Source organism: Actinomycetes bacterium (assembly GCA_022396035.1).
Lineage (GTDB): Bacteria > Actinomycetota > Humimicrobiia > Humimicrobiales > Humimicrobiaceae > Halolacustris.
In genome coordinates this window covers 1-221,845 of the sequence record JAIOXO010000001.1, presented here as the reverse complement: position 1 = coordinate 221,845, position 221,845 = coordinate 1, and the positions used below count along the sequence as shown (strand labels likewise).

Annotated in this window: 205 protein-coding genes, 7 tRNA genes, 1 other RNA gene, 1 pseudogene and 4 riboswitches; of the genes and pseudogenes, 170 read left to right on the top strand and 44 right to left on the bottom strand. The window is 42.7% G+C overall.

Annotated elements, in window-relative coordinates:
- Nucleotides 1–412 precede the first annotated feature (412 nt).
- A riboswitch (cyclic di-GMP riboswitch) is annotated at nt 413–498 on the top strand.
- Between the two features lie 88 nt (nt 499–586).
- Nucleotides 587–1,951, top strand: coding sequence for a hypothetical protein (locus K9H14_01070; protein ID MCG9478783.1), 1,365 nt, complete (start codon nt 587–589; stop codon nt 1,949–1,951).
- A 126-nt stretch (nt 1,952–2,077) separates the two neighbouring features.
- On the opposite strand, the gene K9H14_01065 is transcribed toward K9H14_01070, so the two are convergent.
- Genes K9H14_01065 through K9H14_01055 form a run of 3 tightly spaced genes read right to left on the bottom strand, consistent with a single transcriptional unit; the run spans nt 2,078 to nt 4,976 of the window.
- A complete protein-coding gene (locus tag K9H14_01065; GenBank protein MCG9478782.1) occupies nt 2,078–3,058 on the bottom strand; it encodes a flippase-like domain-containing protein in 981 nt (326 codons plus the stop codon).
- Entirely contained in the window at nt 3,059–4,033 is a 975-nt protein-coding gene (locus K9H14_01060) for a radical SAM protein (GenBank protein ID MCG9478781.1), read from the bottom strand.
- Between the two features lie 4 nt (nt 4,034–4,037).
- On the bottom strand, nt 4,038–4,976 hold the full coding sequence (locus K9H14_01055) for a glycosyltransferase family 2 protein (protein MCG9478780.1): 939 nt from the start codon (nt 4,974–4,976) through the stop codon (nt 4,038–4,040).
- Between the two features lie 199 nt (nt 4,977–5,175).
- Between K9H14_01055 and K9H14_01050 the strand changes: the two genes are divergently transcribed.
- From K9H14_01050 to K9H14_01040, 3 genes are read left to right on the top strand one after another with little or no spacing between them, the layout of a single operon-like run.
- On the top strand, nt 5,176–8,010 hold the full coding sequence (locus K9H14_01050; GenBank protein ID MCG9478779.1) for a YfhO family protein: 2,835 nt from the start codon (nt 5,176–5,178) through the stop codon (nt 8,008–8,010).
- Nucleotides 7,998–9,395, top strand: coding sequence for a hypothetical protein (locus tag K9H14_01045; GenBank protein MCG9478778.1), 1,398 nt, complete (start codon nt 7,998–8,000; stop codon nt 9,393–9,395). The genes K9H14_01050 and K9H14_01045 overlap by 13 nt, the downstream gene beginning before the upstream one ends.
- On the top strand, nt 9,382–9,648 hold the full coding sequence (locus K9H14_01040; GenBank protein ID MCG9478777.1) for a hypothetical protein: 267 nt from the start codon (nt 9,382–9,384) through the stop codon (nt 9,646–9,648). Before K9H14_01045 ends, K9H14_01040 begins: the two co-directional genes overlap by 14 nt.
- 67 nt (nt 9,649–9,715) lie before the next feature.
- On the opposite strand, the gene K9H14_01035 is transcribed toward K9H14_01040, so the two are convergent.
- Both K9H14_01035 and K9H14_01030 read right to left on the bottom strand, forming a co-directional pair.
- The gene (locus tag K9H14_01035) at nt 9,716–11,608 is read right to left on the bottom strand and encodes a DUF11 domain-containing protein (protein MCG9478776.1); all 1,893 of its coding nucleotides are present in this window, start codon (nt 11,606–11,608) and stop codon (nt 9,716–9,718) included.
- A 1-nt stretch (nt 11,609) separates the two neighbouring features.
- Nucleotides 11,610–12,569, bottom strand: a complete 960-nt coding sequence (locus K9H14_01030; GenBank protein ID MCG9478775.1) for a GDP-mannose 4,6-dehydratase — start codon at nt 12,567–12,569, stop codon at nt 11,610–11,612.
- Nucleotides 12,570–12,651: 82 nt separating this feature from the next.
- Between K9H14_01030 and K9H14_01025 the strand changes: the two genes are divergently transcribed.
- Complete coding sequence (locus K9H14_01025; protein ID MCG9478774.1) at nt 12,652–13,731, top strand: hypothetical protein; 1,080 nt, start codon at nt 12,652–12,654, stop codon at nt 13,729–13,731.
- Here the strand turns inward: K9H14_01025 and K9H14_01020 are convergent.
- The 3 genes from K9H14_01020 to K9H14_01010 are packed head-to-tail and all read right to left on the bottom strand — an operon-like array spanning nt 13,721 to nt 18,828.
- Nucleotides 13,721–17,437, bottom strand: coding sequence for a CotH kinase family protein (locus K9H14_01020; protein ID MCG9478773.1), 3,717 nt, complete (start codon nt 17,435–17,437; stop codon nt 13,721–13,723). The two genes, K9H14_01025 and K9H14_01020, sit on opposite strands and share 11 nt — an antisense overlap.
- A gap of 4 nt (nt 17,438–17,441) precedes the next feature.
- A complete protein-coding gene (locus K9H14_01015; protein ID MCG9478772.1) occupies nt 17,442–18,137 on the bottom strand; it encodes a DUF4956 domain-containing protein in 696 nt (231 codons plus the stop codon).
- A gap of 4 nt (nt 18,138–18,141) precedes the next feature.
- Nucleotides 18,142–18,828 carry a polyphosphate polymerase domain-containing protein gene (locus K9H14_01010; protein ID MCG9478771.1) on the bottom strand — a complete coding sequence of 229 codons (687 nt, stop codon included), beginning with the start codon at nt 18,826–18,828 and terminating at the stop codon, nt 18,142–18,144.
- Nucleotides 18,829–19,107: 279 nt separating this feature from the next.
- Between K9H14_01010 and K9H14_01005 the strand changes: the two genes are divergently transcribed.
- The 42 genes from K9H14_01005 to K9H14_00800 all read left to right on the top strand — a co-directional run bounded on the left by K9H14_01005 (nt 19,108) and on the right by K9H14_00800 (nt 64,976).
- Entirely contained in the window at nt 19,108–20,544 is a 1,437-nt protein-coding gene (locus K9H14_01005; protein MCG9478770.1) for a glycosyltransferase family 4 protein, read from the top strand.
- 77 nt (nt 20,545–20,621) lie between these two features.
- Nucleotides 20,622–21,602 (top strand): glycosyltransferase family 2 protein, encoded by a 981-nt coding sequence (locus K9H14_01000; GenBank protein MCG9478769.1) that lies wholly within the window; start codon nt 20,622–20,624, stop codon nt 21,600–21,602.
- A gap of 36 nt (nt 21,603–21,638) precedes the next feature.
- On the top strand, nt 21,639–23,921 hold the full coding sequence (locus tag K9H14_00995; protein MCG9478768.1) for a glycosyltransferase family 4 protein: 2,283 nt from the start codon (nt 21,639–21,641) through the stop codon (nt 23,919–23,921).
- Nucleotides 23,922–23,974: 53 nt separating this feature from the next.
- Entirely contained in the window at nt 23,975–24,373 is a 399-nt protein-coding gene (locus K9H14_00990) for an EamA family transporter (protein ID MCG9478767.1), read from the top strand.
- A 35-nt stretch (nt 24,374–24,408) separates the two neighbouring features.
- Nucleotides 24,409–25,779 (top strand): glycosyltransferase family 2 protein, encoded by a 1,371-nt coding sequence (locus tag K9H14_00985; GenBank protein ID MCG9478766.1) that lies wholly within the window; start codon nt 24,409–24,411, stop codon nt 25,777–25,779.
- A gap of 12 nt (nt 25,780–25,791) precedes the next feature.
- Nucleotides 25,792–27,390, top strand: coding sequence for a glycosyltransferase (locus K9H14_00980; GenBank protein MCG9478765.1), 1,599 nt, complete (start codon nt 25,792–25,794; stop codon nt 27,388–27,390).
- On the top strand, nt 27,359–28,282 hold the full coding sequence (locus K9H14_00975; GenBank protein MCG9478764.1) for a glycosyltransferase family 2 protein: 924 nt from the start codon (nt 27,359–27,361) through the stop codon (nt 28,280–28,282). Before K9H14_00980 ends, K9H14_00975 begins: the two co-directional genes overlap by 32 nt.
- Nucleotides 28,269–29,243, top strand: a complete 975-nt coding sequence (locus K9H14_00970; protein MCG9478763.1) for a glycosyltransferase — start codon at nt 28,269–28,271, stop codon at nt 29,241–29,243. The genes K9H14_00975 and K9H14_00970 overlap by 14 nt, the downstream gene beginning before the upstream one ends.
- A 161-nt stretch (nt 29,244–29,404) precedes the next feature.
- Nucleotides 29,405–29,614, top strand: a complete 210-nt coding sequence (locus K9H14_00965) for a hypothetical protein (GenBank protein MCG9478762.1) — start codon at nt 29,405–29,407, stop codon at nt 29,612–29,614.
- Nucleotides 29,615–29,757: 143 nt separating this feature from the next.
- Entirely contained in the window at nt 29,758–31,074 is a 1,317-nt protein-coding gene (locus tag K9H14_00960) for an NAD(P)-dependent oxidoreductase (protein ID MCG9478761.1), read from the top strand.
- Nucleotides 31,067–32,092, top strand: coding sequence for a polyprenyl synthetase family protein (locus K9H14_00955; GenBank protein MCG9478760.1), 1,026 nt, complete (start codon nt 31,067–31,069; stop codon nt 32,090–32,092). Before K9H14_00960 ends, K9H14_00955 begins: the two co-directional genes overlap by 8 nt.
- Before the next feature lies 1 nt (nt 32,093).
- Complete coding sequence (fni, locus tag K9H14_00950) at nt 32,094–33,128, top strand: type 2 isopentenyl-diphosphate Delta-isomerase (GenBank protein MCG9478759.1); 1,035 nt, start codon at nt 32,094–32,096, stop codon at nt 33,126–33,128.
- The gene (gene hpnH / locus K9H14_00945) at nt 33,125–34,129 is read left to right on the top strand and encodes an adenosyl-hopene transferase HpnH (protein ID MCG9478758.1); all 1,005 of its coding nucleotides are present in this window, start codon (nt 33,125–33,127) and stop codon (nt 34,127–34,129) included. Before fni ends, hpnH begins: the two co-directional genes overlap by 4 nt.
- A 1-nt stretch (nt 34,130) precedes the next feature.
- Nucleotides 34,131–35,123 carry an NAD-dependent epimerase/dehydratase family protein gene (locus K9H14_00940; protein ID MCG9478757.1) on the top strand — a complete coding sequence of 331 codons (993 nt, stop codon included), beginning with the start codon at nt 34,131–34,133 and terminating at the stop codon, nt 35,121–35,123.
- Entirely contained in the window at nt 35,110–37,023 is a 1,914-nt protein-coding gene (gene shc / locus K9H14_00935) for a squalene--hopene cyclase (GenBank protein MCG9478756.1), read from the top strand. The genes K9H14_00940 and shc overlap by 14 nt, the downstream gene beginning before the upstream one ends.
- A 14-nt stretch (nt 37,024–37,037) precedes the next feature.
- Nucleotides 37,038–37,499, top strand: coding sequence for a DUF116 domain-containing protein (locus K9H14_00930; protein MCG9478755.1), 462 nt, complete (start codon nt 37,038–37,040; stop codon nt 37,497–37,499).
- Between the two features lie 9 nt (nt 37,500–37,508).
- Nucleotides 37,509–38,396: a 4-(cytidine 5'-diphospho)-2-C-methyl-D-erythritol kinase gene (gene ispE / locus K9H14_00925; GenBank protein MCG9478754.1), complete on the top strand. Its 888-nt coding sequence runs from the start codon at nt 37,509–37,511 to the stop codon at nt 38,394–38,396.
- Entirely contained in the window at nt 38,393–38,980 is a 588-nt protein-coding gene (locus K9H14_00920) for a TetR/AcrR family transcriptional regulator (protein ID MCG9478753.1), read from the top strand. Before ispE ends, K9H14_00920 begins: the two co-directional genes overlap by 4 nt.
- 56 nt (nt 38,981–39,036) lie before the next feature.
- On the top strand, nt 39,037–39,924 hold the full coding sequence (locus K9H14_00915) for a glycosyltransferase family 2 protein (protein MCG9478752.1): 888 nt from the start codon (nt 39,037–39,039) through the stop codon (nt 39,922–39,924).
- Between the two features lie 78 nt (nt 39,925–40,002).
- Nucleotides 40,003–40,956, top strand: a complete 954-nt coding sequence (locus K9H14_00910; GenBank protein ID MCG9478751.1) for a GDP-mannose 4,6-dehydratase — start codon at nt 40,003–40,005, stop codon at nt 40,954–40,956.
- 2 nt (nt 40,957–40,958) lie between these two features.
- Nucleotides 40,959–42,074 (top strand): NDP-sugar synthase, encoded by a 1,116-nt coding sequence (locus K9H14_00905; GenBank protein MCG9478750.1) that lies wholly within the window; start codon nt 40,959–40,961, stop codon nt 42,072–42,074.
- Nucleotides 42,075–42,098: 24 nt separating this feature from the next.
- Nucleotides 42,099–43,070 (top strand): GDP-mannose 4,6-dehydratase, encoded by a 972-nt coding sequence (gene gmd / locus K9H14_00900; protein ID MCG9478749.1) that lies wholly within the window; start codon nt 42,099–42,101, stop codon nt 43,068–43,070.
- A gap of 11 nt (nt 43,071–43,081) precedes the next feature.
- Nucleotides 43,082–44,533 (top strand): phosphoglucomutase/phosphomannomutase family protein, encoded by a 1,452-nt coding sequence (locus K9H14_00895; GenBank protein MCG9478748.1) that lies wholly within the window; start codon nt 43,082–43,084, stop codon nt 44,531–44,533.
- 36 nt (nt 44,534–44,569) lie between these two features.
- A complete protein-coding gene (locus K9H14_00890; GenBank protein MCG9478747.1) occupies nt 44,570–45,643 on the top strand; it encodes a bifunctional phosphoglucose/phosphomannose isomerase in 1,074 nt (357 codons plus the stop codon).
- A gap of 16 nt (nt 45,644–45,659) precedes the next feature.
- Nucleotides 45,660–46,916 (top strand): adenosylhomocysteinase, encoded by a 1,257-nt coding sequence (gene ahcY / locus K9H14_00885; GenBank protein MCG9478746.1) that lies wholly within the window; start codon nt 45,660–45,662, stop codon nt 46,914–46,916.
- On the top strand, nt 46,898–47,962 hold the full coding sequence (gene mtnA / locus K9H14_00880) for an S-methyl-5-thioribose-1-phosphate isomerase (GenBank protein MCG9478745.1): 1,065 nt from the start codon (nt 46,898–46,900) through the stop codon (nt 47,960–47,962). Before ahcY ends, mtnA begins: the two co-directional genes overlap by 19 nt.
- Nucleotides 47,963–47,964: 2 nt before the next feature.
- Nucleotides 47,965–49,107, top strand: a complete 1,143-nt coding sequence (locus K9H14_00875) for an NDP-sugar synthase (GenBank protein ID MCG9478744.1) — start codon at nt 47,965–47,967, stop codon at nt 49,105–49,107.
- Between the two features lie 7 nt (nt 49,108–49,114).
- Nucleotides 49,115–49,798 (top strand): double zinc ribbon domain-containing protein, encoded by a 684-nt coding sequence (locus K9H14_00870; protein MCG9478743.1) that lies wholly within the window; start codon nt 49,115–49,117, stop codon nt 49,796–49,798.
- Complete coding sequence (locus K9H14_00865) at nt 49,795–50,007, top strand: cold shock domain-containing protein (GenBank protein ID MCG9478742.1); 213 nt, start codon at nt 49,795–49,797, stop codon at nt 50,005–50,007. The genes K9H14_00870 and K9H14_00865 overlap by 4 nt, the downstream gene beginning before the upstream one ends.
- Nucleotides 50,008–50,021: 14 nt before the next feature.
- Entirely contained in the window at nt 50,022–50,561 is a 540-nt protein-coding gene (gene raiA, locus K9H14_00860) for a ribosome-associated translation inhibitor RaiA (protein MCG9478741.1), read from the top strand.
- 14 nt (nt 50,562–50,575) lie between these two features.
- Complete coding sequence (gene secA, locus K9H14_00855) at nt 50,576–53,095, top strand: preprotein translocase subunit SecA (GenBank protein MCG9478740.1); 2,520 nt, start codon at nt 50,576–50,578, stop codon at nt 53,093–53,095.
- Nucleotides 53,096–53,158: 63 nt separating this feature from the next.
- Entirely contained in the window at nt 53,159–54,202 is a 1,044-nt protein-coding gene (prfB, locus tag K9H14_00850) for a peptide chain release factor 2 (protein MCG9478739.1), read from the top strand.
- Between the two features lie 45 nt (nt 54,203–54,247).
- A complete protein-coding gene (gene ftsE, locus K9H14_00845) occupies nt 54,248–54,928 on the top strand; it encodes a cell division ATP-binding protein FtsE (protein MCG9478738.1) in 681 nt (226 codons plus the stop codon).
- Nucleotides 54,928–55,836: a permease-like cell division protein FtsX gene (gene ftsX / locus K9H14_00840; protein ID MCG9478737.1), complete on the top strand. Its 909-nt coding sequence runs from the start codon at nt 54,928–54,930 to the stop codon at nt 55,834–55,836. Before ftsE ends, ftsX begins: the two co-directional genes overlap by 1 nt.
- Nucleotides 55,837–55,891: 55 nt before the next feature.
- A complete protein-coding gene (locus K9H14_00835; GenBank protein MCG9478736.1) occupies nt 55,892–57,064 on the top strand; it encodes a peptidoglycan DD-metalloendopeptidase family protein in 1,173 nt (390 codons plus the stop codon).
- A 77-nt stretch (nt 57,065–57,141) separates the two neighbouring features.
- Entirely contained in the window at nt 57,142–58,383 is a 1,242-nt protein-coding gene (locus K9H14_00830; GenBank protein MCG9478735.1) for a S41 family peptidase, read from the top strand.
- Complete coding sequence (gene smpB, locus K9H14_00825; GenBank protein MCG9478734.1) at nt 58,376–58,849, top strand: SsrA-binding protein SmpB; 474 nt, start codon at nt 58,376–58,378, stop codon at nt 58,847–58,849. The genes K9H14_00830 and smpB overlap by 8 nt, the downstream gene beginning before the upstream one ends.
- A 31-nt stretch (nt 58,850–58,880) precedes the next feature.
- Nucleotides 58,881–59,233: a transfer-messenger RNA gene (gene ssrA / locus K9H14_00820) on the top strand.
- Nucleotides 59,234–59,845: 612 nt separating this feature from the next.
- A riboswitch (cyclic di-GMP riboswitch) is annotated at nt 59,846–59,929 on the top strand.
- Nucleotides 59,930–59,989: 60 nt separating this feature from the next.
- Nucleotides 59,990–60,943, top strand: a complete 954-nt coding sequence (locus K9H14_00815; protein ID MCG9478733.1) for a hypothetical protein — start codon at nt 59,990–59,992, stop codon at nt 60,941–60,943.
- A gap of 394 nt (nt 60,944–61,337) precedes the next feature.
- A riboswitch (cyclic di-GMP riboswitch) is annotated at nt 61,338–61,419 on the top strand.
- Nucleotides 61,420–61,529: 110 nt separating this feature from the next.
- Nucleotides 61,530–62,528, top strand: coding sequence for an Ig-like domain-containing protein (locus tag K9H14_00810; protein ID MCG9478732.1), 999 nt, complete (start codon nt 61,530–61,532; stop codon nt 62,526–62,528).
- A gap of 666 nt (nt 62,529–63,194) precedes the next feature.
- A complete protein-coding gene (locus K9H14_00805) occupies nt 63,195–63,926 on the top strand; it encodes an endonuclease/exonuclease/phosphatase family protein (GenBank protein ID MCG9478731.1) in 732 nt (243 codons plus the stop codon).
- 21 nt (nt 63,927–63,947) lie between these two features.
- Nucleotides 63,948–64,976: a hypothetical protein gene (locus tag K9H14_00800; GenBank protein MCG9478730.1), complete on the top strand. Its 1,029-nt coding sequence runs from the start codon at nt 63,948–63,950 to the stop codon at nt 64,974–64,976.
- Nucleotides 64,977–65,431: 455 nt separating this feature from the next.
- On the opposite strand, the gene K9H14_00795 is transcribed toward K9H14_00800, so the two are convergent.
- The 3 genes from K9H14_00795 to K9H14_00785 form a co-directional block, all read right to left on the bottom strand.
- Nucleotides 65,432–65,626: a hypothetical protein gene (locus K9H14_00795; GenBank protein ID MCG9478729.1), complete on the bottom strand. Its 195-nt coding sequence runs from the start codon at nt 65,624–65,626 to the stop codon at nt 65,432–65,434.
- Entirely contained in the window at nt 65,620–65,904 is a 285-nt protein-coding gene (locus tag K9H14_00790; protein MCG9478728.1) for a hypothetical protein, read from the bottom strand. Before K9H14_00790 ends, K9H14_00795 begins: the two co-directional genes overlap by 7 nt.
- A gap of 142 nt (nt 65,905–66,046) precedes the next feature.
- A complete protein-coding gene (locus K9H14_00785) occupies nt 66,047–66,463 on the bottom strand; it encodes a hypothetical protein (protein MCG9478727.1) in 417 nt (138 codons plus the stop codon).
- Nucleotides 66,464–66,694: 231 nt separating this feature from the next.
- Between K9H14_00785 and K9H14_00780 the strand changes: the two genes are divergently transcribed.
- From K9H14_00780 to K9H14_00725, 12 genes are all read left to right on the top strand, one after another.
- Nucleotides 66,695–67,816, top strand: coding sequence for a Re/Si-specific NAD(P)(+) transhydrogenase subunit alpha (locus K9H14_00780; GenBank protein MCG9478726.1), 1,122 nt, complete (start codon nt 66,695–66,697; stop codon nt 67,814–67,816).
- A 10-nt stretch (nt 67,817–67,826) separates the two neighbouring features.
- Entirely contained in the window at nt 67,827–68,144 is a 318-nt protein-coding gene (locus K9H14_00775; protein MCG9478725.1) for an NAD(P) transhydrogenase subunit alpha, read from the top strand.
- 21 nt (nt 68,145–68,165) lie between these two features.
- A complete protein-coding gene (locus K9H14_00770) occupies nt 68,166–69,578 on the top strand; it encodes an NAD(P)(+) transhydrogenase (Re/Si-specific) subunit beta (GenBank protein MCG9478724.1) in 1,413 nt (470 codons plus the stop codon).
- Between the two features lie 59 nt (nt 69,579–69,637).
- Nucleotides 69,638–70,315 (top strand): isoprenylcysteine carboxylmethyltransferase family protein, encoded by a 678-nt coding sequence (locus K9H14_00765; GenBank protein MCG9478723.1) that lies wholly within the window; start codon nt 69,638–69,640, stop codon nt 70,313–70,315.
- 79 nt (nt 70,316–70,394) lie between these two features.
- Complete coding sequence (locus K9H14_00760; GenBank protein MCG9478722.1) at nt 70,395–71,081, top strand: DUF2085 domain-containing protein; 687 nt, start codon at nt 70,395–70,397, stop codon at nt 71,079–71,081.
- A gap of 218 nt (nt 71,082–71,299) precedes the next feature.
- A complete protein-coding gene (gene lgt / locus K9H14_00755) occupies nt 71,300–72,097 on the top strand; it encodes a prolipoprotein diacylglyceryl transferase (protein ID MCG9478721.1) in 798 nt (265 codons plus the stop codon).
- A 424-nt stretch (nt 72,098–72,521) separates the two neighbouring features.
- On the top strand, nt 72,522–72,683 hold the full coding sequence (locus K9H14_00750) for a YHS domain-containing protein (protein MCG9478720.1): 162 nt from the start codon (nt 72,522–72,524) through the stop codon (nt 72,681–72,683).
- Between the two features lie 135 nt (nt 72,684–72,818).
- Nucleotides 72,819–73,037: a YHS domain-containing protein gene (locus tag K9H14_00745; GenBank protein ID MCG9478719.1), complete on the top strand. Its 219-nt coding sequence runs from the start codon at nt 72,819–72,821 to the stop codon at nt 73,035–73,037.
- Nucleotides 73,038–73,148: 111 nt separating this feature from the next.
- Nucleotides 73,149–75,461, top strand: coding sequence for a spermine synthase (locus K9H14_00740; protein MCG9478718.1), 2,313 nt, complete (start codon nt 73,149–73,151; stop codon nt 75,459–75,461).
- Nucleotides 75,458–76,000 (top strand): hypothetical protein, encoded by a 543-nt coding sequence (locus K9H14_00735; GenBank protein ID MCG9478717.1) that lies wholly within the window; start codon nt 75,458–75,460, stop codon nt 75,998–76,000. Before K9H14_00740 ends, K9H14_00735 begins: the two co-directional genes overlap by 4 nt.
- A gap of 162 nt (nt 76,001–76,162) precedes the next feature.
- Complete coding sequence (locus K9H14_00730; GenBank protein ID MCG9478716.1) at nt 76,163–78,655, top strand: heavy metal translocating P-type ATPase; 2,493 nt, start codon at nt 76,163–76,165, stop codon at nt 78,653–78,655.
- A gap of 297 nt (nt 78,656–78,952) precedes the next feature.
- The gene (locus tag K9H14_00725; protein MCG9478715.1) at nt 78,953–79,237 is read left to right on the top strand and encodes a metal-sensitive transcriptional regulator; all 285 of its coding nucleotides are present in this window, start codon (nt 78,953–78,955) and stop codon (nt 79,235–79,237) included.
- A 180-nt stretch (nt 79,238–79,417) separates the two neighbouring features.
- On the opposite strand, the gene K9H14_00720 is transcribed toward K9H14_00725, so the two are convergent.
- Entirely contained in the window at nt 79,418–79,906 is a 489-nt protein-coding gene (locus tag K9H14_00720; GenBank protein ID MCG9478714.1) for a hypothetical protein, read from the bottom strand.
- Between the two features lie 403 nt (nt 79,907–80,309).
- Here K9H14_00720 and K9H14_00715 point away from each other — a divergent pair, with 403 nt between their 5' ends.
- A complete protein-coding gene (locus K9H14_00715) occupies nt 80,310–81,137 on the top strand; it encodes an FTR1 family protein (GenBank protein ID MCG9478713.1) in 828 nt (275 codons plus the stop codon).
- A gap of 216 nt (nt 81,138–81,353) precedes the next feature.
- On the opposite strand, the gene K9H14_00710 is transcribed toward K9H14_00715, so the two are convergent.
- The gene (locus tag K9H14_00710; GenBank protein ID MCG9478712.1) at nt 81,354–81,515 is read right to left on the bottom strand and encodes a hypothetical protein; all 162 of its coding nucleotides are present in this window, start codon (nt 81,513–81,515) and stop codon (nt 81,354–81,356) included.
- A 992-nt stretch (nt 81,516–82,507) separates the two neighbouring features.
- Here K9H14_00710 and K9H14_00705 point away from each other — a divergent pair.
- The 7 genes from K9H14_00705 (at nt 82,508) to K9H14_00675 (ending at nt 89,571) form a co-directional block, all read left to right on the top strand.
- The gene (locus K9H14_00705; protein ID MCG9478711.1) at nt 82,508–82,954 is read left to right on the top strand and encodes an Rrf2 family transcriptional regulator; all 447 of its coding nucleotides are present in this window, start codon (nt 82,508–82,510) and stop codon (nt 82,952–82,954) included.
- Between the two features lie 56 nt (nt 82,955–83,010).
- On the top strand, nt 83,011–84,312 hold the full coding sequence (locus K9H14_00700; GenBank protein MCG9478710.1) for an O-acetylhomoserine aminocarboxypropyltransferase/cysteine synthase: 1,302 nt from the start codon (nt 83,011–83,013) through the stop codon (nt 84,310–84,312).
- 26 nt (nt 84,313–84,338) lie between these two features.
- Nucleotides 84,339–85,484 (top strand): radical SAM protein, encoded by a 1,146-nt coding sequence (locus K9H14_00695; protein MCG9478709.1) that lies wholly within the window; start codon nt 84,339–84,341, stop codon nt 85,482–85,484.
- Nucleotides 85,481–86,851: a cystathionine beta-synthase gene (locus K9H14_00690; GenBank protein MCG9478708.1), complete on the top strand. Its 1,371-nt coding sequence runs from the start codon at nt 85,481–85,483 to the stop codon at nt 86,849–86,851. The genes K9H14_00695 and K9H14_00690 overlap by 4 nt, the downstream gene beginning before the upstream one ends.
- On the top strand, nt 86,841–87,977 hold the full coding sequence (locus K9H14_00685; protein MCG9478707.1) for a cystathionine gamma-synthase: 1,137 nt from the start codon (nt 86,841–86,843) through the stop codon (nt 87,975–87,977). Before K9H14_00690 ends, K9H14_00685 begins: the two co-directional genes overlap by 11 nt.
- 78 nt (nt 87,978–88,055) lie before the next feature.
- On the top strand, nt 88,056–88,814 hold the full coding sequence (gene larE / locus K9H14_00680; protein ID MCG9478706.1) for an ATP-dependent sacrificial sulfur transferase LarE: 759 nt from the start codon (nt 88,056–88,058) through the stop codon (nt 88,812–88,814).
- A 64-nt stretch (nt 88,815–88,878) separates the two neighbouring features.
- Complete coding sequence (locus K9H14_00675) at nt 88,879–89,571, top strand: methyltransferase domain-containing protein (protein ID MCG9478705.1); 693 nt, start codon at nt 88,879–88,881, stop codon at nt 89,569–89,571.
- 106 nt (nt 89,572–89,677) lie between these two features.
- Here the strand turns inward: K9H14_00675 and K9H14_00670 are convergent, their stop codons facing one another.
- The 12 genes from K9H14_00670 to K9H14_00615 all read right to left on the bottom strand — a co-directional run bounded on the left by K9H14_00670 (nt 89,678) and on the right by K9H14_00615 (nt 100,553).
- Complete coding sequence (locus K9H14_00670; GenBank protein MCG9478704.1) at nt 89,678–90,484, bottom strand: energy-coupling factor ABC transporter ATP-binding protein; 807 nt, start codon at nt 90,482–90,484, stop codon at nt 89,678–89,680.
- A gap of 298 nt (nt 90,485–90,782) precedes the next feature.
- Nucleotides 90,783–91,001: a hypothetical protein gene (locus tag K9H14_00665; GenBank protein ID MCG9478703.1), complete on the bottom strand. Its 219-nt coding sequence runs from the start codon at nt 90,999–91,001 to the stop codon at nt 90,783–90,785.
- Nucleotides 91,002–91,136: 135 nt separating this feature from the next.
- Nucleotides 91,137–91,538, bottom strand: coding sequence for a hypothetical protein (locus tag K9H14_00660; protein ID MCG9478702.1), 402 nt, complete (start codon nt 91,536–91,538; stop codon nt 91,137–91,139).
- A 125-nt stretch (nt 91,539–91,663) separates the two neighbouring features.
- Nucleotides 91,664–92,092, bottom strand: a complete 429-nt coding sequence (locus K9H14_00655) for a hypothetical protein (GenBank protein ID MCG9478701.1) — start codon at nt 92,090–92,092, stop codon at nt 91,664–91,666.
- Nucleotides 92,093–92,533: 441 nt separating this feature from the next.
- Entirely contained in the window at nt 92,534–93,289 is a 756-nt protein-coding gene (gene cbiQ / locus K9H14_00650; GenBank protein ID MCG9478700.1) for a cobalt ECF transporter T component CbiQ, read from the bottom strand.
- A gap of 29 nt (nt 93,290–93,318) precedes the next feature.
- Complete coding sequence (locus K9H14_00645; protein ID MCG9478699.1) at nt 93,319–93,627, bottom strand: PDGLE domain-containing protein; 309 nt, start codon at nt 93,625–93,627, stop codon at nt 93,319–93,321.
- A 2-nt stretch (nt 93,628–93,629) separates the two neighbouring features.
- Nucleotides 93,630–94,271, bottom strand: coding sequence for an energy-coupling factor ABC transporter permease (locus K9H14_00640; protein ID MCG9478698.1), 642 nt, complete (start codon nt 94,269–94,271; stop codon nt 93,630–93,632).
- A 1,145-nt stretch (nt 94,272–95,416) separates the two neighbouring features.
- On the bottom strand, nt 95,417–96,289 hold the full coding sequence (locus tag K9H14_00635; GenBank protein ID MCG9478697.1) for an aldo/keto reductase: 873 nt from the start codon (nt 96,287–96,289) through the stop codon (nt 95,417–95,419).
- Between the two features lie 191 nt (nt 96,290–96,480).
- A complete protein-coding gene (locus tag K9H14_00630) occupies nt 96,481–97,671 on the bottom strand; it encodes an MFS transporter (protein ID MCG9478696.1) in 1,191 nt (396 codons plus the stop codon).
- A gap of 881 nt (nt 97,672–98,552) precedes the next feature.
- Nucleotides 98,553–99,683, bottom strand: coding sequence for a peptide-methionine (R)-S-oxide reductase MsrB (gene msrB, locus K9H14_00625; protein MCG9478695.1), 1,131 nt, complete (start codon nt 99,681–99,683; stop codon nt 98,553–98,555).
- Between the two features lie 28 nt (nt 99,684–99,711).
- A complete protein-coding gene (locus K9H14_00620; GenBank protein MCG9478694.1) occupies nt 99,712–100,053 on the bottom strand; it encodes a hypothetical protein in 342 nt (113 codons plus the stop codon).
- 32 nt (nt 100,054–100,085) lie between these two features.
- Entirely contained in the window at nt 100,086–100,553 is a 468-nt protein-coding gene (locus tag K9H14_00615; GenBank protein MCG9478693.1) for a staygreen family protein, read from the bottom strand.
- Nucleotides 100,554–100,602: 49 nt separating this feature from the next.
- Between K9H14_00615 and K9H14_00610 the strand changes: the two genes are divergently transcribed.
- On the top strand, nt 100,603–101,016 hold the full coding sequence (locus K9H14_00610) for a DegV family protein (GenBank protein ID MCG9478692.1): 414 nt from the start codon (nt 100,603–100,605) through the stop codon (nt 101,014–101,016).
- A 293-nt stretch (nt 101,017–101,309) separates the two neighbouring features.
- On the opposite strand, the gene tig (K9H14_00605) is transcribed toward K9H14_00610, so the two are convergent.
- Nucleotides 101,310–102,395, bottom strand: coding sequence for a trigger factor (gene tig / locus K9H14_00605; protein ID MCG9478691.1), 1,086 nt, complete (start codon nt 102,393–102,395; stop codon nt 101,310–101,312).
- A 613-nt stretch (nt 102,396–103,008) separates the two neighbouring features.
- Here tig (K9H14_00605) and K9H14_00600 point away from each other — a divergent pair.
- Complete coding sequence (locus tag K9H14_00600) at nt 103,009–103,572, top strand: cyclase family protein (GenBank protein MCG9478690.1); 564 nt, start codon at nt 103,009–103,011, stop codon at nt 103,570–103,572.
- A 33-nt stretch (nt 103,573–103,605) separates the two neighbouring features.
- Here the strand turns inward: K9H14_00600 and K9H14_00595 are convergent, their stop codons facing one another.
- Together K9H14_00595 and K9H14_00590 are read right to left on the bottom strand one after the other, a co-directional pair.
- Nucleotides 103,606–104,397 carry an SDR family oxidoreductase gene (locus K9H14_00595; protein MCG9478689.1) on the bottom strand — a complete coding sequence of 264 codons (792 nt, stop codon included), beginning with the start codon at nt 104,395–104,397 and terminating at the stop codon, nt 103,606–103,608.
- A gap of 239 nt (nt 104,398–104,636) precedes the next feature.
- A complete protein-coding gene (locus K9H14_00590) occupies nt 104,637–105,554 on the bottom strand; it encodes a DMT family transporter (protein ID MCG9478688.1) in 918 nt (305 codons plus the stop codon).
- A 181-nt stretch (nt 105,555–105,735) separates the two neighbouring features.
- Between K9H14_00590 and K9H14_00585 the strand changes: the two are divergent.
- Both K9H14_00585 and K9H14_00580 read left to right on the top strand, forming a co-directional pair.
- Nucleotides 105,736–106,492, top strand: a pseudogene (locus K9H14_00585) (SDR family oxidoreductase).
- A gap of 42 nt (nt 106,493–106,534) precedes the next feature.
- Complete coding sequence (locus K9H14_00580; GenBank protein MCG9478687.1) at nt 106,535–106,873, top strand: carboxymuconolactone decarboxylase family protein; 339 nt, start codon at nt 106,535–106,537, stop codon at nt 106,871–106,873.
- On the opposite strand, the gene K9H14_00575 is transcribed toward K9H14_00580, so the two are convergent.
- Nucleotides 106,833–107,267: a hypothetical protein gene (locus tag K9H14_00575; protein ID MCG9478686.1), complete on the bottom strand. Its 435-nt coding sequence runs from the start codon at nt 107,265–107,267 to the stop codon at nt 106,833–106,835. The two genes, K9H14_00580 and K9H14_00575, sit on opposite strands and share 41 nt — an antisense overlap.
- A 206-nt stretch (nt 107,268–107,473) precedes the next feature.
- Between K9H14_00575 and K9H14_00570 the strand changes: the two genes are divergently transcribed.
- Both K9H14_00570 and K9H14_00565 read left to right on the top strand, forming a co-directional pair.
- Complete coding sequence (locus K9H14_00570; protein ID MCG9478685.1) at nt 107,474–108,244, top strand: zinc-ribbon domain-containing protein; 771 nt, start codon at nt 107,474–107,476, stop codon at nt 108,242–108,244.
- Nucleotides 108,245–109,882, top strand: a complete 1,638-nt coding sequence (locus K9H14_00565; protein MCG9478684.1) for a hypothetical protein — start codon at nt 108,245–108,247, stop codon at nt 109,880–109,882.
- Between the two features lie 1,046 nt (nt 109,883–110,928).
- On the opposite strand, the gene K9H14_00560 is transcribed toward K9H14_00565, so the two are convergent.
- Both K9H14_00560 and K9H14_00555 read right to left on the bottom strand, forming a co-directional pair.
- The gene (locus K9H14_00560) at nt 110,929–111,315 is read right to left on the bottom strand and encodes a hypothetical protein (GenBank protein MCG9478683.1); all 387 of its coding nucleotides are present in this window, start codon (nt 111,313–111,315) and stop codon (nt 110,929–110,931) included.
- A 42-nt stretch (nt 111,316–111,357) separates the two neighbouring features.
- Complete coding sequence (locus tag K9H14_00555) at nt 111,358–111,675, bottom strand: class I SAM-dependent methyltransferase (GenBank protein ID MCG9478682.1); 318 nt, start codon at nt 111,673–111,675, stop codon at nt 111,358–111,360.
- A gap of 531 nt (nt 111,676–112,206) precedes the next feature.
- On the opposite strand from K9H14_00555, the gene rpoD reads away from it, so the two are divergent.
- The gene (gene rpoD, locus K9H14_00550) at nt 112,207–113,274 is read left to right on the top strand and encodes an RNA polymerase sigma factor RpoD (protein ID MCG9478681.1); all 1,068 of its coding nucleotides are present in this window, start codon (nt 112,207–112,209) and stop codon (nt 113,272–113,274) included.
- Between the two features lie 123 nt (nt 113,275–113,397).
- Here rpoD and K9H14_00545 read toward each other — a convergent pair whose 3' ends face one another.
- Nucleotides 113,398–113,601 carry a hypothetical protein gene (locus K9H14_00545; protein ID MCG9478680.1) on the bottom strand — a complete coding sequence of 68 codons (204 nt, stop codon included), beginning with the start codon at nt 113,599–113,601 and terminating at the stop codon, nt 113,398–113,400.
- 688 nt (nt 113,602–114,289) lie between these two features.
- Nucleotides 114,290–115,237: a prohibitin family protein gene (locus K9H14_00540; protein ID MCG9478679.1), complete on the bottom strand. Its 948-nt coding sequence runs from the start codon at nt 115,235–115,237 to the stop codon at nt 114,290–114,292.
- Nucleotides 115,238–115,669: 432 nt separating this feature from the next.
- Here K9H14_00540 and K9H14_00535 point away from each other — a divergent pair, with 432 nt between their 5' ends.
- Both K9H14_00535 and K9H14_00530 read left to right on the top strand, forming a co-directional pair.
- Nucleotides 115,670–116,263 carry a nucleotidyltransferase domain-containing protein gene (locus tag K9H14_00535; protein MCG9478678.1) on the top strand — a complete coding sequence of 198 codons (594 nt, stop codon included), beginning with the start codon at nt 115,670–115,672 and terminating at the stop codon, nt 116,261–116,263.
- On the top strand, nt 116,217–116,519 hold the full coding sequence (locus tag K9H14_00530) for a hypothetical protein (protein ID MCG9478677.1): 303 nt from the start codon (nt 116,217–116,219) through the stop codon (nt 116,517–116,519). The genes K9H14_00535 and K9H14_00530 overlap by 47 nt, the downstream gene beginning before the upstream one ends.
- Here the strand turns inward: K9H14_00530 and K9H14_00525 are convergent.
- Nucleotides 116,503–116,712, bottom strand: coding sequence for a hypothetical protein (locus K9H14_00525; protein MCG9478676.1), 210 nt, complete (start codon nt 116,710–116,712; stop codon nt 116,503–116,505). The two genes, K9H14_00530 and K9H14_00525, sit on opposite strands and share 17 nt — an antisense overlap.
- A gap of 70 nt (nt 116,713–116,782) precedes the next feature.
- A complete protein-coding gene (locus K9H14_00520; protein ID MCG9478675.1) occupies nt 116,783–117,460 on the bottom strand; it encodes a Crp/Fnr family transcriptional regulator in 678 nt (225 codons plus the stop codon).
- Nucleotides 117,461–117,547: 87 nt separating this feature from the next.
- Here K9H14_00520 and K9H14_00515 point away from each other — a divergent pair, with 87 nt between their 5' ends.
- Together K9H14_00515 and K9H14_00510 are read left to right on the top strand one after the other, a co-directional pair.
- On the top strand, nt 117,548–118,174 hold the full coding sequence (locus K9H14_00515; protein ID MCG9478674.1) for a 4Fe-4S binding protein: 627 nt from the start codon (nt 117,548–117,550) through the stop codon (nt 118,172–118,174).
- A gap of 141 nt (nt 118,175–118,315) precedes the next feature.
- On the top strand, nt 118,316–118,537 hold the full coding sequence (locus K9H14_00510; GenBank protein ID MCG9478673.1) for a NifU family protein: 222 nt from the start codon (nt 118,316–118,318) through the stop codon (nt 118,535–118,537).
- 139 nt (nt 118,538–118,676) lie between these two features.
- Here the strand turns inward: K9H14_00510 and K9H14_00505 are convergent, their stop codons facing one another.
- Both K9H14_00505 and K9H14_00500 read right to left on the bottom strand, forming a co-directional pair.
- A complete protein-coding gene (locus tag K9H14_00505) occupies nt 118,677–120,191 on the bottom strand; it encodes a trimethylamine methyltransferase family protein (GenBank protein MCG9478672.1) in 1,515 nt (504 codons plus the stop codon).
- A 7-nt stretch (nt 120,192–120,198) separates the two neighbouring features.
- Nucleotides 120,199–120,843: a cobalamin-dependent protein gene (locus K9H14_00500; GenBank protein MCG9478671.1), complete on the bottom strand. Its 645-nt coding sequence runs from the start codon at nt 120,841–120,843 to the stop codon at nt 120,199–120,201.
- A 446-nt stretch (nt 120,844–121,289) separates the two neighbouring features.
- On the opposite strand from K9H14_00500, the gene K9H14_00495 reads away from it, so the two are divergent.
- Together K9H14_00495 and K9H14_00490 are read left to right on the top strand one after the other, a co-directional pair.
- Nucleotides 121,290–122,690 (top strand): FAD-binding oxidoreductase, encoded by a 1,401-nt coding sequence (locus K9H14_00495; GenBank protein ID MCG9478670.1) that lies wholly within the window; start codon nt 121,290–121,292, stop codon nt 122,688–122,690.
- Between the two features lie 12 nt (nt 122,691–122,702).
- A complete protein-coding gene (locus K9H14_00490) occupies nt 122,703–123,797 on the top strand; it encodes a (Fe-S)-binding protein (protein MCG9478669.1) in 1,095 nt (364 codons plus the stop codon).
- Here the strand turns inward: K9H14_00490 and K9H14_00485 are convergent.
- The gene (locus K9H14_00485) at nt 123,794–124,384 is read right to left on the bottom strand and encodes a glycerol-3-phosphate responsive antiterminator (protein MCG9478668.1); all 591 of its coding nucleotides are present in this window, start codon (nt 124,382–124,384) and stop codon (nt 123,794–123,796) included. The genes K9H14_00490 and K9H14_00485 overlap by 4 nt on opposite strands.
- A gap of 93 nt (nt 124,385–124,477) precedes the next feature.
- On the opposite strand from K9H14_00485, the gene K9H14_00480 reads away from it, so the two are divergent.
- The 21 genes from K9H14_00480 to K9H14_00380 all read left to right on the top strand — a co-directional run bounded on the left by K9H14_00480 (nt 124,478) and on the right by K9H14_00380 (nt 149,347).
- Nucleotides 124,478–126,022, top strand: a complete 1,545-nt coding sequence (locus K9H14_00480; GenBank protein ID MCG9478667.1) for a hypothetical protein — start codon at nt 124,478–124,480, stop codon at nt 126,020–126,022.
- Nucleotides 126,023–126,045: 23 nt separating this feature from the next.
- Complete coding sequence (locus K9H14_00475) at nt 126,046–126,984, top strand: hypothetical protein (GenBank protein MCG9478666.1); 939 nt, start codon at nt 126,046–126,048, stop codon at nt 126,982–126,984.
- 11 nt (nt 126,985–126,995) lie between these two features.
- Entirely contained in the window at nt 126,996–128,429 is a 1,434-nt protein-coding gene (locus K9H14_00470) for a hypothetical protein (protein MCG9478665.1), read from the top strand.
- Nucleotides 128,430–128,537: 108 nt separating this feature from the next.
- Nucleotides 128,538–129,581 (top strand): aldose 1-epimerase family protein, encoded by a 1,044-nt coding sequence (locus K9H14_00465; GenBank protein MCG9478664.1) that lies wholly within the window; start codon nt 128,538–128,540, stop codon nt 129,579–129,581.
- A gap of 1 nt (nt 129,582) precedes the next feature.
- On the top strand, nt 129,583–130,641 hold the full coding sequence (locus K9H14_00460) for a mannonate dehydratase (protein MCG9478663.1): 1,059 nt from the start codon (nt 129,583–129,585) through the stop codon (nt 130,639–130,641).
- Between the two features lie 14 nt (nt 130,642–130,655).
- Nucleotides 130,656–133,589: a hypothetical protein gene (locus tag K9H14_00455; protein MCG9478662.1), complete on the top strand. Its 2,934-nt coding sequence runs from the start codon at nt 130,656–130,658 to the stop codon at nt 133,587–133,589.
- Nucleotides 133,590–133,602: 13 nt separating this feature from the next.
- Entirely contained in the window at nt 133,603–134,454 is an 852-nt protein-coding gene (locus K9H14_00450) for a carbohydrate ABC transporter permease (GenBank protein MCG9478661.1), read from the top strand.
- Between the two features lie 69 nt (nt 134,455–134,523).
- Nucleotides 134,524–135,906, top strand: a complete 1,383-nt coding sequence (locus K9H14_00445; protein MCG9478660.1) for an extracellular solute-binding protein — start codon at nt 134,524–134,526, stop codon at nt 135,904–135,906.
- Nucleotides 135,907–135,975: 69 nt separating this feature from the next.
- Complete coding sequence (locus K9H14_00440; GenBank protein ID MCG9478659.1) at nt 135,976–136,851, top strand: sugar ABC transporter permease; 876 nt, start codon at nt 135,976–135,978, stop codon at nt 136,849–136,851.
- A gap of 415 nt (nt 136,852–137,266) precedes the next feature.
- Entirely contained in the window at nt 137,267–138,664 is a 1,398-nt protein-coding gene (locus K9H14_00435; GenBank protein MCG9478658.1) for an extracellular solute-binding protein, read from the top strand.
- A gap of 68 nt (nt 138,665–138,732) precedes the next feature.
- On the top strand, nt 138,733–139,602 hold the full coding sequence (locus tag K9H14_00430) for a sugar ABC transporter permease (GenBank protein MCG9478657.1): 870 nt from the start codon (nt 138,733–138,735) through the stop codon (nt 139,600–139,602).
- A 17-nt stretch (nt 139,603–139,619) separates the two neighbouring features.
- Nucleotides 139,620–140,450: a carbohydrate ABC transporter permease gene (locus tag K9H14_00425; GenBank protein ID MCG9478656.1), complete on the top strand. Its 831-nt coding sequence runs from the start codon at nt 139,620–139,622 to the stop codon at nt 140,448–140,450.
- A gap of 40 nt (nt 140,451–140,490) precedes the next feature.
- Nucleotides 140,491–141,747, top strand: a complete 1,257-nt coding sequence (locus K9H14_00420) for a methyltransferase (protein MCG9478655.1) — start codon at nt 140,491–140,493, stop codon at nt 141,745–141,747.
- A gap of 36 nt (nt 141,748–141,783) precedes the next feature.
- Nucleotides 141,784–142,812, top strand: coding sequence for a LacI family transcriptional regulator (locus K9H14_00415; GenBank protein MCG9478654.1), 1,029 nt, complete (start codon nt 141,784–141,786; stop codon nt 142,810–142,812).
- 47 nt (nt 142,813–142,859) lie between these two features.
- Nucleotides 142,860–145,991, top strand: coding sequence for a hypothetical protein (locus K9H14_00410; GenBank protein ID MCG9478653.1), 3,132 nt, complete (start codon nt 142,860–142,862; stop codon nt 145,989–145,991).
- A 129-nt stretch (nt 145,992–146,120) separates the two neighbouring features.
- Nucleotides 146,121–146,924, top strand: a complete 804-nt coding sequence (locus K9H14_00405) for a class I SAM-dependent methyltransferase (protein ID MCG9478652.1) — start codon at nt 146,121–146,123, stop codon at nt 146,922–146,924.
- A gap of 78 nt (nt 146,925–147,002) precedes the next feature.
- Nucleotides 147,003–147,806, top strand: a complete 804-nt coding sequence (gene murI, locus K9H14_00400; protein MCG9478651.1) for a glutamate racemase — start codon at nt 147,003–147,005, stop codon at nt 147,804–147,806.
- 20 nt (nt 147,807–147,826) lie between these two features.
- The gene (rph, locus tag K9H14_00395; protein ID MCG9478650.1) at nt 147,827–148,564 is read left to right on the top strand and encodes a ribonuclease PH; all 738 of its coding nucleotides are present in this window, start codon (nt 147,827–147,829) and stop codon (nt 148,562–148,564) included.
- Nucleotides 148,557–149,156, top strand: coding sequence for an RdgB/HAM1 family non-canonical purine NTP pyrophosphatase (rdgB, locus tag K9H14_00390; protein MCG9478649.1), 600 nt, complete (start codon nt 148,557–148,559; stop codon nt 149,154–149,156). Before rph ends, rdgB begins: the two co-directional genes overlap by 8 nt.
- A 31-nt stretch (nt 149,157–149,187) precedes the next feature.
- Nucleotides 149,188–149,266: transfer RNA gene (locus K9H14_00385), tRNA-Pro, on the top strand.
- 5 nt (nt 149,267–149,271) lie between these two features.
- A tRNA-Gly gene (locus K9H14_00380) sits at nt 149,272–149,347 on the top strand.
- Nucleotides 149,348–149,442: 95 nt separating this feature from the next.
- On the opposite strand, the gene K9H14_00375 is transcribed toward K9H14_00380, so the two are convergent.
- Nucleotides 149,443–149,757, bottom strand: coding sequence for a PLDc N-terminal domain-containing protein (locus K9H14_00375; protein MCG9478648.1), 315 nt, complete (start codon nt 149,755–149,757; stop codon nt 149,443–149,445).
- 170 nt (nt 149,758–149,927) lie between these two features.
- Between K9H14_00375 and K9H14_00370 the strand changes: the two genes are divergently transcribed.
- The 49 genes from K9H14_00370 to purH all read left to right on the top strand — a co-directional run bounded on the left by K9H14_00370 (nt 149,928) and on the right by purH (nt 195,605).
- Nucleotides 149,928–152,036 (top strand): hypothetical protein, encoded by a 2,109-nt coding sequence (locus K9H14_00370; GenBank protein MCG9478647.1) that lies wholly within the window; start codon nt 149,928–149,930, stop codon nt 152,034–152,036.
- A 90-nt stretch (nt 152,037–152,126) separates the two neighbouring features.
- Nucleotides 152,127–152,203 (top strand) — tRNA-Arg (locus tag K9H14_00365).
- Between the two features lie 47 nt (nt 152,204–152,250).
- A tRNA-His gene (locus tag K9H14_00360) sits at nt 152,251–152,326 on the top strand.
- A 17-nt stretch (nt 152,327–152,343) separates the two neighbouring features.
- Nucleotides 152,344–152,420 (top strand) — tRNA-Arg (locus K9H14_00355).
- 48 nt (nt 152,421–152,468) lie between these two features.
- A tRNA-Lys gene (locus K9H14_00350) sits at nt 152,469–152,544 on the top strand.
- A gap of 7 nt (nt 152,545–152,551) precedes the next feature.
- Nucleotides 152,552–152,638: transfer RNA gene (locus K9H14_00345), tRNA-Leu, on the top strand.
- A gap of 72 nt (nt 152,639–152,710) precedes the next feature.
- Complete coding sequence (locus K9H14_00340; GenBank protein ID MCG9478646.1) at nt 152,711–153,835, top strand: glycoside hydrolase family 99-like domain-containing protein; 1,125 nt, start codon at nt 152,711–152,713, stop codon at nt 153,833–153,835.
- 131 nt (nt 153,836–153,966) lie between these two features.
- The gene (gene tig, locus K9H14_00335; protein ID MCG9478645.1) at nt 153,967–155,367 is read left to right on the top strand and encodes a trigger factor; all 1,401 of its coding nucleotides are present in this window, start codon (nt 153,967–153,969) and stop codon (nt 155,365–155,367) included.
- Nucleotides 155,368–155,382: 15 nt separating this feature from the next.
- Entirely contained in the window at nt 155,383–155,973 is a 591-nt protein-coding gene (locus tag K9H14_00330; protein MCG9478644.1) for an ATP-dependent Clp protease proteolytic subunit, read from the top strand.
- Nucleotides 155,974–155,994: 21 nt separating this feature from the next.
- Complete coding sequence (gene clpX, locus K9H14_00325) at nt 155,995–157,269, top strand: ATP-dependent Clp protease ATP-binding subunit ClpX (protein MCG9478643.1); 1,275 nt, start codon at nt 155,995–155,997, stop codon at nt 157,267–157,269.
- 1 nt (nt 157,270) lies between these two features.
- The gene (locus K9H14_00320) at nt 157,271–159,928 is read left to right on the top strand and encodes a valine--tRNA ligase (GenBank protein ID MCG9478642.1); all 2,658 of its coding nucleotides are present in this window, start codon (nt 157,271–157,273) and stop codon (nt 159,926–159,928) included.
- Nucleotides 159,929–159,934: 6 nt separating this feature from the next.
- Nucleotides 159,935–161,233, top strand: coding sequence for a hypothetical protein (locus tag K9H14_00315; GenBank protein ID MCG9478641.1), 1,299 nt, complete (start codon nt 159,935–159,937; stop codon nt 161,231–161,233).
- Between the two features lie 28 nt (nt 161,234–161,261).
- The gene (locus K9H14_00310; GenBank protein MCG9478640.1) at nt 161,262–161,711 is read left to right on the top strand and encodes a zinc ribbon domain-containing protein; all 450 of its coding nucleotides are present in this window, start codon (nt 161,262–161,264) and stop codon (nt 161,709–161,711) included.
- 58 nt (nt 161,712–161,769) lie between these two features.
- Nucleotides 161,770–162,174 carry a nucleoside-diphosphate kinase gene (ndk, locus tag K9H14_00305; GenBank protein ID MCG9478639.1) on the top strand — a complete coding sequence of 135 codons (405 nt, stop codon included), beginning with the start codon at nt 161,770–161,772 and terminating at the stop codon, nt 162,172–162,174.
- Nucleotides 162,175–162,207: 33 nt separating this feature from the next.
- Nucleotides 162,208–162,459: a DUF4321 domain-containing protein gene (locus tag K9H14_00300; protein ID MCG9478638.1), complete on the top strand. Its 252-nt coding sequence runs from the start codon at nt 162,208–162,210 to the stop codon at nt 162,457–162,459.
- A complete protein-coding gene (locus K9H14_00295; protein ID MCG9478637.1) occupies nt 162,440–163,042 on the top strand; it encodes a Maf family protein in 603 nt (200 codons plus the stop codon). The genes K9H14_00300 and K9H14_00295 overlap by 20 nt, the downstream gene beginning before the upstream one ends.
- 10 nt (nt 163,043–163,052) lie before the next feature.
- Nucleotides 163,053–164,084 (top strand): rod shape-determining protein, encoded by a 1,032-nt coding sequence (locus K9H14_00290; protein ID MCG9478636.1) that lies wholly within the window; start codon nt 163,053–163,055, stop codon nt 164,082–164,084.
- A gap of 17 nt (nt 164,085–164,101) precedes the next feature.
- Complete coding sequence (gene mreC, locus K9H14_00285; protein MCG9478635.1) at nt 164,102–164,920, top strand: rod shape-determining protein MreC; 819 nt, start codon at nt 164,102–164,104, stop codon at nt 164,918–164,920.
- A 2-nt stretch (nt 164,921–164,922) separates the two neighbouring features.
- Nucleotides 164,923–165,441 (top strand): rod shape-determining protein MreD, encoded by a 519-nt coding sequence (gene mreD, locus K9H14_00280; GenBank protein MCG9478634.1) that lies wholly within the window; start codon nt 164,923–164,925, stop codon nt 165,439–165,441.
- Nucleotides 165,413–167,281, top strand: coding sequence for a penicillin-binding protein 2 (gene mrdA / locus K9H14_00275; GenBank protein MCG9478633.1), 1,869 nt, complete (start codon nt 165,413–165,415; stop codon nt 167,279–167,281). The genes mreD and mrdA overlap by 29 nt, the downstream gene beginning before the upstream one ends.
- Nucleotides 167,274–168,458 carry a rod shape-determining protein RodA gene (gene rodA / locus K9H14_00270; protein ID MCG9478632.1) on the top strand — a complete coding sequence of 395 codons (1,185 nt, stop codon included), beginning with the start codon at nt 167,274–167,276 and terminating at the stop codon, nt 168,456–168,458. The genes mrdA and rodA overlap by 8 nt, the downstream gene beginning before the upstream one ends.
- 2 nt (nt 168,459–168,460) lie before the next feature.
- Complete coding sequence (locus tag K9H14_00265; protein MCG9478631.1) at nt 168,461–170,242, top strand: TIGR03960 family B12-binding radical SAM protein; 1,782 nt, start codon at nt 168,461–168,463, stop codon at nt 170,240–170,242.
- Nucleotides 170,232–170,903 carry a TIGR03936 family radical SAM-associated protein gene (locus tag K9H14_00260; protein MCG9478630.1) on the top strand — a complete coding sequence of 224 codons (672 nt, stop codon included), beginning with the start codon at nt 170,232–170,234 and terminating at the stop codon, nt 170,901–170,903. The genes K9H14_00265 and K9H14_00260 overlap by 11 nt, the downstream gene beginning before the upstream one ends.
- A gap of 20 nt (nt 170,904–170,923) precedes the next feature.
- Nucleotides 170,924–172,597: an Rne/Rng family ribonuclease gene (locus K9H14_00255; GenBank protein MCG9478629.1), complete on the top strand. Its 1,674-nt coding sequence runs from the start codon at nt 170,924–170,926 to the stop codon at nt 172,595–172,597.
- 181 nt (nt 172,598–172,778) lie between these two features.
- Nucleotides 172,779–174,044, top strand: coding sequence for a Glu/Leu/Phe/Val dehydrogenase (locus K9H14_00250; protein MCG9478628.1), 1,266 nt, complete (start codon nt 172,779–172,781; stop codon nt 174,042–174,044).
- A gap of 90 nt (nt 174,045–174,134) precedes the next feature.
- The gene (locus K9H14_00245; GenBank protein ID MCG9478627.1) at nt 174,135–175,097 is read left to right on the top strand and encodes a glycerate dehydrogenase; all 963 of its coding nucleotides are present in this window, start codon (nt 174,135–174,137) and stop codon (nt 175,095–175,097) included.
- 129 nt (nt 175,098–175,226) lie between these two features.
- Nucleotides 175,227–175,952 (top strand): Flp pilus assembly protein CpaB, encoded by a 726-nt coding sequence (cpaB, locus tag K9H14_00240; GenBank protein MCG9478626.1) that lies wholly within the window; start codon nt 175,227–175,229, stop codon nt 175,950–175,952.
- 12 nt (nt 175,953–175,964) lie between these two features.
- Nucleotides 175,965–176,705, top strand: a complete 741-nt coding sequence (locus K9H14_00235) for a hypothetical protein (GenBank protein MCG9478625.1) — start codon at nt 175,965–175,967, stop codon at nt 176,703–176,705.
- Nucleotides 176,698–177,831 (top strand): CpaF family protein, encoded by a 1,134-nt coding sequence (locus K9H14_00230; protein ID MCG9478624.1) that lies wholly within the window; start codon nt 176,698–176,700, stop codon nt 177,829–177,831. Before K9H14_00235 ends, K9H14_00230 begins: the two co-directional genes overlap by 8 nt.
- 2 nt (nt 177,832–177,833) lie before the next feature.
- The gene (locus K9H14_00225) at nt 177,834–178,706 is read left to right on the top strand and encodes a type II secretion system F family protein (protein ID MCG9478623.1); all 873 of its coding nucleotides are present in this window, start codon (nt 177,834–177,836) and stop codon (nt 178,704–178,706) included.
- The gene (locus K9H14_00220; GenBank protein MCG9478622.1) at nt 178,703–179,554 is read left to right on the top strand and encodes a type II secretion system F family protein; all 852 of its coding nucleotides are present in this window, start codon (nt 178,703–178,705) and stop codon (nt 179,552–179,554) included. Before K9H14_00225 ends, K9H14_00220 begins: the two co-directional genes overlap by 4 nt.
- A 22-nt stretch (nt 179,555–179,576) precedes the next feature.
- Entirely contained in the window at nt 179,577–179,774 is a 198-nt protein-coding gene (locus K9H14_00215) for a hypothetical protein (GenBank protein MCG9478621.1), read from the top strand.
- A gap of 20 nt (nt 179,775–179,794) precedes the next feature.
- Nucleotides 179,795–180,211: a pilus assembly protein gene (locus K9H14_00210; protein MCG9478620.1), complete on the top strand. Its 417-nt coding sequence runs from the start codon at nt 179,795–179,797 to the stop codon at nt 180,209–180,211.
- Complete coding sequence (locus K9H14_00205; GenBank protein ID MCG9478619.1) at nt 180,181–180,600, top strand: hypothetical protein; 420 nt, start codon at nt 180,181–180,183, stop codon at nt 180,598–180,600. The genes K9H14_00210 and K9H14_00205 overlap by 31 nt, the downstream gene beginning before the upstream one ends.
- Entirely contained in the window at nt 180,600–180,950 is a 351-nt protein-coding gene (locus tag K9H14_00200; GenBank protein ID MCG9478618.1) for a single-stranded DNA-binding protein, read from the top strand. The genes K9H14_00205 and K9H14_00200 overlap by 1 nt, the downstream gene beginning before the upstream one ends.
- A 144-nt stretch (nt 180,951–181,094) precedes the next feature.
- Complete coding sequence (locus K9H14_00195; protein ID MCG9478617.1) at nt 181,095–182,237, top strand: HD-GYP domain-containing protein; 1,143 nt, start codon at nt 181,095–181,097, stop codon at nt 182,235–182,237.
- 101 nt (nt 182,238–182,338) lie between these two features.
- Entirely contained in the window at nt 182,339–183,409 is a 1,071-nt protein-coding gene (ychF, locus tag K9H14_00190) for a redox-regulated ATPase YchF (GenBank protein MCG9478616.1), read from the top strand.
- Nucleotides 183,410–183,426: 17 nt separating this feature from the next.
- A complete protein-coding gene (locus K9H14_00185) occupies nt 183,427–184,350 on the top strand; it encodes a methyltransferase domain-containing protein (protein ID MCG9478615.1) in 924 nt (307 codons plus the stop codon).
- A gap of 63 nt (nt 184,351–184,413) precedes the next feature.
- Entirely contained in the window at nt 184,414–185,064 is a 651-nt protein-coding gene (locus K9H14_00180) for a redox-sensing transcriptional repressor Rex (GenBank protein MCG9478614.1), read from the top strand.
- Nucleotides 185,065–185,082: 18 nt separating this feature from the next.
- Nucleotides 185,083–185,943: an LCP family protein gene (locus K9H14_00175; GenBank protein MCG9478613.1), complete on the top strand. Its 861-nt coding sequence runs from the start codon at nt 185,083–185,085 to the stop codon at nt 185,941–185,943.
- A 76-nt stretch (nt 185,944–186,019) separates the two neighbouring features.
- The gene (locus K9H14_00170; GenBank protein ID MCG9478612.1) at nt 186,020–186,334 is read left to right on the top strand and encodes a hypothetical protein; all 315 of its coding nucleotides are present in this window, start codon (nt 186,020–186,022) and stop codon (nt 186,332–186,334) included.
- A 55-nt stretch (nt 186,335–186,389) separates the two neighbouring features.
- Nucleotides 186,390–187,691, top strand: a complete 1,302-nt coding sequence (gene purB, locus K9H14_00165; protein ID MCG9478611.1) for an adenylosuccinate lyase — start codon at nt 186,390–186,392, stop codon at nt 187,689–187,691.
- Nucleotides 187,692–187,702: 11 nt separating this feature from the next.
- Nucleotides 187,703–187,960: a phosphoribosylformylglycinamidine synthase subunit PurS gene (gene purS, locus K9H14_00160; protein MCG9478610.1), complete on the top strand. Its 258-nt coding sequence runs from the start codon at nt 187,703–187,705 to the stop codon at nt 187,958–187,960.
- Nucleotides 187,953–188,675 carry a phosphoribosylformylglycinamidine synthase subunit PurQ gene (purQ, locus tag K9H14_00155; GenBank protein ID MCG9478609.1) on the top strand — a complete coding sequence of 241 codons (723 nt, stop codon included), beginning with the start codon at nt 187,953–187,955 and terminating at the stop codon, nt 188,673–188,675. The genes purS and purQ overlap by 8 nt, the downstream gene beginning before the upstream one ends.
- A complete protein-coding gene (purL, locus tag K9H14_00150; GenBank protein MCG9478608.1) occupies nt 188,672–190,897 on the top strand; it encodes a phosphoribosylformylglycinamidine synthase subunit PurL in 2,226 nt (741 codons plus the stop codon). Before purQ ends, purL begins: the two co-directional genes overlap by 4 nt.
- A 2-nt stretch (nt 190,898–190,899) precedes the next feature.
- Nucleotides 190,900–192,336, top strand: coding sequence for an amidophosphoribosyltransferase (purF, locus tag K9H14_00145; GenBank protein MCG9478607.1), 1,437 nt, complete (start codon nt 190,900–190,902; stop codon nt 192,334–192,336).
- Nucleotides 192,323–193,375: a phosphoribosylformylglycinamidine cyclo-ligase gene (purM, locus tag K9H14_00140; GenBank protein MCG9478606.1), complete on the top strand. Its 1,053-nt coding sequence runs from the start codon at nt 192,323–192,325 to the stop codon at nt 193,373–193,375. Before purF ends, purM begins: the two co-directional genes overlap by 14 nt.
- Nucleotides 193,359–193,997 (top strand): phosphoribosylglycinamide formyltransferase, encoded by a 639-nt coding sequence (gene purN / locus K9H14_00135; GenBank protein ID MCG9478605.1) that lies wholly within the window; start codon nt 193,359–193,361, stop codon nt 193,995–193,997. The genes purM and purN overlap by 17 nt, the downstream gene beginning before the upstream one ends.
- 3 nt (nt 193,998–194,000) lie before the next feature.
- A complete protein-coding gene (gene purH, locus K9H14_00130) occupies nt 194,001–195,605 on the top strand; it encodes a bifunctional phosphoribosylaminoimidazolecarboxamide formyltransferase/IMP cyclohydrolase (GenBank protein MCG9478604.1) in 1,605 nt (534 codons plus the stop codon).
- A 38-nt stretch (nt 195,606–195,643) separates the two neighbouring features.
- Here purH and lon read toward each other — a convergent pair whose 3' ends face one another.
- Nucleotides 195,644–198,007, bottom strand: coding sequence for an endopeptidase La (gene lon / locus K9H14_00125; GenBank protein ID MCG9478603.1), 2,364 nt, complete (start codon nt 198,005–198,007; stop codon nt 195,644–195,646).
- Nucleotides 198,008–198,271: 264 nt separating this feature from the next.
- Here lon and K9H14_00120 point away from each other — a divergent pair, with 264 nt between their 5' ends.
- A complete protein-coding gene (locus K9H14_00120; protein MCG9478602.1) occupies nt 198,272–199,159 on the top strand; it encodes an ARMT1-like domain-containing protein in 888 nt (295 codons plus the stop codon).
- On the opposite strand, the gene K9H14_00115 is transcribed toward K9H14_00120, so the two are convergent.
- Entirely contained in the window at nt 199,156–199,494 is a 339-nt protein-coding gene (locus tag K9H14_00115; GenBank protein MCG9478601.1) for a metallopeptidase family protein, read from the bottom strand. The two genes, K9H14_00120 and K9H14_00115, sit on opposite strands and share 4 nt — an antisense overlap.
- Before the next feature lie 116 nt (nt 199,495–199,610).
- Between K9H14_00115 and galT the strand changes: the two genes are divergently transcribed.
- The 7 genes from galT to K9H14_00080 all read left to right on the top strand — a co-directional run bounded on the left by galT (nt 199,611) and on the right by K9H14_00080 (nt 206,885).
- Nucleotides 199,611–200,621 carry a galactose-1-phosphate uridylyltransferase gene (gene galT / locus K9H14_00110; GenBank protein ID MCG9478600.1) on the top strand — a complete coding sequence of 337 codons (1,011 nt, stop codon included), beginning with the start codon at nt 199,611–199,613 and terminating at the stop codon, nt 200,619–200,621.
- A gap of 64 nt (nt 200,622–200,685) precedes the next feature.
- Complete coding sequence (locus K9H14_00105) at nt 200,686–201,810, top strand: site-2 protease family protein (protein ID MCG9478599.1); 1,125 nt, start codon at nt 200,686–200,688, stop codon at nt 201,808–201,810.
- A gap of 59 nt (nt 201,811–201,869) precedes the next feature.
- Nucleotides 201,870–202,610: a hypothetical protein gene (locus K9H14_00100; GenBank protein ID MCG9478598.1), complete on the top strand. Its 741-nt coding sequence runs from the start codon at nt 201,870–201,872 to the stop codon at nt 202,608–202,610.
- A 10-nt stretch (nt 202,611–202,620) separates the two neighbouring features.
- Entirely contained in the window at nt 202,621–203,529 is a 909-nt protein-coding gene (locus tag K9H14_00095) for a hypothetical protein (protein MCG9478597.1), read from the top strand.
- A gap of 131 nt (nt 203,530–203,660) precedes the next feature.
- Nucleotides 203,661–203,746, top strand: a riboswitch (cyclic di-GMP riboswitch).
- Between the two features lie 76 nt (nt 203,747–203,822).
- Complete coding sequence (locus K9H14_00090) at nt 203,823–204,566, top strand: CAP domain-containing protein (protein MCG9478596.1); 744 nt, start codon at nt 203,823–203,825, stop codon at nt 204,564–204,566.
- A 41-nt stretch (nt 204,567–204,607) separates the two neighbouring features.
- On the top strand, nt 204,608–204,871 hold the full coding sequence (locus K9H14_00085; GenBank protein MCG9478595.1) for a hypothetical protein: 264 nt from the start codon (nt 204,608–204,610) through the stop codon (nt 204,869–204,871).
- Nucleotides 204,872–205,064: 193 nt separating this feature from the next.
- Nucleotides 205,065–206,885 (top strand): tetratricopeptide repeat protein, encoded by a 1,821-nt coding sequence (locus K9H14_00080; protein ID MCG9478594.1) that lies wholly within the window; start codon nt 205,065–205,067, stop codon nt 206,883–206,885.
- Between the two features lie 176 nt (nt 206,886–207,061).
- Here K9H14_00080 and K9H14_00075 read toward each other — a convergent pair whose 3' ends face one another.
- The gene (locus tag K9H14_00075) at nt 207,062–208,546 is read right to left on the bottom strand and encodes a B12-binding domain-containing radical SAM protein (protein MCG9478593.1); all 1,485 of its coding nucleotides are present in this window, start codon (nt 208,544–208,546) and stop codon (nt 207,062–207,064) included.
- A 122-nt stretch (nt 208,547–208,668) separates the two neighbouring features.
- Nucleotides 208,669–209,784, bottom strand: a complete 1,116-nt coding sequence (locus K9H14_00070; GenBank protein ID MCG9478592.1) for an aldo/keto reductase — start codon at nt 209,782–209,784, stop codon at nt 208,669–208,671.
- 86 nt (nt 209,785–209,870) lie between these two features.
- Here K9H14_00070 and K9H14_00065 point away from each other — a divergent pair, with 86 nt between their 5' ends.
- Nucleotides 209,871–210,218 carry a DsrE family protein gene (locus tag K9H14_00065; GenBank protein MCG9478591.1) on the top strand — a complete coding sequence of 116 codons (348 nt, stop codon included), beginning with the start codon at nt 209,871–209,873 and terminating at the stop codon, nt 210,216–210,218.
- A gap of 151 nt (nt 210,219–210,369) precedes the next feature.
- On the opposite strand, the gene K9H14_00060 is transcribed toward K9H14_00065, so the two are convergent.
- Nucleotides 210,370–210,762: a PAS domain-containing protein gene (locus tag K9H14_00060; GenBank protein MCG9478590.1), complete on the bottom strand. Its 393-nt coding sequence runs from the start codon at nt 210,760–210,762 to the stop codon at nt 210,370–210,372.
- 200 nt (nt 210,763–210,962) lie between these two features.
- On the opposite strand from K9H14_00060, the gene K9H14_00055 reads away from it, so the two are divergent.
- The 11 genes from K9H14_00055 to K9H14_00005 all read left to right on the top strand — a co-directional run bounded on the left by K9H14_00055 (nt 210,963) and on the right by K9H14_00005 (nt 221,673).
- A complete protein-coding gene (locus tag K9H14_00055; protein ID MCG9478589.1) occupies nt 210,963–212,306 on the top strand; it encodes an FAD-dependent oxidoreductase in 1,344 nt (447 codons plus the stop codon).
- 139 nt (nt 212,307–212,445) lie between these two features.
- Nucleotides 212,446–212,895: a large conductance mechanosensitive channel protein MscL gene (gene mscL / locus K9H14_00050; GenBank protein MCG9478588.1), complete on the top strand. Its 450-nt coding sequence runs from the start codon at nt 212,446–212,448 to the stop codon at nt 212,893–212,895.
- Nucleotides 212,896–212,968: 73 nt separating this feature from the next.
- Nucleotides 212,969–213,178 (top strand): hypothetical protein, encoded by a 210-nt coding sequence (locus K9H14_00045; GenBank protein MCG9478587.1) that lies wholly within the window; start codon nt 212,969–212,971, stop codon nt 213,176–213,178.
- Between the two features lie 81 nt (nt 213,179–213,259).
- Nucleotides 213,260–214,054 carry a heliorhodopsin HeR gene (heR, locus tag K9H14_00040; GenBank protein MCG9478586.1) on the top strand — a complete coding sequence of 265 codons (795 nt, stop codon included), beginning with the start codon at nt 213,260–213,262 and terminating at the stop codon, nt 214,052–214,054.
- A gap of 129 nt (nt 214,055–214,183) precedes the next feature.
- Nucleotides 214,184–215,167 carry an ATP-binding cassette domain-containing protein gene (locus K9H14_00035; GenBank protein ID MCG9478585.1) on the top strand — a complete coding sequence of 328 codons (984 nt, stop codon included), beginning with the start codon at nt 214,184–214,186 and terminating at the stop codon, nt 215,165–215,167.
- Between the two features lie 8 nt (nt 215,168–215,175).
- The gene (locus K9H14_00030) at nt 215,176–215,946 is read left to right on the top strand and encodes an ABC transporter permease (protein ID MCG9478584.1); all 771 of its coding nucleotides are present in this window, start codon (nt 215,176–215,178) and stop codon (nt 215,944–215,946) included.
- A gap of 213 nt (nt 215,947–216,159) precedes the next feature.
- Nucleotides 216,160–217,134, top strand: a complete 975-nt coding sequence (locus K9H14_00025) for an aldo/keto reductase (GenBank protein MCG9478583.1) — start codon at nt 216,160–216,162, stop codon at nt 217,132–217,134.
- 79 nt (nt 217,135–217,213) lie between these two features.
- Entirely contained in the window at nt 217,214–218,272 is a 1,059-nt protein-coding gene (locus tag K9H14_00020) for an amidohydrolase (protein ID MCG9478582.1), read from the top strand.
- Between the two features lie 20 nt (nt 218,273–218,292).
- On the top strand, nt 218,293–219,336 hold the full coding sequence (locus tag K9H14_00015) for a Gfo/Idh/MocA family oxidoreductase (GenBank protein ID MCG9478581.1): 1,044 nt from the start codon (nt 218,293–218,295) through the stop codon (nt 219,334–219,336).
- 86 nt (nt 219,337–219,422) lie between these two features.
- A complete protein-coding gene (locus tag K9H14_00010; protein ID MCG9478580.1) occupies nt 219,423–220,235 on the top strand; it encodes a hypothetical protein in 813 nt (270 codons plus the stop codon).
- Between the two features lie 112 nt (nt 220,236–220,347).
- Nucleotides 220,348–221,673: a hypothetical protein gene (locus K9H14_00005; GenBank protein MCG9478579.1), complete on the top strand. Its 1,326-nt coding sequence runs from the start codon at nt 220,348–220,350 to the stop codon at nt 221,671–221,673.
- Nucleotides 221,674–221,845: the final 172 nt, after the last annotated feature.

The following is a 221,845-nucleotide window of genomic DNA, read 5'->3' as shown; positions in this document are numbered from 1 at the left end:
CCAGGATAGCCAGAATAATAAGGGTAGCGGAAACTTATGATGCCCTGACCAGTAAACTAAGGCCGGAACTGATGTCCTCAAGTGAAGCGCTTGAAGCAATTAGAAAACAATCAGGGATAAAATTCGATCCGGATATGGTAGATGTGTTATTGAGGGTAGTAAATAATTAAACAATTGTTTCCGGCCAAGATATTAATAACCATATCATAATATGCTGCTGCAAAGTTCCATTTTCATTTCAAGTTTTGGTCCGCTTTAATATAAATATTACTGATATTGTTACAACCCGATTTCCAACTGTGGCAAAATTACTGCAATTACTACTTGACATGATATTTAAATATATTATATTTATATAATACCTAGAAAAAATACTTAGATATATCTACAATAAAAATTAAATATTGTCTACCAGCAATTTAGAGGCTTTGAAGCTTTTCCTGTATCTGGGCGCTTAAAGGGAAAGTGGAGCGAATAGCGAAACCGGCTAAATATTAGCCGGTTTATTTTTTTGGGCCATGAAAAAGGAGGTGACAGTTTTAGAACAGACGGCCCACTAATTGTAAATTTATCCAAAGGAGGGAAAATGTATTTTAAAAAACCAGGAAAAATTGCATTTATTCTAAGCTTAGCCATCATGCTGGTGCTATTTTTGGTACCAACGTCTGTATATGCCCAACCGGCAAAATCTACCTATGAGTTTTCTTATGACCTGAGCGGAAAAACTTTTGTTGCTGGAGGCTCTGGCACTGATGTACCGGTTACTTTAAGTACGGATACATTGGGTAGTGAAGGCTATAGCAATGTTATATACAAGGTCAGTTACAGCGGACCGGGTACAGCAGAATTATGGGCTTCAGATAGTTCTGGCACCTATGATGTTGCCGCTATAGGCAGGTGGGGCCCTGCAAGTGGATTTGCTCTTGATGCTGATTTTAGTGCCACTACCAGCTTTGAATGTAAATTTGATACTGCCGGAACATATACCATAAATTTTGAACTGTATGATCTGGATTCAGATAGCACTATTACTTCAGGAAGTGCTGAAATAAATGTATTAGAAGCTGGTAAATCGGAATATGGATTTTCTTATGATGTGGGCGGCAAGGAATTTATAGTAAATGAACCCACAGTAATTCCCGTAACTCTTCAGGCAACTACCACAAGATCGGAAGGATATGGCCTGGTAATAATAGATGTAGAGGTAAATGGGCCGGGAACCGCAAAACTGCTGGCCAAGGATACCACCGGCACTGAATACGATATAGCGGCAGAAAAGCACTGGGGTCCGAAGACAGGATTTCCCCTTCCTCCTGACTATTCCGCTACTACAGATGTTACTGCAATATTCGATACCGCCGGAGATTATACCATTACGCTTACCCTGATAAATTTGAGCGAACCAGTAACTTTAATGGTTGCTGATAAGGTGATCTTGCCCGAGCAAATGATACTGGCTCAAGCCTCTGAAACTATTACCGTAACTGAGCCGGGCCAACCCGCCCAGGATACGAATAAACCGGCTTCGTCTCCTGAAGAAACCGAAACAGCAGTATTTACTATTACTGCCTCTGGCGGCAGCGGCGGTTCCATATCTGATGAGGGAGTGACCGAAGTAACACAGGGAAATGATAAGACCTATATTATAACTCCCAAAGATGGTTATGAAATATCGGAGGTTATGGTAGATGGTGTACCTGTGGGGGCAGTAGATAGTTATACCTTTTCCAATGTAGATTCGAACCATACTATCTATGTTGATTTTGGCATCATAGGCCAGATAGAAGCTGCAGGTATTACCGAAGAGAAGGAAACTGTAGAGGTAGCAGGGGTTACCGAAGAGCTGCCCTATACCGGGTATGACTGGTTCCATTATATATTAGCCGCGGCTGCCCTGTTGACTGCAGCTTGCCTGTGTACTTATTTAAGGATTGAGGGAGCCAAGAAATAAAACTTATGGAAGGGAGGCCCGGAAAGGGCCTCCTCATTAATTTTTACCAACCAGGTTTTTTTAAGCTAAAACAAAACACTATTAATAATGGATCTGGCAGTATCCAATATAGAATACCGGATAAAACTATTTTTTATCCGGTTGCCTGATATTTGCAATCTTGGGCTTTCTGATTAAAAACATAACCCCACCAATTATTGATTCTGCTAAAAGCATAAACAGGATCAGCAGGGGAAATATGGCTGCTCTGGAAGCAAGTACCCCAAAACCGGTCAGAAAATAGGCAGTGGTATTTTCTCTTATTCCTATCCCTCCAATAGAGATGGGAATCATTGCCACCAGCAGTACAATGGGCACCATAAATAAAAAGGACACAAAACTTATATCTATCTTCAGCGCCAGGGCAGCAAAATAATAGTGAAGGATTACATTAAACTGCATCAGGAAACTTAAAAATACCAGCAAGGCTAAAACCTTTTTGTTTTTCAAGGCGGTAAGAGCCTCCATAATATTTCTCAGTTTATCCTTAATTTTGCGCATAAATTTGATTTTGAAGAGAAAGTTCAAGGGTTTCAGCAACCGGGGGTTTAGAAGCAATATTAAAAATATGCCAAAAACCACAAACAGTATGATAACCACCACAAAGATGAAGTTTAACTCAGTTAAACTGAAGCCTAAAAACAATGACAGCATTACAAAACATACCAGGGCTATAACCCCGGTGCCTCTTTCCATCAGGATTACAGTCAGGGATTTAGGCCAGCTGCTGTTTTTTAACTGGGCCGCATCATAGGCGCGGTAGGTATCTCCGCCTATGCTGCTGGGAAGGAAATTGTTTAAAAAAATACCGATAAGCAGTGATCCATTTAGATAGTTGATGGTAGGGTTTACCCCCTGGAGCCTGAGAAGCATCTGCCACCTTACCGCAGAAATAATAAGCCCGGTAAAATGCATAAAGGCTGCCAGGAAAAGAAACCAGAAATTTATATCATTAACCGTTACCGTAGTGAGAAAATCAACTATTTCATCCCAGTACTTGTAGATCAGGTAACCGATAAGGGACAGGCTGACTGCTACTTTAAGAATATTAAAGATTCTGGATTTCAATTAACTTGCCCCCAGGTTGTCTTTTAAAAAAGTCTTCAGGTAATCGGTGGGAAGCCCCATAAAAGTATCCCTCCACAAACGGTCACAACAATTGCAGGGTACAAGATCCGCTATATCTTTTCCGGCTATTTTTTCTCTCAGTATCTGCATGGATTTTCCGTTAAATACAGAATCAATGCTCTCCTGTTTAATATTTCCCAGTTTCAGGCTGCCCTTAAAATCCTGGGGACAGGGTACCATATCCCCGTTAAACAATATCACTAAAGCATACCATAAAAAGGTACAGGCAACATAATTGTTCCTGCCATGATTTTCTCCCTGTACCAGGCCTGCCCAGTTATGGGGTTTCCTGGTTACTACTCGGTTTAGGGGCAGCCGGTCAAAATTTTTTAAAAACTTCTCCCTTACCGCCTTATTTTGCTGGGGGCTGTACTCCATTATCTGAAGTACGGTATAGGGCAGGGGGCTTGAAAGCTGTTTCTTTCTTTTTAAGAAATAGATAATATTTTCCAGGGTATGTTCAAAATTTGAATTGATCCGCTGGGCTTCATAAGTTTTTTTATCATAACCGTCAAAAGAAAAAGAAATAAAATCCAGGCCGGACTTAATGATCTGGTCGGTATTTTCTTGGTCCAGCAGAGTAGCATTGGTATGGATGCGTATGGTAGCCGGGGTCTTTTTGGCATAGGTTATCATATCTATAAGCCGGGGATGAAGGAAAGGCTCCCCCCGGTGAAAAAGATAAATATCATTTACCCGGTGGCCGACCTGGTCCATAATCTGTTTGTAGAGGTCAAAATCCATAAACCCCTTGTCGGCGGAAGGGATGTCCTTATTGGGGCACAGCCGGCACCTAAGGTTACAGTTACTGGTAACCTCTATCCACACCCGGCAGGGGAAATAATTGGTCCGGGTGTTTTTTTTAATATAATTAAAGTATGACTTTGCCAGCCTGGATACTTTTTTTATATTCACCTGTTTAGCCCTTTATCTCCCTTATAAAGTAGGTAGGCTTCTGTTGTGACTCATGGTATATGCGGATATTTAACTCTGCCAGCAGACCGAAGGTAATAAACTGTATCCCTATAAATACCATGAATATGGCCAGGATGAACAGGGGACGGTTTCCCAGGCTTATCAGGAAGAATATCCTCTGTATGATAAGTACCAGGGTAAGTATGCCTCCCAGGGCAACCACAATTATCCCCAGCAGGCCAAAGATCTGTATGGGCTTGGTGGAAAAACTTAACAAAAACTTCAAAGTTATTATATCCAGGAATACCTTGAAAATCCTGTTTAGCCCATACTTGGACTTACCATGCTTCCTGGGATTGTGGTTAACCACTACCTCGGAAACATTTATGCCCATCCAGCTGGCTAAAGCTGGTATGTAACGGTGCATTTCCCCGTAAACCTTGGTATTTTTTACCACTTCTTTTCTATAAGCTTTCAGGGTACAGCCAAAATCATGGAGTCTTACCCCGGTTAGAAAGGATATGAGCCGGTTGGCTATCATGGAAGGAAACCTCCGGGTGAGATAATTTTCTTTCCTGTCTTTTCTCCATCCGCTTACCACATCGTAGCCCTTATTCATTTCTTCAACCAGTTTGGGTATATCTTCCGGTTCATTCTGAAGGTCGGCATCCAGGGTTACCACAATCTCTCCCTTGCTGTAATCAAATCCTGCACTCATGGCCGGTGTCTGACCGAAGTTTCTCCTGAATTTTATAATCTTAAACCGGTTGTTGGCCTGGTGGACTTTTAGCATCTCGTCCCAGCTGCCATCCTGTGACCCATCGTCGATAAACAGGACCTCATAAGAGAGTCCGGTATCATCAAGCACTTTTTCCAGCCTTTGATGCAGGGATTCTATATTTTTTTCTTCATTAAAGATGGGAATGATTACTGAAACATCGATGCTTTTATTGTTCTCCATTTATTAGTCCTTAGAAACCATAACCAAAATATGAAAAAAGTTTAGCATTATAGCAGGGGTTTGTCTATCACCGCTTACTGCTGTTGATTATAAAACAAATCATACATTATTTTTAAACCTTTTGTTTTAAATCTATATTTTAAATGATAAAATCTATCTAAAAATCTAGGTCAGGATACAGGTGCCAGGCAAACAATTAAGCCAAAAATCCAGAGTAAAAGAATATCTTATAGTATCCATTCTGCTGATTATAATGATTGTAGGTTTTCTGTGGAGGATATTCTTTGCAGCAGATGTACTCCTTCCGGCGGATATGGTCAATACTACTGTGCACCCCTGGGCTCTTTCTGAACAAAACCAGTATCAGCCTGGCCAGGCCCCCTACAATAATGCCTTATCCGACCCCATATACATATATTATCCCATGAAACATTACCTTAAGGCCAGTTTTGACCAAGGGATTGTGCCCATGTGGAACCCTAATGCCTTCTGCGGCTATGCCTATAACTCCAAGGTGGTAAGCGACCTTTACAACCCCCTTGATTTTCTGTTTCTGCTGCTCCCCACCGTGTATGCTTTTGGTTTTGCAGTAGCCTTCCACCTTTTTGTGGGGGGAATGTTTATCTATATCCTGTGTAAAAGCCTGGGCATAGGCAAACTGGGCTCTTTTTTCGCCTCGGCGGTGTTTATGTTCAATGCCAATACGGTGGTATGGCTGGAGTTTCCCACCCACTTCAGGGGAGAGTTGTGGATACCCCTGATATTGCTTTTCCTTATCAGATTTTACCGTGAGCGCCGGGCAGTGTTTGCCATCCTGGCAGGTATAGCCCTGGGCCTGCAGGTTCTCTCCGGCTACAGCCAGGTGGTTCAGTTTACAGCCATAGCCATAATTATTGTGATGCTGGTGCATTTGTTCTATGACCTTAAGGATAAAAAATTCAAACAATTCTGGCAGAATATAGGGGTTACCGCCCTGATAGGGGTAATAGGTATGGCTATAGGGGCCTGCTTTATACTTCCCTTCTATAAAGAGTTACAGGACTCTCTGCGGGCGGTACAGGACCGGGGAGGAGGGGGCAGCCCCAACTTCAGATACCTGGTAACCATGTTAAACCCCAATTTTTTCGGAAACGGCATCAAGGGCTCTTTCTGGCTGTCCGGCACCAATTTTATAGAGGCGGTCCGTTATTCCGGCATAGCTACCCTGTTTCTGGCAGCTATTGCAGTAGTATTTAAAAGAGGCAAACTGGTATTTTCCTTTCTGGCCATTGGGGTAGTGGCAGTGCTGCTGAATTCTGTGCCCCAGATTTTTGATATATTTAACAGAATTATTCCTTTCTTTAACAAATCATCCATATCAAGGATCCTGCTGCTGGTACCTTTCTGCCTGGCAGTACTGGCTGGATTTGGCATATCCTATTTGCAACACATAAAAATTTGGCAGAAGAAGAAAACCATGATTTTTACTGGAGCCCTGGCAGCTGTTTTTATGGCCATCATTATTGGCTTGAATTATGGTTTTGATACCCATATCAGCCTGCAGGATATGAACCAGAATCCCCTGATAAGGCTGGAGACGCTTTCCTTCATATTATTTATGGTGCTGGTGGCAGTTTCTGCCGCTTTCATTATCTTGGCCATAAACACTAAAAAGAAGGCATTCATATGGCTTCTGATCCCCCTTATAGTATGTGATTTGTTTGTGTTTGGCATAAACTACAATACCACCTCCCCCGCAGACCAGATCTATTTTGAGACCGAATCCATAGCTTATCTTAAACAGGATACCCAGAGAAGCAGGAATCTGGGAATAATGGGCGGCACTTTTAACCCCAATTCATTGTGGATACACGGCCTGGAGGATATAGCCGGGTATGATCCGGTAATGCCCTATAACTATGCCCATTTCTGGGCGGCGTTCCAGGGAAGCGACCGGGTAAGGCCCAATGGCAAGGTAGGGGCGGATAAGCTGTATGCTAATTTTCTGGCCCTTACCAATACCAAGTACATAACCAGCTATGCCTTTATGCAGGAGATGGGATATTTTTTCAATAATATGGATAAAAACCTGGACCAGCACAGCCGGGAAAACAGCGTGCTTACCACCTGGAATTTTATGGAACACATAATTCCCACTATAGAGGTAAGCTCGGATTCAGCCATGGAATTCAAATATAAAATACCCCCGTCCAGTGAGCTGGTATTCTATAATGCTATCCATCCCAACTACTGGGCCAGCCAGCAGGGAGACGGGGTAATATACAAGATCTATATTAAGGATGGGGACCAGACCGACCTGGTATTTGAACAGGACCTTAACCCGGTGCAGGTGGAAGGTGACCGCAGGTGGTTTGCCCACCGGATTGACCTTTCCGCTTATGGGGGACGGGAAGTAACTATGGTATTTCAAACCGTCAGCAAGCAGGATGCTGAAAATGATGTGCCGGGATGGGGCAATCCTATGATCATACCCAAAGACAGCCTGGGCCTGGGCGACCTGATGTTAAATTACAATAAGGAAGTAAAGATATACAGAAACTACAATTTTCTGCCCCGTGCTTTTCTGGCAGGAAACTCCCTGGAGTTTGAATCCGAGGAGCAGGTTTTAGCTTACCTGGTGGATAACCATAAACTGGATCTGCAAAGTACAGTACTTCTGGAAGGCAGCAACCCTCCGGTAGAAGGAAAGGCAGAGGGTAATACAGAGATAACCGAGTATTCCAATAACCGGGTAGTGCTGAAGGCAGAAACCCAGGAGCCTGCCTATGTGGTGCTTCTGGACCGCTATGACCCGGACTGGAATGCTTATATAGACGGGCAGAAGACAGAAATACTTAAGGCCGATTATCTGTTCAGGGCTCTTTACCTGGAGCCGGGAGAACATGAAATAGAGTTCAGGTATGAACCGGTGTGGTTTTATATCAGCATTGCTGTTTCCGCATTTGTTTTGCTAATATCGGTGGCTGGTTGTATATTTATTTACTACAGGGAAAGGCGAAAAGAGTGCAGGCAATAGTAAATAAAATAAGGCGCATATATCTTGGCTGCTACCCTCCGGAGATAAGAGAACAGCCGCAATCCAGATTGCGGGTAAACCGTATTATCCTGGGAGGAGTTCTGCTGAGGTTTTTGTTTATGCCTTTTTCTGCCCATAATGACTTTTTATCCGAGCATGTAAGGGTATACCAGATAGCAGAAGGCATAAACTTTTTCCCCAGCTTTTTCCAGTTTGTATCCCATTATATGGATGCCTTTTTCATGAAGATAATCCTGCCCTTTATACCCAATGCGGCAGAGGTTTTTGTGCCCATGGAGGGAGGCATTACCACTATTGAAATTGAAAATATGTTAAGGTTTGTATCCTCTCCCTATATTTTCAGGACCCTGTTTATGTTTAAAATTCCCTACCTGCTGCTGGAACTGGCCACGGTACTGCTTCTGCTCCAGCTTATCCGGCAGAGAAAACATACCATGGCCTTCCTTAAATTCTGGATGTTTAACCCGGTAATAATATATGCGGTATACATATTCGGCAGATATGAGATCTATATCTATTTCCTGCTGGCCCTGTGCCTGTATTTTGGCATAAGCAAAAAGAATTTTTACTTAAGCGGCCTGTTTCTGGGATTATCGGTGGTAAGCAGGGCCTATACCTTCTTTTTGATACCGGTACTGTTTATACTGCTGCCCAAAAAATTGAGAGACAGGATAGTGTTTATAATATTTACCATCCTGCCTATACTGGCGATATTTGCCTTCCACAGGACCTATCCGGGAATAAGGACCCTGCACGGCCTGGAAGCAGAAAGCCAGTTTTTAAGGTTTCTCTTTGATTATTCCCTTATTGCCCTGGGAGGATTTAAGATCCAGCTGTTTGTATTGTTCTATATACTGTTTTTAGCCGCACTGTTGTATTTAACCTACGGTTATAAAATAAAAAACCTGGGGTCAGCCTACCGGATATACCCTGACTCCGAGCTTACCACGGTATCCATATTCAGCCTGATTTTTTTCTTAATATTTTATCTGACTTCTCCCTCAGCTGCCCAGTGGTTCAGCTGGTTTATACCCTTTGCTGCCATCATAATATGCAGGCATTCTAAGTACCTGGGCCTGTTTTACCTGCTTACAGGGGCCTGGTTCTTCTTCTGGCTGTTCAATTCAGACATTGGTGTGTTTACCCCCTACCTGTTCAGCCCACTGGACGGAACTTATTTTCACCAGATAGCAGAAAATTTCAAGCTGCAGCTTTTAGACCTTAAATTCGGCACCACCGTAAATATAGAGACCTTTATAAATTTCTTCAGGACTGCATACAGCGCAATTATAATATGGATACTGCTGCTTTTGGGAAAAGACATAGCAGACCAGATAAGGGGGGCCAGAGATGGGGGCAATTAAGCAGGCAATAATTAATATAATTACCACCAGGCCGGTAAGCACCATTCTCAGCAAGGCTTCCAGCGACTTTATATTTTCTTCTATTTATTTATTTCTGGTAGGCCTAGTAGTGATAGGCATAGTTAATCTAAGCTTAAAAGTTAACCGCAAAAGTAAAAAAACCATTACCCTGGTAAATACCATACTGTTTGCTTTACTGCTATTGTTAATAGCCCTGGCCAATGTGCTGTTTATGGCAGTCAGGGGCAATTAAACCAAATAGTAGGCATCAATCCTGCAGTAATATTATCTTATACTGCTTTTCAGCTTCTACCTGCAATCTACCTGGTACCGTACTGGTTAAGGTACCTGGAAATGGTATTGAAAGCAATAGTAGCCACAAATTGATCCCCGGTGCTGTTATAGTGCAGTCCGTCTCCCAGGTACTGGTTTGGATTTCCGCTCTGCATCATAGGATTGAATACATCCACAAACACCGCACCGTGCTGGGCCGCAACCTGGGATGCCAGATTGCTATAAGTGGCCAGATCTGAATTGTGGTGGGCTTCATTAACCTTTTCATTAGACACTCCGGTAGACATTACCACTACCAGGGCGCCGGTATTGGTCTTTATGGTATCTATCATAGCTCCCAGATAATAGCGGAAGGTCTCCGGGGCTATCCGGTAATAACCGGAAGAGGTATCGGCATCATTTGTACCATAATTGATGATAAAAATATAGGGGCTCTGGCCCAGGATTCCCGAGCTGAGCATCCGGTTATATCCCATATCTACAGTCTCCCCGGCCTTGCCGCTTTTAATGAAGCTAAAGTCTCCGTAAAAATATCTCTGTTCAAACATATTGTTTAAGTGGTTTACCCATTTGGTATTGGCAACCTGGGAGTCACCCATAACCACCACATTATAACCATAATTGGAAATAACCGTATGGGTTACCGATTCTGAATTCAGCCTATCTTCCTGATAGATGAGGGTACAGGTATTGGTGACTTTGGTACCGTAGTACAGGCCACCAGAAACTTTTACCCGGTAGAAATAAGTAAACTCTTCACCGGGAGCCAGTTCCGCTATCCTTATGCTGAATACCTTATTCTGCATTTCCCAATTAAACATGGAAGGGTCAATACTGGAATCAAGCAGGGTGGTATTATCGGGAATAGAGTTTTCCACAAATACGTTAAAAGCGCTTCCATCCCCATCATTTTTAAAGGTTACGGCGTATTTTATAGTTTCATTGGGTAGAAGGTCCCCGCCATTTTCATCTGCCCCGGTCAGGCTGAACTGGCTGAACTGGGGGAAAGCCCTTACCGTTAGCTCCTGGTTTTCAAGAACTGCCTGGACAGTGCCATTTTCAATGGTAGGCCCGAATACAACTTTGGTGTTATCTGCAAGGCCGGAGGCTACCTGAACCGAGTAATTTATGAACATTTTGGCTCCGGTCTCCATCCGGTCCACCCTTATAACCGGCTCTCCATCCACCTGGTCCATATAGGCGGTATCCGAGGTAAAACTTCCTTCCACATAGTCGGTATTGTCGGGAATTATGCCTTTTATCTTTACATCTTCGGCTATCATGTTACCGCTGTTTTTAATAAAGAATACAATATTCAGGTTGTCACCCATCCTTATGTATTCCCCATTTTCATCGGTAACCTTGTAATAGGATTCTGCAAAATCAATATTGCTTTCCACAACTGTCTCCAGGCTGGTTTCAAATTTCTTCTCTATCTTCTCCTGGTCGCCCTGCCTTCTGTAGGTGATCTTAAAACTGTTATTGGCGATAACCGTGCCGTGGTCCAGGGGATTATCTACAGTAACGGTATAAGACAGTTGCCTGGTCTGGCCTACTTTTATCATGTCCACCATGAAACTAATGGTATCCCGGTCTACATGTTCCAGGTAATCTATATCCTGTGAGCTGATGCTGGTATGCTCCGGCATATCTGTAGTTATATGCACATCAGTTACATCTTTTCTTCCCTCATTGGCCAGGTTGATGGTATAGGTGAGCTCATCACCGGGACTGGCCTGGTCGGCAGATACAGTTATATAGTTGGAACCGCTGCTAACGAAATTGGGGGTGTTTAAGTAATCTAGATAAAATATATATCCTACGGGTATGGCTATGGCCAGTATCAGCGCCGCTATAATTATAATGATGAATGCTTTACTTTTAAAAAAGTTTGAAGAATTCTCTTTGCTTTTATCCACTTTAATTCTCCTTTTGTCGGTACCAATTAATAAATTTTTCTATACCCTGCTCCAGGGGAGTGGAGGGATTATAATCCAGTATCTGCTTTGCCTTTTCTATACGGGCAAAAGTTGTCTCTACATCCCCCGGCTGCATCCCCATCTGCCGGATTTTTGCCTTCTTACCCAGTTTCTGTTCAATGATTTCAATAAGCTGCCTTAAGGTTACCGGGTGGCTGTTGCCCAGGTTAATAATCTGATACCCCTTTACTCTGTCCAGGCAGGCCTTAAGCGCTGCAGTTATGTCATCTATATAAGTATAATCCCTGCTGGTGGAACCATCTCCGTACATATCAATGGTATCCTCCCTGTCTATCTTGGCCACAAATTTATGTATGGCCATCTCCGGCCTCTGTCTGGGACCGTAAACAGTAAAAAACCTTAAGCAAAAACAATTTATATTATAAAGATGATGATAGGTATAGCAAATAAGTTCCCCGCTTTTTTTAGTAGCAGCATAGGGGGAGATGGGGAAATCCACATTATCGGTTTCGGCAAAAGGTATTTTTTTGTTATTGCCATAAACCGATGAGGAGGAGGCAAAAATAAATTTGGATACCCCATTTTCCTGGGCCAGCTTAAGTAGGTTCATGGTTCCATTAACATTAACCTGCCCGTAAAGCAGGGGATCCTGTATGGAAGGCCTTACCCCCGCCCTGGCAGCCAGGTGTACCACCTGGCCTATCCTATTGGCTTCAAACACTCTTTTAAGTGAAGGGTAATCGGTAATATCTGCTTGGCGCAATAAAAAATTAGGGTAATTCTTAAATTCAGCTATATTTTCTCTTTTAATGGCCGGGCTGTAATAATCATTAAAATCATCCAGGCAAATTATTTTTCCCTGGTAATTATTCTTAAGCAGTCTTTCTATGAAGCTGGAGCCTATAAAACCAGCCCCGCCGGTTATTAGTAAATTTTCCATCTATTGTGATAAAATTGATAAATATTTTAACATTATACAGGCTTGCAGTTATTTTTTCTAATTAATTATGGGTGCTTTAGTTATGAAAAAGCCATTACTTATAATTATTATTTTGATACTGGCTTTGCTGGTAGCTATAACCATTTATTATTTCTTTTTCAGGCAGGAACCTTTAGCAGAGGGACCAGGCCAGCAGGAATCCGCCGGCTACCGGCTAGCTGCCCGGGAGATCTCACATATAGACCTTGATTCTGAGTGCTACAGCCTGGGGGCCAGCCGGGACTTTTTGTATATGGGTTTGAATAATAAGATAGCGGTAATCGATGTATCCGACCCTGCCAGCCTCAAGCTGGCATCAGAGTACAGTATCCAACCATGGGCAGAAAACCAGGGCCGGGCTATAAGCCTGCTGATAGAAGATAATATCATATATGCCTGTCCCAACCACCGCCTGGATATACTTCAGGTAGGGGGCGGCACCACTATATCCCACCTTTCCTCCCTGGAGCTGGAAGGATTTGATATCCAGCTGGCCAAAATAGGAAGCACCCTGTATATCAAAGGATCCTATATGGGTCCTGAGCAGCAGGAGCTGGCCAGAATTTATGCAGTTGATGTAAGCCGGGCCGGGAAACCTGAACTTATGTGGTCGCTGGATATTGACGAAGCAGTATATTCTATTGCCGCCCATGATGATATAGTCTATGCCGGGGGCCGGGGAGCGCTTTATGCTATAGATACAGGCAAACAGGGGCAGGAAAGAATAGTTACCAGTGACCTGGAGGGATGGATTAACCATCTACAGGCCGGCCAGGATTATCTCTATGCCGCCGGCAGCCAGGGTATTTCAACCTATAGCCTGGGGCCGGAACCCAGATTACAGCAAACCTCTGACCTGGGAGGGTATCTGCAGAAGATTATGGTGGGCAGTGAATACATATGGGGCTTGCTGCAAACCGGAAAAAGCAGCCAGCTGGTGGAAGTAGACAGGCAGGGGCTGGAGGTTTCCTTCCGGCAGCCGGTGGAAGGGCTGGCCAGGTATCTTTACTGGGACCAGCAAACCTTATTTATAGTAACTTCAGAGGTAATCCTCAGCAGCCAGGATTTATCCCAAGCCGAGCATGTGCCTTCCAGGCTGCTTTCATATCAAATTAACTATTAGCCGGCATAAAAGTTAAATTAATCTCCAGGGGAACGATATTGTACCTGCCCTGCTCACCATAGGCAAAAACCCATAACAGGTTGATGCCTTCATGCAGCTGATCTTGTTTAATAAGGGCAGTAAAACCACATTCCTTATAACCTGCATGGTCAAAAAATTGGGCCACATCTTCCCGGGGCTGCCCGTAACCGGCAACGGTTACCAGATTCAGGGTTTCCCCGGCCTCATTATAGATTTCTACCCTGTGGATAGCCGGGCCCTGTTTGCTGGAAACATTTACCGCCCAGCCGGAAAGGTTAAAATCGCCAGTGATATTTTCACCCGGCTGGGGGTAGTCAACACTTATGCGTATGGCCTCATTTACCATATTGGTATCCAGGCTATCAGTAGCATTTATATAGGCATCCAAAAAATTGATGCGGTCATGGGCCCATGATTTTAGATAATCCAGCTCCTGGCCAAAATTGTAGGCATCAACATACTGGTCATTTTTCCAGTTGTCGCCCACCACTATGGGGTATTTATTGAAATTGCGCTCTGCAGAATCCTGGATAAGCTCAGCATTGGCATCTACCATCTGTTCAATATTTTGGTAAGAGAACACGGTATCTTTTACCTGGTTCCACCTCTGCTTAAATTCCCGGCTGTAATTGCCGGTTGAAAATAACCGGTCCAACAGTCCATTAGAATACCAGCGGGCAAAAGAGGTCTTGATGCTGTATGCATTCCTGCCAAATGATGCATTATAGTCCCAGGGCACAAAGAAAAAGCGGCTGTCCTCCTGGTTGTCCCTGGCCAGGTACTGATTGTTTAGCAGGGCATCATCGGTTCCGGTTACCAGTATCAGCAGGTGAAGGTCAATGGCATTGGCTGTATCCAGCATTTCCCCTATGAACTGATTAAAATAATTATCAGGAGATTTTATGGCCATCTCCCTGAAATAGGCCAGGGGGCTCCAGAATTCACCCTGGTCGGGGTTATCCGGATTGGGCTCTTTCTGCAGGTATCCCTGGTAGGGCCCCAGTTTGTCATAGGGAATATAATTTATGTCAGTATTGAATCTTCTCCAGCTGGTAGCCGAACTGTAAGATTTGTAAACCACGCTGTGCATGGAATCATCTGGTGAAAAGTTGTTCAGGTGCAGGCTGTCTTCATCAATCCTTTCAGTCAGCAGATACAACCCGCTGTAGCTTCCGTTTACAAATACCTCCACAAAACGGGTCTGGGAAGCATAATCATAATGGTCCTGGTCCCCCAGCTGGTTAAACAGGTCATAGGATATTTTATCCCGCATAAAAGATCGGTCCAGAAAACAGCTGTTCAGAATCCATTTTCTGGCTTCTATCATATCCAGCAGATCAACCTCAATATTGTGTACCAGATTTCTTTCGAATTTAAAGCTGTAAGATTTTTTCTGTGAAAACCTGCTGGACCCGCCCCTTATCTCTATAAGGCTTTCTGTATCCGGGGTATTGTAATTATACCAGTCCTCATCAGATATCAGCTGGAAATTACAGCCAATTTTGGGAAAGTTAAGGATGTCCTGCCCTTCAGTATCTATGGTTACTACCGGTACCTGGCCGGTGGTAACCCACAGCTGATACTGGCCCCATCCTTGGATATCCACAACCCCGTGGTATATAAAATCTATAAAATCATACTGCTGGCCATTGGACAGATCGGTGGTTCGGGGGATACCGTAGCTGGCCAGGCTGTAGGAGTTTTCAAGCTCAAAACCAACTGTCTTTACTGCATGCCTGCCATCAGCAGTGCTGACATACAGGTACAGGGTGTGCTGGCCGTTTTCCAGGTAGATGGAATCAAAAGTAAAAGAAAAACCGCTGTCTGTGTACTTGCTGTCCCCCAGATTAGCAGCTACATCTTCCCTGGTCAGGCCGTAATCTGCCTGCCCCAGGTAGTTGTCTAAAGCCAGGGGCCCGTCGGACAGGTACACCGCCTCTATCCCCGGACCGGTATGGCTCAGCTGGTCAACAGCCCAGCCGGTAACCTTAACCAGGCCGCTAACGGTCTGGCCTCCTTCCAGGCTCTCTATATTTACTGTCAGGCGGTCATCGGGGTTATCCAGGGAGAATTCTTCCGCGGCTTTCCTAAAGCCGGCCTCCCTGTCTTCCAGGTGTCCCATATTAAAGCTTCCATAGGAGATAGGTTCAATATGTATGGGGACATCATTTCCCAGGCTGGTATTAATGGTCTGCAGGGTGGCTGCTCCAGGTTCCAGGGCACAGAATATGGTATTGGATTCATGGTTTATGGTTGCCTCCCTATCTCCTATAAAGATCTGGAGATTGGAGCCAATATAGCGGTCCAGCCAGGCGGTTCTCTGCTGCATATATTGCTGCATGTATTCTAGCTCCTGGCCAAGTCCGGTATCTTCTTCAACCAGTTCCGGATCATATGGCCATCTGAGCCGGTTTCTGTCCAGGGCAGGTTCAACAATCCGGGCATTTTCCTCCATAAGGGATTGCAGACGGGTTAAGCTAAAGCCATCGTTTTTTAGCTGCTGCCACTTTTGCTGCAGCCGGTCCCTGAAGGCAGGGTCTTTTTCCAGCAGGCTAAACAGCCGGTTCAGCCTTAAAACCCGGACCGGCTGCCTAAAGGAGTTTCCGTCCCTGCCAAAGCCGGCCTGATAATAATCGCCGGGACAAAAACCTAATTGGTCCTGCCCGGGACTTTGGTATATAAACTGGTAGGGCGCCAGGGGGTGGCTGCATCCGGTAAAAAGATAAAGCAGGTAATTATCAGCAGCACTGTCCAGGTCTATAGCTTCCGGTATCTTCTGCTTCTGCACCTGGTCTGCCAGCCGGTCAATAATATAAAGCATATCCGGCGACTGCGGCTCTACCTGGGAGAAACCGCTGGCCCCGTGGGACAAATTGGCCTGCCAGCCGGAAGCCTCAAAAAGCATGCCCTGTTCCCCGCCAACCGAAAACAGTGGTCCCGAGTGTCTCTGGTACAAAAGGTATATGCCCTGGTAGTCCCCATTTAGCACCAGTTCGACATACCTTGGATTAGGGCGGGGATGGTCCTCAGACATCATGGAAAAAAGGTCATAGGCAAGTTTTTCTCTCATCAGCGAAGGGTCCAGATAGGTTGAGCTTAAAATGAAATTGGTACCGCTGCCGTAATCCAGCAGGGGGGAAGGCTCTGGGGTAAATGGATTTGAGCCCAGATTAAAACTGTAACTGGGCTGGGGGCAGTCCCGGTAATTGTTAACTGTCTCTATGTCGGCAGTGATATTGGTATCCACAGTTTGGTCATAAACAGACATTATGCAGGGTATTTTAGGTTCATTGGGTATATCCTGGCTGCCGGTATTAATGGATATTAAAGGAAGTGTCCCCGTGGTTACCCACAGGTCATATTCGGTTCTTCCGGCAATGAGTTTGGAATGTGAAATATAGCTTTGAAAATCATAATAATTTCCCGAACTGATTTTGGTGGTTTCTCCGGTTCCAGGATCCTGTATATATACCCGGTGGTTGTTCAGGAGGAAATTGAACCGGATTTCCTGGCGGGTATCTGCGTCCGGATCCAGCCTTACCATTATGGTCTGGCTTTTGTGGTCAATAACTGCCGGGGTGCCGCCCACAGATAATTCCGGTCTCTGCCACCAGTACAGAAACAAAGCACCCCCCAGGGCTGCAATCAGGACTATTATTATGGCTATATCCCTTTTTTTAAACATTAAATTAACCTTCTTCCAGGTCTCCTTCATAAGATACCAGGCGCATATTTTCCATGGAGGGCAGGTTTTTTACCTCAGATACAAACTGCTGCAGGTTGTCTTTCTTAATCTTTATCTCTACCACCAGTTCATAGCGGCCGTCTTTTATGTTTTTGGATCTTAGCTTGTATACCATACATAGTTTTTTGCAGATTTCCTCCAGCTGGGGGTAATCATCTTCGCTGGTTTCAGCAATAACCAGGTAGGGCTCGGTTATACGGATCTTTTTGGACAGCACAAATACTACCAGGCCAATAAACAGGGCACATATGATAGCCAGGCCATAGGCGGATATTCCACAAATTATACCATTGGTTATAGCCCAGAAGAGAAAACCTACATCTTTGGGATCCTTGACTGCCATCCTGAACCTTACAATGGACAGGGCTCCAACCATACCCAGGGCCAGCACTATATTGGATGCAATAATCATTACCGCTGATGTGGTTACCAGGGAAACCAGGACCAGGGTTATATTGAAATTTTTGGAGTACAATACCCCGGAAAAGGTTACCTTGTAGATCCAGTATATGAACATGGCCACAGCCAGAGCAAGCACCAGGTTAATTACTACCTGCAGCAGGTCTATCTGCTGGGCTGCGTCCTGCATGGAATCCATGTTGAGGGATTCCAGAAAATTTCTGAAAGTAATCCTATCCATTACCCTACCCTTCTATATATCTTGATAAAGTATATTTGCTGATAGCGCAGCTTTCAAAACTGCCTACCTGCAGTATTTTTTTAATCCACACCGGTATATTATGCCTGTACTTTATTTCCATAATCATTTTTTTTGAACCAAGCAGGCGGTCCAGAACCAGATCTGACTGGAAAAAACGGCCAAAATCGGTCTCGTTTTTACCCAGGAAACGGTCAAAAGTAACCCGCAGTTCCGGGGTATTATAAAAATAGGCATCCCTGAAATAATCTACTACTACTGCCGGATGGTAGCGGTCCTTGCTGAATTCAGCATAAACCAGATTGGCAGTAAGATGCTTTTTCCCCAATAAAAACCGGTACCGGCCGGACATCAGATCAAACACCTGGTCCCGGGTAATGGCTACCGATTGTTTGTATATGTAGTTATCACTTTTTGATTTTATCTCCAGCTTAATAGGGTGAGGGTTCAGGTCATATAATCTTACCCTGTATTTATTTCTTTCGCTTATACCTGCTATTTTATGGTAATAGCTGTGATTGGATTTATTGTCAAAATAAAGGCTCCTGACCGCATAACCGGACTTCTGACAGTGGATATCTCTGGTAAACACACCTTTTATGCGGTCAGCAAGCTTTAAATAATCAAGATAATTTATATAGTATTTCAGTTCATGTCTGTAATTTTTGTCCATAAATAAAAAAGACTTATTAAATTTATAGGGTAATTATATACTATCAGCTTTAAAAATCATCAACTTAGCAGAATAATTGTTGCTGGCCTGGTGGGGTTTATAATGTTAATTCTTTTCACTATCCCCTGAACCGGCAATATATACTTTATTAAACATATTATATTAAATGAAAAAATAGAAGGCACAGCATGGATTAATATTATATAATATTAGAGGCCTTAAATTTTTCTTTTAACCTTTTTATGGTAAAGTAAATACAAAATTCATCAAGGCTTTGATATGGGGAAATTATTCATACTGGGAATGAGCCCCCTTCCTTTTGAAAACGACAGGAAGGTTTACGGCACAGGGATCAGGACCTGGCAGTTTGTACAGCCACTGCTGGAGGACGGACACCAAATTTGCCTGGTCAACTACGGCATCCCCAGCGCATATGACCGGGATTTTAAATCGAGACATATAAAGGATTTCCAGCACCAGGATTACCGCTTTGATTACCATATACTGGCTCCGGAACAATTTGAAGACCTTAAGCTGGTTACCGGGATTTGCACCGATTTTAATCCTGACTGTATCATCGGCTGCACCTTCTACCCCTCCTATATAGGGTCAAAGATAAAAACCGGCCTGCCCTTATGGGCGGACCTGTTTGGCCATGTTATGGCCGAAGCGCAGGCCCGGGCGGCAGTGGATGAGGATGACGGCTGCCTGTTTCACTACTGGAACAGTGAATACAATATATTAAGGAAAGCAGACCTTTTTTCCTGTGTATCAGAGAGGCAGGAATATGCCCTGATAGGTGAGCTGGGAGCAGCAGGCAGGCTGAATCGCCATACCCTGGGATATGATTTCAGCTACTGTATTCCCTGCGGCATGCCTGCGGACAGTTACCAGCACACCAGGGAGGTTATAAGGGGCACAGAAGGTATTGGAGATGATGACTTTATAGTGCTGTGGACCGGGGGCTATAATACCTGGACTGATGTGGATACCCTGTTTGAAGGCCTGAAGCTGGCCATGGAATCCAATCCTAGGATAAAGTTCGTATCCACCGGGGGAGAGATACCAGAGCAGGACACCAGAACCTACCCCCATTTTCTGTCCCTTATTGAGGAAAGCAGATTCAAGCATAATTTTCTAATGAAAGGCTGGATTAAGGGAGAGGATGTACCCAATTATTATCTGGAAGCGAATGTGGGAATAAACATAGATAAGGACATATATGAGGTAAGGCTGGGCAGTAAAAACAGGATCCTGGACTGGATGAGGGCAGGGCTGTGTGTGGTCAGCTCTGATGTATGTGAGCTGACTCATACCATAGAAAAAGAGGGGGTAGGCTATACCTTTGCCCCCGGCAGCAGCCAGCAGCTGGCCAAACTTCTGCTATATCTTGCCGGTCACCGTAAACAGGTAAAGGAGCGGGGGCAGGAGGGCAGGCAGTATGGACTGAAGCACTTTAACTACGCTTACACTACCCGGAACCTGAAGCAGTGGGCAAAAAAACCATATACCGCCCCTGACCGCGGCCAGGATAAAAAGATATTGTTTCAAAAGGAAGAGGCGCTTAACAATATGGAAGGCATCGCGGCCAGGCAGAAAGAGATGATAGCAGACAGGGATGCCAGAATAGCAGAGCTGGAAGCCATAGTTAAGAAGGGCTTTATCTACCGCAGCTATGCTTATCTGAAGATGCTTGCAAAAAAGATTAAGGGTTAAATATTGCCGGCTAAAATTGTAATAATAAGTTTTCTATATTAAAATCTATTTACTTATAAAACCTTATACCAATCCCTATGGAGCAAAAAAGCCTGATTGTAATTATAACCTATAACAGTGAGAGCTTTATTGAAAGATGCCTGGAGTCGGTGGCAGCCCAGAACTACAGCCAATGGTTTTTACTGGTGGCAGATAACCATTCTGAAGACCATACCGTAGAAAAGATCAAGCAGTTCAGAAATTCCACCCCCCAGATATCCCCGCATAATTTCAAGATGCTGAAAATGCGCAAAAACCTGGGGTTTTCCGGGGGCATAAAAAAGGCCTGTTTCGGCTATATGGGCCAGAGACTTAAATCCTTTTCTTCCATAGTTTTTTTAAACCCGGATATGTACCTGGAGCCGGAGGCTTTGGGCCAGCTTACCGGGCCTCTGGAGCAGAGCCCGGATATAGGGGTATGCGGAGGCTTGATACTGGATTACGAGGGCCAGTCCATACAGCACCTGGGCGGGTTGATATCTGCCAACTTTATTACCACCCATATAGGTGCGGATAAAAGCTACGGGCAGCTCAGGGATGAGTATAAGGAAAAAACAGGGCATGTTCTGGATACGGTTAAGGATGTTAATTATGTGACCGGGGCCATGCTGGCTACCCGGGCCAGGCTTTTTGCAGGGCTGGGCGGTTTTGATACCGGGTACAGGCCCGCCTATTTTGAAGAGCTGGATTATTGCTTAAAAGCAGCCAGAAAAGGTTATAGGGTAGTGGTAAATCCCCTGGCCATAGCCAGGCACAAACAGGCAGCAACCTTGGAAAAGTTCAGCAGTAATTTTTATTCCCTGTACCATAAAAACCGCCTGAGGTGCGCGGTAATCAATGCCCGGCTGCCCTACAGGGATTTTACAGCTGCAGAAATTAAATGGGCCAGGCACCAGGCAAGCCCCGATCAGCGCAAGGCTTTAGCCTCAGCTTATATGAAAAACCTGCTGCTGCTGACCCTAAACCTGATGGTTAGGATAAAAAACCATTTTATATTAAACAGATTAAAGTTAAAATAATAACAATCTTAATTTTTTAAGACAGAAGGAATGATTATGGAAAAGAATATACCCAGGCTTTTAATAATATCACATGATGTAATCGGCTCACAGATGGCGGGACCGGGGATAAGGTTTTATGAATTTGCCCGGGTGATGTCCCGGTTTTGCGAGGTAACCCTGGCTACGCCCAACCGTATGGATATAAAGTCGGAAGGGTTCAGGGTAAGACAGTATAATAACAGGGATTACCGGACCCTTAAAAACCTTACCGATGATGCAGATATAATACTTATCCAGGGCCATATAATCTACTACTTTCCCTATCTGAAGAATTACAAGGGAAAGATAATAGTAGACCTTTATAATCCTTTTAACCTGGAAAGCCTGGAGATGTTTGCTGACCGGGATGTAGCAGAGAGGCTGAGGATTGATAAAAATAACTTAAATATTTTAAAACTGCAGCTGGCTATAGGGGATTTCTTTATCTGCGCCAGTGGAAAGCAGAGAGACTACTGGGTGGGCATGCTGAGTGCCATGGGCAGGATAAACCCCTACAGCTATGATGATGATAATACTTTAAGGAAGCTTATTGATGTAGTCCCCTTTGGTATTCCCTCTGAGGTTCCCCAGCATACTACGGAAATGAAATTAAAAGAGGTCATACCCAACTTAAGGGATGATGACAAGATAGCCCTGTGGGGAGGAGGTATCTGGAACTGGCTGGATCCCATTACCGCCATAAAAGCCATATGGGAGATTACCAGGCACAGGAAGGATATTAAACTGCTGTTTCTGGGAACCCGGCACCCTGATCCCAAGTTGCCCCAGATGAATAAATGCGTAGAGGCCATAAAGCTTTCCAAGGAGCTGGAATTGTATGGCCGGAACATATTTTTTAATGAATGGGCGCCCTATGACTTGAGGCAGGATTTTTTACTGGAATCGGATGTAGGCCTTTCCATACACCAGAAAAGAATTGAAACCGAGTATTCTTACCGTACCAGGGTAATAGATTATATCTGGGCCAGGCTGCCGGTAATAACTACTGAAGGAGATTCCATTGCCAAGATGGTTAAAAGATTCAATATCGGGGAAGTAGTAAGGTATCAGGATGCCCAGCAGCTGGCCAGGGTAATGGAGTCCATGCTTACCAATAACAGCTTAAAAGATATATACAAAAAAAACATGGATAAAATTGTGCCTTCGCTGTCCTGGGAGAGTGTGGCCAGGCCGATTATAGAATATTGCGAGAAAGCTGACTATGCCCGGGATAAGAAACAGATAATGAAGATGATAGATGACCAGAACAGCAAGATAGGCAAAGTGCTTAAAAACAACTTTGGCCACAGCAATAATATTTTAGCCATCACCTCGGAAAAATATGAAGATAAGCATATGCTGGACGAGAAAGCTCTGGGAAAGATTTTTTACCTGAAGGTACAGGATATTGCCGAGGGGCAGGAGGATTATGAACTGGATACAGTTGGCCTGCTGAAGGCAAAGATATCTTCCAGGACCAAATTTGACGGCATTATAATAAATAATGCTTTTGAAAACATAACTCCCAAATTTTTTCATGACCTGATCAATGTGCTCAATGATAAATTAAAAAGCGAAGGCCTGCTGTTTATATCCATTCCGGAGAATAAGGGACTGGCCGATTATTTCAGCCAGTCCAGCATGCAGGATAAGGCCAGGGCCACTATTGATGATTTTATGGCCTCCTATATTTTAAAAAATGCAGATTTTGAACTTATCCAGCAGGGAAGCTGGGAGAGGATAGAAGATCCGGAATACCAACCTGAAAAAGTTGTTCAGGACCTGTACGGCCAAAATGAATTATTTGAGCTTTTTGATATAAAATTTTCCCGGGAGGGCTTTAAAAAGCTTAAACTGCTGTCCGGCTTCGATATGCTGAATTCAGAGGAGCTGCTCAAGGACAAAAGCTTTAAGGGAAAGCTCAAGAAATACATGTATACGGTGGCCAGCCTTTATTTTGAGAATATAAGGAAAAGCTACAATGAATCCATGAAAAACTTAAACCATAACCTGCATGCACAGATTAACCGGGAAATAAACCAACTAAACCAGAAGAACCGGGAAAGGATGCTGCTCATATACTTTAATATATTCAAGGCCCTGCAGACCGAGATCAGCAAACTGGGTATGGATGCAGACCGGCTAAGGGAAATAGCAGAGGAAGGCATAGCCAAAAAACCTCATAAAAAATTGTCTATAGACCAGAGCCTGGAATCAATGCTGCTGGATTTTAAAAATATTGACCAGATTATAGGGCTAACTGTATCCAACCGGTTTTATCTGGCCAGAAAAATGTAGATTTTTATTTATAAATTTGTTATAAGGATATAAATAAAAAAGGCGTTTGATAAATGGACAGGGAGAAAGAAAAATTGAGTTTGGCAAAATCAGTAACCCTGATACTTATAAGCGTAGTTATAGCGGTAGGCGGCCAGATACTTCTAAAAATAGGAATGAACCGCATTGGCGCCCTTGATTTTAACGGCTTGGGCAGCCTGGCCCGGCTGTTTCTGGAAGTAGTCAAGAGCCCCACGGTATTGCTGGGGTTATTTTTGTATGTAATATCGGCAGCCCTGTGGCTTATAGTGCTGTCAGCGGTGGATTTAAGTTTTGCCTATCCCTTTATTGGGCTGACCTATGTGTTTGTGCTTATACTTTCTAAATTTATTTTAAAAGAGGATGTAAATCCTATTCGATGGGCAGGAGCTGCAATAATTACCATAGGGGTTGTTGTGCTCTCCAGAGGCTGAATTACCAACTTGGCTAGAAGAGGTGAAAGTATTAATTGGAAAAAGACGCAGACCCTTTATTATCGATTGTAACCGTTAATTTTAACGGTAAGGATTTTCTTTCCAGTCTTTTTGATTCCATATCCAATCTGAATTATTCCCGGGACAAACTTCAGGTAATAATGGTGGACAATGCTTCCACCGACGGCTCGGTTGACCTGGTAAAGGAAAAGTATCCTTGGGTGCAGATAGCGGCCCTGAAAAAAAACACCGGCTATGCCGGAGGAAATAATGAAGGTTTCAGGCTGGCCCGGGGCAAATACATCGCCCTTATAAATAATGACTGCGTGGTGGATCCCGACTGGGCCCGGGAAATGCTGGCCATATTCAGGGAATCCGGAGATGATTCAAAAATAGGGGCAGTGGGTTCCAAAGTGGTTTTTTACTTTCCCTACCTTCCCCTGGAGCTGGTTTCTGACAGCATAAACCAGAAGGGAAGATCCGGGCATGCCAGGAGGCTGGGAGTAAAGGTTTCAAAAATAATTATTGGCGGCCAGGGCCAGTGGGCCAACCGCAGCATTAAGTATATGGATGGGTTTTATCCCCCGCAGGGATCCTGGCAGTGGACTAACGGGGACGGGTATTTGGGCATACCCATAGCCGATCAGGACCAGGATTTAAAGCTGCAGCTAACCCTGTCTTCCTGCCTGGAATCCAACCGGCTTAAAATAGTAATAGGAGAAGAACTTTTAGAAGAGGTAGAGGTGGGCAGGGAAGAAAAGATTGTAGATCTGACTGTTCCCCAGCATTACTACCGGTACCAGAAAGACATTATAAATTCCTGCGGGGTTAAGGTTAACCATTCCCTTTATGCCCGGGAAAGGGGTTTTAACAGTTTTGATGAAGGTCAGTACAGCCGGGTGGAAGAGGTGTTCGGGCTAAGCGGCAGCAGTTTTATAGTGGACAGGGCCATGCTGGAGGATACCGGTTATTTTGACCCCGATTTTTTCACCTATTACGAAGATATAGATCTTTTCTGGAGGGCCAGGCTCAGGGGCTGGAAGCATTTCTTTGTGCCCAATTCGGTAGCCAGGCATTACCATTGCGGAACCGGCCGGGAATGGTCTTATGATTTTACCTATTATGTGTTGAGAAACCGGATGCTGGCCATTTTCAAGTGTGGCTGGTTTTCCTTATTGGCCAGGACCTGGCTGGCTTTTGCCGGCTCCATGGTTTACCATGGTGGCTATTATGGGTTTTTACTGCTGGCCGGAAGGAAACCCAACCGGGTGGATATACCCATAAGGGTAAAGCTGTTTTTTAAGTTTTTCTACCTGTTTGCGGCCTATCTGGGGGCCAGGGCCAGGATAAGGTTTTCGGCCGTGGTTAAGGATAAGCAGATTAAAAAATGGATGCGAAGTTTTTAGTCAGGATAGTTTATGGTAAAAATAGGAATTTATGACCGCTACCTTTCCACTATCGGGGGAGGGGAAAGATACAGCTGCAAGGCAGCGGAGATATTATCCCGGCAAAGTGGTTACCAGGTGCATCTGTTAACTGATCTGCACGCCAGCCTGGACCATATATCCGACCGGCTGGGCCTGGATCTGTCCGGAGTAGAGCTCAGGCACTTTCCCTTTATATCCCCCCATTACGCCCAGAAAATAACCAGCGGTTATGATTTATTTATAAATGCTACCTATCTGAGTTCCCTGCCTGCATACGGGAAGGCCAACCTGTATATCTGTTATTTCCCTACACCTTTTGATATAGATTTTGGGACGCTGCACCGTTTCCTGCTCCTGTTTCAGAAGCCGGCTACCTTAATGGTCCGGCTGGCAGAATCCCGGTGTTCAAGTTTCAAGGATATAGAGATAGAAGGTGGCCTCTATGAGCCCCAGCGGTTTTTGCTGGGCAGGGGCAGCTGGAGCAGCGGTTCTGCCCGGATAAAGTTCGGGGGGCCGGCGGTGGTGGGCATTAAGAATCCTGCTTCCAGCCCGCTGCAGCAGATGAAAGTAGAAGTTACTTACCTAACCGGCGGCCAGGCTAAAAGTACAGCCCTGCGCCTGCCCCGGGGCCAGTCTAAAAGCATTGACCTGGGAACGGGCCCGGTAGAGGCCAAAATAGACTCGGATACCTTTACCTTACCCGGCAAAGATACCCGGCAGCTGGGGGCAGTGGTTTATGAGCAGAGCCCCAAGAGTGTGGTAAAGAAGTTTTTGCTTAAATTAATCGGCTATATACCCCAGTTTGTTATCTCCTATCCCCGCAACCTTGATTTTCTGGATACCTATAAGGGGATAATAGCCATATCCCGGTACAGCCAGAAGTGGATAAGCAGGCTATGGAAAAGAAAGTCTCTGCTGCTTTTTCCTCCGGTAGAGGTGGAGCAGTTTAAGCCGGGTCCCAAGCAGGACATAATTCTCAGCGTGGGTAGGTTTTTCCCCGAGCACCACAACAAGAAACAGCTGGAGATGGTGCAGGCATTCAGGCAGCTGTGTGATGAATATCCCCAGCAGATGGAAGGCTACCGGCTTTATCTGGCCGGAGGCCTTTCAGAAAAAAAGGAGCACCAGGATTATGTGCAGAAGATAAAGCAGGAGGCGGAAGGCTACCCGGTAACGGTTATGGCCAATGCTGAATACGGCCGGCTGGTGGAGCTGTTCTCTACCGCCAGATTTTTCTGGCATGCTTCCGGGATGGGTGAAAGCGAGGCCAGGCACCCGGAAAAGTTTGAGCATTTTGGAATAACCACCGTGGAGGCCATGGCTGCCGGCTGCATACCTATTGTGATAAACAGGGGAGGCCAGAAAGAGATTATAAGGGACGGTATAGACGGGTATCTTTTTGACAGCATCAGCCAGCTTAAGAGTATAACCATAAAGGCGGTAACCGGCCAATTTGACCTTCAGTCCATGGCCTTAAAGGCCAGGGAAAGGGCCAGGATGTTCTCATCAGAAAATTTTACAAAAGAATTATTAAACCTGGTGGATAAGTATTTAAACCATGGATCTAAGCATAATAACTGTAAACTATAATAGCTGCCAGCACATAAGGCAGTGCATAGAAAGCACCCGGCACCTGGATGCAGGCTTAAGCTGGGAGATGCTGGTGGTAGACAACGGGTCGGTGGATGAAAGCATTGACTATCTGGACGGCCTGGCTGCCAGGATGCCCAGGATTAAGATTATAAAGGTGGGAAGCAACCGGGGCTTTGCCCATGCCTCTAACCTGGGGGCCACCTGGGCCAGGGGTAAATTCTTAATGTTCCTTAATCCTGATGCCCGGTTCAGCGGCAGGGGCATCTATAAATTAATAGAGTTTTACCTGGTTAAAAGCAAAAATGAAAAAGTGGGGGCAGTTGGCCCCAGGATAATTAACCCCGACGGCAGCCTGCAGTATAATGTACGAAGCTTTCCTGGTATATGGCGGCAGTTTCTGGAAAGCTGCTTTCTGTACCGGATAAAAGCTGTTCCTTTTTTTTCTTCTTATTTTCTCTCCTGGTGGGATCACCGCAGCATAAGGAAGGTAGACTGGATTTCCGGTGCCTGTCTGTTTATAGAAAAGGATAAATTTTTGGAGGCAGGGGGATTTGACTCCGGGTATTTTATGTACAGTGAAGATACCGAACTGTGCCTGCAGCTGGCCCGTAAAGGCTATAGCAATTATTACTTTCCCTTTTTTACCGTTATCCATACAGACAGCGGCATAGCATCCCGGGATATGGCCTTAAGGCTGTCCCAGGTATGGAAATCCAGGGTTATATATTTTACCAAAAATTACGGCCGGCCTTACAGCAGGGCAGTAAGCTGCCTGTACTTTCTGGGAATGCTGAACCGCGTATTTTTATCTTTTTTAACCGGCAAACCGCAAACAGCTGCCCAGTTTGGCCGGGCAATTAAATATTATTTTAACCATGGATATAAATAATAAGGCTATAAGAAAAAATACAGCATTCATAGCTACCGTATACAATGAAGCGGATACCATCCGACCCTTTCTGGAGAGCCTGGCCGGCCAGTCGGTACTGCCGGCAGAGATAGTAATAGTAGACGGGGGTTCTACCGACGGCACGGTTAAGATTATCAAATCCTGCTTTAGGGATTTTTCGCTGCCGGTAAGGGTTAATATCATCCAGGAGGAAGCTGGAATATCCCGGGGAAGAAATATTGCTATTAAAGCTGCCAGGTCAGAGGTTATATGCGTAAGTGATGCCGGCTGCATCCTGGACCGGGACTGGCTGGGTACCCTGGCCTCAAATGCCGGGCCCGATACTGTAGCTGGCGGCTATAGTGCAGCACTGGCCAACAGTTTCCTGGAAAGGTGCCTGGCCTCAGCAGTGGTAGTGCTGCCGCACCAGGTAAAAGAAGACCGGTTTATGCCCTCCTCCCGTAATGTATGTTTCTATAAATCAGCCTGGGAGCGGGTGGGCGGATACCCCCAGAATCTGGATTTCGGGGAAGACATGAAGTTTAACTTTTTTTTAAAAAACCAGGGCTACCGGATAAAATTTGTGCCCCGGGCAGTGGTCCGCTGGCTGATGAGAACCAGCCTGTCTTCCATATTTAAACAGTTTTTCCGCTATGCCAAGGGGGATGCCCTGGGGAGGATGTATACTTACCGCCATGGGTTAAGGATAGGGTCGGCAGCGGTATTTCTAGCCTTCCTGACCCTTATATTTACGGTAAGCTGGTGGTTTTTGCTTCCCCTGGCCCTGTTATTGCTGGTTTACTCCCGGCCTGCTTTCTTTAGGGTTGGCTATGTATTTGAGGGCCGGCGGTGCTGTAAAAAGGCAGCAGCCATAATGTTATTACCTTTTCTTCTTGCCTATATAGACTTGGCTAAACTGTGCGGATATTTTTATGGTCTGGCTATAAGACGGAGGATCTGAATACCGAATTTATTAACAAAAACAATATTAGAAATTTTATAATTTTATTATAGATATTAATCATATATTATGATATGATAAGTTCTGGTTATTTCTTTATAATTTAGTTATTAAAGTAATTAGAAAAATACAGAATATAAAAGCTTTTTGGGGGTGAACTAATGAGTGACATAAAAAGAATAGACACCAATGAGCTTCGGGTAAACTTAACCAAGTACCTTACGGAAAACTTGGGGGATACCATATATATTACAAGATACAACAAATTGGTGGCAGAACTTAGAGTTTACACTGAAGACATAAGAAGAAAGACTGAACTTAGAATTGCCAAGAAAATGATTGAGGCTGCCGAGAGAGAAAAAGGCAACTAATTTCTTCTAAGTAAAAGTAAAAAAATTATTCCAGTTGCCAGTCAGCTGGGATAATTTTTTACCATTTTAATTCTTGCTTTATTTTAATACATACCTTAAGATTGTATTTAATTATCTTTTGACTTATTTTAAGGCGGTAGTTAATGCTGGGCATAAACACTAGATTAAACCAATTAGCGCAACAGGGCCGGTCCATAAATATAGCTCTGGCCGGTATTGGCCAGATGGGCATAAGCCTGCTCTCCCAGATAAAAGATGTGCAGGGGATGAAAGTGGTAGCGGTAGCTAACCGCCATGCAGAATCCATATCCCGGAGGCTGGGCCAGCATGACCTGATCGAGGGCAAATCAGAAGTAATAAGTGCTGGCAGTATGGCCCCGGATAAAATGAAAGCGCAGGCCGAACTGGCAGCAAAAGAAAACCGGATGGTGTTTACTGACAGCCTGGAGCTTCTGACCTCGCTGGACCAGGTGGATATAGTTATGGATGCTACCGGGAGCCCCGAAGCAGGAGCAGCTATAAGCATGGCTGCCATAGAAAACAAAAAACACATGGTAAGCCTTAATGTGGAAGCGGACGTAACCGTGGGGCCCATGATTAAGAAACTGGCCAACAAAAAAGGCTTGGTTTACACTATCGGCGCCGGAGATGAGCCGGGAGCCTTAAAAGAACTTTATGATTTTGCTACCGCCCTGGGTTTTACAGTGGTGGCAGCAGGCAAGGGTAAAAACAATCCGCTGGACCGCAGCGCCAATCCCACTACCCTGGCCGATTACAGCAAAATGAAAGGTGCCAACCCCAGGATGATGACCTCGTTTGTGGACGGTACCAAATCCATGGAGGAGATGGCCTGTTTTTCCAATGCTACCGGGATACTGCCCGATGTGAGGGGCATGCATGGCCCCCAGGCCAATGTGGACCAGCTGACCAAAATTTTTGCTTCCCGGCAGCAGGGAGGAATACTTAACCGGGTTCCGGCAGTGGATTTTGCTATAGGGGATGTGGCCCCGGGAGTATTTCTGGTATATACCACCACCAACCAGGTACTTAAAGATGAACTTAAATACCTGTTGTTTGGCGACGGGCCCAATTATCTTCTGTACCGGCCCTATCATCTGGCCAGCATGGAGGTTCCCTTATCTGCAGCCCTGGCCTATTTTTACCAGCAGCCAACTATAACCCCCCTGGGTGCACCCCGTTCACAGGTGATAACTGTGGCCAAAAAGGACCTGGCCAAAGGGGAGTTTATTGACAGCATAGGCGGTTATACCGTTTACGGGCTCATAGAGGAATACCACAGGGCCAGGAGCCAGGATCTGATACCTCTGGGAATGGTGGAGGGTGCAGAGCTTACTGTGGACGTAGCCAAGGGACAGCCCATTACCTCAAAAATGGTAAATATTGATGAGCATACCCCGCTTTATAAATTAAGGAAAATGCAAGAACAGACCTATGGATAAATTGCCCCGGATTTTTAACCGTTACAAGCCCTATATAGAAGAGCAGCTTAAGAGCAGCCTTAAACCCAGGCAGCTTCCTTTCTATGACATGCTGAGATACCATATGGGATGGGTAGACAGCGAGGGCAGAGAGATTGAAGCCAGTGGAGGAAAGTATCTCCGGGCTACCCTGTGCCTGCTGGCCAGTGAAAGCTTAAGCTCGGATTTTAAGCCTGCCCTGCCCCTGGCAGAAGCCATAGAATACATACATAATTTTTCCCTGGTGCATGATGACATCCAGGATAATGATTTAATGCGCAGGCACAAGCCTACAGTATGGAGTATCTGGGGAAAACCCCAGGCCATAAATGCGGGCTCGGCTATGAGGATGGTAGCCAGCCTGGCAGTCCACAAATTAAATAATTACCATATAAGCTGCCAGCGCCAGATGAAGGCTGCATCCATTATGGACCGGGCATGCCTGAAAATGATTGAAGGCCAGTATCTGGATATAAGTTTTGAGCAGAAAAAAACCATAAGCCTGGATGACTACCTGGACATGATTGAAAAGAAGACTGCTGCTTTAATTGAAGCCAGCCTGATGATGGGGGCCTGCCTGCATACCCGGGGAGAAAAGCTTGAAGCCTTTGGCATGCTGGGTAAAAATCTGGGCCTGGCCTTTCAGATAAAAGACGACATACTGGGCATCTGGGGAAATGATAAAAAGACCGGCAAAAGCAGCGGAAGCGATATACTCAAGAAAAAAAAGTCAATGCCTGTGGTCTATCTTATGGAAAATGCCGGACCCAAAATAAGCAAGAGTTTAACCGATATTTATAACCAGGATGAGATTTCAACCAAAGATAAACAGATTATACTTTCCTATCTGGAACAGGCAGGAGCCAGGCAGTACTGCCAGGAGCAGGCCGATTACTATTATCTTAAGTCCCAGCAGGCATTGGAGGAGATACCCCTGGCCGGAGACACTAAAAAAGATTATCTGGAGATTTCAGAGTTTTTGGTAAAAAGAGAATTTTAAAATGGTTTCAAACAGCGACAGGAAACTGGAGCATCTTAATATAAGTCTGGGAAGCAAATACAATCTCAGGCAGGGAAGCAATGGGTTATCCGGTTACCGGTTTATCCACCAGGCCCTGCCCCAGGTTGATCTGGCCTCTATTGATGCCAGTACCAGTTTTCTGGGCAGAAAACTAAAACTGCCGCTGATGATATCCCCCCTGGTAGGGGGAATAGAGAAAAGCAGGGAGATAAACCGTAACCTGGCCCGGGTAGCCCAGAAGGCGGGCATAGTTATGGGGGTTGGTTCCCAGAGGACAGCTATCGAGGACGGTATGCCGGCAGAGACCTACCAGGTCAGGGACCTGGCCCCGGATATTCTGCTGCTGGCCAATTTGGGAGCGGTACAGCTGAACTACGGCTATGGGATAGACCAGTGCCGACAGGCAGTGGAAATGATAGCAGCAGACGGTTTGTGCCTGCACTTAAATGGCATGCAGGAGGCTTTCCAGAATGAGGGCAACCATGATTTTAGCCGGCTGGCAGAAAAGATTGGACAGATTTGCCGACAGGCCGACTTTCCGGTAATAGTCCGGGAAGTGGGATTTGGCATGGATGAAACCGCGGCCGGAAAACTGATAGAGGCCGGGGTTGCCGCTATAGATGTTGGAGGAAGCGGCGGCACCTCCTGGGTAAAAATAGAAAAAATAAGAAGCAGGGATGAAGTCTTGAAAAAGATAGCCTCACAGTTTAGCCGCTGGGGCATACCCACCGCCGATTCCATCATCAGAGTGAGGACGGCTTCAAAAAGTATCCCCCTTATAGCCTCCGGAGGCATAAGGAATGGCCTGGAAGCGGCCAAATGCATTGCCCTGGGTGCAGATGTGGCGGGTATAGGACTGCCGCTGTTAAGGGCTGTAAATGATTCAGTAGATTGCGCCCTGAACTTTATACATGAGATAGAAATGGGCTTGAGGATTGCCATGTTTGGCATAGGCGCAGCCGATATTTGGAGCCTTAAAAATACTAAGTACCTGATCAAGGAGGTTCCCAGTTGATTTATTCAGCCAGATTATCCATGCGGCTGGTTTCACATATAAGAAGAAATCTGGCCCGGGGCAACCAGAAATTTCCCTTTGTGCTTATGCTGGAGCCATTGTTTAAGTGTAACTTAAAATGCAAGGGCTGCGGAAGGATTAAAGAGTACAAAGATATATTTGACCAGACCATGGATACAGAACAATGCCTGGATGCGGCCCGGCAGGCTGGCGCTCCTATTGTATCGGTAACCGGGGGAGAGCCTCTGCTGCATCCACAGATAAAACAGATAGTAGAAGGCTTGCTGGATGAAGGGTACTTCGTGTATCTGTGCAGCAATGGACTGCTGATGGAGGGTTTTTTGGATGAAATAAAGCCCCATCCAGGGTTGAGCCTGGTAATACATCTGGACGGGCTCAAGCAGACCCATAACCACATGGCGGGAAATATAAATGTTTTTGACACGGCGGTAGCAGCCATAAAAAAGGCCAAGAAGCAGGGGTTTGCGGTAAGGACCAATACCACCGTGTACAACCAGAGCAATATAGAAGAGATAACCGGTCTGTTCAGGCAGCTGAAAGAAATAGGCACAGACGGGATAATGGTTTCCCCCGCTTTCAGTTATAAGGAAGTGGAGGATGATATATTTTTACCCCGGGAAAAAACTTACCGGCTGTTTAAGGCCATATACAGCAATCTTGATTCCATAAGATTATACAATACCCCCATCTACTGGGATTTTCTCCAGGGCAAAAGGGAGCTGGACTGTGTACCCTGGGCTAACCCCACGGTTAATCCCCGGGGCTGGAAGAGTCCCTGCTACCTTATAACCGACAAACATTATCCCAGTTACCGCCAGCTTATAGAACAAACCCCCTGGGACAGGTATGGCAGAGGCAGGGATCCCCGATGCGAGCACTGTATGGTGCACAGCGGTTATGAGGCCAGCTCCATTCTGGGCAAGAAGAATTTTTCGGATATGCTCAAACTGGCAAAATGGAATTTTACCGGGAGAAAATAATATGAAGGCGCTGGTTACCGGGGCTACCGGTTTTATAGGCAGCCATGTGGCAGAAAAACTGATACAGGAGGGATTTGAGGTAAGGGTGCTGGTCAGGCAGCAGAGCAGCCAGCGTAATTTGGAGAACCTTGAGGTTGAATTGTGTTATGGCGACCTTACCCATAAACAGTCTCTGGCTCAGGCGGTTAAAGGCTGCGATGCGCTGTTTCATGTGGCCGCCTCCTACAGTTTCTGGTGCAGGGATGCAAGGCTTCCCTACCAGGTTAATGTGGAAGGTACTAAAAATATTATGGAAGCAGCCCTGCAGGCGGGGGTTAAAAAAATTGTTTATACCAGCAGCGAGTCTACTATTGCCATAGACAAAAATATGTCCCTGGGAGTAGAGGGCAGGCTTAACCGGCCCCAGGATGTGTACAGCCATTACAAAAGATCCAAGGTCCTGGCGGAGATGGAAGTGGCCAAATTATGCCAGCAGGGCTGGCCTATTGTGATTGTAAACCCTACTGCCCCCATAGGCGCCAGGGATATCAAGCCTACCCCCACCGGTAAGATTGTGCTTGATTTCTTAAACGGGGGCATGCCCGCCTATGTCAATACCGGTCTTAATGTTATTGATGTGGAGGATGTGGCTTACGGGCATGTACTGGCCTACCACCAGGGGAAGTACGGCCAGAGTTATATACTGGGAAATGAGAATATGACCCTAAAACAGATCCTGGAAACAGTGGCTGCTATTTCCGGCAGGAAGCCGCCAAAGACCCAGATACCTTTCTGGGTGGCTATGGGTGCGGCATGTGCCGATCAGTTTATAAGCGGCAAAATATTGAAAAGGCATCCAAAGATTCCTCTGGCTGCGGTAAAAACTGCTGCCAAAAAGAGGTTCTTTGATTGCAGTAAAGCCAGGGAAGAGCTGGGGCTGAAACCGGGCCCGGTGCAACAGGCTTTTGTTAAATCCATTAACTGGTTTAAGGAGGAGGGCTATGTTAGGCCTTGATACCGAGAAGATATCAGACCATATAGAGAGGTCCCAGGGCTACCTGTTGTCCCGCCAGGATGAGGAAGGATACTGGATAGGTCTGCTGGAGGCAGACGTTTCAGTGGTAAGCGGTTTTATACCTCTGATAAGGTTTTTAGGAATAGAGAATCTGGGCAAGGAAAAGAAGGCTCTGGCCTATCTTTTAGATCATCAGAACAGCGACGGTTCCTGGAGCATGTTCTATGGGGGAAAGGGAAGCCTGGATGTTACCATACAGACTTATTTCGGGCTTAAATTTTTGGGCCTGGAGCCGGATAACGGACAGATGTCCAGGGCCAGGAAGTTCATACTGGACCAGGGAGGCATAGAGGCCGCCAACACCTATACCAAAATAATTCTGGCGCTTTTTGGCCAGTACAGCTGGAAGGCCATACCGGAGATACCCCCGGAGATAATTTACCTTCCCCGGTGGTTTCCCATAAATATATATGATTTTGCCAGCTGGACCAGGTCTACCATTATGGCTTTTTCCATAATAATAGCCAAGAAACCGGTGCACCGCCTTTCCCCAGGCCAGACCGTTTTTGAGCTGTACCGGGATAAGAACAAGATTAAGAATCCTGATTCATACAGCAGTCCCCATCTTTATTCACTGGGTAATTTATTCTTGTTGTTTAACCGGGCCTTTAAAGTATGGGACCGGCTGCCCAAGAAATTCAAGATAGGCCGCCAGCCGGCCATAAAAAAGGTGGAAAAATGGATTATAGAGCGCCAGGAGAATGACGGCAGCTGGGGAGGAATAATGCTTCCGTGGCTGTTTTCACTGATAGCTTTAAACATACAGGGATACAGCAGCAGCCATCCGGTTATGGCCAAAGGATTGAAGGGCCTGGATGACTTTATTGCCGAGGGGTCCAGGCATATTGTACTGCAGCCGGCCACCTCGCCGGTATGGGATACCGCCTGGGCGGTTATTGGTCTAAGGGATTCTGGCATAGATGCTGATGCCCCCCAGATTTTAAAGGCGGAAGAATGGCTGTTGGCCAAGCAGGTTACCGAGGAAGGGGACTGGAAGGTGAATAATCCCCGTACCAGCCCTGGCTGCTGGTCTTTTGAATTTGAAAACAAGTATTACCCGGATATAGACGACACCGCTATAGTCAGCATGGCTTTAAGCCTGTCTGGAAAAGATCCGGACTACAAACAGCAGGCTGTCAGCCGCGGTATTGACTGGGTGCTGGACATGCAGAACAAGGACGGGAGCTGGGCTGCTTTTGACCGGGACAACAATAAGAGGATCTTGAGAGATATTCCTTTTGCCGATTTTATTACCCCCCTTGATTTTGGCAGTCCGGATATAACTGCCCATGTGCTCTGGGTGTTGGCCAGGCTGGGCTATACCGGCGAAATCGGCCCCATAGCCCGGGCCTTAAGATATTTAAAGAGATCCCAGGAACCAGACGGAAGCTGGTATGGCCGGTGGGGCGTAAATTATATTTACGGTTCCAGCAAGGTGCTTCAGGCAACTGCTGCTCTGGGTCTGGATAACACCAGCAGCATAACCAAAAATATTGCAAAAGCTGTCGACTGGTTTATCATGATACAGAATGATGACGGCGGCTGGGGTGAAAGCTGTCAGTCTTATGAAGCCGGATGTTACCAGCCCCTGGGCAAGAGCACTGCTTCCCAGACTGCCTGGGCCCTGCTGGGCCTTATGGCCTCCAGGGGCTTATGCAGCCAGGTGGACAGGGGTATAGATTACCTTATATCTTCCCAGAATGAGGATGGCAGCTGGAGTGAAAAATATTATACCGGAGGAGGTTTCCCCCGGGCTTTCTATTTAAAATATGAGCTCTATAAAGATTATTTTCCTCTTATGGCTCTGGCAGAGTACAGGAAATTAAAAAATAATAAGTAATGGGGGCGGATAATATGGAAAAACAAGATATGAAAACCGGCAGAAGCCATAAGGAAGAAAACCTGGCCGCTATCAGTCCCCGGGACAGGGTGCTGCTTATATCCCATTGTTTGAGGCCCTCCCAGCTATGCGGGGCCAGGGTGGGAAAACAGGGACTGGAATGCAGGGATGACTGCCCCAACCGGTGCACTATTGGAAGATTAAGGATACTAGCCCAAGAGCTGGGCTATAAAGGGGTATGCATTGCCCCGGGAGGGTCCATGGCCTTAAAGTATATAAAGAAAAAAAAGCCCAAGGGGATAGTAGCCATTGCCTGCTACAAGGAACTGGAGGAAGGGGTATGCGCGGTAGCAGATACCCTCAGCCAGTATAAGATAAGGAAGCTGCCGGTGATAGTCACCATGCCCCTTACCAAGGATGGATGTGTGGATACCGAAGTGGATGAAGAAGAAGCGGAAAGGATTATAAGGTTGTAGGTTATGGGTATGATATGTGAAATAGCTCCGGCAAAGGTAAACCTGACCCTGGAAATTATAGGTAAAAGGAATGACGGCTATCATGATATTGAATCGGTAATGCAGACTATTGATATATGTGATGTTTTGACTTTCTGGGAAAATGACTGGATTCAGGTGGTACCCGAATATTCAGGCCTCCCTGAAAAAGATATGCTTTTCGGGGAGGATAATAACAATTATTTATTTGATAACCTGGTATACCGGGCAGCACTGCTGCTCAAGCAGGAAACAGGTTACCCCGGAGGAGCATTGATACAGCTTAGAAAGAACATACCTTCAGCTGCTGGTCTGGGAGGGGGCTCCAGCGATGCTGCTGCAACCCTGAGGGGCCTGAACCAGTTATGGAAACTGGGGCTCACCCTGGAGGAACTGCTGGGGCTGGGAGCTAAAATAGGGTCGGATGTCCCCTACTTTATATACGGGGGCACCTGTATGGTTAAGGGAAGGGGAGAAAAGGTAGAGAAACTGGAGGCGGTGGACACCAAGTGGATGGCAGTAATACTGCTGCCATTGAGTATGCCCAATAAAACAGCCAGGCTCTATTCCTATATAAATTCCGGCCATTACACCGGAGGAGAATACAGCAATAAACTTCTGGGCAAGATTACCAGGCAGTCGGGCAATAATTTCCAGGCCGGCCTGTTCAATGTGTTTGAGCTGGTATATGAGCGGGAGTTTGAGAAGTTTGGCTACTGGATGGATAAACTCAAATCGCTGGGCATAACCCCCCTGCACCTTGCCGGAAGCGGCCCTGCCGTATATTACGTATCTTCTTACCGGGAAAAGGTAAGGGATAAAATTAAGCTGCTGAAAGGCAGCGAACTTAGCAATTATGTAGCCAGGACGGTACCATGACCCAGGAACAGAGAAGGATAGATACCCGGAGCAGCATCATAAGCGCTGCAGCAGAGGTATTTTCAGACAAGGGATTTAATGAAAGCGGGGTTGAGGACATATGCAGCCAGGCGGGTATAAGCAAGGGCGCTTTCTACCACCATTTTAAAAGCAAACAGCAGCTTATGCTTATACTGATGGATAAATGGATAGAGGAAGTGGCCCGGCAGATAGGCCCCATAGAAGAAGGCCAGGTCAACTTTTTGGAGCTGCTTATGAGCCTGCCTGAATCCATGAAACCGGCCTTTACCAAAGTGAAGGGCCAGCTTAACCTGTTCTTAGAGCTTTATGTTAAAGGGTTAAGCGATCCCCAGCTTAACTCCATAAGCCGGAGGACCCATGAGAAGTTCACATCTTTTTTTAGTTACGTGGTAGAACAGGGAATAAAGCAGGGATCTATAAGAAAAGTAAACGTAGAGGACTGTTCCAAGACCCTTTTTTCCCTTACCATAGGGTTTATGGTACAGGGAATGCTTGATCCCCACAGCACCGACTGGGCCAAACTGGCAAAGGAAAGCATTGGTTTGCTTCTGGCTCCAAGTTGATTATGGCGGTAGCGGCCTAAATATATTAAAATACAGTAAAAAAGATTATTGCACTATTGCCAGAAAACAAAGAAAAAACTAAACTGCTGATAAGCATAGTCAGTTACAACAGCCTTAACTATGTGCTAGATTTACTGCAATCAATAAAAGAAAACCCGCCTGGATTCAGCTGCAGGACGGTGGTGGTGGACAATGCTTCCAGCGATGGCACTGCAGAATATATAAGCAGCCGCTACCGGTGGGTAGAGCTGATAGCCGGTACTGAAAATATAGGTTTTGCTGCTGCCAACAACAAGGTTGTTAAAGCATTTGATTCAGATTATATAATCCTTATAAACAGCGACTGCCAGGTTTACCCCGGTGCTGTGAAAGGTTTGATTGATTTTTTGGAAAGCCAGGAGGAAGCAGCTATAGCCGGGCCAAAAATCATAAACAGCGATGGCACCCTGCAGCCCTCCTGCCGCAGGTTTCCCTCCATGTTCAATGCCGCTTTGCACAGTCTGCTGGTAGCGGTTTATCCCAATAACCCTTTTACCAGAGGCTATAAGCTGGAAGGAATGGATAAAAGCAGACCGTTGACTGTGGACTGGGTGTCAGGGTCCTGCATGGCTATCCGCAGGCAGGCCTTAGACCAGGTGGGGCTGCTGGATGAAAAGTATTTTATGTATGTAGAAGATCTGGACCTGTGCTACCGTATGTGGAAAAAGGGATGGAAGGTTTACTATTATCCTTACAGCCAGGTTCTTCACCATGTGGGGGGCAGCAGCCGGGGCAGGGATATAAGGGCATCTTTCAGGATGCAGAAAAGCGTATTCTATTTCTACTTAAAGCATCATCGGAATAACTGGAGGGTAATTTTTCTCCCCCTTCTTCTGATGGTTCTGGTACTCAGGTTTTTGTTTACTTTTTTTAAAAAAATATTTACAAAATCATCCGGTGTTTAATTTTAGTTTGTATAGTTTGCTTTTTATATTAAAATGGTTTATATATTTTTCAGGCTACAGATTTAGGAGTATTTACTTTTGAATATAATAATAACCGGGGCAGCGGGTTTTGTGGGCAGGCATCTGGCCGGGCTGCTGCTAGAACAAAATCACAAGATTTTAGGAATAGATATAAATCCAGACAATATAGATTCCCGGATTCAGTCCAGAGATATTGACCTGACCAGCGGAGATAAAGTGGACGGCCTGATAGAAGAGTTTAAGCCGGACCGGATCTACCATCTGGCTGCCCAGGCATCGGTATCCCATTCCTGGGAAAACCCCATAGATACTTTCAGCACCAATGTGTTCGGGGGTGTAAACCTGCTCAATTCGGTCAAAAGGCATAGACCCGGCTGCCGGGTGCTGGCGGTATGTACCGCAGAGGAGTACGGGGAACCGGACCAGCAGCAGGCCATAGATGAAAAGTTTCCTATCTTTCCCCAGAATCCCTATGCCATAAGCAAGGCAGCCCTTGATTTTTTTGCTCTTACCTACAGCAAGGCTTACCGGCTAAATGTACTGGTTACCCGTTCTTTTAACCATATGGGCCCCGGCCAGTCGGACAGATTTGTATGCAGTGACTTTGCCCGGCAGATAGCCGGAATAGAGCAGGGCAGAACCGATCCGGTAATAAAGGTGGGTAATCTGGAGGCATACCGTGATTTTCTGGATGTCAGGGATGTGGTGGCCGCTTACATTTCGATCCTGGAAAAAGGGAAAAATGGCCAGGCATACAATGTATGCAGCGGCAAGAAGATAAAAATAGCGGATATACTGGGAACACTTATAGGGCTGAGTACTGCCAGTGACCGTATTGAGGTAAAGATAGATGAAAAAAAATTCAGGCCCATAGATATACCCTCTATATATGGGGACAACAGCAGGCTTAAGGCTGATACCGGCTGGCAGCCCGGCTACCGGCTTGAACAATCGCTTGCAGATACCCTGAACTGGTGGAGAGATAAAGTAAAAAAAGAGGAGAGGAGCTAAAAGTGAAAGCAGTAATACTGGTAGGAGGTAAGGGAACCAGGCTGAGACCGATTACTTACCTGAACCCCAAACCCATGCTTCCATTGGTAAACCGACCCTTTATGCACAACTTTATAGACAGGCTTAAATCCCATGGTATAAAAGATATCATTTTTTCCACCGGTTACCTGCCCTCTGTGTTCAAGAATTATTTTGGCGACGGTTCCAGGCTGGGAGTAAATATAACCTATGTAGTAGAAGACAGCCCGCTGGGAACCTGCGGCGCGGTAAAGAATGTAGAAAAATATCTGGGAGGAGAAAGATTTATGGTGTTTAACGGAGACATTCTTACCTCCCTGAACCTTACAGATATGATAGGTTACCATGAGCAGAAGAAGTCAGATATAACCATCTCCCTTACTCCGGTAGAGGATCCTTCCGCCTATGGGCTGGTACCTATTGACAAAGACGGAAGGGTTACAGAGTTTCTGGAAAAACCCAGTGAGGAAGAAATAACCACCGACCTTATCAATGCCGGCACCTATATCATAGAGCCCCGGGTAATGGATATGGTTCCGGAAGGAGTCAATTATTCCTTTGAGCGAGGCCTGTTTCCCAAGGCCCTGGCTGAAGGATACAATATTTACGGCTTCCGTTCCGAGACCTACTGGCTGGACGTGGGAACTCCGGAAAAATATCTGGCCGCCCATCATGACATTCTGGACCAGAAGATTGATTTTGATTTTCCCTATCCCCGGAAGAAACCCGGTATCTATATTGCCGACAAGGCCAAGTACGATGATTCCAATTTTGCTTCCGGGCCAGTGGTAATCGGCCATGGCACCATAATTGAGCCGGGAGCCAGAATTCTTCCCCTCACGGTTATAGGGGATAACTGCTATATAAGCGCAGGGGCAGAAATTTCCGGCAGCATATTATTTAACAACTGCAGGGTGGGCAAGGATTCAGTAATAAAGAATTCCATATTATCCAAAAATGTAAAAATAAATGAAAATGTCAGGGTGGAAGGCATTTCTTTAATCGGGGACAACAGTGTAATTGCTAAAAACAATGTACTTAAAAATGGAATAAAGATCTGTATAAATTCCAGGATACAATCAGGCCAAATACAATTCTAATTGATTTAAAACTAAAAGCGAGAGGTGAACAAATTGAGAGCATTGATTACCGGCATAACCGGCCAGGACGGTTCTTATCTGGCAGAACTTCTATTGGACAAGGGATACGAAGTTTATGGGATGATAAGGAGGTCTTCGGTAGAAAACCTGTACAGGATTGAACATATTAAGCATAAGATAAAATTTGTGCAGGCAGACCTTTTGGACCAGCTTTCTATTGTTAATGCCATAAAAGAATCTGATCCTGATGAAATCTACAACCTGGCAGCTATGTCTTTTGTTCCCACCTCCTGGAAACAGCCGGTGCTTACCGGAGAATTTACCGGGCTGGGGGTTACCAGGATGCTGGAAGGATTAAAAAATATGGGTAAGGATATAAAGTATTACCAGGCATCCAGTTCAGAGATGTTTGGCAAGGTCAGGGAGGTACCCCAGAATGAGGATACTCCTTTTTACCCCCGGAGCCCTTATGGGGTGGCCAAAGCTTACGGTCATTATATAACCGTTAATTACCGGGAAAGCTATGACCTGTTTGCCTGCTGCGGAATCCTGTTTAACCATGAATCACCCCGCAGGGGGCTTGAATTTGTAACCAAGAAGGTAACCGATGGGGTGGCCAGGATAAAGTTAGGGCTGTCCGATGCCCTTTACCTGGGCAACCTGGATTCCAAGAGAGACTGGGGTTATGCCCGAGATTATGTGCAGGCCATGTGGATGATGCTGCAGCAGGACAGTCCTTCTGACTATGTGGTATCCACCGACCACACCCATACGGTAAAAGAATGGGTGGAGGCTGCCTTCAGCTGTCTTGACCTGGACTGGGAAAAATATGTAAAAGTTGACCCCCGGTTTTTGCGTCCGGCCGAGGTTGATCTCCTGGTGGGCGACTCTTCAAAAGCCAGGGAGGTTCTGGGCTGGAAGCCGGAGGTAGATTTTGAGCAGCTGGTTAAAATAATGGTAGAGTATGATTATAATAGGTTAAAAAAACTAGTATAGAAAGTATTAACATGAATGAAAAAAGCATCCAGTTCGGCACTGATGGGTGGAGAGATGTAATAGCTGACCAGTTTACCTTTGAAAATGTAAAAGTGGTAACCCAGGGAGTATGCGAATACCTGGAGCATAAAGCAAATATTGATAGCGACCGGCGCAAGATAGTTATTGGCTATGATACCAGGTTCTTATCGGACCGGTTTGCCCATATTGCCGGTGATGTATTCGGGGCCAACCAGGTTAAGACCATGATATCGGAGACTGCTGTCCCTACCCCGGTGCTTTCCCATGCAGTGGTGGACCGCGGCGCGGACCTGGGAATCATGATAACTGCCAGCCATAATCCCTATATGTATAACGGGTACAAGGTGAAGGGCCCTTATGGCGGTTCCGCTACCATGGATATCATAGAAAAAATCGAAAAGAGGGTAAACCGGGGCATAGCTGACGGCCTTTTTTATCGCTGCCTGGCCCGGGACAGCGCTAACCCGGAGCAGAATATCACCAGTGAAGACTTTATCTCTGGCTACCGGGACCATATACTGGGCCTGGTGGACACCGAGGTTATAAAGAAATATAATTTTGGGTTGCTTATAGACCCCATGTACGGGGCAGGACAGAAGATTTACCGCGATATTGTAAGCAGCCTGGTAAAAAGTGAGGTTGCAGAGATACATTCGGAAATAAACCCTTCCTTTGGCGGACTGGCTCCCGAACCTATTGGCGAAAACCTTAATCAGGCCCGGCAGTATCTGGCCAGCCATAACCTGGATATGGCCATATGCCTTGACGGGGATGCTGACCGCATAGGCGCTTTAGCCGGAGATGGAAGCTATATCAGCAGCCACCATATCTTTGCGGTAGTGCTTGACCATCTAGCCGGTGACCGCAAGCTTGAAGGCAGGGTAGTGAAAACTGTCTCTACTTCCTCCATAATTGACCGCATATGTGACCATTACGGCCTGGAGCTGGTAACCACCCCCATAGGATTTAAATACATTGGCCAGAAGATAATGGAAGGCAATGTAATTATGGGAGGAGAAGAAAGCGGCGGGCTGTGGTGCTATGGAAACATACCGGAAAGAGACGGCATGCTTATGGGCCTTAAGCTGGTGGAGATAGCCAGCTTGAAACAAAAATCCATCAGCCGGATACTTGATGATATCTATGAGCGGTTTGGCTATTTTGTTTATGACCGGATAGATATGGAAGTAACCAGGGATCAGAAGAGCAGGCTGTCCCAGCTTCTGGATAAAAGGGTGCCGGCACCCATAGAATCACTGCAGATAGACAAGGTGGTGACCATTGACGGCTACAAATATATAACCGGGGACGGCAGCTGGCTGATGATAAGGCCTTCAGGCACCGAGGCAGTGGTAAGGCTGTATGCAGAAAGCAGCAGTGCCCAAAAACTGAAAGGGCTGCTGAAGACAGGTAAAAAAGTTATTGATGGAATATTAGGGTAAAAGTTTGTAGTATAAATAAAGGCAGGTGTTATTAATTTGAATACATTGGATGATATAAATAAAATTGAGCAACTGGACCCCCAGGGGATGCTTGAGGTTGAGGAAAATTTTTATAACCAATTGCTGGAAGGCCAAAAAATTGCTGAAGCAGCTGATTTAAGCCAGATTGCCGGCAAGAAATATTCAGGCCTGGTGTTTGTGGGGATGGGAGGCTCCGGCATCAGCGGGGACATAATTGCTTCCCTGGCTGCCCACAGCGCCGGGGTGAATCTGGTAGCGGTAAAAGGCTATAATCTGCCCGCCTATGTTACCAAGGACTGGCTGGTGGTAGCTTCCAGTTATTCCGGAAATACCGAAGAGACTATTTCCTGTGTAAAGCAGGCAGCCGGCATCGGGGCAGCCATGCTGTTTATAACCTCAGGAGGAAAGCTGAAACAGCTGGCGGCGGATTATGATGATGTCTCCCTTATAAGCCTGCCCTCCGGCTACCAGCCCCGGGGAGCTTTTGGATATCTGTTTATGCCCGCTTATATGGCCCTGGGCAGGCTGGGCTTAATTGATACTGATGCCGGGGATATACAGGAAGGCCTGGATATGGTTAAACAGCTGGGCCGGCAATTTAACCGCAACAACCCCTATGAAAAAAATTACGCCAAGCAACTGGCAGTGATGATAGGAGACCGGCTGCCGGTGGTATACGGCCAGGAAGGGTATCTTGGGCCTATTGCCTACCGGTGGAAATGCGAGATAAATGAAAATGCCAAGACCCCCTGTTTCTGGGCACAGTTTCCGGAGCTTAACCATAATGAAACCGTGGGCTGGGACAGGCTGGCACCGGTAACAAAAAATTTTGTATTGATAATCTTCACCCAGCAGCAGGGCAATAAGAGGATCGAGGCCCGCATAGAGGCCACCAGAAAGCTGATTGAGGATAATCTGGGGAAGGTGATAGAGGTTCCGGTAAAGGGTAAAAGCAGGTTTGCCCGGGCGCTGTCAACCCTGTACACCGGAGATATAACCAGTGTATATCTGGCGCTCTACCATGGAGTAGACCCCACCCCTGTGGAAAAAATTGAGAAACTGAAAGCAGAGCTTTCCAAGCTTGATTAATTTAGAAAGGATTAAAATGGAGTATGACGTAAAAGATTTAAGCCTGGCTGCCGAGGGCAAAAACAAGATTGAATGGGCCGGGCAGGATATGCCGGTGCTGGCAGGGATAAGGGATGAGTTTTCCAAAAGCAAAATCCTTAAGGGCCTGATCCTGGGGGCATGCCTGCATGTTACCAGCGAAACCGCCAATTTAATGATTACCTTAAAGGAAGGGGGAGCGAAGGTTTCCCTGTGCGCCTCCAACCCCTTAAGCACCCAGGATGATGTGGCTGCTTCCCTGGTAAAGGATTACGGCATATCAGTATTTGCTATTAAAGGTGAAGATAATGATACCTATTACCAGCATATAAACAGTGTTCTGGACACCAAACCCAGGATTTCCATGGATGACGGGGCGGATGTAGTTTCCTGTCTGCACAGCAGCAGGAAGGAGCTTCTGGACAATATGCTGGGCGGAACCGAGGAAACCACTACCGGGGTTATAAGGTTAAAGAGCATGGAAGCAAAAAAAGTACTGGGTTATCCCATAGTAGCGGTTAATGATGCCAAAACCAAACACTTTTTTGATAACCGCTATGGTACCGGTCAGAGCACCATAGACGGCATACTCCGGGCTACCAATGTCCTTATTGCCGGAAAGAAATTTGTGGTAGTGGGCTATGGATGGTGCGGCAGAGGCGTAGCCATGAGAGCCAGGGGAATGGGAGCATCGGTAGTGGTGCTGGAAATTGACCCCCTGAAGGCCCTGGAAGCAAAGATGGACGGGTTTGAGGTTATGACCAATACCGAGGCAGCTAAAGTGGGAGATATATTTTTATCGGTTACCGGAAATAAAAATGTTATCGGTGAGCCTGTGCTCAAGAGCTGCAAAGACCGGACCATAGTTGCCAATTCAGGACATTTTGATGCAGAGATTGATATAAATTATTTAAAGCAGAACAGTGTTTCCAACAGGGAGGTAAGGCCTTTTGTCACTGAATACAAAATGAAAGACGGCAGAAGAATTTATCTTCTGGCCCAGGGCAGGCTGGTAAATCTGGGAGCAGCGGAAGGACATCCTGCCAGCGTTATGGATATGAGTTTTGCCAACCAGGCCTTAAGCGCCGAGTATATATACGGGCAGGCAGATACCCTGGAGAAGAAAGTATATCCGGTACCCCAAGCTATAGATGAAAGAATTGCAAAGATAAAACTCCAGACCATGGGAGTTACCATTGATAAATTAACCCCGGAGCAGGAGGAGTATTTAAATTCATGGGAGATAGGAACCTAACCCTTAAATGGAAGGGCACCTCACTGGAGCTGATTGATCAGAGAAAACTTCCCTTCAGGGAAGAATATTTAATATGCAGGGACGCTGGCAGTACTGCCCGGGCCATCAGGGATATGGTGGTAAGGGGCGCTCCGGCTATCGGGGTAGCTGCTGCCTACGGGGTAACCCTGGCGGCAAACCAGTATACCGGAGACAGCAAGGATGAATTTTTATCTCTGGTAAGGAAAGGAGTGCACCTGCTGTCCAAATCCAGGCCTACGGCGGTGAACCTTTTCTGGGCCCTGTCCAGGATGGAAAAACTGTTGGATAAAAATATAGGGGAAAGCATTGACCATATAAAGCAGGTGCTGGAGACGGAGGCTAAAAAAATAGAGCAGGAAGATATAGAAACAAACAAAGCCATTGGCAGAAATGGTTTGATTGCCATAAGGGGTCTGGCTAAAAATAAGCTTTCGGTACTCACCCACTGCAATGCAGGGGCGCTGGCTACCGCAGGGTATGGAACTGCCCTGGGGGTAATCCGGAGCCTGCATGAGAACCACAGGATAGAAAGGGTGCTGGTGGATGAAACCAGGCCTTATCTCCAGGGGGCCAGGCTTACTTCCTGGGAGCTTTATCAGGAGGGCATACCCTGTACAGTTATAACCGATAATATGGCTGCCTTTTTCATGTCCAGAAAAGAAGTAAATGTAGTGGTGGTAGGCGCAGACAGGGTGGCTAAAAACGGAGACAGCGCCAACAAGATTGGGACCCTGGGGCTTTCAGTCCTGGCCCGGCATTACCGTATACCTTTTTTTATAGCAGCTCCGGTTTCCACTATTGACTTTGACATGCACAGCGGAGACCAGATACCTATTGAACAGAGGGATGGCCGGGAGGTCAGAGAGGTAATGGGAACCAGGATAATACCTGATTATATACCGGTTGAAAATCCTTCTTTTGATGTTACCAGCAGCAAAGATATAACCGGGATAATCACCGAAAAAGGGACCATTTATCCCCCCTATGTGGAAAATATTGCAAAATTGGAACAGGAGTTGGTGTAGAGATGAAAACTAAAAAAGCAATGGTACTGGCGGCAGGCCTGGGCACCAGGCTAAGGCCCCTGACAGATTTGATATCCAAGCCCATGGCTCCTATTGTAAATAAGCCGGTAATGGAACATATTATTGACCTGCTGGCCGGTCACGGCTACAAGGATATAGTATGCAACCTGCACTGGTATCCGGAAGCCATAAAAGATCATTTCGGGGACGGCTCCCGGTGGGGCGTAAACCTGGTGTATTCCTATGAAGAAGAACTGCTGGGTACTGCCGGAGGGGTTAAGAATGTGGAGGATTTTTTTGAAGGCCAGCCCTTTCTGGTTATAAGCGGCGATGCTCTTACCGATATAGATCTGGGAGCGGCAAACCAATTTCACCAGCAGAAAGGCGGAATCTGCACCATGCTACTGACCAGGGTGGAAGATACTTCCCAGTACGGGGTAGTACTTTTGGATGATGATAAAAGGATTTACGGTTTTCAGGAAAAGCCTTTAAGTGGGGAAGCCAAATCGGATCTGGCCAATAGCGGCATATATTTATTTGAACCGGAGATATTTGAGCACATGCCTGCAGGGCAGTTTTATGATTTTGGCAAGAACCTTTTTCCCGACCTGCTGGACAAAGATATTCCCTACTATGGTTATACCCATTCCCAGTACTGGAATGATGTGGGCAGCCTGGATGAATACCAGCAGGGAAATTTTGATGCCCTGGAAGGCAAGGTAAAAGTAAAAATATCCGGCAAACAGATAAAAGAAGGGGTATGGATAGGCAAGAACTGCAAGATAGAAGAAGATGTAATAATTATACCCCCGGTCTGTATCGGCAATAACTGTACCATAAAAAAAGAAGCCAAGCTGTTCGGCCCCATTATACTGGGAGACAGTACGGTAGTGGACCAGAGGGCAGTACTGTACAGGGGAATAAAATGGGGCAGCGGTTATATCGGCAAGGATTCTTCGCTGATCGGTGCCATCATTGGCTATGATGCCAAGATAAAGGACAAAGTATCGGTTTTGGAGAAAGCGGTAATCGGTTCAAAAAGCGTTATAGAAAATGGGATAATAATTCATCCCAGCGTAAAGATAATGTCAAATGAGGTTATAGATATCGATAAGCTGAATAATAAAAAACAGCAGGAAAAATAACTATCCGGTGAATTTAAGTCATCTAAATTTAGGCCAGGCATTTAAAGATATGTTCCTGGCTCCTGCCTGTTGTCTATGTGGAAGGATAACTACCGACAGCTTGTGTGATAAATGCAGACGGCAGATAGAAGTTATCGGCACCGGAATATGTGAACGTTGTGGGAAACCAGGTTCACGATCAGGTTGCAGTTTCTGTTCCCGTCAGTCCCTGTATTACTGGCGGTGCAGGAGTTTTGCCTTTTACCGGGCAGGTATAAAAACCATTATCTACCGCTACAAACAGCTGCGCCTGTATCAGTTGTCAGACCTTCTGGCTTCCTGGCTTCAAGACTGTTACCTGAAGCATTATATGGGGGAGAATATAGAGGTATTAGACGGGGCCCCGGGAAGCCATATTCACAGGATATGCAAACACCTTGAAAGCAAGTTGAAAATACCTTATGCTAACAACTTGATGAAAATTAAGGAAAACCAGGAGCAGAAGAAGCTGGACAGCTATTCAAGAAAATATAATCCGGCAGGCAGCTACAAAGTTATAAATTGCCTGAAATACTGGGGCCGCAACCTGCTGCTGATAGATGATGTTTTTACTACTGGAAGCACCTTAAACCATATTGCCTGGCTGGCTAAACAGGCGGGGGCAGAAAAGGTGTATCTTTTAACTGTAGCCAGGGGAGAGCAGCATATATGAATCAGGAACAGGGTATAGTAAAATGGTTCAGCCCCGAAAAGGGGTTTGGCTTTATAAAGTCAGGGGATGTGGATAATATTTTTGTCCACTATAGCGGCATAAGCGGTACCGGCTTTAAAAGCCTTAGCCGGGGCCAGAAGGTGGTTTTTAAACTGGACCATGACCACAGGGGCTCCATAGCGGTTGAGGTTTGCCTTAAAAACAATTAACCAAGGAGGGAAAAATGGAATTTAGAGTCAGGGGCATAGACATCGATCTGGATGACAAGATAAAAGAGTATGCGGACAAAAAGATAAAGGCGAGGGTAGATAAATTTTTGGATAAAGCGATGGAAGTAGAGCTAAAATTAATTTTTGAGAAGAATCCCAGCATAAATGAAAACAACCGGGCTGAAGTTACCGTGTTTACTGCAGGAGCAGTTATCAGGGCCGAAGATTCGGGGACGGATGTTTTTTCTGCCATAGACAAGGTAAGTGACAAGCTGGAAAGGCAGGCCAAGAAGTTTAAGAACAAGAGGATTCAAAGGAGCAGGAAATCTCCGGCAGACAGCAATGAAAATAATGCGGTGGAGAAATTAAAGAAACAGATAGTCAAAACCAAAACCTTTATGTTAAAACCCATTGCTCCGGAAGAGGCAGTAATGCAGATGGAGCTTCTGGGACATGACTTTTTTGTATTTATAAATTCGGAAACCAATGATACGGCAGTGGTTTACCGCAGGAAAGATTCCAATTACGGGCTTATTGAGCCTACTACTGAATAATCTGGTGAAAAATTATGTTTGAGAAAATTACAAATATATTAAAATTTGGCGAGGGTAAAAAACTAAAAGTCTATGAGCAGCTGGTGGAGCAGGTTGCCGGTTATGAGGATGAACTCAAGAAGCTGGATGATAGTGCGCTGGCAACCAAGACTGCCCGGTTTAAACAGAGGCACTCTGAGGGCCAGAGCCTGGATGAGCTAATGGCGGAAGCATTTGCAGTGGTAAGGGAAGTAGCCAAAAGGACTCTGGGCATGAGGCACTTTGATGTACAGATAATGGGCGGTGCGGTATTGTATGAAGGAAAGATTGCCGAGATGAAAACCGGTGAAGGGAAGACCCTGGTGGCCACACTGCCAATATACCTTAATGCCATTGGCGGCAGGTGTACCCATCTGGTTACTGTCAATGATTACCTGGCCAAAAGGGACAGCCAGTGGATGGGTAAGATTTATGATTTTCTGGGCCTGAAAGTGGGGCTTCTGCAGCATGGAATGGATACGGCAGAAAAGAAGCAGCAGTATGATGCGGACGTGGTCTATGGCACCAATAATGAATTTGGCTTTGATTACCTCAGGGACAATATGGTAATAAGCAGGGACCGGATGGTCCAGAAAGAGCACCAGTATGCCATTATAGATGAGGTGGACAGTATATTGATTGACGAAGCCAGAACCCCCCTTATAATATCGGGGGTGGCTACCGGTACAACCAAGCTGTATAAACAGTTTTCCCGTATAGTCCCCATGCTGGAAGAAGGGGTAGATTTTGAGATAGATGAGAAGGCCAGAAATGCTGCCATAACCGAAGAGGGGGTAGAAAAGGTAGAGAATATAACCGGGATTGACAATCTTTATGATCCTTCCAACTACCTGCTGGTCCATGCGCTTAACCAGTCCCTTAAAGCCAGTTACCTGTTTAAAAAAGATGTGGATTATATAGTAAAAGACGGCGAAGTAATGATAGTGGATGAGTTTACGGGCAGGCTTATGCCCGGCAGGAGATATTCAGAGGGCCTGCACCAGGCCATAGAGGCCAAGGAGAAAGTGGCCATACGGGACGAAAACCAGACCCTGGCTACCATAACCATACAGAATTATTTCCGTATGTATGACACCCTGGCCGGAATGACCGGTACTGCCATTACCGAAGCAGCAGAGTTCAGGCATATATACGGTTTGGAAACGGTGGTTATACCTACCAACAAGCCTCTAAAAAGGGATGAGCTTCCCGACCTTATATATCAGAGCGAACAGTTAAAGTTTGAGAATGTGGTCAATGATATTGCCAGCCGGTACCAGAAAGGCCAGCCGGTACTGGTAGGCACCATCTCTATTGAAAAATCGGAGAAGCTTTCCGGTATGCTTAAACGGCTGGGTATCCCCCACAGTGTGCTTAATGCCAAGCAGCATGAAAAGGAAGCCCAGGTAGTAGCAGATGCCGGACAAAAGGGTACAGTTACTATCGCTACCAATATGGCCGGAAGAGGTACTGACATTGTTCTGAGCCCGGGGGTGACAGACCGGGGAGGTTTGCATGTACTGGGTACCGAACGCCATGAGAGCAGGAGAATAGACAATCAGCTGCGGGGAAGAAGCGGCAGACAGGGAGATCCAGGCTCCAGCCAGTTTTACCTCTCTACAGAGGATGAGCTGTTGCGGCTGTTTGGTTCGGACCGTATCGGTGCAATTATGGAAAGGTTCAATTTCCCTGATGATATGCCCATACAGCACCCTATGATAAACAGGGCGGTGGAGAATGCGCAGAGACAGGTGGAATCCCGTAATTTTGAAATAAGGAAGCATGTCTTAGAGTATGATGACGTTATGAACAAGCAGAGGGAGGTAATCTACGGCCGCAGGGAGAAGATACTTTTAGAACAGGATCTCAAACAGAATGCCGTCTCCCTGATTGAAGAGGTAGTTGGTGAGCTGGTAAAAGTCCATATAAATAAAAATGATTATCCCGAAAACTGGGACCTGGCAGGGCTGGCTTCAGCTGCCGACCCTATCTTTGGACAGAGTCTGGTGGAGCCAGACGCTGTAAAGGAAAACATGAAGGTTGACCAGCTGGCCCAGCTGCTAAAGCAGAAGGCGCTTAATGCTTACCAGCAGAGGGAACAGGAGCTGGGGCCGGAAGTTACCAGAAATCTGGAGAAGTTTATAATGCTGGATGTAATAGATAACCGCTGGAGAGAACATCTGTTGGAAATGGACTACCTGAAGGAAGGAATTGGCCTGAGGGCTATCGGCCAGAGAGATCCTCTGGTAGAATACAAGCACGAAGCCTTTGGCCTGTTTAAGGAACTTATATCGGAAATCAGGTCGGATACGGTAAAGCTGTTGTTTAATGCCAGGGTGGTGGCTAAAAAACAGGAGCCTAAAAGGAATCCCCTGGAAAATATTACTGCCAGCGGACCGGCCCAGGCTTCCCGGCCTCCTTCCAGGGAGCCGGCCGGGAGCAAGGAAAAGGTGGGCAGAAATGACCCCTGTCCCTGTGGAAGCGGTAAAAAATATAAAAAGTGTTGCGGAAGGTAACCATGATACAAGATTATCCCGATAAACTTAAAGAAATAAAGGAAAAGCTCTCATTCTTAAAGGATTGTCTTTGAAATAGATAAGAAAAAAAGCCAGCTGGACCGGCTGCAGAAACAGTCACTAAAATCAGATTTCTGGGAAAACAAAGACCGGGCCCAGAAGATTTTACAGGACATAAACAGCATCAAAGACTTAATTGACAGGTATGAGCAGGCCGGGCAGCTGGCCGAAGATACGGAACTGGGGCTGCAGCTTCTGGAGGCAGGCCCGGATGCCAAACTTGAATCAGAGTTAAAAGAAAATTTAAGCCAGCTGAAAAAAGCGACCGATGGTATTGAAGAGCAGGCTATACTTTCCGGACCCTATGATGCTTACCCCGCAGTGCTTAACATACATCCCGGTGCCGGAGGAACTGAATCCCAGGATTGGGCCGAGATGCTGCTGAGGATGTATACAAGGTGGATGGAAAAGAGGAAACTAAATTACCGCATGGTTGACCTGTCACCGGGAGATGAGGCCGGTATCAAGAATGCTACCCTGACCGTGAAGGGCGATTATGCTTACGGGCTGCTCAAAGGGGAAAAAGGCATACACCGTTTGGTAAGGATTTCCCCCTTTGATTCTTCTAAGAGGAGGCATACCTCCTTTGCTTCGGTGGAAGTTACCCCTCTGTTTGAGCAGGAGGTGGACATAAACATAAACAAAGAAGACTTAAAAATTGATACCTTCCGGTCCAGCGGAGCCGGAGGGCAGCATGTAAATGTTACCGATTCAGCAGTCAGGATAACCCATCAGCCTAGCGGAATTGTAGTCAGCTGCCAGGATGAACGTTCCCAGATGCTTAACCGGCAGACTGCTATGCAGATTCTTAAATCCAAGCTTTACGAACTGGAGATGCAAAAAAAGCAGGAAAAGATGGATAGGGTAAGGGGAGAGAAAAAAGATATTGCCTGGGGTAATCAGATAAGAAGCTATACCCTCCAGCCCTACCAGCTTATTAAAGATCACCGTACGGGAGTGGAGATAGGGGATGTACAATCGGTGCTGGATGGAGATATAGATGAATTTATAAGGGGTTATCTTGAAAAAATGTTAACCAGAGGTTAAACTCTATCTAATAAAAAATTTTTGCTTTCTAACATGACCATGAATATGATTGAATTTAAGAATGTTACCAAGATTTATGATGATAATACCATCGCTCTAAAAAATATAAATGTTATGGTTAAGAAGGGTGAATTTATCTTCCTGGTGGGCCCCAGCGGTTCGGGAAAATCTACATTTATTAAGCTGCTTATAAAGGAATACGATGTATCCAGTGGTTCTATCCTTATAGCAGGGCGAAATATTTGTAAACTGAAATCTTCCCGCGTACCCCAGCTCAGGAGAAACATGGGCTGTGTCTTCCAGGATTTTAAGCTTTTGCCCAATAAAACCGTGTTTGAAAATGTAGCTTTTGCCCTGGATGTAATAGGCAAGCCTACCTATGTAATCAAAATCCAGGTTCCCCAGGTACTTAAGCTGGTAGGATTGTACCAGAAGATGAGTTCCTTTCCCCATCAGCTTTCGGGAGGGGAGCAGCAGAGGGTATCCATAGCCAGGGCTTTTGTAAACCGCCCTCCCGTATTGCTGGCAGATGAGCCTACCGGAAACCTGGATCCGACCACCAGTGACGGTATTATGAAGCTCCTTTCCAGGATAAGCTTAATCGGCACTACCGTGGTCATGGCCACCCACGACAAGAGTGTGGTAAATTCAATGCGCAGAAGAGTGGTAGAGCTGGAGAACGGAGAGATAATAAGGGACCAGAAGAGAGGGGTTTACGGAGAATAATGACCAGGGCCAAGTATTATTTCGGAGAGACCTTTTCCAATTTTAAGAGAAATTTTTTGATGGCTTTTACCGCTATCACCACTGTAGCCATAACCCTGTTTATGGTCGGGCTGTTTTCAGTGATAGTTTATGATGTGCTGGGCATACTCAATTCCATAAAAGGCCAGGTTGAAATTGCAGTTTACCTTGAAGATAATGTCTCCGATGAATTGCAGACCTATCTGGAACAGGAGATTGAGGGCTGGGAAGAGATAAAGGATGTGAGGTTCATATCCAAAGACCAGGCCCTGGAGCAGTTCAGGGAAAAAAATGAGGGCAGCGATATACTTAAGGAAATTCAGGGCAATCCCCTGCCCGCATCTTTTGAGCTAACCCTTAATGATCCGGAAAAGGTGGACCAGGTGGCCCTGCGGTTTATTAACCAGGACGGCGGCTTTATTGAAGGGGTAAATGATGTTATATATGGCCAGAACTATGTAAATAAACTGTTTTCAGTAATAGCCATTGTGGGCACTATTGCTTTGCTGATAATAATTGTGCTGCTTCTGGCCACTATTGTGCTTATATACAATACTATCCGGCTGTCCATACATGCCAGGAGAAAGGAAGTTGAAGTCATGAAGCTGGTGGGAGCTTCCAACTGGTTTGTACGTATACCCTTCCTTTTTGAGGGCTTTTTTGAGGGCTTTCTGGGCAGTATACTGGCGGTAGTTATCCTTTATTTTCTGGGTAATTTCCTGCTTATAAAGGGGGAAAGGGCCATAGTGGATACCATGAGGATTAAGGATCTGGCTATTGTAGGCAGCAATGATACTGTCATATATATTTATCTGCTGCTGATAGGCCTGGGGGTGCTGGTGGGACTGATAAGCAGTGCCCTGGCCCTGAGACGTTACCTGAAAGTTTAGGACTTAACATTATAAAAAGGTATGGTAGAATAAGGAAAACATATTATTTTAACTTATGCAAAATTGTAGCAAAAACATTATAGCCATAATTGTAGCAATTATAGTAGCCACCGCTTCTTTTATATCCGGCTATAATCCTTCTATGCTTCATGCCCAGACCCTGGAAGAGGAACTGGAGCAAATCAAGGAAGAGAGAGAAGAAACCCAGGAAAAAATACAGGAAGTAAAGAAGCAGGAGCAGGAATACATTCAGCAGGTAGCAGTAGTGGAAGAACAGCTGCTGGGAGCTCTGTCAGACTTAAATGACCTCAACAATAAACTGGTGGAGGCCAAGGCGGAGATTGATAAAACCACCATCGAGCTGGTCCTGAAGGAACAGGAGCTTAAAGATATAGAACTGGAACTGGATTCCAAGATCCAGATTTTAAATGACCGGGTTGCCTCCATTTACAAAAACCGCAATATTAATGTTTTAGAAATTCTGCTAAAAGCGGAAAGCTTCCTGGAGTTTGTCTCCCGTATCAAGCTGATGAACAACCTTGCCGAGCAGGATACTGAAATTATAACTGCCATCAAGGATGAAAAACAGGCCACCTTAAGTGTAAAGAAGTCCATATTGGACCTGAGGGAAAAGCAGAGGGAAAGCAAAGAAAAAGTCGAATCCCTGGTGGTACAGGCTGAAGCCAAAAAAGCAGAGGTAGAAGGCATATATAATGAAAAAAACTCACTGCTATCCCAGACTACGGCTAACAAGAACGCTCTCATCCAGATGGAAAAGCAGCTGGCGGCTAAGGAATCAGAGGTTAAACGAATTCTGGAAAGCTACCGCTATGGAAGCGCCCCCGGAGGCAAGTTTGCCTGGCCGGTAGCGGGAAGGATAAGCTCTGGTTTTGGTTACCGAGTACACCCCATATTCGGGACCAGGAGATTTCATTCAGGACTGGATTTAGCAGCTCCCTATGGTACACCCATAATTGCAGCTGACGGAGGCCAGGTGGTGCAGGCAGGTTATTTTGGCGGTTACGGTAATTCCATAATGATCTACCATGGAGGCGGCTACGCTACCTGGTATGCACATATGTCCGGGTTTAATGTTTCCAACGGCCAGATGGTACAGAGGGGACAGGTTATTGGTTTTGTGGGTTCCACCGGCTGGTCCACAGGTCCCCACCTTCATTTCGAGGTCAGGATTAATGGAAATGCCCAGAACCCCATGGGCTATTTGTAACAATTTAGCAGATATTGCTTTTTACCCTAAAAGCATATAATTTATTAGTAAAGCTTTCATTTTAGGTGGTATTTTTTATGCTGAAAAGATTAATCATAAAAATTATTGCAATAGTTATTGCAATTATATTCGTACTTTCTACCGGTTTTTGGCTGGGGATAAATTTTTCTTCCATAAAACAACTTTCCAACGGCAACAGTACCACCAGCCTTCTGGGCATAGGAAACCAGGCTAATAGAAACCAGGAACAGGAGTTTAGCCTGGAGCCTCTGGAAGAAGCCATAGATCTTATAGTAAGCAGTTCAATCTATCAGCAGTCCAAACAGCAGTTACTACAGAATGCTATAGAAGGTATGCTGGAGGGTCTGGATGATAAGTATGCAGAATATTTTACCCAGGAAGAATATCAGGAGATAATAGAATCCTACCAGGGAACCATGAGCGGCATCGGGGTAATAGTCACCCAGGATGAACAGGAAAGGGTAGTAATAGTAACGGTTATAGAGGATACCCCTGCTTCTAACAATGGTTTAAAAGAGGGTGACATTATATCCCGGGTGGAAGATGAGCCTACCCTGGGGCTGTCGCTGGAGAAAGTGGTTACTAAGATCAAGGGCGAAGAGGGGACTGATGTCAACTTAACCATCTACCGGCCTTCGGAAAAAGAAAGTTTTGAGGTGGATATAACCAGGCAGAAGTTTTATGTGCCCAATGTATTTTCAGAGTTAATAGATGGCAATATTGGTTATGTACAGTATATTGGTTTCCAGGATATGGGGGCAGAAAAACTGCAGCAGCAGATAAAGAAGCTAAAAGATGAAGGTGCGGAAGGCATAATACTGGATTTGCGTAATAATCTGGGAGGCATTTTGGACGATGCCGTAGCGGTATGTGATCTTTTTATGGATGAAGGAACTATAGTAATAGTTAAGGGAAGAACAGAGGATCAGGAGAGGACCAGCACCTACAAGGCTAAAGAAGGAGTGTATACAGATATTCCCCTGGTGATTTTAGTGAATGAATTTTCAGCCAGTGCTTCAGAACTGGTAGCAGGAGCGCTCAAGGAAACCGGAAGGGCAACTCTGGTAGGCGAGACCACCTTTGGCAAGGGAACGGTACAGACCATACAGGAACTTTCCAATGGTGGCGGGCTTAAGTTTACTACTGCCAACTATCTTTTGCCTTCGGGAGAATCCATAAATGAAGTGGGTATAGAGCCTGATGTAAAAGTGGAGCTGGATCTGGAAGCAGAAGAGGATACCCAGCTTAACCGGGCCAAGGAAGTTTTAAATTCAATGATGGATGAGAACAATGGCTAAGCAGAATAAAAGTGATGAAAATAGGGTAACAGCAGCCAGGAACAAAAAGGCTTTAAGGGATTTTTTTATACTGGACAGCTACGAGGCAGGTATTGTGCTCAGGGGCAGCGAAGTTAAATCTATCCGGGCGCATAAGCTTAATTTAAAAGACAGTTATGCCCGGATAAGGAATGGGGAGCTGCTGCTGTATAATGTACACATATCTCCCTATGATAAGGCCAGGATTGAGGAGATAGATCCGGTTAGGACCCGAAAACTGCTGATGCACCGAAAAGAGATTGACAGGCTGGCTTCAAAATTAACCGATAAGAGCCTTACCGTGGTGCCTCTGGAGGTTTATTTTAGGGATAATAAGGTAAAGGTTAAACTTGCTTTGGCCAAAGGTAAGCAGAAGAGGGATAAAAGACGGGATATACAGGAAAAAGAGATGCAGAGGGAAATTAAAAGAGCTTTGAAATATAGATGAATTTGTTGTATTATGATTCTGCTCCATATATGGGGGCGAATTGGATTCGACGGGGATAGGTTGAGCTTGGATGGCAAGCCGAGTATCAGAACTCGTAAAAAGCTGAAACTAAACATAAATGCTGACGATTCACAGTTAGCTTTAGCGGCGTAGTTTAACGTTGCTCGTCTACGGGAGGTTTCCTGTGCTTTTCGATAGGCGACGTTTAGCAGGATACCCGGTTATACCTTGTCCGCAGGTATAGCAGGGGAAATTTATGCGGGATAGCTTTTATGGATGGTGCCCTTACCAGACATGACAGCGAAATTAAAATAAGGGATAAGCTTGTAGAAGTTTAAGTGGCAATATCTTCGGACGCGGGTTCGATTCCCGCCGCCTCCACCATATTAATAACTGCTAAACTCATGAGATCCATGTATTTTAGCATCAACCCTTGTGGGCTGGGTGCTGAAAATGACAAGGATGTGCTGAGAAGTAACCCCTTTTGGATTCAAGCTCAGAGAATGCATGTTCCAAAATTTCAAGGATTTGGCTTGGCAAATTCAATCTTCAGCACAAAAAATGCCCAAAGTCATTTATATACTTAAAAGATCTAAGGGTTGATTATTAAGAGGCGGACTGCCTAAAGAGTGGGAAGCTAGTTCTTGCAAGAATTTGGGCTTTTTTAGAATGGGATTTCCATCTTTTAAGGTATGTTACCTTTTTACTGCAATAGTTTTAACCTTTAAGAATACCAAATCCAAGGACAGAGCCAGCACCCCACCAAGGCGCATTCCAGTATGGTAGGAGATAGTCCTTTCTTAAGTTTTACTACCAGACCCTTTAGCATATCTTCTATTGCATTTGTTGGCTTCCTTTTCCTGTTGCCACCAATTACTGCCTCGGGACCAATCCTTTTCACCCTTTTCTTGATTCTTATTACCTGTCTGGAAAACCTGCTTGACTTTAAAATATAATTAAACTAAACTTCTTTTTTTATAAAAAGTTGATATATGTATAAGATTTAGATGCTTTGAAGCTTTTCTCGAATCTGGACGCTTGGGAAAAGCAGAGCAAGTAGCGTAACCGACTAAATTTAATTAGTCGGTTTTTTATTTTTTAATTAGAGTTTTGATAAATTACTACAAAGAAAGACAAGTAATGAAAAAGTTTTTAACTATCGCTACACTAATTGGATTAGTGGTATTTATGTCCGGTTGCGTATCTATAAGCAAATCTGCTGACAAGACTGAAGCCAACCCGGGAGATACTGTAACCCATACTATAGTCTTAAGTTATCAAAGTTCACCTCCAAATCCAGAAGAGGGAGTAGATGGATATGTTGCCAATGCGCAACAACTTGATTTGTCAGGACTTGGAGAAGAATTCCGGAATGTTAAGGTGGTGGATAGCCTCGTAGATTTAGGTGAAAAAGGAGATATCGGTACCCTATTTAAAGATGATTTTCCTTACACCATTAATTACGAATATGTTGTTACAGAAGATGACATTGGAGAGTTGATAAATAAGGCTACAGTTACTTACAATTATTTCACACCAGATGGAGATGGGAATGGAAGTGATGAATCCACATCTACTATTACTGTAACTGAAAAACAAAATGAAGAGCCCAAAAAAAGTACACCGGTTTCATCTCTGGCAGTTGAAGTGCTGCCTCTTGCTACATATGTTATAACTTCTTCAACTGGTAATGGTGGAACTATAACCCCCCTTGGTGAGCTAGCAGTAACAGAGGGTGAAAACCAGACCTATACAATAACACCCAGGGATGAAAATTATGAGATTTCCGATGTTTCGGTTGATGGAGCATACATAGGAGCAGTAGAAACATACACATTTGAAAATGTCTCTGCAGATCACTCTATTTATGTAGACTTTGGAATTATGGGGAAAGTTGAAGAAGTTACAGTCTCCGGGGAAGAAGTAGTGGAAACAGCAGGAATAACCGAAGAAACTGTAGAAGTATTAGGTGTTACCGAAGAACTACCCTATACCGGATTTGATTGGGTATATGTCTTTATGGGACTGGGAATGCTTGTTGCCGGCGGCGGCCTCATGGTTGCAGCAAATAAGCTAAGAAGGAATACTCCTTAAAATTATTAATACGGGTCTAGATAAGCGGGCATCTAAAAATAGGTGCCCGCTTATTTGTTTATAAAGATCCCCTTGCCAGCATATCTTCAAATGGTTTTACGCAGCATCTCTTCCTATATTAGGAAGAAGCTATGCATATATAATGTGCAATGTTGGGTTTTGAATATCTGATTCTTAAGAAATGCGATTTCTGTCGCCTCCACTATATAACCGTCAGACAATTCTAAGGGACCATTACCTTTTAGCGCCAATCGTAGGTTGAGTGCTGAAAACGGCAAGGGTTTAATAAGAAGTAGTTTAGCAAAGTTAATTGGTCACGAAATAAACAAATTATTAATTGACATTAAAATATAATTATATTACATTGAAACATTATAATAATTTAATACATATATAATAATTTAGGTACACTGAAGCTTACCCAAAGATGGACGCTTAGGGAAGTGGAGTGAGTAGCGTAACCGACTAAATTGATTTAAGTTTGGTCGGTTTTTTATTTCTAAGAAAAATACAATGTTTAGAGAGAGGGGCTGTTTTATTCTTAAACCAGTTTAACAAATTATAAAACATATAAGAGGGGGAAATCGTGAAAAAGCTAATAATTGCAATACTGGTGATATCGCTGGTGGTTATGTTCAGTTTTCCGGCTGTATTACTGGGAGAAGAAAATAATACTGATGAGTGTCTTGCGGCACCCGATATAGCAGGTCAACTATTAGAAGAAGCAGGGGTAGATGCTCGATATGGATCGGGTCGTGATGGAGGCAACTACATTAGAGATGTTGCCCAGACAATGACTAACAAGGCTGCGTTCCCGGCCTATAATTGGTATGGTGATTGGGACGGAGAAACCTTTATAGAAAAGTGTGACGAAGAGGCTTATTATCAGGCAGTATACAACTATCTGGTAGGGTTAGGAGCGGGTATTCCAACAGGTCTGTCTATAGAATATGTGGTAGATATTGCAGACGGTTTTGTGTGCCAAGAGATTAAAGACCTTGAAGGTAACTATCCAACTGCTATAGTGAAAGACGTTCACGGCAATCCTGTTGAAGGCCTTGAAATGAAGGCAAGTTTAATAAGAGAAAAAGATTTCCCAGGTTCTGAGTTCACAGATGCTAATGGTGAAGTCATATTTGAGGGGTTGTCTTATGAAACAGTTGGAACATATCAGCTCAGGATTTGGGTCAAAGACTCTGAAATTAGAAATTGGACAGGCACTAGCGCCCTATCAAGTGAGTTCCAGCTCAGCCATGACATAATTGGCACTTGGTCTCAGACAGTAGGAACTAGGAGTACCAGTTTAATAGTCATAGATGAGCAGCAAGCAGATGGGACGTTTACTGGTAAAAGGTGGCACCCAGATGAAAACATTATCTGGGGCAATATCGAAGGCACTGTCGTGGGAGATATAATCGAAATGCATTACAACAGAGAAGGTTACGTTGATGATGGTTACTTCGCAGAATATGAGGGCATCATGGTTGATTGTGATACAGCTAGTGGCATAAGTAGACATGGTAATGATGGAGAGTACAGGGGCGAAGATGGAGAACCTGCAGAGTGGAATATGATTAGACAATAACGACTAATCACAAGGGAAGATCGCTTAATAGGCGGTCTTCCTTTTATTTCAAATAAAAAAAGCTGGTGTATGTACTGAAGGTTGGTTTGATGCGTAAGAAAGATAAATTTTAATTGAATAAGTTCGAGGCTGTCCAGTCTCTCACCGTAATAGAAATTGCAGGTGCAGAGATTGAATAAGATAGGTGAATTTTATTGATTGTTTTCCCACCAAATAGGTTCGAAGCTTGTCCTATTCCATGGGCAAAGAATAGTATCGAACAATAAAGAATAAGAAGATAGCTTCCCGAGAAATATTTCTTGGGTTTTTGCTATATAAAACGGGCCGACAGTAATTTTTAGCATTTCATAATTTAGGCAATAGCTGACAATAGAGTAAAAGCAGCATTACAGTTATTTTTTTTAATGGTGAAATAAAGGTTGAATAGGAGCTAATTAACGAGCAAAAACAGGGATTTTTAGATAACCCTTTTTTACTTTAAGTATATATGAAATAAATTTTTGCCAGTATCCCCTCCAATTGCTTTACCGCATCTCTTCCCATATTTGGAAGAAGAAGTGCATAAATTTGGTGATAGATAACAAACACATATTTTATTATAATCAAACTTAACTATTAGAAGGCAGCCCTTTAGGGCTAGAGCTATTAGAAACTAATAGGGTAAATATGATTATAAGAATTACAACCTGGAATATGGATTACTGGAAACACCAATCCTTGCAGGGCCAAGCATGGGATTACTTCTTAAATGGTGTAAAAGCGGATATCTATCTTTTCCAGGAAGCAAGCCCAACCAAGGAAATAAAAAACCAGGAGGCTAACCTTGTTTGGGAAATGATTGGCCAAAGCCGCAATTGGGGTTCAGGCATTTACAGTCCAAAGTACAAGTTAGTCCAAGAGGAACTAGATACACAATTTAGGGGAGCCTTTGTAATTGGAAATATAAAAATAGGTGGCCATATGATAACCTTTATATCCCTGTATGGCCTTATGGAATCCAATGGCCCTTGCAAAGGGTATTCCATTACAAACCTTCATCGGATAATATCAGACCTAACCGGTCTGTTTAATGGGCACATCGGAGGGAATAGAAAGATTGTAATGGGCGGTGACCTAAATGCAAGCACACAGCTCGATGATATTCAGGGTAACAGGTCTCACCAGATTCTTTTTGATAGAATCAAGGATTTTGGATTAAGTGATGTTTACAAGTTATCTGATAACAAAGATTATGTGCAAAAACTTCGTCATGCAAAAAGTAAAAAAACCTGGCAAAATGACTACTTTTTTATGAGCAATTCCCTTAAGGGCATGTTTTTAAAATATGAGATCCTAGACAATGAAGAGGTCAGAAGATTTAGCGATCACAATATAGTATTAATTGAAATGGATTTTTAGATAGTCTTAAGCTAAAAGATTATGAAGATTTATAAAATAAACGGAAAAGAATACCGGCTTCCTAGTGTGCTTACAGACTTTCAGCTTAAGATATATACTCATTTAATTGACTGGAAATGGGCCAATATATGCAAGGACCCAGGTTTATATAGAGGTATTTATTACGACTTGTTTATCCCTGACAAGTTAAGGGGCCAATTGTATCCGTTATACCCGAGTGTAAAGAAACACTTCTTATCCCATCAGCAGAAATTACATTTTAAGAGTCATAAGTTTTTAGGGGCTAACATGGCAAGCTCTCAAGCCGCATGCGCCAACTTATTTTTACCAATATTGGAAGATCCCAACACTGCTGATAAGGTTTTAAGCTGTGTTAAAGAAGATCTCAAACAGATCGCAACTGGCTTTCTTGACAGTGGATTTAGAATCGAGTTTTGGGATGAGCCGGATAATATGCTACGTGATCACAATAAGGCAAGCGGTACTGATGCAGATATAGCGATTGCCTATTATGATTATGAGGGCAATCTTAACCTGTGGTTAATCGAACATAAATTGACTGAAAAAGAATTTACCACCTGTGGGGGATATAAAGCCAAAGGATGTTTGCCATGCCATAAATGCTATCCTGCAAGTTCAATACTTAAGGATCCTAATCGCTGCTATTATCATAGCAAGTGTAACTACAGCTATTGGAACATTACTCTGGGAGAGGTATCTCCATTTAAGGCTGACCTGATCAGTAAATATGACCAATGCCCCTTTAAGGGGGGTATGAACCAGTTATGGCGCAATCAGCTCCTTGCTACAAGTATTGAATCTTCCAGCCCATCTCAATGGCCATATAAAAAGGTATATTTTTCAGTTGTTTATCATCCTGACAACAAATCACTAGAGCCAACCATATCAAAATATGAGAAGCTAATAGACCACAGCGATAGATTTTTCGCATTTACATCCGATAAGCTTATAAAAAGAGTGAAGGAAGTAGATAACCCGTTATCAACTGATTGGGTCCAGTGGTATCAGGACCTCTATTACCCCCAATAACAAGGTTTTGGTCTTAGATGTCAAGAAAATGTCAAGGACTGAACACAACCCCATAAAAGCAAATAAATTGGAACAAATCCTGAATTCTAAACTTTAGCAGGTCAGATATAGGGAAGGCCCTATAAGGCAATACCCAATAACTGTGCATAATAGCTATTAAGATGCAGTAACCTTCGGGTTCGATTCCCGCCGCCTCCACCATATTAATACCTGTCAAAGCTATGGGATCCATACGTTTTACCTTTTTATGAGTAATCCTTCTGTCTTTTTTAACCTTCTAGCCTCCTTTAGCTTTAGGTTTTTCTATCCTGGCAAGAGAGTATACCTTGCCCGATACTCTGCCTTTATTTCTATCCGGCTGCTTAGAAGTACCTTTAGCTTAAAACGGGCAATAGTGGCAGCAGGCTTTCGGCCGGATATCAGCTGATAGTAGCCTCTCCCTTAAATGTAAATGCTCAAACCGTTATCAAGTTTCTGGGGGTTTTAGAGCACAGTATATAATCGATATTTATTGCCTGAGAAAGTTTCCTGAAAACAGGTTCCCCCTTGGAAACCACAGAAAATCTTTGGTTAAATTTTTTAATATACTTACCCATAAACAGATTGGCAGAATCAATATCTTTTATCCCGTTTAGGCTAAACTCTACCAACAGTCTGTCCTACAGAAACCCCCCACAACCGCTCTATCCGGCCTTTTGCCTGTGGAGAGGAGTGGATATCTTACCTTTACTCCCGGATCTATTAGTATCTTTTTTACCTGGGGGTCTACATCATCTGTCACCTTATAATGCTTTCTCCAGAAAGAGTCCCTGCCCTGGACAAATCTGAATATGGAGTGGCAATCAAAATAATAGGAGTAGGCAAGCCCGTAAGCTAGGGCCACATCCTCTATAGCACATATATGAGCCCAGGAAGTCTCGGTCTCCACCAGGTTTCAGTAGAGAAGGAATCTGCTGCAGTCACCGGTGGAGGTGATAAGATACCATTTCTTATCCGAACAGGGACTCCACTTGTGGTGGGAGCTGTCATGCTGTATGAGTTCTCCGGCATACTTTGTGACCACTTCCCGGTCATGGCGCAGCTTTCCTTTTTTTCTTCATGTAAAATCCATATCTTTTAGCCCTGTCAATTATGGTGGGCAGTGCTGCCTTTGTATAGTGCTTGCTTTCAAGCCTGTCCTTTATATAGCTGTAGTTATAGTCTACTATGGGATTATCATCTAAATCTATGAGGTCTTTTTCTATCTTCAGCTCAGTCAGTATGGCCTCTTCTGTTTCTTTGCCAATCCTTCTTGTGGGTTTTTTTCTCTTATACTTTACGGTAAAGGAATCTGGGTCCTCCTTGTAACTTTTTAAAAGTTCAAAGAACCTTCTTTTCTTAATGCCCAAAATCTCTTCAATATATTTTCTTTCCACTTCCTTCTTTATGTATTTTCCAAGAAGGGCTTTTACCTCATTATAACCAAACCTTTTGTGGATCTGCGCCATAATCTTGTGACCTTTCTGTTTTTGGTCTGATTATAGCCTGAGGTGTGCACTTTTCATAGATAAAACTTAAATGACAAAATTAATTCGGGGGCTTGACATTTATAAACAATACATGTACCCTGTACAGATACAGGGTAAGGGTATAATGATGATAAAAGGAAACAATATATCTTTGGAGACTTTACAACATTAAGAAGTTTAATAATCGAAACAAGGCTTATTGGAAATATAATGGAGCTAGGCATACTCAAAGAACCAGGTTATGAAAATCGTGTAGCTATAATGGCCGAAGTGGTGAAAGCACTCACAGCTCTAAAGGTGAATGTGGGTGTTGAAAAAGGGGCCGGGGAACGGTCGATGGTTTCTGATTCTGAGTATAGGGAAGCCGGCGCCTCAATCGCAGCCAGAGAAGAAATATTCAAAAAATCAGATATGTTGATAATGATTAATCCTTTTGGCCAAAGTGAGTTAAAGTTACTGTCCCGGGAGAAAGTAATAGTGGCAATACTCAACCCTTTTTTCAATAAGGAGCTTGTAGCAGGCTTGGCTGAGAATGAAATTACCTCTTTTAGCATGGAGCTAATACCCCGGATTACCCGGGCACAAGCAATGGATACACTATCCTCCATGGCTACCATTGCTGGCTATAAAGCTGTCCTTGATGCGGCTTTTCATTTACCAAGGTTTTTTCCGATGTTTATGTCAGCGGTGGGTACCATCAAACCGGCAAAAGTGCTAATCCTGGGAGCAGGTGTAGCAGGCTTGCAGGCTATTGCCATATCGCGAAAATTAGGTGCTGTGGTTGAGGTATTTGATGTACGGGCGGCGGTAAAAGAAGAGGTGGAAAGCCTGGGAGGCAGATTTATAGAGGTTGAAGGTGTAACTGTGGGTAAGAATACAGGTGGTTATGCTGTTGACCAGACGCAGGACTTTAAAAAACGGCAGGGTGAATTGATACACAGGCATTCTTTGGCTGCCGACGTGGTCATTTGTACTGCACAAATTCCTGGTAAAAAAGCACCCATATTGATACATAAAGAAACGGTTGAAAATATGAAGGCTGGTTCAGTTATTGTGGACTTGGCAGCATCTACGGGAGGTAATTGCCAAATTACCCAGAATAACGAAGTGATTCAGTATAATAAGGTTACGATTATAGGTAAATCAAATTACCCATCAGACATGCCCAATGTTGCAAGTAACATGTTCGGGAAAAATATACTTAATTTTCTGAAACTGATTATTGATGAGGAAGGAAATCTTGAGCTTAATTTTGAAGACGAGATTGTAAAGGGAACTTGTCTGACTCATAAGGGTAAAATTGTAAACGAACGAGTAAAATCAGTGATATAAATCTAAAGCTATGGAACAGGTACTTATCTATTTTAGTGAAAACAGGGAAGCCATTTTTATTATTTTATTGTCTATATTCCTTGGCATTGAAGTAATTTCAAATGTACCCTCTGTACTACATACGCCGCTTATGTCTGGAGCTAATGCAATTAGCGGGGTAATTATTATCGGGGGCATCATTCTTTTAGGACATGCTGATCTTTCCGAATTCTCACTTGAATTGGTGCTGGGAATAATGGCCGTACTTTTTGGCACGCTAAACGTTGCCGGAGGATTTGTGGTTACCGACCGTATGCTTAACATGTTTAAAAAAAATAAAAAGGGTTAACATTGAACGGGTAATAGAGATATGTTTGGAAATACCATACAATATGGAAAAACCATTCTTGATTTTAGCTACCTAGTAGCGGCAATATTATTTGTGGTTGGCCTTAAATTATTAAGCAAACCCGAATCGGCAAAACGGGGTAATTTATGGGCTGCAGCAGGAATGTTGCTGGCTATCGTCACCACGCTTATTTTGCACAGAGACAATAGCGGAAACAATATACCTTTAACCAATACAATTGTTATCATAGCGGTTATTTCGGTAGGGACAGTGGTTGGTTCAGTTATTGCCCGGAGGGTAAAAATGACCGCCATGCCCCAGATGGTATCTTTTTATAATGCTACCGGAGGAGGAGCATCAGCACTGGTTGCATTAATGGAGTTTTCCAACCTTAAAAATACATCGCCGCTGGTAACACTGCTTGGATTGATTATCGGGAGCATAGCATTCAGTGGAAGCATGATTGCCTATGGAAAGTTAAATGGCAAAATAAAGGATTGGAAATCACCTGCCATGAAATATGTGAATCTGCTTATGCTGGCACTTATAGTGGGAATTACTGCTTTTATGCTGGTTGCTGAGAGTCCAATAGTTGCCCCAGAAATATTGCTTTATTCCCTGTTTGCACTCTCTCTGGTTTATGGGGTATTTTTCGTTATGCCTATCGGCGGCGCCGATATGCCGGTAGTGATTTCATTATTGAATTCGTTTACGGGAATAGCTGCCGCCATGGCCGGTTTTATTTATGACAACCAAGCAATGATACTGGGCGGTATATTTGTAGGCGCCGCAGGAACCATCCTTACCCTGTTGATGTGCAAAGCAATGAATCGCTCTTTGTTAAGCGTTATTATAGGAGCATTTGGTGGTGGAGGTGCGGCTGCAGGGGAAAAGGAAATGGGAACCATTAAAGAAATTTCGCTTAGCGATGCCTCCGTATTGCTTAATTACAGCAAGAAGGTGGTTATCATTCCCGGTTATGGATTGGCTGCTGCCCAGGCACAGCATGTTTGCAGCGAACTGGATAAGTTGCTTACCGAACGGGGAGTGGAAGTAAAATATGCCATCCACCCGGTTGCCGGAAGGATGCCAGGGCATATGAACGTACTGCTTGCAGAAGCAGATGTACCTTACGAAAAATTAGTAGAGATGGATGAGATAAATCCGGATATGCCCAACACCGATGTTGCAATTATTATAGGCGCCAATGATGTGGTGAATCCGGCAGCCATAGATGATCCCTCCAGCCCTATTTACGGAATGCCCATTATCAATGCCCGGGAAGCTAAGAATATAATTGTAATGAAACGGGGAATGGGTAAGGGATATGCAGCAATTGAGAATTCTTTGTTTTATCATGATAAAACACGAATGCTTTTCGGGGATGCAAAAGATACTCTGCAAAAACTGCTTTCGGAGATAAAGAATTTATAGTTAACTTTGGCTGGAAATTACACGTTATTATAAGGTTTAAAGGAAGCGGGAGACCATAGATGGATGGTTTGGGCAGAATTTATGATTACGGTCTTTGGCCCCTGGCTATAATTCATATTTCAATATTTGTCTTTTTTATATTTAGTTTTTTGCTGCCCAAAAACAAAAAAAAATACGAATGGAGATCGCTGGGCGTCTTTACCGGTTTTATAGTGGCATTATTTTTAGAGATGTACGGTTTTCCGCTAACCATATATTTTCTTTCACCATTGCTGATAAATAAATTAGGCATAAACGACCCCTTTAGCCACTTGAAAGGCCATCTCTGGGGAACACTGCTGGGCCTCCCAAACTGGGCAGGAGCACTTATCTGCCTGCTGGGGAGTCTGGTTATGGTTGGGGGAATCTGGGTGATAGTAGCCGGATGGAGAAAAATCCATAGAGCTGACAACCAGCTGGTTACCGACGGTATTTATGGATATATCCGGCATCCCCAGTACTTAGGCATATTTTTTGTAACTACTGGAGCCATGATCCAATGGCCTACAATCATAACTATTTTGATGTGGCCTGTCCTTATTTTCTTTTATATAGCTCTGTCTAAAAGAGAAGAAAAAGAAATGGAAAGGATATTTGGTTTAAGCTATGTGGAATACAGGAGTAATGTTTCAGCATTTATGTTTAGGTTTCCAAAGAAAGGCAGCCACGCAGCCACGCAAAAGAATAAATTTTTATAAGCTTTTTTTGTTGCCTAAATCCTTAAAGGGATTCAGGCAACAAAATTAATATGGCTGCATAACTTCCAGTTTAAAAAATATGGTCTTTATCTATTTTTTAGCAAATAAAATTGGTTCTTCGGTTTGCCACCAGATACCTTCCAGAACCCTGGTAATAGGAGGTATTTATCTGCCATTGTGTGGAAGAACTACAGGTATATACCTTGGCTTTTTGATTTCAGCAATAATACTGTTTTTTTTGTTCAGCAAAGAAAATGAATTAGCGTCAGTATATGTTCTAATAATTTTCTTTCTATTAATTGCATCAACTGCAATAGATTGGGTGCTGTCTCATTTGGGTATATATGAATCAAGCAATAATATAAGGTTTATAACTGGATTTTTAGCAGGGTCATCAATTACAGCTATTATATTTCCGGTATTTAACAGGCAGTATTACCAAAAGTCTGATGACTTAAAAATTTTCAAAAGTCCAATAAAATTAATAGTCTATTTTTTAATACTGATATTTTTTATAATCATGACCCTGCTTCGGCTTGGTTTCTTATCACTATTCTATTACTACCTTTCTGCTTTTTCAGTAATATTCACCTTTTATTTTGTGAACCTTCTAATGATAATTTTGATACCAATGTTTGCCAATAAAGCCCGAAGGGTAATAAGCAGATATCTTATATTGCCTTCAGTAATATCCTTAGCCCTGACATCTTTGGAATTATTTGTGTTTTTTAAACTGAATGTATTTTTTTCAAACCTTAGAGCATAAAAAGGATATAAACCTTTTAAGGAAGAAAGCAGTGGCCTTAAATTGGAAGATTGTTTATGTAAATAATAAGCTAACCGGTACAGAGCTTGACACGCAGCAGCAATGGCTGTAGTATATACAGATACCAGGTAGGGGTATAGAAGCATAGATTTTTATATCAGTTAGAGGATAAATTAGAAAATACGGTACAAAAATATATATAAGGAGAAATATTTAAAATGGATCCTACTGCTTTTAGTGTGTTAGGATTAGAAGTAAGATGGTACGGAATTTTAATTTCCGTATCCCTTATAACCGGACTGTTGGTAAGCTATTTGCTTGCAAAATACAGAGGCCAAAAAGAAGAGGAAATATTAAATTTTGCACCCTTTGCAATAATACTTTCCATAATTGGTGCCAGACTCCTGCATGTTGCAGTTAACTGGTCCTATTATATCAACCATCCGGCCCTTATATTAAGTTTCAGAAGCGGCGGTCTTGCCATCCACGGGGTTATCATGGGCGGCTTTATCGCCCTTTTGCTGTTTGTTAAAATAAGGAAATTAGACCTTTGGTTATGGGCTGATATCCTGGTACCGGCTTTAATTCTGGGCCAGGCCATAGGCAGATGGGGCAATTATTTTAATCAGGAAGCTTTTGGAAGGCCAACCAGCCTCCCCTGGGGTATTTACATTGATCCTGCACACAGGCCCTATGGTTATGCAAGCTACGAGTATTTCCATCCTACTTTTTTTTATGAGTCAGTTATAAATTTTTCTTTATTCTTTCTGCTTCTGGTAATGCACAGGTTTTATAAAAATAAACCAAATAGAATTCCCTCTGGTTTGATATTTTCGATGTATCTGGGCGTATATGCTGTTTATAGAACCTTTATAGAGTCATACAGGATAGATAGTTCATATATCGGAACAATAAAGGTTGTTTATGTTATAAATATAATTGCTTTAGCTGCTGCTCTTTTTATTAGCGGCTATGTAATAAGGAAATTTAAGGAAGAAAAAAAATTAGAAACATAATGAGCTTATGATTTAGCTTTCTAATTATTAGATTTAAATTGTATGGGCTTATCTAATTTCCCCCGGGCCGTTTTTCAGTGAAGGCTGCCTTATAAAAAAAATCAGAGGAATTTATATTCACTTTTCAATTCCGGCTATAGTATTTTTTCTGCAAGGCCTTCTGAATTTATAAACCCGGAACAGGTGTCCGGCTTAACCGGAATATGCAGATATTTTTTTAAGAGATGCCTTTTATAATCATTGTTCTCGTATAATAGGATTAAACAGGGCTCTGTTTTTGACTTTGAGCCTGGAAGCCGCAGTTAAAAAATACTTAAAGCAATGGTGCACTTGACACCCATAAAAATTAAAGGTATTATACAGGTACCCTGTAAGGGTATAATATGTATTTTTACTTAAAGCTAAATGATGGGAGGTGAATAAAATGGCAGAAAAAGTAATAGATCCGGTTTGCGGAATGAAAATTGACAAAAGTGGAGCAGCGGCAACTTCAGAATATAAAGGTAGAACTTATTATTTCTGTGCAGAAGGCTGCAAGACTCAGTTTGAAAAATTCCCTGAGAAATATTTAGGAAAAAAAGAATGAAACAGTTGTTGCTACGCAGAATCATCATTTAATTGCTTAAAAAGAAATTATTTATCCTTATGGAAATCCAGGGAAAATGCTGAAGCCGCAAAGCTATTTAAATCAACAGGAAAAAAAAGCATAAAGGGGGAAATTATGTGGGGCAGAGCCAAGGATCCGGTATGCAAGGTGAAGGTTGGAAAAAAAACTCCATATCGGTATAAATTAAACGGCAGAACCTATTATTTTGATTCGGCTGCCTGCAGGCAGACCTTTAAAGAGAATCCGCAGAGCTTTGTAGGCGGGGGGATAGATAAGAATTTTATCCAAAACCTTTCCGATTCAGGTGATGGGAAACGTAAAACATGCCACTAAAAAAGCTAACCGGTAAAAAACTTGGAGCATTTACCCTGGCTTCTTTATCCGGCGGGGATGATTTAACAAATAATAGGACAGCAGGCAGAAATGTCTGGGTAGGTTTAATTGATGAAAGAGAATAAATTAAAAAGAGATAATCTAAGTAGAAGCATTTCCCTGCCGCCATTGCTGGTAAGCTTATTTTTAGTATCAGTATCCATGTTTGTCTTCCAGGTCGTCCTTACCAGGGTGTTTTCTCCTATGCTCAGGTACCATTTTGTGTTTATGCTGACTTCGATGGCTATATTTGGCTTGGGCATAGGAGGAATGATTGTCTATAGATTGGGCAGGAAGAGTACTGAAAAACAGCTTATAAGCCGGCTCCCGGGATGGCTTTTACTGTTATCAGCATCATATATAGGTATTTTTTCGCTGATATTTAAACTGCCGTTTATGAATCTGTTTGTGTTTTATTCCCTTCTGGCTGCTATTCCCTATATTTTAGGGGGAATCTTTATTTCCACAATTTTTAAAATCATGCCGGAAGATAGCCACAGGTTATACTTCGCCGATCTTTTTGGCGCGGGGGCTGGCAGTCTGGGTGTAGTCATTTTTATGAATCAGCTGGGTGTTGCCAATACAATACTGCTTGTTTCCGGATTTGCCCTTATCTCTGCCCTTATTTTAGCCTGGAGGCTAAATAACAGTAAGCTGAGATTAGCATCAATTGTTTTTATGGCGGTTTTAGTGCTGGTGGGGTCCTACCAGCCCGGAGTTGAACAATTTGAAAGCAGGTTCAGGGGATATTTTACAAGCCCAATGACTTCACTGGCAAGGATTAGAATGGCAAACCTAGAGCACAAGCTGGAAGATTGGTCCTGGGATGCTTATTCAAGGACCGATGTTATTGATACCTCTAATGATGATAAAAGTAAAGTAGTTACCATAGATGGCGGGGCAAACTCCCAGATGCTGCGATTTGACGGAGATTTAAGCAAAATGGAGTATCTCAGAGAAGATTTAAACTATTTGCCGTTTGATATGGGGAAGAATGAAAAGGTACTTCTTATAGGACCAGGGGGCGGAAAGGATATAGTATTGGCATTGCTGGCCGGCAGCAAAGACATTGACGCGGTTGAAATCAGCGGCGGAAGTGTGGATATGGTCAAAAGATATGCCCAATACAATGGAGATATTTATGGAAGGGATGAGGTTGATACATTCATCCAGGATGGAAGAAATTTTGTAAAACAGTCCGGGGAGCAATACGATATAATCTATCTTGCCCAGGTTATGACTGGGGTTGCAGAGACGACGGGTTATGCCTTAGCTGAGAATTTTATTTATACAAAAGAAGCCATCAGGGATTATTGGTCAGTTTTGGATGATGATGGCAGAATATCTTTTATTCTCCATGATGCTAATGATTTGAGAAAAATGACCCTGACTATAGCAGAAGCCTTGGAAGAGGCTGGAGTAGACAGAAGTCAGATTGCCAGCCATATTGTGATGGTCAGTCAAAATAGTGGGGAAAGCCATGATGATAATATTTTAATGCCGCTGGTAGTGGTTAAAAAATCACCGTTTACCATACCTGAAACAGGGCAGCTTCAAGAGATTATAGATAGCCGTATGCATTCCCCGCTTCATCTTCCTTATTTAAAAGAGGACAGCATCTTGAAGGGATTTAGCGATGGTAATTTAAGCACCTCAGATTATTACTTTAAGGAGAATATGAACTTTGTGCCCACTACTGACAACAAACCGTTTTTCTTTGATTTTAACCGGGGAGTGGATATGGTTTTGGTCAGCCTGCTGGCTGCAGCCCTGCTGGCACCATTGTTTTTCAAACCTGCCTTCAAAAGGAACAATATGAAGAGGTCACCATACTATTTCATTGGACTGGGCACAGCATTTATGCTGATCGAGATTCCCCTCATACAGATGTTCTCACTTCTGTTGGGGCATCCCACCCGCTCCTTTATAATTACCTTGATTGCTTTGCTGGCGGGCGGAGGAACAGGCAGTCTGGTAGGGAGCTGGAGAAAATTTCAATGGAGGGGCAAATACCTGCCTCTGCTGGTTATTCCATTTTTAACAGCTGCCGTTTATTTCCTATTAACCGGGCTTATGAATAAATGGATTGTTTCATCCAATGATATAAGGATGTTAACTTCTGTGGGTATACTTTTCCCTCTGGGGTTTTTTATGGGCATGCCCTTTCCCTACGGAATCAGGATATTAAAAAAGGCAAAAAAGGAAAACGCCGTTCCCCTTGTATGGGGGGTAAACGGTATCATGTCGGTGGGAGGTTCGGTATTGGCTGTCATAATTTCTATGAAATTAGGTTTTACCTATACTCTGGCAGCAGGGGCACTTATTTATCTATTGCTGTTTTTGTTGATGCCTCTTTATGAAAAGGGCTGGAGACTGGGGAGATGAAAAGGTTTAATTTAATTACCGTGGTTGTTTTTATATTATCAATTCTGGCAGCATTTGGATTGGATCGGGTTTCAAGCGATTATGAGTTTGTTCCCGATGAACAGCCGGCGGTAGAAGAAAATATGCTGGATCTTAATCAGCCAATATCCCGGGAGCAGTTTTTGCAGTTTTGCCAAATTAACGGCGACCCGGTTAAAGACGGAATACAGGCTCAGGTAATTTTTTTAAACCCATTCCAGGAAATGGGAGACAACTATCTGGTTTTCCAAGTTATGATAGATATATACACCGAAAAGGTAGGTGATTATAAAATAACAGATTCAGTAACCCTGGAGGACAGCAAAGGAAGAAAGGTTAGCCAGGGATTCGAGTGGCAGGAACATGAACACAGTAATGAATCCCATATCATGGGGGTATTAATGGTTCCCAATTTGGAGGGCGGGGATTCGCTTCTGGAAGAGGATGTAGAGTGGGTAAAATTAACTATTGAGAGTATAGATGAGAGAAAACCTATACAGTTTAAATGGAAAAATGGATAATGTAATTAACAATTTATGACTAAAGAGGCCAAAAGGGCTGGTAGCTATTTGGATGATTTATTAGCCTGTTAAATTGATAATTTGCGAAAGAAGTTTGATGCTGTAGTATTTAAAAAAATGCCACTTATAATTATATAGCTTGCAGGAGGGGCTTTAAGATATATGAATAAAGTAAAGAATGAAAAGATTGCGTTAGCATTAATAGGCATGAGCTGTGCCAGCTGTGCCCAGCGGATTGAAAAGGCGCTTTCAAAAACGGAAGGAGTCGAGTCTGCCCGGGTAAACTTTGCAGCTGAAAAGGCTTTTATAAGCTATGATTTTCGGAGGGTAAATGAGGAAAAGCTGATAGAAGTAATAAGGAATGAAGGATATGATGCAAAGGCAAGCCAGGAAGAGGCATTAACCGTTACCTTCAAAATTTCAGGCATGAGCTGTGCAAGCTGTGCCCAGAAAATAGAAAAGGAATTAAACAGCAGGGATGGAGTTGTGCGGGCCAGCGTCAATTTTCCTATGGAAAAACTGACGGTTAAATACGACCCCTCGGCTATCAGCCAGGTGGAATTTAAAAAAATCGTGCAGGGCCTGGGATATGAATTAACCGGAGAAAAAAAGGAAGAGGAAAAAGATAAAGCCATGGAGCAGATGTCACATACTGCAAGGCGGATGTGGTTTGCAATTTCCTTGGCCGGCCCTATCATGATTATGATGGCTATACATATGTTTGTGGTAGCCATTCCCTATTATTTTCCGATTATATATATCCTTGGTTTTCCGGTAATATTTATTGCCGGTTGGGAAACGCACCGCGGTGCGTTTAAGTCAATAAAAAACCTTAGCCCCAATATGGATACGCTGGTAACCCTGGGCTCTTTGGTCCCCTATCTGCTTAATATTTTGACTTTCTGGCTTCCAATCACCTCTTTTGTGGAGATGGCTACTGCTATCCTTACCCTTCATTTGGTAGGAAGGTATCTGGAAGCAAAGGCCAAGGGAAGGGCTTCACAGGCGATTAAAAAGCTGCTTGAGCTGGAAGCAAAGAATGCGCGCATTATGGTGGAAGGAAAAGAAATAGAGGTTCCTGTTGAGGAAGTGCGGGTGGGGCAGGTCATGGTGGTCCGTCCTGGTGAAAAAATTCCCTCGGACGGGGTGGTAATTGACGGCCAGAGCACGGTAGACGAATCCATGGCCACCGGAGAATCACTGCCGGTGAGAAGAGTAAAGGGGGACGCTGTAATTGGCTCCACTATTAACAAGCACGGCTTGTTAAAAGTAAAGGCTACAAAAGTGGGCAAGGATACCTTTCTGGCTCAGGTTATTAAAATGGTAGAAGAATGCCAGGGATCCAAGGTGCCCATCCAGGAATTTGCAGACCGGGTTACCGGGTACTTTGTGCCGGTGGTGATTGTTGTATCCATCCTCGCTTTTGTCTCCTGGATGGTTTTTCCTGATTTCCACATAGCTATTGTTGAATATTTTAATTTTCCCTGGAGCACTACTGCTATACCGGTTTTTTCACTGGCCATACTGGCTACCATAGCCGTTCTGGTTATCTCCTGCCCCTGCGCACTGGGATTGGCTACCCCCACAGCTATCATGGTGGGCAGCGGCTTGGGAGCTGAAAAAGGGATTTTAATCAGGAAAGGCGAAGCCATACAGACGATGAAGAATATAAGGGTAATTGCTTTTGACAAAACAGGTACAATAACCAAAGGAAAACCAGAGGTCACCGACCTTATCCCCCTTAATGGTTTTATTGACAGGGATCTCCTTGTTTATGCTGCCAGCGTGGAAGCTGCTTCTGAGCATCCTCTGGGCGAGGCTATGGTAAAACAGGCTAAAGAAAGAAATATAGGCTTAAAAGAAGTCAGAGACTTCTCTTCGGTAACCGGAAAAGGCGTTTACGGCAGCATAGACCAAAAAAAGGTTCTGGTAGGGAGCCCCAAATTAATGGAGACAGAAAAAATCTCTTACCAACAACATATGAAAGAACTGGAGGGCCTGGAAGACGAAGCAAAGACAGCTATGCTGGTGGCGGTGGATGGAAAGCTTGCAGGTATTATAGCCGTAGCCGATACCCTTAAAGAAGACTCGGCAAAGGCTATTGCAGAGATAGAGAAAATGGGAATGAGAACAGTCATGATCACCGGAGATAACCAGAGAACTGCCAAAGCCATTGCCCGCAAGGTGGGCATGAGCAGATATCTGGCCGAGGTTCTGCCGGACGGGAAAGTGGATGAAATAAAGAAGCTTCAGGAGGAATTTGAAAATGTAGCCATGGTAGGGGACGGCATAAACGATGCTCCGGCCCTAAAACAGGCCAATGTGGGAATAGCCATCGGCGCTGGTACCGATATAGCCATAGAATCAGCAGATATCACCCTTGTGAGGGGAGACCTCAGTTCCATTATATCTGCAATAAAACTGTCTAATGCCACTTTTAATAAGATCAGGCAGAACTATTTCTGGGCCTGGTTCTATAATGCCATAGCTATCCCCGCTGCCTTTCTGGGGCTAATCCACCCCATAATTGGGGCTGCGGCTATGGCCACAAGCTCCTTGAGCGTGGTGCTTAATTCAACCCGCATAAGGAAGGCAAAAATTGAACCTTCCTATATATCAGAGGAGAAGGCTGAAAATAGTGCAGGTTCTACATAAGGAAAGGCCCGATCTTTATATCTGTTTTCTGGCAATATATATCATATCTACCCAGGGCTAAAAGTCAGATTAACAGGCAGCGGGCATTATTAAGGAAGATAATGCACCCATCAGGGGAGCTTGGGTATTAATGAGGATTATGCTGTGATATTATTATAACCCCTGCTTAATGTCAGGACTGCAGACATTGCAGGTTTTTACAATGGATTTTTATAAATTGATAAGTCATGCATAAACTGGGATTAAACCGCTTGAAGGAGTGCGGTTACGAGTAAAACCAATAGTGGGAGGGTATAAGTGCTAACTGAGGAAATACAGAAAGATGCTGTTAACAGGCTAAAGAAAATAGAAGGCCAGGTCAGGGGGCTGCAGCGGATGGTAGAGGAAAGGAAATACTGCGTTGATATACTGCTGCAAATCTCTGCAGTATGCGGAGGCCTTAAGAAAGTAGGCCATGGTGTTTTGGGGAACCATGTTAAGACTTGCGTGGCTTCTGCGCTGTCTTCTTCATCCGAGGAAGATAAAGATAAAAAAATTCAGGAGCTTATAGAGGTATTTGACAGGTTCATGGATTACAAATGAGAAAAATTTGAGGTAACCTATAGCTTTAGTTTTATAAGAAACCTGCCTATTCTCTCCCCGTATTCGCTTTTATATAGGCCCTTAGACTTAAAACCGTGCTTATGGTAAAGGTTTATGGCTTGCTTATTTCAGGGCTTACGGTAAGTTTGATCCTATTTATATTTTCCTTTTTAATTATCTCTATTGTCCCGGAAAGGAACCTGGTTCCCAGGCCTTTTGACCGGCAGCTTTTTTTAAGGTAATGGTAATAATCCTGGATTTCCTGTAAGCGATTCCCAGTACTGCCAATACCATAATGGCTGAAAAGAGGAATATGCCCCCGTTTAGGTTAGTTATGCCATACACAAACCTTTCCAGAAGGTTGCGGCCCGGGTGTATATCAGCAGCAAGGTAGCCAATTTGGGGTACGTCCCGGCCCCAGTTTATCTCTAATATTGTCTGCAAATACCATAGCAGTGAAAACAGGAGAACCGAATAAAGGATAGCCAACCTGCTGAAAAGCTGCTTACCCCTTATTTTCCTGCCCAGAAGATGCCGGGTGATAAAGATGAGGGCAAATACCAATAGGATCATACCCGCCTGTTTGGTAAGGGTTGCCGCCGAGGCACACAGGACGGTAATCAGCATAATTTTGGGTCGGGTAATATCCCTGCCAAAAATCAAAATCAAATATAGAGTCAAAAACATAAAAAAGAGGCGGCTATATCAACATAACCTGTCCTTATAAAATCAAAGGCGTAAATTAAGATCAGGGAAGTGTACAGTATTAGGGCTACAAAGTAATCAGTCCGCCTTTTTTTAGGTAAAGGTCGAAAAACAGAAGAAGCACAAATAGGGGAAAAGGGGTATTATGGACTTGGCAAAAAGAATTAGGGTAAATAAATTGTAGGTACATAAAGCTTTTGCCGGATATAAACTTTATAGCGCTTAAAGCTCTATATTTAATAAATGTTATTGACAGATATTTTCATAGATAATTTTTAAATGACACTCCCAAAATAATATTTGACAATGCAGGCTTATTATAATAAAGTTAGGCAAACCTAAATTTTATAATTAGGAGGAAATAAAAATGTTATCAAGTTTTTTTATAGCGTTCAGAGAAGGCCTTGAGGCCTTTTTAGTCATAGGAATTATAATTAGTTATCTGACAAAAATCGGGGAGAAAAAATATGTTAAACATGTAATCTACGGAGCGGTCTTAGCAGTTGTCTTAAGCATAGGGCTTGCCTATATATTTCAAGTCCTGCTGGGGGGATTTGAAGGAAAGGTTGAAGAGGTCTTTGAGGGCATAGTAATGATGCTAGCAGTAGTAGTATTGACCTATATGATATTTTGGATGAATAAACAAGCCAAAAGCATTAGAGGTAATATTGAAGCATCTGTAGGAAAAGCAATAGATAAAGGGAGGATATTTAGCCTTTTTTTCTTAGGTTTTATTGTGGTATTCAGAGAAGGGGCAGAGACTGTTTTATTTTTTAGGGCTATCAGTTACCAGGTAAATTCTTTTGAACTTATATTAGGGGGAACTGCTGGAATTTTGTCCTCAATTATTTTGGCAATAATATTTTTCTTGTCTACAAGGAAAGTAAACCTGGGGGCATTCTTTAAAATTACTGGTATATTAGTAATGCTAATTGCTACGGGCCTTTTTTCTACAGCCATACATGAATTCCAGGAAGCTGGGATTATGCCAGTAATAAAAGATAATATTTACGATATCGGAAATGTTTTGAGTAAGGAGAGCATCTTTGGTGGAATATTAAGGTCACTTTTTGGATATAATCCTTCCCCTTCTTTATTAGAAACAGCAGGGTATGTAATATATATATTGGTAGTTTCATTGCTTATTAAAAAATTTTATTTTAGCAATCCCAAAGAGGTAGTTGAAAAGAATTAATTTATAAAAGGTTCATATGGATAAATAAATAGGATTATGCTCTTGTTTGAGATTTTTTTACTTTTGCATTATCGATTAAAGGGTGTCTTTAGTAATATACCAGAAAAGATTTAATGATAAATTTAGTTCTTATATAAATAAGTTTATAGATGTCTTGCGGATTCTATTATAAGTGGGGGTAATATTTAGAAGCAAAAGATAATAAATGCTTTAAAACTACTGTATCTTGGCTTTTATAAGCCACAATGCTTTTAAACGGTCAATATCCTTTATTTTTTTGTCTATCTCGTCTATTGGGTCAAGGTAGTTGGAAAGGATTTTGTAATCAACTGGATTAATCTTGGTATTCCGCAAGGTGAGTTTTCTTAGTTTCCCCAAACATATTGGAAAGATTTTCAAGGCCATGGTAGCGGTGGTTGTTTCTATACACTATGGCATGGATTTTAGATTTTTCTCAAAGTCAATAAATTTTTTTTGAGTTTATACTATCAGTAATATTTTAGGGATATTTAATTTACACAAATAGAATAGAAGAATTAAGCATGTTAGCAATTTTTTAAAAGTGAACACTTTATGATTTAAAAGTGAACCGCTTTTAGGTCACTATTTTTGATCTTTTTAACGTCGATAAGCTCTTTATCCGACCAGAACCTCAGTTCGGAGAACTGGGTATTAAGTGGATAGATACGTCCATTTACAGAGTGCCTAGGCTTGCCGTTTACGGCAATTTCAAGATTATTTATGGATATCTTTCTGTAGGGACCAATAATCCTGTCAAGCCTGAGTGCAAAGATATCTTTTGTGGACTTATGCGCGGGGACATAAGACAAAATTCCCTGAAAAGGGAGACTTTTTCCTCAAGTGCTCTTCGAAATCTTAGATAAGGAATCTCGCCGGTAGTGGAATGGACCTGCCTGTAGTTATACCTTGATATCTCTTTTTTTAGAAACTCTCTGGGCACCTGTAATATCACTTATTCCTTCCCGGGCACAGGTCTTTACAATCCTGTCCTGTATCCACCTGTAAGGCCTCTCAATTTTCCCTTTCACATAGGTTCTCAACTACACCGTGTGGCACCGGTAGAAAAACATTTAAGGTTACCCACCCGTTTATCCCCCAGTAACGAAAAGAGTATGAATTTGTAGAAAGAAGACTTGCCGGTTAAAACCTGCAGTTAATCTTTAGGCTTACCCGGCTACAGGTGGCTGCAAGCATCTAAAAAAGAAATTAATTGATACTGGCATAATATACCAAATATAAAGGGCATAGACGGTAGAATTGCCTATTTTTCTTGACATTGTATTTTAAACTATTATAATCCTTACTAAACATATTGAAATAATAAGAATAGTAGTGTTATAAGAAGTACTATGATGGGTATATCTACAAAAGGAAGATACGGCACCCGCTTTATGCTAGAGCTGGCTTTAGGTTACGGGAAGGGTTTGGTGCTGCTAAAGGATATCGCCAGGAGGCAGTCTATTTCTGAAGGATATCTGGAGCAAATTGTCCCCAGCCTTAAGGCTGCCGGCCTAGTAAAATCATACCGGGGCGCTTATGGGGGATATACCCTGGCCAGGGATCCATCCAAAATAACAATAACTGAAATACTCACTGCCCTGGAGGGCTCCCTTGACCTTGTGGACTGCGTTAACCGGCCCCAGAAATGCGATAGAGCCGATACCTGTGCGGTCAGGGGGCTGTGGAGCAAGGTAAGCAAAAAAATTGTAGATATGCTGGATTCTGAAAATTTGGGGGATTTGGCAGAAAAACACAGGCACAAGCAAAAAAACCAGCCATTGATGTTCCACATCTAGCTAGTGGATTAGGTTATACTTTTATTTTAGCAACATTAATACGGGGAGGAAATAATATGTTTAAGAAAAGAAGAATAGATACCATAGCATTACATGCGGGACAAGAGGCACCAGATCCTGCTACCGGGGCCAGGGCGGTGCCTATTTACCAGACCACTTCTTTTGTTTTTAAGGACACCCAGCACGCGGCAGACCTATTTGCCCTGAAAGAATTTGGCAACATCTATACGCGGATAATGAATCCCACTAATGACGTTTTTGAAAAAAGAATGGCTGCCATTGAGGGAGGAACCGGAGCCTTAGGAGTGGCTTCAGGTCAGGCTGCAGAAACCATAGCCCTGCTGACCATCACTGAGCCGGGGGAGGAAATAGTTTCTGCCAATAATCTTTATGGGGGCACCTATCAGCTGTTCCACTATACTTTCCCCCGGCTGGGCAGGAAAGTAAAATTTGTTGATTCACAGAAACCGGAAGAATTCAGGAAAGCCATTACTTCCCGGACCAGGGCTCTATATGCGGAGACCATTGGCAACCCCAAGCTGGATATCCCAGATTTTGAGAAACTGAGCAATATTGCTCATGAGGCAGGTATACCGCTGGTGGTGGACAATACCGTGGGTGTAGGGCTGGTTGCCCCGATAGATTACGGGACTGACATCACAGTTATATCTGCCACCAAGTTTGTCGGAGGCCATGGTACCTCTATTGGGGGAGTGATTGTTGATTCGGGAAACTTTAACTGGGGAAATGGCAATTTTCCCAAGTTTACTGAGCCTGACCCCAGCTACCATGGGATAAAATACTGGGAAACTTTTGGCAATTTTCCGGATATGGGCAATATTGCTTTCATTATAAAAGCCAGGGTACAACTGCAGAGGGATCTGGGTGCAGCTCTTAGCCCTTTTAATTCCTTTTTGTTCTTGCAGGGGCTGGAGACATTGCCCCTGAGGGTAGAAAAACATTCCCAGAATGCCCTGGGAGTGGCCAGGTTCCTGGACAGTCACCCTTTAGTGGAATGGGTAAATTACCCCGGGCTTGAAAACCATCCCAGCCACCAGCTGGCTAAGAAATACCTGCAGGGGAAGTTTGGGGCTATAATTGGTTTTGGAATCAAAGGTGGCCTGGAGGCGGGCAAAAGATTTATTAATTCAGTTAACCTCCTTTCCCATCTGGCCAATATTGGCGACGCTAAAAGCCTGGTAATACACCCTGCTTCAACTACCCACCAGCAGCTGACTGCTGAGGAGCAGGCCCAAACTGGAGTAACCGAAGATTATATCCGCCTCTCTGTGGGGCTGGAGGATTTAGAGGACCTGAAGGAAGATATCGGACAGGCATTAAGTAAAACAGCAGAGTAGCCAAATTTAACCTGGAGGCATATAAGATGGATAAGTATAAGTATTTAAACATTAAGGCGGAGTTGCTGGTGGAGGGAATACAGGCTACTCCCCAGGCCCTTGAAGGGGTGGGTGAAATATATAAGGAGCAAAACCACGGTCTTTTCGGGTGGGATTTTGAAGACCATGCCCAGATGCTGCTTCCCGATGATTTTGTGCTGCCTGACGGCACCACTGTCCAATTTAGAAAAAACAGCGCCTCCCCGTATAAGGCTGATTTAACAACGGAGGGGCTAATGCTTAGCTACAGGGGAAAAGATATATGCAGGCTGGAATGGATTTTAAGGCCTAAATATTACAGCAAGAAAACCGGCAGCAACCAGAAAATGGTTAAAATTGGGCAAATTGGCGGCCAGGATTGCCTTTTTTTCTGTTACCAGAACTATTGCAGTCATTTTGCCAAGGGCAAGCAATGCCTTTTTTGCAACCTTAATTCAACTTTTAGGACTTATAAGGCTGTGCTAAAGAAAAAAGATATAAAAGATATAGGTGAAGTAGCCCGGGAAGCCTTCTCAGAAGGCATGGTAAAGCATGTCCTGCTCACAGGAGGGTGCTTTAGCCACCAGAAAGAAATTGAGATGGTTTCTGCAATTGTAAATTCTATTAAAAAACATACTGGTTTTGACCGGGTGCCGGGGACAATACTTCCCTCTCCACCGCGGGGAGAGGACGAAATAAAAAGGTATTATGATACCGGCATAGAGTCAATTGGCTTTTCCATGGAAATATGGGACCAGGCTTTGTATAAGGCAATCTGTCCCGGCAAGTCCGGAAGCACCAGCCACCAGGATTTTCTAAGGTCCATAAGGGCTGCGGTTAAAATATTTGGCGAAGGAAACGTATATGGCGTATTTGTTATGGGGATTGAGACCAAAAAAACATTTTTGGAAGGAGTCAGGGCGGTTACCAGCCTGGGGGCTAATGTGGTTCCTTTTGTATGGTCACCCAATCCCGGGTCAGGATTTGAAGGCCACCGCCCCCCGGCAGGCAGATGGTTTGTGGAAACAATCCTGGAAGCTGCGGACATTGTAGAAAGTTCTGGCATTCCCCGGGGAGATGAAAACCACTGTTACAAGTGTGACGGAAACAGCCTTTTGCATGATGCCTTAAGGCTGCGGGGAGAAGAGGCATGAGAAAAGAATTTAATAATGTGCTTGAAGCAATCGGCAGAACTCCCCTGGTTAAGCTTAACCGGATAACAGAAAACATAAAATCAACCATATATGTAAAGCTTGAGTCACTTAACCCGGGAGGAAGCGTAAAAGACAGGATAGCGCTGCAGATGATAGAAGCAGCAGAAAAAGATGGGCACCTTAAGCCGGGAGGCACCATTGTTGAAGCTACAGCAGGAAATACCGGAGTTGGCTTGGCTATGGCGGCAGCCATTAAAGGGTATAGGACCATTTTTGTAATGCCTGATAAGATGAGCGGAGATAAAATCAGCCTGCTAAGAAGTTATGGGGCAGAGGTGGTTATTGTCCCCACCTCGGTTCCCCCGGACTCTCCTGAAAGCTATAACGGGGTAGCAGGAAGGCTAGCCAAAGAGCTTCCGGGAGCATACCGCCCCCACCAGTTTGAAAACCCTAATAATCCCCGGGCACATTATCTTACTACCGGGCCGGAAATATGGGAAGATTCTGCCGGAAAGGTAGAGATATTCGTGGCTGGCATGGGTACAGGGGGAACTATTTCGGGTGTATCGGCATACTTAAAAGAGAAAAATCCGGATATAGAGATTGTAGGCGCGGATCCGGAAGGCTCCATACTTTCCGGTGACAGCCCCAAGTCATACATGGTAGAGGGGATAGGGGAGGATTTTATACCTAAAACCTTTAACCGGCAATTAGTTGACCATATGGTAAGGGTTAGCGATAAAAATTCTTTTAATACCGCTCGCCGCCTTGCCAGGGAAGAAGGTTTGCTGGTAGGGGGGTCATCAGGCACTGCTGTTGCAGGTGCCTTAAGCTATGCCCGTAGGTTAAAAAACCCCAAATACATAGTAGTGCTTTTGCCGGATACAGGAAGGAACTATTTAACAAAGATTTTTTCTGACCAATGGATGAAGGAAAATGAGTTTTGGGAGGGTAAAGCGGCAAGAACAACCAGGATTAAGGAAGTTATGGGCCACAAGAGGAATTTTCCTGCATTAATAGCGGTTACCCCGCAGAATACACTGGCTAAAGCGGTAAAGCTTATGCAAAAGTTTAATATATCCCAGCTTCCGGTTATAGATGGGAAGCAGGTGGCAGGAGGCTTGGATGAGGCTTCTGTTATGAAGTTATTGCATGATGGCACAGATTTTGAGAATATAAAGGCTTCTTCAGTTATGGGAAGTCCACTTCCCATGCTGGAACAGGATGTTGATATGCTGGAAGCCTACAGGATTCTTTTATCCGGCAACACTGCCATAGTGGTTGCCAGCAACCATAACCCGGTGGGGGTAATTACCAGGGTTGATTTGATAAACTACTGGTCTTACAGGAGAAACCATGAAATTTGAGACCAAAGCCATACATTCCAGCCAGCAGCCTGACCCTCTGACAGGGGCGGTGACTACCCCTGTGTACCAGACTTCTACTTACCAGCAGGAAGAAATTGGCAAACACAAGGGATATGAATACTCGCGGACCGGTAACCCCACCAGAGATATACTGCAAAAACTGGTGGCTTCACTGGAGGGCGGAAAATATGGACTTGCTTTCTCTTCGGGCGTAGCGGCTACAGCTGCCGTGTTCAGCTTGCTCTCAACAGGGGACCATGTGGTAGTGGGTGATGACATATATGGGGGGACCTACCGCCTGATAGAAAAAGTTTTTGCACCCTGGGGTCTTAAGGCCAGCTATGCTAATGTAGATGATATGGGAAGCTTTAAAAAAGCTCTGAAAAAAAATACCAGGCTTATCTGGGTGGAGACTCCTACTAATCCCCTGCTAAAGATAGTCGACCTCTGCAAGCTGTCTACCCTGGCCAGGGATAAAAAAATTATGCTGGCAGTGGATAATACCTTTGCCACCCCTTATTTCCAGAAGCCATTGGCCTTGGGAGCAGATATAGTGGTGCACAGCACCACTAAATACTTATCCGGTCATAGCGATATTGTAGGAGGCGCAGTAGTTACCTCAGACAGGGGAATTCATAATCGCTTAAAGTTTTACCAGAATGCGGCTGGTGCAATCCCCGGGCCCTGGGATTGCTGGCTGGCAATTAGGGGAATAAAAACACTGGCAGTGAGGATGAGGGAGCATGAAAAAAATGCCCTGTACCTGGCAGATTACCTTAACAGGCATCCCAAAGTAGAAAAATTATACTATCCTGGGCTGCCTGAAAGCAGGTATTATGATATTGCTTCCAGGCAGATGAGCGGCTTTGGGGCAATGATAAGCCTGGAGCTTAAAGGGGGGTACCAGGAAGTAAAAAGCTTTATATCAAAACTTAAGCTTTTCCTGCTGGCAGAAAGTTTAGGGGGAGTAGAGTCCCTGGTATGCTATCCTCCCAGGATGACCCATGCAGCTTTTTCAGCAGCCCAGAGAAAAGAAAGGCAAATTAATGATAACCTGGTAAGGCTTTCGGTGGGAATAGAGAATAAGGTAGACTTAAAGAATGATATAAGGGGGGCTTTAACATAGGAGGGAAGGCGGATAAAAGTGCCTGATAGGCAGACTACGGAGGAAAAATTTCTAAAGCTAAAAGCAGAGCTTAAAGCCATGGAAAGGGCGGCAGTCGCCTTTTCTGGAGGGGTAGACAGCTCTTTCCTGGTAAAAGTAGCATCGGATGTTTTGGGCAAAAAAGTTTTGGCTATTACCTTAAAATCTCCTTCTTCTCCCCGGAGGGATATGGATAGGGCCTCAGAATTTGTAGAAAAACACCATGTAAGGCATGTGGTGGTAGAAAGCGGGCTTGAAGGCCCAAATTTTGTAAATAATGACCGTCTAAGGTGCTATTACTGCAAAATCGGGGAGCTTGGGAAGATAATTGAAATAGCTAAGAAATACAATATATCTAATGTTCTGGACGGGCAGAATTGGGACGATATTTCAGATTACAGGCCTGGCACTAAGGCTGCCCAGCAATTGGGGGTAAGGAGCCCTCTAAAATATTGCCACCTAAGCAAACAGGAGATAAGAATTTTATCCAGGCAAACGGGGCTTGCTGGCTGGGACAGACCTTCTTCTGCTTGCCTTGCAAGCAGGATAGCTTACGGGACCAAAATAACCGAACGTCTGTTAAGGATTATTGATAAACTGGAAACATTCCTGTTAGATAAAGGATTTACCCAAGTAAGGGTGAGGCACCATGGCAGTATAGCGAGGATAGAAGTGCAGTCAAAAGAACTGGGAAAGTTTTTAGATAGAAGTTTAACAGAAGATGTAATACGTGAGTTTAAGAATCAGGGCTACCTTTATGTAACCCTGGATATTGATGGCTACCGTATGGGAAGCATGAATAAACTGGTTAATAAATAAAAGCAAGCCCGGGGAAGTTATTAGACAGGCGTTTAAAGACGTGGAATATTTATCTCTATTGGATATGGGCTTGGGGTTAAAGCATATTTATAATGGGCATGGCTATAGGGGTTTTAGGTTGAATGAAGTGGAGCAAGCTTTAAAATCACAAAAAAAATATAACCGTAATGCAAGATTCTATGACTTTGTAGAATTTCCCCTGGAATATTTATTTTATTCTAGGCTGAGGAAAAAATATTTCTCAGCCCTTACAGGAAAGATTTTAGATGTGGGAATTGGCACCGGCAAGAACATTAATTATTACCACCCTGATGCAGAGGTTACAGGCATAGATTTTTCGGCAGGAATGCTTGATAGGGCCCGCAAAAAACTTGCTGGCTCAAACAGAAGGAATATTGTTTTAGCCGAAATGGATGTAGAAAATCTGGCTTTTGAATCTAAGAGTTTTGATTACGTTATTACCAGCACTGTTTTCTGCTCTGTTCCCCATCCGGTAAAAGGGCTTAAAGAAATTCAAAGGGTGTTAAAACCGGAAGGAAGAGCAGTTATGATTGAACATGTTAGGAGCAAGGGAAGGCTGGCTTCCTTCCTGCAGGATTTGCTTAATCCCATAACCAGGCTTTTAACAGGCATAAACATAAACAGGGACACGGGGCAAAATATTAAGAAAGTGGGAATGGTAATAGTAAGGGAAGAAAACCTGGCTTTAGGTGACGTCTTTAAACTGTTTATAGCTAAAAATGGGCAAGCATATTAAAAAATGTATCTTATAAAATTTACTACAAGTTACATAAATAACCCTCAGCAGCAGGTGACATCATTGTTAAAATAGAAGGCTAGACCTGTTAATCTTTATTTTGGCACTAAATACAGCCGGTTTTTCTCAAGCATAAAGGTAGATCCAGACTATTATTCCTTAAAAAATCTCGTTCATTTAAAATCTTTTTTGAATCGCCGTCAAATACTACCTCTCCCTGGTTTAATATTATGCACCTATCCGAAAAATCGTAAGCCAAATCAAGATCATGGGTAGCAATAATTGTGGTTTTATTCATTTCTTTAATTAGCTTTATAAAGTTAGCTCTATTTCTGGGGTCAAGATTGCTTGAAGGCTCATCTAAAATCAGTATTTCGGGATCATAAGATAGCACTGTAGCCAGAGAAACAAGTTTCTTTTCTCCAAAACTCAAGAAATGGGGAATCTCATCCTCTATATTCCCCAGATTTACTTTTCTTAAGCTAATTCTTACAATTTCCTCTATATACTGCCTGTTTTTAGCACGTCTGTCTTTCTTTTTATTTAAATAATTTATAAGGCCAAAGGATACATCAGCAAAAACTTTTATTGAAAACAACTGGTCATTTGGGTCCTGGAATACAAATCCTATCTTTTCCCTGATATCATAAATATTCTTTTCATTTAATTTCTTGCCATATATAAATATTTCACCCGACCGGCACTTTCCATCCATAAGACCGGCAATATTCAGCATTAAAGTTGACTTTCCTGCACCATTAGGACCGATTATGGATAATTTTTCTCCCCTTTCGACAGAAAAATTGATTTCTTTTAAAACTTCCCTGTAACTGCTAAAACCTCCATCCAATCTTCTGCTGGTAAGATACTTATAGCATAGGTTTTTAACTTCAATTATCTTTTGGTTATCCATTTAAATTAAAATAAAAAAAATTTTTAAATTAAATAAAACTTTAATGCATATTATATCTTACTTTCGGCAAGTTAAAAACGCAAAAATCCTGAATTAATTCTTTCCACATATCACTTGCTGCCATCTCCCAATATTTGTCCTCATCCATATCCAGTAGGTCAGGTATCATCTTCTGGGTGGAGGAGAGCTCATTCTTAAACTCTGTTACAAGCTTACAATCTTTTATGATTTTATACGAAGATATTCCATCAAAGTTATAGAAATACTTGGAAGTGGTGGGATAAAAAGATTTTCGGTATTAAGGATAGATAAGCAGGGAGTTAATGCTTCTTGCCTTCATGTAAAGCCTTACTTTTCTCTCAATTATCCCCTGGATTTTAAGCGGTACAAAGAATAGAAACATTATCCCTTCAACCCTTTCAATTCTCTTAAACAGTATAGGAGAGGCCTCATGTACACTGTTAAACTGGTTAAATCTTTTCTCCAGCCTAGGCTGATATCTATAAGAGGTAAGCACCTCTTTGGGGCCAATTAAGCTATCGGTAATAAGAAGGGAAAAATCCCGTCAACCTTTTTCTGGCAGGCCACCCTTTCTTTGTCTTTCTCCCATAATAGGGAGTAGTGGGTTGTTTTATGTATTTTATATTTTGAACTAGGCCCTGGCCTGCCTCTCCCCATCATTTTCCTCCTTTAGGATATCTACAATTAAAAAATCCTCCACCTTGTGTGTTTTTAATATCCTGTCCATTTCACCTTTTATATTTTCCTCTTCCCTGAACTTTCTCTTATTCAATTCAGAAAGGCCTGAAAGTTTCTTTTCTGCATTGCCCATCTTTTTACCCCTTAAGTTGTGGTCAAGCCTTTTCTTTGTTCTGAATAAGTACCAGTAGATCTTGTAAGCACTCTCTATGGTAGTATGTTCTCCTAAAAACAGGTTATAGTATTCAAATTCCTGAGTGCTGGCAATTTTTTTCTTCCAGATTAGCTTCCTTTTTATCTTAGAAGAGCATAGGCCTTCTTTGAAGGCCTTTGCTTCTTTCCAGGTATTGGGCATAGTAGTAATTACCCTTCCCCCATTTTCAACTATGTAGGAGAGCTGCCTCCGGGTGCTTACCTTGCAGTCTGCTACATAGGTAAAATTGCTGCTGCCTATAATAGCTTTTAAGTAGTTCCAGGTTTCTATATGGGTGGTATCATCAGTTCTGTTTCCAGGATATGTTTTGTAGTGTATGGGAACTGCCCCGTCTGAGGTATAGTTAATCTAAATACCAATTGTTTTAGATAAGGTCTATATTCTTTGCTCTTTCCATTGGTCATCTTTAGGCCTGTCTTGGCTTTTCTTGAAACTTTTCCGTAAGTTTTTACTGTAGTAGAATCATTGTGCACCTTTCCCATAGCAAGACCCACTTTTTTTATCATTTTAACCACAATTTCTGTCATAAGGGTTGCCTGGTCTGCTAGATATAATTTGTCCAGAGCCCTTGCAAACCTATCATCATTAAAGGATTTTACTGTATCATATCCCAGGTTGTGGCAACCAGGATCAATACCTTCCACCCACTGGCTAAGTTCATATACAAGGATTGCCTTCCCAAAGTTATGTTCCATACAAGAAGCATCAGGGCGTCGGCTGGGCTAACTTTTTCATTTCCATAAGAAGGGATGTATTCCCTAAATAGGAATTTTAGCCCTAATAGATCTGAGGTTGCCTTAATAAGTGGGATACCGTATACAATAAGGTATACTGCAGATACGGTAAGAAAAACTGCTGGTGCCATAAGGGGAAAGGCCATCCCTTTAGGCGTATAACCTTCTCAAAGGACGGAAAGCCTAAAACTAAATCCATCCGGGAGGAAAAGGTCGGATGGATAAAAAAGGTTACCCAAAATTACCGGCAATTTAGGGAAGGGCGAAAGAAAATTAGGCAATGTGAGAAGCAGCTTGGAGCACTTCTTGATAAGTACTTAAAAGAAATTATTGTAAAAACAAGGATAAAAAAAGAGTATAATTAATTCAGGGTTTTTGTGTTTTTAACCTACGGAATGTAAGTTATATAATACTGGTCAGCTCAATAATTTTTATAGACATCGGAATCAGAATAAAGATTAAAAGCAGGGCAATGTTTAAACTTCCATTTGTATTTTCCTTTTCCACAATATAAAAATTTCCATCAAACCCCCTGCTTTCCATAGACCTGTAAACATTTTCTGCCCGGTCTAATGACTTTATAAATAAGTTACCCATAACATAGGTGAGTCTCTTATTTACAGTATGATATGATTTTTGAAATATCCTGCTTTTTATGGCCTTCTGGCCGGTTTCTGATTCTTCAATTATTAAAAATATATACCTGTACATTAAAAAAATTATTGAAACAATTACTTTTGGTAAATGTATTTTTCTAAGCCCATGCAAAAGTTCCATTTCATCAGTGGATACAATAAGTGAAGCCAAAAGCAGTATTGAGAGAAAAGATTTTATAAGCACGGCTGCAAAGATAGCAAGACCATTATCAGTTACAGATAATGCAAATACCTTTAAATCGATTTTTACTAAAGTAGTGCCTTCATTTGCAAATGGAATAAAAATAGAGATAAAAAAAGGGTATAAAAATACTAAAGACACTCTCTTTACTAGCTGCTTAAAATCAGGCTTAAATAAGAACACAACAATAAGGGTAGCTAGAAAATAAAAGGCAAATATTAAATAGCTCCCTCTAGCTACACTGACAATAAAAAAGATATTTACCAGTGTTATTATTAATTTGTTTCTAATATTTAAAATACTACTCAATAGAGTTAACATCTTGCCTTATTTTTTAAATTTGCAAAAAACTATTTCTTTTTACCTGCTGCCTTATAAATCAGGTACACAACTCCAAAAACAGCCAGAATGATAAATACACCTGCCATTCCGGCCAGGGATGTCTGCCACAGCTCATTATCCACAGCATCAAAAACATAATCAGGAATCAGAAAAATACTTTCTGGAATTATTTCTTCAGCCTTATCTATAAATCCAAGATTTTCAGCGACCTTTTTCAGCCCATCAGGAAAGGATGATGCAAAGACTGACACAAACATGGCAATTACCAGTGCTGCAATTATTCCCGCCAATATAAATGTATAATCTCTTTTATTCATCATTAAAGGCTCCTTTCCCTGGTTAAAATAAGATCCGGTCTTACTTTATTTATAAAGGCAATTATGGCTACTGTAATTACCGCCTCTCCAATCCCTATTATGAAATGGACTCCAACCATTGCCCTTAAAGTGATTCCCAGAGCATAAGTTCCTGAAACCCCCAGTTCAAGTGCTGCAAAAAAAGAGACAATTATCACCGAGAGCCATGAGGCCACAGCAACAGAAATTAAAAAGATAGTCCTTTTTTTTGATATTTTACCAATCATCCAGTAAATTAAATAAGAACCGTAAACTCCAACAATAGCCATATTAAAAATATTGGCACCTAATGCTGTCACTCCTCCGTCCATAAAGACAAATGCCTGTACAATCAGTACCACTGCTATGACTATGGCCCCTGCATTAGGTCCCAGTACTATTGCCGCAAGGGCTCCGCCCAGAAGATGTCCGGAAGTGCCTCCGATTATGGGAAAGTTAATCATCTGAAGGGCAAAGATTAATGCGCTTATAACTCCCATTAATGCAATAACTCTAGCCTTAAAATAACTCTTTACCTTATATATTGCCGCAGCTAGCCCGCCTGCAGAAACCACTCCGGTAGAAACCACAGTTTTAATATCAACAAAGCCGTCAGGTATGTGCATATTGCTTCTCCATTAATAGTGTTACTAAATATGTAAAAAGTAACACGTTTTAAATAATAGAGCAAGCTTTTTTTGCTTTAATTTAACTAAAAAAGTTATCTTTGGCTAAATTTTTTCTAAACAGATTTGGACGCTTAAGCAGTTTTTAAAAACCAGAAGGGCGAAGTAGAAAATCATCTGTATTATCAATTAATAATCACTTCTATCTACAACTATACCTCTTACTTTATCTTCAACGAAAAAAATATATTTTTATTCTCATCACACAATGCTTCATAATTCCCCTGATCTTTAGATATAATTAGATCTGCTTTTTTATATTCATCTAAAAAAAATTAGTCGAGCAAAAAGGAAGTATAATTAAATGATAGAGGCACTCAATAATGTGCATTGGTGACAAGGTCGTTGATATCACGGGGTTAGTAGATGCTATTGGTAATAATATGGTTGTCCCTGCTGAGGGAATAGAGGCAGAAGGCATCATACATTCCGTTGGGTTATGAGTCTGTGATTTGGACGCGGTTTGGATTTAATATGATGGTGCTGGATATGAAACTGGGCTGTCTTTAACTCAAGGTGGGATATCTGAATGTGGTAAATACTCTTATAGTGGCAATGCTGGTACTACTGAAAGAACAGTCGAAGGTATAACAGTTACAGATAATTATATGGAGCCGGGTGCTGATTATCCAATAGAGTCTATAATTGGCTGTGATGGTGAATCTGCAGATGGGTTATGGTATGAAAATTTCTAAATCTATTTTCTTTTAAGGTCCAAACTTTTTTGTGTTGTAGAATATCTTATTATAGTCAAGGTATGGTGAAAACTAATGAAAGTCTGTACCGGCCATATCCCATGACTGTACAAGGACTGCAAGATAAAGAATTCCATGCATAAAAGCGTTTCGGCCCAAAAGATTGGATAAATTTTTAGGAAGAACTGAATAAAAATATGGTTTGGAAAAAACTGAGCGCTGAGTTTCATATGCCTGGAGCTGAAAAAATACTATTTTCAGTGCACTGGAGCTTCAGCATTCGACCCTGCTTGGGGAAATTAAAGATTTTAAAAATATTCCTTGGAATATAAAAAAGAATATCGGTACTTACAAACTGTTAGAAGATGACGGCAGGATAGTAATTCACTTCTAAGCGTCAGGCTGGAAGGGAACCAGCAGCTCTTGTGTTATTGTATCAATGCCCAGGGACTTATTCTTCAGGATTTCCTTTTCTTCTGTAGTAATAGCTTTATAACTATCAGCAATATCACATGCCAGCCACAAAAGTTCCGCATGACTTGGCGAGACAGCAGATGTTACTGGCAAAGAAAGAGTAAACCGAAGCGCTAAAGATGCTTCTTCAAAGCTGTCCATAGGTTCATACCAGCATTTGTCCCATTTGCCTCTGTTGTCTGATTGCCACATACCTTTTGCCAAGGCTTTTAAGGCCAGGATTCCAATTTCTTTTTCTTTTGCTTTTTTAAAAACAGCTGGCCCAAAGCCATCTTTAAACCATAAAGCCCAGTTAAATGGAAAAAGAATGCTAGTAAAATCATATATACCCATTAGAGCAATAGCTGCTTCTTCTGAATGGGCGGTAAATCCAAGATATTTTACATATCCTTTATCCTTAGCTTTAATAAAATACTCAAGAGCACCACCTGGACCCATAATCTGCTTCACTTCATCAAGGGTTGTTGCCTGGTGCATTTGATAGAGGTCAAAATAATCTGTCTTTAATTTTTTCAGGGAATCCTTAAACTCTCTTTCTGCTCCTTTTGCCGTCACTTCATGCGTTTTACAAGCAAGAAATACATCTTTGCGATATGGCTTTAGAGCTGGCCCCAACATTTCTTGAGCATTTCCATATTCTGGGGCAACATCGAAATAATTAATACCGCGGTCAATAGCTTTTGAAACATATCTTGAAGCATTACTTGCAGTCTCATCTGTTACCACAATTCCACCAAAACCGATTATGGATAACCTTTCTTTAGTTTTCCCCAATATTCTCTTTTCCATAACTGATTTTTCCCTAACTTATAAAAAAATAATCACTGTCTAAATATTAGCATAATTTGCATAGTCTTATAACAAATTATATTTAGAATTTTTTTTATTACTAAAAATAGTTATATAGAAAGTTATTCAATTAAAGATTTTTAAAAAAAATCTGGCGGGAGGGAGTTCAAACCTCTATAAAATAATTACCCTTATCTTTTCTCTTCTTTCCTTATTAGCCTGAATAGCAGTGAGACAGTAATAAACCCAAGAGCACTGCCTCCAAGGGCTATATAAGCTATATAACCCTTCCCGAAGTACTCTGTTATGTAGCCATATACAGGCTGAAAGATAATAGAACCGGCGAAAGCAAGAGCGATGGTAAAACCAAGGATGGTGCCGGAATTACCGGTATCCCTGTGGGCGGCAATTGATGTTGTAAGGGGAAATATGGCCGCAAAGCACATTCCCTGCAGGGCCAGAGCTATTATTTTTACATAAATAACAGGTATGAAACTGAATGCAGTCAGAAACACCATACCGGCCATACAGCTGTAAAAAAGAACATTTACCTCTTTGTATTTTGAGACCAGTTTTGTGGTTATTATCATGCCAATAATGGAAAACAGCCAATAAAGGGACAGCACCGCTGAACCATATGCTACCCTTACACCCAGGCCCAAAAAATAGGTGGTCATCCAGGTGGAAAGTCCCATTAAGGCTCCCAGAAAAATAAACAGGATCATACTGGCCAAAATTACGCCGGGATCCTTCAGAATGGATAAGATCGGCTTCCGGGGACTGCTTTCCGCAATGGTGCCGGAAGGGATCTCAGTTTCGATCCTTTTTTTGGGACATATCCGGTAAAACACGATCATAAATATTACATAAAGAAAAGCAAAGCCAAGGAACAAATATCCAGGCTGTAGATCCAGGTACAGGACTCCGCTTACTACCAGGGGACCCATCACCGCACCTGAATACCAGGCTATATCAAGTTTGAGAAAAATTCTGCTTATATTGTTCTTGAATAGCTTGGAGGAAAATGAATGTATGGAGGTGTCGATGGTACCGAAGCCCACCCGGAGGAATATGGTTACAATGATGAATATAAAGAAATTAAGATATAAACCGAACATAGTAAAACCCAAGAAAAGCAAGAAGAGCCCCAGAAGCACCAGTTTCTTTATGTCTACCCTGTCCGATAGTCTGCCTGATATTATATTAGCAATTAAGGCAGCTATAGACCCTATGAAAAGGGCATTGCCCATGCTGTCAAAACCCACATCTATTTTTTCTGCGATAACCGGGACCAGCGGATCTATTATTATGATAGATACCCCGAAAAGCACAAAAATAAAATAGAATGTGATGAGGGTCTTTCTCTTAGTCTTTTCATTCATTAATTCATATCTCCTGTTCTGCAGCCCTAAAACTTCAGGGTGGTAAGGACAAAAACGATTGCTCCTAGATACCTTTACTGTTTGCTTCTGGCATCCGGCCTATGGTCATAGAAAAACCCCTTCGGTCAAGTTTTCTTTGACTTTCCTTATCTCTAATTCAGCTATCCTGGGGCCGGAAGGAGCTGCTTATGCCTTTTGAAAAGCAACCAGAACAGTCCCCATTTTCCTGAAATAAGCCTTTAATATGCCTATTTTTTTTATCCTTTATTTCTTCAGACATATCTGAAATTTTATTGAAAAAAATAGTACTATGACAGATTAAACTAAAAGAAGATTTATTTCAAAGTAAAGGGTAATTTCTATACAAGGTTCCGATAAAGCTATAAGCAATATAGCGAAGGGTGAAAAAATAAAAAACAGCCCTCTATCTATTTGAGACTTTCGCCGCAGTGGAAGTAAAAATACATGGAAAAAATACATAATGTCCATTTTTATGAAGTGGGGGTTACTTGGGATGAATAGGGAAAGAAAGTAGAAGAGTTAAAAGAAAAATAGTATAGGCCAAGTGATAAACTAGAGGGTCTAACCAAAGCAGATCAAAATTACTCAATTACACTTTTTTCCTTATTAAATATATGTCCTAGAGCATTCGAATTATTTGAAAGTTCTACTGCTGAGCAAAACCGCAACTTACTGATTCTTTGTTTTCAAACTTACAGTTAAGAGGTAAAAAGTTAAGGTATAACTTAAAAAACTCCCGGGCTTACTGGTAAAGTTTGACCATAATGGCGAATGGATGGGAATAAGGTTTCACACTTCATTAATTAATTAAGTATAAAAATTTCCTTTCTTTTACAGGGCAGCTTATTGGCGTAAATTGCTTATTCAAATAAAATTTTAAACTTTCCATATCCTTTTTCTTCAAATTCATCTAATGATATAAAATCCAAAGCTCCACTGTTAATGCAGTAGCGCAGTCCCCCTTCTTCAGCGGGACCATCATAAAACAAGTGCCCTAAATGACTGTCTCCGCTTCTGCTTCTTACTTCTATTATTTCCATACCCCCGGAGTTATCTGAATTATGGGTTAGAACATCCCATTGTATAGGCCTGGTAAAGGATGGCCAGCCTGTACCCGAATCATATTTATCCGAAGATAAAAATAAGGGCTCTCCAGTTACAATATCAACATAAAGGCCATCTTCTTTATTATCCCAATATTCATTTTGAAAAGCTAATTCTGTAGCATCTTCCTGGGTAATTCTGAACTGCAAATCAGTTAATTCTTTCTTTATTTCTTCTACTGAAGGCTTGGGATATTCCCCTGGATTCACGCTTGGCTTTTGTTTTGGAATTTGGCTAAGGTCTATATGGCAGTAACCACCAGGATTTTTTTGTAAGTAATCCTGGTGGTAATCTTCAGCTAAAACATAATTGGTTAGAGGTTCTATTTCTGTTACAATCTCTTCATCATACTTGGCCTGTTCTTTTTCAGTTATCAACTCAATGATTTCTTTATCTTCCTCATCCACATAGTATATGCCTGAACGGTATTGAGAACCAATATCATTTCCCTGCCTATCTAAGCTGGTGGGATCAATAATTTGGTAATAATAACCGATAAGCTCCTCCAGAGTTAATTTTTTAGGGTCGTAGGCTACATAAACTGTTTCAGCATGTCCTGTTTTCCCAATAGAATAATAATCTGTTGTCCCGGTTTCCCCATTTGCGTATCCTGCATTGGTATATTCAACGCCAATTATTTGGTCAATATAGGCCTGGACTCCCCAGAAACATCCTCCGGCCAGATATATTTCTTTATATCTACTGTTTTTATAATCAGGGATAATCATTTTTGATTCTCCTATGCTTTTCTCTTCTTTTGTAATAGAAACATCCTTGTCTATACCTTGCTCTGTTGCTCCATCACTTTCTAGACTGGACCCAGGAACGGTGCAGCCTGTTATCCAAATTAATGAAATTAATATAATTATTATTATAAACACCTTCATATTTTTTTATTCCATTCATTTAAAGTAATTATTTTCTTTTGACAGCAGTAAACCTGTTGGCAACATATTCAATTATAACGCCATATACAATCCCTGCCAAAAAACTTACAAGGTCACTAAAACCTGTAGAACTGTAAAAAGCAAAAGAAACTATTAAGCCCAGGACTGCGCCCCTGGCAATTGTCTGGGGCAAACTCAGGTTTTTCCAGCCGGCTCCAATCACCAGACCCATAAGCAACCGGTTATACCATAAAGAAAACAAGAAATAGCCATCACTTTCAAAACCTGAGCGTATAAAAGCCCCAACAATGCAAACTATGCCCAGTACTGCCCCTGAAGCAAGACATATCCACATCCTTTTTGTAAACATATTCTTAACTCCTTAATCTTATACCAGTCATATTAATTCTTGGGCATAAAATCACTGATAATGCCCCATTTCTCCATACTGTTGGTTTTTTTGTTCCTGATAAGAAAGTGAACATAAATGGGTGCCCATAAAAAATCCCGGTTTTCTGCAAGGAATACCCTGTCACCATAACAAATAGCTTTTAGAACCATGTTCATATGCTGCCTGAATATGGACTCCCGCCATTTTGCGGGACCTATAGCTATTCCGCCGCTTACCAGGCAATATATATTTAATCCTGTTTGGCCCAATCCTTGCCATTTTCCTAAAACCTCATCACGCATCAGTTTAGAATAAAGACTTGAAAATTTTCTGTAGTCAAAACCCGGTCCTATTGAAAGAAAAAGGTCGCCAGTAATATCAGAATGAGTAAGAGTGTAACTACGCGGAGATATTGAATTTTCAGAATTTTTCTTATCAATAAAAGTAATATGAAGTTTTCTGGGATCAAATTCAGACATATTTCACACATCTTAATTAATTGTCTTTATACCAATATAAGTTATTATTTTGAAAATTAACATTAAAGAAATAAAAGTACACAATGCAAAATATATGTTTATGAAATGCGGCTGCAGACCGTGGGCAGGGTTAGAAGCATACTGGCTAGCGGCAAGCGGAGATATTTATATGGGTGTACCGGCTTGTACCTTAACTGATGATGGATATATAGGAATGTTTAAAAATACCAAACATTGGGAAAATGCAAAAAGACTGGCCGTAAAATCAATGGGAGATTATATTTCAGGGAAAGGGAAGCTTACAGTAGTTCTATCTGATGCCAATGCAAAACAGGATGTAGTCGAAGTAGAAGATAAGATAAAGAAAATTTACTGCCCCAAGACCATGATGAAGGTAAAAATTGGAATAGTGGTTGGGGCTCATGTGGGTACCGGGATAGGAATTACATTTTATGAAGAATAAGGCTATGGCAGCAAGTATTTAAGGCCGGTTAGCCCAAGTTTTGAAATTTCAAGCCATATTATATGCCCAGCAGAAGACAGTCCCGTCAGGATAAGAGCCAGGGTTAAGGGAGAAAATAAAATGACAGCAATAAACTTACCGGCTATCGCTGTTATTTTACATCTATGCTGCTGCAAGTGATAGTAGATGATGTTACACTAACATCAGAACGGCTGAATTGGACATTAACCCGAGCAACGGACTCCGAATTTGGGGTCCGGGTAAATATAGGATAATACTATCATCTATAGTTCTTATTCCAGAACAGCTTTATCACCAAGATAATCCAGGACTTTCTGATTTAACACAATTAACTTAAGATAGGGTATACCAAAATTTTCCTCATATTCCGCATAGTCCTCTGCTCCTATATGGTCGGTAAAATAGGAGTTCAGGTCCTCATCGGTAACTGAAATACCAGCATCTTCAGCAATGGCCTGAATGATAAGATAGAATTTAGCATTTTCCCTGTTATCTTCAGCAAATGTTTCAAGCAGCTCGTCGGTAGAGGAGACATTCATATAATTGGTCAAGAATTCATCAAATTCCATCTCGTAATACTCAGCAGAATCCTGATAGTAAAGGATTAAGGATTTTTCCTGATACTCAACCAGGGTTTCAGGAATGGATTTAATGTCAGCATTGTCTACAATATATTCCTGTATATAATAGGATATTGCCGAACTTTGCAGATTATCCCTGATATCAGTTTCCATTTCCTCAACTGTGTTCCAGCCATAAGATAAAGAAAGATTATCAGCAACAAAATCATCGGTCAATTCCGGGGTTTCCGTTTCCACTATATGGTTTATGGTTATGGCAAAAACAGCATCTTTGCCATCAAGTTCGGGGTTACCGTAATCCTGGGGGAAAGTAACTTCTATATCAAATGATTCACCCGGACTGTGGCCAACAAGCTGCTCCAGGAAGCCCTCTATATAACTTGTTACCCCAATGGTAACCTCGGTACCCATACCCTCAGTACTGCCGCCTTCAAAATTCTGGCCGTCAACACTACCGGTATAATCAATATTAACAGTATCACCTTCCATAACTTCGCGGTCTGTTATTTGATTCTGGGAAGTGAAATTAGCCAGAATGCCATCAATCTCTGCCTGGACAGATTCTTCTGATACCTGGTACACCTCTTGGGGGATGGATATCCCTTCATATTTACCCAGCTCTACATGATCCAGTGCAGTGATGCCTTTCCAGAATCCATCATCGGTAATCCCGCTACTATAGGAAAACTCCCCGTCGCTGCTAGAGCAACCGGCAAAGGTAATAAGCAAAAGGGCCACAGCCAGAATCGGTATTAACATCAATTTTATTTTTTTCATCTATTTCCTCCAATATGTTATTTTTATGGTTTAACTAGTTGAGATTAACATGCTCAAGCTAGAAATCAACCTGTAAATTATAAACTGCAAAAATGTTTAAAAAATGAAATTTTTAAACCAATAAACATGCTATATGATAATTTTATACCTCCTTAGTTAAATTGATGCACCCAGTATTTATAAAAAATATAAAAACCAAAAGAACCTGGTATTGCTCTTTTAGAATGTGGCGGATAAAAGTAGTACCATAAAGCAAATCAAATAAAGTACTATTATATCAAACTTATCCTGGATACCTGAGGGGAAGCATTATCCAAATATTGCTGCCCTAAACCGCCAATTACTCAGCCAGCCGCTTTAGGCTGCCATTAGCTACAAACCAGTGACCTGACCAGAATTTCTTTATAACATAGTGTATCATTCTACAGGAGACCTTCTAATGTTTACAAGTATTTTTTAGCCCGGGCTAAATTCTACCTGCAAACAGGATCTTAAAGCCTGTGTATATAAAAATAATAACCCTGGATGCACCATGATTTTAGAAGGATATATGTTACAATTTTGCCATGATGTTTAGATAGAGTAAATTTTTTTATCTGGAGGAGGAAAAGGCTTGCTGATTGATATTACCTTAAAGGTAACCCCCGAAATGATGGACCATACCCATAAGAATGAAAAAAAATCTTTTGACGGTCATATGGGAACCCACTTTGATGTTATGGACCAGGAGTTTCCATTAGAATATACAAAAAGAGACGCGGTTGTATTTGACGTAAGTAAAACTGGTGACCGGGAAATTGAAACAGATGACATTGATCCAGCCCGGGTCAAAGCGGGCATGTTTGTAGCTTTTTATACCGGGTTTATAGAAAGGGTGGGATATGGCTCAAAAACTTATTTTTCTCAGCACCCCCAGTTATCTATGGATTTGATTGATAAATTGCTGAAAAAAAATATCTCCATCATTGGTGTTGATTTTGCCGGGATGCGCAGGGGAGAAGAGCATTCTCCCAAAGACCAGTACTGCGCCCAGCAGGGCGTGTTCATTATCGAAAACCTTTGTAATTTAAAAACCCTGCTTGGCAGAAGCAAACATGCCCGGTTTGTCGCCCATACATATCCCTTAAATTACGCTGGCATGACCGGCCTTCCCTGCAGGGTGGTTGCCCAAAAATAAAGCTGCAAAGTATTGGAATAATTGCCAGGGATGCTACCTGGGCAAACGGTACCCTCCATCTATTTCAAACACAGAGCCCCGGCAGTAATCGGCCGCATCTGAACCCAGGTAGACGCACAGGGCCCCTATTTCTATAGGAGTAAGAAAACGGTCGGTAGGGCAGGCCTCTCTCCAGTATTTATACCATTTACGGGTTCTCTCATTATCCAGGTCCAAAAGTTCAGTGGCTGTATATCCGGGCTCTATGGCATTAAGGCGGATATGGTAAGGAGCCCATTCAACAGCCAGGCTTTCTACCAGGTGTTCTGCCGCTGCCTTGGAGGCATTATATGAACATTGCCACTGGGGTACATTTACTATATGGGCGGAAATAGAGGTGATATTAATAATACTGCCTCCTCCCTGCTCCTTCATAATCTCTGCTGCATGGTAGCACATGAGAAACAGTCCATTTAAGTTTACATCAATTACATCATACCAGTCCTTGAAATCCGGGCCCAGGTCAAAAGAGCGCTTATGCCTGCATATACCGGCATTATTGACCAGGATATCCAGGGTGCCCCATTCTTTGTTCACTGATTTTACAGTTTTGCGGCAATCTTCTTTACAGGTCACATCTCCCTGAAGAAATAGGTACCTGCCGCCATATTTCTGGATATCGGAAATAACTTCCAGCCCTTTTTGCTTATCTCTGGCCATAATAGCTACATTAGCCTCTGATTGCGCAAAAGCCTGAACTATGCCTTCACCTATCCCCCGGTTGCCTCCGGTTACCAGTACATTTTTACCTTTTACACTGAATGCATCTTTCATGTTTTTGATCAATTAAAACACCTCCGCCTGATTGATGATTTTATACAATTTTATAAGTTGTTGTTACTGCCCGGATACCACATATTTAGTGCTGATAACAAAGGGCCAAAATTGTTGAAACCCGGCCAGGGTTTCAATTTGATAGAGGTAAAACCCTGATGTCTTTTCTATCATATCTTGATTGGTTATGGTTAATACAAAAATCAATGGATTGTAACTTTATGGTACTGTTGCCATAACTTAGAATAATCCTATTCTGCATTCTTAAATTTTAACTGGTTGGTTACAATTATTCCTGCCAGGATAAGTACCGCACCTACCCAAAATAACCAGGAAAAACTTTCTTTTAGAATTATTAAAGAAAGCACTACCGCAAAAACTGGTGTCAGATATATGTAAATGGAAACATGGGAGGCAGGCAGCTTTTTAAGGCAGGTAAACCATAGGGGATAAGCTATTCCAATCATAGTAAGCCCCAATATAATTAATATACCCAATTCGGTCCGGCTGGCTGTGAAAATCTGGGTGTAGCCCACGGTAAAAGCAGTCAGTATATTTAACAGTACCGCTCCTGAGAACAGAGCCAGGGCAGCCACTATAAGGGGGTCGTTGTTAGCCAAAAGTTTCTTGCCAATTACTGAATACAGGGCAAAGGATAATGCGGCCAGCAGGGGGTCCAGAAAGGCCATTAAATCCATATCGGTACCGCTCAAATTCAATGAAAAGCCCTGGTTAAAGGTAACCAGAACTACACCTATTGCAGCCAGGCCTATACCTATCTTGGTACTAAGGCCTATACGTTCCTTTAATATGGGTGCTGCCAGTATGGCTATAAAGATTACATTACTGGAAATGAGTACCGCATTAATAGAGGCGGGAATTTTGGAAAGGGCGCTAAAAGTGAGGATCTGGTAGAAAAAAAATCCAAATACGCCCAGCCCCAGAGAGATCATTATATCCCTGGGAGAGAGCTTGGATAGTTTTTTTATCTTGCCTGAAATAAGCAAAAATATCACCACTGCCACAAATCCAATAGTCAGATTAACCGCGGCCACCTGATAAGGGTGCAGGCTCCTGGTAACGATTTTCCCCAGAGGGTGTCCTATAGCCCAGAAAAAGGAGACTATAATCATTAATAAATATTCAATGCGAAAACCATTTTTTTTCATAGCCCTGTAGTCCTTATATACGGATTATATATTTCTAACAGGATAATATAAATAATGCAAATAGACCAGTGAGTTTATAAGCTTTTCCGGCCATGATGTAATTTAATTTTGTTTATACAGTTTTAGAATGGATACTAAAATTAGCATATTGTGATAAAGAAATTTTATAAAAAGAATTATTATGAAACTTAAAGACAAAGTGGCAATTGTAACCGGGGCAGCTTCCGGCATGGGGAAGCCATATCTATTTTATTTGCTAAAGAGGGAGCCAAGGTTATATTATCCGATATCAACTTTGAAGATGCAGAAGAGGTAGCCAAAAAAATAAAAGAAGATGGGGGAGAAGCCACACCGGTATTAACTGATGTTTCCAAGCTGGAAGATGTGGATAAAATGATAGAGACTGCAGTTGATACTTACGGAACACTGGATATCCTGGTAAATAATGCGGGAATTATGGATAATTTCATGCCTGCAGGAGAGGTTACTGACCAGTTATGGGATAAGGTATTTGCGGTTAATGTCAAAGGGCCCATGATGGCAATAAGGAAATCTATTTCCATTTTTACTGGGAAAGAAAGCGGTATTATCATAAATATTGCTTCACTGGGTGGAATAAGGGGAGGAGGGCGGGAGCAGCCTACACCGCTTCCAAGCATGCAGTAGTGGGACTAACCAGGAATGTAGGTTTTCAGTATGCAAACAAAGGAATAAGATGCAACGCTATAGCTCCGGGTGCAGTGGAAACCAATATTGGAGAAACCATAAATAATCCCAGTTAGTTCGGTTCCGAAAGAGCAACTCAATACATGAGCCTTAATCCCAGGACAGGTAAACCTGAGGAGATAGCTTCAGTAGCCTTATTTTTAGCTACCCCTGATTCCAGTTTTATCAATGGTGAAATTATTGTAGCTGATGCTGGCTGGGGAGCTTATTAGAATCAAATTGTGGTGTAACTGAAGAATAAGAGGCTGGTAAAGTTGTTAGATAGAGATCAAGGATACCTAATCAAAAGGTTGAAGATAATGGAAAAAGAGTTTGGCGAAAAATTATATACGGTTAAAAAATCATACCGGATATTTTATGACGGCTTGCGTACCATCAAATATATGGTCAGGGCAAAACGGAACGCTGAGTTAAGCACTTTGCTTCTGGAAAGAGTAATGACTGCAGTTACCAAGGTAAATGGCTGCCCCTTATGTTCTTATGCCCATACCCGGATGGCGCTGGAGGTAGGAATAAGCAGCCAGGAAATTCAGAGTATGTTTTCGGGGGTATTCAAAGATTATAATTACCCCCAAAAACTGGATAAAAAATGAGGTAAGATATAAGTATGGTTAGGGGGTAAGATATATTTATCTCCTTATGTTTTTCTAACTTTTCTACAGCTTCAGCCATAAAAGGGGCAAGGCGCTTGCTGCAGATAAAGTCAAATACTACCCAGATCCTCTTCAGTGCAAGGCATACGTCATGACCGTATATCCTGGGTTTATTTCTTTTTTTCTTTTCTCCTACCACAAACTTTATCTTTTTACCTTTGCTTGTCATATACCCTATGATTTTTTGTTTTTTTGCCTTCAGTATCCAGGATGCATAAGAGCGGTTATAGCCAGTAATGGCGGTAAATTCATCAAGGATAGCCCCTTTTTGCTTTTTAGTTGATTTGTTGTATCTTTTTTTAAGTTCAGAAGTTACTGCTTTTTTATACCTCATTGCCAACATCCTTACCCCCTATATTTGAAAATATAGTTTTTTCAAATATAGAGATTTATCCCAATTATTAAAATAATTTCGTTTAGATTATCACGGTAAGCAACGATACAGTTTCATTTAGATTTTAAATAAATCAATTCGATATTTTGACTTTATAACTTTCGTTCTGTATTATTGCCTTTATTTATATAAACACTTAAAAGTGCATGTATTGTCCAAGTTGTGGAAAAAAAATAATTGAGGATTCCAAATACTGTAAGCATTGTGGTTATAGCTTAACAAATACCTCATCAGAACTTTCTGAAAATAAAACTGTTGATAAAAATAATAACCGGGGTAAAAAGAATTATTTTAGTATATTTTTTATTACATTAATTTCAGTAGCTTTTGTTGCTGTTTCGGTAATTTTAACCTTTTATATTTTAAACAATATAAATAAAATAGAACCAGTAGAAGCCGATAATGAAGTAATAGAAACAAAAACCATTGATACCGAAACAATAGTAGATGATTCTTCCGATGCCCAACAAAATGAAATAGACGAAAACACTTCAGAAGAAAATAGCATTTTGCCAAAGGAAGACTTGAGCCAAAAGCAGCAGGAACTTGTTACCTTCTTAGGATATCCAGATGAATTTTTAGTAATATTTGATGAAGGCAATAATAATGCTAGGGTTGAGGATTGGATATATGCAGGAATTGAAAGATATTTTATTTTTAATAATGGGGATTACGAAGGCGGAGATTATATTATTCTGGAAGATATTATTGATGATAATTTAGAAATAAAACCGGAAGATTTTACCTTTGGGCTGAGCTCTAAGCAGGTAGGGGCAATTCTAGGAGAAGAAGATGAAATAATTGTGGATACAAATACAGGTTTAAAAATTATTAATTATGCTGGAGGCCTTGTAATATGTACCTTTAATTCTGATGATAAATTAATAAATGTCTCCAGAAAGAAGGATAAAATTTAAATGAAAAAATACTTATATAAATTTTTAAGTTTATTCCATTTTCTATCTTCGCAGAAGGGTGAAGTAATTCTTACCTATCTTGCAGTCACTGGTATTGTTGTTTTAGCAGCAGGTCTTTTTTCTTTTGGTGGCAAAGCCATGGAAACCAAAAAAAAAGTAGAAGATTACACCCAGAATGTACAAAATTACGGTGATATCGGGTATGACGGTGATGCAAACAAGACAGCAGAATCATACAAAGCTGAAATTAATAAGATATATTTAGAAGGCGGCAAAACAGCGGCAACAACATATGATGAAACAGGCCTGCTAACAGGAATTGATTCATTAACAAATACCTTTAAAACAAAACCTAAAAAAAATGATGATCAGCAGGGTGATAAAGATGAAGAAGAAATAATAGAACAAAAACTAAAAGAGCAGGGTGTAGATACAGACGAGTTAAAGAAAGACATAGCATTAGCTATTAATAAGATTGCTAAAAGAAAGTCAACTTCAGATACTACTGATGAAAAAATAAGTGACATTACTGTTGGCATAATAATAAATATGGAAAATAAAGGTGATAATACCAAAGACCAAAACGCTCCAGAAGATGAAAAGAAAGATGGGCAGATAGAGGAAGATAAAGATACTAAAGATACAGAAAAAGAACAGGCCAAAGATGAAAGAATAACTATAATACTTAATACCATTACTAGTACTCTAAATGCAAATAAGAAATTAGAGGCTGATGAAATTGTTGGCCAAAAAAAAGAACTTGATAAAAAAACCCTGGAGAAAAAATATCTTGAAGACAAGATAAATTCTTATAAATACTTCGAAGAACAGGGGTACATAGTAACTGATACCACAGGGCTTTCAAATTTGAAAACAAGGCTTGACGAAGTTAATGCAGAAATAGAAGGTTTAGAAAAAGAAATAGAGAATTTGGAGAATAAAAAGGAAATAGAAAAAGACCAGGAAGAAGCCGAAGAAGAAAATGAAGAAGATCAAGAAGAAGATTTAGCTGAAGCACCAACAATAAAACTTAAAATTGTAGAAGGCCCTACTTTTTCTGAAGAAGATAAAGTTTGCTATTATAAGGTTTCTGCTGAAACTACAGGAATACCTGAACCTGAGATTTCATTTAGCAAAGACGACAGTAATGGAGCATGGGGTTCAAATAAAGTACAAATAAATTTGAAAAATAACAATTCTTATACATTAACAGCAACTGCCAGTAATTCCGAGGGCAGTTCCAGTGATAGCATAGCTCTAACATGGGGATGCCAAGAAGTGCTAAGTGGCACAGTAAACCTTAAAGGCTCAGGAGTTCTTACAGGTGTTGCTGACCGTAGCACATATCCCATAAATCTAAATATTAATTTGGATACAGGTAATGTAAGCGGCAGTTCCAGTTTTTCAGGTACTGCATATGGCTGCCCTTTTAATGCAACCATATCTTTTTCTGGAACATTAAATTTATCTACTTATAATCTTAAGATAACTGCAAACCTGATAAGCAGATGGACTGGTTCTTGCTCACAGAATGATAATTCATACCATAAAACTACACTCTCAGGAAAGCTTAATGAGTCAGCAACGTACGCTAGTGGAACAGACTCTGATGGAGGCTCCTGGTCTGTTAGCAGATAGCTAGGTGTTTAAAATAATTGCTAAAACTTGACTCTAAAGAATATCAAAAGTATGCGCATAATATTCATGTATTATGCTGTAAACAGTTAACTCAAGTTTCGGAAAAATTTTTTAAAATAGCTTAAATATAGCTTTTTTTTGTATTAGTGGCACAGTTTTCGGCTGAAATTTGGTACACTTTTCGATTGTAAAAAACATTAGGGCCATATTGCAGGGATAGTGGGCAATTATGGGTATATATGGATTTCTTTTGCTTGGTCCAGAAAATAGGGCTTATTTAAATGGCTTCTAAGGGCCTTAAATTGCCCAACCTATGGTTTTTATTTAGGTTTGCATATATTACAATAATTTCCCGATAACGGAGTGTTCCAACAGTGTTCCGTTTTATCGCATAAATTTTATACCCCTAACTCACGCAAGCTTTTATCCATATAATCCAACCATTGCTTGTGTTTAATACAAAAGTTGGTTATACACCTATGGGCTTCTTTTGCTATTTCGGGAACATACATCTTATGCAAGATTTTTATTATTTCTTTGATTTTATCAGCTTCCATTTCCGAATAAGAAAAACCTTTTCCTATGTCTTCAGCCTCAACGGCTTCTATTTTCTTACTTTCTAAAGCCCCTAATTCATAAGTTAGGGGGAAACACTGCTCCTATATTCAAGCATATACTCTTCCCATTCTTTAATAAGTTTCAATTTTGTTCCCCTCCTGCATTTATCATAACAAATATAATTTTATAACTTAAACCTGCCCCTGATGGTATTAGGACCTTTTTTATAGCGTCTGATTAGTCTGATTCTTCTGTTTTTCTTCTGTCCTGTTGTGCCCCTGTAGTTAAAGATGATTTACTCCATTGCAACAAGCGCCGCCGCCTTGACGGCCGCAGCCTCCTTGACCTTTCTATAGCCCAAAGCACGAAGAATATTGATTACGGTCTCTCGTGCCGGCTGGATATCATCAACCACCAGATGCTATTGTTTTTGTTGAGCACGAACTCCCAGTCAGGTGAATGCAGGGTTATGCCTCTGTTTATGTCACTTAGACTTCTCCAATAGCCAGAATTTCCAACATACAAAAATAAAATCCTTCCGAGTCAAGGATGTATTCCTCGGATGTGGAATCAAAACATGCTTGCCATTGTTTAAAATCCTCTTCTAACAGATAGGATCTGCCTTTGTCTGCGTACCATTTGGCATTGCCAGTAATATAACGTTTTGCTTCCAGCGTCAGAGGCGGAACCATTTGTACCGCATATGAGGCGGTTGACACTTTTTTTAAACTTGCTTTCAAAAGAAAGTCTCGCAGCTTTTGTCCTGAAAAATTGTCAAAAGGCGGGTCCGGGGGGGGGGGGGTTCCTTTAAGACCCTGAGCTGCCGCAGTTATCACTTTCAATGTCAGCAGAGGTTCTATAGGATGAATAGCCAAAACAGAACCCTCAAAATCTTTAATAGCAATCCTTCCGCCTTTTTATGTCATCCGTTTTTGCTCTTCAAAGACCTTCTGATGATCTGCAACATAAGAAAAACAGTTTCCAAATAAAACCAGATCAAAGCTGTCATCTTCGAATGGGATCGAACGGAAGTCACCTTTATGAAATTCAATAGTTTGCTCATACAAATCTGTGATGTTTTCCGAAGCATACCTGATGAAATCCGTATCGCTGTCAAGACCAACAACCCGACCGGCCGGGCCTACCTTTTCAGCCAGCAGAGACGTCCATAGCCCTGGCCCACAACCCAGGTCCAGTACAGTATCACCCGGTTTAAGGTTCAAATCGTCAACCACCCCACGCCGTTGGCCTTCCTTGGCTCTGTGATGATCAAGAAGTCATGATATTCCGAAATTAACATATTCACCACGTTTGTTTTTGTGTTGGGAATTGATACTCCTTGACATTTTTTCCTCCTACTATTCGAGCTTTTTTCAAAGTGCTAAGTCTTAGGGTGTTTGAATTTATTGGTATCTAGCTTTAATGTTTACCCTATCTTCTTCTACTAGGCCCTTGCCTGTATCATACCATAACAGGTAGTCACTAAAACTCCAACATAGTATTGGCCACCTAAATGAGCCTTAACCGGCCTATCTGGTAATAGCTTTTCTTTGTTGCCCGGGTGCTTTTATCTATATTAGTAACTTTATGTTATAGTAACAACAATTAGAAGTTTTGTAATAAAATTTTAAACAAATAAGTATATTTTTGGGATATCCTCCCAAATAATATTCAGACTTTCTTCTGGCATAAAAAGACAGGTAAGGATTTGCAGATGCAGGTCTTTGCACAAAAAATTATTAAAATTTACGATTTAGGTGATTAAAATAGATAAAGAAAGCAAACAGAAAAAAATAAAATCTTTGATATCTAAAGGCAAAGCAGAGGGCACGCTTACATTTGAAGAAATTACTGATACCCTGCCCAGATTAGATTTGTCGAAATCCCAAATTGAAAATATCTATAATGCGATACACAGGCTGGATATAGATATCTTGGGCAAAGATGGGGCCCTGTCGAAAAAAAAGAATAAAACTGCCAAGAAAAAGGCAGATAATTTCATCAAGTTCTCAAATAATAACTCTGTGAGCACGTACTTGAAAGAGATAGGCAAAACAAGGCTTCTTTCAGCAGTCGAGGAAACCCAGCTGGCAAAAAGGGTTGAGGCAGGAGACCTTGCTGCCAAACAGGCCCTGATAAAAGCAAACTTAAGGCTGGTGGTAAGTGTTGCCAAAAAATATACCGGAAGAGGAATAACCTTTCTTGACCGTATACAGGAAGGCAACCTTGGCTTGATAAAGGCAGTTGAAAAGTTTGACTACAGAAAGGGTTACAAATTTTCAACCTATGCAACCTGGTGGATAAGGCAGGGTATAACCAGGGCCATATCTGATCAGGCAAGAACCATAAGGGTGCCCGTACATATGTGTGATAATATAAATAAAATAATAAAGGTGCAGCGGAGACTAGTCCAGGAGCTGGACAGGGATCCTTCAGCCGAAGAAATTTCAGATGAGATGGAATTTACTCCGGACAAAATAAGGGAGATAATAAAAATAAGCCAGCAGCCGGTATCACTGGAGACTCCTATTGGTGAAGAAGGAAATACCCATCTTTCAGATTTTATAGAAGACGCAGAAGCCAAAAAGCCTGCTGATGCTGCATCATTCGCCATGCTCCAGAAACAAATACAGCAGGTTTTAGGTACCCTTACCGGCAGGGAAAGAAAGATTTTAGAGCTTAGGTTTGGGTTGCACGACGGACACCCGAGAACTCTTGAAGAAGTAGGAAGGGAATTTGGTGTTACCAGGGAAAGAATCAGGCAAATACAATTTAAAACCCTCTGCAAACTAAGGAAAACCAGCAAAAGCAAAGTATTAAAAGATTACTTTTAATCTGTTTTTTAGCTTTATATGAAATAAGAATTATATTATTTTTAAAGGTTACATCTTTTCCTTTGTTCTTAAAAGCAATGTCTGCCCTATAGCTATCTAGTGATACATCTTCTAAAGCGCTGGTTAGCGTTGCTGCTTCTCCTTATCAGCTATGGCTTTATTTAGAAGAGATTTAACATTTTGGACAGTCAATTTTTCATTGCCATGCAAATGATTAGCGGCCAGTAAATTGCACATGGCGTTGTTTATCTGTGCTGTATGTTTACGGCTGTCTATAACCAGTACAGGATCTTCTGATTTTTCAAAGTATTTGATGAATTCAGCCATTTATTTACTCCATCCGTAGAATTTGCTTCTGGCCCAGAGGTCGTAGTCACTTATAGATGTGTTGCCATTTAGGATTGCTCCTTGAGAATTAAGTTTTACGTTTGTGGGGGAGCTGTGTGTTATCCAGAAATGGCTTTAAATCAAATATTTTTACAATTCCGTTATTGAAGTATACCAGGATTGTAGAGTCGGTATTATTCTTAACGGTTTCTATTTCAGGCATTAATGACATAGTGGTTTATGGTCCTATTTATGTAAATAAGGGTTGCGTATCTATGTTTAATATAATAGCTGAAATCAGTGGGGGGAAATAGGGAAATTGTTAAATTTTTGGGAAAATTTAATGTTGTTGAGAACAAGGTAAAATATGAAGCCATAGAATGGCGTATATGGGGAGAAAATTAGATGGGGCATAGGATTTATTCTGGCAGATTTTGATGGGGCGGTTGGTTTTGTAGAGGAATAATAAAAGAAAAAAACACTTATAGAGAAAGCCGGTTACTATCCGGCTTTCTCTATTTCAAAGCAGAAATTACTAAACTGCAAACATGCTTACAGTTCTATCTATAAGTAAACAGGTTCCCCTTATTTTGCAGCACCTGTAGAATTATAACTTATTACACGGTACTAAAAACTATAAATATTTACTATTTTAAGGCTATATTTATCATTTTAGATAAACTGAATACTATTCTCCCAGCAAGGGCTCCTCCTCTTCAGCTTCTTCTTCTATTTCTGGTTCATTGGTTGTTGTAGGTGGTGCTTCATAATCATCTAAATCTTTTTGAAGGTCGCCTAAATCTATTAGCGGAACTATGCTATCAGGCAATATCCCCCAGCTTATGTTTGGAGAAAGCTTCTGTATAAACTCCAGCTGTATAATCTCTGGGTATTCTCTCAGGGATTCACCCTTGATAGTAATTTGTTCAGCCTCTGCTTCAGCCTTAATTATGGTTTGTTCTTTCTTTATCCTTTCCTGCTCCAATACATTTCTTTCAACCTCTATCCTTTCTTCAGCAATCTGCTTTTCTTCAAGAATAGTAAAGTATTCATCAGTAAAATCAATTTTTCTTAATAGGAACTCGTCCATTATAACCCCATTTCTCTCAAATATGGGTCTGAGGGTTTCTGCAAGCTCTGACTGTACAACAAAAACTTGCTCTGAATAAAGCTGGAAGGCAGTATATTTTTTAGGTATATTCCTGGCAAGGGATCTTGCTTCTGTCTTGACTACCTTCTCTACCAATTCATCCATGGTTCCAATATTGTTTAATACCCATTCTGCCTGGCTGCTGTCAATGGAGAACCTGATTGTATACTTTAATTGCACCTGTTGTCCGTCAGAAGAAGTGGTATCAACCGAATAATCGGTGTAAACTGCCCGGCTTGCTTCAGGTTGGTCACTGGTTTCATATGTAACCTGCCTGGTAGAATAATTTACTGTGTTCTGTATAAAGGGAATCTTAAAATGAATGCCTGGCTTAAATGTAACTCCCACAGTTTTTCCAAACTGGGTCAGCACTTGCACATTACCTGCCTGCACAATGACAATAGCGTTAAAAAGAACAATAAGGGCAACTACAAAGATAATCACCCCTATTATAATTTTAGGTATTAGCTTGGATTGCGGTTCCATATTATTTCCTTTCTGTTATGTTAAAGTAATAATATATTTAAATACCTTTTCCCCCAGGTAGATTACGCAAGTATACAATAACTTCATTAATAGTGCACAGTTACAACTTGCTGTTATTTTTAAATATCTGAACTCTGAGAGCACTACGCTCTGGTAAAATTTATTAGTAGGGTGTGTTGCTCAGCTGGCTAAAGCACTACATCGACATTACAGTTAAAATGTTTATTTTAAATGGTCTTAATTATATTCACCAAAAATGGATGGGTATTAGAAATATAAATGCTTATATTAAGATATTAAAATTTAATTTTCGGTATATCTTCTTTTAAGTTTACAATTTTGCTTAACCTAGGTTATTTCAATTTTTGATTACCATATAACAGCAAAACTGCATTTGATAATTGACTACACATTGTATAAAGGAATTGAATTATGCTAAATATACTTTTTTCTTCCAAAACAAGGGTGGAGATATTAGAACTATTTTTGTTTAATGCTGATGATAGTTTCTACCAGAGGCAGATCTCTAAGCTTACCTCTCAGCACATAAGGGGGGTTCAGCGTGAGGTAGAAAAAATTGGCTTAATTGTAAGCTCAGCACAGGGTAACAGGATTTATTATAAGTTAAACCAGGATTGTCCCATAGCCCAGGACTTAAAAAATGTTTTTTTAAAAACTGTAGGGGTAGCAGAAATCATAAGAGAGAGCTTTAAAGAAGAGGGAATTAAATTTGCTTTCATCTATGGCTCTTATGCCAGGGGAGAGGAAAACCTGTCAAGCGATATTGACTTAATGGTTATCGGAGATATCTCCTCTAAAAGGCTTTCAAGCATCCTATCGGAGCCCAGGGGAAAACTAATGCGGGAGATTAATTATGCGGTTTTTTCATTAGATAAATTTATAAAAAAAGCAACAGAAAAAGACCATTTTATAAACTCTATCCTAAATGATAAGAAGATATACATTATAGGAAACGAAGATGAACTTAGAAGACTTACTGAACCAGGGCATAGTAAAGCATCATGAAACTTCAAAGAAAGAAATCCAAAATCTAATAGAGCTTGCAAGAAGAGATATAAAGGATGCAAAGGTTATTGGACTTTCTTCAGACAGGAAATTTGTCTGTGCCTATAATGCTGTTCTACAGCTAGCCACAATTTTACTTTACTGCAAAGGATTTAGACCAAAAGGAGCGGGCCATCATTTTATAGTATTTCAAGCAATGAAGATAATAATGGTGACCGATTTACACTGCGCGACCAACATCAGATCTTTTCTTTGATCCTGGATATTTCTTTATATAAATCAGTCATATATTCAGAATTTTCATCTATCTTCCTGCTCAATATAAGGATGCATTCCTGTAAGGCATCAATTCTTTCTTTGATCATCTGGTCCTGGCCGGCATTATCCAGCCCTTTTATGGTTTCTTCTGCTTCTTCCAGAATTATTCTTACTTCTTGTTCTGCTGCCATGATACCCCCTTTTTTCAATAACCTGATTTCAATATAAACTATTAACCTCCTTTTTCCAACCACCCTTATTTTATAGCAGTAAATTTTCCAGTGCCTGAATATCTATAATAGTTATTTTTCTGCCTTCAGACAGTATGAGGCCATCTTTCTGCATGCGGGACAGTTCCCTGGACAGGGATGGCCGGGGGATACATAAATAGTTGGCCAGATAGGTTCTGGTATAGGGGAGCCTGACGGTCAGGGAATTCTGTTTATCTGACAGGTCCAGCAGGTAATAGGATAATTTTTCCCTTATGGAGCTTAAGGAGAGCAGGCTGATTTTCTGGTTAAGAAGCAGCAGCCTCCGGGATAGAAGTTTTAAAAAATTGGTCATTATCTGCTGGTTTACAGCGAATAATTTTAAAAGGTTGGCCTGGTCTATAAATAAAATTCTGGCCCTGGAGTCGGCCATAACCGTGGAAGGGTTAAATTCCTGCTGTGAGAATACTGTACCTTCCCCGAAACTAGCCGGAGGGGTAAACCTGGCGATTATTATGTTTTTGCCGCTGGGCAGAAACTTGGCTACCTTTACCTTGCCCTCCAATATTATGCCAAGGCTATGGGATAAACGGTGCTGGGAAAATATTATCTGTCCCTGGCTGTATGGCTTTATGGTATAAAAGATCTGTTCCAGCACATCTTCTATTTCTCTAGGGGAAAGTCCTTCAAAAATGCTGCTTTGGCCAAGCTGGCTGATATCAATATCCATATTATATCCCTTCCGTAACATATGTTACCGCTATTTATCCTATATTATACTAAACTGCTTTCAGTCAAGAAAGAGAAGGAGAATTTTATGAAGAATGTGGCCAGGATAATATCACAGATTGCTTTTTTAATTATTTTTATTTTTCTAATACTTCAGGGACAGATGATTGTCTGGCTGATTGTCTTTGGGGCAACCCTTATAGCAGCCATCTTTTTTGGAAGAATTTACTGCGGATGGATATGCCCCATTAATACTGCAATGAGGCCTATAAACTGGCTGGTGAAAAAAATGGGTTACAAACGGTTAGGTGTACCCGGGATATTGAAGTCAAGGGCTTTACCATGGATAATGCTGGCCCTTATGGCAGTGGCCATAGTAGTTACCCGTATAGTTAAGGTAAACATACCCATACTGTTTATAATACTGGGCCTGGGAGCAATACTTGCCTTTATATTCCAGCCTGAAGTTTTCCATAAATATATATGCCCCTATGGAGCCCTGCAGGGCCTGCCGGGCAGGGTTGCCAGAAAATCTTATGTGGTAAATCAAGAAAATTGCGATGGCTGCAGCATATGCAGGTCGGTTTGCCAAGCGGAAGCGGTGACCGTTGGGAACAAAAAGGCAGAAATTGATAAAACTTTCTGCCTGCAATGCGGGGTGTGTGAGCAAAACTGCCCCCAGGAAACCATCAGGTACCAGTCAACCGGCAAATAGCCCCTTCTAAAATAATATGGGTTGATGTATATTGCGGGGTGGTCTATAGTTAGGCAGTGGATAAAAGATGATTATGTTGACATAATGATACAATATTTGTATCATTATTCTTAAGGTAACTATATTAGGAGGTAGTTTAGGTTGAAGGAAAAATTAGAAGAAGCATTGGATGAAATAAGACCTTCTCTGCAGGCAGACGGCGGAGATGTGGAGTTAGTAGATGTAAGTGATGATGGAGTGGTAAAGGTAAAGCTTACCGGTGCATGCGGCGGATGCCCCATGTCCCAGATTACTTTAGCCCAGGGCATTGAAAGAGTGCTTAAGGAAAAAATTCCTGAAGTAAAAAAAGTTGTAGGAGTATAGGGAACATTTAAGCCAGGGATGGCATAATTTAGCAGAAGAGATTAGAATTGCCTGTAGCAAATTTGGATTCACCTTTAAATTTACTACAGGCAATTATTTTATATAGCACTTTTGTAATACTGGCCAGGTTTTTCACTTTTTAATAATAGGGATACCCCGGAGAGGTCAGGTCTTTTTTATAGACCTCCCATTCCTTATCCGATATCAGCCCGGTTTTACGGTAATGCTTTCGGGCTTCTTTCATTATATTCTCTATGGCCTCTTCCTCCTTATCCGGCAGAGGCTCCGGTTTGTAAGTTTCCACTATTTTTTCCATCCGTTCCATTGCATACTGGATACAGTCTTTTTTGTCTGCTTCCATCCATTCCATATAGGTCAGATTGTCGGCGCTCTGGGGGATAAACTGTTCTTTTTTCCACCACTTCCTGGTATGTTCCTGGGTAAGATAGGTGCCGGGAATGGGGCCCACCTCATTGATGACATCTATGGCCAGGGTTTCATCGTTTATCTGGATGCCCTCCAGGAAACGGCCAATCATTGCTGCAACATCGTCATCCAGGATTAACTGGGCAGGGTGGAATGACAGCTCCCCGTATATACAGCCATGAAAACCTATTTCATTTGCTCCGGATAACAGGGACAGCCAGCAGGAGGTTGTTTTCTCGTAACCGCACTGGTAATCTATCCTTTTGGAATTGGAGGTTCCTGTAGAGTGGTTGCCTATTGGTATGTTGTATCTTCGCCAGATCTGGTTAAATACCACCTGATGCAGGGAGCTTTCTATTCTCCCGAAAACCGGATAGCCCGAGCGCATGTTCTGGGAGAAACCAAAATCGCTTACCAGAACCCCGGTTCCCGGCTTTATAAGCTGGGCCAGGACTACTCCGGCCATTAATTCAGCATTATTGGTTACTGTAGCTCCGGCGGCAGTAACCGGTGAGGTTGAGCCATAGGTGGCGCCGCTCTGTATATACAGGGGAAATCCAGCCTCAACATTCCTGAAGGCGGAAATACAGGCATCTTCCTGATAGGTTAGAGGGGGCGATATGGCCACTACACCCAGATTAATGGCACCCAGGGCTTTGGCCATTTCTATGGCAAATATTTCGCAGTCATTACCATAATTGCAGTGAAGGGGCATGGTGCTATTCCTGAAATTGGCAGCGTCTCCTTCCAGCATCTGCATAACTGCAGGAGTATTCTTAAAGCCAAACCAGGGCACATAGGATCCTGTATAGTGAACCGTCTCCAGCGCATCCATTACTTTGACCACATCGTAAAATTCTTTCCTGGTGGGAGGTCTGGGTTCCCAGGTTTCCAGATCAATGGTATCTTTGCCCGGGAAAGGCAGGAAATGGGTGGTATTGCCTCCGAAATTAAATCCCTGGCCGGATCCCCGGCCTTTGACCTGGAAGTTGCTGGGGCATTTATGCAGGCAATCCTCTACCAGCCATGTAGGGAATTTTACCAGCTTTTTGTCCTCATCAACCTGGCAGCCGTTATGTTTAAAAAGTTTCAAGGCTCTTTTGCTTTCAAACCTTACCCCTGTGTTCTGCAGAACTTCCAGGGTTTTTTTATGGATTACCTCTATCTGTTCCTGGTTTAAAATCTCCAGGGGGCGTATATTCCGTTTAATTCCTTTTTCATATGCCATACCGGCTTCACTCCTTTCCTAGTAAACTTTTGCATAACCTGGGTGCCCTGGGGGCAGTAGTTTCATAGCCGTCTGCGCCTATTTCATCGGCAAATTCCTGGTTGGTAGCAGCTCCTCCTATTATCACTTTCACCCTGTCTCTCATTCCTTTTTCTTTGAGGATTTCAATTATTTTTCTCTGTTCTGCTACGGTGGTAGTTAAAAGGGCAGAAAGGGCCAGGATTTCAGGATCGTACTTTTCTATTGCTTCCAAAAATTCCTCGGGAGCCACATCTACACCCAGATCAATTACTCTAAAATTCTCGGCTACCAGAAATGCTTTTACCATGGTCTTTCCTATATCATGGATATCACCTTTAACTGTGCCCAGCACTATGGTGCTGGTCTTTTCTACCTTCTTTCCGGTCTTTTCCAGGTTCTCTTCTACTACCGAAATGGCCTCTGACATGGCACTGGCTGCTCCCACTAATTCCGGGAGAAACAGTTCTCCGCTTTCAAACCCATCTCCAATCTTTCTGATGGCTTCAGTCATTCCCTCCAAAATTTCTTCGGGCTGTTTGCCTCCTTCTAATGCCTCGGCGGCCAATTGCCGGGAAAGCTTTCCGTTGAAGGCAAAGATGGCCTCTTTTAGTTCGTTGATAATTTCAGACATGTTGGTAACCCCCTAATCCTGAAAAATGGCATTTAAGTTCCTCATTTGCATAATGAAACATCGTAATTAATTAAAAATTCTTAGAAATTAAAAGTGTATGTTATCGGTTTCAATCATAGAATCAGATAATTTCTTTGTCAAGTTTGGCCTTCATAATATGAGCAAAACCAGGGGTATAAAAAAACTGTCAATTACCTGGCTCTGAATATTGATCCAGCAGCCAGTAAAGGGCCGGCAGGTGACATTTTCCCTGAATAACTTGCTAGTGACAATATCACTGAATAACAACATAAGTCGGTAGAATGTTTTGACAGTGGATTAAAAATATGCTATAAAAAAAACAGCTGTAAAAAGTTGGCTGAGAAACAGAGTCCAACAAAGTACATTGCTGTGTGTATTTTGTTGGACTCTTTTTGCTTTATGAAAGTTTAGAAGAAGAGACGGCAATGATTAGTGAAAGCATTATGGAGAGGCTGGGCAAAGAAATAGGCAGCCAGAATATCACCACCAATCCCAATGATCTGTTTACCCTGTCCAGGGATGTTACCCCTATTTGCTACAAATGGATAGACCTGTACGGTCAGCCGCCGGCAAGTGCTGAAGTAGCTTTATTTCCCCAAAACATGGAGCATCTGAAAAGCATTTTAAGAATCGCCAACCAGGAAAAAATACCGGTAAATGTATACGGGGGCGGTTCCGGCACGGTGGGCGGAATTATACCGGTAGAGGGGGGCATAACCATCGATATGTCACATTTTGACCGGATTCAGGGTATTGACCACCAGTCACTGGTAGTTAAAACGGAAGCAGGGGTAATAGCACAAAATTTAGAGGATTACCTGAATCTGCGGGGCTATACTTTCAGGCATTATCCTCAGTCTTTCCGGTCAGCCTCCATTGGCGGGTTGATTGCTACCAAATCAGTGGGTCAGTTTTCCACTAAATACGGAGGCATAGAGGATTTCCTGGTAGGCATAGAGGCGGTTTTGCCCAACCAGGAGGTAATTGAACTTACCGATACCCCCAGAAGCTCCACCGGACCGGATATAAAGAACATGTTTATAGGTTCCGAGGGAATCCTGGGCATAATTACCAGGGCCAATCTAAAAATTTACCGGCTTCCGGAGAAGATGAATTTTCAGTGCTACCTGTACCAGGATATTTATGCCGGGCTGGATTCCATAAGGGATATACTGCAGAGCGGCTTGGCTCCGCCGGTAGTAAGGCTTTACAACCGTCAGGAATCAAAACTGAAATTTGAAAATATTGGTTTTAGCTATCAGGGCTGCCTGCTGGTACTCTGCTATGAAGGCAAATCGGAGCTGGTGGAGGCGCAAAGCAGGGTATCCGAGCAGATATGTTCAAAAAACGGGGGAAAAAACATCGGGGATACCCTGGGAAAGATGTGGTATGAAAACAGGTTTGACACCAGGCATATCATGGAAAAAGATGAGGAATTCGGGGGCATATCCGATGCCATAGAGATTTCTGCTTCCTGGTCCAGGATAAAGGGTATCTACTATGAAATTGAGAGATATTTTAACCAGAGAAATATTGTGGTAGCATCTCATTTTTCCCATGCCTATACCCATGGCATTTCTTCCTACAGCATATTTTATGTTAACCGGGAGGATGAGCAGCAGGCTATTGATGAGTTTTATAAAATCTGGAATGACATAATGGAGCTTACGCTTAAGATGGGGGGATCCATCAGCCACCACCATGGTATCGGGATGATTAAAAATAAGATGCTCAAGAAAGAGCTGGGGCCGGGATACGGGCTGCTTAGGGATATAAAAAATGCGGTGGATAAAAACAATATCCTTACCAGGGGTAAACTGATTTGATAGGGGATTATTATGAGCTTTGATGACAGGTCCAACCGGCAGTGCATATATTGCCATAATTTTTGCAAGTTTTGCTGTCCTTCATTTAATGCTACCAAGGATCATAAAATCCTGGAAACCAATAAAAATTATCTGTTTTACCTGTTTCAAAAGAAGGCTACAGAATTAAAGCAGGCTGACGGGCGCTCTTTTTATCTCTGCAATGATTGCCGCCGATGTGAACAGTTCTGCTGGGATGATGGCAAACAGGTAATGGAAAACAACCGGGCTGCAAAAGCTGCCGCCCTGAAGGAGGGGGTGGCCCCCCGTCCGGTATATGATATTAAGGACAACCTGGAAAAGTACGGCAATTTCTTTGGACAGAAACCAGGAAACCCGCCCGCTGACAGAGAAAGGGAGTATGATGTGTACCTGTATGCTGGAGAGTATGCCCAAAATTTTGAGCCGGAACTTATCCGGCAGTTTGGCGGCCTTCTTGATTCCATGGGTTTTTCCTATATCTACGACCCCAGTGAGGTATCCAGCGGGGTGCTGGCCAGGGATCTGGGAGCAGAAGAGCTTTCCAGCAAGCTGATGAAGCAGAATTATGAAAAAATAGAGAAATACAATTTTAAGCAGCTGGTGGCCCTTGCTCCCGAAGATTATTATGCTTTCAGTTGTGAATACGAAAAGGAAGGGCTTAAATGGGGCCAAAAAGTGCTCCATTATACCCAGTTTTTGGCTGATAACCTGGACAGGGTTAAAACTGTTTCCAGTGAGCCGGTTAAATACATGTATTTTGATCCCTGTAAACTGGGCAGATACTGCGGCCTGTATGACCAGCCCAGGGCGGTACTGAAAAAACTCCTAGGATCAGAAGGAGTAGAGTTTTTTAGAAACAGAGAGCAGGCCTCCTGTTGCGGAGGCTATATCCGGCTGCTGGATGAGCAGGTGGCCGGGAATATGGCCGGGCAGATAATTAATGAATGCAGGGCCAGTGGCTGCGGTTTTCTGGTGACTTCCTGCCCTCTGTGCTTAAGCAATCTTAAGGCAGCCAATGGCAGTCATCCTTTGCAGATTGTAGATATTATAGAGGTGGCCAGCAGCAGTGTAACCGGAAAGACTTAAACATAAAGATTCCATAAGGCCTGGTTGCTGGTAGTAACTGCAGTGGCGTTTTTGCTTAATATGTTTTTGATATCTGATTCTTTCTGTATAAGTCCGGAACAGATAATGGGTATATTGGTGATTCTTTTTTTTAGTGTTTTTTCAATTATCAGGTAGGAAATACCCGGCCTGATATCTATAAAATGGGGCTTGCTCTGCTGGATTAGCTCTATCCCTTTTTCCAGGGATTTGGTATCAAACATAAACAGGGTTTGCACAATGGTAAAGCCCAGTTTTTTGGCATAGTTTATTACTTTAGGACTGGAGGATGCAATAGTATTGATATGCAGGTACTGTTTTAAAAAACCAAGCCCGTTTTTATCGCAGGAAATACCCTTTATCATATCCACATTGAGGATTATTTCCTTTTTAATCTCCAGATTCTTCTTGGCTATCTTAAACAGGTTTATGATGTCCAGGTCATACATTAAAATTATTTTAATATTACTAAACCGGGGACTGGAGATAAGGGAAAAGTCATTAGTGCAGGGTATCACCGGGTTGTCCTTGAGGTTTTTGAGCAATAGCCTGGGATTTAAATCTTCCATACCAATTTTGTATATTTACATAAATCTTAAAAATTATATCATAAAATTGAATTTCAATTTAGTTTTTATCCACGGAAGGAGGAGACCGGAGCAATGTACCTTATGGCTATAGATATCGGATCTACCAGCATAAAGGCTGCGGTTTATGATTACTACGGTAATCTGGCAGCCAGCGGCAGGAGGAAAACTGAGGTGGTGTACAAAGATCAGGATGGCCGGCATTTTGCTTTCTGGGATCCGGATAATATCTGGAACTGCGTAACCGGTTCGGTTAAGGAGGCGGTCAGCAGTATAGGGAAACCCCGGCTTATAAAAGGCATTGCCGTAACCGGTTTTGCCTGTGACGGGGTACCCATTGATAAAAACGGCAACTGTTTGTATCCGTTTATAAGCTGGCACGATAACCGGACCCTGGAGCAGCTGGAATGGTTTTCTAAAAATGCGGATTTTAAACAGATATATAAAATCAACGGCCAGAAGCCCTGGCACCTTAATACCATCTTCAGGAATTTATGGTTCAAGCAGAACCGGCCCCGCCTGTATGAAAGAATATACAAATGGCTGCTTATCGAAGATTTTATAAATTACAAATTATGCGGGGAGGTAGCTACCGATTATTCGCTGGCATCCACCACCCTGATGCTGGATCAGGAAAAATTGGAGTGGTCTCCGGAGCTGTTTGATATGTTTAATTTGGATATGGATATATATCCCCATCCCCGTCCCAGCGGAACCTATTTAGGAGAAGTGGGGGCAAAAGCTGCAGAGCAGTCTGGCCTGAAGGAAGGAACCCCGGTGGTACTAGGAGGCCTGGATGGCCTGATGGGGGTTTATGCTGCTGCCGGAGACCAGGAAGATAACCTGGTGGGGGTAATAGGGACTTATGAGCATTACCATAAGTGTATGAGCCGCCCCATACTAAAAGAAGAAGGTCTGGGTAAGAGCATTATATGCCAGGCCCATATAATTGAAGGCAAATACGGGGCTTACGGAGTGATGGTATCTTCAGGGGTAATGGAATGGTTTAAGGACCATCTGGCAGGCAGCGAACAGCTGATGGCAGACAAGGAAAAACAGAACATATGGGATATATTGATGCAGCAGGCTCAGGAGGCGGAACCAGGTTCCGGGGGGATATTTATGCTCCCGGATATATATGGCAGTACCTGCCCGGTTCAGGACAACTATTCCCGGGGAGCATACCTGGGGATTAACAGCAGGAGCAGCCGGCAGGATGTTATCCGGGCTACGGTAGAAGGCTTAAATTACAAGGCGCTGGAACTGTATAAAGCCATAGCCGGGTATTCAGAAACTGAAAGTGATAAGATTATTGTAACCGGCGGGGGCACAAAAAATAGCTTCTGGATGCAGAATAAAGCCGATGTGTTTGGAAAGGTAATCGAAGTTCCCCGCATTGAGGAAGCCACCCCCCTGGGGGCGGCTATGGTGGCCGGTATCGGGGTGGGGGTATATAAGGATTTTAAGCATGCCTACCGTCAGGTAGAAAGGGAGGCAGTCCGTTATATTCCCGATGAGGAAAAACACAAAAAATATGACAATTACTTTCGGCATGTGTATAGTAAATTGTACAGGACATTGAAAGATATAAATAACTATATATCTAAGCAGATAAGATAAACCATTTGCCACAAGGAGGATTTATGTACGGAAAAAAGATTCGCATGAGCAGGCTGATTGACCCTAGGTTTGGCAGGGGAGTAATAATTCCCTATGCCCATGGCCTGCTTCAGGGGCCCATACCCGGCCTGGAGGATATAAATGAAATAAATAAATATATGGAAATTTTTAAATATTCCAGGGCTAGCGGAGTTATTATCAGCTACGGCTACCTTAAATATTCTGCAGAATACTTAATGGGCCGCTGTGTTCCTTCCCTGATTCTCCTCATAGACTGGATTAACATGACTAAAAGCTATAAGGGCTCGGTCCCCTATAATGAAGTAAGGACTACCATTTGCACTTCCATAGAGGATGCCATAAGGTGCGGAGCTGATGGGGTTATGACCTATCTTACCCTGGGATTTGATGACCCCTCTATGGAGGCAGAGGAAATAAAGAAAAATGGGCTTATAGTGAAAGAATGCGAAAAGGTGGGGCTTCCGGTAATAATTGAGCCGGTTATGGCTAATTTTAAAAATAAGGAAGTCTTCTATGATAAGGATTATTTAAAAGTTAATGACCGCATAGCTGCAGAAATAGGTGCCGATATTGTGAAATCCCAGTTTACCGACGATGCAGAAAGCTTCCGGGAAGTGGTGGAAAACTGTGCTGCTCCCATCATGATAGCCGGAGGTCCTAAAACCGGAACCATAGAGGAGACTCTGCATATGATCAGGGAAGCGGTGAAGGCTGGTGCCGCCGGCACCATTGTGGGAAGGAAGATCTTCCAGTCAGAAGATGTGGCCGGCTGCCTGGAAGAGGTATGCAAGATTGTTTATGAAGGAAGCCCGGTAAATGACAATATACAGATGAAATGCATTGATGGAGTGTGCTTTAATGAACCGGTAGACAATGACAGCCTGGTAAAGAAGATAGCAGACCGGGTTTATGAAGAATATAAAAAGCAGTCCCGTAGTTAGGAGGATGGCATATGGATAAGCAAAAACCCAATATTGGTCTGTTTATTACTGTAGACCAGTTGTATTCAAGCGCTTTTGACATGTTTGATATAGACAAGGTGGTAGAGGGCGATGTAAAAAAACTGACAGACAGCCTTTCGGTTGAAAATAAGGTTCATTTTACCAAAATCGCCAGGACGGAATCCGATGGCCAGCAGATAGGCAGGGAGTTTGCCGGATTGAATCTGGATTTGATAATTATAAGTCAGTTTGTCTATACCCTGGATGAGCCCATTATCGGATTCCTGAAGGAAATCAGGAAAGATGTTCCGGTGCTGGTACTGATGGTCCAGGGGTATAAAGGTATTCCCGGGGATTTAACCGTTACTGATTTTTCCCGGTCCTGGGGTATCAACGGTACTCTGCAGATGACTGCCTCCATTCCCAATATGGTTGATAACTTCGACTATGAATTTCTGGTGGGAAATCCGGCTGAAGAGAAAATTATACGCAAAATTAACCTGATGGCCAGAGCCAGCTGGGCTGTAAATTCAATTAAGAAGGCTAATGTTGCCTATCTTCCCGGGTTTTTTAAGGGAATGCATGATAACTGGGATAATGCTGCCAAACTGGAAAAAGTATTTGGAGTGAGGCTGGACTGGCTTACCTTCTCCGACCTGGTCAAACAGTTCAATTTTATAAGCGAGGATCAGATAAATAAGGAGGTTGAACAGATCAGGGATAAATACAAGGTAGTAGAACCCCGGCAGGTTGACCTGTATGATGAGGCCAGAACCTATCTGGGGGTAAAAAGGCTCATAGAAGAAAGAGATCTTTCCGGTTTAACCATAACTGTGGATCCGGGAAACTGCAATGAGTTTATGGATTTCAGGGTACTGGCCTACTATACAATCTCCAAACTTTTGGATGAAAAGTTTGCCTGTTCCGATGAAGGGGACATGTCTCTGGTATTAGCCCAGCTGCTGTTGGGGCGGATTTCGCAAAACCATGTCCAGCAATGGGAAAACTGGGCATTTGACAAAGATAAAAACTTGCTTATGGGCGGGCATAGCGGTATAGGGGCTGCTTCTCTGGCCAAAGATGAAGATGAAATTTATGTAAGAAACCTTATGTATGATACCTACACTTTACCCAATGGTGAAGTAAGGAAAGGATTTGCCTTTAACTTTGTGGCTAAACCGGGTAAGGTAACCATGCTTACCCTGGGGGCCATGAATGACCGGTACAAATTTAAAATTATCAGGGGAACAGCAATCAATTACCAGTTGCTGGACATCCATTCACCTTTTGCGGTGATCCATCTGGACAATATAGGAGTGGAAGAATATTTTGAGCAAATTGCCAGGTTTGGCTGCGGTAAACACTTTGCCCTAACCTACGGGGACTGGTCGGAGGAATGTGTGCATTTAGCTAAAAACTTGAAATTAGACTATTTATTGTTATAATTAAAACCATAATAGAATAAATATAGTTGGCAGAGAATAAGAGTCCAACAAAGTAATATCGTATTTACTTTGTTGGACTCTTTTTATTTATTTTAAACCAATAAATATATGAAACCAGCAAAGATAAGAAACTATGGTTGCAGAATAAAAGACAGCGCAACCTACAAAGATATGAGATGCCTGTTTCTGGAAAACCGCTATTTAAGGGTGGGTATTCTACTGGATAAGGGCTCGGATATTTTTGAATTCCTTTATAAGCCCCTGGATATGGATATGGTTTGGCTGTCTCCTTTTGGAATCAGTAACCCGCAGAGATTTAACTTAACCAAGAGCCAGCCGGCAGGCAGATTCATGGATTATTACCAGGGAGGCTGGCAGGAAATATTTCCCAATGGGGGAGGAAGCTGCCAGTATCAGGGGGTAGAGTGGGGACAGCATGAAGAGGCAGCCCTGCTTCCCTGGAGCTACAGAATTCTAAGAGATGAGCCTGAACAGATCGAGGTTGAGCTGTCTACGGAAATCAGGGCGATGCCCTTAAGGCTGGTAAAACGGCTCCGGCTGGTAAAGGACCAGGCTGAGCTGTTTATAGAGGAAGAAGCAGTAAATTTAAGTTCTGTTGACCTGGAAGTGGTCTGGGGACATCATCTGGCCTACGGCAGGCCCTTTCTTGGGCCGGGATGCACTATAAATATACCGGCTGCAAAGGGCAAGGTTTATGAACATAAGTCGGCGCTGGATGAAAATATCCGGCCGGGCACTACTTTTAGCTGGCCCCATCTGCCCTTAACCGACGGGGGCACAGTGGACCTGTCGCTCATAGCCGGGGACAATGTCCAGACTGCCAAGTTTCTGTACCTTTCCGGCCTGGACCAGGGACGGTATGAAATAATCAATCCCCGGGAAAATATAAGGCTGATGGTGAAGTGGGATAAAAAAGTTATGCCTTATGTCTGGTACTGGCAGGAATTTAATAAAACCAGGGGCTACCCCTGGTATAAGATGTCCAGGGTGTTTGGTCTGGAGCCTTTCAGTACCGATATTATGGGACTGGATAAAACTGTGGCTGAAGGAAGGGGCATAACCATAGCCTCGGGCTCACAGGTCCATAACTCTTTAACTATTGGATTGAGTGCAATCAATAAGGAAAATTAAAATGGAAATAGGACTTAATTTATATCCTCACATCCAGAACCTTCCATTGGGGATACTGAAACAGGGCAGGCTGAATCATGATAATTTGAGCTTTGCCCGGCAGCTGGGAGTAGACAGCATTATAGCCTGGATGCCTCTGGGAGTGGGTGATGGATTCTGGGAATTTGATGATTTACTTAAATTAAGGAAATTTATTGAATCCTACGGGCTTAAGCTGGCAGCCATTGAAAATCTGCCTCCTTTACACTATGACCGGATAATGATGGGGATGAAAGGCAGAAAAGAGCAGATAGAAAACCTTAAGAGGACCATCTTTAACCTGGGCAAGGCAAAGATTAATTGTTTGGGCTACTTTTTTTCCATAGTGGGTTACTGGGGACACTGGCGCACAGGAAACTGCGGAGGGGGAAGAGGCCGGGCCCATGTTACCAGTTTTGATTACAGCCTGGTTAAGGAAGCCCCACCGGCCAGAAAGGGGATGTTCTGGGGAAACTGGAAGGCTGATTATTTTAATCCTTCCCAGTCTATCGGCCATATTAGCCGAAAAACCATGTGGGAGAGGTTATCCTATATGTTAGAAGAGATAATACCTGCAGCCGGGGAGGCAGGGGTCAAACTATGCATTCATCCAGCAGACCCTCCGGCACCGGTCCTGGCCGGGGAGGAAAGGATAATGAACTGTCCCCGGGATTTTAAGCAGCTTATAGAAAAATTCCCCAGCCCCTGGCACGGGATTCAGTTCTGTCAGGGAACCTTTGCGGAAATGGAAGGGGTGGGGCCCAAGGTGATTGAGTTAATAGATTATTTCGGTAAAGGGGACCGGATTGCCTATGTGCATTTTAGAAATATCCGTGGAAGCTTCCCCCGGTATGAGGAAACATTTATCGACGACGGGGACATAGATATGGTACAGGCTTTTAAGGCTTACCGGCAAAGCGGTTTTGAAGGCATGCTCATACCGGATCATGTGCCAGTACTAAAACCGCACAGGTGTTCCTGGCATGCAGGTATGGCCCATGCTGTTGGATATATAAGATCATTAATTGACAGTTTTGATTAAAAGGGGGTTTAGTCTTGAATTTCACTATTAATACCACGGTTCTATTTAAAAAAGTAAAAGGAGAACTGGTTCAGGTGGTCAACTTAGAGGTTGATCATAAAAAATTGGAAAAAGCGATTCTTCAGCTGAATACCGACGGATGGAGCAGAAGTTTCAATATTGACCCAGATAATGCAGATAACCGCTCTTTCTTAAATATTCCCGCCCTGGCCAAGGATACACCCTGTGAAGCCATATTGCAGACTGATTCCAAAAGCTACCGTCAACAAATTACCTTGAAGGCCAGGAGGAAATGGGAGATACATGTGCAGAACTTTACCCATACGGACATAGGTTATACTGACCTGCCCAGCAGGGTAGCCAGAGGCTACCAGGAGTCATTGCAGAATATTATCGAATTTTGCCGGGAGACGGAAAATTTTGACCAAGACAGCCAGTACCGTTGGAATGTAGAGACAGGTTACTGGCTGGAACAGGCTATAAGCAACCTGGACAAGCCTTCGCTTCAAAAAGTAAAAGATCTTACCCGGGAGGGCAGGATAGAAATAAACCCCCTGTATGTAGCCCATACTTCAGAATTCAATGATGAAGAAACGCTTATCCGGAGCCTTTATTTTGCTTTCTGGTTTGCTGACCAGTGCGGTGTGGATATAAAGACAGCCATGGCCAGTGATGTTACCGGCCAGCCCTGGCTGCTGCCGCAGATACTTTCCAAGGCAGGCATCCGTTACTTTTCCACAGCAGTAAATGCCACTCTGGCCAAGGCCCTGAAGTTGCCGCGGCCTTTTTACTGGGAAGCCATGGATGGCTCTAAAGTTATGCTTCTGGACACCGATGAGCGGCAGGCCTACCAGGAAGGCATAATGATTGGGCTGGCAGATTCCTATGATGCGGTGTTAAAGAAATTGCCCCTGTATCTGGATGACCTTGAGAATGAGGGCGGTTTTGGTTTTGACCTGCTTGCCCTGAGGGCTCCCGGTTATCCCGGTGATAATACCAAACCAAATGTGAAGGTAAGCTATATTGTCAGGGACTGGAACCGGGAATGGGAATACCCCAGGCTTAAGATATCCACTTACAGCAGGTATTTTGAGAAGTTTGAGAAAAAATACGGGCAACAGGTAAAAACATTCAAGGGTGCCTGGCCGGACTGGTGGGTTAATTACCATGGTGCTTCTGCCTTTGAGACTGGAGTAAACCGCCACACCCATGCAGATATAATTACCGGGGAAAGTTTTTCAGCTATCGGGGAATCCCAGAAGCTTCTGGAAAAATATCCCCAACAGAAACTGGATTATATATACAAGAAGATGTTTTTAGCCGATGAAGCCGACTGGAGCTCATACATAAGTGTTGCTGAACCGGACAGCTATCAATCCCGGGGCCAGAGGGCTGAAGAGGCGGCATTTGTGTACCAGGCGGCCATAGAAGCAGAAGAAGTAAAGAAAAACGCACTGGAGGCAATTTCCCGGAAAGCCAGGCTGGATACTGAAAACAGCATAGTGGTTTTAAACAGTTTAAGCTGGGAAAGGTCAGAGGTAGTGGAAGCAGCAATCCCCAAAGAAATAACCAGCGGAGGCAGGGGATATCAAGTAATTGATTCGGTTACAGGGAAACAGATGCCGGTACAGCTGATGGAGCCTACCATCCATGACTTTCAAACCGGGTCTATCAGGATAGCTTTTAAGGCCGAGGGGGTTCCTCCCCTGGGATTTAAGGTGTTTAACCTGGTTCCAAATGAAAAATGGGCCCCGGTAGAAAAAGTAGAAAGATCGGGAGTACTGGAAAATGATTTTTACCGCTTGGCTTATGCAAAAGATACCGGACAGGTAACCCAGATTTACGACAGGAAACTGGATAAGGACCTGATAGATACCGGCAGCAAGTACGGTTTTAACCAGCTGGTTTATGAGACCACGGTAAAACCCAGGGTGGTAGACTTAAGCGAGCATGAAAAATTCTCCAGGGAAGCCCTGTATTTACAGCCCTATTTTAGAGAGCTGCATAAAGATTATTACGATTATCCTCCTCCGGGTACCGAGTTTAAGCGTTATGTGCCCCAGGGGCAAAAAATAGTGAAGATAGCTGCGGGAGAGGTCTATACCGAAATAACCACCCAGGCTTCAGCGTACATGTGCCCAGTAGTAAAAAGCCATATTCTGCTGGATAATCTATACCCCCGGATTGTGGTAAAGAATTATTTAGAAAAGCATGAAACTCTGGATGTGGAAGCGGTATATTATGCCTTTCCCTTTAAGCTGGATAACCCTGAGTTTTTGCTTAATTGCCACGGTGGTTTTTATCAGCCTGAAAAGCAGCAGCTTCCCGGGTCTGCCAAAGACTGGTACTGCATACAAAAATACATAGACATAAGTGATTCTGATATTGATATATTATGGTCTCCGGTAGAGGCACCCCTGGTACAGCTGGGGGACATCAATACGGGCAAATGGCTGGATGAGATTCAGCTTCAACAGGCCCATATATATTCTTTTGCCATGAATAACCACTGGTGGACCAATTCGCCAGCCAGCCAGGGGGGAAGATTCTGGTTCAACTACCGGCTTACCAGCAAGCAGTCTCCTTTTTCTCCCTCTTTTGCCCATAACTTTGGCTGGGCCTCCAATTCACCCATGGAAACCAAATTCATGAAGGCAGAGCCCAGTGAGAAAGGGTTAAAAGAGTATGCCTTTATAGATCAACTGCCCGGCAATATAAAGGTCACCGGATTAAAGAAATCTGAACACGGAGATAATCTGATAATAAGGCTGCTGGAAGTAGAAGGCAGCAGCACTGGTTTAAAGCTTAAACTAAAAGATAGAAACATAAGAAAATGTTATGCAGCCAGTCCGGTAGAAAAAGATATTAAAAGATGTCCGGTAGATAAGGGCAGGGCCAAGGTGGATATGAAAGGGCATGAAATGGTCACCTTAAGGATAAAATTATAACAGGAGTAATTTTATGAAACTAAACGATAAGGCAAAATTAAATACCAGGAAAGGATTGCTGTTTATAATAATACTGGCACTGGTGGTTTTATGGCTGTTGCCCATCCTGTTTCTACTGCTGGTATCTTTTAAAACCTCTGGTGATTATGCGATATCCCAAATATGGGATATGCCCCAGAAGTTTGCCCTGTTTACCAATATAAGATATGTGCTGATAGAAACCAACCTTATAAGGCCGTTTTTAAACAGCCTTATGTATGCGGTAGTTAGCGGTATGATCGCCATATTCTTTTCATCTCTGGCTGCCTACGGCATTACCAAGCTTAAAATTAAGGGATCTTTCATAATATTTATTATAATCTGGAGCGGAATGATTTTTCCCATTCAGATTTATCTGATACCCCTTTATAAGGCTTATCTTACCCTAAACCTTTACAATACCCAGATAGGAATGATCTTGATATATACGGCCATAATAATACCGTTTAGCGTGTTTGTGTTCAGGAACTATTTCCTTACTCTTCCCGATGATTTTCAGGAAGCGGCAAAGATTGACGGCTGCAGCAATTTTCAGATATATACCAGGATGCTGCTCCCCAATTCTATGGGGCCTATTGCCATATTATTCCTGTTTCAGGGCAGCTTTATCTGGAATGATCTCATACTGGGTATGGCGCTGTCCAGTGCCAATACAGTAAGACCGGTAATGAACTCTCTAGCCTTGCTTAATGCGGTTTATTCAGGCACTAATGTTCCGGCAGTTATGACCGGTAACCTTATAAGCAGCTTGCCCATAATAATAATGTATCTGGCCCTGCAGAAATACTTTATACAGGGCTTAAAAATTCAGGCGGCAGGGAGATAGTTCAAGCCAAATGGGAGGTGAGATTATTAGAAGATAAATGTTATTTACAAATAAAAGGAGGAATGAGAAATGAAAAAAGTAATTACATGGTTAATTACAATAACCTTTGCTTTATCCTTCCTGTTTATTGGTTTAGGTTGTGCCCAGGAAGCAGAGCCTGTCCAGGAAACGGAGGTAGAAGCAGTTGAACAGCCTGCGGAAGAAGCTGCCGAAGAACCTGCTGAAGAACCGGCAACTGAACCGGAGGAGGAAGTTGCTGAGGATTATTCGGACCTGGGCCCGCTGAAACTGTTTACAGATAAACCTGGATGGCAGAATGGCTGGGATGCAGTATTTGCAGGATTCAAGGAAAAAACGGGAATTGATGTAGAGATGACTGGATATACAGAAATAGATACCTACACCGCTGCAGTAAAGACCGGTATATCCACCCAGCAGGGCCCGGATGTGTTTACATGGTGGTCTAATTACAAACTGGAAGATTTAGCCAAAGAAGGTTTGCTTGCCGATATGGAAAGCCTGTATGAACCGGTAAGAGATAAATATAATGAAGGTATTCTGGAAAGTTTCTCTTATGACGGTACAGTGTACGGTGCTCCGGTACTGGTGGCTTCATGGATAATGCTTTACAATACCAATGTTTTTGAGGAACAAGGATTAAGCGAGCCCACCAACTGGGATGAGTTTATAGATGTTTGTGAGACACTCAAATCAAATGGAGTAACCCCTATAGCGCTGACCATATCCGGAGGCTGGACCAGCTTCTTCTGGTTCCAGCAGATACTGGCTTCCAATTACCCTGAAGCTTATAAAGCAGTTTGCGCCGGGGAACAGAGCTATGAATCTGAAGAAGTGGAACAAACCTTCCTTATCTGGAAAGATATGATTGAAAAAGGTTATTTTACTGATCCCGGAGTGGATCTGGGAGAGGAAATACCGCCCATGTTTGCCAAAGGTGAAGTTGCTATGACCTATTGCGGTGACTGGTTTACTGCATATTTCGATCAGATTGAGTTAACAGGCGGAGAAGATTATTCCATGTTTGTAATACCGCCCAAGGTTGAAAATGTTCCCAAGACGGTCATATTTGAAGCAGGGCCTCTGTGTATTTCTGCCAATGCTTCCAATATGGAGGCAGCGGAGCTGTTTGTACAGTACTGGTTGTCCGATGAAGGCCAGCAGATATGGTCTGAGACCATGAACTACATATCGCCTAATGCTGATGTTCCCGCTGACCACCTGGATTCTGTAAAAACCAAAATTGCCGATGATGTGTTTGCAGATCCAGAAGCCCAGCTGATAGTCAGATACTGGGAGGCAACCCTGGAAACCATTACCCTTCCTGCCTGTGCTGCGCTGGATAAATTTGTCTTGAATCCGGACAGTTACCAGGATGTAATGGCCGAACTTGAAAAGTTGTCAAGCGAGGCTTGGGAAGAATTTAGAAGCTAATAGACGAGCAAGACAGGCGCAGGGTGCAGCCTGCGCCTGTAAATTAGATCTATGATGGAGGAAAGTGATTTGAATAGTAGGAATAGTAGGATTAGAAGTAATTGGACCAATTATCTTTATCCCCTGCCCGCATTGCTCATGGTGCTGATTTTCCTGATAACACCAGTAGTTTTTGTATTTTATACCAGTTTTACTGACTGGGATCTGCTACATCCTATGGAGTTTGTGGGCCTGAAGAACTATGTGAAGATTTTTTCAGATGTAAATTTACTTATATCTACAAGAAACACTTTGATATGGGTGGTGCTGATACTGGCAATTCCCATGGTTCTGGGTTTATTGCTGGCAGTATTCATAAATAATGTCTGGTTTTCCAATAAGATCAAATCTATATTTTATATACCCCTGGCCATGTCCGGAGCAGGTATAGGCATAATTTGGAGGTGGATTTTTTCCCGCAGCGGATTATTAAATTCTTTTCTGGTATCTGCTGGCATATTCTCTGAGCCAAAATCCTGGCTGCTTAATGTACCGGATAATACGCTGGCCATGGTTATTGCTACCACCTGGCAGGTTACTGGATTGAACATGGTGTTGTTTTTGATGGGACTGCAGAATATCCCTGGGGAGGTGCTGGAAGCATCCAAGATTGATGGAGCCAGCGAGTGGCAGACGTTTACTAGGATAATATTGCCTCTTTTAAAACCAATAACCACCATAGTGATAATTTTAAATATAATTGGCAGTTTCAAGGTCTTTGATATTATATGGGTTATGACTGCCGGCGGGCCGGCCAGAAGTTCTGAAACTCTGGCGGTTTCTATGTATAAAGAGGCTTTTGGTTTGTTCAGGATGGGATACGGCTCAGCAATTGCGGTGGTTCTTTCATTAATAATATTTGCCATAGGAATTGGTTATCTAAAAATAGTTGCTCGGGAAGAATAGGCTGCCACCAGGTAAGAGGGGATTATTTTTTTATTTTCCAGTGATGATAACCATCACCAGGGGCTGCACGGAAGTTAAGATTAATAACCGGAGATAGAGCCAGGCATATTGGTCACAGGGAACAATAAAGGATGACTGTGGCTTTAAGTTTGGCAATTTGTATTATTAATTATTATTTTCTTTTTAAGTTATTTATTAATGACCATGCTTAATCTATTTCAATAGTAGCTAGAAGTAGGGTACAAAATTTTGATGGGCTAAAAAAATCTTGACAAAAGGGGCATTTGATTTTACTATTGAAATCGATACCATATATAATTAATTTTTCAAATACTCAATTTATTGAAATCTTTCATATCCGAAGGAGGTGTTAACCGGAACAACTTATTTGTCTAAATTACTAAAAGGAGGTCTAATGAACAGTCGTAAATTTTTTGTAGGCATAGTTGCCTTGATATTGGCGATAGGTGTATCTGCTGTATTTAGTTTTTCCGGTTGCACCCCCCAGGAGGCTGAACAGGCAGTGGAGGAAGTTGAAGAAGCTGCAGAGGAAGTAGCAGAGGAAGTTGAGGAAGCAGCAGAAGAGGTAGAAGAAGCAGTAGAAGAGGAAGTAGCAGAGGAAGAAATGCCCTATGAAGGGACAGTAATTACCCTGATGCATGACAAAGGCGGTAATCCCAATTACCAGCCTTATTTTGAAGAAATGGGTTCTAAAACAGAAGAAATGTTTGGCATAGGCATTGAGCCTATTCCCTATCCTACCACAGATGTATTCATTTCCACGGTAAGGGCTGCACTTCCCACTGAAGAGCCACCTGATCTGTTTACCTGGTGGTCCACTTACAGGATGAAAGAACTCATAGACCAGGGACTACTGGCTGAAACCACAGATCTCTGGGAAAAACACAAAGATGAATATTCCCAGGGCTTAATCGACGGGTTTACCTTTGACGGCAAGGCATATGGATTTTCCTATACCCAGGAGTACTGGCCGGTATGGTACAACACAGAGGTATTTGAAGAACTAGGGTTAGAAGAACCGGAAACCTGGGATCAGTTTGTAGATATATGTGACACCATGTTAGAAAATGGCGTAACCCCTATAGCTCAAACCGTGCAGGCCCGTTGGCCGACCTTTATATGGTTTGAAGAGATGATAATAGGCCAGGATCCGGACCTGTATGTTGATCTGTGCGAAGGAAATGCCAAATATACTGATCCTGAAGTTAAGGAAGCATTTGGAGTATGGAAGTCCATGATAGAAACAGGCTATTTTACTGACCCTGCCATAGATCTGTTTGTAGACGCACCGGTTATGTTTAATGAGGGTGAGGTAGGAATGATTCTCTGCGGTACCTGGTATTATGAGTCAGTGTTTGTAGCTAACGGAGTACCAGAAGAAAAGATTGATTCATTCATACTTCCATCCCATAATCCTGATGCCGGCAAGAATGTGGTTCTGGAAATGTCACCCATAGTGGCCAGTGCAAATTCCCAGAATCTGGAAGCTACACTTCAGGTAGTAGATTACTTAATGAGTCCGGAAGGAAACGAGGTATTTGCAAGCCAGAATAGGTCTTATCCTTCCAATACACAATCTTCTACTGATTTCCTGCCGGAGGTAAAGATAAAAATTGCTGATACTATCAATAATAATGATTACAGGATCCTTAACAGGTACTGGGAAGCTACCCCAACTCCTATCTGTGAGGAAGCTGTAGACAAATTTGCTGAATTTATTACCAATCCGGATGAGTTGGACCGGATACTGGAAGAACTTGACACCATTGCCGATAGCTATTGGCAGCAATAAATTAAAAAACGGGAGGGCAGCCTCATGGCTGCCCTCAATTGAAAACTTTGTTTGGCGGGGACTATTTTATGAAAAATCATAGCAGGCTTGTAAGTTATCTTTTTATAGCACCGGCCTTTTTACTGGTAGTATTGTTTTTGATGGTGCCCATGGTCCAGAATATTTACTACAGTTTTTTTAACTGGGATGGAATATCGGACCCGATATTTACCGGTTTTGGAAATTACATACAATTGTTTAAAGACAGTAACTTTTTAATTTCTTTTAGAAATACCATACTGTGGGTAATTTTTACCTTAATTTTCCCTGTGTTTGGCGGTTTACTTATAGCTGTATTTTTGCGGGGCTTAAAGTTTGGCAATTTTTTTAAATCAATATTTTATATACCTATAACCATATCCTTTGTGGCCACCGGCATAATCTGGAATTACATGTACAGCAGGCAGGTAGGAGTATTAAATGAAGTAATAGGTTTGATTGGCCTGGATAAGGTATCCTGGCTGGTAGAAGTACCTTTGAATACCTTCTCCCTGCTAATTACCTGGACCTGGCAGCAAATGGGCGTGAATATGGTTTTGTTTTTAATGGGGCTTACTTCCATTCCGGTGGAGCAAACAGAAGCGGCCATGATAGAAGGGGCCAGCAAATGGCAGACTTTTATCCATGTTACTTTTCCAATGCTGCGGCCTATAACCACAGTAGTGGTGGTTATGGCTACAGCCAATTCATTCAAAGTATTTGACTTAATATATGTAATGACCAGGGGAGGACCCTACCGGTCTTCCGAAACGCTGGCAGTTACCATGTTTAGGGAGACTTTTACCATGTCCAATATGGGATATGGGGCAGCCATATCCATAGTGCTTTCCCTTATAGTAGTGGCAGCATCGGCCTTTTATCTAAAAAGCATGCTTAAGAAGGATTTGTTATATTACTAGAGGAGTAAAAGAATACCATGGGAGAAAAACTTCGAAAGACAATTACATATACGGTTTTGGTATTGCTGGTAATAGCATGGCTGCTGCCGGTCTTTTCCATAGTACAGGCTGCGCTTAAAAGTCCCCAGGAGTTTAACGCTACTTCTTTCTTCCAGTTTCCCTCAAAGATTACTGTGGTGGAAAACTTTAAGATGGCTTTAAAACAGTGGAGACTGCAGGAACATTTTTTAAACTCATTCATATATGCGCTGGTGGGCGGAGTCATTGCCATTATCACTGCATCCATGGCCGGGTTCAGCCTCATCAGGCTGAGACCAAGATTCAATTTCCCCCTGTTTTTAATAATATATTCGGGTACATTATTTCCCTTCCAGATGTATTTAATTCCCCTGTATAGGATTTATAATACTGTTGGCCTGTACAATACCAAGCTGGGTATGATACTTATTTATTCAGCTTTATGTATTCCTTTCAGCCTGTTTGTTTACCGGGGTTTTTATACTACCATACCCAAGGAAATTGAGGATGCAGCAAATTTGGACGGATGCAGTACCTTCCAGCTTTATTATTATATTTTCCTGCCGCAATCTATTGCCCCTACTGCGGTAGTAGCACTGTTCCAGATGACCTGGATATGGAATGACCTGCTGTTTGGTATGGTTTTAACCAGGACCGGCAATGCCAGGCCGGTAATGGTCTCTCTGGCGTCCATGTCCGGGGTAAGCGGGGGTATTATTCCCTATATTATGACCGGAGTAATATTTACGTCCCTTCCTACCATTGTTCTGTTTATATTGCTAAGAAGGTACTTTATATCCGGCATGGTACTGTCTTCGCCGGGAGATTAATTTTGACATTGCAAAACTGGTTAGCAAAAGGAGCTAGATAATGAAAGAGCAATATAATTCCAGGGAAAGAGTCAGGCTGGCCATAAGCCATAAGGAAGCTGATCGGGTACCTATTGATTTTGGAGCCATGAGATCTACGGGCATAGCTACCATAGCTTATAACCGGCTGAGGAAGAAGATGGGTATAGATAAAGGCCTGGCCAGGATGTATGACTTTCAGCAGCAGCTGGCTTATCCCGAAAAGCAGGTGAGGGATGCTTTCCATGTGGATGTAATTGACGCCGGACAGGCATTCTTAGAAGATGATGACCAGTGGAGGGAGTATCAGTTAAATGACGGTTCAAAATGCCTGATACCTAAGTATGTAGATTTCGATATTGATGATAAGTGCACCCTGCACTTAAAGAACAGCCGGGGCCTGGTAGTGGGCCGGAAGCCCAGGTCATCTTTGTATGTTGACCAGTCCCACTGGCCCTATGCCGGTATGGAAAAAATTCCGGAACAGATAGACAGTGCTGATTTTGGCGATGTGCTGTGGGCGGTTCCCTCTCCACCCTGGCATCTTAATATCTTTGATAAGCAACAATACCAGGTATTTGTGGATAAGATTAAAAATCTCTATCAGCAGACTGATTATTCCATAATGCTGGCGGTGGGCTGCAACCTTTTTGAAATGGGCAGCTGGATGAGGGGAATGGATAATTTTCTGATTGATGTAATGCTGGACAAAAAAGGTGTGGGCAGGCTCCTGGATAAATTTGTAGAAGGCTATATGGCCTTGCTGGAAAAGGTGCTGGACGGGGTTGGAGATTATGTGGACCTGCTTCAGTTCGGAGACGATCTGGGCTCCCAGCAAAGCGCCTTTATACCCCCCAAAATATTTGCAGAAATTTTTAAACCCCGGTACAAGAAAATGTGGGATTATGTACATGATAAAAGCGATTGTAAGATATTTTTACACTCCTGCGGTTCAAATTATGAGCTGCTGCCCAGTTTAATAGAGGCAGGAATGGATGTTCTAAACCCGGTTCAAACTACGGCGGCCAATATGGATGCTGCCAAGCTTAAAAAAGAGTTTGGCCGGGACATTACTTTCTGGGGAGGCGGCTGCAACACCAGGGACGTACTTCCTGGCAAGAGCCCCCGGGAGGTAAAAGAGGATGTAAAAGCCCGCATGGAGATTCTGGCCCCGGGCGGAGGTTTTGTGTTTAACCAGATTCATAATGTAATGGCTGATGTTCCTCCGGAGAATGTCATAGCCATGTTTGAGGCCGCATATGGGTACGGTGCTTACTGATAGCTTAATTATCTGAAAAAATAATATTTATAGCAGATGGAAACCGGTTCTAAAAACAAAAAAGTAACTATTGGTGAAATAGCCAACCTTTCCGGGGTGTCTAAAACCACAGTTTCCAGGATACTGTCCGGCAAAGCGGACCTGGTTAAGAAAGAAACCAGAGAAAAAGTACTTAAAACCATAAAGGAAAAAAACTACCGGCCCAGCATTATTGCCAGGAGCCTGCGCACTAAAAAAACCAAGGCTATAGGGCTTATTCTGGCAGATATTGAAAATCCTTTCTATTCCAGGGTAGCCAAGGGGGTAATTGATACTGCCGAGCAGCTTAACTATACGGTGATTATAAGTAATTCCAATTATGATCAAAGAACCGAAGAAAAATTGCTGGATACCCTGGTGTCCAGGCAGGTAGAAGGCCTGCTGTTTACTACCATTAACTTAGGTGACAAGATAGTAGACAGCCTGAGAAGGTTAAGGGTGCCATTTATGCTGGTGGACGGCAGGGCTGATCATGAGGATATTAACTATATCACCAATGACAACTATTACGGGGGCCGGCTGGCCGCCGAGTACCTTATCAGCATGGGGCATACCCGGATCGGTTTTGTGGGCAGCGATAAAATATGCAGCCTTAAGGAAAGATACCGTGGTTTCAAGGATACCCTTAGATTAAACGGTCTGGAGTTCAATATCCGGGTAAAGATAAAAAATATCCTTGATTCCGAAGAGCTGAAGAGCAAGGTACGGGAGTTAGTAAGCAGAAACAAAATATCTGCTTTCTTTGCCGGTAATGACCACATAGCCATAGAGGTTCTTAACTTTGTAACCAGTGAGCTGGGCTTAAACATTCCCAATGATCTTTCTATTGTGGGCTATGATAATATAAAGGTATCTTCAGTGGTAAGGGTTCCTCTTACCACTATCAAACAGCCAAAATACTCCATGGGCAAGATGGCTTTGGAACAGCTGGTGGAAATACTGAAAAGTGAAAATATTTACAGCACCAGGAAGATAATACTGAAGCCGGAACTGGTGGTAAGGGAATCGGTTAAATCTTTAGTCTAGCGGTTAGTTTCCTGTAAAAAAATCTATACCTCAAGAAAGGGTCAGGCATGCAAGAAAAACAACAGATGATAATAGAAGCATTTAAAAAACGGTCAGAGTCTATTTCTTCATATACAGTAAAAGATGACCGCATAAAGTTTACCCAGACCTGTCCTGATGGTAATTTTGCCCTTCCCGGGTTTGATGATTCAGGCTGGCAGGATATCAAGCTTCCCTTTACCTGGGATACCAAATACGATGCCTGGTTCAGGAAAAAGATTGTGGTACCGGAGCATATAGAAGACATACCGGTAAAGGGTTCCCAGCTAAAAATAAGGGGGCGCAGCGTATGGGACAATCCAGTGCTGAACATGCACACGGTAGTATATCTGGACGGAAAGGAATCGGTTACTGCCGATAACTACATGGACTTTAGTTTTATCCACAGGGTTCCAGCCAGGGCCAAGGTGGCAGACGAGCATGTGCTGGCCATACATACCCGGGGAAAGGAAGGGGTGGTTGCCTTTTTTTCTGCCCTGCCCTTAATAGAGGTACATTACAGCAATATAGATGACATAGTATTTGAACTGGGATCCTTTGCCCAGGAATTGGTTTATGCCCAGAGCCTGCCCCGAGGCCAGCAGGTAACTGCCCGGGCCCTAAGGGGGGTAACTTTCCAGAAGATTATGGAGGCCGGGGCCGACCAGCTTCTGGATATGATAAAAGATATAAGGGGGCGGATGGCCAGGCTCAAAAAAGAGGCCAAAAAATATACCGTACACCTTATAGGCCATGCCCATATTGATATGAACTGGCTGTGGCCCATGGAGGAGACTGTGGATGTATGCAAGAATACTTTTACCACTGTGGACAGCCTGATGGAAAGGTATAAGGACTTCCGCTTTTCCCAGTCACAGGCTTATACCTACCAGAAGATTGAACAGGAGTATCCCCGGCTTTTTGACCGTATAAAACAAAGATTTGAGCAGGGAAGATGGGACATAACTGCATCCAGCTGGGTGGAGATGGATCTTAACCTGTCCAATGAAGAAACCATTGTAAGGCAGATATTGATGGCCAAGAAGTATATCGTGGAAAAATTTGGTTTTGACCCCAGGGTATTCTGGGCCCCGGATACTTTTGGACATCCCTGGTCCATGCCCCAGATACTTAAAAAATGCGGCATCGACTACTATTATTTTATGCGGGCAAGCAAAAGGGAGCATGACCTGTTCTGGTGGGAAGGCCCGGATGGTTCCAGGGTTTTAACTTACAACAGTTCTTACCTGGGCATCATTAACCCCTCAGTTCTGGTAAAGCAGGCCATTTATTCCAAAACAGACTTACATGATACCGACAGCATGTTCCTGTACGGGGTAAGCGACCATGGGGGCGGACCCACCGCAGAGGATGTGGAGATGATAAATAAACTTAACCAGAAAGATGTCTACCCCCGGCTGGAATTCGGCAATACCCATAATTATTTTGATGCCACAGCTAAAAAGCGAAAGGACCTTCCGGTGATAAGGGATGATTTTAACCCTATATTTGACGGCTGCTATACCTCCCACTGGGACACCAAGGTACATAACCGCAGGTGTGAGCGGCTGGCTTTAATGGCGGAAACCATGGGAGCAATTTCCAGATTTTTCGGGGGCAGTTATCCGGACTTAAAAAACATTTGGGAGACTACTCTATTTAATCAGTTTCACGATATCCTTCCCGGCAGCGCCATTCAGCCTTCCTATGAGTATTCCAACCGTATTGCTGAAGAGGCGGAAGCCGAAGCAGAAAGTTATATTTCCGAAAGCTGCGGTTTTCTGGCCAGCCGGATAGGGGCCAAAGACAACAGCATAATGGTAGTAAATACCCTGGCCTGGGAAAGGACGGGAGCAGTTGCTGTGGATTTGAAGGAAAATAAATTTAAGCTCCCGGCGGTCCAGGACCAAGACGGCAACCTTTATCCTGCCCAGATGGTGGAAGGGCAGCTGCTGTTTGTGGCAGAGAAAGTTCCGGGTACCGGATACAAGGTTTTCAGGGTAGTGGATTCAGGTATAGAGACCGGCCCGGATATCTGCAGCGGAATGGTAATGGAAAATGAATTTTTTATATTAAAAGTTGATAAAAATACAGGTACCATAGTTTATCTCTATGATAAAAAGAATCAGCGAGAGGTTATGAAGGAATATACCAGTGAAGGGGCTTTCCCTGTAGATACCTTTCCGCTTAAGCTGGCTGAAGACTTTGATTTAAATATCCAGACTTCCCGGCCCTTTTACAATAACCAGCTGCAGGTACTCCTGGAAAAACCCCATCCCATGTCGGCATGGACCATAGGCCCTATAGCCCAGACTATAAACCTGACCGAAGGCCCCCGGGTAGAAATAATGGAAAACGGCCCGGCTGCAGGGATAATCAGGGTTACCCACAGGTATGAACAATCCGAGATTTCTCAGCAAATATGCATGTACAGAAATATGGACAGGATAGATATCAAAACCAGGCTGGATTGGAACCAGAAAGCGGATCACCAGAAGCCTGCCCCCATGCTGAAGGCTTCCTTTACCCCCCTGCTGGGCGAAACTGCAGCAATCTATGATATCCCCTATGGCCATATACGCCGGGTTGCAGACGGCAGGGAATACCCTGCGCAGAAGTTTGTGGATATTTCTGACAGGGATTATGGATTGAGTATCTTAAGTGATACCAAGTACGGTTTTGATATAAAGGGAAACACAGTCAGGATAACCTTGGCCAGGACCAGTTATGAGCCCGACCCTGATCCTGACCGGGGAATCCATGATTTTGTTTATTCCATTTATCCCCATAAGGGCAATTTCAATCAGGGCCATACGGTAAGGAGGGCCTATGAGCTTAATTTTGGGTTGACTGCATATCCCGGCCTAAAAGGGGGAGGCCGGCTCCCGGAGGAAACCGGTTTGGTCCAGGCCGAGGATGATAACCTGATGGTTACTGCTTTCAAGCAGGCAGAAGACAGCGACGGCTTTATAATCAGGCTGTATGAATGCAGGGGTAAGCAGGGCAAAGGTAGGATAAGGCTGGGTTTTAGCCCCGGCAAGGTGCAGGAAACTGATCTGTTGGAGAAGCCGGTCAAAGGCTCTAAATTTACGCTCAAAGGCAACCTGCTGGTATTTAATATCAAGCCTTTTGAGATAAAAACCTTTAGGCTGAATTTATAGAGGAAAAGGGGCCGGGACCGTCCGCAAGGGTTTATCCTATGCCTCTTTTTTGTGCTACTAAAAAAAAGCCTCTTAAGTTTTTCTTCTTTTTTATTTATAATTACAAAAATTTTATTTACCAGATTAAAAATGTTAGAGCATAAAGTAATATACAATTCCATAGATATCGCCAGGGATTACGGGTCCAGGGATTATATTGAAGCTCCGGAGCTGGCCCTTCTGAAAGAGGTAGAGGGGTCGCTTGCCGGTGCCCGCATGCTGGATATGGGTGTAGGGGGAGGAAGGACCACCAAATATTTTGGGCCCCGGGCGGGGCAATATATTGGGGCTGATTATGCTCCCAATATGGTTGAAATATGCAGGGCCAAATATCCCCAATATGATTTTTATGAGTGTGATGTAAGGGATATGAAGATATTTGCTGACGGGAGTTTTGATTTTGTCCTGTTCAGCTATAATGGCCTGGACAGTTTCAGCCACTCCGATCGTATGGTAGCTCTGGAGGAGATAAACCGGGTGCTGTCTAAAACAGGCCGGTTTGCTTTTTCCAGCCATAACCTATACTGGCGCCGGCTGACTGATTTGTTCAGGCTAAAGATAAGAGACATGGATGGGCAAACCACTATGGGCGGCAGGATGGTCCATTACAGCAGGCAAATTTACAAAAATTTGAGGCTTAGTTATCTGAACCGTAGCCTGATTATGGAAAGTTTTATAAGGCAGTTAAGACAGAACGAACGGGGTTCGCTCTATGATAATTCCTTAAACGGCAGGGCAAGTGTATATTATGTTGGCCGGGATGAGCAGATACGGCAGCTGAAAGCAGCCGGCTTTTCCGGTATTGATACCTTTGCGCGAAGCGGCAGCTGTACCTCCAGTCCCCAGGAGCTTAACCGGGGTGCCTGGATTTATTATCTCTGCAGGAAAAGTTAACCGGCTTTTTTATTTTATAGCTATAAATTATATAATACTTAAATTACCAGTTGGAAATTATTTTAAAAGGAGTAATTTGTGGACAGCAGGCCCATAGGTGTGTTTGATTCAGGGGTGGGGGGACTTACTGTGCTGCGTGAGATACTGAAGGTGGTTCCGGATGAGGACATAATTTATTTTGGGGATACGGCCAGGGTGCCTTATGGTCCCAGGGACCTGGACGAGGTAAGAAGGTTTGTGTTTAAAATCACCAAATTTCTTTCCGAAAAAGATGTAAAGCTTATAGTTATTGCCTGTAATACCTCCACTGCGGCAGCCCTGGACCAGTTAAACAACCGGTACGGCATACCTATAATTGGAGTTATTGAGCCAGGAGCCAGGACTGCGGTTAATACCACTTCAAACCGCAAGGTAGGTGTAATTGCAACCAGGGGTACGGTTGAAAGCGGTGCTTACCGGCAGGCCATCCATAAAATAGATAAGGGCATAGAGGTATATTCGGCGGCTGCCCCCCGGCTGGTAGAATATGTGGAGGAAGGCATACTGTCCGGCCAGCAGCTTGACCGGGCCATATGCGGGTATATAGAGCCGTTGCTTTTAGAAGATATCGATGTCCTTATAATGGGGTGTACCCATTTCCCCCTTATAGAGGATCCCATTGCCGGATGCGCCGGGAAAAAGGTTAAGGTTATAAGTTCGGCAGTGGAAACCGCAGCGGATGTAAGCAAGGTTTTAAAACAATATGATATGGCTGCCCCCGGAGACAGGAAGCCCACCCGGCTGTTTTATGAAACCGGCTACGGGAGCCATTTTTTTGAGGTGGGCAGGGTGTTTCTGGGCGAAGATATAAAAGACGTAATAAGCATTAATTTAGAACTTTAACTGGGAAGGGTTGATTAGTAATGGTAACAAGAATTGACGGCAGGAAAGCTGACCAGGTCAGGGATATAAAGGTTAGCAGGCATTATATATCCCACAGTCCCGGTTCCGTGTTTATAGAGATGGGTAAAACCAGGGTGGTCTGTACGGCTACTGCTGAAAACAAGGTTCCTCCCTTTTTGAGGGGTAAGGGAAGCGGATGGGTAACTGCTGAATATGATATGATACCTGCCTGTGCCCCCCAGAGAATTATAAGGCCCCAGACCATGGGCCGGATAAGCGGAAGGACTTATGAGATACAGAGGCTGATTGGGAGATCTTTAAGGGCGGCAGTAGATTTAAACAAGATGGGCGAGCGTACGGTTTGGGTGGATTGTGATGTAATAGAGGCTGACGGGGGAACCAGGACTGCATCTATTACCGGCAGTTTCATCGCCCTGTTTGACTGTCTTCATGACCTGGTGGAAAGCGGAGTGCTGCCGGAGATGCCTATTGAAAATTTTGTGGCTGCTATCAGTGTGGGGATTGTGGAAGGGGAAACTTTACTGGATCTTTGTTTTGAAGAAGATTCTACTGCGGAAGTGGATATGAATGTGGTTATGGATTCTAAAGAAAGGCTTATAGAGGTACAGTCAACAGCGGAAGGCAAGCCTTTCAGCCGCCAGGCCTTTGATCTTATGCTGGATAGGGCCATGAGCGCCATTTCTGATTTAATTGATATGCAGAAAAAGGTTTTAAGTGAGGGAATAAAGAATGCTTAAAATTGTCATTGCCTCCCGGAATGACGGCAAGATAAGTGAAATTAAGGACTACAGCAAACAGGCCAATAAAAAGATTGAGTGGGTTACCTATAAGGATGCAGGGGGTTTTCCCACGGTGGAAGAGGACGGGGATACTTTCTTTGAAAATGCCGGGCTCAAGGCCAAAGCTATTGCCGACTATACCAGGATGATGGTGGTAGCTGATGACTCGGGGCTGGAAGTGGATGCCCTGGGTGGCAGGCCGGGGATATACAGCAGCCGGTTTGCCGGCATTAAGGCTACCGATGAAGAGAACCGCAGGAAACTCCTTGAGTGCCTGGAAGGGGTAAGTAAAGAGGACCGGGGAGCACAATTCGTCTGCAGCCTGGTGCTCTGGGATCCAAATAAGGGCCTGATTTTTGATACCAGGGGTATTTGCCGGGGCAAAATAGGGCTGACCGAGAAGGGTGAAGGAGGATTTGGTTATGACTGCCTGTTCATTCCTGAAGGTTACCATAAGACCATGGCCGAGTTGGCTGCCGACCAGAAGAACAGGATAAGCCACAGGGGCAGGGCCCTGGCTTCTTTTTATCGCTTTATTGAAAATTTTTAAATTTATGTTATCATGATTCCTTGCTGTGTATCGGGATGTGGCGCAGTTTGGCTTAGCGCACCTGCTTTGGGAGCAGGGGGTCGGAGGTTCAAATCCTCTCATCCCGACCATTGAAGCGGGAATAGCTCAGTGGCTAGAGCGTCAGCCTTCCAAGCTGAGGGTCGCGGGTTCGAATCCCGTTTCCCGCTCCATTTTTTTTGGAAAAACTTTTTATTTACAGATTGGCACATACCGGATAACTATGGCAAGGTTTTTTACTTGACGATTATCCAGTTAATTCCTGTTTTTAACCCTTGGTTTTGGTTGAAGATTTCTTTGGATTTTTTGCCGGCTTTTTATGCATTATGAGGAAGTAATATATTATTGGTACGATATTGTTTATAAGTACCAATAATAGTATCCATATCAATTTAGCATTGGATCCCCCAACAGCAAAATCTTCATCATCCCTTTTAACGCAGTCCACTAAGGTAATTATCCATAATACAAATAATCCCAGGCTTATAATGGAAGCTGCAAAGATAAAGAAAATAACTACTATTAAAAAGAAACTTCCGGTTGTGATGCCAATCAAGGCGGTTATTGCTTCAGTAAATCCCATATTTATTTCTATAATTTTATAATATTACTATTCTATATCCCCTTTCGACAATTTTCAAACCGTTAATACTTAGGTTTTGGGTTGTATTAAAATAATCAGCCGGTATAATATCAATAAATACTTAGTAAATAATAAGTATTTACTTTATAACCAGGCAAAGAGGGGTTGATATGCCAAGAATTAGGTATTGGTTACGGGTATTTTTGGGGATAGGGTTAGTTTTTTTATTGTTGCCCGGCGGCCGGCCGGTGTATGCTGAAGTTAATAATTTGCCAAGTATAGTATCAGGACCTGAAATTTCAAAAACCCATCCAGTAACTACTGACAACCTTAGTGTTAACTATGGTTACTTTGATCTAGACAATGATGCAGAAGATGGTTCCATCATAAAATGGTATAAAGTAGGCTCGGAAGACCCTGTTGTTGAATCCATTTATGAAAACCAAAACGAGATGGCTAAAGTTCTTCAATTGGAGAATACCTCCAAAGGTGAACAATGGTATGCTACGGCTCAGCCCAGAGACGGCCAGGCCCTGGGAGAGATATACACCTCTAATACTGTTACCATATTAAATTCCCCTCCCAACATAATAGGAGATATTGTTATAACCCCGGATTCCCCTGAAACCTCGGAGGACTTAACCGTAAACTACAGTTTCTATGATTTTGATGCCGGGGATACCGAGTCCGGCACGGAAATAAGGTGGTACAGGGACGGCACCCTGGTTTCAGACTATAATGACTTGATGCAGATACCCGCGGAAGCCACAGATAAAGACCAGCAATGGAAAGTTACCGTAAAACCGGGCGATGGCCAGGATTGGGGCAGCCTGTATGAATCAGGAACTGTAACTATTGTTAATACACCACCCTATGTAGACAATGCAGCTGTCTGCCCCGGGAGCCCCGGAACCCAGGACCCGCTCAAAGTTAGCTATGACTTTCACCACCCCGGCGGAAATGAAGAGAGTGGAACCAGCATCAGGTGGTACAGGGACGGCACTTGGGTTGAAGATCTCAATGACCTTATACAGGTACCTGGTGAACAAACCCGGAAGGGACAGAGCTGGTATGCAACCATTACTCCTTCAGACGGTACCGATACTGGAGAAACAGTAACTACAGCCAATGTAGATATAATAAATACAGGTCCCTCTCTTCTATCTCTAAATATCGAACCAGCTTCCCCCCAAACCGGAGATAATTTGAGCCTGTCTTACCAGTATAGTGATGCTGACGGGGACAGCCAGGGCGATACCCGCATAAAGTGGTACAGAGACGGCAGCCTGGTAGAGAGCTTAAACGGCTTGCGGGAAATAGAGAGTTCTCAAACCCGGGAAGGGCAGAACTGGGAGGTATCAGTTGAGCTCCATGACGGTTTTGAATATGGGGAGGCTGTAAGATCAGATACAGTAACTATCCGGGCAGCAGCTAAAAGCGCCTCTTCCCCATCTTCCGCACCGCCTCCGGTAGATAAGGTTGAAAAAGGAGTTGAGGAAAACAAGGAGGGCAAACCAGCAGACGAAATTAGAACAACTGAATACAACCGGAAAGGCAACCTTTACGGAAAACAGGAGGTTGCTCTGAAACAGGGCAAGATAAAGGTAGCCTTTGACCAGAAATGCCGGGACCGGGAAGCAGGAATAGAATGTGAAACTGTTAAGGATAAAAGTAAATTTGAATTAGCCGGTAACCTTAATTATGCCAGCGAAATATACCGCCTGTCCTTTAACCAGATTTCCGGGGATTTCCATCTAAGCCTGAAATACAGCCAGGATGCTGTAAATCCCCTGCTAACCTACTGGAGTAGTGAAGAAGGAAAATGGGTAATAATAAGGGATGCCACAGCTGCCGGTGGAATAATTGAGGCAGATATAAGTGGGATGAACCAGATGAGCGTCTGTGTTGTGGATTTTTACCAGGTTACCGGAAAGCTGCAAATACCAATAGGCAGGCAGGCGGTTATGGCTTACCGTGATTGCCTGTTGAGATTTGTTGCTCCTGACTGGGTACAGGACAATATGAGCCTGGAGGTAAAGACTATTCAGGGCAATAATGGAGAAATGCTGTTGCCGAGTGTTCTGGATAGATACAAAAAGCCACTGAAAGGAAATATAAACATCAAGGTATTATGCAGCTATAAAAAGAGCAACCTACCGGAAATAGTAGAGATGGACACCAGGGGGCAAACCCGCCTTATAGGCTTCAAAACTGTAGGGTTTAAAGTAATGGAAGCCAGGGTTCTGGCCGGACGTTTTCTGGCTGTAAATTCCCCTTAAATCCTACAATGCTGGGTTTCTTGACTTATTTTTTAATATTAATTAAAGTAATGTCTGGCTTGGACCAAATCGAGGGGTGTTTGCCTTGTTGCGCTTGTAGCTCAGCTGGATAGAGCAACGGACTTCTAATCCGTAGGTCGGGGGTTCGAATCCCTCCAAGCGCGCCACTAAAATGGTTTTAATATTTGACAAAATAATATAATATAAGCTTATGGTGAGAATAGCTCAGCTGGTAGAGCACAGGATTGTGGTTCCTGGGGCCGCGGGTTCGAATCCCGTTTCTCACCCCAAATATTTTTTAAATTAAGCGCCTGTAGCTCAGCTGGATAGAGCATCGGACTTCGAATCCGCTGGTCGGGGGTTCGAATCCCTCCAGGCGTGCCAAATATTGTTTTTTAACCATTTGTTTCCTATAATGTACCTCTGGCAAGTGGGCCGTTAGCTCAGCTGGTAGAGCACCGGACTCTTAATCCGGGTGTCACAGGTTCGATCCCTGTACGGCTCACCATTTTTTTGCGAGAGTGGCGGAATTGGCAGACGCGCTAGACTTAGGATCTAGTGGGGTAACACCTGTAGGGGTTCAAATCCCCTCTCTCGCACCACACAGCAAACCTAAAGGACTGGATAATTTAATACCATAAACAGTAAAATAGAGTAAATCTAAACTTTTTATTATGAAAACTTGGCTTAAGAGGATTATCCTGATTGCGGCGGTTATCGCCGTGCTGGCGGCAGTTTTGCTGGGATTGTATGTGCTGGAGAGCAGGTATTATGCAGTTGGGAAGTTTTTGTACCCGGCATATACCTTTCTAAATCAGGCCTATCAGCAGCGGGTCTATCCGGATGCAGGCTCCAAAGATACTGTGGTGTATTGCGATTACTATACCTGGCATGGCCCCCAGCAATGGGAGCGCGGGTATTCCAACCAGCCGGTGCTTGGTTTTTACCACAGCCTGGACCAGGAGGCAATCAATAAACATATTGAATGGTTCAACAATTTTGGTATAGATGTGCTAAAGGTTGAGTACCTTCCCCAGTTTGATGATACCATTACCCAGGGCATACTTGAGGCAGATTTGGGGCAAACCAAAATATGCCTGATGTATGATTCAAGGCTCAGGTTTGAGAGCGTGGGTTTTCTATCGCCTCCTTATGACTTTAACCAGGAAAAAATTGCCAGCACCTTTATAGATGATATGAACCATATTGCAGACACCTATTTTGATTCTGACAATTATTTTAAAATAGCCGGCAGGCCGGTGCTCTGGATTTATGTTACCAGGGATTTTACCGGACCCTATAAGCAGGTTATAGATACAGTCAGGCAGGACCTGGCTGATAAGGGGTACCAGGTGTACCTGGTTGGGGATGCGGTTTTCTGGAACTACAAGCTGGGCCAGGCAAGCACTTTTGATGCAGTTTCCTGCTACAGTGCCTATGCGGGCAGGCCCCAGAATACCGCTGAATTTGCTGAGCGGCTCAAAATGCTGTATATGGTGTGGAAAACTGCCGCCAGCCTGTCAGGTACTGATTTTATTCCTGCCGGGATCCCGGCATATGATGACCGGTCCCTTAGCAGCGAAAGGATAACTGTTGCTCCCCTGGAAGGCACTGGCCCCGAGTTTGGCTATCAGCTGGAGGTAATAAAAGCATTCCTGGATCCGGTTAATATATCCCCTGGTTTGACCCAGGTAACCATTGCTACTTTTAACGAACACCAGGAAGGCAGTTCGGTGGAACCTTCCCTGGAATGGGGTTATGATAGAATAGAGCAAATCCCCAGGATATTTGGCCCTTAAGCATCTTTGATAGCTATATGTACCTAAATTTGCCCCTTGACATAAATGTCCGCAGTTTGTATTTTATTTATTTTTTATTATAATGTATTTTTTAATGTAAATAGGACGAAAAAGGCAGGAGGCGCTTTTAGTTGGATTACAAAATATTAGATGTTACAAAGGAAAAGGACAAGGTAAAACTTGACCTGGAGATACAAAACAAGTATTTTAACAAGGCTGTAGGGAAAGCTTACAAAAAGATATCCCAAAAAGCTAATATTCCGGGCTTCAGAAAAGGGAAGGTACCCTATCAGGTTATAGATACCAACTTCGGAAAACAGTATGTATTTAATGAAGCAGCCAGTATAGCTCTTTCAGAGCTATATCCGCAGGTAATAGATAATGCAGATATTAACCCTATTGATTATCCCCAGGTAAAATTTAAGGAGATTACCGAGGGGAAACCATTGGGGGTTGAGCTTACCGTGCCTGTAGAGCCGGAGATAAAAGCTCCTGATTACACCAAGGTTGAAGTAGGAGCAAAACCCGCAGAAGTCAGCCAGGAAGAAATAGATAATTATATAGACAGGGTAAGAGATAAGTATTCTTCACTGGAGCCGGTAGATGAGGACAAAGAAGCCCAGGAAGGTGACTTTGTTACCATAGATTTTGAAGGAAAAGTAGACGGAAAGGCTCTGGAAGACGGTAAATCTGAGGACTTTGTGCTGGAAATCGGGTCCAAAACCCTTACCCCTGAATTTGAAAAGGCTATAGTGGGGATGAAGAAAGGGGAGGAAAAAACAATAGATTTTACCTTACCCCAGAACATTAAGAGGGATGACCTCGCGGGCAAAAAAGCTGAATTTAAGGTCAAACTGAAGGAAATAAAGAAGAAAATAATCCCGGAAATAGACAAGGATTTTCTAAAGGATGTTGGAGATTATGAGAGCAGGGAAGAGTTCGAAAAAGATGTAAAAGAAGACCTTTCCCAGCAGAAGGAACAGGGTAGAAGAGAAGAAATACTGGGCAAGATAATAGACCAGCTGATAGAGAAAGCTGATATCAAGGCTCCTGCAGCGATGGTGCAGAACAGAACCGAGCAAATGAAAAAGGAGTTTGATAATAGCTTAAAGACCCAGAATATAAATAAGAAGAACTACCTCCAGGCTACCGGTATGGACGAATCGGTACTGGAACAGCAGTTTAAGCAAAGGGCAGAGATAGAAATTAAACAATATCTGTTGTTTAAAGCTCTGGAGAAAACGGAGAAGGATAAAATTGAACCCGCAGAAGAGGATATAAACAAGGAAGCTGAGCAGATTATCTCCAACTATAAGAAGGAAGAAGAGAAGAAAAAAATCGAAAACTATCTTCAGACTCCCGAGGGTAAAGAAAACCTTGCCAGCTCTGTAAGGAGAAAGAACCTTATAGATAAGCTGATTAACAGTGCCAAGGTAGTAGACCAGGAAGAAGAGCCCGCAAAAAAAGTGATAACACCGGAGAGCCAGGAGGGCAAACAGGAGAAAAAGCTTTGGACTCCGAATCAAAAATAAGGAAGTGTGATATATATGAAAAATAGTTATCTAGTCCCCATGGTTGTAGAGCAAACCAACCGTGGTGAGAGATCTTTTGATATTTATTCCAGGCTGCTGAAGGAAAGAATTATTTTCCTGGGTGTAGCCATAGATGATAATGTGGCCAATCTGGTAATGGCCCAGCTCCTTCACCTGGAAGCTGAAGATCCTGAAAAGGATATACAGCTTTACATAAACAGTCCGGGAGGGATGGTTACTTCTGCATTGGCTATGTATGATACCATGCAGTTTATAAAATCGCCGGTATCCACTATATGTATTGGCCAGGCGGCCAGTGCAGCAGCAGTGCTTCTTCTGGCCGGAGAAAAGGGTAAGAGATTTTCATTGCCCAATTCCAGGGTTCTACTGCACCAGCCTTCAGGAGGAGTAACCGGAACCACTATGGATGTGGAGATACATACCAGAGAGATGGTAAGGATAAGAAGCCTGCTCAATGATATAATTTCCAAACATACCGGGCAGGATATCAAGAAGGTGGAAAAGGATACCGAGAGAGACTTTATACTTATTGCTGAAGATGCAAAAAAATACGGCATAATAGACCAGGTAATATATAAGAAATAAAATTATAGAAGGAAGTGTTTGATATTGGATAAAAATGACAAAAGGGGTAATTTCCTGAAATGCTCGTTTTGTGGTAAACCTCAGAATCAGGTAAAGAAGCTTATTGCCGGTCCTGGTGTTTATGTTTGTGATGAATGTATAGGGCTTTGCAATGAAATACTGGAAGAAGAGCTGGGAGAACAGCAGGAGCTTGATTTTAAAAACCTGCCCAAGCCCAGTGAAATATATTCGACATTAAATGATTATGTTATTGGTCAGGATGCTGCTAAAAAGATACTTTCAGTAGCTGTGTACAATCATTACAAAAGGATCAAATACGGCGATAGCGCTAAAAAAGATGAGGTTGAGCTGCAGAAAAGCAATATAGTACTTATGGGCCCTACCGGATGCGGGAAAACCTTATTGGCCCAGACGCTGGCCCGCATTCTCAATGTTCCTTTCTGTATCGCCGATGCTACCGCGCTGACCGAAGCGGGTTATGTGGGTGAAGATGTGGAAAACATTCTGCTCAAACTTATACAGGCTGCAGATTTTGATATAAAGAAAGCAGAAACAGGCATAATATATATAGATGAGATTGACAAGATTAGCAGAAAATCTGACAATCCTTCCATTACCAGGGATGTATCCGGCGAAGGGGTGCAGCAGGCTTTATTGAAAATACTGGAAGGCACAGAGGCCAATGTTCCTCCTCATGGCGGAAGGAAACATCCCCAGCAGGATTTTATACAGATTAATACCAGCAACATCCTGTTTGTATGCGGCGGCTCTTTTGCCGGTTTAGAAAAGATAATTGAGCGCAGAGTTAATAAAAAGAGTATAGGTTTTGTATCCGAGGAAATACCGGGAAAGAAAGAAAAGATTGACTGGCTGCTTCCCCAGGCTATGCCTGAAGACCTTTTAAAGTTTGGTTTGATTCCCGAGCTGGTTGGCAGACTGCCGGTTATGGCCACTCTTTCCAATCTAAATCAGGAAGACCTGGTGAGGATACTTACTGAACCAAAGAATGCTCTGGTAAAACAGTATAAGAAGATGTTTGAAATGGATAATGTGGAATTGATTATAGAGGATAAAGCCCTCCGGGCCATAGCCATGCTTTCCATGGCCAGGGGTACTGGAGCCAGGGGACTGAGGTCTATAATGGAAGACACCATGATGGATATAATGTTTAGCATCCCTGATGAGAATGATGCTAAAAAATGCATCATAGATGCCAAGGTTATAGAAAAGAAAGTAGCACCCAAGGTTATCAAGCAGCAAGAGCAGGCTGTAAAAAGTAAAGAGAAATTGGCTTAGCATGTTTAGTAAAATAGAGGGAAGCTACAACCCTGCCGCTTTTGAAAAGGATATATACGGTTTTTGGGAAAAGGAGGGCTACTTTCATGCTGAAGTAGATTTTGACCGGACTCCCTTCTGTATGGTGATACCGCCCCCCAATGTTACCGGCAAGCTGCATATTGGTCATGCCTTAAACAATAGTTTACAGGATGTAATTATACGCTATAAGCGCATGTCCGGCTTTAATGCCAGCTGGACCCCAGGTGTTGACCATGCAGGTATTGCCACCCAGAATGTAGTGGAAAGGCATCTGGAAGAAAAAGGTACCAGCAGGCATGAGCTGGGAAGGGAAAAGTTTATAGAAGAGGTCTGGAAGTGGAAACAGGAATATGGGGATAGAATAATTTACCAGCTTAAAAGGCTGGGTTGTTCCTGTGACTGGCCCAGGCAGAGGTTTACTTTTGATGATGAGTATGTAAAAGCAGTTACCAGGGAATTTAATATTCTATATAAGGACAACCTTATATACCGGGGAAATTATATGGTTAACTGGTGTCCACGATGCTCAACTGCGGTTTCAGACATTGAAGTGGAGCATATAGAGAAAAAGGGGTATCTCTGGGATATAAAATATCCCCTTGCAGATGAGCAGGGCAATCCTGTCCAGGATGAATTTATAGTAGTATCTACCACCAGGCCGGAAACCATGCTGGGGGATACTGCAGTGGCTGTAAACCCCGGGGATAAAAGATATAAAGGCTATGCGGGAAAGAAAGTTTATCTTCCCCTGGCAGGCAGGGTAATCCCGGTAATAGAAGATGATTTTGTGGACCCTGATTTTGGAACAGGAGCGGTGAAGGTTACTCCTGCCCATGACCCCAATGACTTTGAAATGGGCAACCGCCACCAGCTCAAAAAAATCAATATTTTTAACCCGGATGCTACCATAAACCAGAACGGCGGTAAATATCAGGGGATGGACCGGTTCAAGGCCAGGGAAGCTATAGTTAATGATTTGGAAAAGATGGGCTTTCTGGAAAATAAAAGGGAACATGTTTCCAGCACAGGGAAGTGTTCCCGTTGCGACACCGTAGTGGAGCCCAGGATATCCATGCAGTGGTTTGTTTCCATGAAAAGACTGGCTGAGCCGGCCATGGAAGCGGTACGCCAGGGCAGAATTAAAATAATACCCAAAAAATGGGAAAAGATTTATTTTAACTGGATGGAAAACATCAGGGACTGGTGTATATCCAGGCAGTTATGGTGGGGCCACCGCATTCCGGTATGGTACTGCAGGCAATGTGGACAGATGATGGTGGCAGAAAATGCACCCGAACACTGTACCCAGTGCAGCAGCAGCGATATCTACCAGGATGATGATGTACTGGATACCTGGTTTAGTTCCTGTCTATGGCCTTTTGCTTCTGCCGGCTGGCCGGAGGATACCCCGGAACTGAAGTATTTTTTCCCCACCAAAGTGCTGGTAACCGCCCATGACATCATATTTTTCTGGGTAGCCAGAATGATTATGATGAGCCTTTATTTTATGAAAGAAGTGCCCTTTAAACAGGTATTTATAAATCCCCTGGTAAATGATGAATCGGGCCAGAAGATGAGCAAATCCAAGGGCAACGTGGTGGACCCCATGGATATTATAGAAGAGCATGGCGCGGATGTACTGAGATTTACCCTGTGTTCTCTTACCACCCCCGGTAAAAATTTGATGCTGGGCGAGGACAAGATTGAAGGAACAAGAAATTTTGCCAATAAGCTGTGGAATGCCTCCAAATTTGTTATATCCAATATAGATGAAAGCGTCATAGATATTGATTTTGACCAGCTTAATTTAAACCTCTGGGATAAATGGATACTTACCAGGTTAAACAAGACCACAAAAGGCATCAGCCGTTATCTCAGCCGCTATAATTTTTCTTATGCCAGCAGGATTCTTTATAATTTTTTCTGGAGCGATTACTGCGACTGGTATATTGAAGCCAGCAAGGTGCGCATTTATTATTCGGAAGACAGCTCGGATAAAAAAACTGCCCTTTACCTGTTGTGGTACGTGCTGGAACAGTATTTGAGGCTGCTTCATCCTTTTATGCCCCATGTAAGTGAAAATATTTGGCAGAATATCCCCCATGAGGGAGAGAGCCTGATGGTTAAGGACTATCCCTATCCGGATAAGAATATTTATCCGGAAGCAGAGGAGGAAACAGAAGAAATTTTTGGAGTTATTAGCCAGATAAGAAAAGTTCGTTCGGAGCTAAAGATAAACCCTGCCGCTAAAATAAAGGTAAACTTGAGCGGCGGCCACCGCCAGCTTTTTGAGTCCAATCAGGATTATTTAAAAAATCTGGCCAAGCTGGATAGCCTGGACTTTGGTGCTATGGAAGACCAGAAGGGGTATATTAAAACTGCTTACCGGGATATAGATATATTTATCTATATACTGGATGTAGTGGATATTGATCTGGAGATTAGAAGATTGCAGGAAGAATACAGAAAGGCAAACCAGTTGCTTGAAAAAAGCAGTAAAAAAATGACCAATCCCCAGTTTTTAAACAAAGCGCCGGAAAACATAGTACAGAAGGAAAAGGATAAGGTAGACCAGTTTAACCGGAAGCTGAACATACTTTCCCGGCAGTTGGAAAGAATGAAAAATATTAAAAGGTAGGGCAAAGTGGATTATAGCGATGCAGTCCAATACCTTGACCGGTGTCTTGTATTTGGCATCAAGCCCAGCCTGGTAAGGATCAAAAAGTTGCTGCAGGTTATGGATAACCCCCAGGAGGGCATTGATTTTATCCATATAGTAGGAAGCAATGGCAAAACCTCAACCACCAGGATGACAGCAGCCATACTGTACGGGCAGGGGATAGACTGTGGTTACCATATCTCTCCCCATATTAAGGATTATACCGAGAGGTTCTGGTACAACGGCGGGGACATCACTCGGGAAGAATTTGCCGGTCTGTTTGAAGAGATTTATACTTTCGTTCAGCGGGTAAATGGTTTAGACCTGAACGGTAATATGACCCAGTTTGAAATAATTGCAGGCATGGGCTTTTTAATGGCCAAAAATTTTGGTCTGCAGGTTATGGTGCTGGAAGCAGGAATGGGGGGCCGCTGGGATGCAACCAATGCAGTTTATTCCAGGGTAGTGGGACTGACCGGGGTAAGCCTGGAACATACCAGTATTTTAGGAAACAGTGTTGAAGAGATTGCTGTGGAGAAGGCAGAAGTGTTAAAGCAGGGAGCAGTGGCCGCTACCACATCAGAAGATAAACAGGTAATTGATGTTCTAAAAAACAAGGCATCGGAAGCAGGAGGCCGGGTTTTGGCCTACAGGAAGGATTTTGATTTTAATCATTTCTGGGACCAGGATACAGACAGCTGGTCAGTGGACATGAAAGGCCTAAAGGCAAATTATGACCGGCTAAAACTTGTTCTTAAAGGCCAGTACCAGGTAAAAAACATGGCCCTGGCAGTAGTTTTATCGGAGCTGTATCTGGGAGAGGAAAAACTGGATGAAGAAAGGTTGAAAAAATCCCTCAGCAGCCTTAAAGTTAAGGGAAGATTTGAAATTATTAGAAAAGATCCGGAAGTGATAGCAGATGCATCACACAATCCGGAAGGTATAAAATGGTTATGTACCAATTTAAGGGAGTATTTTCCCCGGAAAAAGAAGGTTATTATCTTTGCGGTTTTGGAGGATAAGGATTACCGGGAAATGGTGGAGGAGATTATCCAGGTTGCAGATATTTTGATAATAACCTCCAGTGGCTCCAGCAGAAGCCTGGATATCGATCTACTGGAGGAGGCAGTAATTTCCGGTTTGAGGGAAAGAGGCCTGGATGGTTTACCGGTGTATAAGATAGATAATATAGTAAATTCCTTAAATTTTGCTTTAAAAATTTCTGATTTAGATGATATTATATGCATTACTGGTTCAATAACTAATTTGGAGCCTATTTTATAATTTTAAAACTCTTGTTCTTGGAGGATTTATGGACTTATTTGAGTATCTCAATAATATAATTGCTTTTTTTAAGCTTCCTATATGGGGTTACCTTATAAGGGGGATCATATTTATATTAATTATTATATGGCTGGCTTTTGTTTACTGGACTTACCGGGATGCCAGGCTTCGAAATACCAGTGCCATTTTCTGGGCAGTGGTGGTGCTGGTTCTCAATTATCTGGGCCTAATCATTTATTTGATCCTCAGGCCGCCCGAGTATATTGACGATGTGCTGGAGAGAGAGCTGGAAATAAGGAAAATGGACAGACAGTTAAGTTCGGAAGTCAGCAGGTGCCCGGCCTGCAGCAAACAGGTAAAGGATGATTTCCTTATATGTCCCTACTGCCGGAAGAAGCTTAAAAATTCATGCATAAATTGCGGCAAACCTCTAGAGCTTGATTGGAAGGTATGTCCGTATTGTAAAATATCACAATAATTTGGAGGAATAGATGTCGGATTGCAGCGATTGTAAATTTGGTTGCGGGGCCAACCAAATGAAAAAGGAAAAAACCCTGATTATTATCAAACCTGATGCGGTAAGGAAAAAACTGATAGGAGAGATAATTTCCCGGTTTGAAAAGGCGGGGTTTTTGATAGAGAAACTCAAGATGATGGAAGTGGAAAAAAAGCTGGCTTGTTCTCATTATGCAGAACATGAGGGGAGACCTTATTTCGACAGGCTGATTAATTATGTAACTTCGTATAAATGTGTGGTTATGGTGGTAAGCAGGGTGGATGCCATCGTCAGGGCCAGGAAACTGATGGGTTGTACTGATTCAACCAAGGCAGAAAAGGGAACCATAAGGGGTGACTATGGAGAAGATGTTACCATAAATGTGATTCATGGCTCGGATTCGGTGAAGAGCGCGGAGAGAGAAATTAAATTGTTTTTTGGTTAATAGAAAAATTAAGGAATAGCAGGGCAGGATTTTATGGGAAAGAGAAGAGGAAAAATAGTATTTTTAATAGTGCTGGCTGGTGGAGTAATAGGGGCCATATTGGGACACGTTTTGAGGGAAACCATACCTATACTGGATAAGGGCCTTAAGGTGGGTACCGATTCCCTGAGCCTGAATCTCTACCTGTTTGATGTTAGCTTTAGCATTCATGTTAATGTAACTCTGGGTGCTATTATTGGAATATTGCTGGCCTTTTTATTGGCAGATGTGGGAAGAAGAAAATAAAAAAATAATACTGGCTTCCACCTCGCCCCGGCGGCAGTCCATTCTGAAGATAATGGGTTTAAAGTTTGATATAATAAAACCTGAAGGGGTAGAGGAAAAAAATTCCGGCAATCCTTACCGGGCGGTAGAGGACAACAGCGAGAGCAAAGCCCGTTTTGCGGCAGAGAAGATAAAGGGCAGGAAGGGTATAGTCTGTGGATTTGATACTCTGGTATATTTTGCCGGAAGCTTTTTGGGTAAACCTGCCCACCAGGAGCAGGCGGCCCAGTTTCTGGAAAAATTAAGCGGGCGTACCCATAAGGTATTAACCGGGGTATGCATGATAGATATGGAAAGCGGTCAGAAGAGGACTGGTTCGGAAATAACTACAGTGGAATTCCGCAAGCTGGGGCCGGTGGAAATAAACAGCTATCTAAAATCCGAACAGGTGCTGGATAAGGCAGGAGCTTATAATATAGGAGGCCGGGGAGCCTTGCTGGTTAAAAGAATAGAAGGCTGCTTTTATAATGTTATGGGCCTTCCGGTGGCCAGGTTTATAGATATGTTAAAGGATATGAATTATAATATCTTAGGTGAAAGATAAGGAGTTTTTAATGTTTGAATTCTTTCTTAATGTAATAGGAAAAGATATGGGAATTGACCTGGGTACAGCCAACACCCTGGTCTATGTTAAGGGCAAGGGAGTAGTGCTGGATGAGCCATCCATAGTGGCCATAGATAAAAACAATTCCCGCATACTGGCAGTAGGCAAGGAAGCAAAGAGAATGGTGGGAAGGACCCCCAGCCATATAGTGGCTATCCGGCCCTTAAGGGACGGGGTAATTGCTGACTTTGAGACCACGGAAAAAATGTTAAGGTATTTTATACAGAGAGTGCATAAAAATATTGGAATAGCCAGGCCCAGGATAGTAATTTGCGTGCCTTCCGGTATTACTCCGGTAGAAAAGAAGGCGGTAGTGGAAGCTACCGAACAGGCTGGTGCCAGAGCTGCTTATATCATAGAAGAGCCCCTGGCGGCAGCCATAGGGGCAGGATTGCCCATAGATGAGCCCACCGGGAGCATGATAGTAGATATTGGTGGAGGAACTTCGGAGGTGGCAGTTATTTCCCTGGGGGGCATAGTGGTGAGCCAGTCTCTTAGGATTGGTGGAAATGAAATGGATGAAGATATAACCTATTACCTTAAGAAAGAGCACAATCTCCTGTTAGGGGAAAGAACGGCAGAGAAGCTCAAGATGGAAATAGGCTCCGCCTTTCCTCTGGAAAACGAAGAGAAGATGGAGGTAAACGGCAGGGATCTGGTAACCGGGCTGCCCAAGACTATCATAGTTACCAGCCAGCAGATAAGGAAGGCTCTGGAGAAAGCGGTAAATGATATAGTAAATGCGGTTATCGAGGTTTTAGACAGTACTCCTCCCGAGCTATCCTCTGATATTATGAAAAGGGGTATTGTGCTTACCGGAGGTGGTTCAATGCTTAAAGGCCTTACCGAGAGGATAAGCAGGGAGACCCATTGCCCCGTATACCAGGCTGAGAATCCCCTGGCATCGGTAGCTATAGGTGCTGGTAAATGCGTTGAAGATTTTTCCAGGCTCAAACAGTACCTTAAGTATTCAAAACCATAATCTTGGTGCCATGTTTAATGGGTTTTTTTAATAAAAGATTTAGAAACATTATTGTCCTTGGCATAATTATTATACTCTGCATAATAGTGGCTACCGCATCATTTAGGGATTCAGGTTTTATTAAGTCGGGAAAGGTGGCGGTCACTGATTTTTTCATCCCCATACAGGAAAAGCTGTTTACTTTTTTTTCACCGGTAGCCGGGTTTTTTAACAGCATAAGGGATTATATTAACCTCAGGGACAAGTATCTGGACCTGCAGCAGGAGAATCAGGAGCTGAGGCAGGGCTACACCGGGGAAATAAATTTACGGATAGAAAATAATGCTCTCAGGTCGATGCTGGAAATGGAGCTGAGGGAACAGCTGGACCTGCAGGCAGCCAGAGTTGTTGGTTTTTATCAGAGCAAGTGGCAGTCTGAGGTTACTCTTAATGCCGGAAAGCTTCAGGGAGTGGAAGAGGGCATGGCAGTTATCACTGAAAGCGGCCTGGCGGGCAAGGTGATTCTTGCCGGAGACAGAAGCTGCAGGGTCAGGCTTATCAATGACCCCGGCAGCAGTATTGGAGCCAGGATCCTTACTTCCAGGAGTCTGGGGGTGGCTGAAGGCAGCCCGGATAAAAGGGTGCAGTTAAATTATATCCCCAGGGATGAATATGTATATAATGGGGATATCGTTATAAGTTCCGAATTCAGTCAGGATTTTCCCCAAGAGTTATTGATAGGCAGGGTGAGCCAGATTTCAGATAATATCGGCGATGCCTATAAGCAGATTGAAATAGAACCTTTTGCTGATTTAAAGAGCCTGGATTATGTAATGGTAATAAAAGGCAGGAAATAGATATGAAGATTTTTACCAAAATCATTCATTTTATAATGGTAATCCTGGCCCTTCTGGTGCAGGTTACTTTTGCCGAGCAGCTGAAATTTTATTCCATAAATCTGGATCTTTTGATGATCTGCATAATTAGTGTGGCTGTTGTGGATGGTTACTATTACGGGATAATTTATGGCTTTGTATTTGGGCTCCTGCTGGATTTTATGGCTGGCAATATTGTGGGCATTAATGCTTTAATTTATGCGCTTAATGCTTTTATAGCCGCCCGGCTGGTGGAGATGGGCATAAAGAGGAGGCTCCCGGTGCTGTTGCTTATTGTGTTCTGTATAACCGAGGTGAATCTGGTTATGGAAGCCATGCTGCACTATTTGTTTAATTACGGACTGGATATTGTGCAGCTGGGTAAGGAAATGATAATAAAACCAATTTATAGCATACTTTTGCTATTGTTAATTTTCCCCCTGTTTAATCTGGGGCAACAAAAGAGGTGGATTTTTGGATTCAAGAGCAGGGAAGAGGCTTAAAGCAGTAATATATTTTTTGGCAGCAGCAATGGTGGTGCTGGTGTTGAGGCTTTATTACCTGCAGGTTATGAGCGGAGAGGTTCTGGCCCAGGAGGCCCAGGAAAACATTATAAGGTCCCAGACTGTTGCTGCCCCCAGGGGTAATATATATGACCGTAACGGTGAACTGCTGGTTAAAAGTGTACCGGTGCAGGCAGTAGCGGTAGAGCCCAGGTCAGTCCTGGCCAGCGAGGATACCCTGAAGTTTCTGAGTTCCAACCTGGAAATCGGCTACGACCAGCTGGTTAAGAAGCTGCAGGAAACCAATATATCCTATCTGGAAAGAATCATCCTGGCCCAGGATATTGATAATGAAACCCTGATTGTATTTAAGGAAAATCTGGAGAATCTCCCCGGGGTAGAAATTATTGATGTATTTAAAAGGGAATATAATTTTGATTTTCTGGCATCCCATATACTGGGCTATACCGGTGAAATTGATGAAGAAAAATTATCCTCCGAGCAGTATAAGGATAAATATGAAGGCGGAGACCAGATAGGCATCAGCGGCATTGAGCAGTACTATGAACCGGTTCTTAAAGGGGTAAAGGGCAAGGTTACCTATGAGGTTGATCCTCTGGGCAGGCCGGTCAGCACTGTGGAAAAAATTGATTATATACCCGGAAATGATATTTACCTTACCCTGGATATAGAATTACAGCGCAAGGTAGAGGAATACCTGCACCAGGCTATTGAGGACATAAGGCTTAAGGAAGTAGAGAAAGGTTCTGAAGAAACTTTCAAGGTAACCGGCGGGTCGGTAGTGATTCTGGAGGCGGACACCGGGGAAGTGCTGTCTATGGCCAGTTACCCCACTTATGATCCGGAAGTATTTATAGGGGGAATATCCAGCCGCGATTGGGCTTATCTTAATGACCCTGAAAATGTCTACCCCTTAAATAACCGCTCGGTTATGGGTTATCCTCCGGGTTCAGTATTTAAGATAGTTACCTCCTATGCCGGACTGGCAGAGGAGGTAATAGATGAAAACAGCAGGGTTACCTGTACCGGAACCTGGTATGGTCTGGGAAGGAGCTTTCCCAAACTTTGCTGGAATAGGAGCGGGCATGGAAGCCTAAATATTTACGGAGGGATTAAAAATTCATGTGACAGTTTTTTTTATGAAATCGGCCTGCGATTATTTTCCAAACACAATAATGAAGAAGAGCTGCTTCAAAAATATTCCAGGCTTTTTGGGTTTGGTTCCAAGACCGGCGTAGACCTGCCCTATGAAGATGCGGGAGTAGTTCCGGACCGGGAGTGGAAGAAAGAATATTTTAAGGGTCAGGTGGAAAAAACGGTATGGTACCCCGGGGATACGGTTAACATGTCTATCGGCCAGGGGGATTTGCTGGTATCTCCGCTGCAGTTGGCCCAGTCTTATATGATACTGGCCAACCGGGGAAGTTATCAGGAGGTACACCTGTTGAAGGACATCAAGGATTATACCGGAGATGCTTTCCTTAATGTGGATACCAACCTTGACCGTACCATAGAATTAAATGAAAATTATGTGGATATGATAGAAACAGGTTTGGATCTGGTAGTAAGTGAGGGTACGGCAGCTTACCGGTTTTTAGGCTTTCCTTTGGACCGGATCCCTATTGCCGGAAAAACCGGAACTGCTGAATTTGCCGGCAGGCAGGATTTTGCATGGTTTGCCAGCTATGCCCCCCTGGATAACCCCAAATATGTGGTGGTAGCCATGCTGGAGGAAGCAGGCGGAGGATCCAGCGCTGCGGCACCTCTGGTCAAAGATATTTATAGTTATTTATTTAACCTGGATAATGGCGATGCTTGAGTTTGAAGAAAAACAATTAAATAAAATGGAAAACAGGAAGATATTGAAGTTTGATATTATCCTCTTTTTGACCGTGCTTGCCCTTTCCTGTTTCGGGCTGTTAATAATTTATTCTGCTACCCGGTACAGCCTTCCGGGAGGGATAACTGATCCGGCATACTTCTTAAAAAAGCAGGCCTACTTCGTAGCTGCCGGTTTTATTATATTCTGGGTGATGCAGCTGATAGATTACAGAAAATACAGGAATTGGTGGGCAGCCATATTCATACTTAATCTTGCTTTACTGGGGGTAGTGCTGGCCTTCGGATATGAAGTCAACGGTTCCAAGAGCTGGATAGATCTGGGTTTTTCCTCTTTCCAGACTTCAGAGATATCCAAGGTGCTTATGGTGCTGGCTGTAGCTGCGGTTTTTTCCAGGCGCAAAAGCGAAAAAGAAAACAGGGTGGGCTTTAAGAAAGTCATGCTGTCTATGGTAGTGGCGCTATCCTGTATAGGCATGGTAATACTTCAAAATGATCTGGGAACTGCCCTGATTTTTTTCTTAACTTATGTGGGAATGCTGTTTATATCGGGAGCCAATCTCTTATACCTTATAGGATTGCTGGGGGCAAGTGCCGGAGGAGTTGCTATAGGGGTAAGCACGGGGATTATAAAGGAGTATCAGCTGGACAGGATCCTGGTATTTATAAAGCCGGACATACAGACTGGCGGAGTAGGCTACAATCTTTACCAGTCAAAACTGGCTATAGGGTCCGGGGAGATATGGGGCAAGGGACTTTTTCTGGGCAAGCAGACTAACCTGAGCTATGTTCCCGAACACCAGACTGATTTTATATTCTCGGTTATTGGAGAAGAGATGGGATTTGTGGGAGGATTTCTGGTAATAATAGCCCTGGCGGTAGTGGTTTGGCGGTGCCTGATTGTTGCCAATCATGCTACTGACCATTTTGGGCGGCTGATTGCCTCGGGGGTTGCCTTTATACTGCTGTCCCAGATAATAATCAACATCGGAATGACTATGGGCATAATGCCCATTATAGGTATTCCCCTGCCTTTCTTAAGCTACGGCGGAAGCAACCTGGTCAGCCTGTTTATAGGAATAGCTATGGTAGAAAATGTGTATATGCGCAGGGAATTAAGAAAGTATCACCAAATAGCATATGAGGAATTTGATTAATTATGGAACATTTAACCCCTGAGCAGCTCCAGCTGCTCCTGGAAGGCATACAGAAACCGGGCAGGTATATAGGCAATGAAGTTGGAATAAAGAGCAAAACCCTGCAGCAGATAAAGGAAAGGGAAGATATGGTCCTGGCTGCTCTGGCCTTTCCGGACCTATACGAGGTAGGTATGCCTAATCTGGGCATACAGATCCTTTATGAAATCATAAACCGCTACCCTTATTTTAATGCAGAAAGAGTTTTTGCTCCCTGGGCGGATTTTGAACAGAGTTTAACCGGAAACGGTTTCAGGCTGTTTTCTCTGGAAAACCGGATTTTTCTGGATAAATTTGATTTTATAGGGTTTAGCCTGGCCCATGAGTTGCTGTATACCAATATGCTCAATATGATCAAGCTTTCGGGGCTGGAACTGAGGGCGGGCCAGAGGGACAGGCGGCTGCCCCTGATTGCGGCCGGTGGTCCGTCAACAGTTAACCCCCAGCCGGTTTCGCCATTTTTGGATTTTATGTTTATAGGGGAGGCCGAAGAAGCTGTAACCGAGATACTGGAAAGAATTAGGAAATACAAGGCCGGCAGCCAGAGCAAACAATTGCTGCTTAAAGATTTATCCCGGGTTGAAGGAGTTTATGTGCCTTCAATTTACAGCATACATTATTTTCCCTGGGGCCAGATAAAAAGTATTGAACCCGAAATTAAGGTAAAAAAGAGGACAGTTAAAGACCTGGACCGGTGGCCTATAGTAAAAAATCCGGTCATACCTAATATAAGGGTGGTGCATGACCGTTTTGCTGTTGAAATTATGAGGGGCTGCAGCCGGTGCTGCAGGTTTTGCCAGGCCGGTAATATTTACCGTCCGGTAAGATCCAGGGATGCTGATATGCTGGCCAGGGATACCATTGAGGGCTTAAAAGGTACAGGTTATGATGAAGTTTCCATGCTGTCCTTATCCAGTTCTGACTACCGGGATATGGAGAAGCTGCTGGGGCCCTTAAACAGCTATGCCCGGGACAGAAGGATTTCAATCTCTCTGCCCTCACTCAGGATGGACAGTTTTGGCCTGGGGCTGGCGGAACTGATAGGCAGCGGCAGGAAAACCGGTCTGACTTTTGCCCCGGAAGCCGGCAGCCAGAGAATGAGGAACATTATTGGGAAGAAGATGTCCGAACAGGAGCTGCTGGACTGTGCGGAGCTGGCCTTTTCTAAAGGCTGGGAGAAGATAAAGCTGTACTTTATGATAGGGTTTCCTTTCGAAAGCCTGGATGATGTAGCGGCTATCAGCCAGCTTATAAATACCATAATTGCTACCGGTAGAAAAACCCTGGGATCCAGGAAGTATAGAAGGCTTAATGTATCGGTTTCCATAAATGCCCTGGTACCTAAACCCTTTACTCCCTTCCAGTGGGTACCCCTGGACCATCCGGAGGCATTGGCTGAAAAAATATCCATGATTGCCAGCAGGCTTCCCAGGAAAATAGTAAAACTTCACTGGAATGATTTTAATAAAAGCAAGCTGGAAGCAGTTATGTCCAGGGGTGATATCCGGGTAGCTGATGCAGTGGAAGAAGCATGGAGGCTGGGTGCAAGATTTGACAATTGGACTGATGTGTTTGATTTCAGTTTATGGCAGCAGGCGTTTGAAAACAGTCACCTGGGTATGGATTTCTACTCCTCCAGGCATTACGGGTTGCAGGAAATTCTTCCCTGGGATGTGGTGGACATAGGGATTTCTAAAAAATTTTTATTAAGCCAATACAGGAAAGCCGGGGGCTATGAAAAATAATCAGATCAGGTTCAAGTTTACCAAAACAGGTGAATTTAAGTATCTGTCTCACCTGGATATTACCCGCTTTATAATCAGGGCCATGGAGAGGGCTCAAATAAATCTGGAGTACAGCCAGGGCTTTAACCCCAAACCCAGGCTGAGTTTCAGCCATCCTACCCCCCTGGGAGTGGAGAGCGTTGCCGAATATGGTGATGCAGCCTTAAGTGAGCGCATGGACCCAGAGGATTTTAAAATCAAGCTGAATTCTCAGTTAAAGCCGCAGCTTGAAGTACAGCAGTCAAAGGCTATAACCCGGAAGATTGGCAGCCTTATGGCAGATATTGGCATAGTCCTGTATCGTTTCCAGCTAAAGCTGCCTGAGAGTGGCTGCAGCCTGGAGGAAATCTTAAACAATGATATTCAGGATGTGGATGATATAGGCAAAACCCTGTATGAGTTGGCCATAGAGCCGGTTCATGATAATTTGTACCTACTAAATTTGTATGGTTATGTTAAAATCTTTAAAAAGAAAAATAATGCAATATTTAAATATAATTATTTCTATGATTATTTTACAGGTATTGCTGAAAAATATAATGTAAATATTTATTCCGTGGTCAAACAGGAGATGTTTATAGCAGATGAAGGCAAACTTCTGCTGCCCATGGAAGTAATTTGAGTAAGGAGTTTATTAAGAAATTGAAGAAAGAAATGCTTGTTAGTTCTGATAAGAACGAAACCAGGGTGGCTATCCTGGAATCAAGCCGGGTGGTTCAGCTTTATTTTGACCGTAAAATAAAGAAATCCCTGGTAGGAAACATATATATGGGAAAAGTTAAAAATGTTCTTCCCAGCCTGGATGCGGCATTTGTAGATATAGGGGTGGACAGAAATGCTTTCCTGTATGTAAATGAAGTAGATTTTGACCTGGATGTAGATGACAGAGAGGTAAAACCAAAAAAAATTCAGCACGTATTGAAACCCAACCAGAATATAATGGTACAGGTAACCAAGGATCCCATGAAAAGCAAGGGGGCCAGGCTGACCACCTATGTTTCCCTGCCGGGAAGGTATCTGGTGCTGGCTCCATTTAATGACGGGATTGGGGTATCCAGAAAGCTTCCGGGCGAACAGAGGGACCGCTTAAGGTCTCTGGCCACGGAAATAAAGCCCAAGGATTTTGGTTTAATTGTAAGGACTGCGGCCAAAAATGGGACTAATTATCAGTTAAAGAAAGACCTGAAGCACCTGGTTAGGATGTGGAAAAGTATCGAGAGGAGAGCAGCCAAAACCAATAAACCGTCACTGTTGTCAGAGGAGCAGTCAATAGTTATAAAGCTTTTACGAGACATATTCAGTGAGGAATTTACTACTATATACGTGGATAAGAAGAACAGTAAGCGGGAAATCCAGCGTTATATTAAGAGCATTGGGTCCAAGTTTAATGATATTGTGGTGCATAATGGTCCCGATGAGTTGTTTGAAGTTTTTAATGTTAATGAAGTTATTGAAAGCGCACTGGAAAGAAAGGTGTGGCTTAAGTCAGGTGGATTTATAGTAATTGATTATGGCGAAGGTCTTACATCCATAGATGTTAATACCGGAAAGTATACTTCTGGCAAGAATTCCAACCAGACTATCCTGAGGACCAACTTGGAGGCTGCTGAAGCCATTTCCAGCCAGCTGAGGCTAAGGGACATCGGCGGAATTATAGTTATTGATTTTATTGATATGTCCAGTGAAAAGGATAAAAGAAAAGTATTGAACAAGTTTAATCAGTGCCTGGAGAATGACAGGACAAAAAATGAGGTATTGAATTTTTCAAAGTTTGGACTGGTGGAGATGACCAGGAAGAATGTTTCCGATGGAATTGTAGGAACCCTCTGCAAGGTTTGCCCCCAGTGCAAGGGTATGGGTTATGTGAAAAGCGAGGAAACCCTGAGGCTGGAAGTAGAGAGAAAAATAAGGAAGCTGGCCAAGGAGAGCAAGGAAAAAGCTTTTCTGGTAAGATTAAATTCGACTATTGCCGCGCTTATTATCGGACAGGGAGGCAAGAACCTGAAGCATCTGGAAAATATTACCAAAAAGTATATTGCCGTAACCGGAGACGATAATCTGCCCACTGATGCATTTATTGTGGAAGAGGAAGGTTCGGTGGAGCACATTAAAAAAGCGGCCAAACCTTTTGGTATAGGGGACATCCTTGACCTCACGGTAGAAGAGCCGTATATGCATAATAAAAGTGATGCCCTGTCCAGAGTGGAGGGGTATGTAGTGCAGATTATTGATGGGCAAAAATACATGGGCCAGAAGGTCAGGGTGGAGATTAAGACCATATCCAAGACTAGTGCAGCGGCTACGGTTATTAAATAAGGTACCAAATAATCCTTGATTAAATAAACCATAGTTTATATAATCTATTCCGTTTACAAAAAATTAAAGGCAATGAAGCCTTTTTATATAGTGCAATGAAGCATCTTTTTTTTAAACCATGATGGTTTAATTGGGGGTGCTTTTTTGTTTTTTGTCAGTTATTTTTTTCAAAGGAGAAAAGATGCAGAAAGCAGAAAAGAATGTTTGGGCCATGACCCAGGAGAGAATTGACCAGATCATGGAACTCCTAGGCTTAAAACCGGGAATAAGAAAATATTTAAGGGAGCCCAGAAGGGTAGTAGAGGTATCGGCCAGGGTTCAGATGGATGATGGAGAGATTGATGTTTTTAAGGGTTACCGGGTACAGCATAATTCGGACCGGGGCCCTACCAAGGGAGGATTGAGGTTCAGCCCTACAGTTACCCTGGATGATGTTAAGGCTTTGGCTATGCTGATGACCTTAAAAACTGCAGTGGTGGGCGTGCCTTTTGGCGGTGCCAAGGGCGGGGTTACAGTTAATCCCAAGCAGCTTTCAGTCAGAGAGCTGGAGGCATTATCCAGGCAGTTTATACTTGAGCTTTCACCCAATATAGGCATAGATACCGATATTCCAGCTCCGGATGTGGGGACCACTCCCCAGATTATGGCTTGGATGACCGATGCTTACAGCAACCAGAAGGGGCATTTTGTTCCGGGAATAGTTACCGGTAAACCCATAGAGCTTGGAGGATCCCAGGGAAGGGATGAAGCTACATCTGCAGGGGTAGTGTTTACCATTCTTTCGGCTTTAAAGAAATTGGGAATGGAAAATGATGAGCTGACGGTGGCCATTCAGGGTTACGGAAATGCCGGCTATCATTGTGCCAGGATATTGGGCGATTTGGGCTTTAAGATAATTGCAGTAAGCGATTCAGGAGGGGCTATTTATAATCCCAACGGTCTTAGACCCCAGCAGGTTCTGGCCCATAAGGAAGAGACCCGTTCGGTTTGCAATTATTCCGAATGCGAGGCTATAGATGCGGACAAGTTACTGGAACTGGATTGCGATATACTTATACCTGCGGCGCTGGAGAACCAGATTGATAAAAACAATGCTCCCAATATAAAGGCAAAAATTATAGCGGAAGCTGCTAATGCTCCAGTAACTCCGGAAGCTGACCAGATTCTTCATCAGAAGAATATAATGGTTATACCGGATATGCTCTGCAATGCGGGAGGGGTTACCGTATCTTATTTTGAATGGGTCCAGAATTGCCAGTCATACTACTGGACTTACCGGGAAGTTAATTCAAAGTTGAAAAAGATTATGGAGCGGTCCTTCAATGAGGTTTACCTGATGTCCAGGCAGCGGAAAGTTGATATGAGGACTGCAGCCGGCATGCTGGCGGTAAAAAGGGTTGCCGATGCGGTGAGCCTGAAGACTACCCGGTCACATTGCTATTTATAATCAGTGCTGTCTATAATTAGATAATTATAGCCCCGGCAACTTTTTATGCCGGGGCTTTTGTTTTATAATATTTACTGATTGTAAATATAGATGAAGGCAGTTATGGATATAATCTTTTTAGACTCTGATACTATTTCCTTAAATCAAGATATAGACTTCAAGCCCCTGCGGGAACAGGGTAATCTGAAGCTTTTTTCAATTTCTAACCAGGATAATCCGGCAGATTATGTCCGGGATGCGGAAGTAATAATTACCAACAAAATAGTGATAAATGCAGATACTATCCGCCGGCTTGAAGCTTTGAAATTAATCTGTGTTATTGCTACCGGCTACAATAATGTAGATACTTCAGCAGCCAAAAAATACAACAAACTGGTTGCTAATGTACCGGGTTATGCCCAGCATTCAGTAAGCCAGCATACATTTGCGCTAATACTTAACCTGGCTACCAGTTGCTGCCGGTACGCCGGGGATGTAAATGGAGGCCTGTGGCAAAAATCCCGAACTTTTAATATGCTCTCTTATCCAGGATTTGAGTTGTATGGCAAAACCATTGGAATCATAGGCTTTGGAACTATCGGGAGGGCAGTAGCCGGGATAGCGGAAGGTTTTGGCATGAAGGTATTGGCCCATGATGTTGGGGATATTTCAGATACCGGGTACAGCAATACTGAATTCGAACAGCTTATAAAGGAGTCCGATATAATATCCTTGCACTGTCCTTTAACCGATAAAACCCGTGATCTCATTTCTGCAAGGGAATTTGGGATGATGAAGAACACAGCAATTATTATTAATACCGCCAGGGGCGGCATTATAAATGAACAGGATTTAGCCAGTGCTCTTAAACAGGGCCAGATATCCGGTGCAGGGATAGATGTATTAGGCCAGGAGCCTCCGAAGGACCGGATATCTTTGCTGAGAGAAAGCAGTAATATAATGGTAACCCCCCATTGTGCCTGGTCAGCCAGGGAAACAAGGCAGAGGCTGGTAGATATTACTTCCAAAAACATCCAGGCATTCAGGCAGGGCCATCCGGTCAACCTGGTTTAGACAGCCTGTAATACCCATAAACAAATCTTAAAAAACATTAAATATTTTTGCCTGCCATAAATTTTGATTTATCTATTTACATAAATGTCTAATTATATTAATATAGTAATACATAAAAGGATAAATTATATGAAAAGCAGAGCGACTCTTATAATAAAACAAAAAATATTAGCAATACTGTTCTTATCAGTAGCGGCAGTAATAGGGATATTTATGTTCTGGTATATTAATAATCTGAGATCCAAGATACCCCAGAATGAAAATCTACAAAAAGTGGTAATTGCCGGCAGGGATATTGCTGCCGGGCAGATTATCCAGGATTCTATGCTGCAGGTTCAGGGCATCCCTTCAGCCATATCCAGCGAGAGGGCCATCAGGGACCCGGAAAAGGCGGTTGGAGAGGAATGTTTGAAAAACATAAGCCGGGGGGAAATAATATATAGCGAATTTATCTCAGGGCAATCGCCGAAAAGCAGCAGCGGGTACAGCTCTTATATCCCTCAGGGAAAAAGGCTGGTAACTGTCCCCGTAACTTTTTACGGGCCCCCCGATTTGCTTCAGCCAGGCCAGAACATAGATATGGTTTCTGTTTATTATCAGCAGGCTTCCGGCGATATGGTACCGGAGACAGTAATTTCCCGGAAAGAAATAGTAATGGTTAGCAGGGGGCAGGATAATCCAGGCCAGAACCAGGAATGGTTTATTGAAGACAGCCAGGTGCCTGAATCCCCGGGCCCAACCGGGTGTGTAGTATCCATATATGTTACCGGGCAGGAAGCAGAAACAGTGTTTTTGGCATTGGAAAGAGGGACTATCAATTTATCCCTTTGTCCCGAAGAAATATTTAATTATTAGAAAGGTTTTAACATGGAGGGCAAGAGTATACTATTTACCGGATCCAAAGGCGGCTGCGGATGCAGTTTCCTCAGTTACAGTGTAGCCGCATATTACGCACTGAAGAAAGAAAAAAATATACTTCTGATGGATCTGAGTCTGGGCTCATTTGCCAGCAGGATTATCTTTGGCTTGGAAGAAAAACAGGTAAAAGACCTGGGGGATGTACCCAGGGGTATTAAAGATATTGATATAACCCTGTTAAAAAACCTAGTTATAAATACTGAATTCAGCCTGAATATTATATTGCCCCCGGTAAATCATAGCTGCTATGCTGATCTGCCGGATATGGGCAGCTTCTTAAAAGAACTGGAAAAATATTTCCAGCTGATAATAATTGATATGCCAATTTTTTGCCTGGACTTTACGGGATGGGAACTGTTAGGGCAACAGGATAAGATTTCCCTGGTTTCCAGTCCTTCACTGATGTCGGTTAAGAACCTTAATGGCATTTTATCAGGGCTTAGCGGCCTGAAGGCTGACCTGCCCATAGATCTGGTTATAAATAAATACAACCTGAAACCATGTTTATCTCCGGCCTTAATCAACAGTTATATTAATTATCCCATTAAAGCATTCATTCCTTATGACCGGGATATAGAGTATTTATTTCTGAATCAGGGTCCAACCCATATATTCAAATACAATTTAAGAATAACCAAGAGCATTGCCAGTTTTGCTGATTCAATTTATGAGGAATTAGACCATGTATAAAACACTGATAGAGAAAATAGATTTTAAACACCTGAAAAAGCTGAACCCGGAGCAGAGGCTGGAGAAGATAGAGACTGAGGTAAAAGAGATAGCCCGGAAGGAGAAGTTAATAATAACTGAAAAGAAAATATCATCGGTAGCCGAAGAAATTTATCTGGATAGCTTTGAGTTCGGCCCCATAAGCCCTTTAATAGAAGATGATGAAGTTACGGAAATAATGATAAACCATCACCATGAAGTGTATGTAGAGAAAAATAGCTGCCTGGTAAAAACCGGCATTTGTTTCAGGGACAATGCCCACCTTAGAAATATTATTGATAAAATTCTAAGCCCGCTGGGGTTAAGGGTTGATGAAAGTTCACCCATGGTTGATGCCAGGTTGAAAAACGGTTCCCGGATTAACGTGGTTATCTCTCCGGTATCTATTGAACCGGTAGTGGTTACCATAAGAAAATTCAGGCAGAATATCATGGGTATAAAGGATTTGGTTGACCTGGGAATGTTAGACGCCGATATTGCTGATTTTCTAAAACGCCATGTAAGGCGTAAGGCAAATATAATAATTTCAGGAGGAACCTCAACCGGCAAAACTACTCTGTTAAATGTGCTCTCCAATTTTATTTCTCCGGCCGAACGGGTGATTACTATTGAAGACACCCTGGAACTTAAGCTTAATATTCCCCATGTAATAAGGCTGGAATCCAAGCCCCCCAATATTGAGGGCAGGGGTGCGGTTACCATAAGGCAGCTGGTAAAAAATTCATTACGTATGAGGCCGGACCGGATAATAGTGGGGGAGATAAGGGGGCCGGAAGCAATAGATGTTCTGCAGGCAATGAATACCGGCCATAACGGGTCCCTGTCTACCCTGCATGCTAATTCATCTGTGGATATGTTATCCAGGCTGGAAACCCTGCTGTTGATTAATAATTTAAACCTGACCCCATCTTCGGTAAAAAGAATAATAGCTTCATCTCTTGATCTGGTGGTTCACCTGGAGAAAAGGGAGAAAAAGAAGAAAGTAGTTACCATAAGCAGAATTTTCTTTTCCCCGGAACGGGGCAATTTGAATATAGAGGATGTATACAGTTGTGAAGGGATAAACAAGTTAACCGAGTGTGAATAACTATGGATTGTTTTATTAAAAATATAGAGAATCTACTTCTTCCGGCTATGGCAGCATGCCTGGTTATCCTGCTCTATGCTGCATTAAAAAACCTTATTTTGAGCAAAAAATTAAAGGCGGGTACCGGAACAGGCCCTTCTTCTGGCTACAGATTTAATCCGGCTGCGGCAGCCGGAATATATATAAGGAGAAAAAAGGTTTTTTCAGGCTTGGGGCTGCTGGTACTGGCAGGTGTTTTTATGGTCTTATTCAGACATCTGGTTTTTTCTTCTTTGCTGGCGGTTTGCATCATGCTGGCAATCGATGAATTTTTAATGGGAATAAAAAGAAAAGAAAATGATGCGCTGCATTTACAGACAATCAGCTTTATCAGCTATATGATACTTATGCTTAAAGCCAAGAAAACGGTAAGGCAAATATTTAAAAGTTACCTTGGGCAGGCTAAAAAACCCCTGAAGGTCCATCTGGAGATTATGGTAAACCAGCTCCAATTAAGTGTGCCCCTGAACCGGGCCCTGGATAACCTGTATGTAAGGTGTGAGAGCAGAGAAATAAAGTTGCTGGCCAGCGCCCTGAAGATAAATGACAAAATTGGGGGTAATCTGGTGTTTATCCTGGAGAATATAAGTAGATCGCTCAAGCATAGTTTACAGGCTAAATCCAAAGTTAGTACCCTGACTATCCAGAGTAGATTCTCGGCTACCATAATCTCCCTTTTCCCAATAGCAGCCCTGACCGGCCTTTATTTTTTAATGGAAGATATGGTTAAGGATTTCCTGGATAGCGGGTTTTCCAATATTGTCCTAACTATAGGAGGGCTGCTGGAGGTAGCAGGAATTATTGCCATTAAAAAGGTAGTGGGGAGGTCCGGTTGATAGCAGTTTTAATTATCCTGTATTTAGTTATGTACGGTTGTTTATGGGCAGCTGTAAATATGGGCAGCAGGTTAAAACCAGGCAGCAGTCCCGGGACCGGGCGGACCATGATGCTAAAAAAAATAAATAAATTGGCGGCAGGACTGGGCAGATTGTGGTTTGGCAGGCTCTCTGTAGAAAGGAGAAAAAGACTTAATGGCAAATTAAATAAAATAAACAAAATTGAGGTTCAATCTTTTTTAGGCTATAAGATGCTTATTTCTATTTTACTTATGCTGGCTCTGCTGTTATTGGTGCCTGGACTTATGGCTAAAATTGGCCTGGGTGTTGCCGGGCTGTTTGCAGGATACTTATTACCCGATGCAATACTGGGCTATGAAATTAAAGCTAGAAACCGGGATATAGTCCTGGATTTACCCTATATTCTGGACCTATTGTACATATCTACCCTGTCCGGCCAGAACATCTATAGATCCATGCAAATTATGGTAAAAAATTATGAGGGTAAGATATGCGGAGAATTTAAAAAATTTATACAGAATATAAATTTAGGGCGGGGTAAAAATGAAGCTTACCGGCAGTTAATAGACTCCCCCAATCCCTCTCAGTTTAAAGATACTTTAATGCTTTTGAATACTGCCGAGTCCTGTGGTTCCAATATATCAGAAATTCTAAGGCAGAAATCTGAACAGCTTAAATTTGAAATATCCCAGGAGGCGGAAAGGAAATCAAGAAAGGCTTCCCTGCTTATGCTTTTTCCACTGGCCTTAATGATCCTGCCGTCATTTGTGATTATGGTGGGGGGTCCCCTGTTATTTTCTTTTGGAAGCGATTTTGTAAATTTTTAATCATGAAAGGAGGTGATGATAGTTGGTAAAAAAATCAGGAAAGGAGGTGAAAATGATAAATAAGGCAAAACTATTTTGCCAGAAAGGACAGTCAACACTGGAATATGCGCTGGTGGTGGTAATAGCAGGTATCATCAGTGCTGTTCTTGTATCGGTAGGCAAACCGATGGTTATTGACATCATATCCAAGGTATTTGGAAAAATAGCAGAAATGGTATGAGAAAAGGAGGGACAGCTAAAATGCATACAAAGGAACATTGGGGCCAGGCATCTCTGGAAATGGTTCTGGTTATGCCCATGCTTTTCCTGGTGATTTTAGCTGTCTCTCAGCTGGGGCACATGGTTTATGTGCAGAATACGGTTGAACAGGCCAGCCGGGAAGCGGCCAGGGTTATGGCCACCAGCAATGCCAGGGATGAAGCCAGAAGAAGGGCAGAAGCAGTATGCTCGGATCTGGGTAAGGGGAGGCTGGCTGTTGAAATTATCTGCCCTGGCCGCAAGGGTGTGGACATAGGTGATTTCGTAACCGTAAAAGTGGCATACAGTTATGGGGGAATAGCCAATATTGTTGAAAAAATATGGAAAAAACCGGTATATATAGAATCAAGCAGTATGATGAGGATGGAATGCATAAACAGAGAGGAAATATATCATTAATTATTCTGGCGGCAGCAGGTATCTTAATATTATTGCTGGTGCTGCTGTTTGACCTGTGCCAGATATTTAAGGCCAGAGAAAGAACCAAGAATGCCTCAGATTCTGTGGTGCTGTCAGTGTCCCAGAACCTTTTATACTTTGACAGAAATCACTGTATGGAGGTTGCTGAAAATGTGGCCCGTCAGCACGACTGCCGCCTGGCCTATCTGGAAATTGAATACGACTGGGTGCAGGCAGCAGTAGAAAAACAAATTGGTCTGATGCTGGTTGATAAATTTATTTCAGGTGCAGAACGCATTCGTTCTGTATCCAAATCCCGGGTAATATATCCCTGGGACTATGGGTTTAACTATTGTGATTATTATAAATTTGATTATAGGGAGGATTAATGGATGATTTAAACCGGACATTTATACTGGGCAACCTTACCAGGGATCTGGAACTCCGGTATACCGAAGAGGGTACAGCTTATACTGAATTAATTATAGCTGCCAACAAGCGGTGGAAAAACCCGGGTGGAGAGAGCAGGGACAGCGTGGAATTTATAAAGGTTACCTGCTGGTCCGCACTGGCTGAAAATTGCGCAAACAGCATACACAAGGGGGACAGGATAATGGCAGTAGGACATATAAGGTACAGGGAGAAAAAGGAAGAGGAACATTTTTCCGGGGTTTCCCTGATAGCCGATGCTGTGGCTGCCAGCCTGGAGTTTAACCAGCTGGTTTTAGCTAACGGTTAGAGTATGGATAGTGACAGGGCGCGGGGCTATCTGGAAATTATTTTGTTAAAATTGTAGCAATATAAGTATCAATCCTTTATAATTTAGAACAGTTGTTTGGTTACCATCTACCTCTTTTTCAGGAGCCATAGTTGAAAGGCTGAAATGGCAAAAACTAGACTAAAGATAATCCTTTATTCGGTTCTTGCAGGAGTGCTGGTGTGGTTAACAGATGAAGTGATTGATTACTTTGTCTATTATCACCAGACCATGTCTTTTTTGGACCTTATAATTTTCAATATTCCCCGCCACGAGCTGCTTATGAGGGTTATAATTGTGGCCTCTTTTATTGTTTACGGGATTATAGTGTCCAATTATGTGGTTCACTCTCAAAAAATGCAGGACAGGGCCAAAAACCTGGCCAAGTTTCCCTTAGAAAACCCCAGCCCTGTACTTAGGGTAAACAATGAAGGAAGGATATTGTTTTGCAATCCCTGGGGGATGCAGGTTTTAAAGAAGTGGGAGACCAATATAGGAGGATTTGTTCCGCAAGACTGGAGAGGCTGGATTAATCAATCTTTTGCCCAGCAAAAATATAAAAGCAGGGAAATTTCAATTAAGGGTAAAACCTACCTGTTGAACATGGTCCCCATAACTGATAGCGATTATGCCAATATATACGGGGCCGATATAACCGGGCTGAAGCTGGCAGAGGCTGAAAAAGAAAAACAGCTGAAGCTGGATCTGCAGCAGACCATTGAGACCATAAGTGATATTGTGGAAACCAGGGATGCTTACACTGCGGGCCACCAGAGGAGGGTATCCCAGCTGGCGGAAGCCATAGCCATTGAGATGGGATTGAAAAAAAATCAGGCTGAAGCCATAGCCCAGGCGTCCATGCTGCATGATTTGGGGAAAATATCCATACCATCATCTATTTTAAATAAACCCGGAAGGCTGAGTGATATTGAAATGTCCCTTATAAGGTCACATCCGGAAGAAGCGAACCACATACTCAAAAAGAACAAGAGTATGGATTACTACCGGAAGATAATACTGCAACACCATGAGCGGATGGACGGCTCAGGCTACCCCAATAAGCTGAAAGGAGAACAGATAATGATGGAGGCAAGAATTATGGCAGTGGCTGATGTAGTGGAAGCCATGATCTCTCACCGGCCCTACAGGGCTGCCCTGAGCCAGGATCAGGCTTTGGAAGAGATAAGAGCTAACCGGTCTATATTATATGATGGACGGGTAGTGGATGCCTGCATCAGGGTGATAGAAGAAGAAAAGTTTAGGTTTTAACATGTATTCCCTGCTGCAAACAAGGTACTGCAGGTATAATTGACATACCATTTTAAACTTACTATTATTGGACTGTTTTACAATAAATTATTTTTAATAACATGCAGGTTGGAATTATTGGCTTACCCAATGTGGGTAAGTCTACTATTTTTAATGTTATCACCAAAGCAAATGCAGAGGTTGCCAACTATCCTTTTTGCACCATAGAACCAAATACCGGTGTAATAAGTGTGGTAGATAATTATTTGGAGCAATTGTCTGAAATTTGCGGTTCAAAAAAGATGACCTATGCCTCCATCCAGTTTATGGATGTAGCCGGCCTGGTAAAGGGGGCCAGCAAGGGTGAAGGCCTGGGCAATAAATTTTTATCCCATATCAGGGCTGCAGACATAATTGCCCATGTGGTAAGATGTTTTACCGATACCAATATTGCCAGCGAAAGCCCCCCTGATCCGGTGGGGGATATTGCTACCGTAAATACCGAGTTGCTGCTTGCTGACCTGGAGGTACTTAACCGGCAGAAGGAAAAACTGAAATCACTGGCCAGGACCGGGGATAAAGAGTCTGGCAGGCTCCTGGAGTTTGCGCAGGGCCTGATTGCAAAATTAAACCGGGAAGAAAGGCCGGATTTATCAAATTTGGGCCAAAGCCAGTCATCTTTTTTAAATCAGCTGGACCTGTTAAGCTTAAAGCCGGTACTGTTTGTAGCCAATATGGATGACAGCCAGGAAAGCAAGGAATTATACCGGGAGCTGGCAGAGCAGGTAGGAGAACAAAATACAGTACAGTTTTATGCCCAGCTGGAGCAGGAGCTGATTGATATGGAAGTTTCAGAAAGGAAGCAGTATATACAAGAGCTGGGAATTGAAGGCGGCCCCCGCCCACTGGTGGCCAGCTGTTATAATCTATTGGACCTTATAACTTTTTATACCTTAAATAAGAATGAAGCCAGGGCCTGGTCGCTAAACAGGGGAAAAAAAGTTACTGAAGCAGCGGCCAGGGTGCACAGCGACATGGAGAAGGGGTTCATCAAGGCTGAAGTTATAGGGGCAAAACAGCTGTTGGAGACGGGTTCTTTTTCCGCAGCCCGGGAAACCGGCAGGCTGCGTATAGAGGGCAGAGATTATATAGTTAGCGACCGGGATGTAATCCAGATAAGGTTCTCGGTTTAAGCAGGGAGAAAAATAAATTGTCCATAAGGCGTTCAGATTATGAAAATTATGATTACCGCGAGTTCTGGAGTGGTGAAAAGAGGCTGTATGAAGATTGTTCGGAAAGACTGGCCTTAAAAAAACTTATTACCGGAACAGCCGGGGACGATGCTGTATTTGCTGATGTGGGTTGTGGTTACGGAAGGCTTTTCAGCCAATATGCAGGGTTTTCTTCCATATTGCTTATAGATTACTCCATGAATAATCTTAGGAACGCAAAACAGAGAATAAGCAAATATCTTGGTCCAAAACAGGAAAAACTGGAATCGGTTCATTTTATTGCTGCCGATGCTACCAGGCTGCCGCTAAAACCGGATACAGTAGATATGCTGCTTTCGGTAAGGCTGGTCCACCACCTGTCCCGGCCGGAGCTATACTTTGAGCAGGTTGCCAGGGTACTCAGGCCAGGGGGGACCTATATATTAGAATTTGCCAATAAAAGGAACACCAAGAATATACTCAGGGCAATGGTGGGTAAAATGGATACTTCGCCTTTCAGCCTTACTCCCTCGCGGATAGGGGAGACCATCCAGAATTACCACCCCCGCTACATGCTCAATTTACTGAAAGAAAATGGCCTTAAACCGGTAAAGCTGCTGAGTGTATCCAATTTCAGGCTACAGGTGTTAAAAAAGATATTTCCCCTGAAGGCATTGATGTTTATGGAAAATTTCTACCAGAACACCCTGTCTTTTATCAGCCTGGGACCTAGTATTTTTCTAAAGGCGAAAACCGGCAAACCAGGCAAGAAAGCAGGCCCCAGGCGGCTGGAGGATATGCTGTGCTGTCCTGCATGCGGACAAGAAAAAATATTCATTGGCCAGGGCCAGGCTATCTGCCAAAACTGCCAGAGAATTTATAAAATAGAGGATGGCATCTATAATTTTAAAAATGTGGAATAGATATTGTAAAAGTGGTAACACTTTGTTACAATTATGCTACAAACTTAATGGAGAGTTGTTAATATGAGCGAGATTATTGAGCAAAAAATTTATTCCGAGGGGGTTATTTCCCGTCTTTCACAGTACCTGAAATATATTGTACAGCTGAAAGAATTGGGCAAAAGGACGGTTACCTCCAAAGATATAAACCGTAACACCAAGATTAACAGTGCCGAGGTTCGCAGGGACCTTATTTATTTCGGGATTAAAGGCAAGAGAGGGGTAGGTTTCAATATTGATGAGCTTATATTAGCCTTTAACCGCATACTGGGCTATGATAAGGTAGTCAGGCTGGTGCTCATAGGTGCCGGAAACCTGGGGAAAGCCATACTTAACTATAAAATGTTAAACCGTTTCGGGTTTAAAATTGAAAATGTTTTTGACAATGATTCCCGGGTTATAGGAACCACTATCTCTGAGCACAAGATCCTGGATATATATAAGATTAAAGAGATTATAACCGAAAAAGATATTGAGATAGCCATACTTGCCGTGCCGCCGCATTCAGCCCAGAGGGTTACCGATATGCTGGTGGATTCAGGGATTAAGGTAATTATTAATTATACTTCTGTACCGGTAAAGGTACCTCCCCATATCAATATACAGACTACAGATCCTATTGAAAAATTGTTGCATACTCTGTATTATTTATCCCATATCGGTTACGCCAAATAATAAACCAAAAGTAATTCTATGAGTAAAATTAGAGGCTGCTTCATAACCTTGCTAATAATTATCTTTCTGGCTGCAGTGGTTATGCTTGTAGTCTGGCTGGCAGACAACCAGGATCAGGCAAACGGCAGCTCCAATATCCTATCACCTTCCAGGGATTTGCTTTTTTTAGGGGTGGATGAGCGGGAAGGCAGCAGTGAATTTGTAGGCAGGACAGATACCATACTCATATTCCATATCGGTAACTGGGGACAGAAAGACAGCCTGATATCCATACCCAGGGACACCCGGGTGGAGCTGGAAGGCCACGGTTATGCCAAGATAAATGCTGCCTATGTCTACGGAGGACAGGATATGGTGATACAGGAAATAAGAGAACTTACAGGGATAGATATAAATAAAGTAATGATGGTCAATTTCGATGCTTTTAAAAGCATTATTGATATACTGGGGGGAGTAACCATTGAAGTTACCGAGCCATTGCATGATCCCCTGTCAGGTGCTGATTTTGAGCCGGGTACCTATAATATGGATGGGGAGCAGGCCCTATCTTATGCCCGCTGCAGGGCTACCGCCAGGGCAGACCTGGACCGGGTAGGCAGGCAGCAGCAGCTGCTGGGTGAACTGATTAAGCAAAAGGTGGGCCTGGCCACCATCATAAAGGCACCCCAGATTATAAGGGTACTGAGCCAGGAGGCGGTTACCGGCTTTAGTATTGGTGATTATATAGCAATGGGGATGGTCATGTTTTTATCTTCTGAGGATATAAACAGGCTTACCATACCTACATCCGGTGCTAATATTGACGGCATCAGCTACCTGATTGCTGACCCTGTACAGGTGAGGGAATACCTGAGCCAGTACATGGAGCTTGATTATTAATAGTCATTAAAGTTTTGCTTTTCTTTATGATAATATAAAGGGTAAATTAAAAATTATAAGAGTGAAGGTGGTGAAAGTGGCAGCAAATGCACCCATAAGTATAGCCAATCTGTCTATGCTGAGTGAAAATGACAAATTTTTAATACAGGTGTCCAAAAAATCCAAGAACCTGGAATCCTTTTTAAAAAATGATATTCCCTCCAAAGACAAAGCGTGGATGCCAGACCTGAAAAGCTGGGAAATAAACAAGAAATGGCTTCTTAAAGTAAGCGATATCTGCAGGGATGAGTATGACCAAGTATTTTTTGATTTCAATGAAGACCTCTATGATTTGAATGATGCTGGTAATTACCAGCAGTTCAGGGAAAAAATCATAGAAGATATGATGTAATAAAATCATTGGTCTGTTATAATTCTAATTTCATTTAAAGTAGGCAGGGGTAAACATGATTCCAAGATATACCTTGAAAGAAATGGGAGCTGTTTGGGAAGAGGAAAATAAGTTTACCAAATGGCTTCAGGTAGAAATTGCGGTAGCCAGAGCTCAGGCAGAGATGGGAATAATACCGGAACAGGCCGCAAAGGATATTGCCAATAAATCCAAATTTAATTTAGAGGATATTAACCGCATCGAGTCCAAAACTCACCATGATGTGATAGCTTTTCTAACCAATGTATCTTCAAATATCGGCGATTCATCCAAGTATCTGCACTATGGGCTGACTTCATCTGATGTGGGTGATACCGCGCTTTCCTTACAGATACTGGATGCCATAAATATTATAGATAAAAAGATACGCAAATTTACGGTTATGCTAAAGGAAAAGGCGCGCCAGTATTCACATACGGTAATGGTGGGAAGGACCCATGGAATTCATGCTGAACCCATAACCTTGGGGCTGAAATTTGGTTTATATGCTTTTGAGATGGAGAGAAATTTTGACCGGCTTATGCAGGCCAGACAGGTTATCGGTGTAGGCAAGATATCGGGAGCGGTGGGAACTTATGCCAATACTTCTCCTGAGCTGGAAGAAAGGGTCTGCAGTCTTTTAGGGCTGGAAAATGCCCCTATTTCCACCCAGGTACTGCAGAGGGACAGGCATGCCCAGTTGATATCGGCTCTGGCCATAACCGGGGCAACCCTAGAAAAAATTGCTCTGGAGGTAAGAAATCTGCAGAGGACTGATGTAAGGGAAGCCGAAGAGCCGTTTACCAAGGGGCAGAAGGGGTCTTCAGCTATGCCCCATAAGAAAAACCCCATACTCTGTGAAAGGATATGCGGGTTGGCCAGGATCCTGCGGTCCAATATGGTTGTTGCCACCGAGGATATAGCTTTATGGCATGAAAGGGATATATCCCATTCATCGGCGGAGCGGATAATAATACCCGATAGCTTTATATTGCTGGACTACCTGCTGGAAAAATCCTATTTTGTTGTAGACCAATTAAAAATTTATGAATCCAATATGTGCCGGAATTTGATGAAGTACGGGGGAATAATATTTTCGCAGAGGGTGCTTTTAAAGCTGATAGAAAAGGGCTTGAGCAGGGAAGATGCTTATGCCCTTATACAGAAAGAGGCACTGGATGCCTGGGAAAATGAATCAAGCTTTAAGGATAATATTTTGGATAATAAAGCTATATCTAAATATATGAACCAGGATGAAATTGAAAAAATATTTGATGTAAACTATCATCTGCGTTATATTGATAAAGTTTTAAACAGGCTGGACAGTATAAAAATATAGAGGAAATAAGTATGTTAAAAGTTGATGTTTATGTTACCTTGAAAAAAGAAATCCTGGACACCCAGGGGCTGGTCATAAAAAAGGCTATACCCCAGATTGGGTATCATAATGTAGAGCAAGTCAGATTCGGAAAATATATACAGCTAGAAATAGATGACAGCGGCAAATCAGAGGAAGAAATTACCGGGGAGATAGAATATTTATGCGATAAGCTGCTTTCAAACCCTATTATTGAAGATTTCAGGTATGAGATAAGCAGAGATGAATAATCAGAAAACCAAATTTTCCATCGTTGTTTTCCCGGGGACCAATTGTGAGCACGATTGCTATTACGCCTTAACCCATGTGCTGGATGCAGAGTGCAGTTATGTATGGCATCAGGATACCCGGCTGGGAGATTGTGACGCAGTAATACTGCCCGGAGGGTTTTCTTATGGAGATTATTTAAGGAGTGGAGCAGTAGCCAGGTTTTCCCCCATAATGTCTGCAGTCAGAGATTTTGCCCAAAAAGGGGGAATGGTTATAGGTATCTGTAATGGCTTCCAGATATTGCTGGAAGAGGGAATGCTGCCCGGGGCTATGCTTGAGAATAATAGCCTCAAGTTTATCTGCCGCCAGGTATGGCTCAAGATTGAGAACAATCAGACACCGTTTAGCTGTGGTTATGGTTTAGGAGAAGTAATACGTATGCCCATAAGGCATAATGAGGGCAATTACTACATAAACAGCAGTGGATACCGGGACCTGCTGGAACATAACCAGGTAATCATGCGTTATTCAGATAAAAACGGCATCACTTCCGCTAAATTCAATCCTAATGGCTCAGTGGGAAATATAGCCGGCATATGTAACCGGGATTTTAATGTTTTTGGGCTGATGCCCCACCCGGAAGCCGCCTGTGAAAAGATACTGGGTTCAGATGACGGCAGGGGCATATTCAGCTCCATGATAGATTACATTATCAGTTCAGGAGCAAAGGTATAATTTTGGGCATAGATACGGATAAAAAATACAAAAACCTTGGGTTAAGTGAAGACGAGTATAATAAAATTGTTGATTTTTTGGGCCGAAAACCTAATTACCTGGAATTGAGCATTTACTCGGTTATGTGGTCAGAGCACTGCAGCTATAAAAGTTCCAGGGCCTGGCTTAAAAAATTAAAAACTGAGGGCAAGTATGTGCTGCAGGGACCCGGCGAAAATGCCGGGGTTCTGGATATTGGGGACGGACAGGCCATAGTAATGAAAATAGAGTCCCATAACCATCCTTCGGCGGTGGAGCCATACCAGGGGGCGGCTACCGGTATCGGGGGAATTATTAGGGATATTTTTGCCATGGGTGCCCGGCCTATATGCAGTTTAAATTCTTTGCGTTTCGGCAAGCTAAATTCAGGTGAGCGGGTTAAATACCTTTTTGAGAATGTGGTAAAGGGCATTGGCGATTACGGAAACTGCATGGGCATACCCACAGTCGGCGGTGAAGTTTACTTTGATTCCACCTATGAGGGAAACCCGCTGGTAAATGCGATGAGCGTGGGTTTGGTACAGCAAGATAAGCTTATAAAATCCAAAGCTTTTGGCGCAGGCAATTACATTGTACTTATAGGTTCGGCCACCGGCAGGGACGGTATTCACGGGGCAACCTTTGCCTCGGATGAACTTGATGATGAATCTGAGTCAAGGCGTCCTTCGGTTCAGGTAGGGGATCCATTTACTGAAAAGGTGGTTCTGGAGGTATGCCTGCAACTGCTGGAAAAAGAATTAATTTTAGGGTTACAGGATATGGGGGCTGCAGGCATCACCAGTTCTACGGTAGAGATGGCCAGCAAGGGCGGCGTAGGTATTGATATTGATGTCAGCAAGGTACCTCTAAGGGAGCCAAGCATGGTTCCTTATGAGATTATGATTTCAGAATCCCAGGAAAGGATGGCTGCCCTGGTGCACCCATCAAAGTTTTCCCGGATAAAGGAGATCTGTGACCGCTGGAATATAAACTGTGCCCGGATTGGCACTGTAACCGAGAATGGATTATACAGGATATTTAATGGTTCCAAACTGGAGGGCCAGATTCCGGTAGAAACATTAACCGAAAAAGCTCCCTGCTACCACCATTCCCACCGGGAACCCGGGTACTTGAAACAGGTATCTGGTAACCAGCCGGATAACCAGCAGTATGAGGATTTGCTAAAGCAGCAGGGCGTAAATGAAATATTTATTAATATGATTAAAGCTCCCAATATTTGTTCCAAAAAATGGGTGTGGGAACAGTATGATAATATGGTACAGGCCAATACTGTAGTGCTGCCGGGCAAAGATGGTGCGGTGGTCAGGATAAAAGGTAAAGACAAGGCACTGGCCTTTACTACTGACGGAAATGGAAGGTACTGTTATCTTGATTCTTACACCGGCAGCATGATTGCAGTGGCTGAAGCGGCCAGGAACCTTGTATGCTGCGGGGCTGTACCCATGGGTATAAGTGACTGCTTAAATTTTGGGACTCCTGAAAAACCGGGTATATTCTGGCAGTTTAAAAGCTGTATAGAGGGCATGTCAGAGGCATGCCGGGTACTGGATATACCGATTATAAGCGGTAATGTGAGCTTCTACAATGAAAATTATTCCAAGGCCATACATCCCACTCCGGTAGTGGCTATGGCCGGTCTTATAACCGGGCTGGATAAAATTGTAACCATGGATTTTAAACAGCAGGGTGATATTATTATGCTGTTGGGAGAAAACCGTAACCAGATGGGCGGCAGTGAATTTGAAGAGGTGTTCTGGGGCAAAGTTGCCGGCAAATGTCCTACCCTGGATATACAATTTGAAAGCAGGCTCCAGCAACTTTGTTTGAACCTGGTATCAGGGGGGCTTTTACAGTCAGCCCATGACTGTTCGGTAGGAGGGCTGGCAGTTGCTTTAGCCAAATGCTCCATTGGAGGAAATATAGGGGCCAGGATTAATATTGATGAAGTGGATAAAAATATTTTAAAAACCCTGTTTAATGAAAGCCAGTCCAGAATAGTTATCAGTATTAAGGATTCGCTTCTTGACCAGGTAAAAAAAGTGTGTGCAGAATATGGCATACCCTGCCGGGTACTGGGTACGGTGGGCGGAAAAAGTTTTAAGATAAATGAAGATATCAACCTAAGATTAAATGATATCAAGGCTTTATTCGAAGAAAGCATAGCTTTGATTATGTCTAAATAAATATGATAATGCTAGACCAAAAAATTAAAGAGGAATGCGGGGTTTTTGGAATTTATGCCCCTGATAAAAATGTGGCAGAGATTATTTTTTACGGCCTCCAGGCTTTACAGCACAGGGGCCAGGAAAGCGCAGGTATAGCTGTATCGGACCGGGAAAATATCCTTATTTTCAAGGATCTGGGGCTGGTTTCGCAGGTATTTAATGAAAAAAATTTAGCCCCTCTTCAGGGCCATTTAGGTATAGGCCATACCCGGTACAGTACCAAGGGTAAAAATATATGGAAGAATTCTCAGCCGCTTTACAGGATGTTTAAGGGAGAAAGTTTTGCCCTGGCCCATAACGGTAATTTAATAAATTCAGAGCAGCTAAGGAAGCAGTTAACCGCCAGGGGTGCTGTCTTTGAGACCAGCACTGATACCGAGGTTATTGCTTCCCTTATAGAAAATTCCAGTAAAGATAATATTGAAGATGCTATCAGGGAGACTACTGAGAAAATAAGGGGCTCCTATTGTCTGGTGATATTAACCAGAGATAAGGTTATGGGTATCAGGGATCCATTCGGGTTCAGGCCTATGGTTTTAGGGAGCATGGAGGGTAACTATGTGCTGGCTTCAGAAACCTGCGCTCTGGATATAGTGGGAGCAGAACTTATAAGGGAAATAGATCCCGGGGAATTTCTCATAATTGATTCCAACGGGCTAAGGTCCCAGATGCTTTTACCGGTAGACCGTAAATCTATGTGTGTTTTTGAGCTTATCTATTTTGCCCGGCCTGACAGCTATATAAATGATAAGAATATGTTCGAGGTAAGGCATAGGATGGGACAGGAGCTGGCCAAAGAATCCCCGGCCGATGCCGATATAGTAATCTCTGTTCCTGATTCCGGTACCCCTGCGGCTATAGGTTATTCTGCTTATTCTAAAATTCCTTTTGCTGAAGGGTTTATCAAAAACCGGTATATCGGAAGAACTTTTATCCAGCCCAGTGAAGAGATTAGGGAAATAGGGGTAAGGCTTAAACTCAATCCCTTAAAAGATATCATCAGGGGTAAAAGGCTGGTAGTAGTTGATGATTCCATAGTCAGGGGCAATACTTCCAAGCAGATAGTGAAGATGCTTTATAATGCAGGTGCCAAGGAAATAAATATGAGGATAAGCTCTCCCCCCTTGCTCTATCCCTGCTATTACGGCATTGATATGGCTACTAAGAAAGAATTCATTGCTGATCATAAAACAGTTGAAGATATAAGGAAATATTTGAAAGTAGATAGCCTGAAATACCTGTCCCTGGACGGGCTTATGAGGGCTATAGGAGAGTCGGAGCAGGGTTTTTGCCTGGCATGCTTTGATGGCCGATATCCGGTACAGCTGCCTAAAAATTTTAAATTTGATAAAAATTCACTGGATACAAAGAAATTTGTACACAATGCCAGACTATAAAGAAAAAAATTCTTATAGAAAATCAGGAGTGGATATAGATAAGGCTGCAGAAACCTTAAATGCTGCCAAACAGTCCATTACCTCTACCTTTTCAGGGCAGGTGCTAAATGACCTTTCTGCCTTTGCAGGCTTATATAAACCTGATCTTGAGCAGGTAGACAACCCGGTACTGGTTTCCTCAACTGATGGAGTAGGAACCAAGCTTCTTTTGGCCAAGAAACTTAATGACTATACCCGAATCGGCCAGGACCTGGTAGGGATGTGCATAAATGATATCCTCTGCTGCGGAGCAAAACCTTTGTTCTTTTTGGATTATATTGCCTGTGGCAAAATAGATAAACAGGTAATAACTGCAGTAATCAAATCCATTTCCGACAGCTGCAAAAAATGTGACTCTGCATTAATTGGGGGAGAAACTGCAGAAATGCCGGGAATGTACCAGCCGGATGAGATAGACCTGGCAGGATTTGCAGTGGGGATTGCTTCACAGGAAAAGATAATAAAACCGGATATGGTTGATTGCGGGGATATTATAGTAGGGATAGGCTCTTCTGGCCTGCACAGCAACGGTTATTCACTGGTAAGGCAAATAATAAAGGAGTCCAGCCTGGAGCTGGACCATATTTACTTTGAAAACAGGACTCTGGCCCGGGAAGTGCTGGAGCCCACCAGGCTGTACTGGCCTCTGCTAAAACAGGTTATCCATAACCAGCAGATACCGGTGCATGGAATATCCCATATAACCGGCGGAGGTTTCTATGAAAATATAAACCGGGTGATACCTTCCGGCATGGATGCTAATATTAAGGAAGGCAGCTGGCCGGTAAAACCGGTTTTTCAATTTTTGATGGATAGCGCAGATTTGGACAAACAGGAAATGTACCGGGTGTTTAATATGGGGATAGGGCTGGTTCTTATTGTTGGCAGCTCATATCTTGGAAGGATAAAAAGTATTGCTGAAAGCACCGGAGACACCGTTTATAATATAGGCTGTATCGGAAAGGGAAAAGGAAAGGTAAAGATTGAGTTCCAGCAGTAAACAGGCCAAAAAACTGGCAGTGTTTGCTTCAGGCTATGGCTCTAACCTGGCTGCTATTATCCAATATCTGGATAACCATTCTATAAATGCAAGTTTAGCTTTAGTATTCAGCGACAATCCGGAAGCGTATGCTCTAGAAAGGGCCAGAAAGCATAATATAAAAACCTGCGTAATGGAGCCGGAGGATTTTAAGAGCCGCCAGGATTATGACCAGAACATTGCCGGGGTAATGGAAACAGAACAGGTAGACCTTATAGTTCTGGCAGGTTTTATGCTGCTGTTAAGCAGCTGGTTTGTAGACCGTTTTAAGAACCGTATTATGAATATACATCCTTCCCTCCTTCCTTGTTTTAAGGGTATGCATGGAATAAGCGATGCCTTTAATTATGGGGTAAAGATTACCGGGGTAACTGTACATTTTGTGGATGGCAAGCTGGATCACGGCCCCATTATTTTACAGAAAGAGGTCCCGGTGGATCAGGCCGATACACTCAGCAGCCTGGAAGAAAAGGTTCACAAAGTCGAACATAAGCTGTACCCGGAGGCTATAAGGTTTTTCTGTGAGGACAGGCTGCAGATAAAGGAAAGAAAAGTAATTATAACCGGCATAGAAAAGGAGTAAGTCATGTCAGCAAAAATAAGAAGGGCACTGATAAGTGTATCCAACAAACAGGGGCTGGCAGATTTTGCCACAAGTTTACAAAGGCACGGGGTTGAAATATACTCTACCGGAGGCACCTTTAAGTATCTGGTAAAGCATGGGATTAGCGTAAAGAAGGTGGAGGAGATCACCGGATTTGCCGAGATGCTGGATGGCAGGGTTAAAACCCTGCACCCATATATCCACGGGGCATTGCTTGCAGACAGGAACAACTCAGACCACATGAAGCAGGCAGAAGATTTGAAACTGAAGCTTATAGATATGGTGGTGGTAAATCTGTATCCGTTCAAGGAAACTGTATCCAGGCCCGGGGTAAGCCTGGCTGAAGCGGTAGAAAATATAGATATTGGAGGCCCCACCATGATAAGGAGTGCTGCTAAGAATTATAAAAGTGTGGCAGTGGTGGTAAATCCTGTTGATTACAATTCCATAATCAGTGAAATGGATAGCCGGGGAGGCTCTATTGGTGAGGATACATTGTTTAAGTTATGTACCAAGGCTTTCAGTCATACCTACCGGTATGATGGGGTAATTTCTAACTACTTCAGCCGTTTGGGCACTAAATATACCGCCGAATTCAGAGACAGTGAAGGAAACTACGGCGACCGGGTAGATATTAGTCTGGAAAAGATACAGGATTTAAGATACGGGGAAAACCCCCACCAGAGGTCAGCTTATTACCGTTACCAGGACAGCAGGAAAGACAGTCTGGTAAATGCAGAGAAGCTGCAGGGAAAAGAGCTCTCTTATAATAATATACTGGACGGAAATGCCGCTTTTGCAATAGTTAGAGAATTTCCAGAAATTTGTGTATCAGTAATAAAGCATAATAATCCCTGCGGAGCTGCTATAGGGGATTCTGTAAGCCAGGCTTACCAGAGAGCTTACAGCACGGATCCGGTTTCAGCTTTTGGGAGCGTGGTTGCTTCCAACCACATCTGGACCCTGCAGGCAGGTGAGTTTATAGCGGATAAATATGTAGAGGTTTTGATAGCACCGGGCTTTGAGCCACAGGCTTTAGAGTTGCTTAAGGAGAAAGAAAATCTTAGGATACTGAAGGTTGATTTTAACCTTGACCGGTATCTTGGAGACCTGAATAAAGGCATGGTAAGTCCGGTAGATATTAAGAGTGTTGATGGAGGAATGCTGCTCCAGGATTGGGATGCTGGTATTGAGGGCAGAGAAGAAATGAAAGTGGTTAGCAGGGTCGAACCTACAGACAGCCAGTGGCAGGATTTATTGTTCGGCTGGCAAATTGTTAAGAGCGTAAAATCAAATGCAATTGTTCTGGCTTCAGAAAGGAAAACCGTAGGCATAGGGGCGGGGCAGATGAGCAGAGTTGATTCAGTAAGAATAGCCATTGACAAGTCATTGGGGAAAGCTTCTGGAACCTGCCTGGCTTCTGATGCATTTTTCCCTTTCAGCGATGCGGTTACTATGGCTGCAGAAGCAGGGATTAAAGCTATAATCCAGCCTGGCGGTTCAGTAAGGGACCAGGAAGTAATTGAGGCCTGTAATGAGCACAATGTGGCCATGGTGTTTACCGGAAGAAGGCATTTCAGGCATTAAATATAGTAGAGCCCCTAAAAAATAGGGGCTCTATTTGATTAAAACACATTTACTACAAAGGGATCGGACTGCAGGGTATTTTTAACTACATCATCTATATTATCTACAAATATAAGTTCCAGATCTTTTATAATATTGGCCGGAACTTCTTCCAGATCCTTTTTATTCTTGGCAGGCAGTATTACTTTGGAAAGCCCTGCTCTTTTGGCTGCCAGAAGTTTTTCTTTTAAACCTCCTATGGGCAGAACTCTTCCCCTTAGCGTTATCTCTCCGGTCATGCCTACATCTCTTTTCACCGGGATCCCGGTGAAAGCTGATACCAGGGAAGAGGTTATGGATACTCCTGCCGATGGGCCGTCTTTGGGTATGGCTCCCGCAGGTACATGAATATGTATATCCGACTTGCCGAAAAGTTCATCGTCTATACCAAAATCCCCGGCTCTTGATCTAAGGTAGCTCCTGGCTGCTTTAGCTGATTCCTGCATCACGTCCCCCAGTTTACCGGTAAGTATAAGTTCTCCCTTACCGCTGTAGTAGGTGGACTCTATAAGGATTATGTCTCCGCCTACCGGGGTATAGGCCAGTCCGGTGGCAACCCCTATCTTGTTTTCTTCTTCTATTTCGCTGGGCTGCACCTTGGAAACCCCCAGGTAATTTCTAACCTTTTTGGCGGTTATATTTTTAGGGTACTCTTTGCCCTCAACTATTTCCCTGGCTACCTTCTTGCATATATTGGAAATCTCCCGTTCCAGGTTCCTTACTCCTGCTTCTCTGGTATATTCTTCTATTATCAGCAATATGCCTTCTTTCCTGAATTTTACGTCATACTGCTCCAGTCCCTGTTCCCGGAGCTGCTTGGGAATCAGGAATTTTTCAGCTATAAATACCTTCTCTTCAGAGCTGTAGCCTGGTATTTCTATTACCTCCATTCTGTCCCTTAAGGCAGGATGAATGGTATCCAATATATTGGCAGTAGTAATAAACATAACATTGGACAGGTCAAAGGTTACTTCCAGGTAATGATCCCTAAAAGAGTTATTTTGTTCAGGATCCAGTACTTCCAGCAGGGCCGAGGAAGGGTCGCCCCTGAAATCAGCGCCCACTTTGTCAATTTCATCCAGCATGAACAGTGGATTACTGGTACCTGCCTGTATCAAGCCCTGGATTATCCTTCCCGGCAGTGACCCCACATAGGTTCTTCTGTGGCCCCTGATTTCGGCTTCATCTCTTACTCCGCCAATGGACATCCTTATAAATTTTCTGCCCATGGCTTTGGCAATTGACTGCCCCAGGGAGGTTTTACCTACACCCGGAGGCCCTACAAAGCATAGTATGGGACCTTTGGTGGTCTTACCTTTTAGTTTTCTAACTGCCAGGTAATCAAGTATATGTTCTTTTACCTTTTCCAGGTCATAGTGGTCGCCATCCAGGACCTTCCTGGCTTTTTTAAGATCTAAGATGTCCTTGGTTTTTTCTGACCAGGGTATATCCAGCATGGTATCCACATAAGTCCTTACATATGAATATTCCGGAGACATGCTGGGAATAGTTTCCAGCCTTTTGACCTCTTTTTCGACCTTTTCCCTGGCTTCCTTGGGCATCTTTTTCTTCTTAAGCTTATCCCTGTATTCCTTTATAAGGGCAACACTCTCATCGGATTCTCCCAGCTCATTCTTTATAGCTTTCAGCTGCTGCCTCAGATAATATTCCCTCTGGGTTTTTCCTACTTCTTTTTGTACTTTATCTCTAATCTGTGACTGGACTTCGAATTTTTTTAGCTCTTCAGTCAGATAATCGGTTAATTTCTTTAATCTTGCTTTAAGATTCATTTCTTCCAAAATAGACTGCTTCTGCCTGGTATCAGGAAGAAGGTAAGACGCAAAAAGATCTGCCTGAACTTCAGGTTTGGATATATTGGTTGCTGCTACTACAAAAGCAGTTGGAAGGGGTATACCCAGTTGAATAAACTTTTCCACCTGCATCCTTACTGTAGTATTGAGATTATCCAATTCCTCGTCCTGGTCAAAGGGCTCATCTTCCAGAACTTCTATTGAAGCCCTGAAGTATTTTTCAGTCTGGGTATAATATTTAACCTTGACCCTGGTAATTCCCTCTACCACGCATTTGATTTCATCTTCAGAGCTTTCTACTACCTGCTTCAGCACGCAGGCAGTACCTACCTCATAGAGGTCTTCTTTGTTAACCATTTCCTTATTTTCTTCTTTTTGAGCTACTACCACTATCATCTTGTGTTCTTCGGAGGCGTTCTTTACCGCTTCTATGGATTTAGGCCTTCCTACTATCAACGGGGTAGAAAGATATGGAAACACCACGCTGTTTTTCAAGCTTAATAGTGGAAGCTCCTGAGGTATCTTTAATTTTTCTTTGCTCTCTTCAGCCATAATTTATATCAACTCCTAATTCTAATTTTACACCATATTGCAATTTGCCACTAACCTAAAGGAATTATCCGGCCAGTGCAAACATAAAAATATTTTACCTTGCTATTATAACAGATATTAATGTTAAACACCAAATTAATTACTATTATGAGGAAAAATATTTTTCACTTAAAGTGAAACTTAGGAAATTATATTAGTTATGTTAACTAATGTCAAACATGTTGTATAATAAAGCATCCGGATTTAAGAAATAGAGGAGAGAATATGAAAACATATATTGATTGCATACCCTGTAATATTGAGCAGTGCATAAATACGCTGAACATATCCGGGGTCAGTAAAAAGATAAAGAGACAGACTGTTTCTGAATTACTGAACAGGCTCCAGCATGTGGATTACAACCTCCCTCCTGCCTATAATTCAGATCTGGCCTACCAGGTTTGCAGGGAGATTACTAAAATAAATGATCCTTATAAGAAACTAAAAAAAGAATATAACCAGATGGCTCTAAATATCTATCCCCGGTTAAAAAAACTGGTGGAACACCATCCCTACCCCATGTATATGGCGGCAAAAGTAGCCGTAGAGGGCAATATCATTGATTTAGGCATCAGTGTCAATAAGGGTAAAAAAATAGATTTTGATAAGATTCTGGAAGAAATAGAAAGCGCACCCCTTGCAGCTGATGATTTTTCTGAATTTAGCAGAGAGTTAAAAAAAGCCAAAAAAATATTGTATATAGGTGACAATGCGGGAGAGATAGTTTTTGACCGGGTATTTATAGAAGAGCTGGTTAAACTGAAAAAGAATGTTGTATTCTCGGTTAAGTCTGGGCCGATTATAAATGATTCCACCATGGAAGATGCCAGACAGGCTGGCATACATCATCTGGTAAAAGTAATAGAGACCGGATCAGACCGGTCGGGAGTCAATTTCAATTATATATCTGATGAATTTTTGCAGGCATTCAGGGACTCAGATATTGTAATAAGCAAGGGTCAGGCAAACTTTGAGTGCCTGGACGAGATTGATAAGAATATATATTTTATATTAAAAGCCAAATGTGATTTGGTAGCCAAGCGCCTTAAAGTAAACTACCTGGATGTGGTGCTGGTAAAAAAGAGAGACCAGTGGGGAAAGAAAAAGGTTTAATATCCCAGTTCCTTAAGCCGGTTGTCGTCTAATCCAAAATAATGGCCAATTTCATGAAGTATGACCCTTCTAATGTTTTTTTTAATATCCTGGTGGGTTCTGCTTACTTTTTCTATGGCTTTCTTATAAATAGTTATTTTATCCGGAAATACGTACTTCTTACCTGCACGCCTGGTAGCGGGGACCCCCTGGTATAGTCCCAGAATAAGCCTGCCTTCTGCATCTATATCTGAATCATCTATTACCAGGCCAATATTCTTTATTTTTTCCTGAAAGTTAAGGGGAAGGTTTTCCACTACTTCCAGAACTTCTGCTTCAAAATCTTTCAGATCCATGGCCTTATTGTAAGCTTTTAGAGCTTAAATTTAAATACATTGAATTTAAATCTGTTTGATAAAAATATGGCAGACAATTATTATAGGTCTATAAGAAATGAAATGGAGGTCAAATAATGCCGGTAATAAGGCAGGATTTATCCACTAAGGAATGGACCATATTTTCGGTTGAAAGGTCAAAACGGCCCAAGGATTTTGTCCAGAAGAACGTCAATAGAAATAATGTCAAATATTTGTCCAGCTGCCCGTTTTGTAGGAACAACGAGCATATGACCCCTGGAGAAATTTACCGGATAGGAGGGCAGAACAGTTGGGATGTAAGGGTGGTTCCCAATAAATTTCCTGCACTTATGACCAGCAGAAATCAGGTCTATTCCGTAGACAGGCGGATAGACGGGCCTTATCTGAGCATAGACGGGGTAGGCAGCCATGAAGTAATTATTGAATCTCCATTCCATAATTACAATTTGGCCCAAAGCGAATATAGTCATATTGAAAAGGTACTTGCCGCTTATAAAAGCCGCTTTTTGCAGCTTAGCAAAAATGAAAATTACCAGCTTATAATAATATTTAAAAACCATGGCCAGAGAGCGGGGACCTCCCTGGAGCATCCCCATTCTCAGCTGATAGCCACCCCATTTGTTCCCAGTTATGTAAGGAATAAACTGTATGAGGCACAGAGGTATTTCGATGATTTCGGGCACTGTGTTTACTGTGATATGATAGAGCATGAGATTGAGGACGGAAAGAGGATAGTTGCTAAAAATGAAGAGTTTATTGCCTTTACCCCTTATGCTTCTATGGTTCCCTATCATATAATCATACTTCCCCTGAAGCATCAGTCCTGTTTTATACAGGCAGACAGCAGCCAGCTGTACATGCTGGCACACATCCTGGGGCAAGTACTGGGCAAGCTTTACGGGTCATTAAATGATCCCGATTATAACTACATACTGGACAGTTCGCCGGCTGACAAGGCAGGAGAGAAACATTATCACTGGCATCTGGAAATTCTTCCCCGGCTGACCACCCGGGCCGGGTTTGAAATTGGGTCGGGTATGCATATAAATACCATTCTCCCGGAAGATTGTGCCAGATACCTGGCAGATACTCCCAGAATTCAGTAATAAATGCAAAGGTATAAATAGTTATTGTGATATAATTTAGCAAATTGAAAATTTAGGAGGAGAGATGTTTAAGTCTTCGATAAAACTTTTTACCATATTCGGTATTGAGATCAGGCTGGATTACAGCTGGTTTATTATATTTGCCCTGTTTTCATATTATTTCGGGTTTCAGTATTTCCCTGCCGTTCTTCCTAACCTGAATCCGGGCACCATGGCTGCAGTTACCCTGATAACCGTTCTTTTATTTTTCTTTTCGGTGCTGTTTCATGAAATGAGCCACTCCCTGGTGGCTAGGAAAAAAGGAATACCGGTAAATAGGATTTCCCTGTTTATATTTGGAGGTATGGCCCAGATAGAAAAAGAAGCGGATAATCCGGGGAGCGAGTTTGTAATGGCGGTAGCCGGGCCGCTGGCCTCTTTTTTCCTGGCCATAGTATTTGGCTTGGGCTGGTTGGCCTCAAGGGGTACGGCAGTGCTGGTAGAACCTTTAAGGTATCTTACAATTATAAATGTAGCGCTGGGTGTATTTAATCTTCTTCCCGGATTTCCTCTGGACGGAGGAAGGGTGCTTAGATCTATCATCTGGAAGACTACCGGGAGTTTAAACCGGGCCACTTATATTGCCATGATTTCAGGTAGAGTTATAGGGTTTTTAATGATAGGTGCTGGTATCCTGTTTATATTTACCGGAAACTTTATAGGAGGAGTCTGGTTTGCTTTCATTGGCTGGTTCTTGCAGTCTTCTGCCTACAACAGTTACCGGCAAACTCTGTTTGAAGCAGCAGCCAAAGGCATAAAGGTAAGGGATGTGATGAATGAGGATCTGGTAACTGTACCCAAGAATATAACGCTGGAGGAAATCATAAATGATTATTTTATGAAATATCGTTTCGGACGTTTTCCGGTAGTGGAAGGCAGGAGAAACCATAAATTTATTGGTGTGATATCCCTGCACGATGTAAAAAGTTTTTCTCCCCAGGAAAGAAAGGACACTACAGCAGGAGAGATAGTAAAAACAGTAACCCGGAAAGAGACAGTAAGCCCGGATATGGAAATAAGTGATGCCATTAAGGCTATGTCCAAAAATGATCTGGGCCACCTGGTGGTAATGGAAGGTGACAGGATTAAGGGAATTATTACCAGAAGTGATGTAATGAAATTTATCAAATTCCAGACAGAGCTTCACTGATAAACTTACATTTTTTAAAACAGTAAAATAATTTAATATTTGAAGACAGAGAGGCAGGTATGAAGGTAAAAAACTGGAGGCTTTTTCTTGCTTTGGGACTGATATTGTTATCTGCTATACTGTATCTTACTCATTTTCTTATATTTGGTGATGCACATCATATTTTTATTTATTTATTGGGAGATATAGCTTTTACCCCTATTGAGGTGCTGATAGTTACCCTGATTATACACCGGGTATTAAGCGACCGGGAAAAGAAGGCTATGCTCAGTAAGCTGAATATGGTAATTGGTGCTTTTTTTAGCGAAGTAGGACTGAACCTGGTGTATGTATGTGCCAAGTTTGACCAGAACTCTGATCTTATCAAGGATAAGCTTTCGGATATAAAGGATTGGAGCCACAGAGACTATATTGCTGCTGTTAAAGATATGGACAGCCATCAATTTTTAATAAACAGCCAAATGTCCAACCTGGAAGAACTAAGGGAATTTTTAAATAAAAAACACGGGTTTTTATTGAGACTATTAGAAAACCCAAACCTTTTAGAGCATGAGAGGTTTACCGAACTTTTGTGGGCAGTTTTCCATCTTAGCGAGGAGTTACGTTACCGCACAGACTTAAAGCAACTACCGGAAAAAGATTACGAGCATATATCCGGGGATATATTAAGGGTTTATACTCTCCTGGTTAAGGGTTGGCTTGATTACATGAGACACTTAAAGGATAGCTATCCTTACCTTTTTTCTCTTGCCGCCAGGATAAATCCCTTCAACAAAGATGCAAGCCCCATTGTAAATTAGGAGGCCTTAAATGCTGGTTGTAAGGTTGCTAAAAAACAGAAACTTCATATTCATACTGGCCCTGGCGCTGGGGCTGGCTCTGGGTGATTGGGCCAGTTGGGCCAGGCATTTAACTGTGCCCGCCCTGGGTTTGGTTATGACTGTGTCCATGGTTCAGCTTCCCTTAAGTTCAATGGTTCCATTAAAACAGGTTATAAAGCCGGTGGTGTGGACTCTGGTCCTTAATTACCTGGTGTTTGGAGCTATTACCCTGCTTCTGGCATATTATCTGGCTCCTGATGAGAATATATGGTATGGTTTTGTTATAGTTGCCGCAGCTCCTCCCGGGGTTGCTATTGCGCCCTTCACCGGTATTCTTTCAGGGAATGTTAAATTTTCCCTGATGGGGGTTATTGGGGCATATCTTGCTTCCCTGCTGATTATCCCGCTGGCCGGTTTTCTGTTTATAGGCGGTAATTTTTTGGATCCTCTAAGATTGGCTTTAATTCTGGTTGAATTAATTATCGCCCCTTTTGTAATTGCCCAGATCCTGATAAAGGTCAGGGCTGCGCCATTGATCTCCAGATGGCGGGGGACCATAGTCAACTGGGGCCTATTTCTGGTTTTCTTTGCCATCATTGCCTTAAACCGGGAAGCTCTTTTCAGTAATCCCCGGCTGCTGGCTTATACCGCCCTTATATCCGCGGTACCCATATTCGGCCTGGGTTTTTTAATGGAGTTTATAGTCTTTAAGTTGAATTTAAAAAAGAAAAACCGCAGCAGCCTGGTATTGCTTTCCAATGTAAAGAATGGGGGATTTGCGGCTGCTACAGCCCTTTCTTTATTCGGGAACAGCGCCTCTTTACCGGGAGCTGTAACCAGTGTCTTCCTAATAATTTACCTCATTTTTCTTACCCTCAGGGCAAAGAAATACTCCTAATAATTATAAAAGTATTATAACTTAAATAATAACAACAATCTTAAAATTAATGTTGACATATATGCCTTAATATATTATTATTAGAATCGTAATAAGTATTGATAGTTTAATTGAAATTTAAATAAGTCTATTTTAGTAATAGAGGCTAAGATCTGCAATTCGTAATTTGGGCACCTTAAATTGCAGGGAGCCAGTGGTGCAACCGGCTATTACTTTTTTCATTCAAAATAAGTAATAAATTAATAGCCATTTAGCCTCTAGCTGAATGGCTTTTTTATTGCAGGGAAAATGAAATGAAAAAGAAAACAAAAAAGTTATTAACCATGTCGGTTACAGTGTTGGCAGTAATGGCGCTGTTTGCATCTTTTTTAGCAATAACCAGTTTTACCAACAGGGTACAGGTTAACAGGTTAACAGAAAATACCAGCACCACAGTAACCGGAGCAGCTAGGGATCTAGAGTCAACGGTAGCTGAAGTTAAATATAGTAACAGCTTTGGCCCTGAGGCTGAGGCCTTATTGACTAAAATAGGCAACAATCTGGACTACTACATTCAGGAGAACAGCCAGAAAGCAGAAGTAATGGGCAGCTCTGGTGATGTTGTGCAGCAGCAGCCAGCCCAGGCGCCTTCACAGGGGGTAAACCTTAATGGTTACGAGCAGCAGATACTGGCCGAGATTAATAATATCAGGGTAGCCAATGGCTTAAGCCCGCTGGTAGCTTCCCAGGCTTTAACCGATATTGCCAGGTCCAGGAGTGCTGACATGCTCTCCAGGGGATATTTCTCTCATTATACTCCGGAAGGTACAAATATTTTTAATATACTTCAGGGCTATGGCATAACTTACAGGAATGCCGGAGAAAACCTGGCTCATGCTCAACCAGCTTCAGCCGGAAGCCCGGGAGTTTTTGCCAATGCCTGGATGAACAGTTCCACCCACAGGGCAAATATTTTGAGGGATGCATACGGACAGATAGGCATAGGCCTGGCAGAAAATGGAAACCGAAGGGTAGTTACTACCGTTTTTATGAATTAAGTTTTTAAATATTTCTTACTGTTGAAGGACAGGAGGTAAGCATGGACGCCACAAAAATGGTATTCGGTATAGATATACTGGATTATGATCATATGGATTTAAAAGACAGCCATAAATGGCTTATAGAAACCAGATTTTCAACTGGAGAGTTGGATGAAATAGCAAATGATCTCATAAATAAGAAGGGGAAGTTTGCTAAAGTATCTGCAACTGCGGTGGGTTCTGAGATGGAAAATCTAAACTGTTTTAGAATACTTGAAGATCTGACTGGAATAATACAGCATACTTCTGAATACGAAATATAGTTAGAGGAAAATAACATCAGGCAAAGGGGCATGCCAAAATCTTTTGCAGGTCCCTTTGCTATCATCCCTGTTTTTAAAAGATATCTGCTCCTGCGTCCATAGCTGAAAGCATTGCCCCGGGATAAAATAATTATCTTTACAAAAATATTCTTTTTTTTATATTATGCTGTTAACATAATTATTGATTAAACTTATGGAAAGTCTTCACTCTATTTTAAATTTACTGGGTTATGCCTATGCCCGTGAGCATGAATATACTGGGGCGGAAAACTATTTTGCCCTCAGTGTTAAAAAAGCACCTCACTACAGCCAGGGTTATTTTAACCTGGGTTTAAGCCTGCTTAAGCAGGAGAAATATGAACAATCTAAAAAAATGTTTGAAAAGGCGCTGAGCCTGGATAAAAATTTTAAACAGGCCAGGTATAACCTGGGGGTTGCTGAGGGGAAACTCGGCAATTTTAAACAGGCAGAAAAATTATTCAAGGAACCCATAAAAGTAAGCAGCGACTTCGTAATTTGTGTGCTTAATGATCAAAAACTGAATATTAAGGATTATGGGAATACTGAAAAAATTACGCAAACCCATTTGCTGGAATGGAAAGAATTTATAATGGGAATAAGGCTTACACCCCAGTTTGAAGAATACGAGAAGCAGCTTAAACAGGCAGCTAACAGCAGTATAGATATCAGGGAGCAATGGCATGAGTTTGGCTTGAGCGTTTACCGGCAGTCCAAATTTGAGGAAACGGAAAAGATATTCAAAAAGACCATATCCACGGAAGCAAAATATATAAATATTCTTTATGCCTTCTCAGTGACCAGGCTGAATGATCATGATTATGTCCAGGCCCAAAAAGCATTAAAAAAAATTACAGGCTTGATGGATAATTACAAACAAGCCAGCCTGGTATTGGCTGCAGCTTTGGGTAAACAGGGAAAATATGAGCAATCTGAAAAAATTTTTAAGGAGATAACTGACCTGTTTGGGAAAGATGTTGATGCTCTTGACGGAATGGCTATTGCTTTGACCAAACAAAAGAAGCTGTCCCGGGCAGAAAAGGTATATCAGGATATGCTGGAAATTAATCCTGATGACGCTGATCTGTGGTTCAGGTATGCTAATATTCTTTACCGCCAGAAGAAACTGGAGCCAGCGACAGCCAGTTTGGAAAAGGCGGTTGACTTAAAGCCGGATTTTTTAAAGGCCTGGATAAAACTGGGGAGTTGTTTTTTGCAGTTAAGCCAGCATGAGGAAGCAGAAAACATATTTAAGAAGCTTCTTTCAGGAGGGGACCGGGGACAGGACGTAATGGGCAAGTATGCGGAGAGCCTGTATAAGCAGCAAAAGTATAGCCAGGTACTGAAGTATATAGACACTGTAGATGATAAGGAAATAAGTGGCTTGCTAAAAATAGAAGCTGAAAGTAGTTTGAAACTGGAGGAGTGGCAGAGAGCCGAGAGAGCTTTCAGGCAGCTTCTGACTGAAGACAGTAAAAGCAGGCAGGAGTATTTGCTGGGTTTGGGAATTTCCCTGGTAAACCAAAAGAAATATGCCCAGTCGCATAAGCCGCTGGATAATTTACTGGAAAAAGACCCTGGCCATGAACAGGCTTGGTTTTATTCGAGCCTGGCATACAATGGTGAAGGGGACCTGAATAAGGCCCAGCAGGCTGCCGAAAAAGTTACCGGGATAAATAAAGGTAATACCCGGGCCTGGTATCTCCTGGGTATTATCCTGGGGGACCTTAAAAAATATAACCAGGCTATGGAGGCATTTAGCAAAGCTGTAAATCTGGATAAGGGCCTTAAAGAAGCTTTCAATAATCTGGGGGTATGCGCATTTAAGTTAAAAGATTATGGGCAATCCGAGCAATATTTTAAGAAGGCTTTAGAAGTTGATCAGAGTTATAGCGAAGCATGGTATAATCTGGGTATATGCCTTAGCAGCCAGAACAAGACCCAGCAGTCACAGCAAGCAATAGAAAAATCAAGACAAATTACCAGCGAACAGTAGAGGTAAGACCAATCCTGTAAACCAGGCTTGATATCATTTTTAGCAACTTTTTCAATGCCTTCATCCTTTTAAGATTATGATTCAGGTACATATATTGCTATAAATGAAGGCTGCTTATTTGCTACATTACCACTATTATATAACTATTATAGTTATATTACAAAATATTTTAGGATTTAGTAGGTAAATACGGATCTAAAATGTATGCCGGTAAGGGAAAAGCCTATGGCATAGGGTAATTTGGTAGGATGCTTAAACAGGCTCCATGCCATCAGTTTCCAGAAATATCTTCTGCCCTTATCTTTTATGCCCAGCAACCATAATGAAGCAAAAAAAGCTTTTATGTGATAAATCCTTAATTTCTGGAGGCCTCTATGGGGAGTCTTGTAATTGGTAATAAAGATTTTAATTCTTTCATAATACTGCTGGGGTGAATAGATATTTTCAACTATTTTCTGGTATCCGTCAATCAGTGCCTGTTTTCCCATTTTGGGAACAAAATTAAGAGATAAAGTATTGGTATTGTTGGCAGCAGTATCTCCGATCAATCTTTTAGTTTCTTTAAGCCTCTGGTACAGCCTGGTTTTGGGAAGGGCAGTGAGCACTCCAACCATGGCGGTAACAATTCCGCTTTTCTGTATAAAATCAATCTGTGACTGGAAAATACTGGGGGTGTCACTGTCAAATCCTACTATAAAACCACCCTGAACCTCAAACCCTGCCTTCTGGAGGGTTTGGACTGATTCTATAAGGTCCCGGTTCTGGTTCTGGTATTTACTGCATTCTGCCAGGCCGGCAGGATCGGGGGTTTCAATTCCTACAAATACCGCGGTAAATCCGGCATCAGACATAAGCTGCATAAGCTCCTGGTCATCGGCCAGGTTAATGGATACCTGGGTATTAAAGGCAAAGGGATACTTCCTTTGCTTCTGCCATTGTATAATGGCCGGCAGATGCTCTCTTTTGAGTTTTCCCTTATTGCCTATAAAATTATCGTCTACAAAGAATATTCCGCCTCTATAGCCTTTAGCATAAATAGTATCCAGTTCATCAATAATCTGCTGGCTGGATTTAGTCCTGGGGACTCTTCCATTAAGTTTTACGATATCACAGAACTCGCAGTTAAATGGGCATCCCCTTGAAAACTGGATGCATAGTGAATTATATTTTGTAATGTCAATCTGTTCCCAATCAGGTATGGGAGAAGTCTCTATATCGGGGAATGAATCACATTCATATCTATCCTTGACTTTGTCCTGTCTGACATCTTCTATAAAATCTTTAATAGTATGTTCAGATTCTCCTATAAACAGGTGATCAACATGGGTGTAGTTCTCCCAGCCGGTAGTAAACAGGGGTCCTCCTGCCACCACCGGTTTGCCCAGTTGCTGTACTTTCTGTATAACTTGGTCTGAAGAAAGCTTCTGTACAATCATGGCACTGATAAATACATAATCAGCCCATAATATGTCCTGCTCGGTCAGGTTTTCAAAGTTAAGGTCCAGTATTTTCTTTTCCCAGTCAGCGGGTAACATGGCAGATACCGTAAGCAGGCCCAATGGCGGGAAAGCCGACTCTTTATTAATTATTTTCAAAACCTTTTTAAAACTCCAAAAAGTCTCATCATATCTGGGGTAAACCATAAGTATTTTCTTTTTCATAATATCAACAATCCTTCGTATAAAAGTTAACCTTAATTTTTACAAATTAAGTCTGTAAAGTAAAGCAAACCGATAATAGCTTACTTTTATAGACACAATCTATGGAAAAAAGTTTTAAATCCCTAAAATATTTTACGGCCTGCCAGTTTATAATCGGCTATTTTTAATTTCTCAATGATGTCAATCTGGTAAGGGCACTTATCCAGGCATTCCCCGCATTCATTGCAGCTGTCTGCTTTTACTGCTAAATTTTGGTATTTTTGTATGGCCAGCTGTTGGTTGCCAAACCAGAATCTGAGCCTCTCTCTCATATTATATTGTGCGGGGTCCCTGACTACGCCATCTGCCATCTGCCGGTCGTAGCATCCTTCATATTTAAAGACTTCAGGTATATCTATCCCCTGGGTGCAGGAAAGGCACTTGCCGCATTGCCTGCAAACATATTTTCCCAGCTCTATTGAATTTAAGTATAGATCCTGCTTTTCTTTTTCGGTTAAGGGCTTAATAGATGAAAACAGTTTAAGGTTGTAATCCAGCATGTCCCTGGTATTCATTCCGGTTACGATAACTGAAACCGGTAAGCTGGCTGCATACCGGAAAGCCAGCTCTTTGGATCCATGCAAAAAGCCGTCCGCTAATGATTTCATAAGTATAAGGGCGGTCTGGTTTTTTACCGCCAGGGGTATCAAATCTTCTTCAATTTCGGGAAAATTAAACCGGTCATAATAATTCATAACTGCCATTACCGCATCAAAAGGATAACTGGACAAAGCTTTTATCAATATATCTGCCTGCCCATGCATGGAAATACCAATGAAACCTATCTTACCTTCCTGTTTGAACTTAAGGAAGCTTTCCAATGCTCCCCCGGGTGCAAGAATGCGGTCCAGGTCATCAGGTTCGGTTCCTACCTGGTGCAATATTAGCAGATCAATATAATCAGTACAAAGATTGGCCAGGCTGTCATGCAGGTCTTCTTTGCATCCCTGGCTGTCCCTGGCTGCAGTCTTGGTAGCCAGGATAAATTCGTCTCTCCTGCCGGAGACTGCTTTTCCTATCTTCTTTTCTGATTCCCCATTACCGTACAGGGGTGCAGTTTCAATATAGTTGCCTCCGTTATCCAGGTATCTGTTTAACAGACAGTCAGCTTCCCTGGAACTAATTTCCAGTAGGTGGTAGCCTCCAAAACCAAGCAAAGTTGTCTTGAGGCCGGTTTTACCAAACTCTCTTTTTTCCATGGTTGCCTTCTTTATTTATAAAATTAGTATTTAATTCTATAATATATGATAAAAGGAAAAATAGACAAGGCAGGAAAGGTCAAGTTATGGTTGAACCAACAGAAAAATTAGTGATAATATGGTCCAGTGCTGACAGAGAGGTAGCCAAAGAGATAGTATTCATGTATGGCTATAATTCAAAAGTAAACGGCTGGTGGGAAGACGTCACCCTTATTGTATGGGGGCCTGCTACCAACCTTTTAAGCCAGGATGATGAGCTTCAGGAAGATATTTCCAGAATCAGGGATGCCGGCATAAAGGTTGAAGCCTGTAAAAAATGTGCAGATGACTATGGAGTGTCGGCCAAAGTTGCCTCTCTGGGGGTTGAGGTTAAATACATGGGAGTGCCACTTACCTCTTATCTGAAAGAAGGCAGAAAAGTAATTACCTTTTAAAAAATAGAAATTTAAACATAAACTATTTTTAACAGAAGGCAGCACCGCGGGCAGTTTCCGGCTTGGATTTAGGTCCAATGCTCTCCTACCCTATTACTTTTTTGTAGCAAGCTGTTTGATGCATCTATAATGCAATGGATAACCGTAAGGGTTACAGCAGCCTTTTTTCTCCTTCCAGTTTGCTAATATCGGTTATATCCTGCGAGGCTTCCAGGCAGCCAAGATAATTCCCGCTGTCATCATAGATAGGACAATAGCGTATGTAAATAAACCTATCCTTAAGGTGAAGCCAGAAACTGGCGCTGTCTCTTTTTTTTGATTTAAAATCGTTAAGTATTTCTTCAACAGCTGCCAGGCTCTTTTTGGGATGGCAGTTCTGGACTTCTTTTCCTATTACTGATTTGGGTCTTTTAAAGAATCTTTCCTCGAAACGGTTAAAGTACTTCACCTGGTCGCTGGCATCAACCAAGGTTATGTCCAGGGGAAGGGAATTTAAAACCAAATTTATTTCTTTCTGGCTGAGTCTACCGGTATCCAGATCCATTTCATTTTCCATAACTGTCCTTTCTGAAAAAATAATAATATTTGTTACTAAATTATAGGGTAGTTAACTTTCTTTAACAAAGGAGCGAAAAAGACAAACCATGGGTATAAGCGAAAATACGAACCGGTTTTAATTTACTTTTTTAATGTCATATATTATTATTAGTTTTGGGCAATTGCTAATAACTAAGGAGAACTGAAATGAAAGAATATGATGTGGTAGTGATAGGAGGAAGTGCGGCCGGATTAACTGCAGCCATAACTGTGAGGAGGTTTTATCCCGACAAGAGCATTTTGATAGTGAGAAAAGAAGAAAAAGTGCTTATTCCATGCGGTATACCCTATATCTATGGAACGGTTGGCTCGCCAGAGAAAAACCTTATACCAGATGCCTCTCTGGAAAAGAACAATATTCAGCTGCTGCTGGACCAGGTAGATGAAGTTAACAGAGATAAAAAGCTTCTTGGCCTGGGTTCCGGCCAGCAGATAAAATTTGACAAGTTAATTATAGCTACAGGGTCTGAACCGGTGGTTCCCCCTATTGAAGGTGCGGGTAAGGACAATGTATTTGCTGTATGGAAGGATATAGATTATTTGAATAATGTGCTGGACCAAGTAAACCAATCTAAAAATATGGTGATTATTGGCGGCGGATTTATAGGTATGGAATTTGCTGATGAATGCAGAAAGAACAGGGATGTAAATATTACCATAGTAGAAATGCTGTCCAATTGCCTTGCTCTGGTATTTGAGCAGGAGTTATGTAAGCAGGCTGAAGAAATAATTAAGGGTAGCGGAGTAAGGGTGCTTACCAATGAAAAAGTTGAAGCTATAGTAGGTTCGGACAAGGTGGAGGGAGTAAAACTTGCCAGCGGTAAAGTTATTGAAGCGGATACAGTTATTATCGGTATAGGGGCAAAGCCTAATTCAAGGCTGGCCCAGCAAGCAGGCATCCCTACCAACCAGAATGGCACTATCAGGGTAGACAGGTATATGCAGACTGCTGCTGATGATATATTTTCAGCTGGAGACTGCTGTGAAAAAGTATCGTTTTTTACCCAGAAACCGTCCAATCTTATGCTGGCTTCCATAGCAACTTATGAAGCAAGAATAGCAGGGGCTAACCTTTATAAGAAGCACAGGGTAAATGAAGGAGTTATTGGAGCATTTTCGACGGTTATCGGTGATGCTGCTCTAGCCCGGGCAGGCATGTCGGTAAAGGAAGCAACAGAAAATGGTTATGATATAGTGACAGGCACGGCAGAAGGACCCAACCGCCATCCTGGGTGTATGCCCGGCGGCAGAAACCTTAGGGTCAGCCTTATATTTGAGAAAGGTTCCAGTATTATATTGGGGGGCCAGGTGTTGGGGGCAAAATCCGGCGGGGAGCTGATTAATTTAATCAGTGGTTGTATATCCCAGAAAATGACTGCTGATCAAATCTCAACTTTCCAGATGGGCACCCATCCTGCACTAACTGCGTCTCCAGTGGCTTATCAGATGAGCAATGCGGCAGAGATGGCTGTAAAAAAGCTTAAGGGATAAAGGTATATAATATAGAAGGGGCTGCGGCATAGTCTGCGGTCCCTTTTTGTATGGCAGTCTTTTTTAATAGAAGTTGTTATAATCACCGGGTAGTGATATAAACAGAAATAATACTATTTATATATATGGAGAGACGGGGATGAAAAAGGAGTTAAAAGAGTTCATTTTAAGGGGAAGTGTTGTAGATTTAGCGGTAGGTATTGTAATAGGCTCTGCTTTTACCGCTATTGTCAATTCAATGGTAAAGGACATACTTATGCCTTTTATCGGCTGGCTCCTGGGAGGAACTGATTTTAGTAACATATTTTTTGTTTTAAGGCAGGGCGCAACTCCTGGTCCATACAGCACCCTAATTGAAGCCACGGAAGCAGGGGCTGTAACTATTAATTATGGTGTATTTATAAACAGTATTATAGTGTTTGTTATTGTAGCTGTAGTACTTTTCTTCATAATTAAAGGTATAAACAGTTTCAGGAGAAAAGAAGAGGAGAAGCCCAGCCAGCCTAGCAGCAAGAAGTGCCCTTACTGCCAGAGTGTTATTAACATAGAAGCCACGCGCTGTCCCCATTGTACTTCAGAGCTTAAATAAATTTTAGAAAAATATGCCTGTTTTAAGGTATAATGGTATAGGATTGTAACCTTGATTATGGTAAGAGGACGGGATGGGAAAAGAAAACAATTTGGAGCAGCTCGAGGAATATATCTATGACTGGGAAGAAGAGCTCGAGTCGCTAAGGGAAGAGGCTAATAATTCTGAAGAAGAGGCTGGGAAAAAATTTAAAAAGCGGATAAAAGATCTGGAAGCCAAGATAAAAAAAGCCAGGAAAAGGATAGCTGACCACCGGAAAAAAGAAAACCATAATAGATATTGAACCCTCATTTTTTTTCTTATTTCAATATACTTGTTTTTATATTAATATATTATAAATATAATTATTTTAACGGGGGAAATTATGCAATCTCCAGCTTCCAGAATTAGTTTCGGTTATCTGCGCCGTTTTAACGGGGCAATGGCGGTAATTCATTTTGTCCAGGCGGTCCTGATGTTGGTTATGGGTTTAACTATTACCAATATAAAGGACTTTAGGCTTCCCTTTACAGTATCATTTCTAACTTATGATACCAGCGCGCAGAGATTGGTAACAGACACCAATAATATAGGCAATATACCAATCGGGGTTATGGTTTCCATATTCCTGTTTCTGTCTGCTATCGCCCATTTTTTGGTGGTACTGCCCGGAATTAATTCTTTTTATAACCAAAGACTGAACAAAGGGATAAATTATTTCAGATGGTTTGAATATGCCTTGAGTTCATCGGTGATGATTGTAATTATTGCCATGCTTTTCGGGGTTTATGATCTGGGAAGCATTATATTGATAATCGGCCTTAATGCCACCATGAACCTCTGCGGCCTGTCCATGGAGATCCATAACCAGACTACCGGTAAAACCAACTGGATATCTTTTATAATTGGCAGTTTCGCCGGAGTTGTTCCCTGGGCCATAATACTGATGTATTTTTTGGGGGGAGGCAATTTTAGCCAGATACCGTGGTTTGTATATGCTATCTTTGGTTCCTATTTTGTATTTTTTAATCTTTTTCCCATTAACATGGTTCTGCAGTACAAAAAGATTGGCAGATGGAGAGACTATCTTTATGGCGAAAGAGGTTACATAATACTGAGCCTGGTGGCTAAAACTCTGCTGGCCTGGCTGGTTTTTGCGGGAACCATGCAACCCCAGTAATCTTCTTAACTGGTTGTAGTCAATAGGCAATAATAAAACTGTAATCTTAGTTCAATATTGATAAAGAGTTTAAAAAGGATATAATCCTTACTTAAGTATTATTTAGGTATAGAATGATTAAACAGAAAAATGGCTGAGAGCATAATAAAGGTTAAGGATTTATCCAAAAGTTTCGGCAAAATTAAAGCGGTAGACAATATTTCATTTGAGGTAAAAAGAGGCGAGATTTTTGGCTTTTTGGGTCCCAATGGTGCCGGGAAAACCACTACCATTAATATTATTTGCACCCTTTTAAACAAAAGCCGGGGCAGTGTCACTCTATGCGGCAAAGATGTGGAAAAACAGAGAAATGCAATCAGGAATTGCATTGGACTTGTTTTTCAGGATCCTACCCTGGATGACCGCCTTACTGCGCATGAGAACCTTTATTTCCATGCTCTTCTTTACAATATGCCCCGTAAATTGATAAAAGAAAGAATAGATGGGGTCCTAAAAATGGTTAACCTGGCTAACCGGAAAAATGATCTGGTAAGGACTTTTTCCGGGGGCATGAGAAGGAGGCTGGAAATTGCCAGGGGCCTGCTGCATTATCCCCAAGTGTTGTTTCTGGATGAACCTACACTGGGTTTGGACCCTCAGACCAGGAACAGGATATGGGATTATATAATTGAGTTAAAAAAGAGTACGGATATAACCATTTTCCTTACCACTCACTATATGGATGAAACAGAAATTTGCAACCGTATAGCTATTATAGATTATGGAAAAATAATAGCCCTGGATACCCCGGATAACCTCAAGAAGAGCATTGGCGGAGATATTATTACTGTAAGTTCGGCCGATGACGGGAAATTGAAGGCTTTCATAACTGATACCCTACACAAAGAGATAGAATACGGCTCCCAGGGCCAGATGAAGTTTGAAGTTGAAGACAGCTCCAGTTTTGTTCCGGAATTTATCAAAAAAAGCCCGGTAGAAATATTATCCATAAGCTCCCGGAAACCTACATTAAATGATGTGTTTTTGCATTTGACCGGCAGGGAGATAAGGGAGGAAACCGTAAGCAGCAAAGATGAGTTCAGGCTAAGTGCAAGAAACAGAATGAGGCATTAATTAATATTATGAATAAAGAAATTTTAGGCATATACACCATATGGCTAAGGGACATAAAAAGATACTATAGAGACAAGCCCCGGATAATCGGTTCTTTTGCCCAGCCGATCCTGTTCCTGCTGGTACTGGGCAGTGGCCTGGCCAGTTCATTTGCTTTCTTTGGAAGCAGCCGGGGAGACGATTATTTGAATTTTATGTTTCCCGGTATTGTGGGAATGACTGTACTTTTTACTTCATTTTTCGGGGCAATGTCCATAGTCTGGGATCGTGAGTTTGGGTTTTTAAAGGAAGTGCTGGTTTCTCCAGTATCCAGGACATCCATAGTGGTAGGTAAGATTTTAGGCAGTTCAACTATAGCTATCATTCAGGGCGCTATAATTTTATTGTTTTCTCCTCTGCTGAGCCATACGCTAACTCCTATGGCTATACTCCAATCCTTTGGGCTGATGCTTTTGGTAGCAATCACCATATCTTCATTTGGAATTCTCCTGGCTTCAGTTATAAAAACCATGCAGGGTTTTCAGGTTATTACTAATTTTTTACTTATGCCCATGTTCTTTTTATCAGGAGCAATATTCCCCTTAATAGATGCCCCCCAGTGGATGGTTTTCTTATCCAAGATTAACCCCCTGACCTACGGCATTGATGCTATCAGGTATGTAATGCTGCGGGATTCCACTATGCAGGTTTTCCCTTTATGGATAGATGTGCTGGTGCTTCTGTGCCTGGCAGTTGCGGCTAGTCTGGCTGGAACCATTCTTTTTAACCGGCAGCAGTAATTACTTTACAAACCTGGCGGTATACACCGGGCCGGATAGGAAACTCTTTTCTTTTAGCTCATGTTTCAGCTACCTCAAAATATAAGTAGTTTAACTCCAGTATAGATTGATTGAACATCAAAGAATAAATGTGATATTATCTTTAATATATATACTAGGTAGAAGTACTCAAAAATCTAGATTCGAGATAAATGTAAATACAGTGGAGGTAATATGCGTTTCATCACTCTAGGTAAAACAGATATAAAGGTTTCAGTTGTTGGTTTCGGAGCCTGGGCTATAGGCGGTTGGATGTGGGGAGGCACTGACCACAAAAAGTCTGTGCGTGCAGTTGAAACAGCTATTGACTCCGGAATAAACCTTATTGATACAGCGCCTGCATATGGACAGGGCCTGTCTGAAAAAATTGTAGGCCAGGCTATCAAGGGTAAAAGGGATAAGGTTATTATTGCTACAAAATGTGGCCTGGTCTGCCATATTCAAGAAGGGGAATACTTCTTTGATTACCCCTCTGGCCAACAGGTATATAAATGTTTAAGGCCGGAATCTATCAGGTATGAAGTAGAACAAAGTTTAAAAAAGCTGGATATTGATTATATCGATCTCTACCAGACTCATTGGCAGGATACAACCACTCCTATTGAGGAAACCATGGCAACATTAATGGATCTAAAAAAAGAGGGCAAGATAAGGGCCATTGGTGCCAGTAATGCTGCCCTGGAGCAGTTAAAACAATATGCTGAATTTGGTCAGCTGGATGTTGATCAGGAGAAGTATAGCCTTATAGATACCGGGGTGGAGAAGGAAATACTGCCATGGTGCAAGGATAATAAAGTTACTATGCTGGCTTATAGCCCCATGGGCCAGGGTCTTTTAACCGGTAAAATGGGCCCTGAAAGAGAGTTTAAGGGCGATGATTTGAGAAAGAATGGTCCCAGGTTTAGTGTAGAAAATAGAAAAATAATGCAAAATATTATAGACAATGACTTTAAGCCTGTTGCAGAAAAATATGGTTTATCCATTACCCAGCTTTCAGTTGCTGCCTTAATTTCTCAGGGCGGTGTAGTGGCATTATGCGGGGCAAGGGATGAGTCTCAGGTTACTGAAAATGCCCAAGCAGGCGATTCTGTTTTAGAGCAAGGGGATATAGATAAAATAAGGCAGTCTATTGCTTCAATTAATTTTTAATTCTTAACACCGGAAAGCAAAAAGAAGTAAAGGGAAGTTAATATCTTTTTGGGAATATTTCAATATTGGAAGAGGTCTTGTGGATAACGGTTTTTTAGATTATTTAATTGAAAACGATTTGAAAATATTTGGAGAACAATTTGAAGATTTCTTACCGGATAAAATCATTGATTTTCACATTCACCTCTGGAAATATGAATTTTTTTCAAGGGAGATTTCCCAAAAAAGGCTTAATCACAATCCTGTCCTGGATTCAGACTTAGTTAATGGCTTTACTGTTGAAGATTTTAAAAACTTTGTTGAAAAAACCTTCCCTCAGAAAAAATATGAAGGTCTTTTTTTTGGGCTGCCTGTAATAGAGACAGATCTGAATAAAAATAATGAATATATTGTAGAGGTCTGTAAAAAAAATAGATGCTATGGTTTATTTAACCCAGAATCAAATTTAAAAGAAATTCCACAAGATTTTTTTAAAAATAGATTTGTTGGCTTTAAGCCTTATCCAGAGTTGGCCAATGCTAGGAGCTCTAACAATTGCCGCAAATCAAAAGAAGATATTTCCATGTTTGATTTTATTTCAGATCAAGTTCTTGAATTCTGCCAGGAATACGGATTGATTTTACTGATACATATACCACGGGCAGGAAGATTGAGGGATAGAAGAAATATTGAGGAATTAAAAGAAATGGGCAGTAGATATTCTAATATAAAAATTGTGCTTGCCCATGCCGGCAGGTCTTATTGCTATAGTGATATAAAGGATAGTATCAATTATCTGAAAGGCCTTAAGAATTTATATGTGGATACAGCAATGATAAATAATTTCTCAGTTATAGAAGTTCTACTGGAGGGACTAGGTCCAGAAAAAATCTTGTATGGAAGCGATTTACCCGTTGCTGCCTTAAAAGGTAAAAATGTAGATATAAATGATAAGCATTATTTTATAACTGATAAGCCAAGGGATTGGAGCTTATCGTCACCGGTTTTAAATTTAGACAGCTTTACCTTCTTTATTTATGAAATTATCAGATCTATTAGAATTGCTGCAATGAATAAGTCATTAAGCAGGGAACAAATCCATAAAATATTTTATTTAAATGCCCATAATTTAATTAATAGCATTTCCGGGAGCGCTTAATTTAAAAGGAGTGTTAGAAAATGAAAAAATTTAATATAGGTATAATCGGTTTGGGGATGGGGAGTACAGTATTAGAAATAAATAAGCTGCAAACCAGCTCCCTGCAGGTCAGGGGAATCTGCGACAAGGATTTAAACAAAGCCGCAGAACTTCAAAAAGAATATGGAGTTGATTATATTACCGAGGATTACAGGGAGTTAGTTAAAGATAAAGCTATTGATATTGTTGCAGTTTTCTCTCCGGACCACTTACATGCGGAACACTGCTCTGCAGCCCTGGAGAAGTCAAAGCATGTAATCTGTACCAAACCTTTAGTTACCAGCCTGAAGGACGCGAAAAAATTAGTAAAACTGGTAGAGGAGAAAAAAGTAAAATTCTTAGTGGGTCAAACAATGCGTTATGAGCCCCAGTTTACAGCGATAAAAAAAATGTATGATGATAATGATCTGGGAGATATCATTGTTGCAGAAGCTCATTATGTGCATGATATGAGGCCTGTTTTTAAAGCGACTCCCTGGCGGCTGAAGGTTCCCCAGGATTTGATGTATGGTGGAGTTTGCCATCCAGTAGATGTATTAAGGTGGTTTCTGGGGGATGTTGAAGAAGTGTTTGCCTATGGCAATAAGGGAAATATTACTCCTGAATATTCCATTAAGGGTAATTTTTTATTAAACCTTAAATTTAAAACCGGCCCAATAGCCAGGATTATGGGTGTTTACGATATTGTGCATCCTCCCATGCCTATGATGGGATTGAGTATTTTGGGCTCAAAAGGCAGTGTGATAGGAAGTTTTTCGGATAAGCTTGGGGGTGAGGTTAAAACAGTATTGGATAAATTTGAAATAAAAGCTGAGAATAAAATGGTTTATTCTCCTGAAACAGAGGGTGCTTACGGGCATGGCGTTACCGTTATCAGGTACCTGAAACATTTCGAAGAATGCCTTAAAAAAGATAATGTACCAGTCCCGGATGTCAGGGAAGGGGCAAAATCAATAGCAGTTTGCTCTGCAGCCTGGGAATCAATTAACTCAGGTAAACCGGTAAAAGTATTTAATGAGTTCTAGTTAAATCAGGTTTATATTTTGCAATAACAGATTATGCATATTTATGGCATACAATAAGTAATTAAATTTTAGTCGGAAAGGTAAAAATGTCAGGCATAGATTTAAGAATTAAGAAATTGTTCAAGGGCAAGAAAAATCTTGTAATATCTGCTTTAGACCATGTAATGGAATATGGGGTGCAGGCTGGTATAGAGAACTCCAGAGAAGCAATTAATAATTGTAAAGGCGTTGATGCTTTGCTTCTTTCAAGATTTATGCTGAAAAGAAATTGGGATCTTTTTGGAGAAGTCACCTCTCCGCTGCCGGTGGTTAGGATAAATTGGACCTCTTCATTCTATTATCCTTTAGATTACAGGGAGGGCAATACAACTATTGCTACCACTGTTGAAGAAGCTGTAGAGGCCGGTGCTCAAGCAGTTATATGCTCTCTTTTTCTGGAAGAAGACAACCAGAAGAGAGAAACAGATAACATCGCTGTATTCACTGAAGTTGTCAGGCAAAAAGAAAAACTGGGCATTCCTTTAATAGGGGAATGTTATGTGGTGGAGCATATGGATAAGAGCAGCAGCGAAGTTCACAATAAAGTAAAAAGAATATCCAGGGTTATGGTAGAGTTGGGCGCAGATCTGGTGAAAACCTTTTTTACTGGAGACAGGTTTAATGAAGTGGTGGAAAATACGCCTGTCCCTATTTTTACTATTGGCGCAGAGAAACTTAACACCGATCTGGAGGTCTTAGAAAAGGCTTATAGCAGTGTTAAAAAAGGTGCTAGAGGTATAATATTCGGCAGAAATATTTTTATGGCTGATAATCCCAATAGCTTAATCAAAGCCTTAAATGAGGTAATAAATAACGATGTACCGCCCAAAGATGCTATCGTAAAATATAAGCTTAATTGATTTTATTGCAGTTAGTTTTAAATATTTTTGTTACTGAAGGGAGGATACCGTAGATACTATAAAAAAAAGAGTAGGTTTATTGCCTCTATACTTGAAATTATATGACGAGACTATGCCGGATTTAAGACCCAGGCTTGAGAAATTCCTGGGTGATTTAATTAAAAAATTTACCCTAAACAATGTTGATATTGTAGCTGCGCCTGTATGCAAGGAAAAAACTGAGTTTGATAGAGCAGTAAAGAAATTGGAAGAAGAAGGTGTTGATGCCCTGTTAACCCTGCATTTGGCTTACTCGCCTTCTCTGGAGTCGATAGAATCATTAGCAAAAACAGATTTACCCCTTATAGTTTTTGACACAACCCCAAAGTATGATTTTGGCACTGATACTACCGAGATTGCTCTAATGATGAACCATGGTATACATGGAGTGCAGGATTTATGCAACCTGTTAAAAAGAAATAACAAGCAGTATTTTCTGGTTACCGGTTTCTGGGATAAGCCGGAGGTTTTTAATAGGGTTATCGGAAAGATAAATTCTGCATACGTTGCTGGCAGGATGAGAAGATCAAGGGTTGGGAGCATTGGGGGCTACTTTGAAGGCATGGGTGATTTTATTGTTGATGATAGTGATATAGAAAATTTTATTGGAACCAAAATTATTAGAACTAAACCCCGGGATATTGTTGAGTTGGTTCCCCGGGATAATGACATGGCGGTTAAGAAAGAACTGGAAACAGATTTAGATTTTTTTGAATTAGACGATCTTACAGATAGCGTTCACCTGAATTCTATAAAAATTGGTCTTGCTGTAAGAAAATGGATAAAGATTAATAATTTAACCGGTTTTACCATGAATTTTTCCAGGATTACTTCCAGGAGCGGTTTTCCAACCATTCCCTTTCTTGAAGCAAGTAAAGCTATGGCCAGGGGAACAGGCTATGCGGGTGAGGGTGATATAATAACCGCAGCATTGGTTGGAGCCCTGTTAAGTTTGCACCCTGAAACAACATTTATGGAAATGTTTTGTCCGGATTGGAAAAGGGAAACAGTTTTTCTCAGTCATATGGGAGAGATGAATGTTAACTTAACCCAGAATAAACCAATATTAACCACCAAGAAAATACCGTTTATAGATATAGATGATCCTGCTGTTGCATGGGGACAATTTAAAGAAGGAAAAGCTACTCTAATAAACCTCTCCCCTTCCCGAAAAGGTTTCAATTTAATAGTCAGCCCGGTGGAGATGCTAAATAGAGATAGTGCCGGTCTGGGCAAAACTGTAACTGGCTGGTTTAAGCCCAATATTCCGCTGGAAGATTTCTTATTAAACTTTAGTAATTTTGGCGGCACCCATCATTCAGCTCTGGTTTATGGAGATAGGATTGAAGAAGTTAAAATCTTTGGTGAAATGATGGGTTTTAATGTTTTAATGATTTAATCCCGGGTGCTTTAACCGATAAATTATAGACAGATATCCTGATCAAGATATAAGGAGAATTATGGTAAAATTTGAGTCAAATATTGACGGGTTTGTATCTGAAGGGAAAAACCATTACCTGATTGGTATAGATGTAGGTACTACCAATATCAAGGGTTCCCTATATTCATCA

What these genes read in the sequence shown, in the direction of transcription:
- K9H14_00545 (MCG9478680.1), bottom strand. Translation starts at nt 113,601, where the DNA reads ATGGCTGAATTCATCAAATACTTTGAAAAATCAGAAGATCCTGTACTG.
- K9H14_00700 (MCG9478710.1), top strand. Translation starts at nt 83,011, where the DNA reads ATGTTTAAGAAAAGAAGAATAGATACCATAGCATTACATGCGGGACAA.
- K9H14_00435 (MCG9478658.1), top strand. Translation starts at nt 137,267, where the DNA reads ATGAACAGTCGTAAATTTTTTGTAGGCATAGTTGCCTTGATATTGGCG.
- K9H14_00505 (MCG9478672.1), bottom strand. Translation starts at nt 120,191, where the DNA reads ATGGCATATGAAAAAGGAATTAAACGGAATATACGCCCCCTGGAGATT.
- smpB (MCG9478734.1), top strand. Translation starts at nt 58,376, where the DNA reads ATGGCTAAGCAGAATAAAAGTGATGAAAATAGGGTAACAGCAGCCAGG.
- K9H14_00370 (MCG9478647.1), top strand. Translation starts at nt 149,928, where the DNA reads ATGCCAAGAATTAGGTATTGGTTACGGGTATTTTTGGGGATAGGGTTA.
- K9H14_00415 (MCG9478654.1), top strand. Translation starts at nt 141,784, where the DNA reads ATGGAAACCGGTTCTAAAAACAAAAAAGTAACTATTGGTGAAATAGCC.
- ndk (MCG9478639.1), top strand. Translation starts at nt 161,770, where the DNA reads ATGAAAAAGGAAAAAACCCTGATTATTATCAAACCTGATGCGGTAAGG.
- K9H14_00030 (MCG9478584.1), top strand. Translation starts at nt 215,176, where the DNA reads ATGAATAAAGAAATTTTAGGCATATACACCATATGGCTAAGGGACATA.
- K9H14_00010 (MCG9478580.1), top strand. Translation starts at nt 219,423, where the DNA reads ATGTCAGGCATAGATTTAAGAATTAAGAAATTGTTCAAGGGCAAGAAA.
- K9H14_00375 (MCG9478648.1), bottom strand. Translation starts at nt 149,757, where the DNA reads ATGGGATTTACTGAAGCAATAACCGCCTTGATTGGCATCACAACCGGA.
- K9H14_00990 (MCG9478767.1), top strand. Translation starts at nt 23,975, where the DNA reads ATGGACAGGGAGAAAGAAAAATTGAGTTTGGCAAAATCAGTAACCCTG.
- K9H14_00965 (MCG9478762.1), top strand. Translation starts at nt 29,405, where the DNA reads ATGAGTGACATAAAAAGAATAGACACCAATGAGCTTCGGGTAAACTTA.
- K9H14_00690 (MCG9478708.1), top strand. Translation starts at nt 85,481, where the DNA reads ATGAGAAAAGAATTTAATAATGTGCTTGAAGCAATCGGCAGAACTCCC.
- K9H14_00295 (MCG9478637.1), top strand. Translation starts at nt 162,440, where the DNA reads ATGTGGGAAGAAGAAAATAAAAAAATAATACTGGCTTCCACCTCGCCC.
- lgt (MCG9478721.1), top strand. Translation starts at nt 71,300, where the DNA reads ATGGATCCTACTGCTTTTAGTGTGTTAGGATTAGAAGTAAGATGGTAC.
- K9H14_00780 (MCG9478726.1), top strand. Translation starts at nt 66,695, where the DNA reads ATGGAGCTAGGCATACTCAAAGAACCAGGTTATGAAAATCGTGTAGCT.
- K9H14_00095 (MCG9478597.1), top strand. Translation starts at nt 202,621, where the DNA reads ATGCTGGTTGTAAGGTTGCTAAAAAACAGAAACTTCATATTCATACTG.
- K9H14_00340 (MCG9478646.1), top strand. Translation starts at nt 152,711, where the DNA reads ATGAAAACTTGGCTTAAGAGGATTATCCTGATTGCGGCGGTTATCGCC.
- K9H14_00490 (MCG9478669.1), top strand. Translation starts at nt 122,703, where the DNA reads ATGAGCTTTGATGACAGGTCCAACCGGCAGTGCATATATTGCCATAAT.
- K9H14_00980 (MCG9478765.1), top strand. Translation starts at nt 25,792, where the DNA reads ATGGTAAAAATAGGAATTTATGACCGCTACCTTTCCACTATCGGGGGA.
- ychF (MCG9478616.1), top strand. Translation starts at nt 182,339, where the DNA reads ATGCAGGTTGGAATTATTGGCTTACCCAATGTGGGTAAGTCTACTATT.
- K9H14_01030 (MCG9478775.1), bottom strand. Translation starts at nt 12,569, where the DNA reads ATGGAAAATTTACTAATAACCGGCGGGGCTGGTTTTATAGGCTCCAGC.
- K9H14_00800 (MCG9478730.1), top strand. Translation starts at nt 63,948, where the DNA reads ATGAAGATTTATAAAATAAACGGAAAAGAATACCGGCTTCCTAGTGTG.
- K9H14_00070 (MCG9478592.1), bottom strand. Translation starts at nt 209,784, where the DNA reads ATGGAAAAAAGAGAGTTTGGTAAAACCGGCCTCAAGACAACTTTGCTT.
- K9H14_00120 (MCG9478602.1), top strand. Translation starts at nt 198,272, where the DNA reads ATGAAAACATATATTGATTGCATACCCTGTAATATTGAGCAGTGCATA.
- mreC (MCG9478635.1), top strand. Translation starts at nt 164,102, where the DNA reads ATGGGTTTTTTTAATAAAAGATTTAGAAACATTATTGTCCTTGGCATA.
- msrB (MCG9478695.1), bottom strand. Translation starts at nt 99,683, where the DNA reads ATGAAGGTGTTTATAATAATAATTATATTAATTTCATTAATTTGGATA.
- K9H14_00715 (MCG9478713.1), top strand. Translation starts at nt 80,310, where the DNA reads ATGTTATCAAGTTTTTTTATAGCGTTCAGAGAAGGCCTTGAGGCCTTT.
- K9H14_01000 (MCG9478769.1), top strand. Translation starts at nt 20,622, where the DNA reads ATGGAGCAAAAAAGCCTGATTGTAATTATAACCTATAACAGTGAGAGC.
- K9H14_00470 (MCG9478665.1), top strand. Translation starts at nt 126,996, where the DNA reads ATGGATAAGCAAAAACCCAATATTGGTCTGTTTATTACTGTAGACCAG.
- K9H14_00475 (MCG9478666.1), top strand. Translation starts at nt 126,046, where the DNA reads ATGTACGGAAAAAAGATTCGCATGAGCAGGCTGATTGACCCTAGGTTT.
- K9H14_00025 (MCG9478583.1), top strand. Translation starts at nt 216,160, where the DNA reads ATGCGTTTCATCACTCTAGGTAAAACAGATATAAAGGTTTCAGTTGTT.
- K9H14_00090 (MCG9478596.1), top strand. Translation starts at nt 203,823, where the DNA reads ATGAAAAAGAAAACAAAAAAGTTATTAACCATGTCGGTTACAGTGTTG.
- K9H14_00630 (MCG9478696.1), bottom strand. Translation starts at nt 97,671, where the DNA reads ATGAATGAAAAGACTAAGAGAAAGACCCTCATCACATTCTATTTTATT.
- K9H14_00175 (MCG9478613.1), top strand. Translation starts at nt 185,083, where the DNA reads ATGAGTAAAATTAGAGGCTGCTTCATAACCTTGCTAATAATTATCTTT.
- K9H14_00570 (MCG9478685.1), top strand. Translation starts at nt 107,474, where the DNA reads ATGTATTGTCCAAGTTGTGGAAAAAAAATAATTGAGGATTCCAAATAC.
- K9H14_00260 (MCG9478630.1), top strand. Translation starts at nt 170,232, where the DNA reads ATGAAAAATAATCAGATCAGGTTCAAGTTTACCAAAACAGGTGAATTT.
- K9H14_00300 (MCG9478638.1), top strand. Translation starts at nt 162,208, where the DNA reads ATGGGAAAGAGAAGAGGAAAAATAGTATTTTTAATAGTGCTGGCTGGT.
- K9H14_00920 (MCG9478753.1), top strand. Translation starts at nt 38,393, where the DNA reads ATGACCCAGGAACAGAGAAGGATAGATACCCGGAGCAGCATCATAAGC.
- K9H14_00265 (MCG9478631.1), top strand. Translation starts at nt 168,461, where the DNA reads ATGGAACATTTAACCCCTGAGCAGCTCCAGCTGCTCCTGGAAGGCATA.
- K9H14_00250 (MCG9478628.1), top strand. Translation starts at nt 172,779, where the DNA reads ATGCAGAAAGCAGAAAAGAATGTTTGGGCCATGACCCAGGAGAGAATT.
- K9H14_00730 (MCG9478716.1), top strand. Translation starts at nt 76,163, where the DNA reads ATGAATAAAGTAAAGAATGAAAAGATTGCGTTAGCATTAATAGGCATG.
- K9H14_00065 (MCG9478591.1), top strand. Translation starts at nt 209,871, where the DNA reads ATGGTTGAACCAACAGAAAAATTAGTGATAATATGGTCCAGTGCTGAC.
- K9H14_00975 (MCG9478764.1), top strand. Translation starts at nt 27,359, where the DNA reads ATGGATCTAAGCATAATAACTGTAAACTATAATAGCTGCCAGCACATA.
- rodA (MCG9478632.1), top strand. Translation starts at nt 167,274, where the DNA reads ATGCTTGAGTTTGAAGAAAAACAATTAAATAAAATGGAAAACAGGAAG.
- K9H14_00450 (MCG9478661.1), top strand. Translation starts at nt 133,603, where the DNA reads ATGAAACTAAACGATAAGGCAAAATTAAATACCAGGAAAGGATTGCTG.
- K9H14_00620 (MCG9478694.1), bottom strand. Translation starts at nt 100,053, where the DNA reads ATGTTTACAAAAAGGATGTGGATATGTCTTGCTTCAGGGGCAGTACTG.
- K9H14_00865 (MCG9478742.1), top strand. Translation starts at nt 49,795, where the DNA reads ATGAATCAGGAACAGGGTATAGTAAAATGGTTCAGCCCCGAAAAGGGG.
- K9H14_00615 (MCG9478693.1), bottom strand. Translation starts at nt 100,553, where the DNA reads ATGTCTGAATTTGATCCCAGAAAACTTCATATTACTTTTATTGATAAG.
- K9H14_00830 (MCG9478735.1), top strand. Translation starts at nt 57,142, where the DNA reads ATGCTGAAAAGATTAATCATAAAAATTATTGCAATAGTTATTGCAATT.
- K9H14_00290 (MCG9478636.1), top strand. Translation starts at nt 163,053, where the DNA reads ATGTTTGAATTCTTTCTTAATGTAATAGGAAAAGATATGGGAATTGAC.
- purH (MCG9478604.1), top strand. Translation starts at nt 194,001, where the DNA reads ATGTCAGCAAAAATAAGAAGGGCACTGATAAGTGTATCCAACAAACAG.
- purF (MCG9478607.1), top strand. Translation starts at nt 190,900, where the DNA reads ATGATAATGCTAGACCAAAAAATTAAAGAGGAATGCGGGGTTTTTGGA.
- K9H14_00045 (MCG9478587.1), top strand. Translation starts at nt 212,969, where the DNA reads ATGGGAAAAGAAAACAATTTGGAGCAGCTCGAGGAATATATCTATGAC.
- K9H14_00480 (MCG9478667.1), top strand. Translation starts at nt 124,478, where the DNA reads ATGTACCTTATGGCTATAGATATCGGATCTACCAGCATAAAGGCTGCG.
- K9H14_00955 (MCG9478760.1), top strand. Translation starts at nt 31,067, where the DNA reads ATGGATAAATTGCCCCGGATTTTTAACCGTTACAAGCCCTATATAGAA.
- rdgB (MCG9478649.1), top strand. Translation starts at nt 148,557, where the DNA reads ATGCTTAAAATTGTCATTGCCTCCCGGAATGACGGCAAGATAAGTGAA.
- purQ (MCG9478609.1), top strand. Translation starts at nt 187,953, where the DNA reads ATGAATAATCAGAAAACCAAATTTTCCATCGTTGTTTTCCCGGGGACC.
- K9H14_00445 (MCG9478660.1), top strand. Translation starts at nt 134,524, where the DNA reads ATGAAAAAAGTAATTACATGGTTAATTACAATAACCTTTGCTTTATCC.
- purB (MCG9478611.1), top strand. Translation starts at nt 186,390, where the DNA reads ATGATTCCAAGATATACCTTGAAAGAAATGGGAGCTGTTTGGGAAGAG.
- cbiQ (MCG9478700.1), bottom strand. Translation starts at nt 93,289, where the DNA reads ATGTTAACTCTATTGAGTAGTATTTTAAATATTAGAAACAAATTAATA.
- K9H14_00670 (MCG9478704.1), bottom strand. Translation starts at nt 90,484, where the DNA reads ATGGATAACCAAAAGATAATTGAAGTTAAAAACCTATGCTATAAGTAT.
- K9H14_00740 (MCG9478718.1), top strand. Translation starts at nt 73,149, where the DNA reads ATGAAAGAGAATAAATTAAAAAGAGATAATCTAAGTAGAAGCATTTCC.
- K9H14_01040 (MCG9478777.1), top strand. Translation starts at nt 9,382, where the DNA reads ATGGGGGCAATTAAGCAGGCAATAATTAATATAATTACCACCAGGCCG.
- K9H14_01070 (MCG9478783.1), top strand. Translation starts at nt 587, where the DNA reads ATGTATTTTAAAAAACCAGGAAAAATTGCATTTATTCTAAGCTTAGCC.
- purM (MCG9478606.1), top strand. Translation starts at nt 192,323, where the DNA reads ATGCCAGACTATAAAGAAAAAAATTCTTATAGAAAATCAGGAGTGGAT.
- K9H14_00815 (MCG9478733.1), top strand. Translation starts at nt 59,990, where the DNA reads ATGAAAAAGTTTTTAACTATCGCTACACTAATTGGATTAGTGGTATTT.
- K9H14_00895 (MCG9478748.1), top strand. Translation starts at nt 43,082, where the DNA reads ATGAATGAAAAAAGCATCCAGTTCGGCACTGATGGGTGGAGAGATGTA.
- K9H14_00210 (MCG9478620.1), top strand. Translation starts at nt 179,795, where the DNA reads ATGCATACAAAGGAACATTGGGGCCAGGCATCTCTGGAAATGGTTCTG.
- K9H14_01010 (MCG9478771.1), bottom strand. Translation starts at nt 18,828, where the DNA reads ATGGACAAAAATTACAGACATGAACTGAAATACTATATAAATTATCTT.
- larE (MCG9478706.1), top strand. Translation starts at nt 88,056, where the DNA reads ATGGAAAGGGCGGCAGTCGCCTTTTCTGGAGGGGTAGACAGCTCTTTC.
- K9H14_00805 (MCG9478731.1), top strand. Translation starts at nt 63,195, where the DNA reads ATGATTATAAGAATTACAACCTGGAATATGGATTACTGGAAACACCAA.
- K9H14_00705 (MCG9478711.1), top strand. Translation starts at nt 82,508, where the DNA reads ATGATGGGTATATCTACAAAAGGAAGATACGGCACCCGCTTTATGCTA.
- K9H14_00405 (MCG9478652.1), top strand. Translation starts at nt 146,121, where the DNA reads ATGTTAGAGCATAAAGTAATATACAATTCCATAGATATCGCCAGGGAT.
- K9H14_00460 (MCG9478663.1), top strand. Translation starts at nt 129,583, where the DNA reads ATGGAAATAGGACTTAATTTATATCCTCACATCCAGAACCTTCCATTG.
- K9H14_00660 (MCG9478702.1), bottom strand. Translation starts at nt 91,538, where the DNA reads ATGCCCAATACCTGGAAAGAAGCAAAGGCCTTCAAAGAAGGCCTATGC.
- heR (MCG9478586.1), top strand. Translation starts at nt 213,260, where the DNA reads ATGCAATCTCCAGCTTCCAGAATTAGTTTCGGTTATCTGCGCCGTTTT.
- K9H14_00205 (MCG9478619.1), top strand. Translation starts at nt 180,181, where the DNA reads ATGCATAAACAGAGAGGAAATATATCATTAATTATTCTGGCGGCAGCA.
- K9H14_00235 (MCG9478625.1), top strand. Translation starts at nt 175,965, where the DNA reads ATGGAGGGCAAGAGTATACTATTTACCGGATCCAAAGGCGGCTGCGGA.
- tig (MCG9478691.1), bottom strand. Translation starts at nt 102,395, where the DNA reads ATGAAAAAAATAAAATTGATGTTAATACCGATTCTGGCTGTGGCCCTT.
- K9H14_00530 (MCG9478677.1), top strand. Translation starts at nt 116,217, where the DNA reads ATGAACTTAGAAGACTTACTGAACCAGGGCATAGTAAAGCATCATGAA.
- K9H14_00085 (MCG9478595.1), top strand. Translation starts at nt 204,608, where the DNA reads ATGGACGCCACAAAAATGGTATTCGGTATAGATATACTGGATTATGAT.
- K9H14_00495 (MCG9478670.1), top strand. Translation starts at nt 121,290, where the DNA reads ATGATTAGTGAAAGCATTATGGAGAGGCTGGGCAAAGAAATAGGCAGC.
- K9H14_00765 (MCG9478723.1), top strand. Translation starts at nt 69,638, where the DNA reads ATGGATGGTTTGGGCAGAATTTATGATTACGGTCTTTGGCCCCTGGCT.
- ftsX (MCG9478737.1), top strand. Translation starts at nt 54,928, where the DNA reads ATGACCAGGGCCAAGTATTATTTCGGAGAGACCTTTTCCAATTTTAAG.
- mtnA (MCG9478745.1), top strand. Translation starts at nt 46,898, where the DNA reads ATGGGAGATAGGAACCTAACCCTTAAATGGAAGGGCACCTCACTGGAG.
- K9H14_00100 (MCG9478598.1), top strand. Translation starts at nt 201,870, where the DNA reads ATGAAGGTAAAAAACTGGAGGCTTTTTCTTGCTTTGGGACTGATATTG.
- K9H14_00745 (MCG9478719.1), top strand. Translation starts at nt 72,819, where the DNA reads ATGTGGGGCAGAGCCAAGGATCCGGTATGCAAGGTGAAGGTTGGAAAA.
- K9H14_00320 (MCG9478642.1), top strand. Translation starts at nt 157,271, where the DNA reads ATGTTTAGTAAAATAGAGGGAAGCTACAACCCTGCCGCTTTTGAAAAG.
- K9H14_01025 (MCG9478774.1), top strand. Translation starts at nt 12,652, where the DNA reads ATGAAAAAGCCATTACTTATAATTATTATTTTGATACTGGCTTTGCTG.
- K9H14_00080 (MCG9478594.1), top strand. Translation starts at nt 205,065, where the DNA reads ATGGAAAGTCTTCACTCTATTTTAAATTTACTGGGTTATGCCTATGCC.
- K9H14_00115 (MCG9478601.1), bottom strand. Translation starts at nt 199,494, where the DNA reads ATGGATCTGAAAGATTTTGAAGCAGAAGTTCTGGAAGTAGTGGAAAAC.
- cpaB (MCG9478626.1), top strand. Translation starts at nt 175,227, where the DNA reads ATGAAAAGCAGAGCGACTCTTATAATAAAACAAAAAATATTAGCAATA.
- mreD (MCG9478634.1), top strand. Translation starts at nt 164,923, where the DNA reads ATGAAGATTTTTACCAAAATCATTCATTTTATAATGGTAATCCTGGCC.
- K9H14_00060 (MCG9478590.1), bottom strand. Translation starts at nt 210,762, where the DNA reads ATGGATCTGGATACCGGTAGACTCAGCCAGAAAGAAATAAATTTGGTT.
- K9H14_00230 (MCG9478624.1), top strand. Translation starts at nt 176,698, where the DNA reads ATGTATAAAACACTGATAGAGAAAATAGATTTTAAACACCTGAAAAAG.
- lon (MCG9478603.1), bottom strand. Translation starts at nt 198,007, where the DNA reads ATGGCTGAAGAGAGCAAAGAAAAATTAAAGATACCTCAGGAGCTTCCA.
- K9H14_00875 (MCG9478744.1), top strand. Translation starts at nt 47,965, where the DNA reads ATGAAAACTAAAAAAGCAATGGTACTGGCGGCAGGCCTGGGCACCAGG.
- K9H14_00695 (MCG9478709.1), top strand. Translation starts at nt 84,339, where the DNA reads ATGGATAAGTATAAGTATTTAAACATTAAGGCGGAGTTGCTGGTGGAG.
- K9H14_00005 (MCG9478579.1), top strand. Translation starts at nt 220,348, where the DNA reads ATGCCGGATTTAAGACCCAGGCTTGAGAAATTCCTGGGTGATTTAATT.
- K9H14_00970 (MCG9478763.1), top strand. Translation starts at nt 28,269, where the DNA reads ATGGATATAAATAATAAGGCTATAAGAAAAAATACAGCATTCATAGCT.
- K9H14_00590 (MCG9478688.1), bottom strand. Translation starts at nt 105,554, where the DNA reads ATGAAAAAAAATGGTTTTCGCATTGAATATTTATTAATGATTATAGTC.
- K9H14_00500 (MCG9478671.1), bottom strand. Translation starts at nt 120,843, where the DNA reads ATGTCTGAAATTATCAACGAACTAAAAGAGGCCATCTTTGCCTTCAAC.
- K9H14_00735 (MCG9478717.1), top strand. Translation starts at nt 75,458, where the DNA reads ATGAAAAGGTTTAATTTAATTACCGTGGTTGTTTTTATATTATCAATT.
- K9H14_00075 (MCG9478593.1), bottom strand. Translation starts at nt 208,546, where the DNA reads ATGAAAAAGAAAATACTTATGGTTTACCCCAGATATGATGAGACTTTT.
- K9H14_00410 (MCG9478653.1), top strand. Translation starts at nt 142,860, where the DNA reads ATGCAAGAAAAACAACAGATGATAATAGAAGCATTTAAAAAACGGTCA.
- K9H14_00225 (MCG9478623.1), top strand. Translation starts at nt 177,834, where the DNA reads ATGGATTGTTTTATTAAAAATATAGAGAATCTACTTCTTCCGGCTATG.
- K9H14_00310 (MCG9478640.1), top strand. Translation starts at nt 161,262, where the DNA reads ATGGACTTATTTGAGTATCTCAATAATATAATTGCTTTTTTTAAGCTT.
- K9H14_00995 (MCG9478768.1), top strand. Translation starts at nt 21,639, where the DNA reads ATGGAAAAGAATATACCCAGGCTTTTAATAATATCACATGATGTAATC.
- galT (MCG9478600.1), top strand. Translation starts at nt 199,611, where the DNA reads ATGCCGGTAATAAGGCAGGATTTATCCACTAAGGAATGGACCATATTT.
- K9H14_00420 (MCG9478655.1), top strand. Translation starts at nt 140,491, where the DNA reads ATGAAAGAGCAATATAATTCCAGGGAAAGAGTCAGGCTGGCCATAAGC.
- shc (MCG9478756.1), top strand. Translation starts at nt 35,110, where the DNA reads ATGTTAGGCCTTGATACCGAGAAGATATCAGACCATATAGAGAGGTCC.
- K9H14_00575 (MCG9478686.1), bottom strand. Translation starts at nt 107,267, where the DNA reads ATGAGGTATAAAAAAGCAGTAACTTCTGAACTTAAAAAAAGATACAAC.
- ftsE (MCG9478738.1), top strand. Translation starts at nt 54,248, where the DNA reads ATGATTGAATTTAAGAATGTTACCAAGATTTATGATGATAATACCATC.
- K9H14_00055 (MCG9478589.1), top strand. Translation starts at nt 210,963, where the DNA reads ATGAAAGAATATGATGTGGTAGTGATAGGAGGAAGTGCGGCCGGATTA.
- K9H14_00785 (MCG9478727.1), bottom strand. Translation starts at nt 66,463, where the DNA reads ATGGCGCAGATCCACAAAAGGTTTGGTTATAATGAGGTAAAAGCCCTT.
- K9H14_00835 (MCG9478736.1), top strand. Translation starts at nt 55,892, where the DNA reads ATGCAAAATTGTAGCAAAAACATTATAGCCATAATTGTAGCAATTATA.
- K9H14_00105 (MCG9478599.1), top strand. Translation starts at nt 200,686, where the DNA reads ATGTTTAAGTCTTCGATAAAACTTTTTACCATATTCGGTATTGAGATC.
- K9H14_00960 (MCG9478761.1), top strand. Translation starts at nt 29,758, where the DNA reads ATGCTGGGCATAAACACTAGATTAAACCAATTAGCGCAACAGGGCCGG.
- mscL (MCG9478588.1), top strand. Translation starts at nt 212,446, where the DNA reads ATGAAAAAGGAGTTAAAAGAGTTCATTTTAAGGGGAAGTGTTGTAGAT.
- K9H14_00635 (MCG9478697.1), bottom strand. Translation starts at nt 96,289, where the DNA reads ATGGAAAAGAGAATATTGGGGAAAACTAAAGAAAGGTTATCCATAATC.
- K9H14_00245 (MCG9478627.1), top strand. Translation starts at nt 174,135, where the DNA reads ATGAAGGCAGTTATGGATATAATCTTTTTAGACTCTGATACTATTTCC.
- K9H14_00565 (MCG9478684.1), top strand. Translation starts at nt 108,245, where the DNA reads ATGAAAAAATACTTATATAAATTTTTAAGTTTATTCCATTTTCTATCT.
- K9H14_00750 (MCG9478720.1), top strand. Translation starts at nt 72,522, where the DNA reads ATGGCAGAAAAAGTAATAGATCCGGTTTGCGGAATGAAAATTGACAAA.
- K9H14_00425 (MCG9478656.1), top strand. Translation starts at nt 139,620, where the DNA reads ATGGGAGAAAAACTTCGAAAGACAATTACATATACGGTTTTGGTATTG.
- K9H14_00520 (MCG9478675.1), bottom strand. Translation starts at nt 117,460, where the DNA reads ATGGATATTGATATCAGCCAGCTTGGCCAAAGCAGCATTTTTGAAGGA.
- K9H14_00770 (MCG9478724.1), top strand. Translation starts at nt 68,166, where the DNA reads ATGTTTGGAAATACCATACAATATGGAAAAACCATTCTTGATTTTAGC.
- K9H14_00540 (MCG9478679.1), bottom strand. Translation starts at nt 115,237, where the DNA reads ATGGAACCGCAATCCAAGCTAATACCTAAAATTATAATAGGGGTGATT.
- K9H14_01015 (MCG9478772.1), bottom strand. Translation starts at nt 18,137, where the DNA reads ATGGATAGGATTACTTTCAGAAATTTTCTGGAATCCCTCAACATGGAT.
- K9H14_01005 (MCG9478770.1), top strand. Translation starts at nt 19,108, where the DNA reads ATGGGGAAATTATTCATACTGGGAATGAGCCCCCTTCCTTTTGAAAAC.
- ispE (MCG9478754.1), top strand. Translation starts at nt 37,509, where the DNA reads ATGATATGTGAAATAGCTCCGGCAAAGGTAAACCTGACCCTGGAAATT.
- fni (MCG9478759.1), top strand. Translation starts at nt 32,094, where the DNA reads ATGGTTTCAAACAGCGACAGGAAACTGGAGCATCTTAATATAAGTCTG.
- ahcY (MCG9478746.1), top strand. Translation starts at nt 45,660, where the DNA reads ATGGAGTATGACGTAAAAGATTTAAGCCTGGCTGCCGAGGGCAAAAAC.
- raiA (MCG9478741.1), top strand. Translation starts at nt 50,022, where the DNA reads ATGGAATTTAGAGTCAGGGGCATAGACATCGATCTGGATGACAAGATA.
- K9H14_00640 (MCG9478698.1), bottom strand. Translation starts at nt 94,271, where the DNA reads ATGCACATACCTGACGGCTTTGTTGATATTAAAACTGTGGTTTCTACC.
- purS (MCG9478610.1), top strand. Translation starts at nt 187,703, where the DNA reads ATGTTAAAAGTTGATGTTTATGTTACCTTGAAAAAAGAAATCCTGGAC.
- K9H14_00465 (MCG9478664.1), top strand. Translation starts at nt 128,538, where the DNA reads ATGAAACCAGCAAAGATAAGAAACTATGGTTGCAGAATAAAAGACAGC.
- K9H14_01020 (MCG9478773.1), bottom strand. Translation starts at nt 17,437, where the DNA reads ATGTTTAAAAAAAGGGATATAGCCATAATAATAGTCCTGATTGCAGCC.
- K9H14_00930 (MCG9478755.1), top strand. Translation starts at nt 37,038, where the DNA reads ATGGAAAAACAAGATATGAAAACCGGCAGAAGCCATAAGGAAGAAAAC.
- rph (MCG9478650.1), top strand. Translation starts at nt 147,827, where the DNA reads ATGGTAACAAGAATTGACGGCAGGAAAGCTGACCAGGTCAGGGATATA.
- K9H14_00515 (MCG9478674.1), top strand. Translation starts at nt 117,548, where the DNA reads ATGAAGAATGTGGCCAGGATAATATCACAGATTGCTTTTTTAATTATT.
- secA (MCG9478740.1), top strand. Translation starts at nt 50,576, where the DNA reads ATGTTTGAGAAAATTACAAATATATTAAAATTTGGCGAGGGTAAAAAA.
- K9H14_00015 (MCG9478581.1), top strand. Translation starts at nt 218,293, where the DNA reads ATGAAAAAATTTAATATAGGTATAATCGGTTTGGGGATGGGGAGTACA.
- K9H14_00180 (MCG9478614.1), top strand. Translation starts at nt 184,414, where the DNA reads ATGAGCGAGATTATTGAGCAAAAAATTTATTCCGAGGGGGTTATTTCC.
- K9H14_00485 (MCG9478668.1), bottom strand. Translation starts at nt 124,384, where the DNA reads ATGGAAGATTTAAATCCCAGGCTATTGCTCAAAAACCTCAAGGACAAC.
- K9H14_00330 (MCG9478644.1), top strand. Translation starts at nt 155,383, where the DNA reads ATGAAAAATAGTTATCTAGTCCCCATGGTTGTAGAGCAAACCAACCGT.
- K9H14_00675 (MCG9478705.1), top strand. Translation starts at nt 88,879, where the DNA reads ATGGGCTTGGGGTTAAAGCATATTTATAATGGGCATGGCTATAGGGGT.
- K9H14_00035 (MCG9478585.1), top strand. Translation starts at nt 214,184, where the DNA reads ATGGCTGAGAGCATAATAAAGGTTAAGGATTTATCCAAAAGTTTCGGC.
- K9H14_00645 (MCG9478699.1), bottom strand. Translation starts at nt 93,627, where the DNA reads ATGAATAAAAGAGATTATACATTTATATTGGCGGGAATAATTGCAGCA.
- K9H14_00195 (MCG9478617.1), top strand. Translation starts at nt 181,095, where the DNA reads ATGGCAAAAACTAGACTAAAGATAATCCTTTATTCGGTTCTTGCAGGA.
- K9H14_00535 (MCG9478678.1), top strand. Translation starts at nt 115,670, where the DNA reads ATGCTAAATATACTTTTTTCTTCCAAAACAAGGGTGGAGATATTAGAA.
- K9H14_00525 (MCG9478676.1), bottom strand. Translation starts at nt 116,712, where the DNA reads ATGGCAGCAGAACAAGAAGTAAGAATAATTCTGGAAGAAGCAGAAGAA.
- K9H14_00775 (MCG9478725.1), top strand. Translation starts at nt 67,827, where the DNA reads ATGGAACAGGTACTTATCTATTTTAGTGAAAACAGGGAAGCCATTTTT.
- K9H14_00685 (MCG9478707.1), top strand. Translation starts at nt 86,841, where the DNA reads ATGAAATTTGAGACCAAAGCCATACATTCCAGCCAGCAGCCTGACCCT.
- K9H14_00940 (MCG9478757.1), top strand. Translation starts at nt 34,131, where the DNA reads ATGAAGGCGCTGGTTACCGGGGCTACCGGTTTTATAGGCAGCCATGTG.
- K9H14_00760 (MCG9478722.1), top strand. Translation starts at nt 70,395, where the DNA reads ATGGTCTTTATCTATTTTTTAGCAAATAAAATTGGTTCTTCGGTTTGC.
- K9H14_00200 (MCG9478618.1), top strand. Translation starts at nt 180,600, where the DNA reads ATGGATGATTTAAACCGGACATTTATACTGGGCAACCTTACCAGGGAT.
- K9H14_00430 (MCG9478657.1), top strand. Translation starts at nt 138,733, where the DNA reads ATGAAAAATCATAGCAGGCTTGTAAGTTATCTTTTTATAGCACCGGCC.
- K9H14_00655 (MCG9478701.1), bottom strand. Translation starts at nt 92,092, where the DNA reads ATGGAACATAACTTTGGGAAGGCAATCCTTGTATATGAACTTAGCCAG.